Annotated in this window: 210 protein-coding genes, 5 tRNA genes and 1 riboswitch (2 of these 216 running past the window's edge); of the genes, 133 read left to right on the forward strand and 82 right to left on the reverse strand. The window is 66.9% G+C overall.

Annotation, left to right across the window (positions count from 1 at the left end; genetic code table 11):
- The 25 genes from dinB to nrdR all read left to right on the forward strand — a co-directional run.
- Window positions 1-1,089: the 3' portion of a DNA polymerase IV gene (gene dinB, locus ABD088_RS11630; protein ID WP_343902096.1), read on the forward strand. Its footprint begins 111 nt before the window's first position; only the last 1,089 of its 1,200 coding nucleotides appear in the window; its start codon lies beyond the left edge, outside the window; the stop codon is at window positions 1,087-1,089.
- 171 nt (window positions 1,090-1,260) lie between these two features.
- Window positions 1,261-1,626, forward strand: a complete 366-nt coding sequence (locus ABD088_RS11635) for a DUF3040 domain-containing protein (protein ID WP_343902097.1) — start codon at window positions 1,261-1,263, stop codon at window positions 1,624-1,626.
- A gap of 500 nt (window positions 1,627-2,126) precedes the next feature.
- A complete protein-coding gene (gene mraZ / locus ABD088_RS11640; RefSeq protein ID WP_343902098.1) occupies window positions 2,127-2,558 on the forward strand; it encodes a division/cell wall cluster transcriptional repressor MraZ in 432 nt (143 codons plus the stop codon).
- Window positions 2,559-2,727: 169 nt separating this feature from the next.
- A complete protein-coding gene (gene rsmH / locus ABD088_RS11645; RefSeq protein ID WP_343902099.1) occupies window positions 2,728-3,720 on the forward strand; it encodes a 16S rRNA (cytosine(1402)-N(4))-methyltransferase RsmH in 993 nt (330 codons plus the stop codon).
- A gap of 2 nt (window positions 3,721-3,722) precedes the next feature.
- A complete protein-coding gene (gene ftsL, locus ABD088_RS11650) occupies window positions 3,723-4,403 on the forward strand; it encodes a cell division protein FtsL (protein WP_343902100.1) in 681 nt (226 codons plus the stop codon).
- A gap of 147 nt (window positions 4,404-4,550) precedes the next feature.
- Window positions 4,551-6,299, forward strand: a complete 1,749-nt coding sequence (locus tag ABD088_RS11655) for a peptidoglycan D,D-transpeptidase FtsI family protein (RefSeq protein ID WP_343902101.1) — start codon at window positions 4,551-4,553, stop codon at window positions 6,297-6,299.
- Window positions 6,293-7,945, forward strand: a complete 1,653-nt coding sequence (locus ABD088_RS11660; protein ID WP_372710521.1) for a UDP-N-acetylmuramoyl-L-alanyl-D-glutamate--2,6-diaminopimelate ligase — start codon at window positions 6,293-6,295, stop codon at window positions 7,943-7,945. Before ABD088_RS11655 ends, ABD088_RS11660 begins: the two co-directional genes overlap by 7 nt.
- A 12-nt stretch (window positions 7,946-7,957) precedes the next feature.
- Window positions 7,958-9,442: a UDP-N-acetylmuramoyl-tripeptide--D-alanyl-D-alanine ligase gene (locus ABD088_RS11665; protein WP_343902103.1), complete on the forward strand. Its 1,485-nt coding sequence runs from the start codon at window positions 7,958-7,960 to the stop codon at window positions 9,440-9,442.
- Window positions 9,439-10,545, forward strand: coding sequence for a phospho-N-acetylmuramoyl-pentapeptide-transferase (mraY, locus tag ABD088_RS11670; RefSeq protein WP_343902104.1), 1,107 nt, complete (start codon window positions 9,439-9,441; stop codon window positions 10,543-10,545). The genes ABD088_RS11665 and mraY overlap by 4 nt, the downstream gene beginning before the upstream one ends.
- Window positions 10,527-12,059, forward strand: coding sequence for a UDP-N-acetylmuramoyl-L-alanine--D-glutamate ligase (gene murD / locus ABD088_RS11675; protein WP_343902105.1), 1,533 nt, complete (start codon window positions 10,527-10,529; stop codon window positions 12,057-12,059). The genes mraY and murD overlap by 19 nt, the downstream gene beginning before the upstream one ends.
- 9 nt (window positions 12,060-12,068) lie before the next feature.
- Window positions 12,069-13,496, forward strand: a complete 1,428-nt coding sequence (ftsW, locus tag ABD088_RS11680) for a putative lipid II flippase FtsW (protein WP_343902106.1) — start codon at window positions 12,069-12,071, stop codon at window positions 13,494-13,496.
- A complete protein-coding gene (gene murG / locus ABD088_RS11685; protein WP_343902107.1) occupies window positions 13,493-14,635 on the forward strand; it encodes an undecaprenyldiphospho-muramoylpentapeptide beta-N-acetylglucosaminyltransferase in 1,143 nt (380 codons plus the stop codon). Before ftsW ends, murG begins: the two co-directional genes overlap by 4 nt.
- 5 nt (window positions 14,636-14,640) lie before the next feature.
- A complete protein-coding gene (murC, locus tag ABD088_RS11690) occupies window positions 14,641-16,038 on the forward strand; it encodes a UDP-N-acetylmuramate--L-alanine ligase (RefSeq protein ID WP_343902108.1) in 1,398 nt (465 codons plus the stop codon).
- A complete protein-coding gene (locus ABD088_RS11695; protein ID WP_343902109.1) occupies window positions 16,035-16,778 on the forward strand; it encodes a cell division protein FtsQ/DivIB in 744 nt (247 codons plus the stop codon). The genes murC and ABD088_RS11695 overlap by 4 nt, the downstream gene beginning before the upstream one ends.
- Before the next feature lie 197 nt (window positions 16,779-16,975).
- Window positions 16,976-18,208, forward strand: a complete 1,233-nt coding sequence (ftsZ, locus tag ABD088_RS11700; RefSeq protein WP_343902110.1) for a cell division protein FtsZ — start codon at window positions 16,976-16,978, stop codon at window positions 18,206-18,208.
- Window positions 18,209-18,293: 85 nt separating this feature from the next.
- Entirely contained in the window at window positions 18,294-19,046 is a 753-nt protein-coding gene (locus ABD088_RS11705; protein WP_343902111.1) for a purine nucleoside phosphorylase YfiH/LACC1 family protein, read from the forward strand.
- A 9-nt stretch (window positions 19,047-19,055) separates the two neighbouring features.
- Window positions 19,056-19,829 carry a YggS family pyridoxal phosphate enzyme gene (locus tag ABD088_RS11710; RefSeq protein WP_343902112.1) on the forward strand — a complete coding sequence of 258 codons (774 nt, stop codon included), beginning with the start codon at window positions 19,056-19,058 and terminating at the stop codon, window positions 19,827-19,829.
- A gap of 67 nt (window positions 19,830-19,896) precedes the next feature.
- Window positions 19,897-20,403: a cell division protein SepF gene (locus ABD088_RS11715; protein WP_343902113.1), complete on the forward strand. Its 507-nt coding sequence runs from the start codon at window positions 19,897-19,899 to the stop codon at window positions 20,401-20,403.
- A gap of 13 nt (window positions 20,404-20,416) precedes the next feature.
- Complete coding sequence (locus ABD088_RS11720; protein ID WP_343902114.1) at window positions 20,417-20,707, forward strand: YggT family protein; 291 nt, start codon at window positions 20,417-20,419, stop codon at window positions 20,705-20,707.
- A 172-nt stretch (window positions 20,708-20,879) separates the two neighbouring features.
- The gene (locus tag ABD088_RS11725) at window positions 20,880-21,653 is read left to right on the forward strand and encodes a DivIVA domain-containing protein (protein ID WP_343902115.1); all 774 of its coding nucleotides are present in this window, start codon (window positions 20,880-20,882) and stop codon (window positions 21,651-21,653) included.
- 96 nt (window positions 21,654-21,749) lie between these two features.
- Entirely contained in the window at window positions 21,750-22,337 is a 588-nt protein-coding gene (lspA, locus tag ABD088_RS11730) for a signal peptidase II (RefSeq protein ID WP_343902116.1), read from the forward strand.
- Window positions 22,334-23,269 (forward strand): RluA family pseudouridine synthase, encoded by a 936-nt coding sequence (locus ABD088_RS11735; RefSeq protein ID WP_343902117.1) that lies wholly within the window; start codon window positions 22,334-22,336, stop codon window positions 23,267-23,269. Before lspA ends, ABD088_RS11735 begins: the two co-directional genes overlap by 4 nt.
- A gap of 112 nt (window positions 23,270-23,381) precedes the next feature.
- Entirely contained in the window at window positions 23,382-26,945 is a 3,564-nt protein-coding gene (gene dnaE / locus ABD088_RS11740) for a DNA polymerase III subunit alpha (RefSeq protein WP_343902118.1), read from the forward strand.
- A gap of 58 nt (window positions 26,946-27,003) precedes the next feature.
- On the forward strand, window positions 27,004-28,368 hold the full coding sequence (gene hisD / locus ABD088_RS11745) for a histidinol dehydrogenase (protein WP_343902119.1): 1,365 nt from the start codon (window positions 27,004-27,006) through the stop codon (window positions 28,366-28,368).
- A gap of 120 nt (window positions 28,369-28,488) precedes the next feature.
- Window positions 28,489-28,980, forward strand: a complete 492-nt coding sequence (gene nrdR, locus ABD088_RS11750; RefSeq protein WP_343902120.1) for a transcriptional regulator NrdR — start codon at window positions 28,489-28,491, stop codon at window positions 28,978-28,980.
- Between the two features lie 39 nt (window positions 28,981-29,019).
- On the opposite strand, the gene ppgK is transcribed toward nrdR, so the two are convergent.
- Both ppgK and map read right to left on the reverse strand, forming a co-directional pair.
- Window positions 29,020-29,826 (reverse strand): polyphosphate--glucose phosphotransferase, encoded by an 807-nt coding sequence (gene ppgK, locus ABD088_RS11755; protein ID WP_343902121.1) that lies wholly within the window; start codon window positions 29,824-29,826, stop codon window positions 29,020-29,022.
- A 41-nt stretch (window positions 29,827-29,867) separates the two neighbouring features.
- Window positions 29,868-30,743, reverse strand: coding sequence for a type I methionyl aminopeptidase (gene map / locus ABD088_RS11760; RefSeq protein ID WP_343902122.1), 876 nt, complete (start codon window positions 30,741-30,743; stop codon window positions 29,868-29,870).
- Between the two features lie 98 nt (window positions 30,744-30,841).
- Here map and ABD088_RS11765 point away from each other — a divergent pair, with 98 nt between their 5' ends.
- A complete protein-coding gene (locus ABD088_RS11765) occupies window positions 30,842-31,030 on the forward strand; it encodes an SPOR domain-containing protein (protein ID WP_343902123.1) in 189 nt (62 codons plus the stop codon).
- A gap of 24 nt (window positions 31,031-31,054) precedes the next feature.
- On the opposite strand, the gene panB is transcribed toward ABD088_RS11765, so the two are convergent.
- Window positions 31,055-31,909, reverse strand: a complete 855-nt coding sequence (gene panB / locus ABD088_RS11770) for a 3-methyl-2-oxobutanoate hydroxymethyltransferase (protein ID WP_343902124.1) — start codon at window positions 31,907-31,909, stop codon at window positions 31,055-31,057.
- 127 nt (window positions 31,910-32,036) lie between these two features.
- On the opposite strand from panB, the gene glnA (ABD088_RS11775) reads away from it, so the two are divergent.
- The 4 genes from glnA (ABD088_RS11775) to ABD088_RS11790 all read left to right on the forward strand — a co-directional run bounded on the left by glnA (ABD088_RS11775) (window position 32,037) and on the right by ABD088_RS11790 (window position 39,160).
- The gene (gene glnA, locus ABD088_RS11775; protein ID WP_343902125.1) at window positions 32,037-33,377 is read left to right on the forward strand and encodes a type I glutamate--ammonia ligase; all 1,341 of its coding nucleotides are present in this window, start codon (window positions 32,037-32,039) and stop codon (window positions 33,375-33,377) included.
- Between the two features lie 10 nt (window positions 33,378-33,387).
- A complete protein-coding gene (locus tag ABD088_RS11780; protein ID WP_343902126.1) occupies window positions 33,388-36,498 on the forward strand; it encodes a bifunctional [glutamine synthetase] adenylyltransferase/[glutamine synthetase]-adenylyl-L-tyrosine phosphorylase in 3,111 nt (1,036 codons plus the stop codon).
- Between the two features lie 63 nt (window positions 36,499-36,561).
- Window positions 36,562-36,885, forward strand: a complete 324-nt coding sequence (locus ABD088_RS11785; RefSeq protein WP_343902127.1) for a cupin domain-containing protein — start codon at window positions 36,562-36,564, stop codon at window positions 36,883-36,885.
- Between the two features lie 220 nt (window positions 36,886-37,105).
- Window positions 37,106-39,160 carry an HNH endonuclease signature motif containing protein gene (locus ABD088_RS11790; RefSeq protein ID WP_343902128.1) on the forward strand — a complete coding sequence of 685 codons (2,055 nt, stop codon included), beginning with the start codon at window positions 37,106-37,108 and terminating at the stop codon, window positions 39,158-39,160.
- Between the two features lie 327 nt (window positions 39,161-39,487).
- Here ABD088_RS11790 and ABD088_RS11795 read toward each other — a convergent pair whose 3' ends face one another.
- On the reverse strand, window positions 39,488-40,105 hold the full coding sequence (locus ABD088_RS11795; RefSeq protein WP_343902129.1) for a hypothetical protein: 618 nt from the start codon (window positions 40,103-40,105) through the stop codon (window positions 39,488-39,490).
- Between the two features lie 84 nt (window positions 40,106-40,189).
- Here ABD088_RS11795 and ABD088_RS11800 point away from each other — a divergent pair, with 84 nt between their 5' ends.
- Window positions 40,190-40,795: a hypothetical protein gene (locus tag ABD088_RS11800; protein WP_343902130.1), complete on the forward strand. Its 606-nt coding sequence runs from the start codon at window positions 40,190-40,192 to the stop codon at window positions 40,793-40,795.
- 1,055 nt (window positions 40,796-41,850) lie between these two features.
- Here ABD088_RS11800 and ABD088_RS11805 read toward each other — a convergent pair.
- The 11 genes from ABD088_RS11805 to ABD088_RS11855 all read right to left on the reverse strand — a co-directional run bounded on the left by ABD088_RS11805 (window position 41,851) and on the right by ABD088_RS11855 (window position 46,860).
- Window positions 41,851-42,741 carry a hypothetical protein gene (locus ABD088_RS11805; protein WP_343902131.1) on the reverse strand — a complete coding sequence of 297 codons (891 nt, stop codon included), beginning with the start codon at window positions 42,739-42,741 and terminating at the stop codon, window positions 41,851-41,853.
- A gap of 14 nt (window positions 42,742-42,755) precedes the next feature.
- Window positions 42,756-43,025: a hypothetical protein gene (locus tag ABD088_RS11810; protein ID WP_343902132.1), complete on the reverse strand. Its 270-nt coding sequence runs from the start codon at window positions 43,023-43,025 to the stop codon at window positions 42,756-42,758.
- Window positions 43,026-43,028: 3 nt separating this feature from the next.
- Complete coding sequence (locus ABD088_RS11815) at window positions 43,029-43,247, reverse strand: hypothetical protein (RefSeq protein WP_343902133.1); 219 nt, start codon at window positions 43,245-43,247, stop codon at window positions 43,029-43,031.
- Window positions 43,244-43,420 (reverse strand): hypothetical protein, encoded by a 177-nt coding sequence (locus ABD088_RS11820; protein WP_343902134.1) that lies wholly within the window; start codon window positions 43,418-43,420, stop codon window positions 43,244-43,246. The genes ABD088_RS11815 and ABD088_RS11820 overlap by 4 nt, the downstream gene beginning before the upstream one ends.
- On the reverse strand, window positions 43,417-43,635 hold the full coding sequence (locus tag ABD088_RS11825; RefSeq protein ID WP_343902135.1) for a hypothetical protein: 219 nt from the start codon (window positions 43,633-43,635) through the stop codon (window positions 43,417-43,419). The genes ABD088_RS11820 and ABD088_RS11825 overlap by 4 nt, the downstream gene beginning before the upstream one ends.
- Window positions 43,632-43,886, reverse strand: coding sequence for a hypothetical protein (locus ABD088_RS11830; protein ID WP_343902136.1), 255 nt, complete (start codon window positions 43,884-43,886; stop codon window positions 43,632-43,634). The genes ABD088_RS11825 and ABD088_RS11830 overlap by 4 nt, the downstream gene beginning before the upstream one ends.
- Window positions 43,883-44,026 (reverse strand): hypothetical protein, encoded by a 144-nt coding sequence (locus ABD088_RS11835; protein WP_343902137.1) that lies wholly within the window; start codon window positions 44,024-44,026, stop codon window positions 43,883-43,885. The genes ABD088_RS11830 and ABD088_RS11835 overlap by 4 nt, the downstream gene beginning before the upstream one ends.
- The gene (locus tag ABD088_RS11840; RefSeq protein WP_343902138.1) at window positions 44,023-45,618 is read right to left on the reverse strand and encodes a YfjI family protein; all 1,596 of its coding nucleotides are present in this window, start codon (window positions 45,616-45,618) and stop codon (window positions 44,023-44,025) included. Before ABD088_RS11840 ends, ABD088_RS11835 begins: the two co-directional genes overlap by 4 nt.
- A 365-nt stretch (window positions 45,619-45,983) precedes the next feature.
- A complete protein-coding gene (locus tag ABD088_RS11845) occupies window positions 45,984-46,280 on the reverse strand; it encodes a hypothetical protein (protein ID WP_343902139.1) in 297 nt (98 codons plus the stop codon).
- A 13-nt stretch (window positions 46,281-46,293) separates the two neighbouring features.
- Complete coding sequence (locus ABD088_RS11850) at window positions 46,294-46,587, reverse strand: hypothetical protein (protein ID WP_343902140.1); 294 nt, start codon at window positions 46,585-46,587, stop codon at window positions 46,294-46,296.
- A gap of 60 nt (window positions 46,588-46,647) precedes the next feature.
- The gene (locus ABD088_RS11855) at window positions 46,648-46,860 is read right to left on the reverse strand and encodes a helix-turn-helix transcriptional regulator (protein WP_343902141.1); all 213 of its coding nucleotides are present in this window, start codon (window positions 46,858-46,860) and stop codon (window positions 46,648-46,650) included.
- A gap of 91 nt (window positions 46,861-46,951) precedes the next feature.
- Between ABD088_RS11855 and ABD088_RS11860 the strand changes: the two genes are divergently transcribed.
- Both ABD088_RS11860 and ABD088_RS11865 read left to right on the forward strand, forming a co-directional pair.
- Window positions 46,952-47,551, forward strand: a complete 600-nt coding sequence (locus tag ABD088_RS11860; protein ID WP_343902142.1) for a helix-turn-helix domain-containing protein — start codon at window positions 46,952-46,954, stop codon at window positions 47,549-47,551.
- Complete coding sequence (locus tag ABD088_RS11865; RefSeq protein WP_343902143.1) at window positions 47,526-48,614, forward strand: tyrosine-type recombinase/integrase; 1,089 nt, start codon at window positions 47,526-47,528, stop codon at window positions 48,612-48,614. The genes ABD088_RS11860 and ABD088_RS11865 overlap by 26 nt, the downstream gene beginning before the upstream one ends.
- Here ABD088_RS11865 and glnA (ABD088_RS11870) read toward each other — a convergent pair.
- The gene (gene glnA, locus ABD088_RS11870; protein WP_343902144.1) at window positions 48,611-50,035 is read right to left on the reverse strand and encodes a type I glutamate--ammonia ligase; all 1,425 of its coding nucleotides are present in this window, start codon (window positions 50,033-50,035) and stop codon (window positions 48,611-48,613) included. The genes ABD088_RS11865 and glnA (ABD088_RS11870) overlap by 4 nt on opposite strands.
- Window positions 50,036-50,308: 273 nt before the next feature.
- Here glnA (ABD088_RS11870) and ABD088_RS11875 point away from each other — a divergent pair, with 273 nt between their 5' ends.
- Window positions 50,309-50,743: an RDD family protein gene (locus tag ABD088_RS11875; protein WP_343902145.1), complete on the forward strand. Its 435-nt coding sequence runs from the start codon at window positions 50,309-50,311 to the stop codon at window positions 50,741-50,743.
- A gap of 75 nt (window positions 50,744-50,818) precedes the next feature.
- Here the strand turns inward: ABD088_RS11875 and ABD088_RS11880 are convergent, their stop codons facing one another.
- From ABD088_RS11880 to lipB, 3 genes are read right to left on the reverse strand one after another with little or no spacing between them, the layout of a single operon-like run.
- Window positions 50,819-51,580: a DUF4191 domain-containing protein gene (locus ABD088_RS11880; protein WP_343902146.1), complete on the reverse strand. Its 762-nt coding sequence runs from the start codon at window positions 51,578-51,580 to the stop codon at window positions 50,819-50,821.
- A gap of 31 nt (window positions 51,581-51,611) precedes the next feature.
- Complete coding sequence (lipA, locus tag ABD088_RS11885; RefSeq protein ID WP_343902147.1) at window positions 51,612-52,616, reverse strand: lipoyl synthase; 1,005 nt, start codon at window positions 52,614-52,616, stop codon at window positions 51,612-51,614.
- A complete protein-coding gene (lipB, locus tag ABD088_RS11890) occupies window positions 52,613-53,326 on the reverse strand; it encodes a lipoyl(octanoyl) transferase LipB (RefSeq protein ID WP_343902372.1) in 714 nt (237 codons plus the stop codon). Before lipB ends, lipA begins: the two co-directional genes overlap by 4 nt.
- Before the next feature lie 75 nt (window positions 53,327-53,401).
- On the opposite strand from lipB, the gene ABD088_RS11895 reads away from it, so the two are divergent.
- Complete coding sequence (locus tag ABD088_RS11895; protein ID WP_343902148.1) at window positions 53,402-55,030, forward strand: serine/threonine-protein kinase; 1,629 nt, start codon at window positions 53,402-53,404, stop codon at window positions 55,028-55,030.
- Window positions 55,031-55,075: 45 nt separating this feature from the next.
- On the forward strand, window positions 55,076-58,588 hold the full coding sequence (locus ABD088_RS11900) for a S41 family peptidase (RefSeq protein ID WP_343902149.1): 3,513 nt from the start codon (window positions 55,076-55,078) through the stop codon (window positions 58,586-58,588).
- 100 nt (window positions 58,589-58,688) lie between these two features.
- Here the strand turns inward: ABD088_RS11900 and ABD088_RS11905 are convergent, their stop codons facing one another.
- The 5 genes from ABD088_RS11905 to ABD088_RS11925 all read right to left on the reverse strand — a co-directional run bounded on the left by ABD088_RS11905 (window position 58,689) and on the right by ABD088_RS11925 (window position 64,740).
- On the reverse strand, window positions 58,689-59,126 hold the full coding sequence (locus ABD088_RS11905) for an OsmC family protein (protein WP_343902150.1): 438 nt from the start codon (window positions 59,124-59,126) through the stop codon (window positions 58,689-58,691).
- Between the two features lie 156 nt (window positions 59,127-59,282).
- Window positions 59,283-59,633, reverse strand: coding sequence for a hypothetical protein (locus tag ABD088_RS11910; protein WP_343902151.1), 351 nt, complete (start codon window positions 59,631-59,633; stop codon window positions 59,283-59,285).
- A gap of 138 nt (window positions 59,634-59,771) precedes the next feature.
- Window positions 59,772-61,499: a 2-oxoglutarate dehydrogenase, E2 component, dihydrolipoamide succinyltransferase gene (sucB, locus tag ABD088_RS11915; RefSeq protein WP_343902152.1), complete on the reverse strand. Its 1,728-nt coding sequence runs from the start codon at window positions 61,497-61,499 to the stop codon at window positions 59,772-59,774.
- Between the two features lie 143 nt (window positions 61,500-61,642).
- Window positions 61,643-63,022 carry a dihydrolipoyl dehydrogenase gene (gene lpdA / locus ABD088_RS11920; protein WP_343902153.1) on the reverse strand — a complete coding sequence of 460 codons (1,380 nt, stop codon included), beginning with the start codon at window positions 63,020-63,022 and terminating at the stop codon, window positions 61,643-61,645.
- 206 nt (window positions 63,023-63,228) lie between these two features.
- The gene (locus ABD088_RS11925) at window positions 63,229-64,740 is read right to left on the reverse strand and encodes a leucyl aminopeptidase (protein ID WP_343902154.1); all 1,512 of its coding nucleotides are present in this window, start codon (window positions 64,738-64,740) and stop codon (window positions 63,229-63,231) included.
- Between the two features lie 226 nt (window positions 64,741-64,966).
- Here ABD088_RS11925 and ABD088_RS11930 point away from each other — a divergent pair, with 226 nt between their 5' ends.
- From ABD088_RS11930 to ABD088_RS11945, 4 genes are all read left to right on the forward strand, one after another.
- Window positions 64,967-65,902, forward strand: a complete 936-nt coding sequence (locus ABD088_RS11930) for a proteasome assembly chaperone family protein (protein ID WP_343902155.1) — start codon at window positions 64,967-64,969, stop codon at window positions 65,900-65,902.
- On the forward strand, window positions 65,899-67,242 hold the full coding sequence (locus ABD088_RS11935; RefSeq protein ID WP_343902156.1) for an MFS transporter: 1,344 nt from the start codon (window positions 65,899-65,901) through the stop codon (window positions 67,240-67,242). Before ABD088_RS11930 ends, ABD088_RS11935 begins: the two co-directional genes overlap by 4 nt.
- A gap of 127 nt (window positions 67,243-67,369) precedes the next feature.
- A complete protein-coding gene (locus ABD088_RS11940; protein WP_343902157.1) occupies window positions 67,370-68,503 on the forward strand; it encodes a DUF4192 domain-containing protein in 1,134 nt (377 codons plus the stop codon).
- Window positions 68,504-68,756: 253 nt separating this feature from the next.
- Window positions 68,757-70,019, forward strand: coding sequence for an RNA polymerase sigma factor (locus ABD088_RS11945; protein WP_343902158.1), 1,263 nt, complete (start codon window positions 68,757-68,759; stop codon window positions 70,017-70,019).
- Window positions 70,020-70,222: 203 nt separating this feature from the next.
- Here ABD088_RS11945 and ABD088_RS11950 read toward each other — a convergent pair whose 3' ends face one another.
- On the reverse strand, window positions 70,223-70,450 hold the full coding sequence (locus ABD088_RS11950) for a DUF7455 domain-containing protein (protein WP_343902159.1): 228 nt from the start codon (window positions 70,448-70,450) through the stop codon (window positions 70,223-70,225).
- Window positions 70,451-70,701: 251 nt separating this feature from the next.
- Here ABD088_RS11950 and ABD088_RS11955 point away from each other — a divergent pair, with 251 nt between their 5' ends.
- A complete protein-coding gene (locus ABD088_RS11955) occupies window positions 70,702-72,807 on the forward strand; it encodes a DNA gyrase/topoisomerase IV subunit B (RefSeq protein WP_343902160.1) in 2,106 nt (701 codons plus the stop codon).
- Window positions 72,808-72,819: 12 nt separating this feature from the next.
- On the opposite strand, the gene ABD088_RS11960 is transcribed toward ABD088_RS11955, so the two are convergent.
- Window positions 72,820-73,839, reverse strand: coding sequence for a M56 family metallopeptidase (locus ABD088_RS11960; protein WP_343902161.1), 1,020 nt, complete (start codon window positions 73,837-73,839; stop codon window positions 72,820-72,822).
- A gap of 29 nt (window positions 73,840-73,868) precedes the next feature.
- Window positions 73,869-74,243: a BlaI/MecI/CopY family transcriptional regulator gene (locus ABD088_RS11965; protein ID WP_343902162.1), complete on the reverse strand. Its 375-nt coding sequence runs from the start codon at window positions 74,241-74,243 to the stop codon at window positions 73,869-73,871.
- Between the two features lie 202 nt (window positions 74,244-74,445).
- Here ABD088_RS11965 and ABD088_RS11970 point away from each other — a divergent pair, with 202 nt between their 5' ends.
- Genes ABD088_RS11970 through cydC form a run of 3 tightly spaced genes read left to right on the forward strand, consistent with a single transcriptional unit; the run spans window position 74,446 to window position 80,647 of the window.
- Entirely contained in the window at window positions 74,446-76,047 is a 1,602-nt protein-coding gene (locus ABD088_RS11970) for a cytochrome ubiquinol oxidase subunit I (RefSeq protein WP_343902163.1), read from the forward strand.
- Window positions 76,048-76,077: 30 nt separating this feature from the next.
- Window positions 76,078-77,100, forward strand: coding sequence for a cytochrome d ubiquinol oxidase subunit II (gene cydB / locus ABD088_RS11975; protein ID WP_343902164.1), 1,023 nt, complete (start codon window positions 76,078-76,080; stop codon window positions 77,098-77,100).
- A 7-nt stretch (window positions 77,101-77,107) separates the two neighbouring features.
- Complete coding sequence (gene cydC, locus ABD088_RS11980) at window positions 77,108-80,647, forward strand: thiol reductant ABC exporter subunit CydC (protein WP_343902165.1); 3,540 nt, start codon at window positions 77,108-77,110, stop codon at window positions 80,645-80,647.
- Here the strand turns inward: cydC and ABD088_RS11985 are convergent.
- A complete protein-coding gene (locus ABD088_RS11985) occupies window positions 80,644-83,412 on the reverse strand; it encodes a DNA gyrase/topoisomerase IV subunit A (RefSeq protein WP_343902166.1) in 2,769 nt (922 codons plus the stop codon). The genes cydC and ABD088_RS11985 overlap by 4 nt on opposite strands.
- A 125-nt stretch (window positions 83,413-83,537) precedes the next feature.
- Between ABD088_RS11985 and ABD088_RS11990 the strand changes: the two genes are divergently transcribed.
- Genes ABD088_RS11990 through ABD088_RS12000 form a run of 3 tightly spaced genes read left to right on the forward strand, consistent with a single transcriptional unit; the run spans window position 83,538 to window position 88,224 of the window.
- Entirely contained in the window at window positions 83,538-86,321 is a 2,784-nt protein-coding gene (locus ABD088_RS11990; RefSeq protein ID WP_343902167.1) for a bifunctional acetate--CoA ligase family protein/GNAT family N-acetyltransferase, read from the forward strand.
- Window positions 86,322-86,377: 56 nt separating this feature from the next.
- Window positions 86,378-87,043 carry a DUF5998 family protein gene (locus tag ABD088_RS11995; protein WP_343902168.1) on the forward strand — a complete coding sequence of 222 codons (666 nt, stop codon included), beginning with the start codon at window positions 86,378-86,380 and terminating at the stop codon, window positions 87,041-87,043.
- A 5-nt stretch (window positions 87,044-87,048) separates the two neighbouring features.
- The gene (locus tag ABD088_RS12000; RefSeq protein WP_343902169.1) at window positions 87,049-88,224 is read left to right on the forward strand and encodes an alkaline phosphatase family protein; all 1,176 of its coding nucleotides are present in this window, start codon (window positions 87,049-87,051) and stop codon (window positions 88,222-88,224) included.
- Window positions 88,225-88,245: 21 nt separating this feature from the next.
- Here the strand turns inward: ABD088_RS12000 and sepH are convergent, their stop codons facing one another.
- Window positions 88,246-89,409: a septation protein SepH gene (sepH, locus tag ABD088_RS12005; protein WP_343902170.1), complete on the reverse strand. Its 1,164-nt coding sequence runs from the start codon at window positions 89,407-89,409 to the stop codon at window positions 88,246-88,248.
- Window positions 89,410-89,784: 375 nt separating this feature from the next.
- Between sepH and ABD088_RS12010 the strand changes: the two genes are divergently transcribed.
- On the forward strand, window positions 89,785-90,084 hold the full coding sequence (locus ABD088_RS12010) for a DUF4193 domain-containing protein (protein ID WP_343902373.1): 300 nt from the start codon (window positions 89,785-89,787) through the stop codon (window positions 90,082-90,084).
- A 63-nt stretch (window positions 90,085-90,147) separates the two neighbouring features.
- Here ABD088_RS12010 and ABD088_RS12015 read toward each other — a convergent pair whose 3' ends face one another.
- Complete coding sequence (locus tag ABD088_RS12015; RefSeq protein WP_343902171.1) at window positions 90,148-90,621, reverse strand: DUF3093 domain-containing protein; 474 nt, start codon at window positions 90,619-90,621, stop codon at window positions 90,148-90,150.
- 76 nt (window positions 90,622-90,697) lie between these two features.
- Here ABD088_RS12015 and dut point away from each other — a divergent pair, with 76 nt between their 5' ends.
- Genes dut through ABD088_RS12035 form a run of 4 tightly spaced genes read left to right on the forward strand, consistent with a single transcriptional unit; the run spans window position 90,698 to window position 93,137 of the window.
- Window positions 90,698-91,207, forward strand: a complete 510-nt coding sequence (dut, locus tag ABD088_RS12020) for a dUTP diphosphatase (protein ID WP_343902172.1) — start codon at window positions 90,698-90,700, stop codon at window positions 91,205-91,207.
- A gap of 55 nt (window positions 91,208-91,262) precedes the next feature.
- Window positions 91,263-92,024 (forward strand): DUF3710 domain-containing protein, encoded by a 762-nt coding sequence (locus ABD088_RS12025; protein ID WP_343902173.1) that lies wholly within the window; start codon window positions 91,263-91,265, stop codon window positions 92,022-92,024.
- Window positions 92,017-92,418, forward strand: a complete 402-nt coding sequence (locus tag ABD088_RS12030) for a single stranded DNA-binding domain-containing protein (protein WP_343902174.1) — start codon at window positions 92,017-92,019, stop codon at window positions 92,416-92,418. Before ABD088_RS12025 ends, ABD088_RS12030 begins: the two co-directional genes overlap by 8 nt.
- The gene (locus ABD088_RS12035) at window positions 92,415-93,137 is read left to right on the forward strand and encodes a DUF3159 domain-containing protein (protein WP_343902175.1); all 723 of its coding nucleotides are present in this window, start codon (window positions 92,415-92,417) and stop codon (window positions 93,135-93,137) included. Before ABD088_RS12030 ends, ABD088_RS12035 begins: the two co-directional genes overlap by 4 nt.
- A gap of 35 nt (window positions 93,138-93,172) precedes the next feature.
- Here ABD088_RS12035 and ABD088_RS12040 read toward each other — a convergent pair whose 3' ends face one another.
- Together ABD088_RS12040 and ABD088_RS12045 are read right to left on the reverse strand one after the other, a co-directional pair.
- Entirely contained in the window at window positions 93,173-93,886 is a 714-nt protein-coding gene (locus tag ABD088_RS12040; protein ID WP_343902176.1) for a potassium channel family protein, read from the reverse strand.
- A complete protein-coding gene (locus ABD088_RS12045) occupies window positions 93,883-94,575 on the reverse strand; it encodes a potassium channel family protein (protein WP_343902177.1) in 693 nt (230 codons plus the stop codon). The genes ABD088_RS12040 and ABD088_RS12045 overlap by 4 nt, the downstream gene beginning before the upstream one ends.
- 143 nt (window positions 94,576-94,718) lie before the next feature.
- On the opposite strand from ABD088_RS12045, the gene ABD088_RS12050 reads away from it, so the two are divergent.
- The 3 genes from ABD088_RS12050 to acnA all read left to right on the forward strand — a co-directional run bounded on the left by ABD088_RS12050 (window position 94,719) and on the right by acnA (window position 100,945).
- On the forward strand, window positions 94,719-96,752 hold the full coding sequence (locus tag ABD088_RS12050) for an APC family permease (RefSeq protein WP_343902178.1): 2,034 nt from the start codon (window positions 94,719-94,721) through the stop codon (window positions 96,750-96,752).
- 2 nt (window positions 96,753-96,754) lie between these two features.
- Complete coding sequence (locus tag ABD088_RS12055; protein ID WP_343902374.1) at window positions 96,755-98,125, forward strand: class I SAM-dependent RNA methyltransferase; 1,371 nt, start codon at window positions 96,755-96,757, stop codon at window positions 98,123-98,125.
- Window positions 98,126-98,239: 114 nt separating this feature from the next.
- Window positions 98,240-100,945 (forward strand): aconitate hydratase AcnA, encoded by a 2,706-nt coding sequence (acnA, locus tag ABD088_RS12060; RefSeq protein WP_343902179.1) that lies wholly within the window; start codon window positions 98,240-98,242, stop codon window positions 100,943-100,945.
- A 125-nt stretch (window positions 100,946-101,070) separates the two neighbouring features.
- On the opposite strand, the gene ABD088_RS12065 is transcribed toward acnA, so the two are convergent.
- A complete protein-coding gene (locus tag ABD088_RS12065) occupies window positions 101,071-102,870 on the reverse strand; it encodes a molybdopterin-dependent oxidoreductase (RefSeq protein WP_343902180.1) in 1,800 nt (599 codons plus the stop codon).
- Window positions 102,871-103,062: 192 nt separating this feature from the next.
- Between ABD088_RS12065 and ABD088_RS12070 the strand changes: the two genes are divergently transcribed.
- The 6 genes from ABD088_RS12070 to ABD088_RS12095 all read left to right on the forward strand — a co-directional run bounded on the left by ABD088_RS12070 (window position 103,063) and on the right by ABD088_RS12095 (window position 108,826).
- Window positions 103,063-103,731 carry a GNAT family N-acetyltransferase gene (locus tag ABD088_RS12070; RefSeq protein ID WP_343902181.1) on the forward strand — a complete coding sequence of 223 codons (669 nt, stop codon included), beginning with the start codon at window positions 103,063-103,065 and terminating at the stop codon, window positions 103,729-103,731.
- 60 nt (window positions 103,732-103,791) lie between these two features.
- On the forward strand, window positions 103,792-105,759 hold the full coding sequence (gene dxs, locus ABD088_RS12075) for a 1-deoxy-D-xylulose-5-phosphate synthase (protein WP_343902182.1): 1,968 nt from the start codon (window positions 103,792-103,794) through the stop codon (window positions 105,757-105,759).
- Window positions 105,756-106,343, forward strand: coding sequence for a DUF402 domain-containing protein (locus ABD088_RS12080; RefSeq protein WP_343902183.1), 588 nt, complete (start codon window positions 105,756-105,758; stop codon window positions 106,341-106,343). Before dxs ends, ABD088_RS12080 begins: the two co-directional genes overlap by 4 nt.
- A gap of 76 nt (window positions 106,344-106,419) precedes the next feature.
- Complete coding sequence (locus ABD088_RS12085; RefSeq protein ID WP_343902184.1) at window positions 106,420-106,992, forward strand: hypothetical protein; 573 nt, start codon at window positions 106,420-106,422, stop codon at window positions 106,990-106,992.
- Between the two features lie 109 nt (window positions 106,993-107,101).
- Window positions 107,102-108,076, forward strand: coding sequence for an aldo/keto reductase (locus tag ABD088_RS12090; protein ID WP_343902375.1), 975 nt, complete (start codon window positions 107,102-107,104; stop codon window positions 108,074-108,076).
- A gap of 12 nt (window positions 108,077-108,088) precedes the next feature.
- Window positions 108,089-108,826 (forward strand): hypothetical protein, encoded by a 738-nt coding sequence (locus tag ABD088_RS12095; protein ID WP_343902185.1) that lies wholly within the window; start codon window positions 108,089-108,091, stop codon window positions 108,824-108,826.
- Window positions 108,827-108,834: 8 nt separating this feature from the next.
- On the opposite strand, the gene ABD088_RS12100 is transcribed toward ABD088_RS12095, so the two are convergent.
- The 6 genes from ABD088_RS12100 to ABD088_RS12125 all read right to left on the reverse strand — a co-directional run bounded on the left by ABD088_RS12100 (window position 108,835) and on the right by ABD088_RS12125 (window position 115,316).
- Window positions 108,835-109,263, reverse strand: a complete 429-nt coding sequence (locus tag ABD088_RS12100; RefSeq protein ID WP_343902186.1) for a Rieske (2Fe-2S) protein — start codon at window positions 109,261-109,263, stop codon at window positions 108,835-108,837.
- 51 nt (window positions 109,264-109,314) lie between these two features.
- Window positions 109,315-109,761, reverse strand: a complete 447-nt coding sequence (locus tag ABD088_RS12105) for a QcrA and Rieske domain-containing protein (protein WP_343902187.1) — start codon at window positions 109,759-109,761, stop codon at window positions 109,315-109,317.
- A gap of 122 nt (window positions 109,762-109,883) precedes the next feature.
- Window positions 109,884-112,013, reverse strand: a complete 2,130-nt coding sequence (locus tag ABD088_RS12110; RefSeq protein WP_343902188.1) for a 3-hydroxyacyl-CoA dehydrogenase NAD-binding domain-containing protein — start codon at window positions 112,011-112,013, stop codon at window positions 109,884-109,886.
- Between the two features lie 2 nt (window positions 112,014-112,015).
- Complete coding sequence (locus tag ABD088_RS12115) at window positions 112,016-113,257, reverse strand: thiolase family protein (RefSeq protein WP_343902189.1); 1,242 nt, start codon at window positions 113,255-113,257, stop codon at window positions 112,016-112,018.
- 135 nt (window positions 113,258-113,392) lie between these two features.
- Window positions 113,393-114,685, reverse strand: coding sequence for an HRDC domain-containing protein (locus ABD088_RS12120; protein ID WP_343902190.1), 1,293 nt, complete (start codon window positions 114,683-114,685; stop codon window positions 113,393-113,395).
- Between the two features lie 22 nt (window positions 114,686-114,707).
- Window positions 114,708-115,316 (reverse strand): DUF3000 domain-containing protein, encoded by a 609-nt coding sequence (locus ABD088_RS12125; protein ID WP_343902376.1) that lies wholly within the window; start codon window positions 115,314-115,316, stop codon window positions 114,708-114,710.
- A 233-nt stretch (window positions 115,317-115,549) separates the two neighbouring features.
- On the opposite strand from ABD088_RS12125, the gene ABD088_RS12130 reads away from it, so the two are divergent.
- Window positions 115,550-117,025 carry an L-lactate permease gene (locus ABD088_RS12130; RefSeq protein ID WP_343902191.1) on the forward strand — a complete coding sequence of 492 codons (1,476 nt, stop codon included), beginning with the start codon at window positions 115,550-115,552 and terminating at the stop codon, window positions 117,023-117,025.
- Here the strand turns inward: ABD088_RS12130 and ABD088_RS12135 are convergent.
- The 6 genes from ABD088_RS12135 to ABD088_RS12160 all read right to left on the reverse strand — a co-directional run bounded on the left by ABD088_RS12135 (window position 117,022) and on the right by ABD088_RS12160 (window position 122,121).
- Window positions 117,022-117,915 carry a DUF817 domain-containing protein gene (locus ABD088_RS12135; RefSeq protein ID WP_343902192.1) on the reverse strand — a complete coding sequence of 298 codons (894 nt, stop codon included), beginning with the start codon at window positions 117,913-117,915 and terminating at the stop codon, window positions 117,022-117,024. The genes ABD088_RS12130 and ABD088_RS12135 overlap by 4 nt on opposite strands.
- Before the next feature lie 75 nt (window positions 117,916-117,990).
- Window positions 117,991-119,022, reverse strand: coding sequence for a threonine aldolase family protein (locus ABD088_RS12140; protein ID WP_343902377.1), 1,032 nt, complete (start codon window positions 119,020-119,022; stop codon window positions 117,991-117,993).
- A 63-nt stretch (window positions 119,023-119,085) separates the two neighbouring features.
- Window positions 119,086-119,817, reverse strand: coding sequence for an SDR family oxidoreductase (locus tag ABD088_RS12145; RefSeq protein WP_343902193.1), 732 nt, complete (start codon window positions 119,815-119,817; stop codon window positions 119,086-119,088).
- A 9-nt stretch (window positions 119,818-119,826) separates the two neighbouring features.
- A complete protein-coding gene (locus ABD088_RS12150) occupies window positions 119,827-121,218 on the reverse strand; it encodes a DUF6421 family protein (RefSeq protein ID WP_343902194.1) in 1,392 nt (463 codons plus the stop codon).
- A 177-nt stretch (window positions 121,219-121,395) separates the two neighbouring features.
- A complete protein-coding gene (msrB, locus tag ABD088_RS12155; RefSeq protein ID WP_343902195.1) occupies window positions 121,396-121,830 on the reverse strand; it encodes a peptide-methionine (R)-S-oxide reductase MsrB in 435 nt (144 codons plus the stop codon).
- Window positions 121,831-121,896: 66 nt separating this feature from the next.
- Entirely contained in the window at window positions 121,897-122,121 is a 225-nt protein-coding gene (locus ABD088_RS12160) for a hypothetical protein (RefSeq protein WP_343902196.1), read from the reverse strand.
- Between the two features lie 77 nt (window positions 122,122-122,198).
- Here ABD088_RS12160 and ABD088_RS12165 point away from each other — a divergent pair, with 77 nt between their 5' ends.
- The gene (locus ABD088_RS12165) at window positions 122,199-123,449 is read left to right on the forward strand and encodes an alpha/beta hydrolase family protein (RefSeq protein WP_343902197.1); all 1,251 of its coding nucleotides are present in this window, start codon (window positions 122,199-122,201) and stop codon (window positions 123,447-123,449) included.
- Here ABD088_RS12165 and ybaK read toward each other — a convergent pair.
- The 3 genes from ybaK to ABD088_RS12180 are packed head-to-tail and all read right to left on the reverse strand — an operon-like array spanning window position 123,446 to window position 125,360.
- Window positions 123,446-123,961 carry a Cys-tRNA(Pro) deacylase gene (ybaK, locus tag ABD088_RS12170; protein ID WP_343902198.1) on the reverse strand — a complete coding sequence of 172 codons (516 nt, stop codon included), beginning with the start codon at window positions 123,959-123,961 and terminating at the stop codon, window positions 123,446-123,448. The genes ABD088_RS12165 and ybaK overlap by 4 nt on opposite strands.
- A gap of 13 nt (window positions 123,962-123,974) precedes the next feature.
- On the reverse strand, window positions 123,975-124,421 hold the full coding sequence (locus ABD088_RS12175) for a SufE family protein (protein WP_343902199.1): 447 nt from the start codon (window positions 124,419-124,421) through the stop codon (window positions 123,975-123,977).
- A 30-nt stretch (window positions 124,422-124,451) separates the two neighbouring features.
- Window positions 124,452-125,360, reverse strand: a complete 909-nt coding sequence (locus ABD088_RS12180) for a sulfurtransferase (RefSeq protein ID WP_343902200.1) — start codon at window positions 125,358-125,360, stop codon at window positions 124,452-124,454.
- 175 nt (window positions 125,361-125,535) lie between these two features.
- Between ABD088_RS12180 and zapE the strand changes: the two genes are divergently transcribed.
- Complete coding sequence (gene zapE / locus ABD088_RS12185) at window positions 125,536-126,579, forward strand: cell division protein ZapE (protein WP_343902201.1); 1,044 nt, start codon at window positions 125,536-125,538, stop codon at window positions 126,577-126,579.
- 148 nt (window positions 126,580-126,727) lie between these two features.
- On the opposite strand, the gene ABD088_RS12190 is transcribed toward zapE, so the two are convergent.
- The 5 genes from ABD088_RS12190 to ABD088_RS12210 form a co-directional block, all read right to left on the reverse strand.
- Window positions 126,728-126,955: an antitoxin gene (locus ABD088_RS12190; protein WP_343902202.1), complete on the reverse strand. Its 228-nt coding sequence runs from the start codon at window positions 126,953-126,955 to the stop codon at window positions 126,728-126,730.
- Between the two features lie 207 nt (window positions 126,956-127,162).
- Window positions 127,163-127,236: transfer RNA gene (locus ABD088_RS12195), tRNA-Gly, on the reverse strand.
- Window positions 127,237-127,270: 34 nt separating this feature from the next.
- Window positions 127,271-127,342: transfer RNA gene (locus tag ABD088_RS12200), tRNA-Val, on the reverse strand.
- A gap of 28 nt (window positions 127,343-127,370) precedes the next feature.
- A tRNA-Cys gene (locus tag ABD088_RS12205) sits at window positions 127,371-127,441 on the reverse strand.
- A 63-nt stretch (window positions 127,442-127,504) separates the two neighbouring features.
- A tRNA-Gly gene (locus tag ABD088_RS12210) sits at window positions 127,505-127,578 on the reverse strand.
- A 206-nt stretch (window positions 127,579-127,784) separates the two neighbouring features.
- Between ABD088_RS12210 and ABD088_RS12215 the strand changes: the two genes are divergently transcribed.
- From ABD088_RS12215 to ABD088_RS12280, 14 genes are all read left to right on the forward strand, one after another.
- Window positions 127,785-128,630, forward strand: coding sequence for a cytochrome (locus tag ABD088_RS12215; RefSeq protein WP_343902203.1), 846 nt, complete (start codon window positions 127,785-127,787; stop codon window positions 128,628-128,630).
- Between the two features lie 93 nt (window positions 128,631-128,723).
- Complete coding sequence (def, locus tag ABD088_RS12220; protein ID WP_343902204.1) at window positions 128,724-129,293, forward strand: peptide deformylase; 570 nt, start codon at window positions 128,724-128,726, stop codon at window positions 129,291-129,293.
- The gene (locus tag ABD088_RS12225; RefSeq protein ID WP_343902205.1) at window positions 129,290-130,234 is read left to right on the forward strand and encodes a methionyl-tRNA formyltransferase; all 945 of its coding nucleotides are present in this window, start codon (window positions 129,290-129,292) and stop codon (window positions 130,232-130,234) included. Before def ends, ABD088_RS12225 begins: the two co-directional genes overlap by 4 nt.
- Window positions 130,231-131,760, forward strand: coding sequence for an RsmB/NOP family class I SAM-dependent RNA methyltransferase (locus ABD088_RS12230; protein WP_343902206.1), 1,530 nt, complete (start codon window positions 130,231-130,233; stop codon window positions 131,758-131,760). The genes ABD088_RS12225 and ABD088_RS12230 overlap by 4 nt, the downstream gene beginning before the upstream one ends.
- A 3-nt stretch (window positions 131,761-131,763) precedes the next feature.
- On the forward strand, window positions 131,764-132,435 hold the full coding sequence (gene rpe, locus ABD088_RS12235; protein ID WP_343902207.1) for a ribulose-phosphate 3-epimerase: 672 nt from the start codon (window positions 131,764-131,766) through the stop codon (window positions 132,433-132,435).
- A gap of 19 nt (window positions 132,436-132,454) precedes the next feature.
- A riboswitch (FMN riboswitch) is annotated at window positions 132,455-132,587 on the forward strand.
- Window positions 132,588-132,682: 95 nt separating this feature from the next.
- On the forward strand, window positions 132,683-133,387 hold the full coding sequence (gene pnuC / locus ABD088_RS12240) for a nicotinamide riboside transporter PnuC (RefSeq protein ID WP_343902208.1): 705 nt from the start codon (window positions 132,683-132,685) through the stop codon (window positions 133,385-133,387).
- Window positions 133,384-134,487 carry a bifunctional diaminohydroxyphosphoribosylaminopyrimidine deaminase/5-amino-6-(5-phosphoribosylamino)uracil reductase RibD gene (ribD, locus tag ABD088_RS12245; RefSeq protein ID WP_343902209.1) on the forward strand — a complete coding sequence of 368 codons (1,104 nt, stop codon included), beginning with the start codon at window positions 133,384-133,386 and terminating at the stop codon, window positions 134,485-134,487. The genes pnuC and ribD overlap by 4 nt, the downstream gene beginning before the upstream one ends.
- A complete protein-coding gene (locus ABD088_RS12250; protein WP_343902210.1) occupies window positions 134,487-135,113 on the forward strand; it encodes a riboflavin synthase in 627 nt (208 codons plus the stop codon). Before ribD ends, ABD088_RS12250 begins: the two co-directional genes overlap by 1 nt.
- A complete protein-coding gene (gene ribB, locus ABD088_RS12255; protein WP_343902211.1) occupies window positions 135,110-136,450 on the forward strand; it encodes a 3,4-dihydroxy-2-butanone-4-phosphate synthase in 1,341 nt (446 codons plus the stop codon). Before ABD088_RS12250 ends, ribB begins: the two co-directional genes overlap by 4 nt.
- Window positions 136,450-136,932, forward strand: a complete 483-nt coding sequence (ribH, locus tag ABD088_RS12260) for a 6,7-dimethyl-8-ribityllumazine synthase (protein WP_343902212.1) — start codon at window positions 136,450-136,452, stop codon at window positions 136,930-136,932. The genes ribB and ribH overlap by 1 nt, the downstream gene beginning before the upstream one ends.
- 90 nt (window positions 136,933-137,022) lie before the next feature.
- Complete coding sequence (locus ABD088_RS12265) at window positions 137,023-137,286, forward strand: phosphoribosyl-ATP diphosphatase (RefSeq protein ID WP_343902213.1); 264 nt, start codon at window positions 137,023-137,025, stop codon at window positions 137,284-137,286.
- 87 nt (window positions 137,287-137,373) lie between these two features.
- Window positions 137,374-138,222, forward strand: coding sequence for an ATP phosphoribosyltransferase (gene hisG / locus ABD088_RS12270; protein ID WP_343902214.1), 849 nt, complete (start codon window positions 137,374-137,376; stop codon window positions 138,220-138,222).
- 13 nt (window positions 138,223-138,235) lie between these two features.
- Window positions 138,236-139,006 carry an imidazole glycerol phosphate synthase subunit HisF gene (gene hisF, locus ABD088_RS12275; protein ID WP_343902215.1) on the forward strand — a complete coding sequence of 257 codons (771 nt, stop codon included), beginning with the start codon at window positions 138,236-138,238 and terminating at the stop codon, window positions 139,004-139,006.
- 22 nt (window positions 139,007-139,028) lie between these two features.
- Window positions 139,029-139,748: a GNAT family N-acetyltransferase gene (locus ABD088_RS12280; protein ID WP_343902216.1), complete on the forward strand. Its 720-nt coding sequence runs from the start codon at window positions 139,029-139,031 to the stop codon at window positions 139,746-139,748.
- 30 nt (window positions 139,749-139,778) lie between these two features.
- On the opposite strand, the gene ABD088_RS12285 is transcribed toward ABD088_RS12280, so the two are convergent.
- Window positions 139,779-140,414, reverse strand: a complete 636-nt coding sequence (locus tag ABD088_RS12285) for a TIGR03085 family metal-binding protein (protein ID WP_343902217.1) — start codon at window positions 140,412-140,414, stop codon at window positions 139,779-139,781.
- A gap of 93 nt (window positions 140,415-140,507) precedes the next feature.
- Here ABD088_RS12285 and hisI point away from each other — a divergent pair, with 93 nt between their 5' ends.
- The 10 genes from hisI (at window position 140,508) to pyk (ending at window position 154,647) form a co-directional block, all read left to right on the forward strand.
- Entirely contained in the window at window positions 140,508-140,906 is a 399-nt protein-coding gene (gene hisI, locus ABD088_RS12290) for a phosphoribosyl-AMP cyclohydrolase (RefSeq protein WP_343902218.1), read from the forward strand.
- Window positions 140,907-140,938: 32 nt separating this feature from the next.
- The gene (locus tag ABD088_RS12295) at window positions 140,939-142,495 is read left to right on the forward strand and encodes an anthranilate synthase component I (protein ID WP_343902219.1); all 1,557 of its coding nucleotides are present in this window, start codon (window positions 140,939-140,941) and stop codon (window positions 142,493-142,495) included.
- Window positions 142,492-143,181, forward strand: a complete 690-nt coding sequence (locus ABD088_RS12300; protein WP_343902220.1) for a Trp biosynthesis-associated membrane protein — start codon at window positions 142,492-142,494, stop codon at window positions 143,179-143,181. Before ABD088_RS12295 ends, ABD088_RS12300 begins: the two co-directional genes overlap by 4 nt.
- A gap of 121 nt (window positions 143,182-143,302) precedes the next feature.
- A complete protein-coding gene (locus ABD088_RS12305; protein ID WP_343902221.1) occupies window positions 143,303-143,572 on the forward strand; it encodes an HGxxPAAW family protein in 270 nt (89 codons plus the stop codon).
- A 2-nt stretch (window positions 143,573-143,574) separates the two neighbouring features.
- Window positions 143,575-144,405, forward strand: a complete 831-nt coding sequence (gene trpC / locus ABD088_RS12310; RefSeq protein ID WP_343902222.1) for an indole-3-glycerol phosphate synthase TrpC — start codon at window positions 143,575-143,577, stop codon at window positions 144,403-144,405.
- A gap of 51 nt (window positions 144,406-144,456) precedes the next feature.
- Complete coding sequence (gene trpB / locus ABD088_RS12315; protein WP_343902223.1) at window positions 144,457-145,758, forward strand: tryptophan synthase subunit beta; 1,302 nt, start codon at window positions 144,457-144,459, stop codon at window positions 145,756-145,758.
- 5 nt (window positions 145,759-145,763) lie between these two features.
- On the forward strand, window positions 145,764-146,540 hold the full coding sequence (gene trpA, locus ABD088_RS12320; RefSeq protein WP_343902378.1) for a tryptophan synthase subunit alpha: 777 nt from the start codon (window positions 145,764-145,766) through the stop codon (window positions 146,538-146,540).
- Between the two features lie 450 nt (window positions 146,541-146,990).
- Window positions 146,991-151,595 carry a glutamate synthase large subunit gene (gltB, locus tag ABD088_RS12325; protein WP_343902224.1) on the forward strand — a complete coding sequence of 1,535 codons (4,605 nt, stop codon included), beginning with the start codon at window positions 146,991-146,993 and terminating at the stop codon, window positions 151,593-151,595.
- Entirely contained in the window at window positions 151,588-153,045 is a 1,458-nt protein-coding gene (locus tag ABD088_RS12330; RefSeq protein ID WP_343902225.1) for a glutamate synthase subunit beta, read from the forward strand. Before gltB ends, ABD088_RS12330 begins: the two co-directional genes overlap by 8 nt.
- A gap of 60 nt (window positions 153,046-153,105) precedes the next feature.
- Window positions 153,106-154,647 carry a pyruvate kinase gene (pyk, locus tag ABD088_RS12335; RefSeq protein WP_343902226.1) on the forward strand — a complete coding sequence of 514 codons (1,542 nt, stop codon included), beginning with the start codon at window positions 153,106-153,108 and terminating at the stop codon, window positions 154,645-154,647.
- 101 nt (window positions 154,648-154,748) lie between these two features.
- On the opposite strand, the gene ABD088_RS12340 is transcribed toward pyk, so the two are convergent.
- A complete protein-coding gene (locus ABD088_RS12340) occupies window positions 154,749-155,351 on the reverse strand; it encodes an ANTAR domain-containing response regulator (RefSeq protein ID WP_343902227.1) in 603 nt (200 codons plus the stop codon).
- Between the two features lie 150 nt (window positions 155,352-155,501).
- Here ABD088_RS12340 and ABD088_RS12345 point away from each other — a divergent pair.
- From ABD088_RS12345 to ABD088_RS12355, 3 genes are all read left to right on the forward strand, one after another.
- A tRNA-Leu gene (locus ABD088_RS12345) sits at window positions 155,502-155,585 on the forward strand.
- Between the two features lie 713 nt (window positions 155,586-156,298).
- Window positions 156,299-156,967, forward strand: coding sequence for a GntR family transcriptional regulator (locus tag ABD088_RS12350; protein ID WP_343902228.1), 669 nt, complete (start codon window positions 156,299-156,301; stop codon window positions 156,965-156,967).
- A 94-nt stretch (window positions 156,968-157,061) separates the two neighbouring features.
- Complete coding sequence (locus tag ABD088_RS12355) at window positions 157,062-158,261, forward strand: MFS transporter (RefSeq protein ID WP_343902229.1); 1,200 nt, start codon at window positions 157,062-157,064, stop codon at window positions 158,259-158,261.
- A 3-nt stretch (window positions 158,262-158,264) separates the two neighbouring features.
- Here the strand turns inward: ABD088_RS12355 and ABD088_RS12360 are convergent, their stop codons facing one another.
- The gene (locus ABD088_RS12360; RefSeq protein WP_343902230.1) at window positions 158,265-158,885 is read right to left on the reverse strand and encodes an L-threonylcarbamoyladenylate synthase; all 621 of its coding nucleotides are present in this window, start codon (window positions 158,883-158,885) and stop codon (window positions 158,265-158,267) included.
- A gap of 192 nt (window positions 158,886-159,077) precedes the next feature.
- On the opposite strand from ABD088_RS12360, the gene ABD088_RS12365 reads away from it, so the two are divergent.
- From ABD088_RS12365 to ABD088_RS12380, 4 genes are all read left to right on the forward strand, one after another.
- Entirely contained in the window at window positions 159,078-160,385 is a 1,308-nt protein-coding gene (locus tag ABD088_RS12365; protein ID WP_343902231.1) for an inorganic phosphate transporter, read from the forward strand.
- A complete protein-coding gene (locus ABD088_RS12370; RefSeq protein WP_343902232.1) occupies window positions 160,382-160,618 on the forward strand; it encodes a hypothetical protein in 237 nt (78 codons plus the stop codon). The genes ABD088_RS12365 and ABD088_RS12370 overlap by 4 nt, the downstream gene beginning before the upstream one ends.
- Window positions 160,619-160,661: 43 nt before the next feature.
- Entirely contained in the window at window positions 160,662-161,240 is a 579-nt protein-coding gene (locus ABD088_RS12375) for a dihydrofolate reductase family protein (RefSeq protein ID WP_343902233.1), read from the forward strand.
- 90 nt (window positions 161,241-161,330) lie between these two features.
- Window positions 161,331-161,750 (forward strand): hypothetical protein, encoded by a 420-nt coding sequence (locus ABD088_RS12380; protein ID WP_343902234.1) that lies wholly within the window; start codon window positions 161,331-161,333, stop codon window positions 161,748-161,750.
- Window positions 161,751-161,823: 73 nt separating this feature from the next.
- On the opposite strand, the gene ABD088_RS12385 is transcribed toward ABD088_RS12380, so the two are convergent.
- Window positions 161,824-162,324, reverse strand: a complete 501-nt coding sequence (locus ABD088_RS12385) for a hotdog fold thioesterase (protein ID WP_343902235.1) — start codon at window positions 162,322-162,324, stop codon at window positions 161,824-161,826.
- An 85-nt stretch (window positions 162,325-162,409) separates the two neighbouring features.
- Here ABD088_RS12385 and polA point away from each other — a divergent pair, with 85 nt between their 5' ends.
- From polA to ABD088_RS12405, 4 genes are all read left to right on the forward strand, one after another.
- Window positions 162,410-165,043, forward strand: a complete 2,634-nt coding sequence (polA, locus tag ABD088_RS12390; RefSeq protein WP_372710581.1) for a DNA polymerase I — start codon at window positions 162,410-162,412, stop codon at window positions 165,041-165,043.
- A complete protein-coding gene (locus ABD088_RS12395) occupies window positions 165,043-166,380 on the forward strand; it encodes a GNAT family N-acetyltransferase (RefSeq protein ID WP_343902237.1) in 1,338 nt (445 codons plus the stop codon). The genes polA and ABD088_RS12395 overlap by 1 nt, the downstream gene beginning before the upstream one ends.
- Window positions 166,381-166,594: 214 nt before the next feature.
- Window positions 166,595-168,064, forward strand: coding sequence for a 30S ribosomal protein S1 (gene rpsA / locus ABD088_RS12400; RefSeq protein WP_343902238.1), 1,470 nt, complete (start codon window positions 166,595-166,597; stop codon window positions 168,062-168,064).
- A 101-nt stretch (window positions 168,065-168,165) separates the two neighbouring features.
- Window positions 168,166-168,456, forward strand: a complete 291-nt coding sequence (locus ABD088_RS12405) for a hypothetical protein (RefSeq protein WP_343902239.1) — start codon at window positions 168,166-168,168, stop codon at window positions 168,454-168,456.
- A gap of 98 nt (window positions 168,457-168,554) precedes the next feature.
- Here the strand turns inward: ABD088_RS12405 and ABD088_RS12410 are convergent, their stop codons facing one another.
- On the reverse strand, window positions 168,555-169,697 hold the full coding sequence (locus ABD088_RS12410; RefSeq protein ID WP_343902240.1) for a class I SAM-dependent methyltransferase: 1,143 nt from the start codon (window positions 169,695-169,697) through the stop codon (window positions 168,555-168,557).
- A complete protein-coding gene (locus ABD088_RS12415) occupies window positions 169,694-170,386 on the reverse strand; it encodes a YigZ family protein (RefSeq protein ID WP_343902241.1) in 693 nt (230 codons plus the stop codon). The genes ABD088_RS12410 and ABD088_RS12415 overlap by 4 nt, the downstream gene beginning before the upstream one ends.
- Window positions 170,387-170,456: 70 nt before the next feature.
- Here ABD088_RS12415 and coaE point away from each other — a divergent pair, with 70 nt between their 5' ends.
- The 5 genes from coaE (at window position 170,457) to ABD088_RS12440 (ending at window position 176,314) form a co-directional block, all read left to right on the forward strand.
- The gene (coaE, locus tag ABD088_RS12420) at window positions 170,457-171,107 is read left to right on the forward strand and encodes a dephospho-CoA kinase (protein WP_343902242.1); all 651 of its coding nucleotides are present in this window, start codon (window positions 170,457-170,459) and stop codon (window positions 171,105-171,107) included.
- Window positions 171,104-171,436: a hypothetical protein gene (locus ABD088_RS12425; RefSeq protein WP_343902243.1), complete on the forward strand. Its 333-nt coding sequence runs from the start codon at window positions 171,104-171,106 to the stop codon at window positions 171,434-171,436. Before coaE ends, ABD088_RS12425 begins: the two co-directional genes overlap by 4 nt.
- A gap of 71 nt (window positions 171,437-171,507) precedes the next feature.
- Complete coding sequence (gene uvrB / locus ABD088_RS12430) at window positions 171,508-173,610, forward strand: excinuclease ABC subunit UvrB (RefSeq protein ID WP_343902244.1); 2,103 nt, start codon at window positions 171,508-171,510, stop codon at window positions 173,608-173,610.
- A 178-nt stretch (window positions 173,611-173,788) separates the two neighbouring features.
- Complete coding sequence (locus tag ABD088_RS12435) at window positions 173,789-174,832, forward strand: TerC family protein (protein WP_343902245.1); 1,044 nt, start codon at window positions 173,789-173,791, stop codon at window positions 174,830-174,832.
- A 108-nt stretch (window positions 174,833-174,940) separates the two neighbouring features.
- Window positions 174,941-176,314 carry an MFS transporter gene (locus ABD088_RS12440; protein WP_343902246.1) on the forward strand — a complete coding sequence of 458 codons (1,374 nt, stop codon included), beginning with the start codon at window positions 174,941-174,943 and terminating at the stop codon, window positions 176,312-176,314.
- On the opposite strand, the gene ABD088_RS12445 is transcribed toward ABD088_RS12440, so the two are convergent.
- On the reverse strand, window positions 176,311-177,627 hold the full coding sequence (locus ABD088_RS12445; protein WP_343902247.1) for an alpha/beta fold hydrolase: 1,317 nt from the start codon (window positions 177,625-177,627) through the stop codon (window positions 176,311-176,313). The genes ABD088_RS12440 and ABD088_RS12445 overlap by 4 nt on opposite strands.
- Before the next feature lie 145 nt (window positions 177,628-177,772).
- Here ABD088_RS12445 and ABD088_RS12450 point away from each other — a divergent pair, with 145 nt between their 5' ends.
- From ABD088_RS12450 to ABD088_RS12460, 3 genes are all read left to right on the forward strand, one after another.
- Window positions 177,773-178,645: a metal-dependent hydrolase gene (locus ABD088_RS12450; RefSeq protein WP_343902248.1), complete on the forward strand. Its 873-nt coding sequence runs from the start codon at window positions 177,773-177,775 to the stop codon at window positions 178,643-178,645.
- A 126-nt stretch (window positions 178,646-178,771) separates the two neighbouring features.
- Window positions 178,772-179,956, forward strand: coding sequence for an ATP-binding protein (locus ABD088_RS12455; protein ID WP_343902249.1), 1,185 nt, complete (start codon window positions 178,772-178,774; stop codon window positions 179,954-179,956).
- 20 nt (window positions 179,957-179,976) lie between these two features.
- Entirely contained in the window at window positions 179,977-180,165 is a 189-nt protein-coding gene (locus ABD088_RS12460) for a hypothetical protein (RefSeq protein ID WP_343902250.1), read from the forward strand.
- A gap of 22 nt (window positions 180,166-180,187) precedes the next feature.
- Here the strand turns inward: ABD088_RS12460 and ABD088_RS12465 are convergent, their stop codons facing one another.
- Entirely contained in the window at window positions 180,188-182,722 is a 2,535-nt protein-coding gene (locus ABD088_RS12465) for a DEAD/DEAH box helicase (RefSeq protein WP_343902251.1), read from the reverse strand.
- A gap of 253 nt (window positions 182,723-182,975) precedes the next feature.
- Window positions 182,976-183,464, reverse strand: a complete 489-nt coding sequence (locus ABD088_RS12470; protein WP_343902252.1) for a MarR family winged helix-turn-helix transcriptional regulator — start codon at window positions 183,462-183,464, stop codon at window positions 182,976-182,978.
- Between the two features lie 102 nt (window positions 183,465-183,566).
- Between ABD088_RS12470 and ABD088_RS12475 the strand changes: the two genes are divergently transcribed.
- Entirely contained in the window at window positions 183,567-184,469 is a 903-nt protein-coding gene (locus tag ABD088_RS12475) for an NADP-dependent oxidoreductase (RefSeq protein WP_343902253.1), read from the forward strand.
- A gap of 222 nt (window positions 184,470-184,691) precedes the next feature.
- Here the strand turns inward: ABD088_RS12475 and ABD088_RS12480 are convergent, their stop codons facing one another.
- Window positions 184,692-185,300 carry a flavin reductase family protein gene (locus tag ABD088_RS12480; protein ID WP_343902254.1) on the reverse strand — a complete coding sequence of 203 codons (609 nt, stop codon included), beginning with the start codon at window positions 185,298-185,300 and terminating at the stop codon, window positions 184,692-184,694.
- Between the two features lie 274 nt (window positions 185,301-185,574).
- Between ABD088_RS12480 and ABD088_RS12485 the strand changes: the two genes are divergently transcribed.
- Window positions 185,575-186,099: an AAA family ATPase gene (locus tag ABD088_RS12485; RefSeq protein WP_343902255.1), complete on the forward strand. Its 525-nt coding sequence runs from the start codon at window positions 185,575-185,577 to the stop codon at window positions 186,097-186,099.
- Window positions 186,100-186,448: 349 nt separating this feature from the next.
- Here the strand turns inward: ABD088_RS12485 and ABD088_RS12490 are convergent, their stop codons facing one another.
- A complete protein-coding gene (locus tag ABD088_RS12490) occupies window positions 186,449-186,877 on the reverse strand; it encodes a hypothetical protein (RefSeq protein ID WP_343902256.1) in 429 nt (142 codons plus the stop codon).
- Window positions 186,878-187,043: 166 nt separating this feature from the next.
- Between ABD088_RS12490 and ABD088_RS12495 the strand changes: the two genes are divergently transcribed.
- Together ABD088_RS12495 and ABD088_RS12500 are read left to right on the forward strand one after the other, a co-directional pair.
- Window positions 187,044-187,841 (forward strand): trans-aconitate 2-methyltransferase, encoded by a 798-nt coding sequence (locus tag ABD088_RS12495; RefSeq protein ID WP_343902257.1) that lies wholly within the window; start codon window positions 187,044-187,046, stop codon window positions 187,839-187,841.
- A 90-nt stretch (window positions 187,842-187,931) separates the two neighbouring features.
- Entirely contained in the window at window positions 187,932-188,135 is a 204-nt protein-coding gene (locus tag ABD088_RS12500; protein WP_343902258.1) for a hypothetical protein, read from the forward strand.
- Window positions 188,136-188,159: 24 nt separating this feature from the next.
- Here ABD088_RS12500 and ABD088_RS12505 read toward each other — a convergent pair whose 3' ends face one another.
- Complete coding sequence (locus tag ABD088_RS12505; RefSeq protein WP_343902259.1) at window positions 188,160-188,831, reverse strand: MBL fold metallo-hydrolase; 672 nt, start codon at window positions 188,829-188,831, stop codon at window positions 188,160-188,162.
- A 105-nt stretch (window positions 188,832-188,936) separates the two neighbouring features.
- On the opposite strand from ABD088_RS12505, the gene ABD088_RS12510 reads away from it, so the two are divergent.
- The 13 genes from ABD088_RS12510 to secG all read left to right on the forward strand — a co-directional run bounded on the left by ABD088_RS12510 (window position 188,937) and on the right by secG (window position 203,112).
- The gene (locus ABD088_RS12510; protein WP_343902260.1) at window positions 188,937-189,317 is read left to right on the forward strand and encodes a GntR family transcriptional regulator; all 381 of its coding nucleotides are present in this window, start codon (window positions 188,937-188,939) and stop codon (window positions 189,315-189,317) included.
- Between the two features lie 93 nt (window positions 189,318-189,410).
- Window positions 189,411-192,308, forward strand: coding sequence for an excinuclease ABC subunit UvrA (gene uvrA, locus ABD088_RS12515; RefSeq protein WP_343902379.1), 2,898 nt, complete (start codon window positions 189,411-189,413; stop codon window positions 192,306-192,308).
- Window positions 192,309-192,411: 103 nt separating this feature from the next.
- Window positions 192,412-193,119 (forward strand): HAD hydrolase-like protein, encoded by a 708-nt coding sequence (locus tag ABD088_RS12520; protein ID WP_343902380.1) that lies wholly within the window; start codon window positions 192,412-192,414, stop codon window positions 193,117-193,119.
- Complete coding sequence (locus tag ABD088_RS12525; protein WP_343902261.1) at window positions 193,120-193,788, forward strand: lysophospholipid acyltransferase family protein; 669 nt, start codon at window positions 193,120-193,122, stop codon at window positions 193,786-193,788.
- A gap of 9 nt (window positions 193,789-193,797) precedes the next feature.
- Complete coding sequence (gene uvrC, locus ABD088_RS12530) at window positions 193,798-195,786, forward strand: excinuclease ABC subunit UvrC (RefSeq protein WP_343902262.1); 1,989 nt, start codon at window positions 193,798-193,800, stop codon at window positions 195,784-195,786.
- Between the two features lie 37 nt (window positions 195,787-195,823).
- The gene (gene rapZ / locus ABD088_RS12535) at window positions 195,824-196,717 is read left to right on the forward strand and encodes an RNase adapter RapZ (RefSeq protein ID WP_343902263.1); all 894 of its coding nucleotides are present in this window, start codon (window positions 195,824-195,826) and stop codon (window positions 196,715-196,717) included.
- Window positions 196,718-196,722: 5 nt separating this feature from the next.
- Window positions 196,723-197,784 (forward strand): gluconeogenesis factor YvcK family protein, encoded by a 1,062-nt coding sequence (locus tag ABD088_RS12540; RefSeq protein ID WP_372710473.1) that lies wholly within the window; start codon window positions 196,723-196,725, stop codon window positions 197,782-197,784.
- Entirely contained in the window at window positions 197,775-198,755 is a 981-nt protein-coding gene (gene whiA, locus ABD088_RS12545) for a DNA-binding protein WhiA (protein WP_343902264.1), read from the forward strand. The genes ABD088_RS12540 and whiA overlap by 10 nt, the downstream gene beginning before the upstream one ends.
- A gap of 92 nt (window positions 198,756-198,847) precedes the next feature.
- Window positions 198,848-199,477 carry a superoxide dismutase gene (locus tag ABD088_RS12550; protein WP_343902265.1) on the forward strand — a complete coding sequence of 210 codons (630 nt, stop codon included), beginning with the start codon at window positions 198,848-198,850 and terminating at the stop codon, window positions 199,475-199,477.
- Window positions 199,478-199,738: 261 nt separating this feature from the next.
- Window positions 199,739-200,749, forward strand: a complete 1,011-nt coding sequence (gene gap, locus ABD088_RS12555) for a type I glyceraldehyde-3-phosphate dehydrogenase (protein WP_343902266.1) — start codon at window positions 199,739-199,741, stop codon at window positions 200,747-200,749.
- Between the two features lie 26 nt (window positions 200,750-200,775).
- Window positions 200,776-202,005 carry a phosphoglycerate kinase gene (locus tag ABD088_RS12560; RefSeq protein ID WP_343902267.1) on the forward strand — a complete coding sequence of 410 codons (1,230 nt, stop codon included), beginning with the start codon at window positions 200,776-200,778 and terminating at the stop codon, window positions 202,003-202,005.
- Between the two features lie 6 nt (window positions 202,006-202,011).
- Window positions 202,012-202,827 (forward strand): triose-phosphate isomerase, encoded by an 816-nt coding sequence (tpiA, locus tag ABD088_RS12565; RefSeq protein ID WP_343902268.1) that lies wholly within the window; start codon window positions 202,012-202,014, stop codon window positions 202,825-202,827.
- Between the two features lie 33 nt (window positions 202,828-202,860).
- Window positions 202,861-203,112 (forward strand): preprotein translocase subunit SecG, encoded by a 252-nt coding sequence (gene secG, locus ABD088_RS12570; protein ID WP_343902269.1) that lies wholly within the window; start codon window positions 202,861-202,863, stop codon window positions 203,110-203,112.
- Between the two features lie 81 nt (window positions 203,113-203,193).
- Here the strand turns inward: secG and ABD088_RS12575 are convergent, their stop codons facing one another.
- The 5 genes from ABD088_RS12575 to tkt form a co-directional block, all read right to left on the reverse strand.
- Window positions 203,194-204,135, reverse strand: a complete 942-nt coding sequence (locus ABD088_RS12575) for a glucose-6-phosphate dehydrogenase assembly protein OpcA (protein WP_343902270.1) — start codon at window positions 204,133-204,135, stop codon at window positions 203,194-203,196.
- A complete protein-coding gene (zwf, locus tag ABD088_RS12580) occupies window positions 204,132-205,739 on the reverse strand; it encodes a glucose-6-phosphate dehydrogenase (protein ID WP_343902271.1) in 1,608 nt (535 codons plus the stop codon). Before zwf ends, ABD088_RS12575 begins: the two co-directional genes overlap by 4 nt.
- A 74-nt stretch (window positions 205,740-205,813) precedes the next feature.
- Window positions 205,814-207,442: a glucose-6-phosphate isomerase gene (locus ABD088_RS12585; protein ID WP_343902272.1), complete on the reverse strand. Its 1,629-nt coding sequence runs from the start codon at window positions 207,440-207,442 to the stop codon at window positions 205,814-205,816.
- The gene (gene tal / locus ABD088_RS12590; protein ID WP_343902273.1) at window positions 207,439-208,563 is read right to left on the reverse strand and encodes a transaldolase; all 1,125 of its coding nucleotides are present in this window, start codon (window positions 208,561-208,563) and stop codon (window positions 207,439-207,441) included. The genes ABD088_RS12585 and tal overlap by 4 nt, the downstream gene beginning before the upstream one ends.
- 98 nt (window positions 208,564-208,661) lie before the next feature.
- A complete protein-coding gene (gene tkt / locus ABD088_RS12595) occupies window positions 208,662-210,773 on the reverse strand; it encodes a transketolase (RefSeq protein ID WP_343902274.1) in 2,112 nt (703 codons plus the stop codon).
- A 271-nt stretch (window positions 210,774-211,044) separates the two neighbouring features.
- Between tkt and ABD088_RS12600 the strand changes: the two genes are divergently transcribed.
- The gene (locus ABD088_RS12600; RefSeq protein WP_343902275.1) at window positions 211,045-212,028 is read left to right on the forward strand and encodes a heme o synthase; all 984 of its coding nucleotides are present in this window, start codon (window positions 211,045-211,047) and stop codon (window positions 212,026-212,028) included.
- A gap of 287 nt (window positions 212,029-212,315) precedes the next feature.
- Here the strand turns inward: ABD088_RS12600 and ABD088_RS12605 are convergent, their stop codons facing one another.
- Genes ABD088_RS12605 through ABD088_RS12615 form a run of 3 tightly spaced genes read right to left on the reverse strand, consistent with a single transcriptional unit; the run spans window position 212,316 to window position 215,035 of the window.
- Complete coding sequence (locus ABD088_RS12605; protein WP_343902276.1) at window positions 212,316-213,245, reverse strand: COX15/CtaA family protein; 930 nt, start codon at window positions 213,243-213,245, stop codon at window positions 212,316-212,318.
- A 46-nt stretch (window positions 213,246-213,291) separates the two neighbouring features.
- Complete coding sequence (locus ABD088_RS12610; protein WP_372710467.1) at window positions 213,292-214,089, reverse strand: ABC transporter permease; 798 nt, start codon at window positions 214,087-214,089, stop codon at window positions 213,292-213,294.
- The gene (locus ABD088_RS12615; RefSeq protein WP_343902277.1) at window positions 214,082-215,035 is read right to left on the reverse strand and encodes an ABC transporter ATP-binding protein; all 954 of its coding nucleotides are present in this window, start codon (window positions 215,033-215,035) and stop codon (window positions 214,082-214,084) included. The genes ABD088_RS12610 and ABD088_RS12615 overlap by 8 nt, the downstream gene beginning before the upstream one ends.
- A 125-nt stretch (window positions 215,036-215,160) precedes the next feature.
- Here ABD088_RS12615 and ABD088_RS12620 point away from each other — a divergent pair, with 125 nt between their 5' ends.
- The 5 genes from ABD088_RS12620 (at window position 215,161) to ABD088_RS12640 (ending at window position 219,856) form a co-directional block, all read left to right on the forward strand.
- The gene (locus tag ABD088_RS12620) at window positions 215,161-215,952 is read left to right on the forward strand and encodes a helix-turn-helix transcriptional regulator (RefSeq protein ID WP_343902278.1); all 792 of its coding nucleotides are present in this window, start codon (window positions 215,161-215,163) and stop codon (window positions 215,950-215,952) included.
- Window positions 215,949-217,409, forward strand: a complete 1,461-nt coding sequence (gene sufB, locus ABD088_RS12625) for a Fe-S cluster assembly protein SufB (protein WP_343902279.1) — start codon at window positions 215,949-215,951, stop codon at window positions 217,407-217,409. Before ABD088_RS12620 ends, sufB begins: the two co-directional genes overlap by 4 nt.
- A gap of 2 nt (window positions 217,410-217,411) precedes the next feature.
- Window positions 217,412-218,689 (forward strand): Fe-S cluster assembly protein SufD, encoded by a 1,278-nt coding sequence (sufD, locus tag ABD088_RS12630; protein WP_343902280.1) that lies wholly within the window; start codon window positions 217,412-217,414, stop codon window positions 218,687-218,689.
- 64 nt (window positions 218,690-218,753) lie between these two features.
- Entirely contained in the window at window positions 218,754-219,512 is a 759-nt protein-coding gene (gene sufC, locus ABD088_RS12635) for a Fe-S cluster assembly ATPase SufC (protein WP_343902281.1), read from the forward strand.
- Window positions 219,513-219,514: 2 nt separating this feature from the next.
- The gene (locus ABD088_RS12640; RefSeq protein ID WP_343902282.1) at window positions 219,515-219,856 is read left to right on the forward strand and encodes a metal-sulfur cluster assembly factor; all 342 of its coding nucleotides are present in this window, start codon (window positions 219,515-219,517) and stop codon (window positions 219,854-219,856) included.
- A gap of 94 nt (window positions 219,857-219,950) precedes the next feature.
- On the opposite strand, the gene ypfJ is transcribed toward ABD088_RS12640, so the two are convergent.
- From ypfJ to ABD088_RS12660, 4 genes are read right to left on the reverse strand one after another with little or no spacing between them, the layout of a single operon-like run.
- A complete protein-coding gene (ypfJ, locus tag ABD088_RS12645; protein ID WP_343902283.1) occupies window positions 219,951-220,853 on the reverse strand; it encodes a KPN_02809 family neutral zinc metallopeptidase in 903 nt (300 codons plus the stop codon).
- A gap of 26 nt (window positions 220,854-220,879) precedes the next feature.
- Window positions 220,880-221,557 carry a CbiQ family ECF transporter T component gene (locus ABD088_RS12650; RefSeq protein WP_343902284.1) on the reverse strand — a complete coding sequence of 226 codons (678 nt, stop codon included), beginning with the start codon at window positions 221,555-221,557 and terminating at the stop codon, window positions 220,880-220,882.
- Complete coding sequence (locus ABD088_RS12655; RefSeq protein WP_343902285.1) at window positions 221,557-222,273, reverse strand: ATP-binding cassette domain-containing protein; 717 nt, start codon at window positions 222,271-222,273, stop codon at window positions 221,557-221,559. The genes ABD088_RS12650 and ABD088_RS12655 overlap by 1 nt, the downstream gene beginning before the upstream one ends.
- Before the next feature lie 9 nt (window positions 222,274-222,282).
- Entirely contained in the window at window positions 222,283-222,900 is a 618-nt protein-coding gene (locus tag ABD088_RS12660) for a biotin transporter BioY (RefSeq protein WP_343902286.1), read from the reverse strand.
- Between the two features lie 149 nt (window positions 222,901-223,049).
- On the opposite strand from ABD088_RS12660, the gene ABD088_RS12665 reads away from it, so the two are divergent.
- A complete protein-coding gene (locus tag ABD088_RS12665) occupies window positions 223,050-224,651 on the forward strand; it encodes an ABC-F family ATP-binding cassette domain-containing protein (protein ID WP_343902287.1) in 1,602 nt (533 codons plus the stop codon).
- 72 nt (window positions 224,652-224,723) lie between these two features.
- Here the strand turns inward: ABD088_RS12665 and ABD088_RS12670 are convergent, their stop codons facing one another.
- From ABD088_RS12670 to ABD088_RS12680, 3 genes are read right to left on the reverse strand one after another with little or no spacing between them, the layout of a single operon-like run.
- Window positions 224,724-225,617 (reverse strand): SURF1 family cytochrome oxidase biogenesis protein, encoded by an 894-nt coding sequence (locus ABD088_RS12670; RefSeq protein WP_343902288.1) that lies wholly within the window; start codon window positions 225,615-225,617, stop codon window positions 224,724-224,726.
- 4 nt (window positions 225,618-225,621) lie between these two features.
- A complete protein-coding gene (locus ABD088_RS12675) occupies window positions 225,622-225,864 on the reverse strand; it encodes a hypothetical protein (protein WP_343902289.1) in 243 nt (80 codons plus the stop codon).
- A complete protein-coding gene (locus tag ABD088_RS12680) occupies window positions 225,861-226,358 on the reverse strand; it encodes a DUF3099 domain-containing protein (protein ID WP_343902290.1) in 498 nt (165 codons plus the stop codon). The genes ABD088_RS12675 and ABD088_RS12680 overlap by 4 nt, the downstream gene beginning before the upstream one ends.
- A 121-nt stretch (window positions 226,359-226,479) precedes the next feature.
- Between ABD088_RS12680 and fabG the strand changes: the two genes are divergently transcribed.
- Window positions 226,480-227,205: a 3-oxoacyl-ACP reductase FabG gene (gene fabG, locus ABD088_RS12685; protein ID WP_343902291.1), complete on the forward strand. Its 726-nt coding sequence runs from the start codon at window positions 226,480-226,482 to the stop codon at window positions 227,203-227,205.
- 142 nt (window positions 227,206-227,347) lie between these two features.
- A complete protein-coding gene (locus ABD088_RS12690; protein ID WP_343902292.1) occupies window positions 227,348-228,091 on the forward strand; it encodes an SDR family oxidoreductase in 744 nt (247 codons plus the stop codon).
- Between the two features lie 100 nt (window positions 228,092-228,191).
- On the opposite strand, the gene ABD088_RS12695 is transcribed toward ABD088_RS12690, so the two are convergent.
- A complete protein-coding gene (locus tag ABD088_RS12695; RefSeq protein WP_343902293.1) occupies window positions 228,192-229,895 on the reverse strand; it encodes a VanW family protein in 1,704 nt (567 codons plus the stop codon).
- Between the two features lie 132 nt (window positions 229,896-230,027).
- Window positions 230,028-230,686, reverse strand: the 3' portion of a protein-coding gene (gene serB, locus ABD088_RS12700; RefSeq protein WP_343902294.1) for a phosphoserine phosphatase SerB. Its footprint extends 271 nt past the window's final position; only the last 659 of its 930 coding nucleotides appear in the window; its start codon lies off the right edge, out of view; its stop codon occupies window positions 230,028-230,030.

Consider the following 230,686-nt stretch of genomic DNA (forward strand, 5'->3'; position numbering starts at 1 on the left):
GGCCACCCGGGGGCCCGTTCCGTGGTGCTCTCCGCCTCCTACGATTGCCGTAGTCTCGGCGTCAGATCCGCCATGCCGATGAGCGCCGCGATACGGCTTGCGCCATTGGCCACCGTCATCGAACCGAGCATGGGTTCCTACCGAGGGTATTCCGAGCGCATCATGGCGGTATTCCACGAAGTCACACCTCTGGTGGAACAGGTCAGCGTCGACGAGGCCTTCCTTGATGTGACCGGCAGCCTCCGTCGGCTGGGCGGACCGTTGGAGATTGGCCGGATGATCCGGCGGCGAATCCGTGAAGAGCTGGGGTTGCCGGCCAGCGTGGGCATCGCGAGGAACAAATATGTAGCCAAGGTTGCTTCAACACGAGCCAAACCGGATGGACTGCTACGGATTGCGCCCGAAGACACGGTGGCCTACCTGCACACGCTTCCGGTTGGTGCCTTGTGGGGCGTAGGTGCCAAGACGGCCGAGGTGTTGGCCCGCGCAGGGATATCGATGGTCAGTGAGCTCGCCCAGACCCCAGTGGCAACGCTCGAACGGCTTTTGGGTGCGCATGGGCTGCAGTTGTATGAGCTCGCATGGGGAAGGGACAGTCGTCCCGTGGAGCCAGTCAGGGAAGAGAAGAGCATCGGCGCCGAGGAGACCTTTGCGTCTGACGTTGAGGACGACGCCACGCTGCGTCGCGAACTGTTGCGGTTGGCTCACCGTGTCGCGCAAAGATTACGTGAGGCGGGCAAGCGAGGCCATTCAATTGCCCTCAAAGTCAGGTACGAGGATTTCACCACCGTCACACGAAGCCGCCGAATGGTCCAACCGACGAATTCGGCACAAACCCTGGTTGGCGCCGCCGAGGGGCTTCTGACGGGACTCGGCAACCGCCCACAGAAGGTTCGCCTGATCGGAATCCGCGTTGAACAGCTTTCGCATGCCGACGGTGGTTTCCAGATGAGCTTTGAACGCAGCGACGGAAACTGGCGCCAGGCAGAGGAAACCATGGACCTCATCCGCCAGCGATTCCCCACCGGATCGCTGCGGCCAGCGACGCTGATGTCGCCTTCGAACGAGGAGAAGGGTACCGAAGGGTAGTTTGGCTTCCAGAGTCTACGGAAGCGGACTATCCTAGATAAACTACGGTATCGAATATCACGTTGGACATACCCGCAAAAACGGGAACAATGGAGTATCAGGAACCGTTGAAAGACATATAGGGGTTTCCTGCCAGGAAACCAACGAACACCAGGGATTGGGGAAGGGATCATGCCACTTTCCGAACACGAGCAGCACTTGCTCGAGCAGCTGGAGAAGCAACTGCACGAGGACCACAAGTTTGCCTCCTCGATGAAATCCAATGCCTCTCCCGGAGGGTTCTCCACGCGCAACATCGCCATCGGGGCGCTTGGCGCGGTGATCGGAATCGTCGTCCTCCTAGCCGGTGTCTCCAACCAATGGATTCCACTGGGAGTCTTGGGGTTCGCGCTGATGTGCGTTGGCGTGTATGTCGCCTTTTCAAAGAATGCCTTTGGCAACGTCGGCAAAGGACGTAGCAAGAGCGGCCCTCAGAAGAGTTCGTTCATGTCGGATCTCGAGTCGAAATGGGAAGCGCGACACCGCGACGAACATTAACTAACCTGAGCGTCTGATCCATCAGGCGTCACCCCGGGTTGCAGCAATCAGCAGGGCGCAGACCTTAAACCAAGGTCGGCGCCCTTTGTGCTGCCCGATTGCCTCACCGTCACCGTAACGAGCCGGTGGCCAACTGGACTGAGTCCCCTCCACTCCGTCGAGGGGGCCGGTGACTCCTGGTGATTCGAGCGGTGCCTCCACGGTCCACCCTGGCCTCCTCCACTTCGCACCACCACACCTCGGAACATCGCCAAATCCACCCCTTCGGGCCCGCAGGGGTAGAGGAACGTGGGCGATTGGCCGATTTCGCTGCGCTTTTCCCTCCACCGTGCACCACCGGCCTGCATCCCTGTAATGGCGGGAAAAATATTCAGAATTTTGGTGGAAAAACCCTGTTTTGTCATTGACAGTGGGGGCAAGTGGAGTAAAGTGGTGGATTGTAGAGGTGAATGGGGATGGCGGGGTGAACGTGACTCCTTGAAAACGGGAAGGCGGTGCGTATGTTCCTCGGGACGTACACGCCGCGCCTGGACGAAAAGGGGCGCATTATCCTTCCTGCCAAATACCGAGACGAACTGGCGAACGGGCTGGTTCTGACCCGGGGGCAGGAACGCTGCATTTACGTCTTCAGTCAGCGGGAGTTCGAGAACGTCCACGAACAAATGCGTCAGGCGCCGTTGGCATCTAGGCAGGCTCGGGATTACATCCGCGTCTTCCTGTCCGGAGCATCAGATGAGATGCCGGACAAGCAGGGCAGGGTCACCATTCCGGGGGCACTGCGCAGTTACGCCGGACTGGACCGTGAGGTCACCGTCATTGGCGCGGGGTCGCGAGCCGAGATCTGGGATACCCAGGCTTGGAATGCGTACCTCGAGGAGCAGGAGAACACGTTCTCCGAGACCGACGAAGAAGTACTACCGGGCATCTTCTAGCAACCGCTGGAAAGCACGGTGGGGTTGGACCAGATCTCCAGCCGTCCGAAAAGCACCATCCTGGCTTCACTTCCCCGGAGCCAGGCGGGAGTAGTTCGGGTCGGAGGGGGATCTGGCCTAATCCCGACACGACGATCGCAAGCTGTGACACGCTGAAAGGGGACAGGGCATGACAGACGACAACACGCCCCGTCTCACCTCCGAGCGGCACATACCAGTGCTGCTCGAACGTTGTGTGGGGTTGTTGGCGCCGTCGATCCAGGCAGGGATCGACCAGCGCGAACGGGCCGTCGTCGTGGACTGCACCCTGGGCATGGGTGGCCACTCCGAGGCGCTGTTGAACCGATTCGACCGATTGCACTTGATCGGCCTGGACCGCGATGAACAGGCATTGGCACTTGCCGGCGAACGACTGGCACCATTCGCGGACCGGACCGATCTGGTACATGCCGTTTACGACGAAATCGATGACGTCGTCGCCGACCTCGGATTCGAAGGTATCGACGGCGTTCTCTTCGACCTGGGCGTTTCGTCGCTCCAGTTGGACGAACGTGAGCGGGGCTTCGCCTACTCCTTCGACGCGCCCCTCGATATGCGGATGGACACCTCGACGGGACCGACAGCTGCTGACGTGGTCAATGACTACGACGAGGCAGATCTGGTCCGAATCATTCGGAGCTGGGGCGAGGAGAAATTTGCAGGACGCATTGCCTCGGCGATTGTTCGTGACCGCGCCAAGCATCGCTTCTCAACCACGGGAGCACTGGTGGAGAGCATCCGCAGCGTCGTTCCGGCAGCGGCGGCACGCACTGGCGGACATCCTGCAAAGCGCACCTTCCAGGCGTTGCGCATCGAAGTGAATGAGGAGCTCGATGTCCTCGACCGCGCCCTCCCTGCCGCCATGGATGTCCTGCACGTAGGTGGACGAGTCGTGGTCATGAGCTACCACTCGCTCGAGGACAAGCTGGCCAAGAAGCACTTCTCCACCGCTTCGAAGTCCTCGGCACCCGTCGGGTTCCCGGTGGAACTAGAGGAACACAAGGCACGTTTCCGGAACCTGACCAAGGGCACGGAAAAGCCGACCGATCTTGAAATTGACGAAAATCCCCGCGCGGCCTCGGCAAAACTGCGAGCCGTTGGGCGAATCATGAAGAGGAGCTGAACATGAGCACCGCAACCCAAACGCGTGCAGTTCACGCCGGCCACCGCACCGCCGACATGACCGATGGCGCAAACGCCCGCGCGTGGGCGCCTTCGCCGCTCCGGCATGCTGGATCAAAACAGCGGACCCCGCTCTCCTTGGTTCCCTCATCGAAACGGAGCCGGCGCGCCGGATTCGCCGCCTTTTGCTTCGCATTGCTTCTCGCGGCTCTGGTTGGGGTACTCGTCATCAACGTCAATGTTGCCAACTCCCAGTACGACATCGTGGGCCTGAACGCGGATGAACAAACACTCAGCCAGCAGAACGAAGCGTTGACACAGGAACTCCAAAATCTCCAGGCTCCCCAGAATGTGGCCGCCAAGGCTGCAGAATTGGGTATGGTCACGCCAGGAACGGTGGCCTCCATCAATCTGGATAGCCAAAAAATCACTGGAGTGTCCACTCCCGCGGAGAAGGGCCAGAAGCCCACCACGCTCGTGGCCACCCCGGAGGTTCCCGGCGACCAGGTCGAGGGCAAGAAATCCGACGCACAGGGAGCGGCGGACGAGGCGTCCAAGGGCAACGCAGTTGCCGGAGGGACGTCAACGGAGCAGAACAAAACCGAAACCCCCAAGGAAGCATCGGCACAGGAACTGAACGGCGGAACCATCCCGGCTCCGGCGCAGCAGAACGCCGGACAGTAGGGCTGCCAGCCTGTTCGGTCCGGAAGCCGGGGGAGAACCGATCAGCAAAGCAAGGAATGAACTATGGCCAGGCCGCCCGCCCGGAACAGCAAAAACAAGACGCCGCGCATGGAGCCGCGCCGGCTGCGAACTGGTTTGGCGATTGCCATGGTTCTCCTTGTCCTGCTGGGCGGACGGCTCTTCCTCGTGCAGGGGCTGGACCCCGCCGCCGAGGCAAATGACGCAATCAAACAGCGGACCCGTACGGTCGACGTCCAGCCTGTTCGGGGAAGCATCCTGGACTCTTCCGGCAAAATTCTTGCAGCCAGCTTCGAACGGTATGACCTGGTCGTGGACCAGCGGCAGGTGAAGACGGAGTTCAAGCGTCGGAACGACCAGGGCGGCCGCGATATCGTCCAGACCCAGGTCGCGATCAAGGAACTTGCGCCCATCCTGGGCATCGACGAGAAGGAACTGACGGCTTCCATCGTCGGCACCGAAGGGGCCCAGAAGAAGGGCTACTCGGTCGTGGCGAAGGGGATCACCCCGGAGACCCGCAACAAGGTGACCGACATCGGCTTGCCATGGATCACCAGCCAGAACCGCTTCGAACGCGAATACCCCAACGGCACGATCGCCGGTTCTGTGCTGGGCTTCTTGCGTTCCAGCGAGGACGGAACTTCGCAGACCGGTGCAGAAGGTCTGGAGTTGAGCCAGGACCGTGCTTTGTCCGGAACACCCGGAAAGAAGACGTACGAAATCGGCGCCGATGGTATTCGGATACCCATGGCCACCCAGAAGGAACACCCCGCTGTCGATGGCCAAGACGTCAAGCTGACCATTAACAGCGACATCCAATGGGCTGCCCAGGAAGCCGTGATGGCCAAGCAGAAGCAGTTCAACGCCGAATGGGTGAATGCGGTCGTCGTGGAGGTCAAAACGGGCAAGATCCGTGCCCTGGCTGACTCCACCACCGTCGATCCCAACGATCCCGGTGCCACGGATGCCAAATACCGTCGCTCCACCACGGTGTCCCAGGCGTTCGAGCCGGGTTCGACGGGCAAGGCCGCGACGTTCTCGGCAGCACTTGAGGAAGGGGTCGTGAAGCCTACGGACCACTTCAAGGTCGGTCATACGTACAAGATCGGCGGCGAGGAGATCCACGACTCCCTCAAGCACCAGACCTTCAATATGACTGCGGCCGGCATCTTTGCGCGCTCATACAACACCGGTACGACGATGATCGGCAGCAAGCTCAGCAACGAGCAGCGCTACGAGTGGATGAAGAAATTCGGCATCGGCCAGGGCATCGATATCGGCCTCCCCGTGAACAAGGGCATTTTCGTTCCACCAGAGCGCTGGGACCGCCGCCAGCAGTACACGACGATGTTCGGTCAGGGCTATAGCCAGACGGCACTGCATACCGCCAAGATCTTCCAGACCATCGGCAATAACGGCGTCCAGATCGAGCCGTCGTTGATCGAGTCCTACACCGATGCCGATGGCACCGAGCACGAGCGCAAGGAAGTGGCCAAGACCCGTGTCATCTCCGACAAGACCTCCCAGGAGATGCGGCGGATGATGGAAACCGTCGTCACCGACGGCACCGGCTACGCCATGGGCATCGACGGCTACCGCATTGGCGGCAAGTCGGGCACGGGTCAGGCCGCTGGCCCGACCGGGAAACTCGATGGCTACACCAGCTCCTTCGCGGGTATGGCTCCGATCGATGACCCCCAGTACCTGGTCGTCGTGACCATGCAGCGTCCGACGGGTAACTGGCGCAGCTTCAGCGTGGCCGATACCTTCAAGTCGATCATGTCCCAGACCCTGAACAGCTACAACGTCCCGCCGACGACCGATAAGCCCAACCCCTACAAGGTCTTCGTCGGAAAGCGACAGAAATACGGATGGTAAGCATCGTGCAGCCCACACCCCAGGACGCCGAGCGTGCGTTCCGCCCCGAGACAGCGCCCCACGTCACCTTGCGGGAGTTGGCCGACCGTCTCGGGAAATCCGGCATCGCGGCCCGGGTCGAAGGCAACGGCGATGTCGTCGTCTCCGGCGTATGCCTCGATTCCCGCGCTGTCCTGCCCGGGGACATCTACGCTGCCGTGCCCGGTGCACGCAACCACGGAGCGGACTTCGCGACGGCAGCAGCGGCTGCCGGCGCAAGTGCTGTCCTGGCCGATCAGGATGGTGCACGCCGTTCCGGCGGGGCAGACCTGCCCGTCCTCGTCGTTGATTCCGTGCGTGCGGCCGTGGGGCCGTTGGCTGCGAGCTTGTATGACACCGCCGACAGTGCACCTGCGTTGCTGGGGGTGACCGGGACCAATGGCAAAACCACCACGACCTACTTCATCACGTCGCTGCTCAGAGCCCTGGGCCAGCGTACGGGGCTGATCGGTACGATCGAGATCCTCGCCGATGGCACGCGCATCCCCAGTGTCCTGACCACTCCGGAGGCGCCGCAACTGCACGCGCTGCTCGGGCGCATGCGCGGGGCTGGGGTGGATACCGTCGCCATGGAGGTGTCCTCGCACTCCATCGACTACGAGCGGGTCGGGGGGATGCGCTTCGACGTTGCTGGTTTCACCAACCTCACCCAGGACCACCTCGACCTGCACGGCAGCATGGACGCCTACTTCTCCACCAAGGCGCGGCTGTTCGACGCAGGACGCAGCACGCGTGCAGTCATCACCATCGACGACGAGTGGGGCCAGCGGATGGCCCATACCTCGGACGCCGACGTGCTGACGCTACGCACCCAGCCAGGGGATGACGCCGTTTCCGACCTGCCAGGTGAGGCATGGCAGGTGGCCTCGCTGGTCCAACGCGGGCTCGGGCACGACTTCGAACTCCGGGGGCTCGGAGGCGCCGTACTGCGGGCGCACACCGGGTTGCCCGGACTCTTCAACGTCTCCAACGCGGCCTTGGCGGTGCTCATGGTGCACGCCTCAGGGGTGCCACTCGAATCCCTGCAGCGCGTTCTGGACGAATTCGACCCCCTGACCGTGGCCGTGCCCGGTCGGATGCAGGTGATCTGCGAGGAGCCCGCAGGCATCGTGGACTTCGCACACAATTCCGATGCCCTGGAGCGGGCCATCGGTGCGGTGCGCGGTGATCGCCCCGGCGCGCGGGTCATCGTCGTCTTCGGCGCCACGGGGGACCGGGACGCCACCAAACGCTCCACGATGGGTGCCATTGCCGCGCGACACGCCGATGTTGTCATCGTCACCGATGATGATCCCCACACTGAGGATCCGGCGGGAATCCGCCGGCAGGTCCTGGATGGCGCCTTGCGCGCCATCGACGAGGAGGGGCTCTCCAGCAGCGCCAGCGAGGTCTTTCCCCGCGCCGATGCCATTGCTGCTGCCGTGGCGATGGCCCGGGCGGAGGACACCATCCTGGTGGCCGGCCGGGGCCACGAGGTCTGGCAGGAGGTCAACGGGGTGAATGTCGCGCTCGATGACCGGGTCGAGCTGCGCCGCGCCCTCGAGGCGGCAGGATTCACCCCCCGCCCTGCCGGGACGGATGCCGCCGACCCCGCGGGCAACGGGTAAAGTCGGAGTGCCATGATTGAACTGACTACAGCCGACATTGCGTCCATCACCGGTGGGCGCGTCACGGCCACCGCCGACCCCGGGGCTTCCGTCGCCGGCGTCGCCACCGATTCCCGGGAATGCGCTGACGGCTGGCTCTTCGTCGCCAAACCCGGCGAATTCTCCGATGGGCACCACTTCATCGACCGCGCTTTCGCCGCCGGAGCCGTGCTGGCCCTGGCCGAACGCGAAACCCTGGACCCCCACGGGCACGTGCATCCGGCAGTGGTCGTCGACGACGCGGTGATCGCCATGGGCGCACTGGCCGCACACATCGTTGACCTGCTGCGCAGCGGGGGCACCGAGGTCGTGGGCATCACCGGCTCGGCCGGCAAGACCACCACCAAGGACCTGCTCTCCGCGATCCTGCAGACCGCAGGTCCCACGGTCGCGCCGATCGGCTCCTACAACGGCGAGGTCGGCGTCCCGTTGACCGTGTTCGGCGCCACCGCCGAGACCCGTTACCTCGTCATCGAGATGGGGGCCACCGGCATCGGGCACATCACCTACCTGACGGACATGGTCAAGCCGGGCACCGGCGTCGTGCTCTGTGTGGGCACCGCCCACGCCGGGGAGTTCGGCGGCGTGGAGAACATCGCCCGCGCCAAGGGCGAACTCGTCGAGGCCCTGCCCGTCCACGGCACGGCCATCCTGAACCTGGATGACCCCCGGGTGGCAGCGATGGCATCGCGCACCCAGGCCACCGTCCTGGGATTCACCATGGACGACGGCGGCACGGAGGCTGCCGTGTCCGCCTCGGACATCGTGGTTGGCCCCGACGGATGCCCGGAATTCACCCTCACCTTGCCCGGCGGCGGTTCCCACCGGATCCGCAGCGGGCTCATCGGGCGCCACCATGTGGCGAACATGCTCGGTGCCGCGGCCGCAGCGCACGCGTTGGGCATCGACGGCGAAACCATTGCCGCGACCCTGCAGGGCCGCGGCCCCGCCAGCCGCTGGCGCATGGAGCGCACCGAGCGGGCCGACGGCGTGAGCATCATCAACGACGCCTACAACGCCAACCCCGAATCCATGCGGGCGGCGCTGCGGACCCTGGCCGAATTGGGCCTGGCCAACGAGCAGGGCACGGCCCGGCGCACCTGGGCGGTCATCGGCGAAATGCTGGAACTCGGCGCCGATTCGATCCACGAACATGACCTCGTCGGCCGCCTGGCGGTACGACTCAACATCAAGAAGCTGGTGGTGGTCGGCCGAGGGGCGAAGGCCGCCCACAACTCGGCGGTCCTCGAAGGCAGCTGGGGGGATGAGGCGTACTACGTCGACACCCCCGACGAGGCCGAGCAGTTGCTACGTGACCAGCTGGAACCCGGAGACATCGTCTTGTTCAAGTCCTCCAACTCATCGGGGCTGCGCCACCTGGGCGACCGGGTGGCCGCCCACAACGCCCCCGGCACGTCGGCCACGACGACGGCAGCCGGATCGGAGGACGCCCGGTGATTTCCCTGCTCGTAGGCGCCACGATCGCCCTGGTCATCACCTTTGTGGGGACTCCCGCCTTCATCAAGCTGCTGACCCGCAGGAGCTACGGCCAGTTCGTCCGCGACGACGGCCCCACCTCCCACCACACCAAGCGCGGTACCCCGACCATGGGTGGCGCACTGATCGTGCTTGCGGTCCTGGTCGCCTATTTCGGCACGCACGGCATCCTGATGCTGACCGCCGATCACTCGCCCGGCCCCACGGCCAGCGGCATGATCCTGCTGTTCCTCATGACCGGCATGGGCTTCGTGGGGTTCCTCGACGACTACATCAAGATCTCCAAGCAGCGCAGCCTCGGCCTGCGTGCCTGGCAGAAACTGACGCTGCAGGCCGCGGTGGGCATCATCTTCGCCATCCTGGCCCTGCAGTTCCCGAACGACAAGGGACTGTCACCGGCATCCACCCACATCTCCATCACGCGGGACACCGCCATGGACCTCGCCTTCTTCGGCCCCGTGGTCGGTGCGATCCTCTTCGTCATCTGGTCCAACGTCATCGTGACCGCGGCCACCAACGGCGTGAACCTGACCGATGGGCTGGATGGGCTCGCCACCGGCGCCTCGATCATGGTCTTCGGTGCCTACACGCTGATCGGAATCTGGCAATTCAACCAGGCCTGCGGTTCCTCCCGCTCGATCGGCGCGGTCTGCTACGAGGTCCGTGACCCGATGGACCTGGCGTTGCTCGGGGCGATCCTCAGCGGTGCGTTGGTGGGCTTCCTCTGGTGGAACACCTCGCCGGCGCAGATCTTCATGGGCGACACCGGCTCACTGGCCATCGGCGGTGCCGTGGCGGCGTTCGCCATCCTCTCGCGCACCGAGATCCTCCTCGTCGTGCTCGCTGGCCTGTTCGTGATCATCTCCCTCTCGGTCATCATCCAGGTCGGATACTTCAAGCTCTCCGGCGGCAAACGCGTCTTCCTCATGGCCCCGCTCCAACACCATTTCGAGCTCAAGGGTTGGGCCGAGGTCACCATCGTCGTCCGCTTCTGGATCCTGTGCGGCCTGCTGGTGGCTGGCGCCGCGGGTATCTTCTACGGCGAATGGGTGCTCGGACTGTGAGCGCCCCGTTGGATGACCTGACCTCATGGGACGCCGACTGGAAGGGCCTGCGCGTCGTCGTTGCCGGGCTGGGCCTGTCGGGGTTCTCGGCTGCCGACACGCTGGCAGAGCTCGGGGCCACCGTCGTCGTGGTCGATTCAGGGACCGGCGGGGAGAACCCCGCGCGCGCCGAGACGCTGAAGATCGTCGGGGTCCACGACGTCCTGCTCGGAGCCGAACACGCCCAGGCGCTGCCCACCGTCGATGGCCAGGCCGCCGAACTGGTCGTGGCCTCCCCGGGATGGCCACCCCATCACCCGATGCTGCGCGCCGCGGCCGACGCCGGCATCCCCATCTGGGGAGACGTGGAACTCGCCTGGCGCGTCAACCACCGCGAGGGCCGCAAGACCGCCGAATGGCTGGTCATCACCGGCACCAACGGCAAGACCACGACCGTGGGCATGACCGAGGCCATGCTGCGCGCCGGCGGGCTGCGCGCCATCGCGGCCGGCAATGTCGGCACCCCCATCCTCGACGCGGTCCGGGACCCCGAGGGCTTCGACGTGATCGCCGTGGAACTCTCCAGCTTCCAGCTGCACTACACGCACACGATGTCCCCGCTGGCCTCGGTCGTGCTGAACATCGCCCAGGACCACGTCGACTGGCACGGCTCCTTCGAGCAGTACCAGGCGGACAAGGCCAGGATCTACGAACGCACCCGGGTGGCCGCCGTCTACAACGTCGATGCACCGATCACCGAGACCATGGTGGAGAATGCCGACGTCGTCGAGGGCTGCCGGGCCATCGGCTTCACCACCGGCGTCCCGGCCCGCAGCATGCTCGGTGTCGTGGACGACCTGCTGGTGGATCGCGCCTACATCGACGACCGCCACGACTCCGCCGCCGAACTGGCGTCGCTTGAGGACTTCGGGGGAGTGGCCCCCCGGCACATGGTGGCCAATGCCCTGGCAGCTGCAGCACTGGTGCGCGCCTATGGTGTCGGGCCGGAGGCCGTCCGTGAAGGGCTGCGCGGTTTCGACCGCGGCGAGCACCGGATCCAGGCCGTCGCGCGCCGGGACGACATCCTGTGGGTCAATGACTCCAAGGCCACGAACCCCCACGCAGCAGCGGCTTCCCTGTCGGCCTTCACCTCGGTCGTCTGGATCGCCGGGGGGCTCTCCAAGGGCGTCGACTACTCCGATCTGGTGGCGAAGTACGCGGGGAGCCTGCGCGCCGTCGTCCTCATCGGAACCGACACCGGGGCCCTGCGTGAGGCATTGCGGCGACACGCGCCGACGGTGCAGGTGATCGAGGCCCCGGTGCGCGAAACTGGTACACAGACAGCGGACGCGGGGGACCGGGGAACGAAGGTGATGACCGCGGCAGTCCAGGCGGCCGCCGACATCGCCCAACCCGGCGACACGGTGCTCATGGCACCCGCGGCCGCGTCGATGGACCAATTCACCTCCTACGCCCACCGTGGCACCGCATTCATCGAAGCCGTCGCCCGGCTCATGGAGGACGAAGAGAACTAAGGAGAACGCGTGGCACCCCCCACAACACGCCCACCCGGAGGATCGGGACGCAAGCCCCGAATCCGCAGGACGGGCAGCAGCGGGGGAACCAGCCGGCCCACCGGCCAGGTGGCTTCCACCACGCGCCACCAGCCATCGCCACCCCGGACGGAACGCACCGCCGTCGTGTCCCGGATTCCGGGCGGGAAGGCTGCCGAGACCCGCCAGGCCAAACGCAGCGCCGACGGCGAACGACCCATCACCAGGTTCTGGCGTTGGATCGAAGGGGACCCGTCCAAGGACGGGCGCACCGGCTACTACCTGATCCTGGGCAGCACGCTGGCCCTGACGGTGATCGGGCTGATGATGGTCCTCTCGTCCTCGTCGGTGGAGGCCATCAGCAAGAACCCCAATGCCTCCTCGTACGACCAGGTCATCAAACAAGGCATCTGGGCCCTCATCGGGATCGTGCTGATGCTGGTCATCTCCCGGTTCTCGCTGCCCACGTTCAAGAAGCTGGCCTGGCCTGCGTTCTTCATCGGCGCGTTCCTGCTGCTGCTGGTGCTGACCCCGCTGGGCCTCACGGTCTACGGCAACCGCAACTGGATCCAGTTGGGCCCCTTCACCGCCCAGCCGTCCGAAGCCGCCAAGCTGGCCCTGGCTGTGTGGTCCGCCTCGGTATTGAGCAAGAAGGCCAAGCTCATCGACCAGACCGGCCACGCGCTCATTCCGGTGCTCTTCCCCGGAGGGCTGCTCCTGATCGGTCTCGTCATGCTCGGTCGCGACCTCGGTACGGCGATCGTCATCGGCCTGGTCCTGGTGGCCACGCTCTTCCTCGGCGGCGTCCGGCTCAAGCTGTTCGCCGTGGCCGGCATCGCCGGAGCGGTCGCCGCGATCCTCATGGTCCTGGTCTCCGGCAACCGCATGACCCGCATCTACGCCTGGTTGGGACTGAACTGCGACACCGACCCGGCGGCTTGCTACCAGTCGACCCAGGGGCTCTACGCCCTGGCCTCCGGAGGCTGGTGGGGCGTGGGACTGGGCCAATCGCGGCAGAAGTGGAACTACATCCCCGAGGCCTCGAACGACTTCATCTTCACCATCCTCGGCGAGGAACTCGGACTGCTGGGCACCATCGTGGTGCTGCTGCTCTTCGCGATCCTGGCCGTGGCCATGTACCGGGTGGCGGCGCGCCACCAGGACAACTTCGTGCGCATCGCCACCGGCGGCATCATGGCCTGGCTGATCGGCCAGGCATTCCTGAACATCGGCATGGTGACCGGGCTGCTGCCCGTCATCGGCGTCCCGCTGCCGTTCATCTCCTCCGGCGGTTCGGCCCTGATGCTCGCGTTGATGGGGGTCGGCGTCGTGCTCTGTTTTGCCAGGCACCGACCTGACGCCAGCTCCGAACCCAGCAAGTCCCCCGCTACCCGTACCCCCAGGAAGGGGACCCGATGACCTCCACCGTCTCCGTGGTGATGGCCGGCGGTGGCACCGCCGGCCACGTATCGCCCCTGCTGGCCATGGCCGATGCGCTCCGCGCCGCCCAGCCCGGCATCGCCCTGCGCCTCGTCGGCACCCCCACGGGGATGGAGGCCCGGCTGGTCCCCGCAGCGGGATACGAACTGGAGACGATCGCCCGCGTCCCGTTCCCACGCCGGCCCTCGCTGGACCTGCTCAAACTGCCCTTCCGCTTTGCCGCGGCCGTGCGCGGGGCGAAGGACATCCTGCGCCGGGCCGAGGCCGACGTGGTGGTCGGGGTCGGCGGGTACGTCTGCACCCCCGTCTACCTGGCGGCCCGCAGCCTGAAGATCCCCGTCGTCGTGCACGAGGCCAACGCCAAGGCAGGACTGGCCAACAAGGTCGGCGCCCGCTTCGCCGCCCAGGTCGGCACCGCCTTCGAGGGCACCGGCCTGCCCGGCGCCGAGCTGGTCGGGATGCCCATGCGTGCCGGAATCGCCGGACTCGACCGGGAGGCCGCACGCGCCGCGGCCCGCAGCGCCCTGGGCCTGGACCCGCAGACGCCCACCCTGGTGGTCACCGGCGGATCCTCCGGAGCCCAATCGGTCAACCGTGCACTCATCGGCGGGCTGCGCCGGCTCGCCGCCGCAGCAGGGGAGCAGGGCCCGGGGTTCCAGGTCCTGCACGTCACCGGGCGGGGCAAGGCCATGGAGAACGACGACGGGACTGCCCTGGAGTTGCCCGGCTACCACCAGGTCGAGTACATCGACGGGATGGAACAGGCCTACGCCGCCGCGGATCTGATCATCGCCCGGGCGGGCGCCGGGACCGTGTGCGAAATCGCCGCCGTCGGGCTGCCGTCGCTGCTGGTGCCGCTGCCGATCGGCAACGGCGAGCAGGCGCTGAACGCCCGTGGCCTGCGGGCATCCGGTGCCGCGATCGTGGTGGACGACGACCAGTTCACCGCCGAGTACTTCGCCTCCACCCTGCCCGGCCTCCTCGCGGACCCCGCTGGGCTGCAGGCCATGGCCGATGCCGCCCGTGGACAGGGACGCTCGGACGCCGCCGAGCGGATGGCGGCCATCGTGCTCCGCGCCGCCGGCACCACAGCAGCCGCGCCGAAGATGGGAAACTAGAAGACATGCAACAGCTTCACACGGTCGCCGAACTGGGTCGCGTCCACCTCATGGGCATCGGCGGGGTCGGCGTCTCCGCGGTGGCCCGGCTCATGCTCGCCCAGGGAGTCGCCGTCACCGGCAGCGACGCCAAGGACCTGCCCGTGCTCGATGAACTGCGCGCGCTCGGGGCCGACATCCATGTGGGTTACTCCGCCGAGGCCCTGCCCGCGGCGGACACCGTGGTGGTCTCCTCGGTCATCAAGGACGGCAACCCCGAATACGATGCGGCCCGCGAACGCGGCCTGCGGATCCTGCACCGCTCCGAGGGCCTGGCCGCGACCATGGACGGGCACCACGTGGTGGCCGTCTGCGGCACCCACGGCAAGACCACGACGACGTCGCTCATCGCCGTGATGCTGCGCGAGGCCGGCCTGTCGCCGTCGTTCGCCATCGGCGCCAACGTCGCCGGGCTCGGTGTCAATGCCGAACACGGGTCCGGGAGGATCTTCGTCGCAGAAGCCGACGAATCGGATGCCTCCTTCCTGAACTACCGCCCCGACACGATCGTGGTGACCAATATCGAGGCCGACCACCTGGACCACTACGGCACCGAGGCCGCAGTGCATGAGAGCTTCCACCGGTTCGCCTCGTTGCTGCCCGATGGCGGCCTGCTGGTGGCCTGCGCCGATGACCCCGGGGCGTTGGCCCTGGCCCAGCGAATCCGCAGCGAACGTCCCCTGGTCCGGGTGCAGACCTACGGGTTCACCGAGGGCGCGGACCGCCGCCTGAGCGGTTCGGCCCCCGAGGGAGCACGTTTCGCCTGCGGGCTTCAGTGGGGCCATGGGGAATCGCAGCGGCTGTCCTTGTCGGTACCCGGGGACCACAACCTGCTCAATGCGGCGGCGGCCTTCGCGATCGGACTGGATTGCGGGCTGACCCCGGCGGCGGCGGCCGCCGGATTGGCGGCCTTCACCGGAGCCGCCCGCCGCTTCGACTTCCGTGGCGAGGCCGACGGCATCCGGGTCTACGACGATTACGCCCACCACCCCACCGAGGTCCTGGCGGCACTGCGTGCCGGCCGTGCCGTGGCGGGCGATGCAGGCCGTGTCCACGTCGTCTTCCAGCCCCACCTGTTCACTCGGACCCGTGAATTCTGGGCGGAATTCGCCCGGGCACTCTCGTTGGCCGACACGGCGCTGGTGCTGGATATCTATCCGGCCAGGGAACAGCCGCTGCCCGGCATCACCGCCGAACTGGTCGCCGACGCGCTGGAGACCTCCGGGGGGCTCGTGGCCCGCGGGGACGTCACCGAGCGGATCGCCGAGGTGGCCCGCAGCGGGGACATCGTCATGACCATCGGCGCCGGGGACGTGACCGAGCTCGGGGCCGACATCGTCGCCACGCTGGGTGCCCGCGCATGAGGCAGGACCCCCGCGGTGGCCCCAATGTCGTCACCCTGCCCGAGACCCCGGGGCGGCGGTTGCGCCGCCGGGTGCTGTGGATCGGCGGATCGGTCGTCGCCGTGATCGTGGCGCTGATGCTGGTCCTGCTGTTCTCACCGCTGCTCGCCGTGCAGACGATCACCGTCGAAGGCAACAAGCTGGTGCCCACGAAGACCATCAACGCCGCCCTGGCCCCGCTGAAGGGGGTCCCGCTGCCGCGGATCGGCCCGGCCCAGGTCAAGGACCTGCTGGCGGACCAGACGCCGATCCAGGACGTGGTCGTCCAGGCGCATGCACCGGGAACCCTGGAAGTGCAGATCGTCGAATACGCGCCCGTCGCCGTCGTGAAGAACGGCTCGAATTCCTACGACCTGGTCGACGGTGAGGGCAGGACGCTCTCCACGGTGAAGAAACGCGAGAGCGTGAAGCTGCCGCTGATCGACGCCAAGAAGTCCAAGCAGGATCCCCGGGTCTTCGCCTCGCTGACGCACGTGTTGTCCGCCCTGCCCGCATCGGCGCTCAAACAGCTCGACCACGCCAGCGCACAGACGGTCGACTCGGTCGAACTGAGCCTGTCCAACGGGCAGAAGGTCCTCTGGGGCAGCGATGAACGCAGCGGTGACAAGGCCAGGGTGTTGACCGCGTTCCTGAAGGACAAGAAACAGCAGGGCGTCGGCACCTTCGACGTCAGCACCCCTGACCATCCGGTCACCCGATAGTCCCGGCGGGCTCCGCCGGCAAAACAGATCACGGTAATGGGGCGACACGCTGCGGCGGTCGTTGCATGCCGGGGACGCAAAACATAGCGTCTTAGTAGCAGGTACTTGACATAACTATAACCCTCAACTTGAGGGTTAACGTTGGTCCGGTTGAAGCTTCCTAGACTCAGCAGCACATCGAACAAGGGAAACAGGACGTGGCAGCTCCACAGAACTACCTCGCCGTCATCAAGGTCGTCGGTATCGGCGGTGGTGGCGTCAACGCCGTCAACCGCATGATCGAGGTCGGCCTTCGCGGCGTCGAATTCATTGCGATCAACACCGACGCGCAGGCGCTCCTCATGAGTGACGCCGACGTGAAGCTCGACGTGGGGCGCGAACTGACCCGTGGCCTCGGCGCGGGCGCCAACCCGGAGGTCGGCCGCCAGGCGGCGGAAGACCATGCCGAGGAAATCGAAGAGGTCATGCGCGGCGCCGACATGGTCTTCGTGACCGCAGGCGAAGGCGGCGGCACCGGTACCGGTGGCGCGCCCGTCGTGGCCCGTATCGCCCGCTCGTTGGGCGCGCTGACCATCGGCGTGGTCACCCGTCCGTTCACGTTCGAGGGCCGCCGCCGTGCGACCTCGGCCGAGTCCGGCATCGACGCCCTGCGCGACGAGGTCGACACGCTGATCGTCATCCCCAACGACCGACTGCTGTCCATCAGCGACCGCAACGTCTCGGTCCTGGATGCCTTCCGGTCCGCCGACCAGGTGCTGCTGTCCGGCGTCCAGGGCATCACCGACCTGATCACCACCCCGGGCCTGATCAACCTGGACTTCGCCGACGTGAAGTCCGTGATGCAGGGTGCCGGCTCGGCGCTCATGGGCATCGGCTCGGCACGGGGCGATGACCGCGCCGTGAAGGCGGCGGAACTGGCCATTGCCTCCCCGCTGCTCGAGGCCTCCATCGATGGCGCCCATGGCGTGTTGCTCTCGATCCAGGGCGGATCCGATCTCGGCCTGTTCGAGATCAACGAGGCCGCGCGGCTGGTCCAGGAAGTGGCCCACCCGGAGGCGAACATCATCTTCGGCGCCGTCATCGACGATGCCCTCGGCGACGAGGCACGCGTGACGGTCATTGCCGCAGGCTTCGACCAGGTCGACGTTACCAGCGCCCCCGCACAGCCGCGCCAGGTGCCGCAGCAGAACACGCAGCAGCAGGCTCCCCAGCAGGCCATCCCCACGACCGTGCCGGGAACCATCCCGCTGGCTCCCGCCCAGGGCGCCGCGTCGGCACAGTCCTACCAGGGTGCGGGCCGGTCCGCGGCTTCCGCCCCGGAGGCCGCCCCGGCAGCCAACGCCGGTTACGAGGAGCTGCCCAACGTCGTCGAACAGGATCTCACCGCGTCGTCCCACGACGACCTGGACGTCCCCGACTTCCTGAAGTAGCACCCCGGGCCCTCCGAGGCCCCGACGGCGCGCTTCCCGGTCAGCCCGGGTGGCGCGCCGTCTCCCTATCCCCGAGGTGGTTGAAATGCTCCGCTATGAATTCCCCGGCCGGACCCCGGCACAGGTGGCCTTCACCTCGGTGGCCGAGGGAAACCTGGCACTGCATGTCGGCGACGTCCCCGAGGACGTCCTGCGGCGACGTCGCACGCTCGAGTCGGGACTTGGTCTGGATCCCGGTGCCGTGCAATTCATGAACCAGACACACTCGGTGCGGATTCATGCTGTCGATCCTTCCGGACCCGGCTCCACCCGGACCAGCACACCCGATGCGGTGGCCTGGGGGCCGGATGCCGACGCGATGATCTGTGCGGACGGTTCGACCCCGCTGGCCGTGATGGTCGCCGATTGCCTCCCCGTGGTCTTTGCCGCGCAAGGGCCCGACGGCTCTGTGGTCACCGCGGTGGCCCACGCCGGCCGCAAGGGACTGCTCGGGGGCATCCTGCAGGGCACCGTGGACGGGATCCGCTCCGTGGGCGGCCACGAGATCCATGCCTGGATCGGCCCCGCCGTCTGCGGCGCCTGCTATGAGGTGCCGGCCGACATGGCCGCAGAAGCCGATGGGGTACTGCCCGGCATTGCAGCCACCAGCCGGTGGGGCACCGCGTCCCTTGACCTTCCCGGGACCGCGACCCGCCTGCTCGTCGATCAGGGGGTCGAGGTCACCGCCTCGGCGCCCTGCACGCTGGAGGACCCCGAATATTTCTCATACCGCAGCGACCCGCAGACCGGACGACTGGCCGGCATCGTGTGGCTGGCCCCCGCCGGAACCACAGCCTAGGAGGACCCCTTGCCCACCGATCCCGCAGCCACCTCGGAACGCCGCGCCGACCTCGAACGACGCCTGGGCGCCGTGCGGGCCAGGATTACGGCTGCCAGCCGGGAGGCCGGCCGCGACCGTGTCCCCGAGTTGATCGTCGTGACCAAGTTCTTTCCCGACGCTGACGTGCGCCTGCTGCAGGAACTCGGCGTCCGGGACGTGGGGGAGAACCGCGACCAGGAGGCAGCGTCCAAGGCCACCGAACTGGCAGACCTGGACCTCGCATGGCATTTCATCGGCCAGCTGCAGGGGAACAAGGCCAAATCGGTGGTGCGCTACGCCACGGCATTGCATTCGCTGGACCGTTCCTCGCTGGTGACGGCATTGGGCAAGGCCACGACCCGGGAAAACCAGGGCCGTGAGGACGCCGGCTTACCGCGGCGCGCGGCCTTGACCACGCTGGTACAGGTCGACCTGCGCGATGACGCGCAACGGGAGGCGGCGGATCCGGGGGTCGGCCGGGGCGGCGCGTTGCCGGCGGACGTGCTCCAACTAGCCGACCTCGTGGCGGAAACGGAGGGGCTGGAGCTGGGCGGCGTCATGGCTGTTGCGCCTTTGGGAGCCCCGCCGGCGTCGGCCTTCGAACGACTTGCCTCGATCGCCGCAGACGTCCGGGAAGCACATCCGGGCGCGAACTGGATCTCGGCGGGGATGAGCCACGACCTGGAACAGGCCATTGCCGCGGGCGCGACACACCTGCGGGTGGGCTCCGATGTCCTCGGTCCGCGCCCACCGGTGCTGTAGCGTCGTTTGCAGCGGAGACTCAAGCGGGAGAAGACCCCTCGCCGCGCACGATCATAAGGAGAAGACCATGGCTGGCGCCCTGCGCAAGACGATGATCTACCTGGGACTCGCCGACGGTGACGAGCACTACGAGGACGAGAACTACGAAGTCGCGGAGCAACAGCGGCCCGAACCTGCTCGTGCGGAGCGCGAAAGGGCCCCCATGGCCGTCGCCGCCGAGCCGGAGACGGAATACCGTGCACCGGTCACCCCCATCAAGCGCGCGCCTTCTTCCAGGGATGAGGATTCTTCATTGCGGCAAATCACGACGGTTCACCCCCGTTCCTACAACGACGCCAAGATCATCGGGGAGAGCTTCCGTGAAGGAATCCCCGTCATCATGAACGTCACCGACATGGGTGAAGGCGACGCCAAGCGACTGGTGGACTTCTCCGCCGGCCTGGTGTTCGGGCTGCACGGCAGCATCGAGCGGGTCACCAACAAGGTGTTCCTTCTCTCGCCGGCAACTGTCGAGGTCCTGGGTGAGGACAAGAAGTCCTCCGAGGACACGGCGACCTTCTTCAACCAGAGCTAGCCCGCCTGGCCCCGTGGATATTCTCCTTGGACTCGTCTATGCGGTCCTGACGGTTGTCCAGGTCCTGCTCATGCTCAGGATCGTGTACGACATCGTGCAGATGTTCGCCCGTTCGTGGCGGCCCCGCGGGATGGCGCTGATTCTGGCGAGTTTCGTCTACCGGATCACTGATCCGCCGATGCGCTGGTTGCGTTCCCGGATCAAGCCGCTCGACCTGGGCGGCATGCGTCTGGACCTGGCGTTCCTGATCCTGTACTTCGCGGTCATCATCGCCAAGGTGATCGTCCTGCAGGTCGGCGCCTAGCCGACCGGAGCGCGGATTGCACCGGGGTTAGTTATCGGTACGGGAAACGTTATAGTCTTGAAATAGAAAGCGCGACCGGTCCTCGGGCCGGCCGCGCTCACACAAACCGGTGTAATCGCCCTCGGGTCGCAATCAGGCGGCCGGGGAGAGAACTAAGTATCGAGGTGACCAGATGGCGCTCACGCCTGAAGATGTAGTCAACAAACGCTTCCAGCCGACCAAATTCCGGGAAGGCTACGACCAGGACGAAGTTGACGACTTCCTGGACGAAATCGTCGTCGAACTCCGTCGCCTGACCCAGGAGAACGAGGAACTGCGCCAGCGCGTCAGCGGCCTCGGCAACTCCGAGAACTCCGACGTCGAAACCGGCAGTGTCCCGGCACCCGTCGCCGCTGCTCCGGCCACCGAAGCCGCGCCAGCCAAGTCCGCCGACCAGAAGCCCGTCGTGGCCTCCGTCGACGAGCAGGACGAAGCTGCTGCTGACCAGGAAGCCGTAGCCGACGAGACCCCGGTCGCCGCCGAGCCCGAGACTGCCCAGGCCCCCGCCGCAGCAGCCGCCCCGGCCGCATCCGCAGCACCCGTTGCCGAGAGCGCAGCACCGTCGGCAGCTCCCACTGGAGCCTCCGCTGAATCCGCAGCCGGCGTCCTCGCCATGGCCCAGCGCCTGCACGACGAATATGTCGGCGCCGGTGTCGAGCAGCGCGACAAGATCATCGCCGAAGCCCAGCTGCAGGCCACCAAGCTGGTCACCGACGCCGAGGACAAGAGCACCAAGACGCTCAACTCCCTGGAAGAGCAGAAGTCGGTTCTGGAGCGCAAGCTGGACCAGCTGCGCGGCTTCGAGCGCGACTACCGGGCCCGCCTGAAGTCCTACATCGAGGGCCAGCTCCACGACCTCGAGTCCCAGGGCCCCATCGCCTCGCCGGACGCGAAGGACAAAGCCTAGCCAACCGTTGCCGACGGACCACCCCGGTGGCCCGTTGACACCATCGCCTGTCGGCGGCCGGGACTCCCGGCCGCCGACAGCATGTTAAGGACCACCATGGACCAGGACCCCGCTGAACGACCCGATGCCGCCGACGCCGATGCGCCGACACCGGGCCGTGCCCGACCCGCGCTGATCGCCGTTTCCCTGGCGATCGCCGTGCTCGGCGTGGGGCTGGACCAGACCACCAAGGCCATCGTGCAGTCCACGATGGAGCTCGGGGAAAAGATCGAGGTGGTCGGCTCGATCCTGAGTTGGCACTACATCCTGAACCCCGGGGCCGCGTTCTCCATGGGCACCTCCGTGACCTGGATCTTCACCCTCGTGATGGCCGGCGTCGTCATCTACGTGCTCACCTTGCTCCGCAAGGTGCGTTCCCGACTCTGGGCCGTCGCCCTGGGCGGACTGCTGGCCGGGGCAACCGGAAACCTCATCGACCGGCTCTTCCGCGAACCCTCCTTCGGGATGGGACACGTCGTGGACTTCATCGGGGTCCGGAACTTCGCCATCTTCAACGTGGCCGACTCCTTTGTGGTCTGCTCGATGATCGGCATCTGCCTGTTGCTCTTCCGTGGCATCGGCGTCGACGGCCGCCCGATGGACGACAAGAAGCCACGCCAGGGCAAGGAAGCCGGAACCTCGTGAGTGCCAGTACCTTCACGGTCGGCGCCGAGGAGGCCGGACGCCGCATCGATGCGGTGCTTGCCTCTGTGCTGGGTGCCACGCGTAGTGCGGCAGCCGCCTGGTGTGCCGGCGGACATGTGCTGCTCAACGGCGCTCCGGTCGCGAAATCCCGCAAGGTCGTGGCCGGGGACACGGTGAGCGTCGATCCCCCCGAGGAAAACGACCCGCTGGAAGTGAGGGCAGAATACGTGGAAGCCATGGGCATCCTGGCCGAGGACGATGACTACGTGGTCATCGACAAACCCGTGGGTGTCGCCGCGCACCCCTCGCCGGGCTGGGTCGGCCCCACGGTCGTCGGGGCCCTGATGGCCGCCGGCTACCAGATCTCCACCTCCGGTGCCCCGGAACGGCAGGGCATCGTCCATCGTCTCGACGTGGGGACGTCCGGCGCCATGGTCGTCGCGAAGACGGAACGGGCCTACACCGCACTCAAGCGCGCCTTCAAGGAACGCACACCGGCGAAGACCTACCACGCCCTGGTCCAGGGGCTGCCAGACCCGCTGCGCGGCACGATCGACGCGCCGATCGGACGGCACCCCGGACATGACTGGAAGTTCGCCGTGCTGGAAGACGGCAGGGATTCGGTGACCCATTACCAGGTGCTGGAGGCGTTTGGCCGGGCCACCCTGGTGGAAGTCCAGCTGGAGACCGGGCGGACCCATCAGATCCGCGTCCACTTCTCGGCCTTGCGGCATCCCTGTGCCGGCGACCAGACCTACGGGGCCGACCCCAAGCTGGCCGCGGCCCTGGGACTGACCCGGCAGTGGCTGCACGCCCACCGGCTGGGCTTTCCCCATCCGGTCACCGGGGAGTGGGTGCAGGTCGAAAGCGCCTACCCACAGGATCTGGAACACGCCCTGGAGATCATGCGCGACGGGGACCTGCGCTACTAGGAGGTGGCCGCCGTCGTGCATCAGCAGGGGTCGGGCCGTCCTGCGCGTGGGGATCATCACCTGCTCCGCGCGGGGGCGCCGGCGATGGCCGCAACAGGCCTAGACTGGATCGGTGGCCAGCTCAAAACGTGACGGATTCGTCCACCTCCATACGCACACCGAATACTCCATGCTCGACGGCGCGGCGCGCCTGACGGACCTCTTCGAGGAGACCGAACGCCTGGGCATGCCGGCCCTGGCGACAACCGACCATGGGTACCTCTTCGGGGCCTTTGACTTCTGGAGCAAGGCCACCAACGCGGGGATCAAGCCGATCATCGGCGTCGAAGCCTATGTCACCCCCGGGACGGCGCGCACCGACAAGACCCGCGTGCGCTGGGGAGAGCAGCACCAGAAACGCGACGACATCTCCGGCGGCGGCGCCTACACGCACATGACGCTGCTCAGCCGCAACAACGAGGGGATGCGCAACCTCTTCCGGGCCTCCTCAATCGGTTCGCTGGACTCGGTGTTCGGCAAATGGCCGCGGCTGGACCGTGAACTGCTCGAGGAATACAGCGGTGGGCTCATCGCCACCACCGGTTGCCCCTCCGGGGAGATCCAGACCCGGCTGCGGCTGGGCCAGTATGAGGAGGCCAAGCAGGCCGCCAGCGAATACCGGGACATCTTCGGTGCGGAAAACTACTACTGCGAGCTGATGGACCACGGGCTGGAGATCGAGCGCCGGGCCACGAAGGACCTGCTGCGCCTGTCCAAGGAACTGAACATCCCGCTGGTGGCCACCAACGACCTGCACTACACGCACGAGCACGATGCCAAGGCCCACGAGGCCCTGTTGGCCATCCAGTCCGGCTCCACCCTGCTGGAGCCCAGCTACGACCAGGGCGGTTCGCGCTTCGCCTTCTCCGGGACCGGGTTCTACCTGAAGTCCCCGCAGGAGATGCGCACCCTCTTCGCGGAGTTCCCCGAGGCGTGCGACAACACCCTGGACATCGCCGAGCGGTGCGAGGTCTCCTTCAACACCGACGCGAACTACATGCCGAAGTTCCCGTGCCCGCCAGGGGAGGACGAGACCAGCTGGCTGGTCAAGGAGGTCGACGCCGGACTGAAGTACCGCTACCCGAACGGCGTGCCGGACGCCTCCCGGAAGCAGGCGGACTATGAGCTGGGGATCATCACCAAGATGGGCTTCCCCGGCTACTTCCTGGTGGTGGCCGACTTCATCAACTGGTCCAAGGACAACGGCATCCGCGTCGGACCCGGCCGTGGCTCCGGCGCCGGTTCCATGGTGGCCTATGCCATGCGCATCACCGACCTTGACCCGCTCCAGCACGGGCTGATCTTCGAGCGGTTCCTGAACCCGGAACGCGTCTCCATGCCCGACTTCGACGTCGACTTCGATGATCGGCGCCGCTCGGAGGTCATCAAGTACGTGACCGAGAAGTACGGCGACGAACGCGTCTCCATGATCGTCACCTACGGTTCGATCAAGACGAAGCAGGCGCTGAAGGATTCCGCCCGCGTGATGGGCCACCCCTTCAGCATGGGCGAGACGCTGACCAAGGCGCTTCCGCCGGCCGTCATGGCCAAGGACATCCCGTTGGCCGACATCGAGGACACCAAGGCCAAGCGCTACGCCGAGGCCGCCGATTTCCGCCAGCTGATCTCCAACGACCCCGAGGCAGCCAAGGTCTTCGAGACCGCCAAGGGCATCGAGGGCCTCAAGCGCCAGTGGGGCGTCCACGCGGCCGGGGTGATCATGTCCTCGGACCCGATCATCGACGTCGTGCCGATCATGCGCCGTTTCCAGGATGGACAGGTCATCACCCAGTTCGACTACCCGACCTGTGAGGGCCTGGGGCTGATCAAGATGGACTTCCTGGGGCTGCGTAACCTGACGATCATTTCCGACGCCATCGAGAACATCAAGATCAACCGGGGCGAGGAGCTGGACCTGGAGCATCTGGCCGTCGATGACCGGGACTCCTACGATCTGCTGGCCCGGGGCGACACCCTCGGCGTGTTCCAGCTCGACGGCGGACCCATGCGTTCGCTGCTGCGTCTGATGCGCCCCGACAACTTCGAGGACATCTCGGCAGTCATCGCCCTGTACCGTCCGGGGCCCATGGGCGCGAATTCACACAACAACTATGCGCTGCGCAAGAACGGGCTGCAGGACATCACCCCGATCCACCCGCAGCTGGAGGAACCGCTCGCGGAGATCCTGAACACCACCTATGGGCTGATCGTGTACCAGGAGCAGGTCATGGCCATCGCGCAGAAGGTCGCCGGCTACTCGCTGGGCCAGGCCGACATCCTGCGCCGCGCGATGGGCAAGAAGAAGAAGGCCGAGCTAGACAAGCAGTACGCCGGCTTCCACCAGGGCATGCTGGACAACGGGTTCTCCGAGGCGGCGGTGAAATCCCTGTGGGACATCCTCCTGCCCTTCTCCGACTACGCCTTCAACAAGGCGCACTCCGCTGCCTACGGACTCGTCTCCTACTGGACGGCCTACCTCAAGGCCCACTACCCGGCCGAATACATGGCAGCACTGCTCACCAGCGTCGGCGATGACAAGGACAAATCCGCGCTCTACCTCAATGAATGCCGGCACATGGGCATCACCGTGCTGCCACCTGACGTCAACTCGTCCCAGCTGAACTTCACCCCGGTGGGCGATGACATCCGCTTCGGCATGGGTGCCATCCGCAACGTCGGCGCCAACGTGGTCAACGCGATGGTCGAGGCCCGGAACGAAAAGGGGAACTTCGAGTCCTTCAGCGACTACCTGCAGAAGGTCCCCGCGGTTGTCTGCAACAAGCGCACCATCGAATCGCTGGTCAAGGCCGGCGCCTTCGACGAGATGGGGCACCCGCGCCGGGCGTTGGCCATGATCCACGAGGAGGCAGTCGACTCGGTCATCGTGCTCAAGCGCAACGAGGCGGCCAACCAGTTCGACCTCTTCAGCGCCATGGACGACCCGACAGCCGGTGCCGGGCTGGCCATTGAGGTGCCGGACCTGCCCGAGTGGGAGAAGAAGGACAAGCTCTCCTTCGAACGCGACATGCTGGGCCTCTATGTCTCGGACCACCCGCTGAAGGGGTTGGGCAGCCTGCTGGAACAGCATGCCGACCTCTCCATCACCCAGGTCCTTTCCGAGGACGGACCGCGCGACGGGCAGATCGTCACGATCTCGGGGATGATCACCTCCCTGCAGCGCCGCATCGCCAAGAACAGCGGGAACCCGTACGCCCGCTGCGAGGTCGAGGACCTGGGCGGCTCGATGGAGGTCATGTTCTTCGGCCAGGCCTACGGCCCCATCGCCAGCGTGCTGGCCGAGGACCTGATCGTCGTGGTCAAGGGGCGGCTCCAGCGCCGCGACGACGGCGCGGTTTCGCTCAACGCCCAGGAACTGACCATCCCGGAAATCAGCGAGGACGGCCTCGCCGGCCCGGTGGTCATCTCCATGCCGGCCCACAAGGCCACCGAAGCGGTGGTCTCCCAATTGGGCGAGGTCCTGCAAACCCACTCGGGCAACACCGAGGTGCGGGTCAAGCTCTCCGGAACGCGGAGCGTCGAGCTGATGCGCCTGGGCATTGAATTCCGGGTCAACCCGAACCCGGCACTGTTCGGGGACCTCAAGGTGCTCCTCGGGCCGGCCTGCCTGGACATCTGAGCGGCCCGGGCCGTCGCAACAGTCTGCGGTCCGGGCGGCCGCGTCGTAAACTTGGACGGTGACGAATCCAGCCAACGCCCCGGAATCCTTCAGCGCCCTGCGCACCATCGACTTGCGCGGAACCGCCCTGGGCCATGCCGCCCTGAAGGCCGCGCTGCCACGGCCCGAGAACGACAGCGCGTCGGCCGCCGAAACGGTCCAGCAGATCATCGGCGACGTGCGCACCCGCGGATTTCCGGCCTTGGCCGAATTGGCGCACCGCTTCGACGGCGTGGAACAGAGCACCACACGGGTGCCCGCCGAGTCGATGCGCCGGGCACTGGAGAACCTTGACCCCACCGTGCGCCGGGCGTTGGAGGAATCGATCCGCCGGGCCACCCGCTTCGCCGCAGCGCAGGTCCCGGCGCCGGCGTCGGTGGACTTCGGCGACGGTGCGACGGTGACCCAACGATGGGAGCCGGTCCGCCGGGTGGGCCTCTACGTCCCGGGCGGTTTGGCCGTCTATCCGAGCTCGGTCATCATGAACGTCGTGCCTGCCCTGGCAGCCGGGGTGGGATCCATCGCCCTGGCTTCGCCGCCGCAGCGTGAATTCGGCGGGCTGCCCCACCCCACGATCCTCGCCGCCGCTGAGCTGCTGGGCATCACCGAGGTCCACGCCATGGGCGGAGCCCAGGCGATCGCCGCCTTCGCCTATGGGATCGAGGCGCCTGCTGCCCCAGGTCCTGCCGGGATCGAGCCCGTGGACGTCATCACCGGACCCGGCAATGTCTTCGTGGCCACCGCCAAGCGGCTGGTCAAGGGGGCCGTGGGAATCGACGCGGAAGCGGGACCCACGGAGATCGCGATCCTGGCCGACGCCGACGCCACTGCGCGTTACGTGGCGGCAGACATGATCAGCCAGGCCGAACACGACCCCAACGCGGCGGCGGTCCTGGTCACCGATTCCGTCGATCTGGCGGACGCCGTCCGTGGTGAACTGGAACTCCAAACCCGGACGACCAAGCACGCGGACCGCGTCATGGCCGCCCTATCGGGCCGCCAGTCGGCGGTCATCCTGGTTGACGACCTCGAGGCCGGACTACGGGTCTGCAACGCGTACGCCGCGGAACATCTGGAGATCCTGACCGCCGAACCGGCCGCCGTGGCCGCCCGGGTCACCGCCGCCGGAGCGGTCTTCGTCGGCGAGCACAGTCCCGTGTCCCTCGGCGACTACAGCGCCGGTTCCAACCACGTGCTGCCCACCAGCGGAACTGCGGCTTTCGCCTCGGGCCTGAACGTGCTGACTTTCCTGAAGGCCATCCAGGTCATCGAATATCCCGCGGCAGCCCTGCGCGAGGTCGGCAGCCACGTCATCGCCTTGGCCGATGCCGAGGACCTGCCGGCGCACGGCGACGCGGTCAAGCAGCGACTCGAACGCGGTTAGGCCGGGGGAGCGGCGGGGGACCGACGTGTCGAACATGACATGATGGTTCAGCCGATACGGCATATTTGACGGCGGTGCGGGCCTCGGCCCGCCCCACGACCACGGAAAGGGATGGAGCCCATGCGTTGTCCATTTTGCAGGAACTCCGACTCCCGGGTCGTCGACAGCCGCCTGACGGAGGATGGCTCGTCCATTCGCCGGCGCCGGCTCTGCAGCTCCTGCGAACGCCGCTTCACCACGTTGGAGACCACGAGCCTGAACGTCGTCAAGCGCTCGGGCGTCGCCGAGCCCTTTAACCGGGCGAAGGTCATTTCCGGTGTGGGCAAGGCCTGCCAGGGCCGACCCGTCACCGATGACGACCTGGCGTTGCTCGCCCAGGAGGTCGAGGAAACCGTCCGGGCATCGGGCGCCGCGGAGATCAACGCGAATGATGTCGGCCTGGCCATCCTGCGCCCCCTGCAGAACCTGGACCAGGTCGCCTACCTGCGCTTCGCCAGCGTCTACCAGGGGTTCGACTCGTTGGAGGATTTCGAGACGGCCATCGACAAGCTGCGCAACGAGGGCAAGGGTGCCCCGGATGCCAGCCACCAGCGGCCGTTGACCGCCGGCTAGGGCTGCCCCGGCCGCCTGCCCCGCCGGCGGCCGCGCTCATTACTTGCGCAGGCCGAAGTGGATGGCCGCCTGCAAGGCGCCGCCGACGATCCCCGCATTGTTCTTCAACGCCGCCGGTTTGATCGGCGTGCGCAGGTCCAGCTGGGGCAGGAAGTCCTCGGAGCGCTTGGAGATCCCGCCGCCGACCACGAACAGCCGCGGGGAGAAGAGGAACTCGACGTGGGAGAAATAGCGTTGCAGGCGCACCGCGTAGTCATCCCACGCCAGGTCCTCGCGTTCCCGCGCCGAGGCAGAGGCCCGGGATTCGGCGTCGTGCCCATCGATCTCCAAATGGCCCAACTCCAGGTTCGGGACCAGGATGCCGTCGTGGATCAGCGCCGAGCCGATGCCGGTGCCCAGGGTGATGACCAGTACCGTCCCCTCGACTCCTTCGCCGGCGCCGTAGCGCACCTCCGCGAGGCCGGCGGCATCGGCGTCGTTCATCACCTGGACGGGGCGGTGCAGCGCGTCGGTGAAGAGCGTATCCACGTCGGTATCGATCCATGACTTGTCGACGTTGGCCGCCGAGAGGGCAATGCCCTCGTGGATGATCGCCGGGAAGGTGATGCCCACCGGGGCGTCGGCGTCCGGGGCGCCGTCCCGCGCACCGAGCTCGGCGACGATCTGTGCGACGACCTCGGCCACGGCCTGCGGGGTGGAGGGCTTCGGCGTGTCGATCCGGTACCGGTCGCCGATCAGCTTGCCCTTCTTCAGGTCGACGATGCCGCCCTTGATGCCGGTGCCGCCGATGTCCAGGCCGATGGCGGTGGAGATCTTGTTCTTCTTGCTCTTCTCGTCCTTCGACATGGGGGCTCCTCAGCGGATGGGTGGGTCGGTAGGGGCGGCCGTCAGGCCAGGGTCAGGATCTCGGCGCCGGAATCGGTCACCAGCAGGGTGTGCTCGAACTGGGCGGTGCGGCTGCGGTCGCGGGTCACTGCGGTCCAGCCGTCGTCCCACATGTCCCAGTCGATGCCGCCGAGGGTGAGCATCGGCTCGATGGTGAAGACCATCCCGGGTTCGATGACGCGCGAGTACGCCGGTGCCGCATCGTAGTGCGGGATGATCAGCCCGGTGTGGAAGGCCTCGCCGACGCCGTGGCCGGTGAAGTCCCGGACCACCCCGTACCCGAAGCGTTTGGCGTAGGCGGAGATGGTGCGTCCGATGACGTTGATCTCCCGCCCCGGCATGACCGCCTTGATGGCCCGGCGCAGGGACTCCTGGGTGCGTTCGACCAGCAGGCGGGAATCCTCGTCGACGTCCCCGGCCAGGAACGTTGCGTTCGTGTCGCCGTGGACCTGCCCGATGTAGGCGGTGATGTCGATGTTCACGATGTCCCCGTCCTGCACCACCGTGGTGTCGGGGATGCCGTGGCAGATGACCTCGTTGATCGAGGTGCACAACGACTTGGTGAAGCCGCGGTAGCCCAAGGTTGAGGGGTAGGCGCCGTGGGCGATGAGGTAATCGTGCCCGATGCGGTCCAGCTCGTCGGTGGTCACTCCCGGCACCACCGCCTCGCCCACCAGGGCCAACGCCTCGGCGGCGATCTTGGAGGCATGGCGGATGCGTTCAAGCGTCTCGGGGGACTTCACTTCCGAGCCCTCGAACTTCGCGGGGGCCGGCTTGCCCACGTATTCGGGGCGTTCGATCGAGGCGGGGACCCGGCGCATCGGCGTGGGGGTTCCGGGGACAAGGTTTCCCAGGGGGGCTGTTGACGTGCGTGGCATGTCATCGATCCTATCGCCATCCGAATGCGCCGGAGTATGGTGGGCTGGCAGCGACACGCCCCGCGATCCCCGCGGGCCTGCACACCCGAAGGAGCACGATGAGCGACGGCAGCGAAACCACCGGCGGCGATTTCTGGTTCAACGTCAACACGAAGCAGGTCGAATCCGGCCCCCAGTCGGACTGGTCGCAGCTGCTGGGCCCCTACAACACGCGTGAGGAAGCCCAGGGCGCGCTGGCCCAGGTGGAGCGCAACAACGAGTCCTGGGAGGACGACGACGGCGCCTGAGCCGGTGCCCGGGGCACCTGCTGGCTAGAACCCGTGTTCGTCGGCGGGGAACGTGCCCTCCACGACGTCGCGGTGGTACTCCGCCGCGGCCTGGCCCATGACCTGACGCAGGTCGGCATATTTCTTCACAAAACGCGGCAGCTTGCCCGGGTTCAGGCCCATCATGTCCTGCCACACCAGCACCTGCCCGGTGGTGGCCGCACCGGCCCCGATGCCGATGGTGGGCACGGTCAGGGCGGCCTCCACCGCGGCCGCGACATCGGCCGGCACCATTTCCAGCAGCACGCAGAACGCGCCTGCTGCCTCCAGGGCCAGCGCATCCTCGACGAGCCGCGCCGCGGCATCCCCACGGCCCTGCACCTTGTAGCCGCCGAGGGCGTGTTCGGCCTGCGGGGTGAACCCGATGTGTGCCATGACCGGGATGCCGGCGTCCACCACGGCGCGGACGTGGTCGGCACGGCGTGCGGTGCCCTCCATCTTCACTGCGTGGATGCCCGTGTGCTTCATCAACCACACCGACGATTCCACGGCCAGCTGCGGCGAGGCCTCGAAACTTCCGAACGGCAGATCGCAGACCACCAGGCTGCGCTTGGCCCCGGCGGTGACGGATCGGGCGAAGACGCCCATCTCCTCGAGCGTGATCGGCAGCGTCGTGGCGTGGCCCATCACGTTGTTGGCCGCGGAGTCGCCCACCAGCAGGACCTCGATGCCCGCCTCCTCGAAAATGGAGGCAGCGTACTGGTCATAGGCGGTCAGCATCGCGAACCGCCGGCCCTCGGCTTTCGCCTGGGCCAGGTGGCCGATGCGGATCCGCCCGGCAGGACGTGGCGCCGACGTGGGCTGGCCGGAGGCATAGGGGGCAGGCTGTTCGTGCGACATGTCCCTCAGGATACGGCACCGGTTGGACCCGGACACCCGGTTGACTACGGTTTCCGAGTAGAGTTGGCGACGGTGGGACGGCCCGCAACCACCGCAGCAATCGCCGGATCAGACGAGGAGCCAGCCCATGGACCGCCAGCAGGAATTCGTGCTCAGGACCATCGAGGAACGTGACGTGCGTTTCGTGCGCATGTGGTTCACCGATGTCGTCGGATCGCTGAAGTCCGTCGCCCTGGCCCCGGCCGAGGTCGAGGGGGCGTTCGAGGAGGGACTGGGCTTCGACGGCTCCTCCATCGAGGGCCTCTCGCGGATCTACGAATCCGACATGCTGGCCCAGCCGGACCCCTCCACCTTCCAGATCCTGCCGTGGCGCGGGGAGATCGAACCCACGTCGCGGATGTTCTGCGACATCCTCACCCCGGACGGGGAGCCCTCGCCGGCGGATCCGCGGCATGTGCTCAAACGCCAGCTCGCCGCCGCCGCCGACATGGGCTTCACCTGCTACACCCACCCCGAGGTCGAGTTCTACCTGCTGAAGTCCGATGACCTGGACGCCAACGGCGAGCCGAGCCCGGTGGACCATGGCGGCTACTTCGACCACGTGACCGGCGGCGTGGGCCAGGATTTCCGCCGTCGTGCAGTGACCATGCTCGAGGCGGTGGGGATCTCGGTGGAATTCAGCCACCACGAGACAGGACCCGGCCAGAACGAGATCGACCTGCGCTACGCCGACGCCCTGCAGACGGCCGACAACATCATGACGTTCCGAACCGTGGTCAAGGAGGTCGCGCTGCAGCAGGGCATCTACGCGACGTTCATGCCCAAGCCGTTCTCCAGCCACCCCGGCTCCGGGATGCACACCCACTTCTCGCTCTTCGAGGGCGACACCAACGCGTTCTTCGAGGCCGGGCAGGAGTACCAGCTCTCGCAGACCGCCCGGCAGTTCATCGCCGGGGTCCTGCACCACGCCCCCGAATTCACCGCCGTGACGAACCAGTTCGTGAACTCCTACAAGCGGCTCTGGGGCGGGGGAGAGGCGCCCAGCCACCTCTCCTGGGGCCACAACAACCGTTCGGCACTGGTCCGCGTGCCGCTGTACAAGCCGAACAAGGGCCAGTCGGCGCGGGTGGAGTACCGTGGCATCGACTCGGCGGCCAACCCCTACCTGGCCTACGCCGTGATCCTGGGCGCCGGGCTGAAGGGCATCCAGGAGGGCTACGAGCTGCCGCCGGCCACCGACGACGACGTCTGGGGCCTCAGCGCCGCCGAACGCCGCGCCATGGGCCACGCCCCGCTGCCCGGTTCGCTGCATGACGCGATCCGCTCCATGGAGGACTCGGAACTGGTGGCCGACATCCTCGGCGAACAGGTCTTCGATTCGTTCCTGCGCAACAAGCAGGACGAATGGAACGAATACCGCCAATACGTCAGCCCCTTCGAGACCTCCCGCTACCTCGGCATCCTCTAGGGGGCACGCCGTGAGCCTGACCCGACAGCTGATCTCCGCGGGGTTCGACGACGTCGAGCGGGCCAAGCGGTTCCTGGCCGACGACGTGCTGGCCGACGCCGACGAGGCGGCACTGCTCGCCGGACTGCGCGCCGCTGCCGACCCGGACCAGGCACTGTTGCTGCTGCTGCGCCTGGCCGAACAGGATCCGGCGCTCCTCGAACGCGTGCACGACGCCGGGGCAGCAGTTCCGGTGATGCGTTTCCTGGGTGCCTCCCAGGCCCTCGGCGACTTCCTGGTGCGCCACCCCGAACACCTGGACATCTTCGCGATGGACCCGGCAGGGCCCGCGCCAGAACCAGAGCCGGAACCCGCGGCGCAGGATGACGAACCCGCCGTCGTGCCCGGAACCGGCCTGGCGGTTCCCCCTGGGTGGACGGCGGTGCCCCCCGCGGTGCTGCGCGCCCACCTGCTGACTGCGGTCGGCGCCGATCCCGCTGCTGCAGCGCCGGTGGCCGCACACACCGGCAAGGACGGGTACTCCCGGTTGCGGGTGGCGTATCGGGCCGGCCTGGCCTGGCTGGCCCTGCGCGATGTCGAAGCCGACGACCCCTCGCTGGTGCTGCCGGTGGTCGCCGCCGAATTGGCCGACCTGGCCGGTGCCGCCGTCGACGCCGCGCTGGCCATCGCCCGGGCGGAAGCGGCGGAGCGCTTCGACGCGGACGACGTCGCCGCCGTCCGCCTCGCCGTCATCGGCATGGGCAAATGCGGAGCCCGGGAACTGAACTACATTTCCGACGTCGACGTGATCTACGTGCACGCCGCCGAGGGGCTGGACGACGACCGGGCCGCCGAGATCGCCGCAACCCTGGCCGTGGGCATCGGGCGGGCCATCAACAGCCCCGGCCCCGAGCCGGCGCTGTGGGAGGTGGACGCGAACCTGCGGCCCGAGGGCAAGGACGGCGCCCTGTCCCGCACGCTGTCCTCCCATGTGGCCTACTACGACCGGTGGGCCCAGAGCTGGGAGTTCCAGGCGCTGCTGAAGGCGCGCTGCATCGCCGGCGACGCGGAGTTGGGGGTGGCCTACGAAGCTGCGGTCGCCCCGCTGATCTGGAACTCCTCCGAACGCGACGGATTCGTGGAGTCGGTCCAGGGGATGCGCAAGCGGGTGCTGGCGAACATCTCCTCCGACGAGCTGGCCCGGCAGATCAAGCTGGGCCCGGGCGGGCTGCGCGATGTCGAGTTCACCGTCCAGCTGCTGCAACTGGTGCATGGGCGCATCGACGAGACGTTGCGGGTGCGCGATACGACCTCGGCCATCGCCGCGCTGAGCGCGGGGGGCTACATCGGCCGCGGCGACGCCGCCGACTTCGATGCCGCGTACCGCTACCTGCGGGTGTTGGAGCACCGGATCCAGTTGGTGAACCTGCGCCGGACCCACCTGATGCCGGTCAAGGAGGAGGCCCTGCGGGTGTTGTTCCGGGCCTCGCGCGGGCAGGCGGTCAGCGGGCGCAAACCGGCAGAGGAACTCACCCGCCAATGGCAGAACACCAAGCGGTCGGTCCGCCGGCTCCACGAGGCGATCTTCTACCGGCCGCTGCTCGCCTCGGCCTCGAACCTGTCCACCGACGAGGTGCGGCTCTCCCCGGCGGCGGCACAGGCACGCCTGGCGGCACTGGGGTACCTGGACCCGCAGGGGGCCATGCGCCACATCGAGGCCCTGACGTCGGGGGTGCGCCGCCGCGCCTCGCTGCAGCGCCAGCTGCTGCCCGTGTTGCTGGAATGGCTGGCCGACGGAGTGGACCCCGACGCCGGGCTGCTCGGTTTCCGCCGGTTGAGCGAGGCCCTGGGGGAGTCCCACTGGTATCTGGGCATGCTGCGCGACTCCAGCGCCGCCGCCGAACGGTTGTGCCATGTGCTCTCCGGCTCGCGGTTCATCACCGACCTGTTGGAGGTCTCCCCGGAGTCGGCGGCCTGGCTGGGCGATGACCGCGAACTGCGCCCGATGCCCTTCGAGCAGCTGTGGCAGGAGAATGCGGCGAAGCTCAAGCGGCACAAGAACCCCGAATCCGCGATGCGGCTGGTGCGGCTGAACCGCCGGCGGGAGATGCTGCGCGTTGCCCTGGCGGATTCGGCGAAGCTGATGGACCTCGACCAGATCGGCTTGGCCCTCTCGGACATCGACCGGGCGGCGGTCCTCGCCGCCTTGCGGGTGGCTGAGGACCACGAATTCGCCTCCACCGAACGCCTCACCGATCTGCTGGTGGTCGCAATGGGTCGCCAGGGCGGCCGCGAGATCGGCTACGGCTCCGACGCGGACGTGCTGTATGTCCACCGGCCGCGGGACGGCGCGGATGGCCAGGCGGCGCAGCAGCAGGCATTGCGGATCTTCGCCCATGTCGGCAAGCTGCTGACCCAGCCGTTGAAGCCGGCGGTCCTCGCCGAACCCAAGCTCGTGGTGGATGCTGCACTGCGCCCGGAGGGCAAGAACGGGCCGCTGGCCCGGTCGTTGGACTCGTACCGCGAGTACTACGACCGCTGGGCGCTGGTCTGGGAACGCCAGGCACTGCTGCGCGCCCGCCCGATGGCCGGCGACGATGACCTGGCCGCCGAATTCATGACGCTGGTCGACGGGATCCGGTACGGGCGCGGCATCACCGCCGACGAAGTCCGGGAGGTCCGCAGGATCAAGGCCCGGGTGGAAGCCGAGCGGTTGCCGCGCGGCGCGGATTCCACCCGCCACGTCAAGCTCGGCCGCGGCGGACTCAGCGATGTCGAATGGCTGGTCCAGCTGCTGCAGCTCGAACACGCCCAGGAGCATCCCGCATTGCGGACCACCTCCACCCGGGAGGCCCTGGCGGCGCTGGCGCAGCTGGAGATCCTTCCGGCGGGAGACGTGGAGCTGCTGGACCGAGCCTGGTCGCTGGCCACCCGGATCCGCAGCGCCTCGGTGGCCTGCACCGGACGCGCCTCCGACGTGCTGCCACGGTCCTGGCGCGACATGGAAGCCGTCGCACGCTGGTGCGGTTACCCGGCCGGCGGGGCCTCCGAGCTCGACAACGACTACCGCCGCGTCACGCGGAGGGCACGCAGCGTCTTCGAACGGCATTTCTACGGGTTCGAGGAAACCAGCCAGCATTGAGTACGACGGCGGGGCCCCGCCTGGGGCCGGTCGTCACCGACGAGGAGAGTGGGAACCATGCATGTGAGCAAGGCTGAACTGGACGAATTGGTGGCCGAACACCTGGAACGGGCCAAATCGTCACCGCATCGGCGCAGCGCCACCGCTGTCCTGAAGGATGGCCGTTTGCGCCAGACGTTGATGGCCCTGGACGCCGGGTCCGAGCTCGCCGACCACTCCAAACCCGAGGCGGCCACGCTGCTGGTGTTGCACTGCTCCGTGACGGTCCGCTGGGCAGACGGTGAGCAGGAGGTGGGGCACGGCGGCCTGTTCGTCATCCCCGACGTCCTACACAACGTCGTGGCCGCCGAACCGGCTGCCTTCCTGCTGACCACCATCGCCGGCTGACCGGGCCACCCATCTCCATTCCCCCTGCCACCCACCAGCTCACCAGGTACGACGACGATCCTGGCTGGGTGGATGTCCCTGCGGTGGAAGTCTCTGTAGTTGATGTCCCTCTAGTTGATTTCCCTCTAGGTGATGTCCCGGTAGTGGGCCATTCCGGGAGTAGGCCATCCCGGGTGGGGCACGGTTCCAAACTGTCGGTGGCGGCTGGCAGGGTGGAGTCATGGAACAGGTTGCGGACCAGATCGAGGTCACCGGGTGGGGCATGACCCGGCTGGCCGGGTCGTCCGTGACCGGATCTGCGCGGCTGAAGGCCGCCGAGGCCTTGGCCCGGTTCGCCGAGGCCGAGAAGTTCCGGGCCGCAGCCATGCTGCATGACGAGGCCCAGCGTGCGGTCGAACCACGTCTGGAGGCGTTGGAGGGCCGTTCGGGGATGCAGATTTCCCTGCGCACGGGCCGGACGGTCCTCTTTGCTGCCACCGATAGTGCCGCCATGGAGATCGCCCTGGTGGCCGGACTGTCCCAGGGCCAGGCCCACCGCGTCCTGGACCAGGCGGAAACGCTGGTCATGGATACCCCCGAGGTCCTGGAGTCGCTGGCCCTGGGGCGCATCGGGGCCAGCCACGTGCAGCGCATCCTCGAGCACACCCGGCAGCTGGTGCCCGAACCCCTGCCCCTGCCGCCGGCGACGGCGGATGAGGCGACAAAGCAGGAATGGGAACGGGAGATGGCCCGGAGGGCAGCGAAAGCCCGGGCGGACCGCCGGGATTTCGGCGCGGACATGTTGGCGGCCGCCCCCGGCAAATCTCCGGCACAGCTGCGTGCCAGGGGTCGCCAGCTGCTGGAAAAGTACTACGGCGTCTCCTACACCCAGCGGTCCCGCACCGAGCTGCGGGACCGTCGGATCACCCTCGAGGAGGCCAACCACGGCATGACGTGGTTCTCGGGCTATCTCCCGACGGCCAGCTGCCAGGCCATCTTCTCCAAAATCGACAGCATGGCGCGCCTGCTCACGGCAGACCCCGACTCCGCAGCAGCGGTGGTCCAGGCGGCAGCCGCGGCAGGAAACGGCGAAACCGACCTTCAGGCCATGGCTGACCCCGCCGAAGTCCGGACCCTGGACCAGCTGCGGGCCGACGTCTTCACCGACATGATGCTCAACGGTCCACGGGGCCAGGGACTGGAGACGGTCAACGCAGAGGTCTTCGTCGCCATCCCCTCCACCATGCTCCCGGGAACCCCCGGCGGACCGCTCGGTGGCGAGGAGACGGGCATTGACGGCCCGCCGCCTGCGCGTGGAACCGTCGGCGAGGACCTGCGGGGCGTTGGAGGCCTGGCCACCGCACAGCTGGCGCCGGGAGCGCCCGTACCCACCCTGCTCGGAGCCGGTCCCATCGACCAGGGCTCGGCGGCCCAGCTGATGACCGCCGCGAAGACCTGGTGGCGGTTGATCACCGACCCGATCACCGGAGCCATCCTGGAATTCGGCCAGGACCGGTACCGGCCCACGCCTGCCCAACGCGCCGCACTGCGGTTCCGGGATGGTGGATGCGCCACGCCCGGTTGCACCGGCCCGGCCCGGAACTGCGAGGTCGACCACACCAGGGAATGGCAGGACGGCGGCGGAACTGACATCGCCAACACCCAGCTCAGGTGCAAACGCTGCCACCGGCTGAAGTCCCTGGGGCTGATCGAGGTGGAGCAGTGTGCCGGCGGAACGGTACTCGTCACGTCCCTGTTCGGCACCCAGCGTGTCGGGTACCCGGCCGCGCCTTGGGCCGTCGGCGGCGGGCAACAGTCGCTGGCACCTCCAGACCCTGCGGGCCTTCCGTCCCCGCCGATGGATCCGGATGCGGTCATTCCCAGCGCCTCCGCTCCGCAGCCCGGGGGACCCGCCGACCCCGGGGTGGTGACGTTGACGCGGACAAGGTTCCTGACCACCCTCCAGTGGGAGCGTTGGCTCTGGAAGGACCTGGAGCCGAACGAACCCCGGGATCTGTATGGCACGGAGTCACGAAGGATCGAGTCGGACCGGTACCAGTCCCTGCAGATCAGCGAGTGGGGGCGCGTCCACGACGTACCGGACAGCTCGTGTGCGGACCCCGAACACGGCCGCTATGCGCGCAGCCGGTGGGGCAAGGCCACCCGGAAACGGCGCCTGAAACGCCTGGCCGGAGGATACGGCCCGCCGGTCATCCAGCGGCCCGATGACCGGGACAATCCCTGGGGCGGTGAACGGCCGCCGCTCCCGCCGACCCCGGATGAGCCTCCCTTTTAGCAAGCGCCGGCGGCCGGTGGGGAGGGGGACACGGGCCGCACAGCACGGAAGCCAGACACCGGCGGACCGGTGTCTGGCTTCGCGTCGTCGGTGCTAGGTCCTAGCAGCCGTAGTAGAGCTCGAAGTCTTTCGCTGTTATTGGGGGAGGTTGGATCATGCTGTTTCCCGCATGATTCCGGGGATATCAGTGTTGTCCGTCGATGACTCAAACAGTGCCTTTGTGGACCTGCTGCGGACTTTTTGCGGACTGACACTGTCGGAACGCTGGCGGTGGTGGCGGGTGTTTTCGGTGTCGGGGACTAGCAAGGCCAGCCCTTTAGGTCCGATTCATTGTTCCTCATCTGGCCTCGCGACTAGCGCCTCGCGGATGCCACTAACAGACGTTTTCAATTCAAGAATGGACTTGCGAATGAGAGCCAGGCTGCCCTCTCCCTCAGACGTGGATCCACGCCAGTCATTCATGTCTACCGAATACGATAATTCCGGAATGGGCCCGAACGGTCCATCAGCGTTGATGGTGAATGTGAACCTGAGATCCTCATTCTTATCCCCCAGTAGTGCACCGCCGAAGCCTAACGACCAGCTCCATTCGCGGCCGGGAGCTATCGAGGCATGGCCCTCTTGGAAGCGCCTAAGCGCATCCTCAAGCAGGTCTGCGGCCTTGGACGTCTGAGTCGGAAGTTGTTTATCGACAGTGAGACGTACATTCCGTGCAAGAGTGCGCCCACTATTTCCTACTAATAGCCTGAGGTTCGATCCGTGAATCTTACTTGGCCGAACGTCTGCCCACACGTATGGTTGCGCAGCTTCCTTTGCCAACTGCTCCTGAAGCTCCACCTGGTCTGCTGCAGATCGCGCCGCCTTGCTCGCAAACCGAGTCGCTATGCAGGCGACAGCCAACGATAGAAAGGCAATGGCGAACATTCCCCAGTCCGTAAAAGTCATGACTATATCTATACATGACCGTCCCAAGCTTGGTTTGAACTCGCTTGTGGTCCCCTCAAGAGAACGACCGGGGAGTCTGAGGCTGTGGCGCTCGACCAGGATTCCAATTCATGCGGTAGCGGATTAGGCTCCGTGATGGGGGGCGGCACGCGCCATCTCCGAAAACTACAGAACGGGGGGCTAACCATGCCATCAAGCGAAGAGATGCGAACTCTAGGCTCTAAAATCTCGCAACTGATCCAGACAGACTCACCAGGGATGTCAACGCTACACACGGACGTGGACGACCATGCGTTCCGCGGACTCGTCAACATGATTGCGTTCGCGCTGAACGGACTTGAACCGGAGTACTTCAGTTCGTGCGTGTCTTATGCAGCAGACGGCGTGACAGCTCATATCGAGTTCGCAGTATTCACGGAACGTCATGTCATCTACTACAGTGGGCCAATCTCGAAGACCGGTCCAGAGGTTCGGGTGCTGCCGAGAGCCGGTCTAACAGCGTTGACCATTCTCAACGCGCCGGAAATGGTCCCAAACAACAGTTGGAACAACTATGACGGCAACGCTTCATACTCATTGACCTATGGGGACCACGCAAAGTTCCCTGTGCCTCTCCGGGAGGAAGGACACTCTGATGACGTATTCGCCAACAGCCTCCTGCCTCGCCTAATGGAGGATTTGGCTTCTTAAATGAGAATGCCCCCAGCAGCCTTTTTGAACTGCTGGGGGCATCCCCCGTGCGGCCAGAAGGCACAAGGGATTGAAGGGGGTATCTCCTAAACAAGTAGAGCCCAGCCCATTTACTCCGACCGCAGGCGCTGGCGGATCCTCGCATGGTCAGTCATCACGCTCCCCGCCATCACTCGGCACTTACCGTGTTGCAGCCCGCCGCGGTGTTCACGCCAAAAACAGTTCGCCTAGAAGTTCGGGGTGCCATCCGGGCCATACGGTGACCATGGCTGATCCGGGATCCAACCCATGTACAACGGAAGGCCCGGTCCACCCTCAGCCACGCTCTTCGCAGCCCACGCCTTACGTGCAGCCGCCCACGCCTCGTACCGTTCAAAGTCGGTTTCACCCGGCCATTGGTCAGGGATGAAGTCCAAGACCTCAGCTTCCCCGACCACCCTTTCCCGCTGACGCCGCCTAACCACGCCGACCTCCCCCAGGATGAACGCCGCGAACACCACGGGCCGGCGGCAACGAGTCCTCCTCCAACCCAGGGATCCGCAAAGTAGCCAGGATCCGGGCCAACGCAAGACGCTGCTGCCTGCCCTCCGCAACGGCCGGATGCAACCGCGACCCCTGGGACGAGCTGATCATCAGCCCGTCATCCTTCACCGCCTTATCCAACTCCCGGATCCGGTCGCGTGTCCGGCACGCCTCCTCGAGTTGCGCCAACTCATGGTCCATCAACTCAAACTCGCTGGTCGTAGCCTCCCATAGGGCTTTGCCCGCTGAGCCCAATCCTCTCGGCATCATCATTTCGTCTCCAATCCTGCCCTCCAATGGGCCTGTAAACGGCCCAAAAGAGCCGATATGAACGCGGCCCGGCCAACGGGTTTACGCGTGTTCTAGCGGTATCCAGTGCCCTCCCATGACCCCGCAAGGGCCCGTTGTTCTGGCAGGCCATGAGTGAAAACGGCACTATGCAGAGGGAGTGCCCAGGGGGGGGTGGGGAGGGGATCCCCGCCCCGGGTGTGGTGCGCCCGCGTGGTTGTCACGGGCGCACCTTGTGGTGTGGGTTAGCGGACGGTGACGGCGCTGTTGGTGTCGTCGTAGTCGATGGCTGTGATGCCTGCTTCTGCTGCGGTGTTGCGGAGTTGGTTGCGGTCGCCTGCGTGGTTGTCGTCTTCGGGGTCGTGGGCGTACTGCCTGATGCCGGTTCCGGTGTGTTCGGCGCGGGTTTCCATTGGTGCTGGTTCGCGGTAGGGCTTGGCGTCGTCTAGTGCTGGGGCTTCGATGGTTGCTCCGAGGTTCCAGAGTTCGCGCCAGCGTCCGCCGCGGCTGGTGTTGTTGTTCCAGGCTTCCCAGACGCGTCGGCGGTGTAGGCCGCTTGCGTTGATGCTGAGCCCGATGAGCGTGCTGTCGAGGCGGCTGGCGTGTGGGCTGTAGCCGGTAAGGGTTGCGGCTGTGTGGAGGGTGGCGAGGAGGGTGGTGAGTTCCACGGCGAGGGCGGGGCCGTCTGACCATGCCCCCCGTTCCTTGGCGTTGGCCTTCACGATTTGTTCGGCTGATGTTTCTGAGTCGGTGGTTTCGAGGGCTTTGACGAGTTCCCCGGCTTTGGTGTTGAACCGTTCGCGGATGGTGTTGTAGTTCGCTGCGGCGAGGCTGCGGTATTCGACGTGGAGTGCGGCGAGGACGTGGGCGCTGGCTTCGTTGCGGACGGTTGCTTGGGTGACGGGGTTTCCTGCGGCTTCGGCTTCGGCGAGGATCCGTAGGTGGTGGAGGTGTTCGGGTGTGGAGTCGGGGTCGAGGATGGCGGTGTTGAGTTCGTGTTGCATGGTGTGGTTGTTGTTGGTGTAGTTTTCCCACCGGTTGATGGTGTTTCGGAAGCTTTCGGTGATGGTGCCGCCTGCGTCGATGATGGTCTGTACTTCGGCGGCGTAGGTGGTGGGGCTGGTGATGTCTCGCATGGTGTGTCCTGCTTTCAGTTGTTTTGGTTGAGGCGGTTGATGCCGGCTTGGATTGCGGCTGCCTGGGTTTTGAAGTCGTCGAACGGGGTTGTTTGTTCGGGGGTGGTTTTGCCTTCGATGGCGTCGATGATTTGGGCTTTGAGTGCCCGGTTGTCGTTGAGGGCGGGGGGTTGCCATTCGGGTTGGTCGTCGGGGTTGAGGCTGGCTGGTTTGGGTTGGTTCATGGTTTCGCCGGGGGTGAGGTGTGCGGAGAGTTGTGCTCGCATTTCGTTTGCGTCACTCATTGGTTATTCCTGTTCTGCCGTGGTGGCGGGTAGTGGGTGCTCCGGTTCGCCGTTGGCGTCGCAGAGGTCGTGGAGCTGGTCGGCGAGTGTCCGGGCTTCGGGGTAGGTCAGGTGGGAGACAAGGCCTTTGGCGCGGTTGGTGAGCGCGATTCCGGGTGTTTCGTTGCGCTGCTCGTCTCTCCATGTCCAGGGTTTGGGCTTCACTCCGGGGCGACGGGTCATCGGCCGTTCTCCTGGCAGTCGTGGGCTTGTAGATAGGCCTGTAGGCGTTCGGCGCGGTGCTTCCAGTAGTTGGCTTGCTGCTCCAGCCATGTGGACCGCTCGTAAAGGGCTGCGGCTTGTGCGGGTTCCCGCCATCCGAGCAACTGCCTGTCCGTGTACCTGTATCCGCTCATTTGCGGGCCTCCTGCGTGGTGGTGTGGGCTTCGAGTACGGCGAGGCGGGCTATTGCCGCGGTGGCCTCTGTGCGGGCCTTGTGCTGGCGGTCCTGTAGTTGGACGGCGAGCCATTGAAGCTGGCGCTTGTTGAACTGGGCTACCCATCGTGGCGGTGTCCAGTCGGCCGGCGGCGTTGATTCCGTGGATTGCGTGGATTCTGTGGCGGGGGTCATCGGTTGGCCTGCTCTGCTTGCCACAGCGTCTCCTGGTTGTCTTCGGGCTGCGTGGGCTCTCCGGCTTCGACGGGGCGTAGCTGGCAGAGGATGATGTGGGCGTCTTTCCCGGCCATGTGGGCGCGGTCTACGGCTCGTTGGGCCGCCGGGAGGTTCCAGTAGACGGTGCGCCGGTATCGGGGCTCTTGGGAGTCGCTGCGGACTTGTGCCAGGACGACATGCACGCCGTCGATCAGGACTGTCGGGTTCATGCGGGGTTCTCCTGATTCGGGTTGCGAAGGTCTTCGAGCTCGTTCTCTAGCCGCCGGATCTTTCGCTCCAATTTGGCGATGATGCCCTGGCGTAGGGCGGCGAGTCGTTGCCAGTCCTTGAGGGCCAACTGGTCGGTCATGCTGACTCCTGGATTCGGTTCGCGGGGGCTCCCACGTAATCCACGTAATCCACGGAATGGGATTCTGTGTATTCCGTGGATTCTGTGGCGTGGTTCGGATCGATGAATATGCTTGGGTGCGCCACGAATCGAGGTGATGGCTTCCGCCCTGCTCCCTCCCGACTCTCAGGCTGGATAGGCAGTACCCATTCGTGTTCTGCCAGCAAGTTCAATTCCTGCTGAATGGTTTCCACGTCGGGGAACACACTTCGACTGGCACGCATCATGAGTTCCCGCACGGTGAAGGTGTCCACGCCACCCTTCCGAATGAGTTTCAGGAGGGTCTGCGCCTTGGCGTGGGGGTTCGTGAAACTCATCATGTAGAAGGCTGCGATGGCATGTTCGATGAAGTACTCGGCCATGGTCGCCGCACAATCCACAGAATCCGCAGAAATGGGCTCCGAAGCTGGCCGGCCGGATGCCAGGTGGTGGATTCCCGCGAACCGTGCCGTGGTTCCTGCCAGCTTGGATCCCCAGCCGATGAGGCGAGGGCTCCCCAGTTGCCCATCGGGCCGCAGATCGGTTTCTACGGCCTCCTGCCAGATGTTGAATCGGTAGGCAGCCTCCGGGCCGAAGGTGAGCACGTCGGGTTCCTGGTTGTCGTACAGCCTGCCGACGAGTTCCTGCACTCGTTCGTAGTAGGCGGCTGCTACCTCGGTTGGCACGGCAGCCGGGTTGACCTTCCGGTATCCCACGAATGAACCGGGGATGGAGTACAGGAAGCGTTCGAGCTCGCCGCGGGATTTCTCGACTGGTTGCCGCCCGATTTCCCGGAGGACCGATGGCTGCACGGTGAGGATGAAGCCCAGCGTCACCGACGGCAAGGTTTCGGATTCCCGGCCTTTGCGGTCTACCCGCATTTCGTCCCCGGCGTGGCCCTTCAGCAGGATCTCCATGTTCGGCGCGCCGCTGTACCGGCCGGCGAAGATGTCGAAGATCCCCCCCTCTGCCGAGGCAACGACGATCTTGCCGCCGTTGTCCGCAGCCAAAGACGTCAGTGCTTCGGGTGTTGCATCGTCGGCCAGGATCCGGGGCAAGGGTGGAACGACGATTTCGTCCGCCTCCCGGCTGGCCTGAAGGTACGCCTCTTCGGTTGCCTTGCCGCCGATGACTTGTTTGCGCACCGTTTCGGCCCTGTCCTCGCGGAGCTTCTTTCGCGCTGCCTGCTCGCTGATGTAGGGCCGGGCCTCGCTGATCTTCAAATCCTCGAAGTCGCGGAGTGGTTTGGTGCAACTGGCGAAGACACTGGATTTACGGTTGCCCGGTTCCATGGCCGCGACCGTGTATAGGTTCAGTGGTTCTATCCAGCCGGGGGTGGGTTCGATGACGGCTTTGCCTCCGACGCACGCGGCCATGATTCCGAGCGTGACGGTAGCGACCATGTCCACCGGAGTCTGCGTTGCCTCGGCAGTCGCCAGGACATAGTCCTTCCACCACTTGGGCAGGTCATTTGCCGGGAACGATGGAGGGCGGGGCGCGGATTGCAACGGAGCTGGCGTAATGCTCTCGGCTGCTACGCGTGCTTCGAGGACGTTGTCGTACTGGTAATCCACTTAGGATGCCTTTCTACAGGGTGGGTCCGCGAGTCCGTAGCGGGCTCGGTGCCGCGCTACGTCGATGAACTCGCGAGTTCCCTTGACAGAGGTTTGGATTTCCTTTTGCTGGAGTTCCTGTGCGCGGATGATGCGTGCCAGTCGCTCGTGGTCTATGGACTTGGCTAAGCCCGTTTGATACCCCCATAGGAAGAGCTCCCATGCATCCGGGTGGGTGCGTAGGAGCTCTTCGAGTCGTTCGTAGTGGGGGTCTGGGCCTGCGTGCGGGGGCAGCGGGTCCATGGTGGGTTACTCCGGGTCGGCCTCGAAGATGAGACGCCATGCCCAGATGCCGGCGACGACCGTGAGGGCCACGTGGAGGGCGATCACTTTGATCCCTGCATTTCGTAGATGGCACGGATGACGCCGCCGGCCTCCACATCGCGGTCCTCGGCCCACTGGGCGACCTGTGTGATGGTCATGTCCATGAAAGCCGCAGCAGTAACTCCCGAAGCCTGGATGGCTGCGGCAGCCGAGCCATCCTCCAAGGTCCGGGCGCGGGCGATAAGTTCATCCGCTTCCTGCCGGAGGGAGAAGGCGCGGTATCGGGCGGTGCCGAGCTCTCCCGTGCCCTTGTGGGTCACGCGTGTACCTGCGGCGAGGTTGTTGGTAGGCTGTTGCATGATGATCTGCCTTTCAAAGGGCGGGTTGGACGGTCTCGGAAAACTGTTTGGCGACGGTTCCGGGGCCGTTTTTCTTGTTTGAGTGGCGAAGGGAAGTTCTTCCAGCGTCCACATTTGTTGCTACCGACTCTCCGACTGGATCGGAGTAGGTGATGTAGCGGGTCAGATCCTCATCCAGCATCCGGGCCTGTCGCTTGTGCAGCTTCAGGGCGAGTCGCTGGGTCTTGGACCTGCTCATCGGGATCTGTCGTTCGGCTGTGAATTCAGTGATGCGGCGCTCGTAGCCGGTGAGGGTGATTGTGGGCATCACAAACTTTCTTGGTGTCATCGTCCGTGGCGTACCTCGGAGCGGTTGGGGCGAGCGGTTCTAGCTGGCCTGGCCGGCTTCGAACGCCTGGTTGATCCACTTGTCCAGGTCCTCGCGGCGGTACATGACCTTGCCGCCGATCTTGGCCGACTTCGGGCCGGTGCCCTTGTGCCGGTAGAACCGGAGCGTGTTCACCGGGATACGGGTTTCCTCGGAAACCTCGTCCATCGTCATCAGGCGGTGCATGGCGACTTGCATTCTGTCCTCCATCATTTTTGTGGGTTTAGTCCACTTTTTTGGTGATGCTTCGAGATTACCACATTGGTGATGGATCGCAACTCTTTTTTGTGGAAGAATGCTGAGTATGGCCGATAAGAGCGAACCTAGTATTGAATCCCGTGTAATTGAGAGCGTTATCGCCCTGCGTGAAGAGCGGGGCTGGACTCAGTCCGAACTTGCTCGCCGTATGGCCGAGTTTGGCTGGCCAAAGTACACGCAGATGACGGTTTCTAGGACAGAGAAGGGGGAGCGTCCGGTCAGGCTGAATGAAGCCGAGGCGCTAGCAGAGGTTTTCGGCGTGGAAATGTACGCGCTATGGCTTCCCAGATCCGTGCGGGAGTATGAAGTAGCTTCCAAGCGGGCGGAGTCCCTGTCCGAAGAGTTGAACTCGCTTATCGGCAAGTATCTGGCGGCCCAGGAAGAGCTGGCCTATCGAGCGGACCACGCCGAACTGGCCGAAGATGAGATTTCCTATGTGGCAGCACAGCTTGTCCTAACGCCCGAGAGGTTGGTGGAACAGGTGAAACTGGAGCGTAAGCAAAACAAGGAAGCCGTCGTTGCCCGAATTGGGCGACCGCTTGCTGAACGCGAGGTGGCGGCCGAAGATGCATTCTGGTCCTCGCCGGATCGGAAGCTGCATGATTTGTTTGAGGCGCTAAATGGCATCGATCCAGAAGCGTCCTGACGGGGCGTGGCGCGCCCGCTACCGCGACGCGGCTGGCAAGGAGCACTCCCGGCACTTCGCCCGGAAGATCGACGCCCAAAAGTGGCTGGATGAGGTTATTGCATCCGTAGTCCGGGGCGACTACCTGGACCCGCGGAATGCGAAGACGACGATAGGGGAGTGGGCTGACTCCTGGCTCAAGGGATATGAGCAGAACAGGACATCGACGGTACGCCAAGCTCGGTCGCATCTGAAGCACATCCGGGAGGCGTTCGGCGGCCGACCCTTGGCGTCTGTACGCCCGTCTGAGGTCAAGGCTTGGACTGTGCGGCTCAAGGAGTCGGGACTAGCTGATTCCACGGTTTATGCGCTTCACAGCCGCCTGGGCCAGCTCTACGCCGACGCAGTCCACGATGGGCTTGTGGCCCGCTCCCCGGTCAGCCGGAAGACCTCGCCAAAGGGCGGCAAGCAACGGCCATACGTCGCCACCACGGCTCAGGTCTGGGCGCTTCACGATGCGATGCCGGAAGGTTTGCGTCCGGCTATCCTGCTGGCGGCGTTCGCCGGGCTACGAGTTGCCGAAGCCGTCGCGCTGCGGGTAGAGGACGTGGACTTCATGCGCGGCGTCATATCGCCCGTCTTCCAGTACCCGGCTGACCCCTTGAAGACGGAAGCCTCCAGGACACCGATCCCCATATCCACGGATCTCGCGGTGGAGTTGAACAGAATGCCGGCAAAGTTCGACAGTGACACCATAGTCACCACCGAGTGGGGCCGGGCCATAGCTCCGTACACATTGGAGACGCGTTTTCGGGAAGTGCGGGCAACTGTCGAAGGCCTGCCGGAAGGGTTCAGGTATCACGACCTCCGGCACTATTACGCCTCGCTCCTCATAGCATCGGGGCTGGACGTGAAAGTCGTGCAACGCTGCCTCCGGCACTCGTCAGCGAAGACGACCCTGGACACTTACGGGCATATGTTCCCGGATAAAGAAGAATCCGCACGCGCCGCCGTCACCGAAGTGTTGGCAGCCCGTGCGGACTCTGTGCGGACTAAACCGGATTCAGCCGCGGGATCTGGCTAGCAACCGTAGTAGAGCTCGAACTCGTACGGGTTCGGGCGCAGCGAGAGCGGCTTGATCTCGTTCTCACGCTTGAAGTCGACCCAGGTGCGGATCAGGTCCTCGGTGAAGACGTCGCCGGCAAGGAGGAACTCGTAGTCCTCTTCCAGGGCGACCAGGGCTTCCTCCAGGGACCCCGGGGCCACCTGGATGTCCTTGGCCTCTTCGGCCGGGAGCTCGTAGAGGTCCTTGTCGATCGGGTCCGCCGGCTCGATGCGGTTGCGGATGCCATCCAGGCCGGCCATCAGCTGTGCGGCGAAGGCCAGGTACGGGTTGCCGGAGGCATCCGGGGCGCGGAACTCGATGCGCTTGGCCTTCGGGTTCGAACCGGTGATCGGGATGCGGATGCCGGCCGAGCGGTTGCCCTGCGAGTACACCATGTTGACCGGGGCCTCAAAGCCCTTGACCAGGCGCTTGTAGGAGTTCACGGTCGGGTTGGTGAACGCGAGGACTGCCGATGCGTGCTTGAGCAGCCCGCCGATGTACCAGCGTGCGACGTCGGACAGTCCGGCGTAGCCCTTCTCGTCGTAGAACAACGGCACGCCGTCGGTCCACAGCGACTGGTGGCAGTGCATGCCCGAACCGTTGTCACCGAAAATGGGCTTCGGCATGAAGGTAGCCGACTTGCCCCAGGCATCGGCCAGGTTCTTGACGATGTACTTGAACTTCAGGATGTCATCGGCCGAGTGGGTCAACGTGTTGAACTTGTAGTTGATCTCCGCCTGGCCCGCCGCACCCACTTCGTGGTGCGAGCGCTCGACCTCGAGGCCAGCGGCCTCGAGTTCCAGGCAGATCGCGTCACGTAGGTCGGCCTGCTTGTCGGTCGGCGCGACCGGGAAGTAACCACCCTTGTACGGGGTCTTGTAGGCCTGGTTGCCACCCTCTTCCTTCTTGCCGGTGTTCCACGGCGCCTCGACGGAATCGATCTTGTAGAAGGAGCCCTGGGGCTTCGACTCCCACTGCATGTTGTCGAAGATGAAGAATTCGGCCTCGGGGGCGAAGAAGGCGGTGTCGGCGATGCCGGTCGACGCCAGGTACGCCTCGGCCCGTTCGGCCACGCCTCGCGGATCGCGGTGGTACGGCTCGCCCGTGCGCGGGTTCACGATCGAGAAGTTGAAGGCCAGCGTCTTTTCAACGCGGAAGGGATCGAGGAAACCGGAGGTGACGTCCGGGATCAACTGCATGTCTGAATCGGCAATGCCCTGGAAGCCCTTGATCGAGGACGCGTCGAACAGCTGCCCGTTGACGAAGAAGTCGGCGTCGACCGTCTTCGCGGGGACGTTGAAGTGCTGCTGCACCCCCGGAAGGTCCGTGAATCGGATATCGACGAATTTCACGTCTTCGTCGGCAATGTACTGGAGGACTTCGTCCGGGTTCTTGAACATCTGCTACTGCTCCTAAGAGATCTGCTCAGGCCAGGGAAGCACGCGGCTTTTGCACGTGTCGGCCCCTCGCTGTTACCTCTACCCTAGCGAATTCTGGTTTCTCGACAGTGACGCATGTGTTTCGGTGACGTTACACGGCGCCCCCGAGGGTGACGATCAGCAGGGCACGGATCCGGGTTTCCGATGCTGGCGTTTCCCCGGGTGGAGCTTGTCGGAGCGTGTTCCCGGGCACGACGCCGGTGCACCGCCACCGCGCCACGGTAGGCTGGAGGGGTGGAAAGAAAAGACGTCAGTTCGTGGCTCGAAGGCCCGCCGCAGCTCAATCCCGAGGCCTGGCCAGGCCAGCGGCTCGGTCGGCCGGAGTCCGGTCCCGGCTCGGTGGCCCGCATCGGACGACGCGTCGGCGCCTTGTGCATCGATTGGGCCTTGGCCATGATCCCGTCCTTCATCTTCTTCAATGGCAGTTCCCTGGCGAACCTGACGTTCTTCGCGGCCATGCAGATCCTCTTCGTCGGCGTGACCGGCCACTCCATCGGCCATCGCATCCTGGGGATGCAGGTCCAGGGGATGGACGGTTCCGCCATCCGACCGCTGCAGGGCCTGATCCGCGGAATCCTTGTCTGCCTGGTCATTCCGCCCCTGGTGACCGATCCGGATCAGCGCGGACTGCATGACCGGGCGATCAAGGCGATCCTCGTGCGTATTTGAGCCCGGGCCCCTGTCTCTGCAACAAAAAAGTGCCGGTTCCCCCGCGGGGGAACCGGCACTTTTCGTGGATACCGTTTAGCGGCCGCGCATGGACCGGCGGTCCGGACGGGCCTTGTTCGGGTCGATGCCCTTGGGGATCGGCAGCTTGGCGCTTCCCAACGTCGACAGGCGCATGTCCACGGCGTGGACCTCCTGCTTGTTCAGCGTCTTGGGGAACTTCTTCATCTTCTTGGCCACATCACCGAGCGGCGTCTGGCCCTCGCCCGAGCCGGCGTTGATGACGTGGATCGGGACGTTCGGCAGCACGCGGCTCATGCGACGGCGCTCGGAGTCCACGAGGGGGCGGACACGGTTCGTCGGGCCCTCGGTGACCAGCACGACGCCGGGACGACCGATGCCGCGGAAGACCAGGTCCTGGGTGCGCGGGCTGATGGCCACTGGCTGCTCCGTCAGGACCCAACCGCGGCGCAGGACGGACATGGAGGCGCCGGCGGCACCGGCCTTGCCCTCCAGCTGCTTGAACGCAGCCCGTTCGGCGCGCCGGGAGAGGATGAGCAAGGCGGCCAGCAGGCCCAGGGGGATGGACACCAGAAGCGTGGTGATCCAGTTGTTGATCAGCAGGCCAACGACCAGGCCGATGGCAACGATGCCGACGAAGGCCAAGACCATCCACCACACGGCGTTCGGGTCGTTGCGCCGGGTCATCTGGAAGACCTGGCCGAGCTGCTTCAGCCGGCCTGGTTCCTTGGCGGCCTTTTCTGCTTTGGGCTTGCGGGAGAACAAGGAGCGCTTGGGCTTCGCATCATCATTTGCGGGTGAGTTAAGGGTCTTGGCCATAGTGGTTCGATTCTACGCGATCGGCGAGGTGCTAGCGGGCGGCGAGCAGCGTTGCTGCCTCTTGCTTGGTCGTGCCTGAACTTTCGATGTGTGCCAGCTCCTCGGGGATCGGCAGGCCCTTCTTGCGCATCGCACCCGCCCACAGGCGGCCCGCCCGATAGGACGAACGCACCAACGGCCCCGACATCACGCCCAGGAAGCCGATCTCCTCGGCGGCCTTCTGCAGGTCAACGAACTCCTGGGGCTTGACCCAACGCACCACCGGGTGGTGGCGTTCGGTGGGGCGCAGGTACTGCGTGATCGTCAACAGGTCGCAGCCGGCTTCGCGCAAGTCGCGCATGGCGTCAACGACTTCCTCGAGGGTTTCGCCCATGCCGAGGATGAAGTTGGACTTGGTGATCATGTTGTTGTCGCGCCCCTGCGAGATGACATCCAGGGATCGGTCGTAGCGGAAGGCGGGCCGGATCGACTTGAACAGGCGCGGCACCGTTTCGACATTGTGGGCGTAGACCTCGGGAGCCGAAGCGCAGATCTCGTCCAGGAATTCCTTCTTGCCGGAGAAATCCGGAATCAACAGCTCGACGCCGGTGCCCGGGTTGAACTGGTGGATCCTGCGGACCGTCTCGGCGTAGAGCCAGGTGCCTTCGTCCTCGAGGTCGTCGCGGGCCACGCCCGTCACGGTCGCGTAGCGCAGGCCCATCTGCTTGACGGACTGGGCCACCTTGAAGGGTTCGGCGCGGTCGATGGCCTGCGGCTTGCCGGTGTCGATCTGGCAGAAGTCGCACCGTCGGGTACATTCGGAGCCGCCGATGAGGAACGTGGCCTCGCGGTCCTCCCAGCACTCGAAGATGTTGGGGCAGCCGGCTTCCTCGCAGACCGTATTCAGGCCCTTGTCCTTGACGAGCTTCTTGAGTTCGACGTACTCCGGCCCGATTTCGACCTTCGCCTTGATCCACTCGGGCTTTCGTTCCACGGGGGTGGCCGAGTTGCGCTGTTCGATGCGCAACATGCGGCGGCCTTCGGGGGCGAGGCTCACAGTAGGGCTCCTTCATCGGCGTTTGATGGGTTGTTCTTGATGGCAGGTTCGAGAAGCCGGGTCAGCTCCTCCTGCACGCGGTCGAGGACATCGACGGGGCGAACGGGCCGCCCGCTCTCCTCGGTGATGCTGGTCGTGGACGCGTCGGCGATACCGCAGGGGATGATGCGAGAGAAAGCCGCGTCATCATTATCGCAGTTCAGGGCGAAACCATGCATCGTCACCCCGTGGTCAACGCGGATGCCAATGGCGGCGATCTTCCGGTCCTGGCCGCCGTCGGTGCCCAGGACCCACACCCCGGCCCGGCCGTCCACGCGCTGGGCGTCGATGCCGAAGCCGGCGACGACGTTGATCAGCATCTCCTCGAGACGATGCACGTAATCGCGGATGCCGGCGTGGTTGGCCAACTCCACGATCGGGTAACCCACCAGCTGGCCCGGTCCATGCCAGGTGATCTTGCCGCCCCGGTCCACGTCGACGACGGGGGTCCCATCGATGGGAAGGTCCTGCGGTTCGGTGCGTTTGCCGGCCGTATAGACGGCCGCATGTTCAAGAAGCAGGACTTCGGGGCCCCGTGCGCCGGCAGCCACGTCGTCGTGGATGCTGCGCTGCAAGTCCCAGGCTTCCTGGTAGTCAACGTAGTCCGGGGCAAAGCCCAGCCGCTGGAAGGAAATGGTCATGGGATCCACGCTACTCGTCGACGTGCACAGGTTCGAATTGCATGAAGCCCCGACGGCCTGTGGATAACTTCTGCGCGGTCTGGGCAAAGCCGGTAAAAAGAGAAGATGGAAGCACCGACCCCGAGGACAGGACGCCCCGAACTGGAGGATTGGTCCGTCGAATCCGAGATCGGCAGCGGCGGCTGCGGAACCGTCTATGTGGTCCGGAACCGGCACACCGGGGATCGAGCCGCACTCAAGGTCCCCACGTCATGGAACGACGACGGCGGTATTGCGGCGGAGATCGCCGCGTTGGCTTCCGTGAAACACCAGCACATCGTCGATTTGGTGGGGACCCTTCGAACGGACCAGGGGGACGCCATCCTGATGGAATACCTGCCGGGTGGTTCCGTGGCCGACCTCATCGCGGCCCGGGGCCCGTTGAGCCTGGGGGAGGCCGTCACCGTCATGGCGCCGATCGCCGGCGCCTTGGCCTATCTCCATGACCAGGGCGGCGTCCATGGTGATGTCTCACCGGGGAACGTGCTCTTCACCGCGGCCGGAATGCCCAAGCTGGCGGACCTCGGGTTGACCGTGTTGGTCGGTGGCCGGCAGTCGGCGTCCGGAACGCCGGGGTTCCATGCACCGGTATCGGAAGGAGCAGATGCCGGTGGCAAGCGGCTGCGGCCATCCCGCGACGTCTTTTCGCTCGCGGCGCTGACCTGGTACATGGTCACGGGCCGCGTCGCCGGGCCCACCCGGCAGAGGCCGCCCTTGTCGAGTTTGTTGGGCAGCGTGCCCAGCGAACTCGTGGAGCTCCTCGAGGACGGCCTGTCCGAAGACGAGGAGCGTCGGCCGAGTGCCGCCGAGTTCAGCCGACGGATTTTCGAGGTGGCCAAACCGCAGCCTGTCAGTCTGCGGGATGTGGTCCGCCCGGAGGCCCTGCCCCACATGGTGACGCGCGTGGTCAGGAACCAGCAGCCCGCGCCGGGACGAAACCCCTGGGCCCGGTTGCGTGCGTGGGCTGGAGGGCGCCGGCCCGACAAACGGTCGCGCCAGGGGCGGCCGCGGGACACGACGACGCATCGGTGGGGGAGCGCCCGGATCTGGCTGGCGGCACTCTCGGTCGCTCTGCTCGCCGGGCTCGTGGCCCTCGGGATCGGTGTGCTGGACCGCTTGCAGGCTCCAGACCCGGTGACGTCAGCGGGCAACACGCAGCGGGAGGAGCGGCCGACAGCGCCACCTGCCGACGGGCCCCGCCGAGCGGAAAAGAGTGCGGCCGCGAGTGCCAACGCCACGCATGCCCCCCGTCCCGTCCTGGAGAACAAGGCGTTTCGCGAGGCGGTACCGAAGGACCCGGTCCAGGCCGCCAAGGTCCTCACGGCACGACGGGACCTGGCTCTTGCGGCAGCCGACGCGGCGGCCCTGCGCCGGGTCCATGCGCGCCGGGGTTCCTCCTTGGGGCCCGACTTGGCCAAAGCCAGCCAACTGCGCTCACAGGGCCTGCGCTATGAGGGGCTGCGAACCAGGCTCTCCGATGCAGCGGTCAGCACAGGAACCGTCGGGGACACAGTCGACGTCGTCGTGACCAGTACGCTGGGCGCCTACCAGGTGGTGGGGGCCGACGGGGCAGTCGTGGCATCCATCGACGACCAGGAAAACCAACGAGTGACGTTGCGGTTGGCGCGCAGCAACAGCAGTTGGTTGATCGCCGCGGTCCTCGACGCATCGGAAACAGTGAAGAAGAAGTCCTGATGTTTCGTCGGTGACGCGGCCCCTTCCTGTCGATAGGATCGGACGATGAGTCCCAGTAGCTATCTTCGATTCCCGCATGTCTTCGACCAGTTGGTCACCTTCGTTGCCGAAGATGACGTGTGGTTGGCCCCGCTGGCCGGAGGGCGTGCCTGGCGTCTTTCAGCGCAAGGACTTCCCGCCCGCAATCCCCGGTTCACCCCCGATGGCCAGACCGTCGTGTGGACGATCCTCGCCGGTGGCTCGCAGGAAATCGTTGCCGCATCGGTTGATGGCGGCAACTACCGTCAACTGACCCACTGGGGCCACCCGTCCACCAGAAACCGGGGATTCACCCCCTCGGGGGAAATCCTGGCGATCACCTCCCAGGGACAGGGTGATTCCCGGCTGACCTGGGCGCGGGCAGTCCCGTTGGATGGCTCGCCAGAAAGAGCGCTGAAGTACGGGCCCGTTGATTCCCTGGCCTGGGGGCCTTCCCTCGGGGACGAGCGCCCGCTGGTCATCGGCAGCGCGTTGAGCAGGGAACCCGCGTGGTGGAAACGCTATCGGGGCGGAACGGCCGGGAAACTGTGGATCGATCGCGAAGGCGGAGAAACCTTCGAACGCTTCCTTCCGGAGATTGACGGCAACCTCTGCGACCCACACTGGATCGGGCAGCGCATATCCTTCCTGTCCGATCATGAAGGGTACGGAAACGTGTACTCAGTGGACACTTCCGGTGGCGACCTGAGACGCCACACCGACCATGACCGTTACTACGTCCGCCACCTGTCCGCTGATGGCAGCCGCCTGGTGTACGAATCCGCCGGCGACCTGTGGATCCTGGACCAGCTGCAGGCTGAACCCCGCAGAATCCAGATCTCCTTGGGGTCTGCAGGCCACGCTCGGCAGCCGAAGCCGTTGGACGTGGCATCCCATCTGGTGCGTGCCACGCCGGACCACGCAGGAAACGCGAGCATCATTGAAAGCCACGGAATGCTCCACCTGCTCATGCACCGACGTGGCCCTGCCCGTGCCATCGCAGCCACCCCGGGCGTTCGAGCCCGGCATGGACACTTCCTGGGCTCGGAGCATGTGGTCTACGTCAGCGACGAGGACGGAATGGAGGCCCTCCGCGTCCGACCGTTGGACGCCCCGGGGGCGGGACAGGAATTGCTGCCCGGACCGGGCGCCACCGACGTCACCGCAGCAGCTCCCAAGGAACCAGACGACGTGGCCGTCGAGTTGCCCCAGCCAGTCAGTGCTGCCGGGCTCGCGGGACCGACGGGCCAGCAGGGCCGCGCCGGTGCGGCGGCCCCCGGCTCACCTGACAGCGACGAGGACCGAACGAGCGAGCCGACCCAGGACGGGTCCACGGCGTCTGCGCAGGAGGGGAGCGGTACCCCGGACGAACAATCCTTCGAGCTTCCCGCGGGCCACCGAGTGCGTTCCCTCACCCCCAGCGCCGACGGCCGGTGGGTCGCCGTCGCCACGGAGACCGGCCATGTCTTCCTGCTCGACCCCCGGGCCGAAACGTGGCACGAGCTCAGCCAGGGTGGACACGGAGGCGTCGACCGGCTGGCCTTCTCGCCGGATGGCCGTTGGCTGGCTTTCGCCGATCCGGTGACGGAGTTCGGCACCCGCAGCCGGATCCTCCTGGTCTCCACCGAGTCTCCGGAGGATGCGCCGATTGAGGCGACGGACGGCCGCTTCCGGGACCACTCCCCGTCATTTACCCCTGACGGGAAGTACCTGGCCCTCTTGTCGGATCGAAGTTTCGACCCGCTTTACGACACCCACACGTTTGACCTGGCCTTCCCGGCCTCCACCAAACCCTTCCTGATCGCCCTGGATGACAGGACCCCCTCGCTGTACGGTCCATGCGTCTACGGTGCCGAACCGCACACGTCAGGGCAGAAGGCGAAGCCGGGCCCCGCCAGCGAGGACACCGATACGGTGCCCCGGACCCAGGTCGTGGTCGAGGGGCTGCCGTCGCGCCTCTTCGCGGTCCCCGTGCCGCAGGGACGCTACGAGTCCCTGGAGGCCGTCGACGGTGGCTTGGTGTGGCTGACCGACCTTTCAACGGGCGTGACCGGAGACGGGCGGGCCCCTGACGCACCCGTGGAGGCCAAGCACCTGGATCGTTTCGACCACGAAACCCAGCAGACGACGACCCTGGTGGACGCCGCCGAGGCATTCCTGCTCAGTGGCGACCGGAAACGGGTCGTGGTCATCCATGACGGTACGGTTCGGGCGGTGCCTTCGAACCGGGCGGCGGAGAAGGACTCGCCCGATGCCCGGGAGATCGACCTCGGCCGGATTCGGGTCCGTCTGGATCCGCCAGTGGTCTGGGCGCAGGCCTTCGAGGAGGCCTGGCGCCTGCAACGCGACTTCTATTGGGTGCAGGACATGGCGGGACAGGATTGGCAGGCAGTGGCCGAGGCCTACCGGCCGCTCGTGCAGCGGCTTGGATGCCACGACGACCTGGTCGACCTGCTGTGGGAGCTACACGGTGAACTGGGCACGTCCCACGCCTACGTGACACCTGCCGCTGCCACCGGCGGCGAGCGGCAAGGCCTGCTGGGTGCCGACCTGGAATACGTCGGCGGCCAGTGGCGCATCACCGACGTCCTGGCCGGGGAGTCCTCGGATCCACAGGCATACTCACCACTGGCTGCACCCGGCGTGGGAGTGCGTTCCGGTGACACGCTGGTGGCCGTTGACGGGGTGGGAATCCCGGCCAGCGGACCTGCGGAACTGCTCCAAGGCGCCGGCGGGAAAACCGTGGAACTGACAGTGCGTGGCGGTGGGCAGTCAACTGACCCCGGGAACCTCCGGCGAGTCGGTGTGGTCCCGGTCCGTGATGAGCAGCGGCTGCGCTACCACCAATGGGTCGAGCGCAACCGCAGGGAAGTCCGGGAGGCCTCCGGCGGGCTGTTCGGATACCTGCACATCCCCGACATGATGCCGCTGGGATGGGCGCAGCTCTTCCGGGACCTGGACCAGGAGGCGTCTCGCGATGCCCTGCTCATCGATGTCCGCCGCAACCGTGGCGGACACACCTCGCAGCTGGTCGCCGACGTCATCTCCCGCAAGGTCACAGCCTGGTCCGTGGGACGGGACATGGAACCGTGGACGTACCCGGCCAGCGCGCCCCGGGGGCCAGTGGTCATCCTCACCGATGAATGGGCCGGTTCGGACGGTGACATCATCACCCAAGTGGGCAAGCTGCGCGGAATCGGTCCGGTGGTGGGCATGAGGACCTGGGGAGGGGTGATCGGCATCGACGGGCTGTTCGATCTGGTCGATGGCACCCGGGTCACCCAGCCGCGCTACGCGACCTGGTTCACCGGGGGAGTGGCTTGGGGCGTGGAGAACCGGGGAGTGGATCCGGACATCGAGGTCCCCTTCCCCCCGCATGCCTATCTGGCTGGCCTGGATCCGCAACTGGAACAGGGGATCACCGTGCTCAAGGAGATGCTCCGGGAGATTCCGACGCAGGCGCCGCCTGAGAGGACCGGCTACCCGAGCCGCAAGCCGGGCCCGCTGCCGGCTCGACCGCAGCCGGTGCCGGGGGACTGACCCGGGCCCGCACCACGCGGGTCATCTTTCCCAGTAGTTAAACTGCAGCAGGGCGCCGGACCCCGTGGGGGTTCCGGCGCCCTGCTGCTGGTGAGGACTGCTAGGAGACGAGGGTGGCCTCGAGCGTGATGCTCGGAACCGAAGCCAGCGCCTTGGATACCGGGCAACCTTCCTTGGCGCCCTGAGCGGCCTCCTGGAACGCTGCTTCGTCAATGCCCGGCACGGTGGCCTTGAGCACCAGGCGGATCTCGGAGATGAGCGGACCGTTGGTGGTGTCGAAATCGACCTCGGCGGTCGTCTCGAGGGACTCCGGGGCGAAGCCGGCTTCCTTCAGCACGTTGCTCAGCGCCATCGAGTAGCAGGAGGCGTGGGCCGCGGCAATGAGTTCCTCGGGGCTGGTCTTGCCTTCTGACTGCTCGGCGCGGGCCTTCCACGTGATGTCATACGTGCCGATGCCCGAGGTTTCGAAGGTGGTCTGGCCGCTGCCGGAGAAAAGGTCGCCATTCCATACGGTGCGAGCTGAACGGGTTGTAGCCATTGGGGGACTCCTCCACATCTGGGTGGGCGACCGGTTCCGGGCGCCACTTACCATCCTATGGCTCCGCGTGCCGGAGGCAAGTGGGAGTCCCCGGACGTCAAACGGCCCCCGGTGATCCACGAGGGATCGTCCAGGGGCCGGCGGCGGAGGTGGGGATCAGACCCAGAGGACGGCGATGGCGATGTTGACCAATGCCAGGCCACCGACGGCGTGGGCGATGCCGGTGGGAACCTCTTCATTGGCCTTGACCTTCTTGCGGCCGAGCCAGGCAGCCACGAGGATGCCCAGCGCGATGACCAGCTTGATGCCAAGCTTGATCCGGTTGGGTTCGCCGTCGCCCATTTCCAGCAGGCCGAACATCAGGATGCCGGTCACCACCTGGGTGATGGAACCGATCCACTGCCAGAGGCCCACGGTGGGCTTCTTGAAGGAGGCGAGCCAGCCGCCGAAGATCGCGGCTGCACCGAGGATGTGCAGGAAGATGAGCAAGGTGAAGAGGATGTCCATGAGTCCAGTTTAGGGGCGAATTCGACAGCCTGTCGAAATGGCGGCATGTCCCGGCACACGACGACGGCTGGTGATTTCCCGGGGGGAGTCACCAGCCGTCGTCGTTTGCCTCAAGCCGCCGAGGCGGTCAGCGCGGTGTTACAGGCCGAGGTCGGCCTCGAAGGCGCCCTCTTCCAGACGTGCGCGCAGCGTCTGCAGGAAGCGTCCTGCGTCGGCACCGTCGACCAGGCGGTGGTCGTAGGTCAGCGACAGGTACATCATGTGCCGGATCGCGATGGTGTCATCGCCGTCCGGGCCCGTGACGACCATGGGACGCTTGACGATCGCCCCGGTGCCCAGGATGGCCACCTGCGGCTGGTTGATGATCGGGGTGTCGAACAGGGCGCCGACGGAGCCGATGTTCGTGATCGAGAACGTGCCGCCGGACAGCTCGTCCGGGCCAATCTTGTTGTCACGCGTCCGCTTGGCGACATCGGCGATCTTGCCCGCCACTCCGGCGAGGTTGAGGTCACCGGCGTTGGAGATGACCGGAACCAGCAGGCCCTTGTCGGTATCCACCGCAATCGCCAAGTGCTCGGCGTTGTGGTAGGTGATCTCCTGCTTGTCCTCGTCGTACTCGGCGTTCAGCTTCGGGTGCTGCTTCAGCGCTTCGGCGACGGCCTTGGCGATGAACGGCAGGAACGTCAGCTTGGTTCCGTTGACGGCCTGGAACTGGTCCTTGGCCGCGGTGCGCAGCTTGGCGACGCGGGTCATGTCGACCTCGTGCACCTGGGTCAGCTGCGTGGAGACGTCCAGGGACTCACGCATGCGCCGGGCGATGACCTGGCGGATCCGCGGGGCCTTCTCGGTCTTGCCACGCAAGGAGGAGGGCACGACGGCGGCAGGTGACTTGGGCGCCGATCCCTGAGGTGCAGCGGGAGCGGCTGCCGGGGCAGCCGCCTTCTTCGCCTCGACGGCATCCAGGACATCCTGCTTGCGGATGCGGCCGCCGACGCCAGTGCCCGAGACCGACGCGAGATCGATGTCGTTCTGGGACGCCAGACGACGGACCAGCGGAGTCACGTAGCCGTCGTTGCTGCCAGCAGATGCCGGCGCGGCGGGGGCAGCGGTCTGCTGCTGGGGTGCTTCCTGCTTCGGAGCTTCCTGCTGGGGAGCCTCGGCCTTCGGGGCTTCCTGCTTGGGCGCTTCCTGCTTCGGAGCAGCCTCCTGCTGGGGGGCTTCTTCCTTGGGTGCTTCCTGGGCGGGCGCGGAACCCGAGCCGACAACGGCCAAGACGGCACCGACCTCGGCGGTCTCATCCTCGTTGACCTTGATTTCCAGCAGCGTTCCGGCGACGGGCGACGGGATCTCGGTATCGACCTTGTCGGTCGAGACCTCCAACAGGGGCTCGTCGACCTCGACGCTGTCGCCAACCTGCTTCAGCCAGCGGGTCACGGTACCTTCGGTGACGCTCTCGCCCAAGGCGGGAAGCGTGACATCGGCACGATCTCCGGAGTCAGCCGAATCCTCGGACGGGGCAGCGGACTCCTGCTGCGCGGGCTCTTCGGCAGGGGCTTCTTCGGACTTCTCGGGTGCTTCCTCAGCGGCCGGCTCTTCTGCCGGCTCTTCGCTGGAGGACCCCGAACCGGAGCCATCACCAATACGGACCAGCGGAGCGCCAACATCGGCGGTCTCGTCCTCGGGGACGAGGATCTCTTCGATGACGCCGGCGACGGGCGAGGGGATCTCCGTGTCGACCTTGTCGGTGGAAACTTCCAGCAGCGGTTCGTCGACTTCGACGCTGTCGCCAACCTGCTTGAGCCAGCGCGTCACGGTGCCTTCGGTGACGCTTTCACCGAGTGCGGGCAAGTTCACGGTTTCAGACATGGTGTCCCCGTTCTCCTAAAGCTATATTTCTTGACTTGGACGGCCGGCAACGAGGGCGGAGCGGCCGGTGTTCGGCTTGGTTCGAGCTTAGTCCACGGTGGCCCGGCTCCGAAAAGCCGGGCCACCGTGGGCGCCCGAAGGGACTAGCCGTGAAGCGGTTTGCCGGCGAGGGACAATGCGGTCTCGCCCAAGGCTTCGTTCTGGGTCGGGTGCGCGTGGATCAACTGCGCGACATCCTCCGGGTAGGCCTCCCAGTTGACGATCAGCTGGGCTTCACCAATCTGCTCACCAATGCGGCCGCCGATGCCGTGGACGCCGACGATGGGCCCGTTCTTCACCCGGACCATCTTGATGATGCCGGTCGTGCCCAGGATGGAGGACTTGCCGTTTCCTGCGAGGTTGTACTCGGCGACCTCGATCTGGTCCTCGCCGAACTTCTCCTTCGCCTTGGGCTCGGTGTAGCCGACGGAGGCGATCTCCGGTTCGCAGAACGTGACCTTGGGAATGTTGATGTCTTCGACGATGACCGGGTTCTGGCCGGCGATTTCCTCGGCGACGAAGATTCCGTGCTGGAATCCGCGGTGGGCCAACTGCACACCCGGGACGATGTCACCGATGGCGTAGATGTTTCCGACACCGGTGTGCTGGCGTTCGTTGGTGATGACGAAGCCGCGATCCATGGTGATGCCCTGGTCCTCGAAACCGAGGCCCTCGGTCACGGGCCCACGGCCCACGGCGACGAGCACGATATCGGCTTCCAGGACCTTGCCGTCGGCGAGGGATACCTTGGCGGAATTCTCGTCCTGTTCGACCTTTTCGAAGAAGACGCCCGTGTTGAACTTGATGCCGCGCTTCTTGAAGGAGCGCTCCAAGTTCTTGATGATCGACGGATCCTCGTTGGGAACCAGCGAGGGAAGGCCCTCAACGATGGTGACGTCCACACCGAACGACTTCCACACGGAAGCGAATTCGACGCCGATGACGCCGCCGCCGAGCACGATGGCGCTCTTCGGAATGGTGTCCATGTTCAGGGCCTCGGTGCTGGTCATCACACGTCCGCCGATTTCCAGGCCCATGGTCTTGGAGGTGGAACCGGTGGCCAAGATGATGTTCTTGCCCTTGTAGGCGACACCGTCAACATCGATCGTGTCCTGCGAGACGAGGCGGCCATTGCCTTCGATGACATTGACCTTCTTCATCTTCAGCAGGCCCGAGAGTCCCTTGAACTTCCCGGCAACGATGCCGTCCTTGTATTTGCGCACACCCTCCATGTCGATGGAGTCCAACGTGGTGTTGATGCCGTACTTGGCGCCTTCGCGTGCGTTTTCTGCCAGTTCGGCAGAGTGCAGGTACGCCTTGGTGGGGATGCAGCCGGTGTGCAGGCAAGTGCCGCCGACCTTTGCCTTCTCCACCAGCCCGACGGTGAAACCCAGCTGTACGGCCCGCAGCGCGGCCGAATAGCCGGCGCTGCCGCCACCGAGGATGAGTACATCGAATTCTTGCGTTGTTGCCGATTCGGCCACGTTAACGCTCCCTCGCGAGTGAGATCGGGCCCCCAGGGGGTGGGGGCTCATTCCTTGTGCATGGCCTGGTCGACGGGTCGGTCGGGCAGGCACTGCCTACTATTGTTTCAGGCTTTACCTTAGCGTGGTCGCCGACTCTTCATCCACATGTCGTGACGGGGGGATCGGGTGTTGGTGACCAGCTTCACGGAAGGAAGCCGTGGGGGCTACTGCGCCGCCAGCTGTTCGGCGTAGGCAAGCAGCGTCCGCAGCCCGGCGCCGGTACCGTTCTTCGGAACGTAGCCGTAGGGCGCGACGTCGTTGAATGCCGGGCCCGCAATGTCGATATGTGCCCACGGGATCTTCTTGCCATCGACTTCGCCCACGAATTCCTCCAGGAAAACGGCAGCGGTCATCATTCCGCCATTGCGGTCACCGGCATTGGCCAGGTCGGCTACCGTCGAATCCAAGGATGACCTGAGTTCCTCGGGCAGTGGCATGCCCCAGACACTCTCACCCGTCGCTTCCGCGGCGCTGACCAGTGCATCCCGGATCCCGTTGTCTCCCATGACGCCACTCGTCCGGCGTCCCAAGGCGACCATTTGCGCACCTGTCAAGGTGGCAATGTCGATGACAACGTCTGGCTTTTCCGCGCTGGCAGCGACCAGACCATCCGCCATGACCAGGCGCCCCTCGGCATCTGTGTTCAGGATCTCCACCGTCTTTCCGCCGAACATGGTGAAAACGTCGCCCGGCCGGGCAGCATTTCCCCCGGGCATGTTTTCCGCCAGACACAACCAAGCTGTGGTGCGGACGGGCAGCCCCAGTTCAGCGATGGCCGAGATCGTTCCCAGGACAGTGGCCGCACCGGCCATGTCGGACTTCATGTGGTGCATGTTTGCCGGTGGCTTCAACGAGATGCCACCGGTATCGAAGGTGATGCCCTTGCCGACGAGCGCCAGATGCTTTCCGGCCTTGGCCGGGGTGTACTCGATCTTGACCAGCCGTGGAGGACGGGCCGAGCCCTTGCCCACGCCCATGATGCCGCCATAGCCGTCCTTTTCCAGCCGCTTCTCATCGAACACCGTGACCTTAAGCGGGAGCGATTTGGTGACCGTCCGGGTTTCGGAGGCAAAGGATTCGGGGTAGAGATCGTTGGGTGCGGTGTTGACGAGGTCCCGAATGCTGCGTACAGCCCGGCCAATCACTGCCGCCCGGCGCAGGGCGGCAGGCAAAGACTTGTGGGCCGACGCTCCCGTGGCGATGACCCCTTCCGTCAAAGGGAACTTTTCCGGTGCCTTGGAACGGTGGTTGGGAAATGAGTAGGCCCCGAGCGCGACGCCCTCGGCCACCGCTGCGGCCAACTCCACGGTGGGTGTCGGGAAGGCGAAGACGACCTTGGACAGACCAGCCAGCTGTCGGGCTGCCGACCCAGCTGCGCGGCGGAGGCATTCGGGGTCAGGGGTGTCGCCCTCTACCCGCCCGATTCCGGACAAGACCAGGACGCCGGCCTTGAGCGAGTCGGTGGCGGGAAGTCGGACCACTTCATCAGGCGCGCCGGAGATCCCGAGCGACACGAGGGACTCCTGCAGGGCGGCCGCCTCCGCCTTGGGCAGCGGTGAGCCAAGCAGGCGTGGTCCATCCGTGCTTTGGGCGACGGCGACGACGACGGCTTGGGCGGCGACCCGGCGTACGTCGGGGGAGACAGCGGTCAGCTTCAGTTCGCTGGCGTTGATCACGTGGCGAATTCCTTAATGCGGCCAGGGCCGCGGTTGGCGAATCAGCAGGCATATTGCGTCTGTCTTCGATCGTAGCGCTGTGGGACCCGGTCCCGCGTCCTTTGTGGATGCTGTGAGGGGGCAGGACGGCCAACCGATAGAATGAAGGCCGTGTTCGGGAAGCATTCCAGCCGCGTGTGTGTTGAACCGTGAGAGTGCATGTCTTGAGTCCCTGGAAGGAGACACCATGCTTGATCCCCTGTCCCTCGTCAGGCTCAACGAAGCGGTCATTGACGATCCCCGCCTGCAGGGCTTGGGAATGGTGGTCTCGTTGGCGGGCCATGCGGATGCAGGCCACGTCAGCCAGCAAGTTCGCCGTGAACTACTCGGCGGGCTTGAATCGGAACTGGTCGCCTCCTTCGACGCCGATCAACTCGTCAACTACCGGGAACGGCGTCCCCATGTCTCCTTGGCTGCCGACCACTTCACTGAATATGTGGCACCAGCCATCGAGCTGTACCGTCTCACGGACGGCTTGGGCACCGACTTCCTGTTCCTCACCGGTTCGGAACCTGACCTGCAGTGGGAACGATTCGCCGCTGCAGTCGTACTGTTGGCTCGCGGCCTGAACATCCGGTTGACGGCAGGCATCGGTGCGGCGCCGCTTCCGGTGCCACACACGCGCCGAATCGGCGTGACCGTCCACGGAAACCGGCAGGACCTCCGAGACGGCATCTCCACCTGGAACCCCTCAGCGGAGATCCCCGCGGCGGCGGCCTACTTGTTGGAAATGCGCCTCGACGAGGATGGGCGCGACGTCGTCGGCTACGACTTGCATATACCGCATTACCTGGCTGACTCGGAATATCCGCAAGCCGCCGTTGCTGCCCTTGAATTCCTGGGTGCCGCGCTCAGCCTCGGCCTGCCCACCGACCAACTCCGCGAGGCGGCCCGGAAGGTCGAGGGACAGATCGCCCAACAAGTCGCAGAAACCCCGGAGATCCAACGCATGGTCTCCTCCTTTGAACAGCGCTTCGACGCCCATGTTCCGGATTCGGAGATGCGCTCATTGTTGCTCCCGCCGGACGAGGACATCCCCGATGGAGACGACCTCGCCTCTGCCGCAGAGGCGTTTCTATCGTCCCAAGCGGCCAGGGGATCATCCGATGAAGGCGGTCAATGAGCAACAAGACCCGGCTCGGGTCAGGTCAAGCTTGGTGGGTATGGGGCGTTGGTGTCTTCGCATATCTGGTCGCCGTCACCCAGCGAACGAGTTTTGGGGTCGCCGGGCTGGATGCGACTGCACGCTTTGACGCCAGTGCCTCGATTCTGGCTACTTTCAGTGTCGTCCAGCTTGTGGTGTACGCGGCATTGCAGATCCCCGTTGGTTTGTTAATCGATAAGTTCGGTTCGCGACGGTTGATCATCTTTGGCGCGGTGCTGATGGCCATCGGGCAAGTGTTGTTGGCACTGGCGACTTCGGTCCCTGCAGGATTGGTCGGCCGCTTCTTTGTGGGCGCGGGTGATGCCATGACGTTCGTATCGGTCATTCGGCTCATCTCCGCTTGGTTTCCTGGTTATCGTGTGCCGATGCTCACGCAATTCACCGGCATGGTGGGACAGCTCGGCCAGCTGCTGAGCCTGGTGCCATTCGTGGCATTGCTGCACTGGGCGGGCTGGACTTCGTCCTTCCTGTCTTTGGCCGCGCTGTGCGTATTGGCCTTTGTCCTGTCCCTGGTGGCGGTACGCGATCAACCGCCCGGGTCTGCGCCACTGCCCTCGGGCCCCCAAGCCAAGTCACTGGCGGTGCTGCGCAGCGCCTGGCGTGAACCGGGCACACGGCTGGGTTTCTGGACCCACTTCGCATTGCAGTTCACGTCCAACGTCTTCCTGCTTGCATGGGGGTATCCCTTCCTGGTCTCCGGACAAGGACTGGATCCCACCTTTGCGTCGGGCTTGATGACGATCTTCGTGCTCGTGGCATTGGTTTTCGGGCCGCTATTTGGTGCCGTCGTCTCCAGGCACCCATTGCGTCGATCGACGCTGGCGTTGGTCATCATCCTTCTGATCTCGCTGTCGTGGGCGGCGGTCTTGCTGTGGCCGGGAACGGCACCCGTGCCACTACTCGTGGTGATGATGGTGCTGGTGGCAGTCGGCGGGCCGGGGTCGATGATCGGCTTTGATTTCGCCAGGACCTTCAACGCGCCCCGGATCACCGGGACGGCCACCGGGATCGTTAATGTCGGTGGTTTCACGGCGGCTCTGGTCAGCGTCTATTTCATCGGGCTCATTCTTGACGTCCAGTTCGCGTTGTCTGGGGGAACCGGGGATCTGTACAACCTCAATGCCTTCCGATGGGCGCTTGCCTTCCAGTTCATCCCGTTGGCCCTCGGCGCGCTCGGGATCATCGTGACCCGTCGCAAGGCCAGGGCTCACCTCGCCGAATCAGGGGTGGTCGTGGTCCCGCTGTTGCAGGCCATCTCCGAAGGTCGCTGGCGTCGGGATGGACGCCGAGGGGCCTGACGGAACGTCTCGTACGGCCCTTTGACTCTCCCCTCACGGAATGCGCGTCCGTCGCGTGGGATGCAGGCTGTCCACATCCGAGTGCCAACTGGCGGATCAAGACGGCGCGGTGGCCCAGCGTGGTTGCATGAACAGCCCACAGGGACAGTTGTCCGTAACCGACGCCGAAGGGGTCCTTTCGCTGGTACCCCACATGCTGGGATTCCACCCGAGGGAGAGCCTGGTCGTCTTGATCACTCAAGGGAACGCCCTTGAAGCGACGCTGCGCATTGACCTTCCCGCAGAGGGAATCGGCCTGACAGCCACCCGCCGGCTGGCACGCCAACTGGTCGACTACATGCGGGCCGCGCCCGACGCAGACGGCGCCTGTCTGGTCATCTACACGGGGCAGCAACGGAAAGCAGATGGGTTGCCGCGCCAGGAATTCATCGATGTAGTCGCCACGCAGCTCCAACGTTGCGGGTACCGAATCGCCGATGCATGGCTGGTCGGGCGCGGAAGCTGGTGGTCCTATTTGTGTAGTGATCCCGCCTGCTGTCCCGCGAGTGGTCGACCTCTGGAGGAGGTGCAGCTCTCCGATGCCAACCTGCGCATGGTCGTCGAGGGCAGTAGCCCGGTGGCCGAGCTCTGGGATGGGTCGTCCGCTGGATCCTGGCCGACGGTAGAGGCCGTACGTGAGGTGGTGCAAGCCCAACGCGAGGCCGGCGACGGGTGGAAGGGGATTATCCGGGGGCTCGAACGCTGGTGCGCTGCGCTAGATCAGGAGCCGGAGGAGCTCTTGAACCGGCTTCGGTCCAACCCCACGGATACGGGCGTCCTGTTGGCGTCGCTGGGGGAACACCTGGTCAGGGACGCGCTGCCGTTCGCCGCTGGAGCCTCAAGCTCTGCAGCCAGACAAGCCCTGGTGGGGCAACTACGTGAGGCAGGTACCAGCGTTCAGCTACGTGACCTCGGCGAGTTCATGTTGGGGCATTCGTCGCGGGCACCTCGTTGGACGTCTCTCGAACGACTATGGGATCTCGGCAGGGGACTCCTCCCTGCTGCCCAAGGAGAGGACCGATGCGCACTCCTATGTATCCTCGCGTGGATCGAGTGGTCCAAGGGGCATAGCAGCGGGGCGCACGCCCTCATCACCACCTGCCGGGCGGAGGAACCGAAATACCGCCTGGCATTGCTCTTGGATGCTTTTTTGGCCCGGGGAATGCTTCCCCGTTGGGCTACGAACCGGGAGACCGCGTGGAGCGGTGGCATCAACGCCTGACAAATGCCGGGGATCGAGGCGAAACGTGAGAGACTTGTACCCGCAGACCCGGTTGGGTCCGTGTCCTTTGAGGGGCTTTCGCCGCTCGCCTGTCATTCCGATTGCGGAACCGGGAACAAAAGGTCGAATGAAGGCGTTGCAACCACTGGACCCTTCATTCTGATCCGCCGTGTGGCGGAACCCGGACTTGACAGGGTCATAGTGGTGTTACCCGTCAGGTGGCACCGCGGTCGATCCGTGAGAAAGGTTATTCGTGCCAGCTTCCAAATCAAGCTCCAAGGCCACCACCAGCCGGGGCAAGAAGCCCGTTTCCGCGGCGGGTTCAGTGGACACAGCCGATGAGACGGACGAGTTGACGCCGCAGCAAAAGGCAGCCAAGACGCGGGCCGATAACAAGGCCAAGAAAGCCGCAGCCTCCGAGGGTGCCGCGAACGACGTCGTTCCGTCGGCCGACGCGGAATCCGACGAGGAAGGCGCAGCTGCAAAGCCCGACGCCGAGAAGTCCGGCGCACCTGCCGATCCGGCCGCGCGCGAAGACGAAGCTCGCGGATTTATCATCACCTCCGATGACGACGATGCACCACAGCAGCAGGTCCTCGTTGCCGGCGCGACTGCCGACCCTGTCAAGGACTACCTCAAGCAAATCGGCAAGGTTGCGCTCCTGAACGCGGAGCAGGAAGTCGACTTGGCCTTGCGTATTGAAGCTGGCCTCTACGCGACCGAGAAGCTCAAGGCCGGTGACGATCTGCCCAAGCGCTTGCGTTGGGACCTGGAACAGGTCGTCCACGACGGCAAGATCGCGAAGAACCACCTGCTTGAGGCCAACTTGCGCCTCGTCGTCTCGTTGGCCAAGCGCTACACCGGCCGCGGAATGCTGTTCCTGGACTTGATCCAGGAAGGAAACCTGGGCCTCATCCGTGCCGTCGAGAAGTTTGACTACACCAAGGGGTTCAAGTTCTCCACGTACGCCACGTGGTGGATCCGCCAGGCCATCACCCGTGCCATGGCCGACCAGGCCCGCACGATCCGTATCCCGGTCCACATGGTCGAGGTCATCAACAAGCTCGCCCGCGTGCAGCGCCAGATGCTTCAGGACCTCGGACGTGAACCCACCCCGGATGAGCTGGCCAAGGAACTCGACATGACCCCCGAAAAGGTCGTTGAGGTGCAGAAGTACGGCCGCGAGCCGATTTCGCTGCATACTCCCTTGGGTGAAGATGGCGACTCCGAATTTGGCGATCTCATCGAGGACTCGGAAGCAGTGGTCCCCGCTGACGCCGTCAGCTTCACGCTGTTGCAGGAACAGCTTCACTCGGTACTCGATACCTTGTCCGAACGTGAGGCAGGCGTCGTTGCCATGCGCTTCGGCCTCACCGACGGCCAGCCGAAGACCTTAGACGAAATCGGCAAGGTCTATGGCGTGACGCGTGAGCGAATTCGGCAGATCGAATCCAAGACGATGTCCAAACTGCGCCACCCCTCGCGGTCGCAGGTATTGCGCGACTACCTGGACTAGAAACATCCAGCAGGTGCCGCGTGCACCTGCTGGATGTCAGGCCGGCTCCCTTCGGAGCCGGCCTTTTCCATGGGGCATTTCCACTGAGCGTTCCTTCCAGCGGAAGGAGCCGGTGGGCCAACGCAAAAAAATGCGGGAACCGTGAGGACACGGTTCCCGCATTTTGGCCTGGACGTCCGGGGAGGAACGATCCCGAGGGGGATCTAGTCCTCGTCGGAGTAGACCGGCTTTTCATGAAGCTTGTCGGTTTCGTCCTGCCACTCGGCACTCATGGGACGGAGCTTTGCTTCGACATCGCGTGCGTGGTGGCCGCAGAAAAGCAGCTCCCCGCCAGAGGTCTCAAGTACCGCTCGCACATATGCCTGTGCCCCGCAGCGGTCGCAGCGGTCGAGCGCAGTCAGTCCGCGTGTTGCCACTGATGTTGCCGTCATGGTGACCTCCTTAGATCTCGTGTACTCCATACAACCAGTTAAAGGGCGGGAATCATCTCGCCATACCTCGACTTTCGCTCACCGCGTACTGATCCGGCCGCATTCGCCCGTTGGCGTGTCGTATGCCACGGCAGGGGCGACGTGCAGGTGGTTGGTGCAAGGGTCAACGGCGCGGGAGACGAAAAATCCCTTTGCCGCGGACTACCGTGGAGAAGGTCCGAATTCCGCCGTCGACAAGGAGCATGTCCACCGTGGCACCGAGTTCTGAGTACAACGCACGTCACCTGTCCGTGCTTGAAGGACTGGAAGCCGTGCGGAAACGCCCCGGCATGTACATCGGTTCCACCGATTCCCGGGGACTCATGCATTGTCTCTGGGAGATCATCGACAACTCTGTTGACGAGGCCCTGGGCGGATTCGGGCAGTCAATCACCGTCATTCTGCATCCGGATGGTTCAGTTGAAATCCACGACGACGGCCGTGGCATTCCTGTCGACGTCGAACCCAAAACAGGGCTCACCGGCGTTGAGGTGGTTTTCACCAAACTCCACGCCGGCGGCAAGTTCGGCGGCGGGTCCTACACTGCGTCGGGTGGCCTCCATGGCGTGGGCGCCAGCGTGGTCAACGCTCTCTCGGGACGCCTGGACGTGCAGGTCGACCGAGGTGGGAAGACCTACCAAATGCAATTCCGCCGCGGCGAGCCGGGGCGGTTCAAGGACACGGGCAAGCCCAAGCCGGATGCCCCGTTCGTGGCGTTCGTGGAGAATTCCGAACTCGACATCGTTGGCAAGGCCAAGCGTGGAGTCACGGGAACGCGGATCCGATACTGGGCTGATCGCCAGATCTTCACTGCCGACGCAAAGTTTTCCTATGAAGAGCTCGAAGCCAGGGCGCGACAGACCGCATTCCTGGTTCCCGGACTGCGCCTCACCCTGCGCGATGAACGCAAGCTGGCAGGAACGGCCAGTGAAAATGGGGCCATCGAGGAAGTGTTCCACCACGACGGTGGAATTTCGGAGTTTGTCGATTACCTGGCCAACGACCCGGCAGTGACCGACATCTGGCGTATCCAGGGGACGGGGACGTTCAAGGAGTCCGTCCCCGTCTTGGACGACACCGGACACAGCCGGGTGATGGAAGTCGACCGCACTTGCGAGGTCGACGTCGCTCTGCGCTGGGGCGTCGGGTACGACACCACGGTGCGCAGTTTCGTGAACATCATTGCGACCCCCAAGGGCGGTACCCACCAGACGGGGTTCGAACAGGCCCTGCTGAAGACCTTCCGCAAGGTCATTGAAGCCAATGCCCGCAAGCTCAAAGCAGGCAATGACAAGATCGAGAGGGACGACGTCACCGCTGGGATGACGGCGGTGCTGACGGTTCGTTTGGCGGAGCCCCAATTCGAGGGCCAAACCAAGGAAATCCTGGGGACCTCGGCGGTGCGGCAGATCGTCTCACGGGTGGTCGAAAAGCAGCTGGGAGCCCGGCTGACCTCCACTGCCAGAGCAGATAAGCAACAGTCCACTTCCCTGCTGGAAAAAGTCGTCAACGAGATGAAATCACGCATCTCGGCGCGCGTGCACAAGGAGACCCAGCGACGCAAGAGCGCGTTGGAAACATCCTCGCTGCCGACGAAGCTCGCGGACTGCCGCAGCGACGATGTCGCGCGTTCCGAACTCTTCATCGTGGAGGGCGATTCGGCCCTCGGCACCGCGAAACTGGCCCGTTCGTCGGACTTCCAGGCCCTGTTGCCGATCCGCGGAAAGATCCTCAACGTCCAAAAGGCGTCCGTTGGTGACATGCTCTCGAACGCCGAGTGCGCCGCACTGATCCAGGTGGTGGGAGCGGGGTCAGGTCGAAGCTTCGATATTTCCGCTGCCCGCTACGGCAAGGTCGTGTTGATGACGGACGCGGATGTCGATGGCGCGCATATCCGGACCCTGCTGCTGACCTTGTTCTTCCGTTACATGCGACCCATGGTCGAGCAAGGACGGGTTTATGCCGCCGTTCCACCGCTGCACCGGGTCGAGGTCATCCATTCCGGTTCGAAGGCCAACGAGATGGTCTACACCTACTCGGAAAACGAGCTGCATGCCGTATTGAAGGACCTTGAATCGCAGGGGAAGAAGTACAAGGAACCCATCCAGCGATACAAGGGTCTGGGTGAGATGGATGCCGAGCAACTGTCGGAGACCACCATGGATCCGCGTCACCGCACCTTGCGGCGCGTGAACATTTCCGACGCCGAGCGCGCCGAGCAGGTCTTCGACTTGCTGATGGGCAGCGATGTTGCCCCGCGCAAGGAGTTCATCATTGCCGGAGCCGAGCGCCTGGATATGGAACAGATCGACGTCTGAGGCCCGCGGGTCTCAGACGAGCAGTCCCGGTGCGACCAGTGCCAATGTGGGGACGACCATCAGGAGCACCGAGGTTCCCATGACCGTGGCCCGCGCCGCGAAGGGGAGCTCCGGTGCGGGGCTGAGCAGACGACGCAAGCGCAGCGAGGACAACTCGCCGCCAGGCACCGCCGCAGCATGCCCGGACCCGGACACCGGCGTCAGAGGGGAAGCTTCACCTGGCCCCCGCGATGGGGTTCTGCCGGCCGTCGGCGACGTGTCACCCGTACCGTCGGACACGCCCAATCCAGCGGAGACCGCAATCAGCGAACGCAACAGGTCTTCACGGGACACCTGGTTCAGCGCTGCGTCGTCGGCCAGCATTTCGATGAGCTCCTGGACTGCCAGCCGCGCCAGCCGCGATGTCGGAAGCCAGGGAAGTGCCTGGTGCCAGGATTCGAAAGCCAACACCAGCAGATCGTGACGCTGGTCGAGGTGGGCGTGCTCGTGCGCGATCACTCCGCGCAGCCCCTCCGCGTCAAGTGAGTCAAGAAGTCCGCGCGAGAGGACTGTGAGTGAGCCGCTGAATCCCGGCAGGCAATATGCAACCGGCGCTTGGTGCTCGACGACGACCGCGCCCGGGATGGAGGGCGACGGGCCACTCAGCAGGGTCAGCAGACGGCGATGCCGGGCACGCTGGCGATTGACCTTGTAAGCGGTGAGCAGCAGCGTGAAGACCAGATGGCCGCCGATCAGCAATGCGGTACTGAGGGCAAAAACGTGGATGACGGTCAACGAGTCAGCGCCTGGTTGACCAGCGAGGACCGCCCAGAATCCCCGGAGGGCGGACAACAGGTCGTCGCCCAGGGGCTCCAGACCCCACACGAGGAATGCGCCGATCATTGACAGGCCACCGGCTAATGCGATCGCCTGCCATAACAACAAGGCAGTGAACGGGGAGCGGGCGGTCCAGCGGACACGCGAGAGCACGACCGGGGCTGGCCACGCCAGGATGATGGCGAGGCCGAGGAGGAGGTAGGAGGCGGTCAGCATGGGACTGGCTGGCGGCTACCGGGCCGCAGCTAAGCGGAAGCCCCGTCGCCAAGGATCCGTCGCAAGGAGGCCAGCTCCTCCGGGGAGATCCCGCCGATGAAACGAGCGAGCACCGCTTCGCGGTCCATGACATTGCCCATGGCTTCGTTCATCAGCTCCACGGTATGTTCCTCGCGGCTTGTCACCGCCCGGTAGCGATGTGGCCGCGTGTCCCTTTCGCGGGTGACGAGCTGCTTCTTCTCCAGCCGGGCCAGCACGGTCAGCACTGTGGTGACGGCCAGTTCCTTACCTTCACTGCCAGCGTCCTGCGCCAGTTTGTCGCGGAGGTCGTTGGCGGTCTGTGCGTCGGCGCTGTCCCACAACAAGTCCATCACCGAGCGTTCGAGGTCGCCGAGAGTTGCCACTGATATTCCTTAGCTAGCCAACGAGAACATGCGCAGAACCGAAGCAGCGAAAGGCCGCCGGCGTTCGGAACGCTGCGCTGATACCAATCTACCCTGAATTTACGAAAGGTTCTACATCGCGTAGAAATGAAGTATTCTACGTTATGTAGAAGTCGGGTTGAGAGATCGACCCGTCGCGTCCTCAGCGTCTGGAAGGTTGCCCATGGACCCCCTCGAAATTGCGCGGTGGCAATTCGGTATCACCACTGTGTACCACTTCCTCATGGTGCCTCTCACCATTGGCCTGGGCATTCTGGTCGCCACCCTGCAAACCATATGGGTACGCACGGGGCGCGAGGAGTACCTGCGGATGACAAAGTTCTGGGGCAAGCTGTTCCTGATCAACTTCATCATGGGCGTGGCGACCGGACTGGTGCAGGAGTTCCAGTTCGGCATGGCCTGGAGCGAGTATTCACGTTTCGTGGGTGATGTGTTCGGTGCCCCGCTGGCGATGGAATCGCTGTTGGCCTTCTTCGTGGAATCCACGTTCCTGGGACTGTGGATCTTTGGCTGGCAGCGACTGCCGCGGCTGGTGCACCTGGCTTGCATCTGGGCCGCGACCCTGGCCTCGGTGTTCTCCGCTTACTTCATCCTGGTGGCGAATTCCTGGATGCAGCACCCTGTCGGCGTCGAGATGATCGACGGGCGGGCGGTCATGACCGATGCCTGGGCCGTTTTCACCAACAACACTGCACTGGTCACCTTCCCCCACACCATCTTCGGGGCCTTTGCCGTTGCCGGCGGGTTCTTGATCGGGATCTCGTGGTTCCATCTGTACCGACGTCGGGCCGCAGGCATCGACACCGTGGATGCCACCGGACACGTCGTCGTCGGGGAAGACACCAGCCGTGGTGCCGGGCGGGACAAGACCGACCATGTGGTGTGGCTGAAGTCGCTGCGCATCGGTGCCGTGGTTGCCATGGTGGCCTTCGCCGGCGTGGCCCTCTCAGGACACGCCCAGGCCCAACTGATGTTCAAGCAGCAGCCCATGAAGATGGCCGCCGCCGAGGCAGCCTGCCATGACGGTACCGGCTTCTCCGTGCTGACCATTGGAAACCTCAAGGGCAACGGTGCCACCACCTGTGATGATGTCGTCGCCGTCTTCGAGCTGCCCGGTCTGCTGTCCTTCCTGGCCAACGATAACTTCACCACCGAGATCCCCGGGGTGAACACGCTGCTGCCGCAGTACCAGGAAAAGTACGGCACCCACCTGCCCGACGACCCGATGTACGGAGACCGCGCCGGCCAGGAGATCAACTACCTGCCCCTGATGGAAGTCACCTACTGGGGTTTCCGGCTGATGATCACCTTCGGCGGGCTGGCGGCCTTTGCCGCGCTGGTGGCCCTCTGGATGGTGCGCAAGGGCACGGTCCCGGAGAGCAAGTGGATCTCACGCCTGGCGGTCTTCGGCATCCTTGCACCGTTCGGGGCGAACTCCGCGGGCTGGATCTTCACCGAGATGGGCCGGCAGCCCTTCGTCGTCGCGCCGAATCCCACGATGGACGGCTCCGTCGACCAGGTATTCATGTACACCGCGGCTGCCGTCTCGCCCGGGGTCTCGGCAGGCGAGATGCTGTTCTCGTTGATCGCACTGACCGCCGTTTACGGGGCTCTGGCAGTCATCGAAGTCAAGATGCTGGTCCGATACATCCGCGGCGGCGTCCCCTCGGCCATGCCCGAACTGGCGGCAGCACCGCCGGGCGACTCAGGTCCGGATGACGACACCCCGAAGGGCGACGGCGATGTGCTCGCCTTCGCCTACTAGCCCGGTCACGACAACGAGAAAGGAACACTGATGGATTTCCTCCCCACCCTGTGGTTCGTGATCATCGCCTTCTTCTGGGCCGGGTACCTCTTCCTCGAGGGATTCGACCTCGGGGTGGGCATGCTGATGAAGCTGCTCGCCCGCAATGAACGCCAACGCCGCGTGTTGCTGAACACTGTCGGACCCGTCTGGGATGGCAACGAGGTCTGGCTGATCACCGCCGGTGCCGCCACCTTTGCGGCATTCCCCCTGTGGTACGCCTCGCTGTTTTCCGCGCTCTACATCCCCCTGGTCCTGGTACTGGTCGCCTTGATCTTCCGGGCCGTCTCCTTCGAGTACCGGGGCAAGGCCCACCGCCAATCCAGCCGCAATGCCTGGGACTGGGCGATCTGCCTGGGCTCGTTCACCGCGGCCTTCGGCGTGGGGGCGATGCTTGGCCTGACCACCACCGGTCTTCCACTGGACGCCAATGGCGACCGGGTCGGAGGTGCCTTCGCGTGGCTCAATGGCTACGCGGTCCTGGGCGGACTCGCGGTGGTGGCGTTCTCCCTCGTCCACGCATTGGCCTTCGTGGGCCTGAAAACCGACGGTGAATTGCGCGAACGGGCCCGGCGGCTCATCGGGCGCTGGATGCCGTTGGCGTTGCTGCCGATGGCCGCGTGGGCCATTCTGGTCGTGGTGCCTGCCGCCCAGCCGATCCCGGTGGTCCTGCTCGTCGTGGCGGTCCTCGGGGCGGTGGCCGGCTGGTTGGCCAACCGGCGGGGTGCCGAAGGCTGGTCATTTGCCGCATCGGGGCTCTTCCTCGTCGCCGGGGTGGCCTCCATCTTCGTGGCGGTGTTCCCGGTGGTCCTGCCGTCGACGCTCGATCCGGCGTTCAGCCTGACCGTCGCGAACGCCTCTTCGAGCCCGTACACGCTGGGGCTCATGAGCGTCATTGGTGCCTTCGGCATCCCGCTCGTCCTGCTCTATCAGGGCTGGACCTACTGGGTGTTCCGCCGTCGCGTCTCCGAGGCACACATCCCCGCAGCCCACGCAGTGACCCCGGTGGTGTAACCAGACCATGACGCCGACGACGCCCCCCGCACCATCCACTGCGGGCCGCCTTGCGGACCGCCCGGCAGCAGGCCGCGGTCCCCACCGTGCCTTGCGCGAGGTCCCGCGCCGGCAATTGGTGCTGCTCTCCGGTCTGTCGGCGCTCAAGGCCGTCGGCCTGATCCTGGTGGGGCAGGCACTGGCCTCCGGGATTACCGGCGTGGCAGCTGCGGGCGCCGTGCCGGCCGGAAACGTGCTGGCGCCGGCGCTCTGGGCCGGTTGCCTGGGGGTCCTGCTGCGTGCCGTCGCCACGTGGGCGTTGGCGTATGCGTCCCAACGGGTGGTGCTCGGTGCCAAGGAGCGCCTCCGCGGCCGCCTGGTCACCTCGGTCCTGACGGGACGGAACCGGGATTCCGCCGCCGAGGCACCCCGTGGACAGGGAGCGGTCGCCGCGCTGGCTTCGCGCGGGTTGGATGGGCTGGATGAGTACTACACCACGTTCCTGCCCGCCTTGGTGGGCGCCGCCGTCGTGCCCGTGTTCATCGGCGCGCGCATCCTCGCCGCCGATTGGGTCAGCGCCGTCATCCTGGTGCTCACCGTGCCCCTGGTGCCGCTGTTCATGGCGCTGATCGGCCTGCACACCCGGGACCGCATCGACGCTGCGGCGGCCGGACTCGATGCGCTGTCCAACCAGCTCGCCGAGCTCGCGCAGGGCCTGCCGGCACTGATCGGACTGCGCCGGGCCGGAGAGCGCCGCCGGGGTCTGGCCGCGGTCTCGACACGGTACCGGGAGACCACCATGGGCACGCTGCGGACCGCGTTCCTTTCCGGGTTCGCGTTGGAGTTGATTGCCACGATCTCGGTGGCGGTGGTGGCCGTCTTCGTCGGTGTGCGGCTGGTGTACGGGAGCCTGGGGCTGGAGGTCGGACTGCTGGCCCTCATCCTGGCCCCCGAGGTGTTCCTGCCGGTGCGTGCCGTCGGTGCCGCGTTCCACGCCTCCGAGGACGGGGTGGAGGCACTGCGCCGTGCCGAGGCGGTCATCGGTGACGGCGATGCAGCGGACGCCGGGGACCCGGAAGGCCCGGCCGTCGGGAGCCGGCGGGATGCCGCGCCGGCCGGGTGCGCGCCGGCCATCAGGGTCCGGGGACTGCGGATCCGCTATGCCGGTGCGGACCAGGATGTTCTCGCCGGAGAGGATTTCACCCTGCCCGCCGGGGGAGTGGCGGTCCTGGACGGCGTATCCGGCAGCGGCAAGAGCACCTGGTTGCACGCCCTGGCCGGCGTGCTGCCCCGCGATACCGAGGCGGAGGGCGTCATCGACGTGCCCGGAGCCGCGGCGACCGCCTGGATCGGCCAGCACCCGCGGTTCACCGAACCCACGGCAGTCCAGGAGCTGGCCTTCCACGCCCCGGAGGCCTCCCGGGCGGCGATCGATGACGTGCTGGGCGACGTCAAGGCACGGCACCTGGCCGAGCGACCGCTCGAGGACCTGAGCCCCGGTGAACTGCGCCGGGTCGCTGTGGCGCGGGCCCTGCTGCGGGTGCGCCACGCAGGGGTGCGCCTGCTGCTGGCCGACGAACCCACGGCCCACCTGGATGGTGCCAGTGCCGCTGCCGTGCGTTCTCAGCTCACCGCGCTCCGCGGCCAGGTGACCCTGGTGGTCGCCACCCACGACCGGGTGCTGGCCGGGCTGCTCCGCCACGGCCCCGAAGCAGCGGTTTCCGTTGACTCCTCGCCCGCTGGTTCCCCGACCGGTGCAGTGGAGCCCGACGATGGCAGCACCGCTGACCTGGCCGGTGAGCCGGGGGTGGTGTCCGGTGCCGGCGCTTCCACCGCCCGGATGCCCGGCGGCCGGCCGGGGTGGCGGGGGCGACGGCGCGTGCTCTCGTCGCTGCGCTGGTGGCGTTCGGGGATGGGAGGGGGAGTCCTGTTGGCTGCTGCGGCAGTGCTGTCCGGGGCCGCGCTGACCGCCGTGTCGGGCTGGTTGATCGTCAACGCCAGCACGCGGCCGCCGATGATGGTCTTGATGGTGGCCATCGTCGGGGTCAGGTTCTTCGGCCTGGGCCGCGCCGCGCTGCGGTACGTGCAGCAACTTGCCGTCCACCGGGCCGTCCTCGACTGGGCCACCGTCCTGCGTTCGGAGCTGTGGGAGGCGCTGTCCACCCGTCCGGCGGGCTGGGGGAAACTCACCCGCTCGGGCGGCGCACTAACCCACCTGGTGGCCGACGTCGACGAATTGCGCGACGCGGCCCCCCGGGTGCTGGTGCCATTGCCGGCGGCGGTCCTGGCGTGGATGGGATCGATCCTCACCGCGGCCCTGCTGGTGCCGGGAACCATCTGGGTCTTCTGCCTTGCGGGGATTCTGGGTTTCCTCGGGGGGCCCTGGCTGGCCCTCACCGTCGAGCGGGGGGCCGCGGCGCAGGCGGCCCGGCATCGCAGCTGGATCGCCGGACGGATATCGGCACTGCTGCGGGCCACCCGGGACCTGCGCGCCAACGGCCGTGCCGGGAGCGCCGTCGCAGATTTCACCCGCCGCGACCAGGCAGCGTCCTCGGCGTTGGTCCGTGCCGCCGCCGGAACCGGTCTCGGCGAGGCAGTTGCCGTGCTCTCCTCGGGGCTGGCGGCGATCGCCTGCATCGCCGTCGTCGCCGCCCACACGGCGGGTGCCGATGCCGCAGCGCTGCTGGCGGTGGTTTCGCTGCTCGCCCTGAGCCTGCACGAACCCTTCGCCAACGCCACCGAGGCAGCTGCCAGGGTCCCGTTGTTCGGTGACCGGCTCGACGCCGTGGCCACCGTCCTGGACCCGGCCGATGACGCGCCGGCCCCGCTGCCTGCCGATCCCGGCAGCTTCCGTCGGCTGGACGGGCTGGAACTGGACGGGGTGGCCGTGGCGTGGTCCGGGAACGCACCGGTTGTCGAAGACGTCAGTGGCCGCGTCCGCCGGGGTGGGTGGCTGGCCGTCACCGGACCCTCGGGCTCCGGGAAGTCCAGCCTGCTGGCCGTGTTGCTGGGCCTGGTCCGGCCCGCGGCCGGGACGCTGCAACTGCTCGATGCCTCCGGCGGGCTCATCGATCCGTGGGACGATCCTGCAGCCGGCGCCCCGCTGCTGGGGCGGATCAGCTGGTGCCCGCAGGAGGCCCACCTCTTCGATGCGTCGGTCAGGAACAACCTGTGCCTGGGCCGCGGCGTCGCGGATCCGGTGGATGACGCCGAGCTGCGGGACGCCCTGGTTTCCGTGGGGCTCGGCCCCTGGTTCGCTGCCCAACCCGCGGGGTTCGAGACCCGCATCGGCAGCGGCGGGCACCGCCTGTCGGGGGGACAACGGCAGCGTCTGGCTGTCGCCCGGTCGCTGGTGGCTGGCGCCGACGTCGTCCTGCTGGATGAGCCGACCGCCCACCTGGGCAGCGACGAGGCGGCCGAACTCCTGCAGGACCTGCGCGGTGCCCTGGCCGGGGTGGCCGTCGTGATGGTCACCCACGATGCGGCCCTGGCCACGACGGCGGACGCCGTGCTGAACCTCGGCGCCGCTGCCGGACGCGCGCCGGTTCCGGCGGGCCGGGGCAGCTAGGGCTGCACCGGCGTCGTGCCCCGTCCTTCGACTTCCACGACGGCGGAGTCGGCGAAGGGGACGCTGTCCTCCTCCGGGGCCGCCAACGGTGCCCTGCGCGTCGTCTCCGGTTCGAACCCGGGCAGGAAGTCCCCTGCGGGTGCCGCGGGAGCCGCGGGCCGGCCCGCCGGTTTGGCCTCAGTGGGGGAGCGGCGCGCACGGGCCGGAGCGGTTGCCGGTTCGGCAGCCCCCGGTTCACCGTTGGCGGACCTGTCGATCGGCGGTGCAGGCTCCCCAATGGCCTCCGGGGCCACCGGGATGCCGCCCAGGACGTCGACCTTGCTGGACAGCGGCACACCCGAGCCATCCCGTCGACCATGTTCGATGGGCAGGGCCCGCGAGATCCCTGCGGCGGACGCGGCCCGGGCGGGACCATGCCCGGCCCAGGCCAGCGTCAGCACGTCTTCGCCCTTGAGGAAGCGGTGCGCCCGCACGCCGCCGGTTGCCCGGCCCTTGGACGGGTATTCGTACAGTGGGGTGACCTTCACGGTGCCCGCTCCGGTGCCGGGCAGCGTGGCGCCGCCGCCGGCGATGGTCACAACCACCGCCTGGTCGTCGTCGGGGTGGGCTGCGCCGAAGAAGATGGCCTCGTCGTCGGTGGCGAGCTTGATGCCCGTCATGCCTGAGGCGGTCCGGCCCTGGGGCCGGACACCCGACGCGGCATAGCGCAGCAGCCGGGCCTGGGCGGAGATGAAGACCAGATCGTCATTCTCTCCCGGCACGCAGACGCCGATGACCCGGTCACCGGGCTTGAGCGTGATCGCCTCGAACTCGTCGCGGTTCAGCGGGTAGTCGGGGGTGACGCGCTTGACGATGCCACGGGCGGTGCCCAGGGCCAGGACCGTGTTCAGCGGCACCAACCCCACGACGGCCTCGCCCTTGGACAGCGAGATGAACTCGGCGACGGGGACGCCGTCGGCCAGATGCGGGAAGGACGTGGTGGCCGGCAGCACGGGGAGGTCCAGCACCTGCAGCCGCAACATGCGTCCGGTGGAGGTGATCGCACCGATCTCCCCGCGCGCCGTCGCCGGCAGCAGGGACGTGAGCACATCGTGCTTGACCCGCGGGCCATCGGTTGCCAACGGATCGCGGGTGGCGGTGCGGGCCAGCCGCCCGGAGGTGGAGAGCACCGCCCAGCAGGGGTCGTCCGCGATTTCCAACGTCAGCGGGGCCTTGGCGCTGGCGCCGACCGGTGCGGGCATGGTGGTGCCCTTCAAGGCGGTGGCGGTCTCCGACTTCAACAACACCGTGCGCCGCGGGGTGGCATACCGTTCGCCGACGTCGGCCAGTTCGCTGGAGACCAGCCCGCGCAGCAGCTCGTCGGAGGCCAGGATGGCGCTGAGGCGTTCGATCTCGCGCTGGAGCTCGTCGCGTTCCTTCTCGAGTTCGATCTGCGAGTACTTGGTCAGCTGGCGCAGGCGCAGCTCGAGGATGTGGTTCGCCTGGATCTCCGAGAGGTCATACACGGCCATCAGGCGTTCACGGGCAATGGCCGTCTCGTCCGAGGTGCGGATGATCTGGATGACCTCGTCGATGTCGACGATGGCGATGAGCAGGCCCTCCACCAGATGCAGGCGGTCCTTCTTCTTGCCCAGCCGGAACGCCGTCCGGCGGGTGACCACCGAGAGGCGGTGGGCGACGTAGACCTCGAGCAGCTCGCGCAGCCCCAGCGTGCGCGGCTGCCCGTCGACGAGGGCCACGTTGTTGATCCCGAAGGAATCCTCCATGGGCGTGTACTTGTAGAGCTGCTGCAGCACCGCGTTGGGATTGAACCCGTTCTTGAGCTCGATGACCAGGCGCATGCCGTTTTTGCGGTCGGTCAGGTCGATGACATCCGCGACGCCGGAGAGCTTCTTGGCGGTGACGGCGTCCTTGATCTTCTGGATGACCTTTTCCGGGCCGACCATGTAGGGGAGCTCGGTGACGACGAGTCCACTGCGGCGGGCACTGATCTGCTCCAGCTCGACCTTGGCGCGGGTCTTGAACGAACCGCGGCCGGTGGTGTACGCATCCTTGATGCCGTCCAGACCGATGACCAGGCCGCCACTGGGCAGGTCGGGGCCGGGAACGAACTTCATCAAGTCCGACAGCGGGGCATCGGGGTTCTCCACCAGGTGCCGGGCTGCTGCGACGACCTCGCCGAGGTTGTGCGGGGCCATGTTGGTGGCCATGCCCACCGCGATGCCCGTGGTGCCATTGACCAGCAGGTTCGGGAAGGCAGCCGGCAGGACCTCCGGCTGGACGAGCTGGTTGTCGTAGTTCGGGACGAAGTCCACGACGTCCTCGTCGAGGTGGTCGGTCATCGCCACCGCCGGGAAATCCAGCCGTGCCTCGGTATACCGGGGGGCGGCTGGACCGTCGTCGAGTGAACCGAAGTTGCCGTGCCCGTCGATCAGCGGCAGGCGCAGGGCGAAGCCCTGGGCCATGCGGACCATGGCGTCGTAGATGGCCGTATCGCCGTGCGGGTGCAGCTTGCCCATGACCTCGCCGACCACGCGGGCGCTCTTGACGTGCCCCTTCTCGGGCCGCAGGCCCATCTGGGTCATCATGTACAGGATGCGGCGCTGGACCGGCTTCAGTCCGTCGCGGGCATCGGGCAGGGCGCGGGAGTAGATCACCGAATACGCGTACTCCAGGAACGACCCCTCCATTTCGGAGGTCACGTCGATATCGACGATGTTCTCGACGAAGTCCTGCGGTGGTTCCGGTGTCTGCCTGCGGGCCATGATGTGTGATTCCTCGAATCGGTGCTGGTGCTTGCCGACCTGGGCCGGACGGCGCCGTAGCGGGCGCAGCGTCCCGGCATGCCGGATCGCAGCGGATCCGCGCGGGGAGGCCGTAGGCTAAGCCTATGGTGAACGAGGTGGAAAACGCTGAATATCCGGCCCATTGGGAAGCCGATGTCGTCCTGCGCGACGGGACGACCGCCCACCTGCGGCCCATCGGACCCTCCGACGCCGAGGAACTGCAGCGCTTCCATACCGGGCAATCCGAGACCTCCATCTACCTGAGGTTCTTCACCTTCAAGTCCAAGCTCACCGCCCGCGAGCTCGCCCGCTTCACCCAGGTCGATCATGTCAACCGGGTGGCGATGATCGTGCTGCGCGGCCAGCAGATCATCGGCATCGGCAGGTACGACCGGCTCGATGATCCCCTCGAAGCGGAAGTCGCGTTCAACATCGCCGACAACACGCAGGGCAAGGGCGCCGGGTCGATCCTGCTCGAGCATCTCGCGGCGGCGGCCCGCGAGAACGGCATCGAGCGCTTCAGCGCCGAGGTCCTGCCGGAGAACCGCAAGATGCTCACCGTCTTCGCCGAGGCCGGCTATGAGGTCAAACGCAAATTCGACGACGGGGTCGTCATGCTCGAATTCCCGATCGACCCCACCGACAAGTCGCGGGCCGTCATGGAATCGCGGGAACACCGCGCCGAGGCACAATCCCTCGCCGGCCTGTTGGCGCCCCGGTCGGTGGCCGTCATCGGGGCCAGCCGACAGTGGGGATCGGTCGGATACACGCTGTTGCAGAACATCATCGAGGGGGGATTCACCGGCTCCGTGTACGCGGTGAACCCCGACGCCCTGGAACTGGCCGGCATGATCTCCTACGGATCCCTGGCGGAGATCCCCGAAACGGTCGACCTCGCGGTCATCGCGGTGCCGGAATCCGAACTCGAGGCCGTCGTCGCGGACTGCGGAACCCACGGGGTGCGCGGCCTGCTGGTGGTCACCGGGACCTTCCGATCGGACCAGGCCGAGACATTGCGCCGGCAACGCGAACTGGTCAGGATGGCCCGCAGCAACGGCATGCGCCTGATCGGCCCCGCCTCGCTGGGGCTGGTGAACACCGCGCCCGAGGTCAGCTTCAACGCCTCGATGGCCCCGGGGATGCCCCGACGCGGCGGGCTGGGCCTGTTCAGCCAGTCGGCAGCCATCGGCGTCCTGCTCTACTCCGCAGCGAGTCGGCGGGGGATCGGGGTCTCCAGCATCGTCTCGGCCGGCAACCGGGCCGATGTCTCCGGAAATGACGCCATGCAGTTCTGGGAGGACGATCCCGCCACCAGCGTCGTGGCCTTGTTCCTCGAGAGTTTCGGCAACCCGCGCAAGTTCTCGCGCATTGCCCGCCGGCTGGCCCGGAGCAAACCGGTGTTGTTGGCCAAATCCGACGTGATGGGACTGCGGTTGCCCCCGGGACACGCGGTGCGCACCACCCAGGCACCCCTCGGGGCCGTCGACGCCATGCTCCGCCAATCCGGGGTCATCCGCGTCTCGTCCAACGAACTGCTGATGGACGTCGCCCAGCTCTTTGCCACCCAGCCGCTGCCCCACGGCAAGGGGCTCGCCGTCGTCGCCAACTCGCCGGCCCTGGCCCGGGTGGTCGAGGACAACGCGGAACAGCACGAGTTGTCAGTGGTGCGCAGGGAACGTGAAATCGTCCTCGACGACGGAGCCTCGCGCGCCCTGCCCCGGCTGCGCAGGACGCTGCAGGGTCTGCTGGCCCTCCCCGAGGTCGAATGCCTGGTCCTGGCCGTGCTGCCGGCGCCGGGCATCACGCACCGGGAACTGGCGGAAATCCTGTACGACGCCGGCCGGGAGGCAGGCAAGACCGTGCTGGCTTCGTTCACCGGGATCATGGATCCGTCGGAACCGGCGGTCGGGCTCCTGCAGATGAGGCAACCTTCCGGGCCGGCTGTCCAGCCGGTGGCCCCGGAGCCAGGCCCCACGGCGCCACCCGAAGACGCCGCAGCCGCGGAGGTCCGGGACGCGGCGCCGCTCCAACTGGCTGTCCCGACGTATGTCTCTCCCGGTGCAGCGATCGAGGCCCTGGCCGAAATGGTCCAGTATGTTGCCTGGCGTGATCGGGACTTCGGCCACTACGTCGAGTCGCCCGGCATCGACCGGGATCGCGCCGATGAGGTCCTGGCACGTCACATGCAGCAGGTCACCGGGACCGACCTGTTGCCCCTTTCACCCGACGCCGCCGCCGAACTGCTGGGCTGCTACGGCATCGGTGTCCTGGAGTCCGTGCCGTTCGCCAACGAGGACGAGGCCGTCCGGGCCGCGGACCGCATCGGCTGGCCGGTCGCACTGAAGGCACGTGACCAGTACCTGCGGCACCGGCTGGATCTGGGCGGTGTCCGCCTGAACATCACCGACGAGGAATCCCTGCGCTCGAACATCCGCCACATGCAGCAGATGCTGCGGCACTTTGGCGCCGATGACCTGGAAGTGCAGACCATGGCCGCCTCGGGTCAGGGATGTGTGGTCCGCGCCCTCGAAGACCCGCTCCTCGGACCCTTGGTCTCCTTTGGCCTGGCGGGGGATGCGGTGAATCTGCTCGATGATTGGGCGCATGCGATCCCTCCCCTGACCTCGACGGACCTCTCCGACTTCGTGCGCAGCCCGCGGGCCTCCCAACGCCTGTTCGGCTACCAGGGGTTCCCCGCGGTCGACGTCCCGGGCCTGGAGGACTTCCTGAACCGGGTGGCCACCCTGAAGGACGACCATCCGGAAGTGGCCCTGATGGAGTTCAACCCGGTCCTGGTCTCGACCGGGACGGTGACCGTCCTGTCGGCAGATATCCGGATCGGGAACCCGGCCCAGCGCACCGACAGCGCCCGTCGCGCGATGCGCTGACCCGGGGGCGCGTCCCGGATCGGCCCCTCGCCGTCAGCGCCGCTAGACTGGAGGACATGTTCTCCCGTACCTCGGCCGCCGGCCGCGACCTGCACAGTGCACTGGAACGGGCCGGGTTCTACCCGCGCCTGGTGGCCGACGTCGTCGAAGACGCCCTGGACGGGATGGAGCCGCTGGCGCATCTGGTCCAGCTGGAGACCCATATCGAACACACCGAGGTCCACCGGCACGTCACCGTCCTGGTGCTGACGGCCGACGTGATGGTGATCGTCCATGTGGACGACCAGCAGATGGACGAGATCGGTGATCAGGTCATGGCGCAGGTCTCCACCGAAACCGTGCCGATCGGCCGGATCGGCTCCGTGGTGCTCAGCTTCGTCTACCACCAGCCGCAGGACTACCGTCCCAGTGACAAGAGCCGCGAACTGACCCTGGCGATCTCGTGGTCGGGCGGCCAACGCGTCGACCTGGCTCCCGCCGGCTGCGCAGACCCACAATGCGACGCCGACCACGGTTACACCGGCACCCTGCAGAAGGAAGACGTGGTCATGCGCGTCAGCGCCGAAGCCGATGGGCTCCAGGCCGTCGACGAGGCCCGGGCCTTTGCCCGCGCACTCCGCAAGGCAACGACCTCCACCGCGTTGGAACCCAGCCAGGTGACCACCGATCCGCGGACGCCACGGGCCCCGGGCCGTTTCGTGCGCGGCCACCACCAGGGCTGAACCGGGTGGGAACCGCCACCGGCCCGCGACTGGAACCAGCCGAACCACTACCCGCTGCGCCGCGGTACGGCACGGCCGACCTGTCGGCGTTGATGCCCAGTGCTGCAGCCGCCCTCGGGGCCCCCGGCTACACCAACGTGCTGGGGCTGCCCAAGGCCCGTCGGGTATGTGTCGTGATGGCAGACGGCCTCGGCAAGTCACTGCTCAAGGCACGCTCGGGGCATGCTCCGTTCCTGCGGTCGGCCATGGCGAATTCGAGGACCCTGGACGCCGCCTTCCCCACGACGACTGCGGCCTCGTTGTCCAGTCTGGGAACCGGGATGGTGCCGGGGCGCCACGGTATCGTCGGATACGACGTCGTGGACCCCGCGGTCCCGCGCGTGGTGAACATGCTGGGGGCCTGGCCGGAGGATCTTGACCCCGCGGAATGGCAGCCCTACCCCACGGTCCTCGCGGACGTCGCCGAGCACCTGTACGTCGCGACCGCCAGCCTGCCGCGGTTCAAGGACTCGGCACTGACACGCGCCTCGCTCAGCGGTGGTGAGTTCCTGCCCGCCGGTACCCCCCAGGCCAGGGTCCGCGCCGCAGTGGAGGCGCTGGAAGCCCACGATCGGGCACTGGTGTACTGCTACTGGAATGAACTCGACAAGGCCGGGCACCGTTTCGGCAGCGATTCGACCCAGTGGGTCAGTGAGCTCGAGGAACTGGACGCGAACATGCGCACGCTGGCCCGGCGCGTCCCGTCCGGGACCTTGGTGCTTCTGGTGGCCGACCACGGGATGGTCGACGTGCGGCGCGAGGCACGCATCGACTACTCGCAGTACCCGGAGCTGCTCGAGGGGATCGCGTTGACGGCAGGGGAGCCCCGGGCCGTCCAGCTGCACTTCGAACCGGACGCCACGGAGGAGACCCGGGCGGCGGTGATCCTGCGGTGGAAAGAGGCCTTCGGCGCCAAGGCATGGGTCATCACCCGGGACGAGGCAATCGACCGGGGATACTTCGGTGCCGTCGACGAGCGGGTCAGGGCACGTATCGGGGACGTGCTGGTGCTGGCCAGCGGTGAACTCGCACTCTACGACGGGCGCAGGTCATCCGCGCAGGCGATGGAGATGGTGGGACAGCATGGTTCGATGACGCGTGCCGAACGCGAAGTCCCCCTGTTGGTGCTGGCGGCCCCCTGACACGGGCCGGCCAGCGGCAGGTCAGTCGCGCTTCTTGCCGAAGACGATTTCGTCCCAGCTGGGGACGGAGGAACGCTTGGCCTTCTTACGTGAAGCACCACCGTCGTCGTCGGTGTCCTCGTGACGCGTCACCGAGTCGTCGGCGTGGCGGAAGTCCGAAGCACTGAGGCCGGGGATCACCGTGTATTCGCTGGTGTGCGTGCTGACGCCGTCGTGCAGGTGCGGAAGGTCCTCGTCGTCGGCCTCGTCATGGGCCGGGGCGAATCCCAGTCGGCGGGCTTCCCCTTCGTCGACGAATTCCTCGTCGCGGGGGTGGGCTGCAGGGATCGACCCCTGGGACAGCAGCAGCGCCAACGCGTCGTCGCCGTCCTCGTCGACACCCAGACGCTGTCCGCGCCGTGCCCTCAGGACATCGAGGAGTTCCTCGGAGTCGTTGCCGGGGGCAGCGGGGGATCCGGTGCCCTTCGCGGCGCCCTGCACCTCGTGGCTGGGCTCGGATTCGAAATCGAAGGGACGGTCGGCCACCGCCGTCAGCCGGCGGTTGGTGAACGCGTTTTCCGCGGGCTCCATCTCACTGAGGACCTGGGCCCACCGGTTGGCGTTCTGCAGGGATTTCCGTGCCGGGTGGAAGACCCAGAGTGCCGGGGGCTCCTCGCCGATGCTGGCATCGGTATTCGAGCCGCTCACGTCAAAGGTTGCCGAAATATCCCAGGAGCCATCGCTGCGGCGCCAGGCGTCCCACTCCAGTGACGCGGCGCTGACGCCCAGCGTGCTCAGGCGGACGCCGACCATTTCGCCCAGTGAGGCCGGCTCGTCGCCGAAGGCCGAACGGTAGGTGTCATGCCCCTGCGGGGTGGAAACCTCGATGCCGCGGGCCAGCTGGGCGATGTAGTCGCGTTCCGCGCGCACCGGACCCTCATAGCGCAGCACATGGTCCAAGGGCAGGCCCGATTCCTCGGCCACCTGCTCAGCGGTGGACCCGGTGCGGATCCGGGCCTGGATCTCGCGGGGGGACAGCGCGGTGGGCGCATGTTCCGCAGTGGACGCGGCGGGGCGTCCAATGGGCCGGGCGGTGGCAGCCCGGAGCGCCTCGTCGATGCGCAGCACAAAGCTGGACCCATCGTCACTGCCCAACAGCAGGTGCTCGCCATCCTCTTGGACACCTACGAGCCGAAGTTGCTGCATACTTTCCCTCCACGGATGCCTACGTACGGGTAAGACTCTGCCACTGGACCCCGTGATAATCCGTCATTTGCCGTGGTGTGGCGCGGTTTGTTTGGGCCCCGGGGACCCGGCGGGGACGGCCGCTGGGCCTGGCTCCCGGGCTGTTCCGCACCGGGATTTGGAATTCTCCGGCCGATGGTGAACAATCTGTCCGTCACGGGCACAAAATGCCCGGTCGGGGCGTTGTGCTTCACGGGACGGAAACACTGGATCGACCCCTGGGGGCGGTCTCCGATTCCCAGGATCAATTCCCCGTCCAGACACCGATCCGGGAGTGCGGGCACCCGCCCGCGCGGACCGATGACCAGCGAAGAACCGGAGCGTGACCGAGAGAATATGGCGACCGACTACGATGCGCCGCGCAAGAACGACGACGATACCAAGGAAGACTCCCTCGAGGAGCTCAAGGGCCGTCGCACCGACAAGCAGTCGGCGGTGGTTGACGAAGACGAAGCGGAGGTAGCCGACTCCTACGAGCTGCCCGGCGCCGACCTCTCTGGTGAAGAACTGCTGGTCCGTGTGCTTCCGGCGCAGTCAGATGAGTTCACCTGTGCTTCGTGTTTCCTGGTGCGCCACCGCTCCCAGGTGGCGAAGGAGAAGAACGGGCTCTTCTACTGCAAGGACTGTGAGGGCTAGCCAGCTCACGGCGGCGGTCCCCGACGATACGCCAGGGCCCGCCCATGACCTGCGGGGAGGGACTTACGCCCGGGCGCTTTCCTGCAGGGCGCGCTGCAGTTCCTCCGGGCGGCGCGTTGACGCGAGCCAGTAGGGGGTGGCGTCATTCGGGTCGATGATCTCGAGCTTGGCCACCGGGTCGACCCAGCCGCGCAGGCACAGGAATGCGGTGCCGTTGAGTCGGCGTCCACGCTCCAGGGTGGCTTCCTCGCCGCGGTAGACCGAGACCTCACCGATGAAGCGTCGTTCAATGCTGGCGCGACCGACCTTCAACCAGTCGGCGGTCAGACTGATGGTGGGGGTGGACGAGAGCATGATGATCCCGACCGCGATGAAGACGATGATGCCCACGACAATGGAGAGCTCCAGGTTGACCGGCAGGAACATGGCCATTCCGGCGAACCCGGTCCCCACGACCAGGATCCACAGCCACCAGGCGGGCCAGAGCTTTTCGCGGTAGATCTCGGGGGACGATGTGGAGGCAGTCTGATCAGGCATGACACCAGCTTATTCTGCCGGGGCGTCCTGCCGTGCATTGGGGCTGCGGGGCAATCGGGCTAGAGTGAACTCGTTCATGAACCGCAACGCCCTGGAGATCCCGGCCACGATGCCCGACCAGCCCACCACCACCCTTGACGTCCAGCTGAAGATGCTCGATTCCGGCTTGGAACCGCCGTCGTATGCCCACCCGGGTGATGCGGGCGCGGACCTGCGGGCGCGCGAAGACGTCACCCTGGAACCGGGGGAGCGGAAGCTCGTTCCCACCGGGGTTGCCCTGGCCCTGCCCGACGGATTCGTCGGCTTGGTCCATCCACGCTCGGGTCTGGCCACCAAACACGGCCTGACCGTGGTCAACGCACCGGGAACCGTCGATGCCGGTTACCGTGGCGAGATTTCGGTGACCCTGCTCAATACCGATGCCCGGACCCCGATCGTGCTGCACCGCGGTGACCGCATCGCGCAACTGGTCATCCAGCGCGTCGAGCATGCCGCCTTCATCCCCGTTGAGGACCTGCCCGATTCCGTGCGCGGCGCCGGGGGCTTCGGGTCCACCGGCGGCTTCACCCCGTCGCCATCGCGTTGAGCACCGTCATCCCCTTGTCACCAGCTGCGGCCCCGAGGGGCCGGGAGGAGCACCCATGATCTTCAAGCGCAAGACCACCAAGACCACCGACGACGCAGTGTCCGAGGCCCGGACCGGGCAGGACGCTGCGGATTCGGAGACCGCCTCGGGCGCCGGAACCGATGACGGCCTCGAGCCACTGGCCCCGGGAAATGAACAGGGGCCGTTCGATATCGACGATGCCCCCGATCACGAGCACTACATCGACCTCGGTGCGCTGAAGGTCGAGCCCGTCGAGGGCATGCAGCTGCGCCTGGAGGTCGAGGAGGGCAGCCAGCGCGTGATCGCCGCGGCTCTGGAACTCGACGGGTCCCGGCTGCAGCTCCAGGTTTTCGCCGCACCGAAGTCCTCGGGCCTGTGGGACGGCATTGCCGCGCAGATCGAGCAGAGCATCGGCGAACAGGACGGCAAGATCGACCGGGTGGAGGGCCGCTTCGGCACCGAACTCATCGCCCGGGTTCCCGCCGAAGGTCCGGACGGCACCCAGGGATACATGGTCGCGCGGTTCCTCGGCGTCGATGGCGGACGCTGGTTCCTCCGTGGCGTCATCGGTGGCCCGGCCACCCTGGATCGCGCCCAGGCCGAGCGCCTCGAAGACCGGTTCGCACGGGTGGTTGTCGACCGCGGTGACCAGCCCATGCCGCCGACGGAGCTCATCCCGCTGACCATGCCCGCCGGCGCCGTCGCCCGTGAGGAACCCGCCGACGGCACCGACGACGGCGACTCGGGTCTGGATGGGCGGCCCGAACGCGGGCCGGAGATCACCCAGATTGGCTGAACGCTCCCACCCGACCCGGCGCCGGGGCTCCGACCTGGGCCCCGGGCGCCCGGTGGCAGCCGACGCCGAGCAATGCTCTGCGCTGAGCCAGCTGCCCGTCCGCGGACGGATCCAGGCCCGCGGCTTCGTTGAGCACATCAGGATCCTTCCGGGCGGGCAGGCCCCGGTTTTCACCGCAGGCGTCGTGGACACCCCGGCTCCCCCCGGAGGACGCCGCACCCCGGTGAGCCGGATCCGTCTGGTCTGGACGGGTCAACGTCGCGTCCCGGGCATCGAAGCCGGCACCCGGCTGCGCTTCGAGGGCATGATCGCCCCGGTCGACGGACTCCCCACCATCTACAACCCCCGGTACGAGATCCTGCCGGAACGCGAACATCCCCTGGAGGACACATGAGCCACGGCCCGGAGAACGGCCAGCCCCCGGAACCGGAGATGAACCCGGCCGATGACCTGGGCCGCCGCCTGGCCGAGGGATCGGGAATCCACCGGACCGCCAGCGGACAGGTCGACGTGCTCAAGACGGTCGGCGGTGTCCGCGGCCTCGTGGAAGCCCTGCTGCCGGGCATCGTGTTCCTGGGCGTTTTCATGGCGACCCAGGAGTTGAACCCCGCACTCATCTCCTCGCTGGCCATCGCCGCCGTGTTCACGGTGGTCCGTTTGGTCCGCAAGTCAGGACTCAGCCAGGCACTGGCCGGGCTCTTCGGCGTCGTGATCTGTGCCCTGGTGGCGCGCACCACGGGCAATGCCCGCGACTTCTACGTCCCCGGTTTCATCCTGAACGGCGCCTACCTCCTCGGCCTGGCGCTCTCCGTGTTCGTGCGTTGGCCGCTGATGGGACTGGTGTTCGGTTTCATCCGGGGCGAGAACACCCAGTGGCGCCAGGAGCCGCGGCGGAGGACCGCCTACAACGTGGCGACCTGGGTGATCGTTGGAGTATTTGCTGCCCGGTTGGCCGTGCAGCTGCCGTTGTACGCGGCGAACAACGTCGAGGCGCTGGGGGCGGCCCGCATCGTCATGGGCATCCCGCTGTACGCCATGGGACTGTGGTTGTCCTGGATGATTTCCCGCCCCGCATCCACGCCCGGGACCGGGGACGCCGCAGAGCGCCCCTGACCCCGGCTGACGCCCACGCGCCTATCTCATATCGGCTAGGCGCGGAAGGCGTCGGCGGCGTCGTCCTCGATGCCGTCGGAACGGGTGCGGGTCTGCGAGCGCAGGACCGTGCGCAAATCGTCCTCGGCGGCAATGGCGGTGATGAAGAACAGCTCGTCGCCACCCTCGATCACGTCATCGGGGCTGGGGGTGATGGCCAGGTCATCGCGCAGGATCGCCACCACCGCGGTGTCCTGCGGCCACGGGACCTCACCGAGCGTGCTGCCAATCAGGGCTGCATCGGCCGGGACGGTGAATTCGACCATGGAAGTGACACCGGTCTGCAGGGTCAGCAGCCGCACCACGTCGCCGACCTCGACGGCCTCCTCGACCAGCGCGGTCATCATGCGCGGGGTACTCACCGCCACGTCGACACCCCAGGCGTCGTCGAACATCCAGTCGTTCTTCGGGTTGTTGACCCGCCCCACCGTCCGGCCGACGCCGAACTCGCTCTTGGCCAGCAGCGAGACGACCAGGTTCACCTTGTCGTCGCCGGTGGCGGACACCACGACGTCGACCTCGCCGAGCTGGGCTTCCTTGAGCGTGGTGAGCTCGCAGGCGTCGCCGAAGAGCCAGGTGGCCCCCTGGACGCCGCTGCGCCCGACTACCTCGGGCTTCTCGTCGATCAGCAGGACCTGGTGGCCGTGCGAAATCAGTTCCTTGGCGATGGAGGAGCCGACGCTGCCGGCCCCCGCGATGACGATCTTCACTGCTGCTCCTCATCGTCGTCCGGTGTGGCCGCCGGTGGCTTGGACAGGATCCTGTCGATGTCGCCCATGGTCCGCACGGCCATCATGGCGTGCAGGATGTCGCCCTGCTGCAGGCGGTCATCCGAGCGCGGGATCATCCCCTCGCCGAAACGGGTGAGGTAGGCGACCCGGATGCCCGAGACCTCCTCGATGTCGGCCAGGCTGTGCCCGTACCATGCGTCGTTGACGGACACCTCCCCGAGGATCAGGCGGCCGGAGGCCTCGCGGAAGTCACCGTTGATGCCCTGCTCGGGAAGGATCCGACGCAGTACCTGGTCGGCGCTCCAGCGCACTGCAGCCACGGTGGGGATCCCCAGCCGCTGGTAGATCTCCGCCCGGCCCGGGTCGTAGATCCGGGCCACGACGTGGGGCACATGGTAGTTCTCGCGGGCTACGCGGGTGGCCAGGATGTTGGAGTTGTCCCCGCTGGAGACGGCGGCGAAGGCGTAGGCGTTGGCGATATCTGCCCGTTCCAGGGTCTCGCGGTCGAACCCGACACCGCTGACCTTCTGGCCGGCGAACCCCCGGCGCAACCGCCGGAACGCCCGCTCGTCCTGGTCGATGATCGCCACGGTATGTCCGGCGTCGTCCAAGGTGTGGGCCAGCGTGACGCCGACGCGTCCGCACCCCATGATGACGAAGTGGGCCATGCATTGCTCCCCGGGTCGTGGTCGTGGCGGTGGCGCCGTCGGCGTCCCGCAAGTGGTTCCCAGTCTCCCACGCCGGGCACCCGGCGGGCGCTGGAGGCGCGGCGTGTATGACAGATAGACCATGCACGGGCTAACTTTGACTGGTGCTGACGTTCCTCGACGCGCTGAAGCGGATCCTGGTTGGCAGGCCATTCCGCACCGAACGGCTGAAGCAGGCGCCGCTGCGCCGCCGGCTCGCGCTTCCACTGCTTTCCTCCAACGCGCTCTCCTCGGTGGCCTACGCCCCCGACGAGGTGCTGATGACGTTGGCCATTGCCGGGTTGTCGGCCATCTATTTCTCGCCGGTGGTGGGCATCGCCATCATGGCCGTCATGCTGGTGATCATCGCGTCCTACCGGCAGTCGGTGAAGGCCTACCCGTCGGGCCGCGGCGACTACGAGATCGCCAGCGTCAACCTGGGACCACGCGCCGGCACCACCGTCGCGGCGGCGCTGCTGGTCGACTTCGTGCTCACCGTGGCCGTGTCGATGTCCTCCGCTGCCCACTACGTCGTTGCGGCCTTCCCCGCGCTCAACGGCCACCAGACGCAGCTGGCCAGTGCCGGCGTCGTGCTCTTGGCCCTGCTGAACCTGCGCGGGCTGGGCCGCTCCCGCCTGGGCAAGGCGCTGCCGACCTACCTGTTCATCGGCACCATGCTGGTGATGATCGTGACCGGGGCGATCGGCGCGGCCCGGGGCAGCCTCGGGGCGGCCCCCAGCGCCGGGTTCGAGATCCTGCCGCAGGCCGGCTACGACTCCTCGCTCACCGGCCTGCTCGGCGTGGTGCTGGTGCTGCGCGCCTTCTCCACCGGCTCCGCCGCGCTGACCGGCATCGAGGCCCCGATCTCCAACGTGCAGAACCTGGCCCGCCCCCGCGCCCGCAATGCAGCATCGATCCTGCTGATGCTCGGCGTCATCGCCACCGTGTTGACCCTGGGCACCATGTTCCTGGCCCGCGCCACCCGGGTGCACATGGTGGAGAACCCGCAGGCCAACCTGCTCGCCAACGGGGGGCCGGTGCCCGGGGACTACATCCAGAACCCCGTCCTGGGACAGCTCGCCCAGGCGGTGTTCGGCGCCGGCAGCTTCGGCTTCTTCGTGATCCTCGCCGCCACCGTCGCCGTGCTGTGGATGGCAGGACACACGGCGTTCACCTCGTTCCCGAACCTGGCCTCGCATCTGGCCACCGACGGCTACCTGCCCCGCCAGCTGCGCAAACGCGGGGACCGGTTGGGCTTCAGCAACGGCATCATCGCCCTGGGCGTCGGCGCGCTGGCCCTGGTGCTGGTCTTCAACGCACATGTCGCCACGCTCATCCAGCTCTACGTCGTCGGGGTCTTCGTGTCCTTCACGCTCAGCCAGCTGGGCATGGTCAGGCACTGGAGCCGGCAGCTGGCCAGCACCGCCAAGGCCCGGGTGAGGCACCGGATCATGCGCTCGCGGTTGCTGAACCTGGTCGGGTTCGTGCTCACCGCCGCCGTGCTGGTGATCGTGCTGGTCACCAAGTTCATCTTCGGTGCCTGGCTGGCGGTGCTGGCCATCGTGGTGCTCTACCTGGTGATGTATTCGATCCATGCCCACTACGCCGCGGTGGACCGTGAACTGTCGATCGACACGGCCGGCACCGCCAAGGCGCTGCCGGCGCGGGTCCACGCGCTGATCCTGGTCTCGACGCTGCGCAAGCCGGTGCTCCGGGCCGTCGCCTTCGCCCGCGCCGGCCGTCCGTCCAAGCTCGATGCGATCATCGTGGACATCGACCAGGAGGCCACCGCCCGGACCGTCGCCGAATGGGACCGGCTGCAGATCCCGGTGCCGATCACCGTCCTGGCCTCGCCCTACCGGGAGACCGCGGCACCGATCATCGACTACATCAAGGGCATCAAATCCGATTCCCCCCGCGACCTGATCGTGGTCTACATCCCCGAATACGTCGTGGGACGCTGGTGGGAGCAGCTGGTCCACAACCAGACGGCCCTGCGGATCAAGACGCGGCTGCACTTCGAACCAGGGGTCGTGGTCGCCAGCGTCCCCTGGCAGCTGTCGGAGGAAACCCACGGACGGGCCCTTTTCGAGAACGAACGCGGCGATCCATCCGCCGAGGACAACACACCACAGCACGACGGCGGGAGCATCAAGTGAGCATGCAGGCAGAGGCGATCACGGGGGAGACGATCGAGGTCGAGATCGGGGCGCCGGCCCACGGAGGGCACTTCGTGGCCCGCCACGAGGGCCGGGTGGTCTTCGTGCGGCACGCGCTGCCCGGGGAGCGCGTCAGGGCGCGACTGACCGACGCCGGGGAAGGCGCCAGGTTCTGGCGGGCCGACACAATCGAGGTCCTGGACGCCTCGGAGCACCGGGTGCCGCACTTCTGGGACGCAGCCGACTCGCTGGCCCGCCACGCCGCCGGGGAACTGCCCGTGGGTGGCGCCGAGTTCGGCCATGCCGAACTGGGCTACCAGCGCGAGTTGAAGTCCGCCGTCGTCCGCGAGCAGCTGGAACGCCTCGCGGGACTGCAGGCAGCAGACGTGGGGTTCACCGGTGTGGAGGCGGCGCCGGGGGAGCGTGCCGACGGACTGGGCTGGCGGACGCGGACGGCCTTCAGCGTCGACGCCTCCGGACGGCTGGCCATGAACGCCTACCATTCCGAGCGGTTGGTGCCGATCACGCAGATGCCGTTGGCCGTGGCAGCGATCAACGACCTGGGCCTGGCCGATCTGCCCCTGCACGGCCTGGCCCGGATCGAAGTGGCAGCCCCCTCCGCCGGTGGGGCTCCGCTGGTGCTGTTGGTCGAGGATCCGGCCGCACGGCCAGGAGCCGCCGGACGCCTGGCCAAGGCGCTGCCCGAGGGCAGCAATGTGGCAGTGATCACCCAGCAGGGTGGTTCCGCGGCGGACGGCGCCGGGACGCTGCGCCGGCTGCGCGGCAGGACCTGGGTGGCCGAACGGGCCGCCGGCAACGACTACCGGGTCACCGGTGAGGGGTTCTGGCAGATCCACCGCAGCGCCCCCGACGCGCTGCAGGACGCGGTGCAGCAGATCCTGGCTCCGGAGCCAGGCCAGTCCTTCGCCGATCTCTACGCTGGGGCCGGCCTGTTCACCGTTCCGTTGGCCCGTGCCGTGGGGCCCGAGGGCGCCGTCGTCTCGATCGAAGGAGCCCCGGGGACCAGCAAGGACGCCCGCCGCAATGTCCACGGGCTGGACCAGGCCATCATCCGGCAGGGACGCGTGGAGAAGGTGCTGCGCCAGGAAATCGACAAGTTGCCGGGAGCCGTGGACGGGATCGTGCTGGACCCTCCGCGTACCGGTGTGGGACGGGCCGGTGTTGCCGCGGTGGCCGCCGCCCGGCCCGCCCGCATCGCCTACGTATCCTGCGATCCGGCATCGTTCGCCCGGGACATCCGGGACTTTGCGCTGAAAGGTTACGCGCTCGAATCCCTGCGGGCCCTCGACCTCTACCCGCACACCCACCATGTGGAGTGCGTCGGGGCGCTGGTTCCGGCGCCGAAAGGATAGACTGGCCGCGAGCTCTGCCGCCATCCCATCGTGCAGCGAAGCCGGTTAGGTTCGCCTTACTGGCGGCGTGCACGGGCGTGCAACAAAGATGAAAGTCTGGCGAGAGGAGTCCCAGTGAGTAATGTGGACAGCTTTGGTGCCAAAGGCGTATTGGACGTCAATGGCAACGAGTATGAAATTTTCCGGCTGAACGCGGTCGAGGGCAGCGACAGCCTTCCGTACAGCCTCAAGATCCTTCTGGAGAACCTGCTTCGGACCGAGGACGGCGCCAACATCACGGCCGACCACGTCCGGGCATTGGCCCAGTGGGATGAGAATGCCCAACCAAGCACCGAAATCCAGTTCACGCCGGCGCGCGTGCTGATGCAGGACTTCACCGGCGTGCCGTGTGTGGTCGACCTCGCCACGATGCGCGAGGCCATCAAGGAACTCGGCGGCGACGCGACCCGCGTGAACCCGTTGGCACCTGCCGAAATGGTCATCGACCACTCGGTCCAGATCGACGTCTTCGGCAACAAGGACGCTGTCGAGCGCAACATGGACATCGAGTACCAGCGCAATGGCGAGCGGTACCAGTTCCTGCGCTGGGGCCAGACGGCGTTCGACGACTTCAAGGTCGTCCCCCCGGGAACGGGCATCGTCCACCAGGTCAACATCGAGTACCTGGCCCGCACCGTGATGACCCGCGAGATCGACGGCAAGCTGCGCGCCTACCCCGACTCCTGCGTGGGCACCGACTCGCACACCACCATGGTCAACGGCCTGGGTGTGCTGGGTTGGGGCGTTGGCGGCATCGAAGCCGAGGCAGCGATGCTCGGCCAGCCCGTCTCCATGCTCATCCCGCGCGTGGTGGGCTTCAAGCTCTCCGGTTCCATCCCCGCCGGCGCCACCGCGACCGACGTGGTGCTGACCATCACCGAGATGCTGCGCAAGCACGGTGTGGTTGGCAAGTTCGTGGAGTTCTACGGCGAGGGCGTCGCCCAGGTGCCGCTGGCCAACCGCGCCACCATTGGCAACATGAGCCCGGAGTTCGGCTCCACGGCCGCCATGTTCCCGATCGACGACGTCACCCTGGACTACCTGCGCCTGACCGGCCGGTCCGAGGAGAACGTTGCACTGGTCGAGACCTACACCAAGGAACAGGGCCTGTGGCACGATCCCAGCCGCGAGATCCGCTTCTCCGAGCGTCTCGAACTGGACCTGTCCACCGTGGTCCCCTCCATCGCCGGCCCGAAGCGTCCCCAGGACCGCATCGAGCTGACCAGCGCCAAGGAGCAGTTCCGCAAGGACATCCACAACTACGCCGACGGTGACGCGGACAGCCTGAACATCGGCCGTCCCTCCAAGTCGGTCGACGTGAAGATGGCCGATGGTCGCGAGTTCACCGTGGATCACGGCATGGTCTCCATCGCCTCGATCACCTCGTGCACCAACACGTCCAACCCCTCGGTGATGCTGGCGGCCGCGCTGCTGGCCCGCAACGCCGTGGACAAGGGCCTGGCGTCCAAGCCGTGGGTCAAGACCTCCGTCGCCCCCGGCTCGAAGGTCGTCACGGACTACTACGAGAAGTCCGGCCTGACCCCGTACCTGGAGAAGCTCGGCTTCTACATCGTCGGCTACGGCTGCACCACTTGCATCGGCAACTCGGGCCCGCTGGAGCCGGAGATCTCCGAGGCCATCCAGACCAACGACCTCTCCGCCACCTCGGTGCTCTCGGGCAACCGCAACTTCGAGGGCCGGATCAACCCGGACGTGAAGATGAACTACCTGGCCTCCCCGCCACTGGTCATCGCCTACGCCCTGGCCGGAACCATGGACTTCGACTTCGAGGTCGACGCCCTGGGCACGGACGATGCCGGCAACGAGGTCTTCCTCAAGGACATCTGGCCGAACCCGGTCGAGGTCCAGAAGGTCATGGATGCCTCCATCGACAAGCAAATGTTCGCCAAGGGCTACGAGGGCGTCTTCGACGGCGACGACCGCTGGAAGGCACTTGACACCCCGGCCGGCGACACCTTCGAGTGGGCCGAGGATTCCACCTACGTCCGCAAGCCCCCGTACTTCGAGGGCATGAAGGCGCAGCCGGAGCCGGTCTCCGACATCGAGGGAGCCCGCGTGCTGCTGAAGCTGGGCGATTCGGTCACCACCGACCACATCTCCCCGGCCGGCTCGTTCAAGTCCGATTCCCCGGCCGGCCAGTACCTGCTGGCCAACGGTGTGGACCGCAAGGACTTCAACTCCTACGGCTCCCGTCGTGGCAACCACGAGGTGATGATCCGCGGCACGTTCGCGAACATCCGCATCCGCAACCAGCTCCTGGACAACGTCGAGGGTGGCTACACCCGTGACTTCTCCCAGGCCGGTGCACCGCAGGCCTTCGTGTACGACGCAGCCGTGAACTACGAGGCAGCCGGCACCCCGCTGGTCGTCATCGCCGGCAAGGAATACGGTTCGGGCTCCTCGCGTGACTGGGCCGCCAAGGGCACCGCACTGCTGGGCGTGAAGGCCGTCATGGCCGAGAGCTACGAGCGCATCCACCGCTCCAACCTCATCGGCATGGGCGTGCTGCCACTGCAGTTCCCCGAGGGCGAGTCCGCGGCCACCCTGGGCCTTGAGGGGACCGAGTCCTTCTCCATCTCCGGCGTGACCGAGCTGAACAACGGGACCACCCCGTCGACGCTGAAGGTCACCGCGACCGCAGAAGACGGCTCCACCAAGTCCTTCGATGCGGTACTGCGCATCGATACCCCCGGTGAAGCCGACTACTACCGCAACGGCGGCATCCTGCAGTACGTGCTGCGGCAGATCTCCGCCAAGTAGGCAGAGCACACCGCACCACGAGGGCGGGCCATCCGGGACACCGGGTGGCCCGCCCTGCGGCATTTAACCCGGGCGGGACGCGGCGCCGGGCCTTGAGCGGTTTCATTTTCCTGGATCCAGCGCGCCTAGATGGATTGCCGGTAGCCGAAGAACTCGTGGTCGTTGTTGTAGCCGCCTTCCCCGCCGCCGAAGTCCTTGAAGTCCTCGACGAATTCGATGCCCTTGATCCACTTGACGAGTTTGAAGCCGAGCTGGACTTCGTTGCGTAGCCGCAGCGGCGCTCCGTGGCCGTAGGACAGGGCTTCGTTGTTCATGTCGTAGGCGAGCATGGTCAGGTGGTACCCCATCTGCTCGATGGGTTGGGCATCGTAGTAGATGCCGCCGTCGGGTCCTTCGGCAAAGGAGTAGAAGATGACCCACTTGGCCTCGGGCTTTGGCTTCACCAGATCGACGATGGTCTGCAGGGATACGCCGCCCCACTTGGCGATGCCGGACCAGCCCTGAATGCAGAAGTGCTGGGTGATCTGCTCGTGGTAGGGCAGATCCCGCAGCTGCTTCAGGTCCAGCTCCGCGGGGTTCTCGACCAGACCGGAGATCTGCAGGCGGTAGCCGGCGAAGTTGTTCTCGTGGAGCTCCTGGTATTCCGGCGTCTCGGGGTACTTGCCGTTATGCCACATGTAGGGCGAAATGTCCTTTTCGGTGTACTGGCCTGGCCTGGAATCCAGATGCTCGAACAACCGCTGCACGGGGCCGATGAGGGCGTAGCCGATGCGCTGGACGGCGCGCGGATGGCGGTAGGTGAAGGGCGTGACGGCAACCCAGAGGACGATCATCACGACCAGCGACGCGGCGAAGACCCCCAACCCGATCCAGCTCTCGGCGTCGTTGCTGCTCGTGTACATCATGTTGAAGTTGTGCAGGGCATCGGTGGCCACGACCAGGGTGACATGCATCACGATGAACAGCAGGAACCAGACCAGAACCAGGAAGTGCAGTGAACGTGCGAATTGGATGCTGAAGATCCTGCTGATCCACCTGAACTTCGTCGACAGGGCCGGTGACATGCCCAGCCCCGTGATGAAGGCCAGCGGGGCCGCCACGAAGACGGTGATGAAGTAGGCGACGAGCTGGAGGCTGTTGTAGGCGACCCAGGCGTCGTCAGTGGGCCAGTCGAGGGAAAGGTACTGGATCATCACCGAGAAGGCGTTGGGGAAGACTTCCCAGCCGGTGGGGACCAGCCGCAACCAATGGCCGGTGGCAAACACCAGGATGTAGAAGATGATCCCATTGAGCAGCCACAGGGTGTTGATGCCCAGATGCCACCACCGGGCGAGGCCGATGGAGTGACGTCGTCCCGGCAAGCCGATGCCGTCGGGCAGCGTGATGGAATCCTGCTTGGCGGTCCAGAGGGGATCTGCTGGCACCGGTTTCTGCACCCGGAACCAGTCCTTGCCCGGAGTCGAGTGCCGGGTCCAGTAGAAGCGGGGGTGGTCCGCGATGATCGTCAACCCGGAGCGGATGATGGGAATCATCAACAACATGTTGAAGAAGTGCTGCCACCCCAGCCATGCCGGGAACCCGGTGCCCGCTTCCGGACCGCTGGGGACAACTGTGCCGGGGTACTGGTCGATGAACCCGGCGACTGCGGGCATCTCGCGCACCCCCTTGGCCACGGCAATGCCGATGATCAGCAGCACGAAGCCCAGGGGGACCAGCCACAAGAGGTTGAACCACCTGCTGCGTCCGATGCGTATCCGCGGTGCCACCCCGTACTGTGCCGGTACGGATCCCGCCCACGAACTGTCCACGGCGTCGTATTTCCGCTGATCCAGCTCACGCCGGAATCCGGCCAACGCCCGGGGGGTGATGTTGGAGGCGGCCGGTGCGGGCAGATCATCGGGAGTAGGTCCGGCTTGGGGTGTCATGAGGGCGCTCCTTCGCGCCGGCTTCGCTTCCGGCGGGTTCTCGTCAGATCAGAGGTGAGTCGGCGGATTGACCTGAATATCAGTCGCCGCAGAACCGAGGAGCTGCGTCAGTACTCCTTGCTGTCTACCACGGTGGCGGACTCGCTGGCTATGTCTTGTCCAGCCGTCGGGAACGGCCCCTAGACTCAACCCATGGAGAACCCGACGATCCCCTGGCCGCTCTTCGCCCTGCGCCTGGCCACACCCCGCCTGGTGTTGCGCCTGGTCACCGACGATGACCTTCCGGCGTTCATCGCCGCCGCCGAGTCCGGGATCCACGACCCGGCACACAGTCCCTTCTCCTTCCCCTGGACCGATGTCCCGCCCGAGGAGCTGCCGGCCAACATGGCGCGCCACGTCTGGCGCACCCGGGCCCAGACCGAAGCCGCGGCGTGGACGCTGCCCTTCGGCGTCTGGCACGAGGGGGAGCTGGTGGGCATGCAGGACCTGGTGGCCACCGACTTCGCCACCCTGCGCACTGTCTCCACCGGATCCTGGCTCCGCCAATCGGCCCAGGGCCGGGGCCTCGGCACCGAGATGCGCACCGCCGTCGTGCTCTATGCCTTCGACCACCTTGGCGCGGAAGCAGCCGAGACGGAGGCCGCGAGCTGGAACGAGGCGTCGTTGGGCGTCTCGCGCGCCGTGGGCTATGCGCCGAACGGGACCACCCGGAAGTCCTGGGGTGGAAACGCGCAGGACGTGCAGCACCTCCGGCTGGAACCGCAGGGACTGAACCGTCCCGACTGGACGCTGCGTGTGCAAGGGCACGACGCCGTCGCCTCCTTCCTGGGGCTGCGCGCGGATGCGCACGCCGACTCGTGAACGGGGCAGCGGCGGCAGTACGATGGAATGATCTTCCCGGCAGCGAAAGGACGACCCCGCATGGGACTGCTTGAGAGCATCCACGAGCCACGCGACCTGCGTGGCCTGAGCCTGCCGCAGCTACAGGACCTCGCGGAGGAGATCCGCGCCTTCCTGGTCGCCAACGTCTCCCAGACCGGCGGGCACCTGGGACCCAACCTGGGGGTCGTCGAATTGACGTTGGGCATCCACCGCGTCTTCGATTCCCCGCGCGATTCGGTGGTCTTCGACACCGGCCACCAGTCCTACGTGCACAAGCTCGTCACCGGGCGCCAGGACTTCTCCACGCTGCGCCAACAGGGCGGCCTGGCCGGCTATCCGGACCGCGCGGAGTCGGAGCACGACATCGTCGAGTCCTCCCACGCCTCGTCCTCGCTGTCCTGGGCCGAGGGCATCTCCCGGGCCCGGAAACTGGCGGGGGAGGGGGACCGCTACGTGGTCGCCGTCGTCGGCGACGGCGCCCTGACCGGCGGCATGGCCTGGGAGGCAGTGAACAACATTGCCGCCGACCCGGACCGGCGCGTGGTGATCGTCGTCAACGACAACGGCCGCTCCTACGCCCCGACCATCGGCGGGCTGGCCGAACAGCTGGCCGGGCTGCGCCAACGCACGCTGGACAAGGTCCGCACCCACCCGGTCTACGAGGACACGCTGTCCTGGTGGAAGGACCGCCTGCAACAGGGCGGGGCCGTCAGCCGTTTCACCTACAAGTCGCTGCACGCCACCAAGAAGGGCATCAAGGACTGGTGGGCACCCCAGGGGCTCTTCGAGGACCTGGGCATGAAGTACATCGGCCCGATCGACGGCCACAACCTCGCCGCCGTGGAGGAGGCGTTGCAGCAGGCCCGCAACTACGAGGGCCCGGTCATCGTGCACACGCTCACCGAGAAGGGCAGGGGCTACCCGCCGGCCCTGGCCGACATGGCCGACCAGATGCATTCGGTGGGCGTCATCGACCCCGAGACCGGTGAACCCGTCGAGCGGCCCGGCGCCCAATCCTGGACGTCGGTCTTCGGCGAGGAGATCGCCGACATCGCCGACGAACGCAAGGACATCGTCGCCGTCACCGGTGCCATGCTCATCCCCGTGGGCCTCTCCGCCATGGCAGCACGCCACCCCGAGCGGGTCATCGACGTCGGCATTGCCGAACAGCACGCGCTGACCAGCGCCGCCGGCATGGCGTTCGGGGGACTGCACCCGGTGGTCGCGCTCTACGCCACTTTCCTGAACCGTGCCTACGACCAGCTGCTCATGGACGTGGCCCTGCACCGCGCCGGCGTCACCATCGTGCTGGACCGGGCCGGGGTCACCGGACCCGACGGGCCCAGCCACCACGGCATGTGGGACATGGCCCTGCTGCAGTCGGTCCCCGGGCTGGCGCTGGCCGCCCCGCGCGATGCCACCCGGCTGCGCGAGGAACTGCGCGAGGCAGTCGCCATCAACGACGCGCCCACCGTGCTGCGCTATTCCAAGGGCAGCGTCGGGGCCGAACTCGAGGCCATCGAGCGCCTGCACGACGGCGTCGACGTCCTGGACCGCCGCGGTGACGGGGAGAAGGACGTGCTGATCGTCGCCGTCGGGTCCATGGCCACCCTGGGGCTGGACGTCGCCGGCCGGCTCGAGGCCCAGGGCGTCACCTCCACCGTCGTGGACCCGCGCTGGGTGCTGCCGGTGGCCCGCTCCATCATCGGCCTGGCCGCCCGCCACCGCATCGTGGTGTGCATCGAGGACGGCGTGAAGGCCGGGGGAGTCGGCTCGCGGATCCGCCAGGAAATGCGTGCCGCGGGCGTGGACACCGCCCTGAACGAGGTGGGCCTGCCCTCCGAGTTCCTCCAGCACGGCTCGCGCAACCAGGTCCTGGAGCGCGTCGGGTTGACCGCCAACCAGATCACGCAGGACACCCTGGCGCAGGTGCTGGGAACCAAGGTCCCCTTCGCCCGCCCGCTGCCGGGCCAGGAGCTGCCCACCGGCCAGATCCCGCGGCTGTGAGCCTGCCGCAGGGCCTGGCGGCCGCCCCGGACGGCATCGCCGTGGGGGATTTCGTGATCGCCCGGGCCTGGAAGTACGACGGCGGCGCCCACTGGGTGGTTCCCGGCAGGTACCTGGGTGCCGATCACCACGGGCACTGGGTCATCCAGCCGCAGGGTTCGCTGGTATCGCGTCCCGGTGCAGGCTTCGCTGCGGAATCGGACGCCGTCTGCCTCTTCCCCCACCAAGGCGACTGGGTGGCGACCTGCTACGACGAGACGCATCCGGGGGATCTGCGGGTGTACATCGACGTCTCCTGCACCCTCGGCTGGCGGCCGTTGAAACCGCAGGGCTGGGAGTTCAACTCCATCGACATGGACCTGGACGTCGTCCGCTCCACCACCCGGGGCGTCTACCTGGACGACGAGGACGAATTCGCCGACCACGCCCGCTTGCTGGGCTACCCGGATGAACTGGTCCAGCGGCTGCAGTGCGCAGCCGATGACCTGTTGACCCGGGTCCGCGCCGGAGATGAACCGTTCGGCACCACCGCCGACGCCTGGTTCGTGCGCGGACGCCGCCTGATCTCGCAGGCAGTAGGCTAGATGCTGCACCGCGCCGCCCCGGAAACCGAGGCAGCGCGGACCGCGAGGACACCGACGCCAGAACCCAGGAGAATCCATGCCCATCCAGCGCACCTACCGCCGTGACGACGACGGGATCCTGCAGTTCCGCGAGGCCTGGTTCGAACAGGCCGACGGCGAGGCCACCGGCCAGTTCGTGGTCAACCACGGGACCGTGGGCCACCAGTCGACCACCCAGGAAGCGGTGGACGTCGACGCCGCCAAGGGCGCAGCCCTCATGGAGGCCTTCGGCCAGCAGTGCACCGAGGACGGCTACGCCGAACTCACCGACGCCGAACAGTCCTGGGTCATCGCCCAGTACGCGCTCAAGTCCACCGAAGGCACCTCACGCGACGAATACCTGCGCGACAAGGCCCTCGAGGCGCTGCGCGGGCATCTGGCCTGGCGCGGCCTCGGGACGGTGGAGTCCAGCGACTTCGCCCCCCGCAAGCTCAACATCCGCATCCTCTCCCCGGAACCAGCCAAGGCAGTCACCGCCATCACCGTCTGCATCCGCCAGGCGAAGCTCGACTTCACGAAGCTCTCCGTCGGCGTCGCCCCCTTCGAGGATCCGGAGTCCGCGAAGCAGAAGTACCCGATGCCGCCGAAGGGCAAGTTCTCGCTCTCCTGAGCGCCCCAGAGACGACAGCAGGCCCAGCCGACCACCCCCGAAAGGACCCACCGACGTGAGCAACGCCAGCAACTCGACCCGCAACACCACCGAGCCAGCGCATCCCGAGATGGAATACCGCCGACTGGGCCGCTCGGGTCTCACGGTGTCGGTGGTCGGCCTGGGCTGCAACAACCTCGGCCGCAGCGGAACCGCCACCGAATCACAGCAGGGCAGTGACGCCGTCGTGCATGCGGCCTTGGACGCCGGGATCACGTTCTTCGACACTGCCGACACCTATGGCCGCGAGCCAGGACTCTCCGAGACCCGGCTCGGCAAGTCCCTGGGTGGGCACCGCGACGACGTCATCGTCGCCACCAAGTTCGGCATGGACACCTCCGGCGCCAACGGCCGTGATTTCGGTGCCCGGGGCTCGCGCCGCTACATCATGCGAGCCGTGGAGGCCTCGCTGGGCCGGCTGGGTACCGACTACATCGACCTGTACCAGTTCCACACCCCAGACCCGCTGACCCCGATCGACGAAACGCTCGCCGCCCTGGATGACCTGGTCGCCTCCGGGAAGGTGCGCTACGTCGGGCACTCCAACCGGGCCGGCTGGCAGATCGCCGAGGCAGAATTCACCGCCCGCTCGGGCGGGTACACGCGCTTTGTCTCCAGCCAGAACCACTACAACCTGCTGGACCGGCGCGCGGAGCTTGAGGTCCTGCCGGCGTCCGCTGCCTACGGTTTGGGCGTGCTGCCCTACTTCCCGCTGGCCAACGGTCTGCTGACCGGCAAGTACTCCTCCGGGCAGGCGCCCGAAGGCAGCCGGCTGACCCACTCGCGCCAGAACCTGCTCGAGAAGGCCGACTTCGGCCAGCTGGCGGAGCTGGGCGACTTCGCCGCGGCCCGCGACCTCACCTCCGTCCAGGTGGCGTTCTCCTGGCTGGCCGCGCAGACCCCGGTGTCCAGCGTCATCGCCGGGGCGACCCGGGTCGAACAGGTCAGGCAGAACGCGGTGGCCGCGTCCTGGAAGCCCACCGCCGAGGACCTGGCCGAGCTGGACCGGATCTTCCCGCGCGAACCGAAGGTTGCCCTCTTCTAAGGGGGACACACCATGTCCACGCCGCGCGAGCTCCTCGACGCGCCGCCGGAGTTCGAACGCTGGGAGGTGTTCCGGGACGGCGGCCAACGGGTCGGTGCGATGCGTCGCGTCTGGAAGTATTCGGTGCTGTTGACCCGTGTCGCGATCGAAGGCGACGACGGGGCCTACCTGGCCGAATCGCGGATCCGCTTCATTCCGGGCATCGACTGGGACCTGAGCTGGTTCCACGCCACGGGGATGGCCGAGCCCGTGCTGCTGCACAATCCCGCCAGCTGGACCCACACCGGGAGCCTGCCCGTCATTGGCACGACCCTGCGCACCCGTGACGAACGTGAACTGCCGCCGGGACTGACGCGGCACGTACCCGCCGGCACGCTGCCGGGCTACGGCGAATACCTGGTGTTGAAGCGGCTCCTGTCCACCGGCGGGCTCCACGCAGCGTGGACCTCCGTCGACGACGAGACCGGAACCCCGCAGGAGACCCGGTTGGTGGCCGTGGAGGAGCAGGAACCACCGGCGGCGATCCGGGCGGCCGTCACGGAGCCCGGGACCTTGCTGCGCTACGACCGGGAGGTCGACGGCGTGAGGCAGGCCAGCCACTGGGCGGTGGAGCAGCGGGTGGTGGCCAGCGAATGGAACGGGCTCCGTTCCCTCGCGATACCCGATCAGGCGGGCTCGGCGGGCTGGGAGGCCATCTCCGGGTTGGAACGCGACAACGCCGACTTCCTGCTTCACGGCGTCCGGCGCTGAGCGCTTCCCTAGAGGTAGATCATCACGTCCTGGCCCTCGATGGCGGCTGCGTAGCGGGTCAACGGCTTCTTCGCCGGACCGGCCACCCGGGACCCGTCCTCATGGGAGAACTCCGATCCATGGCAGGGGCATTTGAAGTCCGTCTTGCCCAGGCCGACGGTGCAGCCCTGGTGGGTGCAGACCGCAGTGTAGGCGTAAACGGTGTTCTCGTCCTTGCGCCAGAGCAGGTAGTTGTTCCCCTGCACCGCCACCGATGCGCTCGCCCCGGGCTTCAGCTCGGTGGTGGTCGTGGCCTTGGTGGGCGTCCCACTGGGTTCCGGGACCGGTTGGGTCTTGTTCGACCCGCCGCACGCCGTCAGCGCAGCTCCCGTCCCCAGCACCAGCGATCCTCCCAGGACTGCCCGGCGTCCTGTCATATGGGCTGTGAACTGTTCCATGGGCCCATTGTGGCACCGTGGGCGCCCGTACGGCGAGAGCCGGCGCCGGACCTACGGGTAGAGCAGGATCTTGCCGTCGGAAATCTCCGCTGCATACCGGGTCAGGGCGCCCCGGGCCGGTCCGGCGGTGGCCGTTCCGTCCTCGGCGCTGAAGTGCGAATCATGGCAGGGGCAGTGGAAGTCGCCCTCGCCGGGCCCCACCCGGCACCCGGCGTGCGTGCAGACCGAGGTGTAGGCCAGTACGGTCTTCTCGTCCTTGCGGTAGATCAGGTAGGCGTCCTTGGACCCCTCACGGGCCACGTTGACTGAGGTGCCCACGGGCAGATCCACCGCCTCGGCGACGGTCACCGGGTCGCCGGAGGGCGCGGGGACTGCCTGGGCGTTGTTGTTCGGGGCGGCCGATGACCCGTCTCCACAAGCGGTGAGCGTGGCGGCTGCGCCGACGGCGAGCGTTGATCCGAGGACAAGGCGGCGACAGGGGTGCACGGTGGTACTCATGCCACGATTATTTCATGTCGGGGGCGCCGGTTCGGCCCGGCGGATGCGTGGTGCCGGGCACCATGACCAGAGCGGGGCACCGGTATCGGTGCCCCGCCGTCGTCATGTCCTGGCCGCAGGGATCAGGCAGTGTGGAACGTCGCCCCACGTACCCGCTCCGACGCTCCGACCCGATCCAGGTACGGGGTGATCCCGCCCAGGTGCATGGGCCAGCCCGCACCGAGGATCATGCACAGGTCGATGTCCTCGGGGCCTGCCACGACGCCCTCGTCGAGCATCATCCCGATCTCCTGGGCCAGGGCATCCTGGGTCCGCACCAGCAACTCCTCGGAGGTGCTGGGGGAGTCCCCGAAGTCCAGCAACGCCAGGGTGGACTCCGGGATGGACTGGGTGCCGTCGTCGTTCTTGACCCAGAGAGACTTCAGCCCGTTGTCGATCAACGCCTGCTGGTTGGCCGACACACGGAAACGGTCACCGAACGCTTCATGCAAGGACTCCATGACGTGCTGGGCCACGGGGATGCCGACCATGGCCAGCAGCGTGAACGGGCTCATGGGCAGGCCCATGGGCCGCAGCGCGTTGTCCGCGACCTCGGCTTCGGTGCCGTCGTCGAAGGCGTTGGAGACCTCGCCCATCAGGCGCAGCAGCACCCGGTTGACCACGAAGGCCGCGGAGTCCTTGACCAGGACCGCCGTCTTGCGCAGCTGTTTGGCCACGGCAAACGCCGTCGCCAACACGACGTCGTCCGTCTTGGGGGCACGCACGATCTCGATCAGCGGCATCACGGCCACCGGGTTGAAGAAGTGGAACCCCACGACGCGCTCGGGATGCTTCAGATCGGCGGCCATCTCCGTCACCGACAGCGATGAGGTGTTGGTGGCCAGGATGCACTCGGGGGAGACCACTGCCTCCACTTCGGCGAAGACCTGCTTCTTGACCTGCAGCTCCTCGAAGACCGCCTCGATGACCAGATCGGCATCGGCGAACGCATCCTTGGTGACGGATCCGGTGACGAGGCCCTTGGTCCGGTTGGCGGCATCGGGTGAGATGCGCTTCTTGGCCAGCTGCTTGTCGATCTCGCCGTGGATGTAGGCCAGGCCCTTGTCCACGCGCGCCTGGTCGATGTCGGTGATGATGACCGGGACCTTCAGCGCCTTGGCGAAGAGCAGTGCGAACTGTCCGGCCATCAGGCCGGCGCCGACGACACCGATCTTGGTGACCGGTCGGGCCAGCTTCTGGTCGGGTGCCCCGGCGGGACGCTTGGCGCGCTTCTGCACCAGGTCCAGGAAGGCGTAGACCGTGTCCTGGAACTGCGGGGTTTGCATTAGTTCGGTCAGGGCGGCGCACTCGAGTTCCGCGGATTCGGCCTGGCTGATGGTCTTGCCTGCCTCGAAGACGTCCAGGACCTTGCCCGGTGCCGGGGCGGCATTCGCCGTCTTGGCTTCCACGAAGGCCCGCGCCTTGGCTGCCGCAGCGTCCCAGCGCTCGGCGGCCGCGGCATCGGTGGCGGGATCGACGGCGTTCGGGCGTTCGACGGAGGCACCGGAGAGCACAGAATCTGCCCAGGCCAGTGACTGCTCGACGAAGTCTGCCGGCTCGAAGATGGCGTCGGCGATACCCAGCTGGTGGGCAGCAACACCGTTGAGCGAGCGGTTGTTGTTCAACGGGTTCTCGATCATGACGGTCATCGCGGCCTCGGGGCCGATCAGGCGCGGCAGTCGGTAGACGCCGCCCCAACCGGGGACCAGGCCGATGAAGGCCTCCGGCAAACCGATGCCGTTGGCTCCGGTGGAGACCGTGCGGTAGGTCGAGGCGAGGGCGATTTCCAGTCCGCCACCGAGGGCTACCCCGTTGATGAAGGCAAAGGTCGGGACCCCGAGGTCGGCCAGCAGGTCGTAGGCTGCATGACCCAGTTCGGCCATGAGCGTGCCGCTGTCGGAGTTCTTCAGGGTCTTCACGGTGGTCAGGTCGGCCCCGGCCACCAGGAAGTGCGGCTTGCCGGTGACGGCCAGCGCGGCGATCTCCCCGGACGCGGCGCGCTCCTGTTGGCGGGAGAGCTCCCGTCCCAGCTCGATGAGCGTTGCCGGGCCCAGGGTCGTGGGCTTGGAGTGGTCCAGCCCGTTGTCCAGGGTCAGCAGCGCCAGCGTCTTGCCGGAGGGCAGCTGGACGTCGGAGACCAGGGTGTGGGTGACGACCTCGTCCGGGACCTGATCGGCGAGTACCCCGAAGCGGTCAAAATCCTGTGTAGCCATTTTCAGGCGTCCTTCCCATAGTCGGCGTGGTGGGGGTTTTCCCAGATGACGGTGCCGCCCATGCCGAGCCCGACACACATGGTGGTCAGCCCATAGCGGACCGAGGGGTCGGCCTCGAATTGGTGGGCCAGCTGGTTCATCAGGCGGACGCCCGAGGAGGCCAGCGGATGCCCGACGGCGATGGCCCCACCATAGCGGTTCACGCGGGGGTCGTCGTCGGCGATGCCGTAGTGGTCCAAGAAGGAGAGCACCTGTACGGCGAAGGCCTCGTTGATCTCGAACAGCCCGATGTCCTCGATGGTCAGGCCGGCCTGGGCCAGCGCCTTCTCCGTTGCCGGTACCGGGCCGATGCCCATGACCTGGGGTTCGACGCCGGCGAAGGCGTAGCCCACCAGGCGCATCTTCGCGCTCAAACCGAGTTCCTCGGCGGTCTCGGCGGAGGTCAACAGGGCTGCGGTGGCCCCGTCGTTGAGTCCTGCGGCGTTGCCCGCGGTGACGTGTCCATGCGCGCGGAACGGCGTGCGGAGTGAATCCAGGTCTTCCATGGTGGTGCCGGGACGGGGTGGCTCGTCGACGGAGTTCAGCGCCCAGCCCTGGCCGGGACGTCGCGTGGCGACGGGCACCAGGTCGGGCTGGATGTTCCCGGCCTCGTAGGCGGCCGCAAGTTTGGTCTGGCTGGCGACGGCATAGCGGTCGGCACGTTCCTTGGTGATGGCCGGGAACCGGTCATGCAGGTTCTCCGCGGTGTTTCCCATGTTCAGCGCGGCCGGATCGACCAGGCGTTCGGAAATGAAGCGGGGGTTCGGATCGGCTCCGGCTCCCATGGGGTGGTTGCCCATATGTTCGACGCCGCCGGCGATGACGACGTCGTAGGCGCCGAAGGCGATCGATCCGGCACTGGTGGTCACGGCGGTCATCGCGCCGGCGCACATCCTGTCGATGGCATACCCGGGGACCGACTGGGGCAGCCCTGCCAGCAGGGCAGCAGTTCGGCCGATCGTCAGGCCCTGGTCGCCGGTCTGGGTCGTTGCTGCAATGGCCACCTCGTCGATGCGTTCGGAGGGCAGTTCGGGGTTGCGGCGCATCAGGTCGCGGATGCACTTCACCACGAGGTCGTCGGCACGTGTGCCGTGGTAGATGCCCTTGTCACCGGCTTTGCCGAAGGGGGTGCGGACACCGTCGACGAAGACGACGTCGCGAACTTGCCGGTGGCGCGGTAGTGCGCGCGGGGTGGTGGGGCTCACTGGAGTGACTCCTTGCGTGGAATGAATGTGATCCACTCCATATGTTACCGGCGAGTAACCAGTGGTGCAAGGAGACGGGCGCGTGCCAGTTGACGAATCCAGCGCGGTCCAGTGGGGTCAGCGGCCCCGCGGCATTCAGCCCTTCGCCGCTGCACCCTTCTTCGGCAGCGGTTCGGGGTCCAGAAACGCCACGGTGATGATGGGCGCTGTCTGTTCCACCTGCCACGGGCGGGCCCCCAGGTCCTCGAGGGCGGCGGTGATCGTCTCGGGATCGATGCGAGCCGGCGGCCGCCACGCGATGCGGCGCAGCGTATCCGGCGTCAGCAGATTCTCGATCGGCAGATCCAGTTCCTCGGCCCGCCGGGCGATGCGCGGCTTGGCAGTGTTCAGCCGGCGTGCTGCGGCCTCGTCCTTGTCCGGCCAGGTCCGGGCCGGCGGGGGAGCCGATGACGGGATATGCATGGGCGGCAGATCCTCCGTGGTGCGGGCCTGCTGGAGGCACCGCAACCAACGAGGTCCTTCCTTGCTGGCCGCACGCCCGTGGAACCCGGGGGTCTTCAACAGCTGGGGCACTGTCGAGGGCATGGCCTTGGCGGCAGCAATGAGGGCCGCGTCGGGGATCAGCCGGCCCGGTGCCACGTCCCGGTTCTCCGCCAGGGATTCGCGTTCGGACCACAGGGCGCGCACTGCAGCCAGTTGGCGGCGGTCGCGGAGTTGGTGCAGGCCTGAGGTCCGCCGCCAGGGATCGACCCGTGATGCAGGTGCCGGAGCGGTGCGGATGGCTTCGAACTCCTGGAGGGCAAAGTCCAGCTTGCCGGCGTCCCGGAGCAGTTCCATCAGCGCCAGGCGCAATTCGTCGAGCACCTCGACGTCCAGCGCCGCATACCGCAGCCACGGCTCGGGAAGCGGCCGCGTGGACCAGTCGGCGGCGGAGTGCTCCTTGGCCAACTTCAGGCCCAACAAGGATTCCACGATGGGCCCCAGCCCGACGCGGGGCAGGCCTGCGAGCCGTCCGGCCAGCTCGGTGTCGAACAGGGCATCGGGGCGCATCCCCAACTCGCCGAGGCACGGCAGATCCTGGGTGGCCGCGTGAAGGATCCATTCGGCTCCGGACAACGCCTCGTTGACCACCAACAGGTCCTCAAACGGAACGGGATCGATCAGCCATGTGCCGGAACCCTCTCGACGCAGCTGGACGAGGAAGGCCCGCTGGCCATAACGGAAGCCAGACGCCCGTTCGGCGTCTACGGAGACCGGCCCCGTACCGGCGGCCAGGGCACGTGCCGCGCGCCGGAGGCCAGCGTCGGTGTTGACGACCGGGGGGACGCCATCGCGCGGTTCGGTCAGAGGTGTGGGCTCGGGCTCCGGTGGGGCCAGATCCCCGGCGTCAGGGGTTGCAGGGGGGCTGTCGGTGCGCGAATCGGTCATGGTGGAACCAATTCTAGTTGATTTAGTTCCTGCGCCGCAGGGGAAGCGCCGTCACGCCCTCCGGAAGGGGCGGCAATCCGGCGAACGTGCAGACCATGTCATTCCATGCCTCCAGATGGGCACGGACATCCGAGCTGTCGGGCGTCCAGGAGGCCCTGAGCTCGATGTCGATGGTTTCCGGGCGTTCCTGGAGGCTTCCGAAGCTCTGCGATAACATCCGCGTGGCGGTTCCGCCGGCCTGGGAATACCGGGCATCGTTCTCGTGGAGTGCATCCAGCAGCCACGTCCACGCCACCGACCCGAGCATCTGGTCATTGCCCATGGCGGCATCGAGCTGTGCGCGGATGTAGGTGACGATGCGGAAGGTCCCGTTCCACAAATCCGACCCCGCGGGATCATGAAGCAGGATGAAGCGTCCGGTGGCGAGTTCGTCATCCTGGTTGAGCGTGCGTGCCTCGGCCAGGGCAGCCGCGGCCGGACCGTGCAGCGATCCGTGGCCGGCGGCGGGTGGTTCGAACACCTCGGCCGAGAGGGCCACCGCGAAGGGGGCCAGCCGGGCTGGAGCCGGGATTTCGGCCAGGCGCATTTCGGGGCGGCAATCCGCCTGACGAAGCGCCGATAGCGCTGTCATGAAGTCTGGGGGAACCTGTGCCAGGTTGCCAAGGGCGCTCACCTTCCCGAGTCTAGGGCCGGTCATGGCGGGCGGCCGGAAGGCACGCCGCTGCACGGAAGCCTCACAGAAAGACGTTCCTTTCCCCTTGGTTCGCGCCGTGTGGGAAGGGGAGCCCCGTGTACTACGGTCTGTGGAGGAGCCTGGCGCCCCCGGCATTGCCGGGCCATGGAGGGAACCGAGGGAGGTGGGCCGTGCCTGCGGTCGCAGCAGCGATACCGATCGTCTTGGCGGTCGTCCTGTTCTTCCGGGGTGTCCGGGCCACGCGTATCGCCGTCTGGTCGTTGGGTGTTGGCATCGTCGTTGCCGTGGTGTTCTTCCCGACAGCACCGTCGGTGGTCCTGGGGTCTCTGGCCCGGTTCTCCCCGACGATCATCGAGATCATGCTGATCCTCTACGCCGGGGTCCTGCTGAGCCGGATCTTGTCCAGCACAGGTGCCATGGCAGCTATCTCCGGCTGGTTGCAGACCAGTGCCCCGTCGCGACGGGCCGGAACCGTGCTGGTGGTCTTCGGCTTGGTCCCCTTCGCCGAATCGGTCACGGGTTTTGGCATCGGCGTGACGGTTGGCGCGCCGATCTTGAGGATGCTGGGGCATTCGGTTCCCCGGACCACGTTGTTCTCGTTGTTGGGTCTCCTCGCCGTGCCCTGGGGCGCCCTGGGGCCGGGAACGTTGTTGGCCTCGGAACTCTCGGGGACCTCGCTGACCGAGGTCGGCGTACGATCCGCCCTGTTGTCCCTGCCGGCCATGCTCGGGGCCGCGGTGCTGCTCACGTTCCTGCTACGCCACGACGGGGGAGCGGGACGCCTGTTCGTTGGTGCGGCCGGCAGCGCGGTGCTCCTCTGGCTCGGGATCCTGGGAGCGAACCTCGTCGTGGGGACCCCCTTGGCGGGAGTCCTGGGATCTCTGGTGCCGATCGCCGTGCACCTGCTCGTGTACCGCTGGCGGGGCAGCCTCGTACCTGCCGGTGAGGTCGTGGTCCGGGCCGCGGTACCCTATGCCGTCATGGCCGGCGGCCTGCTGGCCGCCCGGGGCCTCACAGCGCAGCTGGAGCCGAACCTGTTCATGCGCGCTGCCAGCAGCCCCGCCATCTGGCTCGTCGTGGCGTGCCTGGCGGCCCACTTTGGCCCCGGACAGCGCGAGGGGTCCGCCGGCCGAGTCGAGGCACGACTGGGCCACCGCGCTGCGGCGGCCTACCGCAGCTGGAGGCCCGTGGGCATCGTGACCTTGTGCTTCACAGTGCTTGGATCGCTGCTGGCGGCGACTGGCATGGGTGCTGCGTTGGGTGCTGCCCTGGCCAGGATGGGTGGCAGCTACCTGATCCTCGCGCCGGCGGTGAACGCACTGGCGGGATTCATTACCGGGTCGAACACCGCGGCCAACGCCATGTTGACGGTCACCCAGGCGCAGGTCGCGACCGATCTGGGTAGTTCGGTCCTCCAAATTGTTGCGGTCACCAATGTGGCTGCGTCCCTGGCCACCATGGCAGCGCCATCGCGGATCCTGCTCGCCTACGAGCTGGCTCAGGCGACGCCGGCCCCGGTGGGGACGGCTGCCCTGGGCGCCGCGGAATCCGAATCACTGGTGAACCGGTGGGTTCTTCCGCGGGTCTTCGTCCTCGTGGCGGCCGTGTCGCTGCTGCTGGGGCTCCTCACGTGGTGGCTCGATTAATGCGCTTGCCGGTGGAGGCCCTCCGGCGCGAGTTCGGGTTCCGGTTCCTCGGGCGGGTAGACCCAGGTCACCAGGACCACTGAAATGATCATCAGGAGCAGCCAGGAACCCAATTTCGCCACGGAGACCAGCTGCCAGCCCTCCAGCTGGTCGGGGTAGGCCCACGCGTTGGACCAGGTGGCGATGTTCTCGGCGAGCCAGATGAACACGGCCACCAAGAGGAACGCCAGGACCAATGGCATGCGCAGGCGCACCCGGAAGATCCTGAAGTGCATCCAACAACGGCCGAACACCAGAACAACGGCGGCGAGCAGGAACCAGCGAAGGTCCCAGATGTAGTGATGGGTGAAGAAGTTCAGGTAGATCGCCCCCGCCAGGACCGCGGTGATCCAGCGTCGTGGATATCGCTGGAACCGGAGGTCGAAGAGGCGGAACACCCGGACCATGTAGGAACCGACGGCCGCATACATGAAGCCGCTGTACAACGGGACGTTGCCCAGATGGAGGAACCCCTCACCCTGGTAGATCCAGGAACCGACACTCGTCTTGAACAGTTCCATGCCGGTCCCCACGATGTGGAACAAGATGATGACCCGCAACTCGCGCAGCGTCTCCAACCGGAAGGCGACCATCAGGATCTGGATGGCAATCGCCGCCAGCGTGACGGCGTCGTTGCGGGCCAGCGCGATGCCCTCGGGATACCACAAACGGGTGGCGAAGAGCACGGCGAGCATCGCCGCGCCGAAAATGCAGGCCCACGCCTGTTTCAGCGTGAAGACGGCAAACTCGACGAGGAGCTTGGCCCCCTTGCTCCGGGGGAACCTGTCAAGGACCCGATGGGCAGCGGCATCGATCCGCTGCTCGAGTGGCGTGGTGGTGCGCCCGTTCACCCGGGTCTCCTTCGCTGGACTGATCGGGGAAACCCCGTGGCGGGGGCGAGGGCACCGGAAGAGTGACCCGGCACCCTAGCCGGCGGCGACTTCGGCGCGGATGGCCGCCGCGAAGCGGTCCACGTCCTCCTCGGTGGTGTCGAATCCACACATCCAGCGCACCTCTCCGGTGGCCTCATCCCAGTCGTAGAACCGGAAGTCCTGGCGCACGCGGTCAGCCGCGGCGGAGGGAAGCTTCGCGAACACGGCGTTGGACTCGGTGGGCTGGGTCAGCTCCAGGCCCTCGATTTCCTGGACCGCAGCACGCAGCCGCTGGGCCATGGCGTTCGCGTGGGAGGCCGAACGCAGCCAGAGGTCGCCCTCGTAGAGCGCGATGAGCTGTGCGGAGATGAAGCGCATCTTCGAACCCAGCTGCATGTTCATCTTGCGCAGGTACTTCAGCCCGGTGGCGGCCTCCGGGTCCAGGACGACGATCGCCTCGCCGTACATCAGGCCGTTCTTCGTACCGCCCATGCTCAGGATGTCGATGCCGGCGTCGCGGGTGAAGGCACGGAGGGGGACCCCCAGGGCGGCCGCGGCGTTGGAGAGACGGGCCCCGTCCATGTGGACCTTCATGCCGCGTTCGTGGGCGTGGGCCGTGATGGCCTTGAGTTCCTGGACCGTGTAGAGGGTGCCGAGCTCGGTGGACTGGGTCAGCGACACGGCCAGCGGCTGGGCTCGGTGCTCGTCGCCCCAGCCCCAGGCCTGGCGGTCGATCAGTTCAGGGGTCAGCTTTCCATCGGGTGTCGGGACGGTGAGCAGCTTCATGCCCCCAACGCGTTCGGGGGCGCCGTTCTCGTCGACGTTGATGTGCGCCGTCTCGGCGCAGACGACTGCACCCCACCGGGGCAGCAGCGATTGCAGGGAGGTCACATTGGCTCCGGTGCCGTTGAAGACCGGGAAGGCCTCGGCGGCGGGACCGAAGTGGGAGAGGATCACGTGGCCGAGGCGTTCGGTGTATTCGTCCTCGCCATAGGCGATCTGGTGTCCTCCATTGGCGGCGTTGATGGCCTCCAGGACTTCCGCGTGGACGCCGGAGTAGTTGTCCGATGCGAAGCCGCGGACCATGGTGTCATGCAGGGAAGTGCTCACGTTTATCCTCAGGAGTTGCTGGTGGGAAGTGTGTTCAGTCTATGCCCGGGGCACCAGTGAGAGCCGGGTGCCGTTCAAGGAGGCGGCGTCGGCGTCGAACAGCCCGGCCACCGCCGTTCCGAAGTCGGACACGTCGGTGAATCCCGTGAAGTCCCTTGCGGGTTCCCGGCTGCGGGCTGCGGCGTCGACGAAGGCCTTGATGACCAGCACGGTGGCTGCCGAATGCTGGGCGACGGGTGAGTGCTTGTTGCCGGACTGGGCCGCCCGCAGCCCGGCGGCTGCTGCCATGGTCCAGGCCTCGGCTGCCGCCTTGGCCGCCACATAGTTCGCGCCCGACCCGGTGGGGTGCTGGACGGCGGTCGAGGAGACCACCGCCAGACGCCCCACCGGGGAGCCGGAGAGGTCGGCGAAGAAGGCCCGTGACGTGTTGCGCAGGGTCAGGACCACATGGCGGTGCAGGAAGTCGTAGTCCTCATCCGACTGGCCGGCCAGCCCCTTGCCGCCGCGCCACCCACCGACCAGGTGGATGAGACCGTCGAGGGGTCCAAAGTCGGTGTGGATCTGCTCGGCCAACGCGTTCGTCGCCGCGGCGTCCGAGAGGTCAGCGACGTACCGCCCGGCAGCGAACGGCAGGCGTTCGGCGAGCCGCTCGGCACTGGTGCCGGCGACGAGCACCCGGGCACCGGCGTCGTGCAGGGCCTGTGCAGCGGCGACGCCGGAGGAGGAGGTGGCACCGGCGATGAGGACGGTGGGGGATTGGGCTGCGCTCATGGGTGCAGTCTAGGCCGCGGCCGGCTCATCGGCTGCGGTGATGCCCACGGTGGATTCGATGACCGGCTTCATCTTCTTGTCCAACGCCTCGTAGAACATCGAGAGCGGGAACTCGTCATCCAGGACCTGGTTGGTCATCTCCTTCAGCGGTTCGGTCAGCGGCAGCGCTCCCTTGCCCTGCGCCCAGACGGAGGCCGGATTCGGGGTGACGGTTGCGGAGACCAGTTCGTAGGCGGCCAGCCAGTGGGCCAGCTTGGGGCGGTCGATCGAGCGCCAGTAGAGGTCATCGATGGCATCACCCAGGGCGCTGACCACCTCGGGGACGGCCTCCCAGTCGATGGTGAGCTTCGTATCCGTCCAGTGCAGGACGTGGTGCTGGTGCATCCAGGCGAAGAGCAGCTGTCCGCCGAGGCCGTCGTAGTTGCGGACCCGGTTGCCGGTGATGGCGAAGCGGAAGATCCGATCGAAGATGACCGCGTACTGGACCAGGCGGGCATGGCGGGCCGCCTCGGGTGCGGAGTCCGGGCTGGCGGCGATCTTGACGCATTCGCGGAAGGCAGTCAGGTCGCAGCGCAGCTCCTCGAGCGAGTACAGGAAGAAGGGCATGCGCTGCTTGATCATGAACGGGTCGAAGGGCAGGTCCCCGCGCATGTGGGTGCGGTCGTGGATCATGTCCCACATCAGGAACGTCTCCTCGGCCAGTCGCTGGTCGGCGACCAGTTCGGCGGCTTCGGCGGGCAGTTCGAGGTTGGTGATCTCGGCGGCGGCCGCCACGACGCGGCGGTAGCGGGCTGCCTCGCGGTCCTGGAAGATGGCTCCCCAGGTGAACGCCGGGGTCTGGCGCATGGCCACGGATTCGGGGAAGAGTACCGCCGAGTTGGTGTTGTAGCCGGGGGTGAAGTCCAGGAAGCGCAGCGGGACGAAGAGCGCGTTCGAATAGGCCCCGGCCTCGAGCTCCGCGATGAAGTCGGGCCAGATGACCTCGACCAGGATGGCCTCGACGAGGCGGTTGGTCGAGCCGTTCTGGGTGTACATCGGGAAGACCACGAGGTGGCGCAGCCCGTCGACGCGGTCCAGTTGCGGTTGGAACGCCTGCAGCGAGTCCAGGAAGTCGGGGACGCCGAATCCTCCGTCGGCCCAGGTGCCGAAGTCCTCGACCAGGCGGTCCAGATAGGCGCCGTCCTGCTCGAAGTGGTGGCGCAGGTCGGTGACAGCCGTGGTGATCGTGGCGGTCAGTTCGGCGGCGCGGGCGTGGTCGGCCGGTTCGGGGACCGACCCGTCCTTGACCTGCAGCTGCTGCAGCGCGGTGGCCGCTGCCTTCAGCTCCAGCCATGCCGGTTCGCGGGCGATGTCGCCGGCGGCTTTGTGGTGGGTCTCGTGCGTGATGGTTGCCTGGGACATCGTCCTGCACCTCGAATCGTTTCCGGGGCCGCGCCGGGTGCGGCGGCCTGCTGCCGTGATGGTGCTAACAGCCTAGAAAAGATCAAGCAGTACTGGTGTCGAGATGGGCCGAGAATAAGAAACCGTCAGGCTCGGGGGCTCGAGCCGCCCCCGCAGGCCCAGCGGTGGTCGCGCTCCCTACGCGTCGGCGGGGCGCAGGCTCAGCGACACCGAGTTGATGCAGAAGCGCTGGTCCGTCGGGGTGTCATACCCCTCGCCCTCGAAGAGGTGTCCCAAGTGCGAATCGCAGGAGGCACAGCGGACCTCGACGCGCTCCATGCCCATCGTCGAATCGTGCAGGTAGCGCACGGTGCCGTCGGCCAACGGGGCGTAGAAGGACGGCCATCCGCAGTGCGAGCCGAACTTCTCCTTGCTGGTGAACAGCTCGGCACCGCAGGCGCGGCAGGCGTAGACGCCCTCGGTCGTGGAGTCCCAGTATTCGCCGGTGAACGGCCTCTCGGTTCCGGACTGGCGGAGGACCTGGTACTCCTCGGGCGTCAACTCTTGCTTCCACTCCTCGTCGGTCTTGACCACGGGAAGGGACGGGGCGTTCGAATCAGGAAATGTACTCACGCCTACTCCAACGTCGCGGACCGCCGGGTCATTCCCAAAGCGAGCCGCCAGGTTGCCGGGGTTGCCTCACCGACGACGGTTGCGCGGGTGCTCCCGGGCGGTGCGTTCATTGCCGCGTTTGTAGTTGCCCGTCAGCCGGGCCATGAGCTCCTGCGGATCCTCGTTCTGGACGTCCGCCAGGAACCGGGCGGCGACACCGCCCCGGAGGGTTGCCGCGCGCCGCCCGTGGTGCTCGATCACGACCTCGTCCCCTGTCTGCCTGAAATCGAATCCCTGCGGTGGTTGCGTCATGGCCGCCAGCCTGCCACAAAGGTGCTTCCGCCCGCGGGAACTTGGCGGTGAACCGATGACTTGCAATGATGGGGGACATGCGCGAGTACACGTCGACCGCCACCCCCGCCGAGTCCACGGCCCCCATGATGCGGTGGGCCGCACTGGGCGCCATCGTCGGCGTCGGTGCCGGCTCCCTGCTGGCCGGCAGTGCCTCGGCACTGGCCGGATACTTTGCCCGGCAGGTCGTGACCCCGGTCCGCAGGACCGAGGACCTGGCGATCCTCGCCGTCGTGCACGGGAACGAGGGGCTCGAGGTGATCCTGCCGGCCACCCAGGACACCACCGCGCCGGGCACCTATTCGCTCTACTTCCTCGGCGGTCGCGGCCATGCCCGGATCGGTGAGGTCCTGTCCTTCAGCCCCGCCGAGGGCACCGTCGCCCGTCGGGTCGAGCACGTCTATTCCGGCGACCTGTCCGTCGCGGTCCGCGGCTGGTGGTCCGGGGTGGTCTACGAGACCCCCGAGGACGCCGGCGTCACCGCCGAACGCGTCGGGATCCCCACCCCGGTCGGCGAGGCGCCCGCCTGGCTGGTGGAGGGTACCGACCGCCACCAGACGTGGGCCATCCTGGTGCACGGACGCGGTGCCTCGCGCACCGAGGGGCTGCGCGCGCTCTCGACCACCGGGAGGCTCGGCGTCACCTCCTTGCTGGTTTCCTACAGGAATGACGGTGTGGCCCCCTTCGCCGCGGATCAACGCTACGGGCTGGGCACCACTGAATGGGAGGACGTCGAAGCGGCCATCGAGTTCGCGTTGGCCCGAGGCGCCCGCGACATCATCCTCATGGGTTGGTCCATGGGCGGGGCGATCTGCCTGCAGGTGGCGGACCGCTCGCGGCATAAGCGCCATATCCAGGCGCTGGTGCTCGATGGTCCGGTGGTGAACTGGATCGACGTGCTCCTGCACCAGGCGAAGCTGCACCGCATTCCCGAGGCCGTCGGCAGGATGGGCCAGTGGCTGCTCTCCAACCGGGCCGGCCGGGCCATCACCGGGCTGGCCACCCCGTTGGACCTCAAGGCGTTGAACTGGATCGACAAGGCCGACCAGCTGCGGGTCCCGACGCTGATCCTGCACAGCGAGGACGACGGGTTCGTTCCCGTCGGGCCCTCCGCCCAACTCGCGGAGCTCAATCCCGACATGGTCACGTTCGAACGCTTCACCGTGGCGGATCACACCCGGGAATGGAACGTCGACCCGCAGCGCTGGGAGCAGGTCGTCACCGCCTGGCTCGGCCGGATGATGCAGGCCCCGCGCCCCGGCGGGCCCTCAGGCCCCCCGGTCCTCTAGGGGCCGGCCAGCGGCGCAGGCACTGCAGCGGTGAGCCGGGACAGGTCTGCCGGGTCCACTTCGATTTCCAGACCACGGCGTCCTCCGGAAACCAACACCGTCTCCCACTGGGTGGCGGAATCATCGAGCAGGGTGGGGGAGCGGTGGCGTTGCCCCAGCGGCGAGATGCCGCCGAGGACGTAGCCGGTGCGGCGCTGCGCATCAGCGGCGTCGGCCATCTTCACCTTCTTGACGCCCAGTGCGGCCGCCGCGGCCTTCAGGTCCAGTGAACCGGTCACCGGAACGATGGCGACTGCCAGGGCGTCGGCACCGCCACGGCCGGTGTCCACCAGCAGGGTCTTGAACACCCGGGCGGGGTCGACCCCCAACGCGGTGGCGGCCTCCAAGCCGAAGGAGGCCACCGAGGGATCGTGCTCATAGGCATGGGTGGCGTAGACCGCGCCGTCGGCATCCAGGACCAGCGTGGCCGGTGTGCCGGAGACCTCGTGGTGTCGGTGGTGTGCCTTGGTCATGCGTTCGCGCCCGTCAGGCGGAGAGTGCCGCGTTGACCTGGCGCTTGATCCGCCCCAGCATCGAGGTCATGCCCCGCATGCGCAGCGGGGTGATGGCGCGGGTCAGGCCCAACCGGTCGGGCATGTCGTCGGGGACGGCCAGGATCTCGGCGGCCGGGAGCCCATCGAGGCCTTCCTTCAATACCCCAGCGAAACCGCGGGAGGTCGGGGCCTCCGGCGGCGCGGAGAAGAACAGGCTGACCTCATGGGCCTCAGTGGCCGCGATCTCCACTGTCAGGAACAGCGGCGACTGGCATTCCACCACCTGCTCGAGCAGTTCCGGGTGTTCGGAGAACCGCTCGGGTAGTGCTGGCAATTCGTCGGAGAACTCCAGCAGCAGTTCCAGGCGTTCACGCTCGGTGACCGCGTTGAATTCCTCGATGATCTCCGCCAGGGCGGCGGGGACTGCGGTTTCGCTCATGGTCGGATGCTCCTTCGGTGGCAGGGGTGCTCAGTTGCGGGCGGAGGCGGGCACATCTCCGCGCTCGGTGCCCACGGTGATGGGTGCGCGGACAGCGTTGCCCCATTCGGTCCAGGAACCGTCGTAGTTGCGGACGGTCTCGAAGCCGAGCAGGTGCTTGAGGACAAACCAGGTGTGGCTGGAACGCTCGCCGATCCGGCAGTAGGCGATGACGTCGTCCCCCGGGGCCAGTCCGGCCTCGTCCAGGTACAGGGCTTCCAGCTCGGCACGGTCGCGGAAGGTGCCGTCCTCGTTGGCCGCCTTGGCCCAGGGGACCGACGCCGCGGTGGGGATGTGGCCGCCGCGCAGCGTGCCCTCCTGCGGGTAGGCCGGCATGTGGGTGCGTTCCCCGGTGTACTCCTCGGGGGAGCGCACATCGATCAGCGGCTTGCCGAAGTGCTCCGTGACGTCTTCGCGGAAGGCCCGGATGGCGTCGTCGTTGCGCGGCACCACCGGGTAGTCGGTCGATGCCGGCGTCGGCAACTCACGGGTGGTCTCGCGTTCCTCGGCCAGCCACTTGTCCCGGCCGCCGTCCAGCAGGCGGACGTCCTCGTGGCCGAACAGGGTGAACACCCACAGGGCGTAGGCGGCCCACCAGTTGCTCTTGTCGCCATAGACCACGATCGTGGTGTCGCGGGAGATGCCCTTGGCCGACATCAGCCGGGCGAAGGCCTCCCCGTCGATGTAGTCGCGGGTGACCTCGTCGTTCAGGTCCGTGTGCCAGTCGATGTTCACGGCCCCGGGAATGTGTCCGGTGGAGTAGAGCAGGATGTCCTCGTTCGACTCCACGACAACGATCCCCTCGTCGCCCAGATGCGCGGCCAGCCAGTCGGTGGACACCAGGCGCTCGGGGTGGGCGTAGGCGGCGAACTTCGCTGCGGTATCAGGGGCAATGCTCATGGGTTTTCCTCACTTCACATGACGGTACGGATCTGCCATCCAGCCTAGTCCTCCACCCCGGTGGTCCGGGTCCTGCGGGTCATCTGCGGCAGTGTATTGCGCGCGGGGCGTAAACTTGGCAGTGGTGCGCCCCGCGCGCCGGCCCGTCCCCGCACCTAAGGAACCGACCCCGCCCGTGGCACACATTGAACACCTGACCGAACGCACACCACAGGTCTCCCCGGATGAGCTCCTGGCCGGGTTCCACCCGTCCTACCGGTTCGGGGTGGTGTCCTTCGACACCTACCGTCCGGATCCTGCGCAGCCGACACAGACCGAAGCGGTCGAGGCGCTGAAGGCGTTCGCCGCAGGCATCGGGACAGGGAAGAAATCGCTCATGGGCCGGCTCTTCGGCGGCAAGACGCCGCAGACCAAGGCGGGGATCTACCTGGATGGCGGATTCGGCGTCGGCAAGACCCACCTGTTGGCCTCGCTGTGGCATGCTGCCCCCGGCCCCAAGGCCTTCGGCACGTTCGTGGAGTACACGAACCTCGTCGGGGCCCTGTCCTTCCGCAAGACCGTCGAGGTCCTCAGTGGCTACCAGCTGGTGTGCATCGACGAATTCGAACTCGATGATCCCGGCGACACCGTGCTGATGTCACGGCTCATGCGTGAATTGTCCGACGCCGGCGTGAAGCTGGCCGCAACCTCCAACACCCTGCCGGGTTCCCTGGGCGAGGGCCGCTTCGCGGCAGTGGACTTCCAGCGGGAGATCCAGGTGCTCGCCGACCAGTTCGACGTCCTGCGCATCGACGGCGAGGACTTCCGCCACCGCGGCCTGGCGGAGGCGCCCGTGCCCGAGGACGACGCCGTCCTGGAGGCCACCGCCACCGGGCGCTACCCGGACAAGGTGTTGGCCGTCGACGATTTCGCTGAACTGGTCAACCACCTGTCCTCGGTGCACCCGAGCCGGTACCGCCAGCTCGTCGACGATATCGACGTGCTGGTGCTGCACAATGTGCACACCATCACCGAACAGGCACTGTCGCTGCGCTTCGTGGTCCTCGCAGACCGGCTGTATGACAAGGACGTGCCGATCGTCGCCAGCGGCAAGCCCTTCAGCAACCTCTTCACCGAGGAGATGATGGCTGGTGGCTACCAGAAGAAGTACTTCCGTGCCGTTTCCCGCCTCACCGCCCTGGCCCGCGAAGGACAGCAGGTCGAGGAAGCCGCCCTGTAGGGGTGCGCTCAAGCTGCGCCCGGGCCCAGATGCCGGCCGCGGCATCCATTCATTAACAGCATGGTGCCGGTCCCGTCTCTCGACGGTACCGGCACCATGTTTGCCGTGCTCGTGGGCAGGGCGGGCGCCTCGAAGGCGCAGGGAAATCCTAGGCGGGCGGGGCGGTGTCGTTGCCGCTGGCCTTGTCGAGCAGGCCGTTGGCTGAATCCTGCAGGTGGTTCACCTGGCTGGAATACTTGCCATCGGTCTTTTCGTCGACGAAATTGCCAACGCCATCCACGGCACCGCGGAGCTTTTCGGCTCCACCCTCGGCCATGTCAGCGGCCTTGTCCTTGAATTCCCCGACCTTGCCCTTGAGCTCGTCAAAAAGAGCCAAGTGACACCTCCTTTCGTCCGGGAGGCCAAAGGCGCCTCCATCTGATGTCCATCCTAGGGACGGGGGACCCGAAAATTCGAGGGGTGGACGGGAAAATCTTCTGCGCCATCGGCGAAACCAGGCCGGGCGCCCCGCCGCGTCGCCGCCTTCATGGTGTCGGCGGCATGCAAAAACCGCCGGGGCCCAGGGGGCCTCCGGCGGTCGCGGAGCGGACAACGAGATTCGAACTCGCGACCTCCACCTTGGCAAGGTGGCGCTCTAGCCAGCTGAGCTATGTCCGCATAAAAAAACTCCGCCGTGGCGGAGCCTTTTCAGTGGGCGATACTGGGTTCGAACCAGTGACCTCTTCCGTGTCAGGGAAGCGCGCTACCGCTGCGCCAATCGCCCTCTTCAGGGTGCAACATTACCGTATGCGAGGTGGGGACGGGATTCGAACCCGCGTATACGGCTTTGCAGGCCGCTGCCTAGCCACTCGGCCACCCCACCGTGACCCGAACTGGTTTCCCACTTCCGGCTTGGACGACGAATCGACCATTACAGTGACTTGCGAGCGGACAACGAGATTCGAACTCGCGACCTCCACCTTGGCAAGGTGGCGCTCTAGCCAGCTGAGCTATGTCCGCATGTTGATTTGCTGCACCGTTCCGGCCCTTTTGAAGCTGCCGTTCCGCTGCGTTCCAACGAGTAAAAACTCTATACGACGTTTCCCCGAAGTTCCAAATCGGCGTCTGTCGCGCAGCGTGTCCCGCGTGTTTTCGGGGAAACCGCGGCCCCACAGGGAACGACGGCGGGGCGCAACCCGTCGGGACGGCATGCCAGAATCGAGGTCATGACTTCACCAGCCCTGGCCCACCAGACGTCGTATGGCCGCATGTACTCCCGCAAGATCGATGGATTGCCCGAGGTCCCCTCGATCACCACCGTGATCGGCCAGGCCTCCATGTCCCTGGACGGGTGGATCGGCCACATGGCGGCCACCGCCGTCACCCAGGACGATCGCCTGCCCGCCGCGGTCGGGAATGCCGCCAAGCTGCGCACCGTGGCCCGCGATGCCTCCAACGCCGCCGAGGTGTACCGCAACGCCGCAGCCGAACGCGGGGACCGCGTCCACACCTACTGCGAACAGGTGGCCCTCAGGGCGCTGGGCCGGCCGCATACGGCAGCCGAGGCACGCGAGGCACTGCTGGAGAAGGACGAGGGCGGCTTCGCCTCGCGCTTCGATGACTGGTGGGACGAGTACCGGGTCGAGCCCATCGCCGCGGAGGTCACCGTCTGGAACCATACGGTGGGCTACGCCGGGACGCTTGACCTGGTGGCCCGCATTGGCGGGCGGTTGTGCCTCATCGACTACAAGACCAAGGGCACCGACCGTGACGGCCGCGTCAAGGCCCTGGACCCGAAGGTCGTCATGCAACTGGCCGCCGGGTACAAGGCCGAGGAGGTCGTGGTCGACGCCGCAGCCGGGACCTGGGAGCCCTGGCCGCATGGCGAGGACCCCATGCTGCTCGGCGTCGCCGTGGGGGAGACCGAGGTGCGCACGCTCATGGCGGCCCCCGAGGTCCTGCCGGCGTACTGGAGCAGGTTCTTCGCCCTGCGGCGCGTCTGGGAATCGGGCATGAAGGTCGCCGAGGCCGGGACGCCCCTGCGTCCCGTGGGCCCCCCTCCGGCCCCGTAGACTGGTGGGGCGCACCGGACAGGCCCCTCCCCGGGGATCCGTGCGACTTTCCACAGCACATTGCCGGGCACTCGGCGTCAGGAGCATGAAGTCATGACGATTCTGGAAATCCGCATCGTGGGCGACCCCGTGTTGCGCACCCCCGCCGCAGAGGTGACGGCCTTCGGGCCTGAACTGGCCCGGCTCGTTGCGGACATGACCGAGACGATGGACGCCGTTGACGGCGCAGGATTGGCAGCACCCCAGGTCGGCGTCGGCCTGCGCGTTTTCACGTACCGCGTCGATGGACACGACGGTCACGTGGTGAACCCCGTGCTGGAAGTCGGCGGAACGCAGGAGCAAGGGGCCTCCGAGGGGTGCCTCTCGGTCCCCGGACTGGGCTACCGCCTCCCGCGCGGCAGCTGGTCCCGGGTCACCGGCTTCGATGCCTCCGGCGAACCCGTGGTCGTGGAGGGCGAGGGCATGCTCGCGCGCTGCCTGCAACATGAAACCGACCATCTGGGCGGGCGCCTCTACATCGACCGGCTTCGCGGGGCGGACAAGAAGGACGCGTGGGGAAAGATCCGCACCGCCCGCTACAACGACGTTGCCGAGCGGATCAGGAGCGACCGGGCTCCGGCCGTCGGATCGAGCTACGGTGGCACGTTCGGGGCCGGCCGATGAGGGTCCTGTTCGCCGGCACCCCCAGCGTGGCAGTGCCCTCCCTCGACCGCCTCGTGGCCGATGGCCTGGACGTCGTGGCCGTGCTGACCCGTGAGGATGCGCCCCAGGGCCGCAAGCGCGTCCTGACCCCGTCGCCGGTGGCCGCCCGTGCCGGAGAACTCGGCCTGCCGGTCATCAAGGCCAACACGATCGATGCCGCGGCCATCGCGGAGATCACCGCGGCGGACGCAGACGTCGCCGCCATCGTCGCCTACGGGGGACTGGTCCCCGCCCCGGCACTGGATATTCCCCGCCATGGCTGGGTCAACCTGCATTTCTCGTTGCTGCCGGCCTGGCGCGGCGCCGCCCCGGTCCAACACGCGATCATCCACGGCGACGACGTCACCGGGGCGGTGACCTTCCGGCTCGAAAAGGGCCTGGACACCGGCCCCGTGTACGGCACGCTGACGGAGGACATCGGCCCGGACGACACGGCCGGCGTCCTGCTGGAGCGGCTCGCCGACAGCGGCTCGGTCCTGCTGTCCCAGACCCTGCACGGGATCGACGCCGGTGCCCTGGTCCCGGTGCCCCAGTCCGGCGAGGTGAGTCTGGCCCCCAAATTGCTGCTGGAGGATGGCCACATCGCCTGGGACCAACCCGCACTGGCGATCCGCCGGCGCATCAACGGCACCACACCCGAACCGGGACCCTGGACGGAACTGGACGGGCAACGATTCAAACTCGGCCCCGTCGCCCTCTGCCCCGAGGTGACCGACCTGGCCCCCGGCGTCGTGCAGGTCCTGCCCGGCCGGAGACCGCAGGTCCTGGTGGGCACCGGATCCCACGCCGTGCAACTGATCACGGTCCAGCCACCGGGCAAGAAGATGATGCCAGCCGCCGACTGGGCCCGCGGGCTGGGCGCCGGAACCACCGATACCGGGAAGCAGGTTTCCTTCGCATGAGCAACGGACCACAGCACGAACGCCGCAACGACTCCGGCCGCCAGCGCAACCGCGGAGGCAGCGGAAGCCGCCACTTCAGCACCGCAGCGCCCTCACAGCGCCGCCGCATCGCCGACCCGGCACGGCTGGCCGCCTACGAGGTGCTGCGTGCCGTCGTCGACCAGGACGCCTACGCCAACCTGGTGCTTCCCGGACGGCTCCGCGAGCACGGATTGAGCGGCCGCGACGCCGGCTTCGCCACGGAGCTGGCCTACGGGGCGCTGCGCGGGAGGGGACTCTATGACGCCATCCTCGCCCGCTGCGTCGACCGCCCGCTGGACAAGCTCGACCCCGCGATCCTGGACGCACTGCGCCTGGGCGCCCACCAGCTGCTGGCGATGCGCGTTCCCCACCATGCGGCCCTGGACGAGACCGTCGGCCTTGCCCGGGCGGTCATCGGGGCAGGACCCTCGGGGCTCGTGAACGCCGTCCTGCGCAAGGTCACCCGCCAGGACGCCGCGGCGTGGATCGCCGAACTGCTCGTGGACATCGATGACCCGGTGGCCCGCCTCGCGCTGGAACACAGCCACCCGGAATGGGTGGTCCGTGCCATGCGGCAGTCCCTGGTCGCCCACGGACGCACCGCAGAGGACATCACCGCGCTGCTGGAGGCTGACAACCTGGCCCCCGTGGTCAACCTGGTCGCCCTGCCCGGGATCGGCTCGCTCGACGAGGCACTGGAACACGGGGCCACCCCCGGCTCCCTGGCGCCCGACTCGGCCTACTACGCCGGCGGCGACCTGTCCCGGATGTCATCCATCCACCGCGGCACGACCCGCGTCCAGGACGCCGGCTCCCAGTTGCTGGCCCGGGCCCTGGCCGCAGCCACGATCGAGGGACGGGACACCGACTGGCTGGATCTGTGCGCCGGCCCCGGGGGCAAGGCGGCGCTGCTGGCCGCCCTCGCCGCCGAGCGAGGAGCCGAGGTCACCGCCAACGAACCGGCCGAGCACCGCGCCGAACTGGTGCGCAAGGCGCTGCGGCCCGTGGACCACGACGCCTGGAACGTCGTGGTCGGCGACGGGCGCCGCTACGTGGACATCCCCGCCGACCAGCGCTTCGACCGCATCATCGTGGACGCCCCGTGCAGCGGACTCGGCGCGCTCCGGCGCCGCCCCGAATCCCGCTGGCGCAAGAGCCCCACCGACATTGCCGGGCTCACCACGTTGCAGGGGGAACTGCTCGATGCTGCCCTGAAGGCGTTGCGCCCCGGCGGCGTGCTGGCCTACGCGACCTGCTCGCCCCACCCCGCCGAGACGCTGGCCGTGCTGGACGACGCCCTGCGGCGCACGCCCCGGGCCCGACTGCTCGATACCGCGGCGACGGTCAACACCGTGGCCCTGGACGGGGGGATCGAGGGGACCGCCCACGCCTCCGGCGGCACCACGGTCCAGCTCTGGCCCCATGTGCACTCCACCGATGCCATGTTCCTGGCACTCATCACGCTCGACGACGACGACGAAATCCCCGCGCCAACGAAAGGCTGACCCATGTCCGGTTGCCGGATCCACCCCAGCATCCTCTCCGCTGACTTCGCCAACCTCGAGGCGGAACTGCACCGCATCGAGACGGCCGACGCCGTCCACGTCGACGTCATGGACAACCACTTCGTCCCGAACCTGACGTTGGGTCTTCCCGTCGTGGAACGGATCGGACAGGTCAGCGCGCTGCCGTTGGACGTGCACCTGATGATCGACGACGTCGACCGGTGGGCCCCCGGCTACGCCGACCTGGGCGTCCAGTCCGTCACCTTCCATGCCGAGGCAGCCGCGGCACCGGTCCGGCTGGCCAGGGAACTACGCTCCCGCGGCACCCGGGCGGCCATGGCCCTGCGCCCGGCCACCGCCGTCGAACCGTATCTCGACATGCTGCCGGAGCTGGACATGCTCCTGCTCATGACGGTGGAGCCGGGATTCGGCGGGCAATCGTTCCTGGACATCATCCTGCCCAAGATTCGCAGGGCCCGCGCGGCGATCGACGGTGCCGGGCTTCCCGTGGCGCTGCAGGTTGACGGCGGCATCACCCGCGAGACGATCCTGCGCGCGGCCGAGGCGGGAGCCGATGTGTTCGTGGCCGGATCCAGTGTCTACGGCACCGAGGACCCGGCAGCGGCGATCGACGCACTGCGACATGTAGTGGCCCCGGGCGGATCGGGACTATAGTTTAGGTCCATAAGTAAACACACGTGCTCCGGGGTCGGTGTAAGTCCGAACCGGCGGTTATAGTCCGCGACCCGAGGTGCCTCACGGCGCCGAGGTTGAACTGGTGGAATTCCGGTACCGACAGTTAAAGTCTGGATGGGAGAAGCACGTACAGGGCTGGTCCGTTGACCGGTGCGTCGGTGACGTACCGCCAACGATTCCCTCGCTGTCGTACCCCCGGAGCCGCCGCGGCTCACGAGGAGGAACGATGGAATCCCTGCGGTGGCTCATTGATTTGTTCAATGCCAACATCCCGGTCGGCAACAGCTCGCTGCTGGTGCGCGAGGTCGTCGGGAACATCTTCGGCCTGGCCAGCGCCGTGGGCGGCATGCGCCGCAAGGTCTGGGCCTGGCCCGTCGGCATCATCGGCAACCTGCTGTTGCTGACCGTCTTCCTCGGCAGCATCTTCGACACCGGGCATGCGGCGAACCTGTTGGGGCAGGCCGGACGCCAGATCATGTTCATCGCCGTCTCCTTCTACGGCTACCACCGGTGGAAGCAGGCCCGGGGCAGCGGCTCCGGGACCGCCATCTCGCCGCGCTGGGCCACACCCCGCGAACGCTGGACGCTGCTGGTCATCCTGGTGGTCGGGACCATCGCGCTGACCCCGCTGTTCAGGATCCTGGGCTCCTATGAACCCGTCTGGGCCGACGCCTGGACCTTCGTCGGTTCGCTGCTGGCCACCTGGGGGATGGCCAAGGGGTGGGTGGAATTCTGGCTGCTGTGGGTGGCCGTCGACATCGTCGGCGTCCCGCTGCTCTTCAGCGCCCAGTATTACGCCAGCGCCTTCATGTACCTGTTCTACGGATGCTTCACGCTGGCCGGGTTCTTCGTCTGGTGGCGGGTCAGGAACCGTGAACAAGCCATCGTGCAGACCGCCATGCCCGACCCGATCACCCGGAGCGCCCCATGAGCGGGCTGTCCGCGGCCGCCGGCGATTTCAGCGCCGCCGAACGCGCCGGCATGGACCACGCCCTGCGGCTCGCCGGAGACGGGGTGCGCGGTGCCAATCCGCTGGTGGGCACGGTCATCCTCGACGAGGACGGGACCGTGCTGGCCAGCGGGGCGCACCACGGCGCGGGCACACCCCACGCCGAGGCGGCAGCCCTGGCAGCACTCGGGCACCTGCCCGCCGATCGCGCGCGCCGGCTGACCTTGCTGGCCACCCTCGAACCCTGCAGCCACACCGGGCGGACCGGACCCTGCGCGGAGGCCATCATCCGTTCCGGCATCGGCCGCGTGGTCTACGCCAGTGCCGATGGCACCGAACGGGCCGGAGGCGGTGCCGAGATGATGCAACGGGCTGGCATCGATGTGGTGAGCGGACTGTGTGGCGACACGGCCCGCGAGCTGAACCACCGCTGGTTCGCTGCCCGGACCGCCGATCGCCCCTTCACCACGCTGCACCTGGCCCAGAGCCTGGACGGGCGGATCGCCGCAGCGGACGGCACCAGCCAGTGGATCACCGGCGACGGGGCCCGCGGGCATTCCCACGCGGTCCGCGCCCGGGCCGAGGCGATCATCGCCGGCACCGGCACCATCCTCGCCGACAACCCGCGCCTCACCGCCCGGACCCCCGACGGATCGCCCGCCGCGCGGCAACCGCTGCGCGTGGTGATGGGACACCGCGACGTGCCCGCCGGAGCCGCCATCGCCGACGGGCCCGACTACCTGCAGCTGCGCGAACACGACCCGGCGGCCGTGCTGGCCGACCTCGCCGGCCGGGGCATCGACCACGCCATGATCGAGGGCGGGGCCTCCATCGCCACGGCGTTCCTGTCCGCCGACCTCGTCGACGAGATCTGGCTCTACCAGGCACCCCTGTTCCTGGGCAGCGGACGCCACGCCGTCGGGGACCTGGGCGTCACCACGCTCGCAGACGCCGCCCGCTTCCGCTACGACGACCGCGGCGGCCCCGCCCACCAGCTGCTGGGTGCGGACGCCGTCCTGCACCTCGAACCCACACCGACCTCGGGACCCGCACAGGTCACCGACCACGAAAGGACCCGCTAATGTTCACGGGCATCATCACCGGACAGGGCCGCGTCGAAAACGTCGCCGACGTCCCCGGGCAGGACGCCGCCGTGCTGCGCATCAGCGCCCCCGGCCACGCAACCGACCTCGGGATCGGCGGATCCATCGCCGTCAACGGCGTCTGCCTGACCGCCACCGCCATCGACGGGGACCTCGTCGACCTGGACGTGATGGGGGAGTCGCTGCGCCTGACCACCACCGGGGCACTGCGCCCCGGCGACCCGGTCAACCTCGAACGCTGCGTGGTCGCCGGCGGGCGGCTGGACGGCCACGTGGTGCAGGGCCACGTGGACGGAACGGGCACCGTGCTCGAACGCGCCGACGAAGGCAACTGGGTGCGCCTGCGCTTCGGGCTGCCCCGCGAGCTGGCCCGCTACGTCGCCCGCAAGGGTTCCATCGCCGTGGACGGCGTCTCCCTGACGGTGACCGCCGTCTCGGGCGCCGGGGAGGCGGAGCAGTACTTCGAGGTCGGCGTCATCCCGACCACCCTGCGTGAAACCGTCCTGAGGGCCCGCACACCGGGGGCCGCCGTGAACCTGGAGGTCGACGTCATGGCCAAATATGCCGAACGGCTGGCGGCCTTCGCCGACGGGGTGGCACGATGAGCGCCCCGCAGCCAGGCGGCACCGCCGCCGCAGATCGTGAGGGCAACCTGCTGGATCCGGTCGACGCGGCCATCGCCGCGATGGCCGCCGGGCGCCCCGTCGTCGTCGTCGATGACGAGGACCGGGAGAACGAGGGCGACATCATCTTCGCCGCCGAATTCGCCACCCCCGAACTGATGGGCTGGACCATCCGGCACTCCTCGGGCGTGCTGTGCGTCCCGATGCCGGGCGAACGGGCCGACCGGCTCGGCCTGCCACCCATGGTGGAGCACAACCAGGACGCCAAGGGCACCGCCTACACGGTCTCCTGCGACGCTGCGGCCGGGGTCACCACCGGCATCAGCGGCGCCGACCGCGCTCTGACGGCACGCATCCTCGCCGATCCGGGCAGCGACCAGGGCTCCATCAACCGGCCCGGCCACATGTTCCCGCTGCGCGCCGTCGACGGCGGCGTCCTGCAACGCCGGGGCCACACCGAAGCCAGCGTGGACTTGTGCCGGCTGGCCGGGGTGCAGCCGGTCGGGGTGATCGCCGAACTCGTGCACGACGACGGCACCATGATGCGGGTGCCCGCGCTGCGGGCCTTCGCCGACGAGTTCTCCATCCCGTTGATCAGCATCGAGGACCTGGCAGCCCACCTGGAGGATCACGGGGCCACGGCACCGGAACCGGCCAGCTCCTCCGCGGTGCTCGGCGGACCCGTGGTGGCGGTACCCACCGCCCACGGGACGTTTGCCGTGCAGGCCTGGACCGAACGCGACAGCGGCCAGGAACACCTGGTGCTCACCGCCCCGACCCCCCAGCATGCAGGAGGCGAGGCCCCGCTGGTGCGCCTGCACTCCGAGTGCCTCACCGGGGACGTCTTCGGTTCGTACCGCTGCGATTGCGGTGAACAGCTCGACGCCGCGTTGGCCGCCATCGCCGCATCCGGGGGGACCGTCGTCTACCTGCGCGGACACGAGGGCCGTGGCATCGGCTTGGCCAACAAGATCCGCGCGTACTCGCTGCAGGACGGCGGGGCGGACACGGTCCAGGCCAACGAACAACTCGGCCTGCCCGTGGACGCCCGGCGCTACGACGCGGCGGCGGCCATCCTCCACGGCCTGGGGCTGGAGCGGATCCGGCTGATCACCAACAACCCGCTGAAGGCCAGCTGGTTGCGCGCGGCGGGCATCGACGTCGCCTCCCTGGTCCCCAGTACGATTGCGGCCCGACCGGAAAACACCAGGTACCTGCAGACCAAACGCGAACGCATGTCCCACCAGATCCTGGCCGAGGCGTTCACCGCGGCCACCCCCGATACCCCCGAAACATCCACCACGAAGGAGAACCACTGATGAGCGGACACGGAGCACCCACCACCGGAACGGAGCAGCTGGCGGCCGCCGGACGGGCCGGACTGAGCGCCGTCATCGTCGCGGCCAGCTGGCACCAGGAGGTCATGGACGGACTCGTCGACGGGGCCTTGCGGGCGGCAGCCGACGCGGGCATCTCGGCACCGGAGGTTATCCGCGTTCCGGGGACCTTCGAGCTCCCCGTCGCCGCGGCACGCTTCGCCCACAACTTCGACGCCGTCGTGGCCCTGGGCGTGGTCATCCGCGGGGGCACCCCGCATTTCGATTTCGTCTGCCAGGGCGCGACGGCGGGGCTCACCGATGTCTCGGTGCGCACCGGCACCCCGGTCGGCTTCGGGGTCCTCACCTGCGACACCGAGCAGCAGGCCCTGGACCGTGCCGGCCTCCCCGGATCGGTGGAGGACAAGGGACACGAGGCCATGTCCGCGGCACTGCTGACCGCCCTGGTGCTCTCGGGCAAGTAGCAGGCCCCCGGCCGCCATCCCGCTCGTCGCTTTCGTCACATTGAAAGAGGCGAGTCGGGACGGCGGCCCCCCAACGGCTACCCTTGAGGGGTGAAAACCTTTGACACCCTCTTTGCCGAATTGGCCGACAAGGCACGGGAACGCCCCACGGGCTCCCGCACCATTGCGGAGCTGGATTCGGGTGTCCATGGCATCGGCAAGAAGATCGTGGAGGAAGCGGCCGAAGTCTGGATGGCCGCCGAATACGAGACCGATGCAGAAGCCGCGGAGGAGATCTCCCAGTTGCTCTACCACCTGCAGGTGATGATGCTGGCCAAGGGCCTGTCGCTCGAGGACGTCTACAAGCATCTCTAGCCGCCACACCCGCCACCGGCGGGACGGGCGGCACGTGATGCCACAGTACCGATGACCAGCACAGCCAGCACAGAAAAGAGCACCTGAATGTTGCGAGTAGCCGTACCGAACAAGGGCGCCCTCTCCGAGGCAGCCACCGCCATGCTCAACGAATCCGGATACCGCCAGCGCCGCGACAACCGCGAACTGGTCATGGTCGACCCGGACAACGACGTCGAATTCTTCTACCTTCGCCCCCGCGACATCGCCGTCTACGTGGGACGCGGCATCCTCGATGTCGGCATCACCGGACGCGATCTCTTCCTGGACGCCGGGGTCAATGGCGACGCCGAGGAACTGTTGCCCCTGGGCCTGGGCGCCTCGACGTTCCGCTTTGCCGGACCCGTCGGCGACTTCTCCTCGGTCGGCCAGCTCAACGGCAAGCGCATCGCCACCAGCTACGACGGCCTGCTGCGTGACTTCCTGGACCGCGAGGGCATCGACGCTTCCGTCGTCCGCCTCGACGGCGCCGTGGAGTCCTCGGTCCGGCTCGGCGTGGCCGACGCCATCGCCGACGTCGTGGAGACCGGCAGCACCCTGCGTGCCGCCGGCATGGAGACCTTCGGGGACCCCATCCTCGAGTCCGAGGCCGTACTGATCGGGCGCACGGGGGAGAACCCCCACGGCCTGGAGATCCTCACCCGGCGCCTCCAGGGCGTGCTGGTGGCCCGCCGCTACGCCATGCTGGACTACGACATCCGCAAGGACCTGGTCGAACGGGCGTGCGCCCTGACCCCGGGCCTGGAATCCCCGACCGTCTCCCCGCTGCAGGACGGCGATTGGGTGGCCGTGCGCTCCATGGTCAAGCAGGCCCAGGCCAACAACATCATGGACGAGCTCTACGAGCTGGGCGCCCGCGCCATCCTGGTGACCAACATCCACGCCATCCGCATCTAAAGAGGACCACCCCGTGAGCGTAGCCATCCGTGTCATCCCCTGTCTCGACGTCGATGCAGGGCGCGTCGTGAAGGGTGTGAACTTCGAGGGCCTGCGCGATGCGGGGGACCCGGTCGAGTTGGCCAAACGCTACAACGCAGCCGGCGCCGACGAGCTGACCTTCCTGGACGTGACCGCCAGCTCGGGCAACCGCGAGACCACCTTCGACGTCGTGCGCACCACCGCCGAAGAGGTCTTCATCCCGCTCACCGTCGGCGGCGGGGTCCGCTCCGCTGACGACGTCGACCGGCTGCTCCGGGCCGGCGCCGACAAGGCTTCGATCAACACGGCAGCCGTGGAGCGGCCCGAGGTCATCCGCGAGATCACCCACCGCTTCGGATCCCAGGTCCTGGTCCTGTCCCTGGACGCCCGCCGCAGCAACGACCCCTCATTGCCGTCCGGTTTCGAGGTCACCACCCATGGGGGACGCACCGGGTCGGGCAGGGACGCCATCGAGTGGGCGCGCGAGGCCGCCGAGAGCGGCGTCGGCGAGATCCTGCTGAATTCGATCGACGCAGACGGCACCAAGGAGGGCTTCGACGTCGAGATGATCGCCGCCGTCAGGGCCGCGGTCCACGTGCCGATCATCGCCTCCGGCGGTGCCGGTGACCCCTCGCATTTTCCCGCGGCCATTGCCGCCGGGGCCGACGCGGTCCTCGCCGCGTCGATCTTCCATTTCGGCCCGGTCGACATGATCGCGCGGGTCAAACAGGCCATCAAGGAGGCAGGCCATCCTGTTCGCTGAACCAGAAGAGCTTGACCGGCTGATGGATGCCGCCTGGCCGGCCCTGGAGAAAAGTGCCCTCGGCGGGTGGACCTTGAGGTTCTCCGCCGGCATCACCCAACGGGCCAATTCCGTCCTGCCGATCGCCATGCCCAACGACCTCGAGGCGGCCGTCGCCGAGGTCGAGACGCGCAGCGCCGCACGGTGGCTGAACTCCATATTCCAGATCAGCCCGGCAGCCCAACCCGCCGACCTGGACGACTACCTGGCCGCCCGCGGCTACACGGTGGGCACCCCCACCCTGGTGCAGGTAATGGATTCCACCGAGCTCGGACGGTTCGCGGACATCGAACCGGATCCGCGCATCGAGTTCTCCGACGAGCCCTCGCAGGAGTGGCTCGAGGTGTTCTGGTACCAGGATGGGCCGGCGGCACCGGATGACCGTGAGGTCTCCCGCCGGATCCTCAAGGGATCACCTGCCGTCTACGTCGGGATCCGGGTGGACGGGCGCATCGAGTCGATCGCCCGCATGGCCGTGGTGGGGGAGTACGCCGGCATCTACTGCGTGACCACCCGTCCCGAGGCCCGTCGCCGGGGCTACTCCCGGATGATCATGGAGGCCGTCCTGCACGAGGCGTACCGTCGGGTCCTCGGTGGGGTCTGGCTGCAGGTCCGCGAATCCAACGTGGGCGCGATCGTCCTCTACAACTCCCTGGGTTTCAGTACCGCGTCGAGCTACCACTACCGCACCCGCAGCCTGTAGGGGCCGGGCCGTGTGCCCACGCGGTTGACCTCAGGGCAGGGTGCTGGAGAACAGGGCCAATGCGTCCTCGGACCCCTCGAAGGTGACGAGCGCGTGGTTCCGCCGACCGTTGGCGTGCATCATCAACTCGCCGGGGACCCCGGTGATCGCCACCGACGTCGCCGCCTTGCGGACCACATGACGCTGCCCATCGGGACGACGCAGGATGACCCCCACGTCGACTCCGCGGTAATAAAGGGCCGCCCTGCGGATCAGCGCCTCCCACAACACTTCCGAGTATTCGTCGTCGAGCACGCGCGGGGCCCACCGGTCCACGCCGCGCCTGACATCCTCCGTGTGCACGAAGTACTCGATGAGGTTGGCTGCATGCTCCACCGCGGGGAGCCCCAGGGGCGACCAGGGTGCGGGGCCGCGGCGGAAGCGGTCAACGAGTTCGGCGTAGTGCCCCGGATCCTCGGCGCGTCGTGCCAGCCGGTCCAAGCGCCGTTCCATGGGCGCCTGCAGCGGACTGATGGCCAGGCCTGCAGCCCAGGGGCTGTGCTCGCGGAGCACCAGATGCGCGGCCAGGTGCCGGGTCTTCCAACCAGCGCACAGCGTCTCCTCGTCGGGCCCAGCAGCCTGCAGGACTTCGGCGAGGACTTCACGTGACGGGGGTACGTATCGCATTACCTTGAAACTAGCACGATCCCGGGCCCATGGAAGGGTTTGCCGGTGTCGCGGACTGCGTGGCGCGGGGCCCGGGCCACTAGACTGGACACGATGCCGCAGAACCCAGACCCCCAGCCCACGGAACCTGCCCTCGACCCGGGGATCGCCGCCGGACTCAAACGCGACGCCGACGGCCTCGTGGCGGCCATCATCCAACAGCACGACACCTCCGAGGTGCTCATGCTCGGATGGATGGACGACGAGGCATTGCGCCGCACCCTCACCTCGGGACGGGTCACCTTCTGGTCCAGGTCCCGGCAGGAATACTGGCGCAAGGGCGACACCTCAGGCCACCAGCAACTCGTCCGATCGGTCGCCCGCGACTGCGACGGCGACGCCCTGCTGATCCAGGTCCACCAGATCGGGGCCGCGTGCCACACGGGAACCCGCACCTGCTTCGAGGGCCGCGACATCCCGGCGGTCCAGGGCCCGGACCCGGACCACGCCTAGACCCGCCGACCACGCAAGGAAACCAGTACAGCATGCAAGAATTCGGTGTCATTTCCCCCACGCTCGAGCAGTTCAGGGAGCTCGCGCGGAACCGCAGCGTCATCCCCGTGAACCTGCGCGTGCTGGCCGACACGCTGACGCCCATCGCCGTCTACGAACGCCTCGCCGGTGGCCGCGCCGGCACCTTCCTCATGGAGAGCGCGGCCGCCGGCGGGGTCTGGAGCCGGTTTTCGTTCATCGGATGTGACTCCCGGGCCACCCTGACCACCCGTGACGGGCGGGCGCATTGGCTGGGTTCGCCACCGGCCGGCGTGCCCACCGAGGGCAGCCCGGTGGAGGTCCTGCGCGACACGATCGCGATGCTGCGCACCGAACCGCTGGACGGCCTGCCGCCCTTCACCTCGGGCATGGTCGGTTTCGTCGGCTGGGAAAGCGTCAGGCACTGGGAACGGCTTCCCGACCCGCCGCCGGATGACCTGGGGCTGCCCGAACTGGCCATGAACCTGGTCAGCGACATGGCCGTGGTGGACAACCGCGACTCAACGGTCACGCTGATCGCCAACGCCATCAACCAGGATGGTGCCGACACCGGCGTCGACGCGGCCTATCACGACGCCGTCGGGCGCCTGCGCTCCATGCTTGACGGGCTCACCGTTCCGGCCCCCGGCTCGGCGTCCGTCTTCTCCGGAACCCAGGTCCCCTCGGCGGAACTCATGGAAGCGGTGACCCACAGCTGGGACGAGGACGGTTACCGGCAGGCGATCCTGCGCGGCAAGGAGGCCATCGTCGACGGCGAGGTCTTCCAGGTGGTGGTCTCGCGGCGCTTCGAGCTCGAATGCACTGCCGACCCGCTGGACGTCTACCGGATCCTGCGCACGACCAACCCCAGCCCCTACATGTACCTGTACAACCTCCAGGATTCCGACGGCGGTGCCTACGCCATCGTCGGATCCTCGCCGGAGGCGCTGGTCACCGTGAACGACCGGGACGTCGTGACCCATCCGATTGCCGGTTCCAGGCCGCGTGGGGTGACCTACGAAGAGGACCACCTGCACGAAAAGGACCTGCTCTCCGACGAGAAGGAACGTGCCGAGCACCTCATGCTCGTGGACCTGAGCCGCAACGACCTGTCCAAGGTCTGCGAACCGGGCACGGTGGAAGTCACCCAGTTCATGGAGGTCGAGCGCTTCAGCCACATCATGCATCTCGTCTCCAACGTGGTGGGGCGGCTCGACGCCGCGTCGACGGCCTACGACGTCCTGGCGGCGACCTTCCCCGCGGGAACGCTGTCCGGGGCCCCGAAGCCACGCGCCCTGCGCCTGCTGGACGAGTTCGAGCCCCACCGACGTGGCGTCTACGGCGGTGTCGTGGGCTACCTGGATTTCGCCGGCGACATGGACATGGCCATTGCCATCAGGTCGGCACTGCTCAAGGACGGGCGTGCCTACATCCAAGCCGGGGGAGGGATCGTCGCCGACTCGGAGGTCGACGCGGAAGCCCAGGAAAGCATCAACAAGGCAGCAGCACCGATGCGTGCCGTCTGGGCGGCGCGCACGCTGCGTCCGGCCGTCGCCGAGGAGGAAGCATGAGCACCATCCACACCCCCACCGAACCGCAACGCAGCACCGGGAGCCGGTGGATGTCCAAGCGCTTCGTCGTGTTCGCCGGGGTCATCGGGGGCATCGCCGGGCTGGCCATGAGCACGCGGACGTGGATCCACGTCGTGCCGGCCCAGGGCGCCATCAACGTCCAGGAATTCGACGTCTCCGGCAAGGACGCGGCCACCGCCGTTGCCGCGTTGGCAGTGGTCGCCCTGGCGGGTTCCGTCGCAGCAGCCATCGCCGGTCGACTGGCGCGCTGGATCATCGCCGTCCTGGTCCTGCTCTCCGGGCTGGGCATCACCGCTTCCGCGCTGTCCGCGTTGTCGAACCCCATTGCAGCTTCCGTGTCGAAGGTCGGTGACGCGGCGGGAACCATGCGGATCCAGGGCGACTACCAGGTGACCTTCTGGCCCTGGCTGACCGTCATCATCGGCGTCTGGATCATGGCTTCGGCCATCTGGCTCGCCGTGGCCGGCCGGCGGTGGAAGACCAGCCGCAAATACACTCCGGCAGCGGCAGCGACCGGCGAAAGCACCGAAGCAGCCCGGGCGACGGCGCCAACGACCTCCGGCCAGGAGGGCGACGCCCCGGGGGAGCAGCCCGACGATTCGGGTTCCCTGGACGAAATCGACGGCTGGGACAGCCTCTCGCGGGGCGAAGACCCCACCCGGTGACGCGGGGCGGCCGTGCCCGTCGCAACATGGCGGCATCACGCCGAAAAGAGTGGCAGAATAGTAACCAGTTTGGCCCGGCACGACACCGGGATACCTGAGGCACCGAGGAGTAGATCAAAACATGGCAAGCAACGTGACCGCCCGGAACGCAGAGGGTCTTGACCCGGTTCTCACCGAACCTGTCGGCCACGGCAACAGCATTGCCGCCTGGACGGCAGTCGGCGTCATGCTCATCGGAACGCTCGTTGGGTGCATTGCCTTCGCCCTGCACGCCGCACTGGGCGTCTACATCGGCATTGCCATCATCGTCATCGGCCTGATCGCCGGCGGCGTCATGCGCCAGATCGGCTTCGGCGTCGGTGGCCACCGTTCGAACGGAAACGGCCACTAGGAGTGACCGTTCTCGAGGACATCATCACCGGAGTTCGCGAGGATCTGCACGAACGCCGACTCCAGATCGGCGACGCGGCCATCCGCGCCCGCGCCCAGGCGGCGCCCCCGGCGCGTGACGCCTACGCCGCTCTCGGCGGCCACCATGACCAGAGCCAACGGGACCAGACGCTGCGCGTGATCTCCGAGGTCAAGCGCCGCAGCCCCTCCAAGGGTGCGTTGGCGGACATTCCGGAACCCGCGGAACTGGCCCGGCAATACCGGGACGGCGGCGCCTCGGCGATCTCCGTGCTCACCGAACAGCGCCGCTTCGGCGGCTCGCTGGCCGACTTCGACGCCGTACGCGCCGCGGTGGACACCCCGCTGCTGCGCAAGGACTTCACCGTGGATGCCTACCAGATCCATGAAGCCCGCGCCCACGGGGCCGATCTGGTCCTGCTCATCGTCGCAGCATTGGACGACCACGACCTGGCGGCGTTCCTGGACCTGACCCACGACCTGGGCATGAACGCGTTGGTGGAAACCCACACCCCCGCGGAAATCGAACGCGCCATCCGGGTCGGAGCCCGCATCATCGGCGTGAACGTCCGCAACCTCAAGACGCTGGACGTCGACCGCGACAACTTCGCCCGTCTGGTCGGGGACATCCCGGACAACGTCGTCATCGTTGCCGAATCCGGCATCCGCTCCAGCGACGACGTGGCCTTGTACGGATCCCACGGCGCCGATGCGGTCCTCGTGGGCGAAGCCCTGGTCAAGGACCACGACCCCGTCACCGCCTTGCGGTCGTTCATTGCTGCCGGCAGCGCCGCCAAGCCAGCGCGAGGGCACTGAACGAAACCACCGACCTGCCATCCATCCCGCCAGCCCTAAGGACGGCCACGCATGAGCCAGACCCCAGAAGAACCCGCAGCAACGACCGGGGAACCGGCAGATGCCTTCCTGGCCGGACAGCACAGCCTGCGCCACGCGCCGGGACCATACTTTGGTGACTTCGGCGGCCGCTGGATGCCCGAATCCCTCATTGCGGCACTGGACGAACTCAACGACACGTTCGAGAAGGCCAAGGCCGATCCGGAGTTCATCGACGAGGTCAACGAGCTGAACCGCAACTACTCGGGCCGGCCATCCCTGCTGACCGAGGCCAAGCGCTTCTCCGAGCACGCCGGCGGTGTGCGGGTCTTCCTCAAACGGGAGGACCTCAACCACACCGGCAGCCACAAGATCAACAACGTGCTCGGCCAGGCGCTGCTGGCCAAGCGCATGGGCAAGACCCGCATCATCGCCGAAACCGGTGCCGGACAGCACGGCGTCGCCAGTGCGACGGCGGCCGCCCTCATGGGGCTGGAATGCGTTGTCTACATGGGGGCCGAGGACACCCGCCGCCAGGCGCTGAACGTGGCGCGGATGCGCCTGCTCGGAGCCGAGGTCGTTCCCGTGACCGTCGGTTCCCAGACGCTCAAGGACGCCATCAACGAGGCACTGCGCGACTGGGTGGCCAACGTGGACAACACCCACTACCTGCTCGGCACCGCTGCTGGGGCCCATCCGTTCCCGGCCATGGTCAGGTACTTCCACGAGGTCATCGGCGAGGAGGCCCGGGAGCAGATCCTGGCCCAGACCGGTCGGCTGCCCGACGCGGTGTGCGCCTGCATCGGCGGCGGCTCCAACGCCATCGGCATCTTCCATGGTTTCCTCGATGACCCCTCCGTGGCCATCTACGGCTTCGAGGCCGGCGGCGACGGCGTGGACACGGACCGCCACGCCGCAACCATCACGCTCGGCCGCCCCGGTGTCCTCCACGGGGCGCGCAGCTACCTGATGCAAGATGAAGACGGCCAGACGATCGAATCGCACTCCATTTCCGCCGGCCTGGACTACCCGGGCGTTGGCCCGGAGCATTCCTACCTGCACGACATCGGCCGGGTCACCTACGAACCGGTCACCGATACCGAGGCGATGGAGGCCTTCAGCCTGCTCTGCCGCACCGAGGGCATCATCCCGGCCATCGAATCCGCGCACGCCCTGGCCGGCGCCCTGCGCGTGGGCCTGACGCTCGCCAAGGCCGGAGGCGACCCGCAGGAGAAGATCCTCATCGTGAACCTTTCGGGCCGCGGCGACAAGGACGTGGCCACCGCAGCCGAATGGTTCGACCTCATCGATACCGAAACAGGTGAAGCCAAGTGATCCGCATGACCTCCGAGGCAGCCATCGAGCGTGCCCGCAGCCAGGGCCGCCCGGCACTCATCGCCTATCTGCCGGCCGGCTTCCCCGATGTGCAGACCACCATCGACGCCGCCGTGGCAGTTGCCGAAAACGGTGCCGACGTCATCGAGATCGGCATCCCCTACTCGGACCCGGTGATGGACGGTGCCGTCATCCAGGCGGCCACCGTGCAGTCCCTGGCCCAGGGCTTCCGTGTGGCGCAGATCTTCGACATCGTCCGGGCCATCACCGAACGCTGCGACGCGGCCGTCCTGGTGATGACGTACTGGAATCCCGTCATGCGCATGGGCGTCGACGAGTTCTCCCGCCGCCTGGCGGAGGCAGGGGGCGCCGGGCTGATCACCCCCGACCTGGTCCCCGACGAGGCAGCCGAATGGTTCACCGCCTCCGAGAAGCACGGTCTCGAACGCATCTTCCTGGTCGCCCCGAGCTCCACCCCCGAGCGCATGGACACCACGGTCAAGGCCAGCAGCGGCTTCGTCTACTGCGTCTCCATCATGGGCGTCACCGGCGCCCGCACGTCGGTGTCCTCCGCGGCCCGTGCCGTGGTCGACGCGGCCCACCACGCCGGCGCCCCGCGTGCCTGCGTGGGCCTCGGGGTCTCGAAGGCCGAACATGTCCGCGAGATCGGCGCCTACGCCGACGGCGTCATCGTGGGCACCGCACTGGTCGCAGCACTGCGTGATGGCGGCGTCGAGGCGGTCGGCGAACTGGCCGCCGAGCTCAGCGGCCGCAGCGCCTGACCTTCCCCTGTCCCAGCACAGCTGACGACGGCGGTGGACACCGCCGTCGTCAGCTGTTTCCGGCCTTCCGTGCGGCACCCGGTCCAGCCCGAGGCCCGGGTGCGGGGCCACGACACAATTGCCGCCCCAATGTAAACGTTATGTTTCCGGCGGGGGATGCGGGCCCCTGAGGTGCTAATCTCCTTTTACGTTTCCCGTGAGGTTGGCATCACACCTGCCCGCGGTTAACAGCGGATGCAGCCCCACCGGCCACCACCCATGGACGCGGCTGCCTTTCACGACGACGTGGACCCGCCGACACGGTCCCTGTGCGCCCTTCCCCCGGCGTGGACCCTGCCGGCCGAAGGCCACGATGCTCCCCACCCCGGTTCACCGTCCTTCGGGACCCCTGCCCCCGTCCGTACCCCGTCCTGCCCGACGGAGCGCGGACTTTCCGATTGAGAGGAACCCATGAACCTGACTGGAGACCAGCAGAATGCCTCGCGAGTTCCAGGCGAGGTTGTGACCTCGCCCTTCACCCGCTTTGCAGCACTACCCGAGGCCCAGGGCCTCTACCATCCCGACCAGGAAAAGGACGCCTGCGGGCTGGCCATGGTCGCCACCCTGCACGGCAAGCCCACGCACCAGATCGTGGACAACGCCCTGCGCGCGCTGCGCAACCTCGAACACCGCGGTGCAGTGGGCGCCGACGAGGGATCCGGCGACGGCGCCGGGATCCTGACGCAGATGCCCGACGAATTCTTCCGGGCGGTCGTCGACTTCGACCTTCCAGCCCCCGGCCGCTATGCCGCAGGAACCGCCTTCCTGCCCGATGACCCGGCCGCCGAGGCCACCACCCGCTCCGGGCTCGAGGAACTGGCAGCCCAGCAGGACCTGCACGTCCTGGGCTGGCGCGAGGTCCCCATCGACGGGAACCTGATCGGTGCCATGGCCCGCTCCTGCATGCCGCGCCTGGTCCAGTTCTTCGTCGGCCTTCACGCTGCCGACGACACCGCCGAGCTCGACTCCCGCGCCTTCAGGTTGCGCAAGCGCGCCCAGAACAAGTTGGGGGTCTACTTCCCCTCCTTCTCATCCCAGACCATCGTCTACAAGGGCATGCTCACCACCGCCCAGCTCGAACCGTTCTATCCTGACCTCTCCGATCCGCGGTTCACCAGCGCACTGGCCATCGTCCATTCGCGTTTCTCCACCAACACGTTCCCCTCCTGGCCCCTGGCCCAGCCGTTCCGCACCATCGCCCACAACGGCGAGATCAACACCGTGCGCGGGAACCGCAACTGGATGCGCGCCCGGCAGTCCCAACTGGCCGCGCCGCTGCTGGGGGAGGACCCCGAGGAACTGTTCCCGATCTGCACCCCGGGGGCCTCGGATTCGGCGTCGTTCGACGAGGTCGCCGAGCTGCTCATGCTCTCCGGGCGTCCCATCACCCAGGCCATCATGATGATGATCCCCGAGGCGTGGGAAAACCACACCACCATGGACGAGGACCGCCGCGCGTTCTACCGCTACCACTCCATGCTCATGGAGCCGTGGGACGGCCCAGCGGCCGTCTCCTTCACCGACGGCCGGGTCGCCGGTGCGGTACTGGACCGCAACGGCCTGCGCCCGGCCCGCTACTGGGTGACCGACGAGGGCCTGGTGGTCCTCGCCTCCGAGGTCGGCGTCCTGGACATCCCCGAGGAACGCATCGTGCGCAAGGGCCGGGTGTCCCCGGGCAAGATGTTCCTCATCGACACCGATGCCGGACGCATCGTGGAGGACGAGGAGATCAAGGCAGAGGTCGCCGCCGCCAACCCGTGGCGCGAATGGGTCCAGGAAAACCTCATCTCCCTGGCCGAGCTGCCCGAACGCGAGCACGTCTCGCACAACCCGGCTTCCGTGCAGCTACGCCAACGCACCTTCGGCTACACGGAGGAGGAGAAGCGCATCCTGCTGGCCCCCATGGCCCGCACCGGAGCCGAACCCCTCGGCGCCATGGGAACCGACACCCCCATCGCGGTGTTGTCCCAACGCCCGCGCCTGCTCTTCGACTACTTCGTGCAGTCCTTCGCCCAGGTCACCAACCCGCCGCTGGACTCCATCCGCGAGGAACTGGTCACCAGCATGTCCACCTCGATCGGGCCCGACGGCAACCTGCTGGACCTCACCCAGGTCGGCACCCGGCACGTCTCGCTGGACTTCCCGGTCATCACCAACGACGAACTGGCGAAGATCGCCAACATCCGCGGCGCCGACGGCTCCAAGGCCTCGTTGAAGGTCAGGGGACTCTACCGTCCCGAGGGCGGGGCGACGGAGCTGAAGAACCGGCTCCAGGAGATCTGCGAGCAGGTCTCCGCCGCCATCAACCGCGGGGTGAAGTTCATCGTCCTGTCCGACCGCGACTCCAACGCCCAGTGGGCGCCGATCCCTTCGCTGCTGCTGACCTCCGCGGTCCACCACCACCTGCTGCGCAGCGCCAACCGCACCAAGACCTCGCTGGTCATCGAGACCGGCGACGTCCGCGAGGTCCACCATGTGGCAGTGCTCATCGGCTACGGTGCCTCGGCCATCAACCCGTACCTGGCCCTGGAAACCGTCGAGGAGATGGCCGACGCCGGAATCCTCGAGGGCGTCGGGGTCCAGACGGCCCACCGGAACCTGATCAAGGCGCTGGGCAAGGGCGTGCTGAAGATCATGTCCAAGATGGGCATCTCCACGGTGGCCTCCTACTGCGGCGCCCAGACCTTCGACGCGCTCGGCTTGTCGGCACCGGTCATCGACCAGTACTTCACCGGAACGCACTCCCCGCTGGGAGGAGTCGGCTTGGACGTCATTGCCGCCGAGGCAGCCGCCCGGCATCGTTTCGCCTACCCCGCCGACGGGGTGGAGGAACCGCATAAGCGCCTCGAGACCGGTGGCGAATACCAATGGCGCCGGGACGGGCCATCGCACCTGTTCAACCCGGAAACGGTGTTCCGCCTCCAGCACGCCACCCGGGAGCGGCGCTACGACATCTTCCAGGCCTATACCCGCGGCATCGACGACCAGTCGCGGGAACTGATGACCCTGCGCGGGCTGCTGCGCTTCAAGACCGGGGTCCGCGAACCGGTCCCGATCGAGGAGGTCGAGCCGGTCGCCGAGATCGTCAAGCGGTTCGCCACCGGGGCGATGAGCTACGGCTCCATCTCGCAGGAGGCCCATGAGACGCTGGCGATCGCCATGAACCGGCTGGGCGGCAAGTCCAACACCGGTGAAGGCGGCGAGGACGTCGAACGGCTGATGGATCCGGAGCGCCGCTCGGCGGTCAAGCAGATCGCCTCCGGCCGCTTCGGGGTCACCAGCCTCTACCTGACCCAGGCCGAGGACATCCAGATCAAGATGGCCCAGGGCGCCAAACCCGGTGAGGGCGGCCAGCTGATGAGCCAGAAGGTCTACCCGTGGGTGGCCCGGACCCGGCATTCGACCCCCGGCGTGGGCCTGATCTCCCCGCCCCCGCACCACGACATCTACTCGATCGAGGACCTCGCCCAGCTGATCTACGATGCCAAGCGTGCCAACCCGCGCGCCCGCATCCACGTCAAACTGGTTTCCGGGATCGGCATCGGCACGGTGGCCGCCGGCGTGACCAAGGCGCGTGCCGACGTCGTGCTCATTTCCGGGCACGACGGCGGCACCGGAGCCTCGCCGTTGAACTCGCTCAAGCACGCAGGGGCTCCCTGGGAGCTCGGGCTCGCCGAGGCGCAGCAGACCCTGCGCCTGAACGGGCTGCGCGACCGCGTGGTCGTCCAGGTCGACGGGCAGCTCAAGACCGGGCGCGACGTCGTCATCGCCGCCCTGCTGGGCGCCGAGGAATTCGGGTTCGCCACCGCACCGCTGGTGGTCTCGGGCTGCGTCATGATGCGCGTCTGCCACCTGGACACCTGTCCGGTGGGTGTGGCCACGCAGAACCCGCTGCTGCGTTCGCGCTTCACCGGCAAACCCGAGTTCGTGGTCAACTTCTTCGAGTTCCTGGCCCAGGAGGTCCGCGAGCTGCTGGCGTCGCTGGGACTGCGCAGCATCGAGGAGGCCATCGGCCAGGCACACCTGCTGGATAGCACCGAGGCCGTCCGGCATTGGAAGACCGAGGGGCTGGACCTCTCACCGGTCCTGGATGAATCGGTGGGCGGTGACGCCCCGGTGCGGAACCTGGTCCCGCAGGACCACCAGCTGGACCAGCACTTCGACAACCGGCTGATCGAGCTCTCCTCCGACGCCTTCGACACGCGCCAACCGGTACGCATCTCACTGGATGTGGTGAACACCGACCGCTCGGTGGGAACCATGCTGGGCCACGAGGTCACCCGCCACTTCGGCATCGAGGAGCTGGCGACGGACACCATCGACGTGACCCTGACCGGCAATGCCGGCCAATCGCTCGGCGCCTTCCTCCCGGCGGGCATCACCCTGCGGTTGCACGGCGACGCGAACGACTACGTCGGCAAGGGGCTTTCCGGCGGACGCATCATCGTGCGACCGGGCCGCGGGGGCCGGCTGGTGGCCGAGAAGAACGTCATCGCCGGCAACGTGGTGGGCTACGGTGCCACCAGCGGCGAGATGTTCCTGCGCGGGCTGGTCGGCGAACGCTTCCTGGTCCGCAACTCCGGGGCCACCGCCGTCGCCGAGGGCATCGGCGACCACGGCTGCGAATACATGACCGGCGGCACGGCATTGATCCTGGGGCCGACCGGCCGCAACTTCGGTGCCGGCATGTCAGGGGGCACCGCCTACCTGCTGGACGCCGACCGGGGTGCCTTCAACCGGCAGGCCGTTCAGGCCGGCGAGCTGGAGCTGCGGGCCCTCGACGCGGCGGACCGGGACCTGGTCAAGACGTTGTTGACCCGCCATGCGGAAGAGACCGGATCGACGCTGGCGGCGTCGCTGCTGATCGACTTCCCCGACACGGCGGCCCGCATGACTGCCGTGGTTCCCGTCCACTACGCAGCGGTGATGGCCACCCTGCAGGACGCGGAACGCGAAGGACTCGACCCGGACGGCGAGACCGTCTGGACCCGTATTTTGGAGGCACACCATGGCTGATCCCCGCGGATTCCTGACCGTCACCGATCGCGTCACGCAGCCGCGTCGCCCGGTGCCGGTGCGCATCATGGACTACCAGGAGGTCTACGAGCGCCAGCAGGACGGCGTGCTGAAGGAACAGGCCTCACGCTGCATGGACTGCGGCATCCCGTTCTGCCATCAGGGCTGCCCGTTGGGCAACCTCATCCCGGAATGGAACGACCTGACCTGGCAGGGACGGCGCTCCGAGGCCAGCGACCGGCTCCACGAGACCAACAACTTCCCGGAATTCACCGGGCGGCTCTGCCCGGCCCCGTGTGAGAGCTCGTGCGTGCTGGGCATCAACCAGCCGGCCGTGACCATCAAGCAGGTGGAGGTCTCCATCGCCGAACAGGCGTTCGAGGACGGGTCGGTCATCCCGGTTCCCGCGGAGCGGCACACCGACCAGACGGTCGCCATCGTCGGTTCCGGACCTGCGGGCCTCGCCGCGGCCCAGCAGCTGACCCGTGCCGGGCACACTGTGGCGGTCTACGAGCGTGACGACGCCATTGGCGGGTTGCTGCGCTACGGCATTCCCGACTTCAAGATGGAAAAGAACGTGCTGGAACGCCGGCTGGACCAGATGCGTGCCGAGGGCACCCGCTTCCGCACCAACGTGGAGCTCGGGCGTGACATCTCCTGGGACCAGTTGCGCCGCCGGTATGACGCCGTCGTGGTGGCCACCGGTTCCACGGTTCCGCGCGACCTGCCGATCCCCGGCCGGGAGCTGGACGGCGTGGAGTTCGCGATGGACTACCTGGTTCCCTCCAACCGTGCGGTGGCCGGGCAGGCCGACCCGGGGCTGATCGATGCGGCGGGCAAGCATGTGGTCATCCTGGGCGGCGGCGACACCGGTGCCGACTGCATCGGCACTGCCCACCGGCAGCAGGCGGCGTCGGTCACCACGTTGGCGATCGGCAAGCAGCCGCCGGGGGAGCGGCCGGGCCACCAGCCGTGGCCGATGTTCCCGACCTTGTTCGAAGTGGCGTCGGCCCATGAGGAGGGTGGGGAACGCACCTACCTCGCATCTACGGTAGAGTTCGTGGGAGAGGACGGTCGTGTGACCGGCGTCATGGTTGCGGAAACGGAATTCATTGACGGTGCCCGTCGGCCGAAGGCCGGGACGGAGCGCGTGATTCCCGCCGACCTCGTACTTCTGGCCCTGGGCTTCACCGGGCCGGAACCGGCTGGCCTGGATGAACAGGCCGGAATCGATTTTGATGACCGGGGCAACGTCGCCCGTGACGGTTACTACATGACCAACACGCCCGGCGTGTTTGCTGCCGGTGATGCCGGCCGCGGACAGTCGCTGATCGTGTGGGCCATCGCGGAAGGGCGCTCCTGTGCCGCCGCGGTGGACAAGTACCTGATGGGCGAAACCCGGCTGCCCGCCCCCGTGGCGCCAACCGACCAGCCCATCGGCATGATCTGACGGGGTGTGGATCCGTTCGCACCCCTCTTCGGGACGAGTAAAGGCGGATAGGCTTTCGGTATGAGACGCGCAAAGATTGTGGCCACCTTCGGGCCAGCCATTGGGACGTTGGAAAAGACGCTGCAGGCGATCCAGGCTGGTGTGGACGTGGCCCGGCTGAACATGAGCCATGGCGAGTATTCGACCCACGCCGAGAACCTGGCGAACGTCCGGCAGGCCTCGGAAAAGCTGGGCCGCCCGGTCGGGGTCTTCGCCGACCTGCAGGGACCCAAGATCCGGCTCGGTCGATTCTCCAACGGCCCACACCTGCTGGCCGCAGGTGACCGGTTCACCATCACCATCGACGACGTCGAGGGCACTAAGGACATCTGCTCGACCACGTTCAAGGGGTTGCCCCAGGACGTCGCCGTGGGTGACCGGCTGCTCGTTAACGACGGCCGCGTTGCCTTGCGCGCCGTGGAGGTCGACGATCGCCAGGTCGTCACCGAGGTCGTCACCGGCGGAGAAGTGTCCAACAACAAGGGCATCAACCTCCCCGGGGTGGCCGTGAACGTCCCCGCCTTGAGCGAAAAGGACGAAGACGACTTGCGGTGGGCCCTGCGCGCCGGAGTCGACATGATTGCCCTGTCCTTCGTGCGTAACGCCTCGGACATCCAGCGCGTGCACGAGATCATGGACGAGGAAGGCCGCCGGCTGCCCGTCATCGCCAAGATCGAGAAGCCGCAGGCCGTCGACAATCTCGAGGAGATCATCGACGCCTTCGATTCCATCATGGTCGCCCGTGGCGACCTCGGCGTCGAACTGCCGCTCGAGCAGGTCCCGCTGGTGCAGAAGCGCGCCGTCGAGTTGGCCCGTCGGTGGGCCAAGCCCGTCATCGTGGCCACGCAGGTCCTGGAATCGATGATCGAGTCCCCGACGCCGACCCGCGCTGAGGCGTCCGACTGCGCCAACGCCGTTCTCGACGGTGCCGACGCGGTCATGCTCTCCGGGGAGACCTCGGTGGGTGCCTACCCGATCGAGACGATCGAAACGATGGCCCGCATCATCACGGCGACCGAGGACCATGGGCTGGAGCGGATCCCACCGCTGGGCACGCGGCCGCGGACGCGCGGTGGCGCCATCACGCGTGCCGCCGTCGAAATCGCGGATCAGCTCGACGCGAAGTTCATCGTCGCCTTCACCCAATCCGGCGATTCGGCCCGCAGGCTCTCGCGCTTGCGCCCGTCGAAGCCGGTGCTCGGGTTCACCCCGTTGAAGCAGACGTACAACACCCTGACGTTGGTGTGGGGAGTCCAGCCCCGGCTGGTCGCGTTTGCGGACCATACGGACAAGATGACCGCCCAGGTCGACGAGTCCTTGCAGAACGAGGGGCTGGCGGAGGTCAACGACCTGGTGGTCATCGCAGCCGGTTCCCCTCCAGGACAAGCGGGTTCGACCAACTCGCTGCGGATCCACCGCGTGGGCGACATCGCCGATTCCGGACAACTGCTGGACGGTAGCCGGAACCAAGTGCCGGCCAAGGAGAAGGTCGGCCCCTGGCGCACCCAGGAGCAGGCAGACGAGGACCGCGCCGCCAGCCGCCGTGAGGCGAAGGGCGACTAGCGGCAGCAGCACGAGCAGAAAAAGTCCGACGGCGGTCGGCCCACCGTGGTGGGCCGACCGCCGTCGGACTTCTCGTGGTGTGGGGCTGGGTCGGTCTGGCCCTACTTCACCTGGGCGATGATCGTTTCGGCGACCTCGCGCATGCTCAGGCGGCGATCCATCGACGTCTTCTGGATCCAGCGGAAGGCCTCGGGCTCGGTCAGGCCCATCTTGGTGGTCAGGACCGACTTGGCGCGTTCCACCAGCTTGCGCGTGGCAAACTGCTCCTGGAGATCCCCGACCTCCTTCTCGAGGGCGATGATCTCCTCATGGCGGGACATGGCGATCTCGATGGCGGGGATGAGGTCGTTCGGGCTGAACGGCTTGACCACGTAGGCCATGGCACCGGCCTCGCGGGCGCGTTCGACCAGTTCCTTCTGGCTGAAGGCCGTCAACAGCACGACCGGGGCGATGCGTTCCTTCACGATGGTCTCGGCAGCCGAAATACCGTCCATGACGGGCATCTTCACGTCCATGAGCACCAGATCGGGGCGGTGTTCGCGCACCAGTTCCACGGCCTTCTCGCCGTTGTCGGCTTCGGCAACGACCTCGAATCCCTCTCCGGTGAGGATCTCGACGATGTCCAGCCGGATGAGGGTTTCATCCTCTGCGACAACGACCCGGCGGGCGGGCGTCGAGGTGGCCTCGGGGGTGGCTTCTGTCATGGCGTTACTCCTGGCTGCCCGGGGGAACGGGGCGATGGGTTCTCGGATTCCTCATCAAGCCTATCGGCATGTAGAGTTGTTTAGCGCAACGCATCCCTGTGATGTTTTCCCGGTCCTCGTGACTGGTTGGAACCCGGGGGAGTGGAGCAGGCCCGAGTGGCGGAATGGCAGACGCGTTGCACTCAAAATGCAATATCGAGAGGTGTGTGGGTTCGAGTCCCACCTCGGGCACCAACGGCCCCGATCCCTGAATATCCAGGGGTCGGGGCCTTTTTCATGCAGGGCGGTCCGCCCGGGCGCCCTCCCGCTGTTTCCGTGTAATGGCACATTCGACGTCCCCGTGTTCGACTCCGGGAATGGCCACCGGCCCGTCGGCGACGACGTGGCGGACCAGCCTCATCGTGCCGTCCCCATGTCCCGCCATGAGGCGACGCTGACGTCCATCGTGCTGGCGGTGGCTCGTCCGGCACCGAGCGTTGTCATGTCCCGGTCGATCGGGGCCGCCGCGCCCTCCCTTCCCCGGCCGTGTCCCCAGGCGGAACGCTGCGGCCGGTCTCCGAATCCAGGTTGGCCAGGAAGCGCATTCGGCGCCGGACGGAGGAGGATCCACCCGAGGGACTCGCCGGTCTCCAACTATTCGGCCGGCCAGGACCCGTAGCCACCTGGCCTGCTGTAGGAGGCGGGAAAAGCCGGCAGGATCCCCGTGTCCACATCCGGCCGCGGTGTTCCGTGACCGCCGGTGAGGACGTGCATGGCTGCAGGTCCGGCGTCGAGCCCACCGGGCCCACCTGTCTCGCGGGGGTGAAACAGCGCAGGCGAAGATGCCGGCACGCAAGCTGCGTGCCCAAGGGGCCAGTGGGACACCGACGCGCGGGAGTGGACCGTGGGGCAAGGAGCTCATGGACGCCGTTGTATTTATCGTTGCATTTATCAGTTATGATGGAAGCATGGCAACGAATCAACAGGTCAGTCGTTTCTGGTCATGGCGCCCCGACGCGTCCCCGGCGAAGACCGCCGTCGAGCGTGTCTACGTCGGCGTCAGTGCCGATATTGTCGGAGGCTCCCTGACCGGGGGAACGTTGATCACTGAAGGGGAGATGGCCGAGCGGTTCGCCGTCAGCCGGACCCCGGTCCGGGAAGCCTTCCTGGTGCTTGAAGCCCAGGGCCTGCTGGTGCTCTTCCCCAAGAAGGGTGCCATCGTCACCACCCCGGATGCTGCCGAGAACCAGCAACTGCGACAGGTGCGCATCATGCTCGAATCACGGGCCGTGGAATTGCAGAACGGTTTGTCGGCAAGCGATTCCCCCCTATCGGCACAACTGACGGATTTGATCGAGACCCAGCGGCGGGCTGCGTCCACGGGCGACGCGCTGGCGTTCGCCCGCGCGGACCACCGGTTCCACGCGTGTGTCGTCGCAGCCTCGGGAAACCCCATCATCGATGACTTCTATGCGCAGCTGGGCCCACGTTTGGCGCGGTTGACGTGCCTGACCGTCCAGAATGCCGGTGAACTCCAGCGGTTCGTGAACGAACATACCCGGTTGGCCGAGCTGTTCCGCGTTGCGGACCACCACGGCTATGAGGAACTCCTCCAATCCCACGTGTCCGGGGCCTAGAACCTCCCATCTTGCGGCTGGCTGCCGTCCGGCCAGCCTGAACTACCCGCCGCCCGCGCCGCTGCGCGCCGGCACCTGAGGAAAGTGATCCCCCATGCGTGCGTTCCCCGCCGCTCCCTGGCTCCGTGTTGCCCCTGCCGTGCTGGTCATGGCGTGGGGAGGCAACCACTTCACGCCGCTGCTGGGCCTCTACCGCGACATCGGCCCCTACTCGGTGCTGAGCGTTGATCTGTTCCTGGGCACGTACGTCCTGGGTCTGGTCCCCGGACTGCTCATCGGCGGCCCGCTCTCGGATCGCCACGGCCGCAAGCCGGTGGCGGTGGCCGGCGTCCTGCTGGGGATCCTGGCCAGCGTCGTGTTGGCGCTGTTCTTCCACCAGGAAGTGCTGATGTGCGCCGGGCGCCTGCTGGCCGGGCTCGGTGTCGGAATCGGCATGGCCGTGGGCACCAGCTGGATCAAGGAATTATCGAGTGCGCCCTATGACGCGGCAGCCGATGCCACCGCCGGGGCCCGCCGGCCCTCGCTGGCGCTGACCCTCGGCTTCGGGCTCGGGGCAGGGGCCTCGGGTTCGCTCGCGCAGTGGGGCCCCGCCCCGGCGCTCACCCCATACCTGGTGCACATCGTGTTGAGCCTGGTCGCGCTCACCGCACTGGTGAAGGCCCCGGAGACCGTGGAGCGTGGACGCCAGACGACCACGCTGCGGCAGGACCTCAGGGTCCCGCTGGCTGGCCACCGGCGTTTTCGCCGGGTCGTGGTACCCGCCGCCCCATGGGTCTTCGCGACAGCGGGAGTGGCCTATGCGGTCATCCCCATGTTGGAGAGCGGGAAGCTCGGGGACCTGCAGCTGGGCTACGCCACGCTGCTGACCGTACTCACCCTCGGAGCTGGGGCGCTTGTCCAGCCATTCGTGGCGCGCATTGACCGGGTCACCGGTGGGCGGGCGCTGCTCGTGGGCATGGGGGCCATGCTGATCGGCCTGGGCATTGCCGCGGCCAACGCCCACTACCTCTCGTTGGTCGCGGGTGCGGCCGCGGCCGTGATGCTCGGTGTCGCCTACGGCATCGCCCTGGTGTCCGGGCTGGTGGAGATCCAGCGCATCGCCACAGGCCGCGACCTGGCCGGGCTCACCGGCGTCTACTACAGCCTCAGCTACAGCGGATTCCTGTTGCCCGTGCTGCTCGCTGGCCTGGCCAGCGTGGCGTCCTACACGATATTGCTCGGCGGGGTGCTCCTGGTGTGCCTGGCCTGCCTGGTGCTCGTGGCCGGGGGATTGCGGCGCACCGCGCTGCCCTGAGCCCTATTCGAAGGGGGTGGGGTCGCCCATGCCGACGCGCAGGATTTCCGGGACCCCACTGGAGAAATCGACCACCGTGGTGGGTTCGGTGCCGCATTCCCCGGAGTCGACCACCGCGTCGACCTGGTGGTCCAGCCGTTCCTTGATCTCCCACCCCTGCGTCAGCGGTTCCTCCTCGTCCGGCAGCAGCAGCGTCGTGGACAACAGTGGCTCACCCAGGGCGGAGAGCAGGGATTGCACGACGGCGTTGTCCGGAATGCGCACCCCCACGGTCTTCTTCTTCGGGTGCAGCAAGCGCCGGGGGACCTCCGGGGTGGCCTTGAGGATGAAGGTGTAGCTGCCCGGAGTGGCTGCCTTCAGGCTGCGGAAGACGGCGTTGCCCATCTCCACGAACTGGCCCAGCTGGGCGAAGCTGCTGCACATCAAGGTGAAGTGGTGCTTGTCGTTGAGGTGCCGGATGGTCCTGATCCGGTCCAGCGCGTCCCGGTTGCCCAGCTGGGCGCCGAGCGCATAACAGGAATCGGTGGGGTAGGCGATGAGCGCCCCCTGCTGCAGCAGGTCGACGATCTGGCCCACGGCACGCGGCTGCGGGTCCTGCGGGTGGACATCGAAGAATCTGGCCATGACAGGAGACTACGACCCGGAGGCCGAACATGCACGCATCCGCCCCTACCGTGGCGTCCGCCACAGCAGAGGCGGCGTGTCCGGGGCAAATGGCGCAGCCAGCGAAATGTGTGTGACCATAGAGTGAATTCTGGGTCGGACCCGTTCCCCCGTTCGGCCGTGCACCTTAGCCATCCCCAGATTGGTTCCTAGATGGAAATCTCCCTCATCGTTGTCCTGGTCATCGCACTGGCACTGTTCTTCGATTTCACGAACGGCTTCCACGACACCGCCAACGCCATGGCCACCCCGATCGCCACCGGTGCCATCAAGCCGAAGACGGCGGTCACCCTGGCAGCGATCCTCAACCTGATCGGAGCGTTCCTCTCCACCGAGGTGGCGACCACGATCTCCGGGGGACTGATCAACGAGGGGGACAACGGCTTCTCGATCGGACCGGAGATCATCTTCGCCGGTCTGATGGGGGCGGTGGTCTGGAACATGCTCACCTGGCTGCTCGGCCTGCCCTCCAGCTCCTCCCACGCCCTGTTCGGCGGGCTCATCGGTGCAGCCATCGCCGGCGCCGGCTTCGGCGTGGTCAACTACGGCACCGTGGTCTCCAAGGTCCTGCTGCCCGCCCTGGTGGCCCCGGTCATCGCCGGCCTCGCGGCGTACCTGTGCACCAAGCTGGCGTACTGGATCACCAAACGGCCCTCCGGGGTCTCCTCGCCCAAGCGCGGCGGGTTCCGCGTGGGCCAGATCTTCTCCTCCTCGCTGGTGGCCCTGGCGCACGGCACCAACGACGCGCAGAAGACCATGGGTGTGATCACGCTGGCACTGGTCGCCTCCAACCTGCAGGAATCCGGCAGTCATGTGCACATCTGGGTCATCACCGCCTGTGCCCTGGCCATCGCCCTGGGAACCTACGTGGGCGGTTGGCGCATCATCGCGACGATGGGCACCGGCCTCACCGAGGTCAAGCCCGCCCAGGGCTTCTCCGCCGAGTCCTCCACCGCGGCGGCCATCCTGGCCTCCTCGCACCTCGGTTTCGCCCTGTCGACCACGCAGGTGGCCTCCGGCTCCGTCATCGGTTCGGGCCTCGGCCGCAAGGGAGCCACCGTCCAGTGGCGGACCGCGGGCAAGATCGCCACCGGCTGGCTGTTCACGCTGCCCTGCGCGGCGGTCGTCGGCGCACTCGCTGCCGCCCTGACGTACCTGGGCACCATCGGGCTGGTCCTGGTGGCCGTCATCGGCTTCGGCGTCGTGCTGCTGATCTGGTGGCTCTCCCGCAAGAATGTCATTGGCCCGAACCACGCTGTCTCCGATGTCGACGAGGCCGGGGGTGCCGTGAGCATCCCGACCAAGAAGCAACGCCGGAAGATGCGCAAGGCCCAGCGCCGCGCCGAACGCGCGGAAACCGAACGCATGGCCCATGAGGCCCAGAAGAAAGCGGATCGCCGGGAGGCTGCCGCCACCACCACGGCGGATCGTCCGTCCACCGGTCCGGAGGAGACCCGATGAACATTGAATGGCTCTCGTTTCTGACCGTCGCGGTCGTCACCCTGATCTCCGCGCTGGCGCTGGTGACGCTCTACTCCTCGGCGGTGCGCCTGAAGGCGATCGCCGAGGACGGCGGCCGGGGCGCCACCCTGGCCAAGAGCGGGGCCGTGGCCTGCTTCGTGCTCTGCGGCTGCCTGGTCCTGCTGGGCATCTACCTGATCGTCCCGCAGCTCGGCGGCGGCGGAGGCCACTGATCCGACCCGTGGCCCGCATGGCCCGATGTGGCAGCATGGGGTCATGACACGCTTCCGGTACCTTGTGGCCTCCAGTGCCGACGGCTACATCGCCGACGAGCACGACTCGCTGGAATGGCTGTTCGCGTTCAACGACTACCACGTGGGTTTCGGCGACCCCGTGGAGGCCTTCATGACCGAGATCGGCTCCCTGGTGATGGGCGCCGACACCTACCGCTGGTTGACGGCGCACATGCGCTCGACCGGCGAACCCTGGCCCTACCCCGACCTCCCGTGCTGGGTCTTCACCCATCGTGAACTGGCCGCCGAACCCGGTGCCGACCTGAGCTTCATCCGCGGTGACGTCGATGAATGGGTCGGCGACATCGAAGCCGACGCCGGCGCGAAGGACGTCTGGGTCCTCGGCGGCGGGGGGCTGGCCGGCCAACTGGCCGAGGCGGGGCATCTGGACGAGCTGATCCTGTACACCATGCCCGTGCTGCTGGGCGGAGGCCGGCCCCTGGCCAGCCTGCGGGCGCCCCTGCTGCTGACCCCCACCTCGAGCCGCGAATTCGGCCTGGGCGTGAGGGAAACACGGTACGACGTCGGAAAACCTCCTGCCGTGAACCGCACCGAGTACTGACGGCACCGGCCGGGACGCCCGACTGGCGTCAGGCCGTTGGCCGCTCTAGGCTCGGACACGACCTCTGTACGCATCGAAAGGACATGTCCCATGAAACTCAGCCACCTGCCATTGCGCCTGACGACCGGTGCCTTCATCCTCAATTCCGGAGTGGGCAAGCTCCAGCTCGACGGTGAATCGGCCGCCGGCCTGCAGCAGATGGGTGCCTCTGCCTTCCCGCAGCTGGCGGATCTGGATCCCGAGCAGTTCGGCAAGGTCCTCAGCGCCGCGGAGATCGCCTTGGGTGCTGCCCTGCTGCTGCCCTTCGTCCCGAGCAAGCTGGCCGGCCTGGGCCTGACCGCCTTCTCCGCGTCGATGGTCACCATGTACCTGAAGACGCCGGGACTCACCCGCGAAGACGGCATCCGCCCGACCCAGAACGGCACCGCCGTGGCGAAGGACTTCTGGATGCTGGGCATCGGCCTGGCCCTGATCCTCGATTCCGCGAAGAAGAAGCGCAAGGTCAAGTAGCACCTGTCGCCGTCGCCGGCCGTATTCCCCTCCGTCTAGGGCTGGGGGATGCGGCCTGTCGCGTTAATGCCGGTCAGGACGGGTCCAGCAGCATGTTCGTGATCCGGGCCGTGCATACGCGCCGTCCGGCCTCATCGGACACGACGATCTCGTGGCTGGTGGTGCTCCGGCCCAGGTGCAGTGGCGTGCAGACACCGGTGACCAGTCCGGACGTCCCCGCCCGGTGGTGCGTGACGTTGAGGTCCAGGCCCACCGGGCGCCCACCGGGGCCTGCATGCAACGCCGCAGCGAAGGAACCCAGGGTCTCGGCCAAGGCTGCACTGGCCCCGCCGTGCAGGATGCCGGCCACCTGCTGGTTGCCCTCCACGGGCATGGTCGCCTCGACCCGCTCCACCGACATCGAGGTGAAGACGATCCCCAGCTTCTCCACCAGGGTTCCGACGCCGTGGGCCGCGAGCATCGGCCACATCACCGCGGGTACCCCGTGCCGGGTGAGCTGCTCCCGGAAGGGGTTCACCCCGTCGTCGTGTCCGGTGCCCGGAGCCACGGGGCCCAGCGTGTATTTGTCTGTCATGGCAACTAGGCTGGCACCTGTGAGTCCAGCAACCAAAACCGACGCCCCCGACACCCCGCGCCTGCTCGTCCTCGACGGGCATTCCATGGCCTTCCGCGCCTTCTATGCGCTGCCGGCGGAGAACTTCGCCACCGACACCGGACAGCACACCAATGCCGTCTATGGTTTCGTCTCGATGCTCATCAAGATGATCGAACAGCGCAAGCCGACCCACGTCGCCGTCGCCTTCGACCTGGACACCCCCACCTTCCGCTCCCAGGAGTATGCCGAGTACAAGGGGGGCCGCAACAAGACACCCGAGGAGTTCTACGGGCAGATCGACCTCATCCAAAAGGTCATGGAGGCCATGAACATCCCCTCCATCACCATGGAAGGTTTCGAAGCCGATGACATCATCGCCACCCTGGCCCACGTCGGCGAGGGTGCCGGCTGGGACGTCCTGGTGGTTTCGGGCGACCGCGATGCCTTCCAGCTGATCACCGAGAAGACCACGGTGCTCTACCCGAAAAAGGGCATCTCCGACATCCCCCCGATGGACATCGCAGCGGTCGAGGAGAAGTACTTCGTGCGCCCGGAACGCTACCCCGACCTGGCGGCACTGGTGGGGGAGACCGCCGACAACCTTCCCGGCGTCCCCGGGGTGGGACCCAAGACCGCGGCGAAATGGATCAACCTCTACGGCGGGCTCGAGGGCGTGCTGGAGAACATGGAGTCGATCAAGGGCAAGGTCGGCGAATCGCTGCGCGAGCACGTCGATGCCGTCCGCCGCAACCGGCACCTGAACCACCTGCTCACCGATCTGGACCTGCCCGTCGGCCTCGAGGCCCTGGAACTGGAGAACCCCAACCACGACGCCATCGAGGAATTGTTCGACGCGCTGCAGTTCAACACCCTGCGCAAGCGCCTGTTCGACCTCTTTGGCGAGGACGAGAGCGAGCCGGAACCCGAGCTGGAGGTCCCGGAACCGTCACTGCTCGATTCCGCCGCTGCGCTGGAGGCCTGGTTCCACGACCACGGCGCCCACAACATCGGTGTGCACCTGGAAACCGTCGGCTCCGCCGGGGGCGGCGATGACGCGGTGGGCATCGGCCTGGCCGCCGAATCGGCGACGGCGTACGTGGACCTCGAGGGCCTGGATCCCGAGGCGGAGGCGGCGCTGGCGCGGTTGTTGGGATCGTCCGACTACAAGCTGGCCATCCACGACTACAAGGCGGGCTACAAGCTGTTGGCCGCCCGCGGCATCGAGCTGGGACCGGTCGTCGACGACACGATGATCTCCGCCTACCTGATCCAGCCGGACCGCCGCAGCCATGAGCTGGCCGACATCGCCCAGCACCACCTGCGGATCCCCTTGGCCGCGGACGCCCCGGCGGAGTCCGGGCAGCTGGCGCTGGACCTGGGGGAGTCACGGTCCGCCGCACCGGTGGTCCGTGCCGCCTACGTGGTCCGCGAACTGAGCATCTACCTCACCGGGCAGGTCCTCGAACGTGGAGCCAGCACCCTGCTGGCCGACATGGAGTTGCCGCTGTCAGTGGTGCTCGCACGGATGGAACGCGTGGGCATTGCCGTGGACGCCGGCCGCCTCGCGGACCTGATGTCCGACTTCGGCACCACCATCGAGACCGCCACCGCCGAGGCCTTTGCCGCCATCGGCCACGAGGTGAACCTCGGATCCCCGAAGCAGCTGCAGGTCGTGCTCTTCGAGGAACTGGAGCTGCCCCGGACCAAGAAGATCAAGACCGGTTTCACCACCGACGCCGACTCGCTGGCCGATCTGCTGGCCAAGACCCAGCACCCGTTCCTGGCGTCCCTGATGGCCCACCGAGACGCGTCCAAGCTGCGCCAGACCGTCGAGGGGCTCCAGAAGGCCATCGCCGACGATGGACGGATCCACACCACCTACGCCCAGACGATCGCCGCCACCGGACGGCTTTCCTCGCTGAACCCGAACCTGCAGAACATCCCGGTCCGCAGCGAGGCCGGCCGGCGGATCCGCGAGGTATTCGTCGTCGGGGAGGGCTACGAGACCCTGCTGACCGCCGACTACTCGCAGATCGAAATGCGCATCATGGCCCATCTTTCCGGCGATGAGGCACTGATCCAGGCGTTCAAGGACGGGGAGGACCTCCACCGTTTCGTCGGTTCCCACGTCTTCGGCGTCGACCCCGCTGATGTCACGGCCGAGATGCGCTCGAAGGTCAAGGCCATGTCCTACGGCCTGGCCTACGGTCTGAGCTCCTTTGGCCTCTCCAAGCAGCTGGGCGTCCCCGTCGACGAGGCCCGGGGGCTCATGAAGGACTACTTCTCCCGGTTCGGAGCGGTCCGCGACTACCTGCGCTCCGTCGTGGACCAGGCGCGCAAGGACGGCTACACCTCCACCATCGAGGGGCGCCGCCGCTACCTTCCCGACCTGGCCAGCGACAACCGCCAATTACGTGACATGGCCGAACGCGCCGCCTTGAACGCCCCCATCCAGGGTTCCGCCGCTGACATCATCAAACGCGCCATGCTCGGCGTCGATGCGGGTCTGCGGGAACAGGAACTGAGCTCGCGCATGATGCTGCAGGTCCACGACGAACTCGTCCTGGAGGTGGCACCCGGAGAGTCGGAAGCCGTCACCGCGCTCGTGCGCGAACACATGGGATCCGCAGCGGATCTCACAGTCCCACTTGATGTCCAGGTCGGTACCGGCCACAGCTGGCAGGAGGCCGCACACTGATGACCACCACGAACACGACACCCACCACCGATGCCACCGGGCTGCGTCACGAGATCTTCTCTGCAGGATTCCTCCCGTCAGCCCCCGACGCCGAACCGCAGGTGGACCAGCGCACCGCCGACTGGTTCCGTGCCGTCCGCACCGGATTCCACGAACAGCCCTACACCGCACCCGAAGTCGCCCGCCTCGCGGGGACCTACCAGGTGGATGGCCGTGTGCTCGTCGGAGTGTACGACGACGAGGCCCCGGCGCCGTCGTTGGACGCCGGGATCCCGGTCGCTACCTTTGCCGAGTTCCGCAAGACCCTGAACACCGGAGGCGGGAACCTGGTCGAGAGCCACCTCATCACGGTCGTCACCGTCCGTCCGAGCCACCGGCGCCGGGGCATCCTGCGCCGGATGATGACCGACTCGCTGGATCGTGCCCGGGCCGCCGGCCTCCCGATCGCCGCGCTGACGGCCTCCGAGGCCACGATCTACGGCCGGTTCGGTTTCGGGCCGGCCACGTCGTTGGCCTCGGTCCACGTCGACGTCAAGGGGGGATTGCCCATCGTGGCGCCCGCCGAGGGACAGGTTGTCGCCGTCGATCCCGCATCCCTGCAGGACCTCGCCCCGGAATTGTTCGAACGCTTCCATGCCGGACACCGTGGGTCCATTGGCCGCCAGGAGGCCTACACGCTGCGGGCGACCGGCCGGCTGGCACCCGACGCCGCGAAGGACGATCCGACGCTGCGCGCTGCGGTCCACCTCGACGCCCACGGCGAACCGCAGGGGTTCCTGACGTATTCCTTCGCCGGGTGGGACACCTCCCCGGTCACCATGAAGATCCGTGACCTGGTGGCCGCCACCGGCGCCGCGCGCCGCGAGCTGTGGCGTTACCTGGGCGCCCACGACCTCGTCGAGCGCGTCGAATACGGTGCTGCCGCACCCGACGATTCGCTGCCCTGGATGATCAACGACCCGCGCCGGGTCACCGTCACCGAGACCGAGGACCTGCTGTGGCTGCGCATCCTCGACGTACCCGCTGCCCTGCGTGCCCGGGAGTACGCGGGCGATGGGTCCCTGCGGATCCGGGTCACCGATGCCCTTGGCTATGCCGCGGGGACCTGGGATCTGGGCGTCAACGGGGACACCGTCAGCGTGGACACCGTCGAGGACGGTTCCGCCGCGGATCTCGAACTCGACGTCGCCGTGCTCGGCTCACTTTACCTGGGTGGGGCCAGCGTGCGCGTTGTGGCCGAGGCCGGCAGGGTGAAGGTTTCCTCGGATGAGGCGTTGGGCCGGGCGTCGGCACTGTTCGACCTCCCGGTGGCCCCCTACGCCATCAACGGTTTCTAGGGGAAACGGGAGAGCCGGGATCCTCGCGCGGGTCCGCTGACGGGCGACGCGCCCGGCGTTTTGACCGGCCGCCAATCGGGGGACTAAACTCAAGTGGTGACTGCTGGGGTGTTCCATGCCCTCCGTCGCAACAATTTCAGTTCCATCTTCGGAGCATGCCGGGACTTCCGGCCCTTCGACTGACGCAATCTATCCACATCGGAGCCCCTACTACATGACCATCACCTCCAACGAGAAGACCGGTACCCCGCAGGTCGCCATCAACGACATCGGGACCGCTGAAGACTTCCTCGCAGCCGTCGACGCCACCATCAAGTACTTCAACGATGGCGACCTCGTCGAAGGCACCGTCGTCAAGGTCGACCGCGACGAAGTCCTGCTCGACATCGGTTACAAGACCGAGGGTGTCATTCCTTCCCGCGAGCTTTCCATCAAGCACGACGTTGACCCCGGTGACGTCGTCGCCGTCGGCGACAACGTCGAAGCCCTCGTCCTCACCAAGGAGGACAAGGAAGGCCGCTTGATCCTGTCCAAGAAGCGCGCTCAGTACGAGCGTGCCTGGGGCGACATCGAAAAGATCAAGGAAGAAGACGGAGTCGTCACCGGCACCGTCATCGAGGTGGTCAAGGGTGGCCTCATCCTCGACATCGGCCTGCGCGGCTTCCTGCCGGCATCGCTGGTCGAAATGCGCCGCGTGCGCGATCTGGCCCCGTACATCGGCCAGGAGATCGAAGCCAAGATCATCGAGCTGGACAAGAACCGCAACAACGTGGTCCTGTCCCGCCGTGCCTGGCTCGAGCAGACCCAGTCCGAGGTCCGCTCCACGTTCCTCAACAAGCTGGAAAAGGGCCAGGTTCGTCCCGGCGTCGTTTCCTCCATCGTCAACTTCGGTGCCTTCGTGGACCTGGGTGGCGTGGACGGCCTCGTGCACGTCTCCGAGCTGTCCTGGAAGCACATCGACCACCCGAACGAGGTTGTCGAGGTTGGCCAGGAAGTCACCGTCGAGGTCCTCGAGGTCGATCTGGATCGCGAGCGCGTCTCCCTGTCGCTGAAGGCGACCCAGGAAGATCCGTGGCAGACCTTCGCCCGCACCCACGCCCTGGGCCAGGTTGTGCCGGGTAAGGTCACCAAGCTGGTTCCGTTCGGTGCGTTCGTTCGCGTCGAAGACGGCATCGAAGGCCTCGTGCACATCTCGGAGCTGGCCGTGCGCCACGTCGAGCTGGCCGAGCAGGTCGTCTCCGTCGGAGACGAGCTCTTCGTCAAGGTCATCGACATCGACCTGGAACGCCGCCGCATCAGCCTGTCGCTGAAGCAGGCCAACGAGGGCGTCGATCCCGAGGGCTCCGAATTCGATCCGGCTCTGTACGGCATGGCCGCAGAGTACGACGAAGAGGGCAACTACAAGTACCCGGAGGGCTTCGACCCGGAGACCAACGAGTGGCTCGAAGGCTTCGACACCCAGCGCACCGCCTGGGAGCAGCAGTACGCCGATGCCCAGGCCCGCTGGGAGTCGCACAAGAAGCAGGTTGCCGAGCACCTGGCTCAGGACACGGCCGTCGCCGAAGGCGTCACCTCCGAGTCCGCGTCGACCAGCTACTCCTCCGAGGCTCCGGCCCCCGAGGCCGGCACGCTGGCTTCCGACGAGGCCCTCGCCGCACTGCGCGAGAAGCTCACGGGCGCCTAAGCCTGTAGCACCCGCAGAGAGGCTTGCCTCGCCGGGGCCCACGTACCTTCGGGTACGTGGGCCCCGGCCTTTTAACCACCCACCGGCAGAAGGACGACATCATGGATACCTCGGGCTGGCTGGTCACGCGACGTGACGACGGGGAAACCGTCGGATACCTCGAACCGCTGGCTGACGACTATTCACTCGTCCAGGCGCGGAGCCTCCTCGGCCACACCGTTGGTGGGCCTTCCGGGCTCCTGGAAGCAGAAGAGCTGCTCGTGGAACGGGGTATTTCCGAGCTGGCCGAGCGGTGGATGCTCCGTGACGCCCCCGAGGAGCTGGGCGACGGCGTCGTCATCCTCGAGACCTCGACGGACGGCATCGTCGTCGCCCATGCCGATCTGGCGTAGGCGGGGGTCTACGGTCGTCGGGTCCAGGTGGCGTGGCCCGATGTCCCCGGTTTCCTGCAGCGTCCCGACGAAGCGGCTCCTGGGGGTTCGGCGGCCGGTTAGCGCTTGGTTGAGACCGTCACGGTGAACTTGGGGTTCCTCGCCACCTGGCGGGTGGGTCCCACCAGTCGCGCCAGATGGCTGCGATACGCAAGATGCGAGTTCCACACGCACCAGAGTTCCCCGCCGGGGGCCAGCACGCGGCCGGCATCGGCCATGAGCTTCAGGGCGATGCCCGCGTGGACCGCGTTGCCCACGTGGAAGGGCGGGTTCAGCACGATGAAGTGGCGTGAGGAGTCGGGCAGGGCGTGGAGGGCGTCGTCGCGGACACACTGCAACCGCTCCTGTACGCCGTTGGCGAGGCCAGTGGCCCGGGTCGAGGCAACGGCCGACGCCGATTGGTCGCAGGCTTCCACCTGCAGCGCGGGCCGCATGAGCGCCAGATAGGTGGCGATCGTGCCATTTCCACACCCCAGGTCGACGGCGGTCTCAGATGAGCGGGCACCTTCAAGGTGGGGGAGCAGGAACCTGGTCCCGGGATCGAGCTTGGCACCGCCAAAGGTGGAGGCAAAGGCGCGCAATTGGAGGGGGCGGGCCAGGCCGACGTCGTGTTGGGAAGCCAGCGGAAAGCGGGGCGCCGGAAGGATCTCCAGTGCCCTGGGGCCGGTGGCGGTGAGCACCCGCGATTTATGCCCTGCCCGGCTGGCCGTGACGCTGCCGAAGTAGCGTTCCAGCACGGAATTCATGGCCAGGGTCATGTGCTTGACCCGGCCCCCTGCCAGGACGACGACGTCGGGATGTGCATGGCGGGCTACCAGATCCGCGATCTCCTCCAAGGCGTCGAGCGAGCGGGGCAACTGGAGCAGGACGAGACCCGCACCGGTGAAGAGTTCGGGTGTCAGGGTGACGTGCACGTATTGGCCCGCTGTGCCGTCGCGGCGGGCAGCGTTGGCGTCCACGGCTCGTTCTCCGGACAGGGCGTCCTGGTGGACGCGGAGTCCCGAGGCGCCGTGGGCGATCGCCCCCAGGGTGAGGGCGCCGTAATGGTCGTTGACGACGACCACCGAATTCCGGCTGCCCGGGATCAGCCCGCGGTCCGCGGCGGTCTCGAGCAACAGCAGGTCTGCGCCGTCGTAGGCCTTCAGCTCGGGGGACTCCACGTCCGGCCAGCGGCGTAGTGCCGAGGCATCAAATCCACTCATGGGGCCTTCCCGGGTTCCAGATCGACCCATTCGCTGCCGGTATGTACTGCTGTGGCACGTCCCGCGGTCAAGGTGGCCAGGCGGCCGGCAAAGGCCGCGGCGGCGTCGGGGCCATCGGGCAGGGCGATGCGCAGGGTGGCCAGCTTCGGCCCGTAATCGGTGCCCAGGACAGTGGTCCCCGCGGCGCGCAGTTCGTTTTCGAGGCGCCCGGCGCCGGCGTGGTCCGCATCGATGCCGAAGAGTGCCATGCGCTGCCGCACGATCAACGGGGCGCCGTCGAGGGCCGTGGAGACTGCTTCGGAATAGGCACGCACCAGTCCGCCGGCACCGAGCAGGATGCCGCCGAAGTACCTCACGACCACCGCGGTGATGTCCGATAGGTCGGTGCCCCCGTGGGGTGCCTGGCGCTTGGAGATCGCCTCGAGCATGGGGGCACCGGCAGTCCCGGAGGGTTCGCCGTCGTCATTGCTGCGCTGGATCCCACGGTCGGGACCGATCACGAAGGCAGAACAGTGGTGCCGTGCATCGTGGTGCCGTTTGCGCAGGCCCGCGAGCGCGGAGCGGGCCTCCTCTTCAGTTTCAGTGCGGAAGAGGTACGCGATGAACCGGGAACGCTTGATCTCCAGTTCGTGGCTGGTCGCCGAGGCCAGGGTCGTGTAGGCGACTGGTGTCGTGGCGGTCCCGGGCATCCCTCCAGTCTAGACGCGCGCGGTCCCTCCCGTGGCCCGACGAGGCGGGGCTTCCCACTAGACTGGGGGAATGCTTGATGTGGGACTGACCGGAGGAATCGCCGCCGGCAAATCTGCCGTTGCGGCCCGGCTCGTGGAGCTCGGTGCCGTGCTCATTGACGCCGACGCCATCGCCCGCCAGGTCGTCGAGCCCGGGACTCCCGGCTTGATGCGGATCGTGGAGGCGTTCGGGACAGACGTCCTCGACGACGCGGGCCGGCTGGACCGACCCCGGCTGGGCCAGGTCGTCTTTGCGGACGCGCAGGCCCGCGAGCGGCTCAACGGCATCGTCCACCCGCTGGTCCGGGCCGAGGCTGCCCGGATCCGCGACAATGCGACAGTGGGCGAGGCTCCGGGCCACCCGGTCATCGTGGTCCAGGACATCCCGCTGCTGGTCGAGACCGGACAGGCAGGCTCCTTCGACTTCGTGGTCACGGTCCAGTCTCCGCGCGAGGAACGGATCCGCCGCATGGTGGCAGACCGGGGCATGACCGCCGAGGACGCGGCAGCGCGGATGGCTGCGCAGGCCACCGATGCCGAGCGTGCAGCAGTCAGCGACGTCGTCCTCGAGAACTCGGGGACGACTGCCCAGCTGCGGTCCGCTGTCGACGAACTCTGGACCAACCGGCTGCTTCCGGCCGCCGCTCTCGCAGTGGCCGGCACCACGGGGGAGGACGCATGAGCGCGTCCAAGCCGATCGGATACAGCTTTGGTGACGGCATGAAGTGGGTGACCTGGCTGTTCATCGCCACCGGCCTGCTCTGGGTCCTGGCCATTGTGCTGTGGCTCGCCGTCGGCGGCCGCAACGAATTCACCACCGGCCAGTCGCCGTGGACGTGGCACGTCCTCGTTCCTGCGTGGATGACCCTGGCCGGCATCGTGAGTGCCTTGGCCGGGTGCGTCGTCTTCGCCCAGCAGATGTTCGTGGCCATCCTGGGCCGCTTCGAGAACAACGGTTTCCTGGATGGCACCTCCCGCCGCCCCCGTGCACCGCGGGGCCCTCGCCCCTGATTCCAGCGCCCGGGGTTAAGCCGTCGGCAGGAACAGTGCATCGTGTCGGAGCCGGGGCGTAGCCTTGATCCATGAGTCTTGCCCAGGAAATCAACCGTGTCGTCGCCCCGTTCGAGGTCATCAGCGACTACGAACCGGCAGGCGACCAGCCCCAGGCGATCAAGGAACTAGCCGAGCGCGTCAACGGCGGGGAGAAGGACGTGGTCTTGCTCGGTGCCACCGGTACCGGCAAGAGCGCGACGACAGCGTGGTTGATCGAAAAAATCCAGCGGCCCACGCTCGTCCTGGTGCAGAACAAGACGTTGGCCGCCCAGTTGGCCAACGAGTTCCGTGAACTGCTGCCGAACAACGCCGTCGAATACTTCGTCTCGTACTACGACTACTACCAGCCTGAGGCCTACGTCCCGCAGACCGATACGTTCATCGAAAAGGACTCATCGGTCAACGAGGAGGTCGAACGCCTGCGGCATTCGGCCACCAACACGCTGCTCACCCGACGCGACGTCATCGTGGTCGCCACCGTCTCCTGCATCTATGGTCTGGGTACCCCCGAGGAATACGTTGCCGGGATGGTGACCCTGCGCAAGGGGATGGAGATGAACCGCGATGACCTGCTGCGCAAGTTCGTCTCGATGCAGTACGCACGCAACGACATGGACTTCCACCGCGGAACGTTCCGCGTGCGCGGGGACACCGTGGAGATCATCCCCATGTACGAGGAACAGGCACTGCGGATCGAGTTCTTCGGCGACGAGATCGAACAGATCCACACACTGCACCCCCTCACCGGGGACGTGATCCGCGAAGAGGAAGAAATGTATGTCTTCCCCGCCAGCCACTACGTGGCTGGCCCCGAACGCATGAACCGGGCCATCACCGACATCGAGGACGAGCTGCGCGTGCGGTTGAACGAACTCGAGGGGCAGAACAAGCTGGTCGAGGCCCAACGGCTCCGCATGCGCACTACCTACGACCTGGAAATGATGCAGCAGATGGGGTTCTGCAACGGCATCGAGAACTACTCACGGCATATCGACGGCCGCGGACCGGGAACCGCCCCGCACTGCCTGCTCGATTACTTCCCGGACGACTTCATGCTGGTGGTCGATGAGTCCCACGTGACCATCCCGCAGATCGGTGCCATGTACGAGGGGGACATGTCGCGTAAGCGGACCCTGGTCGAGCACGGCTTCCGTCTGCCCTCGGCCATGGACAACCGACCCCTGAAATGGGACGAGTTCCTCGACCGCATCGGCCAGACGGTCTACCTCTCGGCCACCCCGGGCAAATACGAGTTGGGCAAGGCCGACGGTGTCGTCCAGCAGATCATCCGCCCGACCGGACTGCTGGACCCGGAGATCGTGGTCAAGCCGACCAAGGGACAGATCGACGACCTGCTGGAGGAGATCCGCACCAGGACCGGCAAGAATGAACGGATCCTGGTCACCACCTTGACCAAGCGCATGGCCGAGGACCTCACTGGATACCTCACCGAACACGGGGTCAAGGTCGAGTATCTACACTCCGACGTCGACACCTTGCGCCGCGTGGAACTGCTCCGGGAACTGCGCATGGGCGTTTTCGACGTGCTGGTGGGCATCAACCTGCTCCGCGAGGGCCTGGACCTGCCGGAGGTCTCCCTGGTGGCCATCCTCGATGCCGACAAGGAAGGTTTCCTGCGTTCGGGAACTTCGTTGATCCAGACCATCGGCCGTGCTGCCCGAAATGTGTCGGGCCAGGTGCACATGTATGCCGATCGGATCACTGATTCGATGGCGCATGCCATCTCCGAGACGAACCGCCGTCGCGAGATCCAAGAGGCCTACAACAAGGAGCGCGGCGTGGATCCCGTGCCGTTGCGCAAGAAGATTGCCGACATCACCGATCAGCTGGCCCGCGAGGACGCCGACACCCAGGAACTGCTGAACAACCAGCGGCTCGCCAAGGGCAACCGCAAGTCCACCGCAAAGACCCACCAAGCCGAAGCCTCAGTGCGCCGAGACGGTTTGGCGGCCGTACCGGCGGAGGACCTGGTGGACCTGATCACCCAGTTGACCGATCAGATGCACGGTGCAGCAGCCGAACTGCAGTTCGAGTTGGCTGCACGGCTGCGCGACGAGGTCGGGGACTTGAAGAAGGAGCTGCGCCAGATGCAGCAGGCGGGCCACGCCTGAGCAAATGCTGTAGGATTTCGGGAGCGTAGGGGAGTATCCCAAACACTGTGGACGTCAACACGTGGGGCATCGTTGCCCCGCCGGGCACAGCGGCCGCCCCGGGGACCGGGCCGGCGGAGAGACTTGCGGCCATGCCCCATATCCCCAGCCGGCGCCTAGCGCGCCCGGAAAGGTTACCGTGTCGGAACACCTGACAACCCAATTCGAAGTGATCTCGTTCGTGGTCCTCGGACTGATCCTGCTCTTCGACCTCTTGTACGTGGTCAAGCGACCCCACGAACCCTCCATGAAGGAAGCCGGACTCTGGGTCGGCTTCTACGTGGCGCTGGCCATTGTCTTCGCTGGAGTCCTGTGGTGGCAGGCCGGACCCGACTACGGTCAGGAATTTGTGGCCGGCTGGGTCACCGAATACAGCCTGAGCGTGGACAACCTGTTCGTGTTCATCATCATCATGGCCAGGTTCTCGGTACCACGGAAGTACCAGCAGGAAGTGCTGATGTTCGGCATCATCATCGCGCTCATCCTGCGCGGGATCTTCATCCTGCTGGGCGCAGCGCTCATCGAAAACCTCACGTGGATCTTCTACATCTTCGGCATCTTCCTGCTGTGGACCGCCTGGAAGCAAGCCACCGGCAGCGATGACGATGAAGATGAAGGCGAAAGCGGTCTGGTCTCGAAGCTGACCGCCAAGCTGCCGGTCAGCAAGAACTTCGACGGCAACAACCTGCGCACCACCATCGACGGCAAGCGCATGTTCACGCCGATGGTCCTGGTCTTCATCACCATCGGCATGACCGACCTGCTGTTCGCCGTGGACTCGATCCCCGCCATCTTCGGCCTCACCCAAAGCGCGTTCATTGTCTTCACTGCGAACATCTTCGCCTTGATGGGGCTGCGCCAGCTGTACTTCCTGCTGGGTGGCCTGATGGAACGGCTGATCTTCCTCAAGCATGCACTGTCGATCATCCTGGCATTCATCGGCATCAAGCTGATCTTCCATGCCATGCACGAGAACGAACTGCCCTTCATCAACGGTGGCGAAGGCATCCACTGGGTACCGGACATCAGCACCGGCTTCTCGCTGATCGTGATCGTCGGGACACTGATCATCGCCACAGTGGCCAGCCTGATGAGCCCGGCCGGCAAGCGTGCTGCCGCCGAGGCCAAGGCGCAGTCTGCTGCGGAGCAGGGCACCACCGAGGATCCGGAAATCAACTACTAGCATCCCCGCCACGAAGGCCCGGAGAACCGTCTGAACAACGATTCTCCGGGCCTTCGTTCGTCCGTGCACCGCCTCCAGGCCGGAAACGCTGCTTGGTACGCTGCTGGGGTGACCGAGCTCCCCGCAGCAGAAGATCCGACGCCCGGCGTCCATCGGCGTCAGCAGCGCCGGGTCGTCACCACCCTTTCCGTGGCCCAACTGCTCAGCGGCATCGGCAACGGCTCCGGGCTGGCCCTGGGCTCGCTGATGGCCGTGGAATTGACGGACAGCAACGCCTTTGCCGGTGCCCCCACCATGGCGATCTCCGTTGCCGGCGCGCTTACCGCACTGCCCCTGGCCGGTATGGCTATCCGTCGGGGACGCCGTATTGCGCTCTCCACCGGCTTGATGATTGCCGCCCTGGGCGCGGTGGGCATGGCCCTGACGCCCGTGGTGGGTAGTCTCGGTTTGCTCCTGGTCTCTGCTGCTCTGCTGGGCGTGGGGAACGCTGCCAACCTACAGGCCCGCTTCGCCGCGACCGATCTGGCCGCCCCCGCAAGCCGCGCGCGCGATCTGGGCCTGGTGGTCTGGGCCATCACCATCGGAGCGGTGGCCGGCCCCAACCTGATCGGACCCGGCGCCGCCTTGGGGGCGCGCTTGGGTCTGCCCGAGATGAGTGGACCGTTCCTGTTCTCGCTGACGGGCATGCTGCTCTCCGTCGTCGTGCTCACTATCGGGTTGCGTCCCGACCCGTTGTCGCTGGTCCGGACGGAACCGACTGCCGACAGGACGGAGGCAGCCGCTCCATCGGCCATCCGCGGCGGGATGGCGATCCTGCGCGCCAACCCGGCAGCCCGGCTGGGCGTGCTGACCATTACCGGATCGCATCTGGTCATGGTGGCCGTCATGTCCATGACCCCCGTGCACCTGAAGGACCTGGATGCCCTGGCCTCCGGCGGTGCGGGGGCGCAGATGGCCGGACACCATCCCAGCCTGGACGTGTTGGTGCTGATTGGCTTCACGATCTCGCTGCATATCGCCGGCATGTATGCGCTCTCGCCGCTGGTGGGCCTGCTGGCCGACCGGCGCGGACGGATCACCACCATGCTCATCGGTGACGCCGTTCTGGTCGCTGCCCTGCTGACCGCCGGGCTGGGGGCCTCCCACACGCTGGCGGTCACCACGGGGCTCGTGCTGCTGGGGATCGGCTGGTCGTTGGCGACGATCTCGGGGTCGGCCTTCGTCGCCGAGTCCGTGGCGGCGGGCCACCGGGTCCCCATCCAGGGGCTCTCCGATGCGCTGATGGGAGTGGCCGGTGCGGTCGGGGCCGCCGGCTCCGGGGTGGTGCTGGCCCTCATCGGATTCCGCGGTCTGGGCCTGGCGTGTTTGGTGGTGGTGGTGCTCGTCGCCGTCGCGGCGGTGCGGCAGGCCCGCAGAACGGCGACGAGTACGCACGAGGCCACCACCGGTGTCCCCGTGCGCGGTGCCGACGTTCCGGACTAGGCGTTGCCTTCGTCGGTGGGTGTGGTCATGCCCAGCAGCCGGGCGAAGATGGCTGCACCGTCGTCGGCGATTCCGTCATGGTGGAAGTCAGCGGTTTCCCAGACCTGCAGGCCCCTGACCTTGTCGGCGGTGGCCCGGCTGATGTCCCGGTCCACGTAGACGTCGTCGGTGTACACGGCGGCGGCCACTGGCACCGCGTTGGAGGCGAGCTGTTCGACGTCGTACAGTGTTGGCCATTTCTCATGCTCGGCCAGGACACGGGCGACGTCCTCCAGCGGCCGCAGCGCGGGGTCTTCGCGGAAGTACCAGCTGTAGACCATTTCGCCGGTGAGCAGCGGCTCGACTGAGCCGGGGTCGAAGGCCGGGAACTCGACGGCGATGCGTTCGGCGGCCCAGTTGGTTGCCTCGCCCTGGGCGTAGATGGATTCGTGCATGAGCGCGTAGAGCGGGTTCGAGGCCCGGCTCGCCTGGTGGAAGAGGACCTCGGCGAAGGCGTCGGAGAGCCGTGGGCCCGCAGGAGTGGGGATGAAGGCGCCCTCGAGGACGAAGTGCAGCTGGTCCATACGGGTGTTGCCGCCCAGGAACTGGCCGAGCATCTGGACCAGGCCCCCGGTGATCCGGCGGCCGTCGGGAAGGTGCTCGTGTTCCTGTTCGACGTGGCGCATGATCCGGTTCAGCACGATCCGGTCCTCCGGGTAGCGCGCAAAGTACTCGGCGTTGCGCGCGGCCATGCGTGCGTAGGTGGCACGGTAGACGTCTTCCGGTCGCCCCTGCAGGGGGCCGAGTCCTCCGGTGACCAGGCAGCGGTCCAGCGCCGCCGGGGCCAGGGACAGGTAGGTGAGCGTGCAGAATCCACCGTAGCTTTGGCCGTAGGTGCTCCAGGAGGTGATACCCAGTTCGGTGCGGATGGCTTCGGCGTCGGCCACGATCGAGTCGGCCCGGAAGTGGGTGAGGTAGGAAGCCTGGGCCGCTGCGTCGCCACGCAACGGCAGGGACTGCCGGTTGGCCGGGGTGCTCAGGCCGGTGCCGCGCTGGTCCAGCAGCAGGATGCGGAACGTCTTGGCCGCTTCGGCCATCCACCCGGTCAGGCTGGATACGCGGGGGCCCTGTCCACCGGGACCGCCCTGCAGATAGAGCAGCCACGGCAGTGCGTCGGGAGCCTCGTGCTCGAGCGAGCTGATCTCCCGGGCGAAGATGGTGATGGATTCCCCGCCCGGCCGGCCATGGTCCAAGGGGACGGTGAAGTAGTGTTCGGTGGCTCGCAGGCCGCGGAATTCGTGGGTAGCTGCCACGCGGTGCATCAGGGCGGTCATGTGATCAACACTACCGGGCACGACGGCGCGCGGCGGCTCCCAGGTGTCGGTGGCGATGCCTAGGGTGGTTACGCGCGTTGGCCCGGGGGAGTCGGTCGACACTGCAGCCCCAGACACACCTTCCAGTGAAAGCGAGCCACCGCCCATGATGGGAGGACACCATGCAGCCAGCGGCGCAGCCGTCTGGATTGCCGCCACCACGCAGCCGGTGATCGCGTTGGGGCCGGTGGCGGAGCGCCTGACGTTCCTGCCCGCCGAGGTTCCCTTGGGTTTTGGCCTGCTCGATATCACCCCGGCGGGTGTCCTCGCCGGAGCGATGGCCTGTGCGGGAGCCGCCTTGCTGCCCGACGCCGATCACCGGCACGCGACGATTGCCCAGTCACTGCCCCCGGTTTCCAACGTGGTGTGCGCCGGGATCGGCGAGGTCGCCGGCGGGCACCGCAACGGGACCCATTCGCTGTTCGGCATCGCCGTTTTCACCCTGGCCGCCTACCTGTTGGGGTTGTGGCAGGTCGAGCTTCCGCGCTACGGCACGGTCTTCCCCGGGGCCGGCCTGTCAGCTGTCCTGCTCATCGCCTTTGCGCTGAAGGCCCTGAAGTTCATTCCCGACTCGATGCGGCGCCTGCCGTGGCTGGTGTCGATCCCGGCCGGTGCCTTTGTGGCGCTCTTCGCGCCCGAGCAGCAGTACTGGTTCGTGCTGGCCATGCTGCTGGGCACGGCGACACATATCGTCGGGGACCTGCTCACCGTCGGCGGCTGCAACCTGATCTGGCCGCTGAAGATCCGGGCACCCCGGATCGTGCGGCGGCTCCCCGTCCTGAAACACGTCTGGCGCAGGAGCGGCCGGCTGGCCGTCCCCGTGTTGGGCAAAGCCGGATCATGGCGTGAATGGCTGCTGTGCGTGCCGGTCTCCGTCTACGCCTTCCTGGGGATCACGGTCCCGGCCATAGAGATCGCCAGGACCCGGGCGCAGCCGCTGCTGGCACTGCTGCCCTGGCTCCTTCCGACGTCGGCGTAGCCGCTGTTAGGATCCACAAGCATGGACGATGAACTCAAGCGGTTCCTGAGGAATTTCAACACGCTGGCTGACACGGCAGCGTCGTTGCAGATCGGCGCTCACCAGGGCGAATAGGTGTGGGACGCCGTGGAAGCGCATTTCGGATGCGGCTCCGCAGGAATTCCCGCGGTCACCGAGGAGTTCGGTGGGCATCGGCTGGCCGACGCCTCCATCCTGCTCTCCGGCATGGACGGAATCGAGCGGTTGGTGGGTGTCGGATCTGAGGAACGACACCACATGTCCTTGGGTGACCTTCTGCAAAACCGGCGTCACCACAGGGCACCGATCGCCGAGCCGGACTACCGAACCGTCGACGTCGGACCCGATCAGAATCACCGTATTGTCGACTACGGACTGTTCCTGGTGGACGGATCCCACGGGCGCTTGGCAGTGCTGCTGCGAGGCCCCAATCCCCAATTTGGCAGAGCCGCGGCCAACCTGGAGATCCTGGGTGAGCATGCAGAGCAGGTTGACGCTTTCACCGCCTGGTTCCGTGGGGAAATGCGGGCCCAAAGCATCTACCGCGGACACGTCGTTTCCTTCTCCGCCAACGAGTTCGAGCCCACAACTGGCGGCGTGACGTTTCATCGGCGGCCGCAGATGACGGCCGGAGACATCATCCTTGCGCCCGGAGTGCTGTCTTCGGTGGAACGCCAGGTGATCGAGCTCGGCCGGCAGAGGGCAGCGTTGCTGCGGGCCGGACAGCACCTGAAGCGCGGGGTGCTGCTGTACGGGCCACCAGGGACTGGCAAGACCCACATGGTGCGGTACCTGCTCTCGCGTTCGGAGGGGACCACGGCGATCCTGCTGTCTGCCGGGTCGCTCTCCCTGGTTGCCGAGGCCGCGCGGATGGCCAGGGCACTGCAGCCGGCCATCGTCGTCCTGGAGGACTGCGATCTGGTGGCGGAAGATCGGGGCTTTGGCATGGGTTCCCAGCCACTCTTGTTCGAGTTGCTGGAAGCCATGGATGGACTCGACGCCGATGCTGACGTTGCCTTCGTGCTCACCACCAATCGGGTGGAGACCTTGGAACGCGCCCTGGCTCAAAGACCGGGGCGCGTCGACCTGGCCGTCGAAATCCCGAAGCCCGGTGAAGCCGAGCGCCGGGCCTTGCTCGGGCTCTACGCGGGCCCCTCGGGTTCTCAGAGGATTGCGTCAATCGGGCGGCCGAACAGACCGATGGGACCACTGCTTCGTTCGCCAAGGAACTCGTCAGGCGCTCCGTTTTGCGAGCGGCACTCCAGGACCGAGACGCCAGCGACGATGACCTGACGGCCTCCGTGGAGGAACTGATGGCTGCCGAATCCGCACTCACGCGGAGCCTGCTGGGCGCCGGTAGCGTACCGAACTCGGAGGACGACGGGGTCCACGATTTCGGCGGTACCGGAGAGGCGCTGACCTACGGATCGTCCTTCGGCTGGGCACCGTCACCCGGAGCGGAATCACGGATCGCCGGGTTCACCGACGATACCGAAAGCTAGCGCGGGGACTCCGGCAGACGGCCTAGCCCAGCCGGCCCACACCCGTCACGGTGACCACTGCCGAGCCGGCCTCGTCCGAGTCCGCCAGGTTGACGACCGCGTCGATGCCCCAGTCGTTGTTCCCGGCGGGGTCCTTGAAGATCTGCCGGACCTTCCACTCGGTCCGCGTCGGGGTGATGATCAGCAGCTGGGGGCCGCGCGCCGCGGGGCCGTCGTCGATGTCGTCGTGCTCGTCGAAGTAGGCGTCCATGGCATCGGCCCAGGTATCGGCGTTGAACCCGTTGTGCCCATCGAGGTCCCCGAGCGTCCCGTCCTGCTCATCGGCGAAGAGCTGGACACGGCGGAACATCTCGTTGCGGACCATCACCCGGAAGGCCCGTTCATTGGAGGTCAACCGCTCCGGGGCCGGCGGGGTGATCTCGGCAGCCAGGTCCCCGGGCGCCTCGCCCTGGGAGAGTTTCTCCCACTCGTCGAGCAGCGAGGAGTCCGTCTGGCGGACGAGTTCGCCGAGCCATTCGATGAGGTCCTCCAGGTCCTCGCGCAACGCATCGCGGGGGACCGTCTGGCGCAGGGCCTTGAACGCGTCCGTGAGGTAGCGCAGCAGGATGCCCTCGGAGCGTGCCAGCGAGTAGAACTGGATGTACTCACCGAAGGACATGGCCCGCTCATACATGTCGCGCACCACCGATTTGGGGGAGAGCTCGAAGTCGCCCAGCCACGGGGCACCCTGGCGGTACGTCTCGAACGCCTGTCCCAGCAACTCGGCCAGCGGCTGGGCGTAGGTGACCTCATCCAGCGCGTTCATCCGCGCCTCGTATTCCATGCCCTCGGCCTTCATCGCCGCGACTGCCTCGCCGCGGGCCTTCTTCTCCTGGGCGTTGAGCACCTGGCGGGGCTTTTCCAAGGTGGCCTCGATGATGGAGACCACGTCCAGGGCGTAGGTGGGGGACTCGCGGTCCAGGAGTTCCAGGCTGGCCATGGCGAAGGGGGAGAGTGGCTGGTTCAGGGCGAAGTTCTGCTGCAGGTCCACGGTCAGGCGCAGTAGGTTGCCGTGCTCGTCGGGTTCGGACAGGCGCTCCACGACGCCGGTGGCCAGCAGTTCGCGCAGGATGCCCAGTGCCCGGCGGAGCAGGATGCGCTGCCGTGCCGGCGGCTCGTGGTTTTCCGTGAGCAGGCGTCGGGCGGCGGCGAAGGAGTTGCCGGGCCGCTCCAGGAGGTTGAGCAGCATGGAGTGGGTGACGGTGAACGACGACGTCAAGGGCTCGGGGATGGAGGCGACCATCTTGTCGAAGGTCTTCTCCGACCAGGAGACGAAGCCCTGCGGTGGTTTCTTCTTCACGACCTGGCGCAGCTTTTTCTGGTCGTCACCGAACTTGGCGACTGCCTTGGTCATCGCCTTCTTGTTCTCGATCGCGAACTCCGGGGCCTGGACCACCACGGTTCCCGCGGTGTCGTAGCCGGCGCGTCCGGCCCGGCCGGCGATCTGGTGGAATTCGCGGGCGTTTAGCGGGCGGGTGCGGATGCCGTCGTACTTGGACAGGGCGGTGAGCATGACCGTGCGGATCGGGACGTTGATGCCCACGCCCAGGGTGTCGGTCCCGCAGATGACCTTGAGCAACCCGGCCTGGGCCAGCTGCTCCACCAGGCGGCGGTATTTGGGCAGCATGCCGGCATGGTGGACGCCGATCCCGTGGCGGACCAGGCGGTTCAGTGTCTTGCCGAAGCCGGTGGCGAAGCGGAATCCGGCAATGAGCTCGGAGATCCGGTCCTTCTCCTCGCGGGTGCAGACGTTGATGCTCATCAGGGACTGGGCGCGGTCGATGGCCTCGAGCTGGCTGAAGTGCACCACGTACACGGGCGACTGGTGGGTGGCCAGCAGCTCCTCCATCGCCTCCTGGACCGGCTCTTCCGAATAGTAGTTGTGCAGCGGGATCGGGCGCTCGGCATTGGCCACCGTGGTGGTTTGCCGGCCGGTGCGCAGGGTGAGCTCGTCCTCGAAGCGGGTGACGTCACCCAGGGTGGCCGACATCAGCAGGAACTGGGCCTGCGGCAGTTCCAACAGGGGCACCTGCCAGGCCCATCCGCGCTGCGGGTCGGAGTAGAAGTGGAACTCGTCCATGACGACGGGGCCCAGGTCGGCTTCCTTGCCCTCACGCAGGGCGACGTTGGCCAGGATCTCAGCCGTGCAGCAGATGATCGGGGCGTCCTGGTTCACGGACGAGTCACCCGTGACCATGCCGACGTTCTCCGCGCCGAAGATATCGCACAGGGCGAAGAACTTCTCGGAAACCAACGCCTTGATCGGTGCCGTGTAGTAGCTGCGTTCGCCACGGGCCAGCGCATGGAAATGTGCGGCAACAGCCACCAGGGACTTGCCCGAACCCGTCGGGGTGGCCAGGATGACGTTGTTCCCCTCGACGATCTCCATCACCGCCTCGTCCTGCGCCGGATACAGCGAGATCCCGCGGTCCTCGGTCCAGGTCAGGAAGGAGGCGTAGGTGGATTCGGCGGTCGCCCCGCGTGGTGGCGCATCGGGCAGGAGCTCAGTCAGTTTCATGATGCAACCAGCCTATCTCCCACAAGGCACGACGGCGGTGCCGGGCCAGGTGCGGTGCTGGCGGTACCAGCAGGGCAGTGGTGCCGGTTGTGGTTGTCCCGTTTGGCCGAACCTTCACCGGGCATTACATGCGGGACTCATCGGAACTGGTGGCTCGCCATGACGTCGTCATGAATGTCTAGTCCTAATGATGTCCTGCCGGTCCCGGTGGACGACCGTTTACCGGGCGCCATTTCGCTGTGCTCCGAACGGCTTAGCGAGCTCGAGGTGGCAAGAGACCTATGCACTCACTTCGAAGCGGTGTGAGGATGGCCTCCGTGAGGTCCTCCAGCTGGTTCAGTTGCTGATGGTCGAGAAGCTCGAACACTCGGGCACGGACTTCCGCGACGTAACCAGGCTCAACTTGGTCCAGAAGGCTCGCCCCCTCCGGCGTCAGCCTCGCGAGAGTTTTGCGCGCATCTGCTGGGTCCGCGCTTCGCGCGAGAAGATTTCGCTTCTCCAGCCGCCCGACAATCCGTGACAGGTGCGATGGCGTCACACTGGCAGTGGCAGCCAGGCGGCTCATGTGAATTTCGCGGTCCTCGCTCAGCGACAGACAACGCAGTACCCCGTACTCGGCGTGGCTGAGATCGGCGGATCCTGCCAGGTAGGTATCCAACTCCGCGGGAAGCCACATCATGACGCCCACCAGCAAGGACCACGTCCGGTCCTGTTGCGGCGAAAGGCGATCTGAAACTGGCATGGTCACATCATAACGTTACTTGCTGCGGAAAGGAATTCGGAGTAGCGTCATTTTCCGCAGCAAGCATTTGCTGCATGTTCCTCACCAGAAAGCAGAAATGACATGCGCGCTGCCCGCTTCCACGCATACGGCCCTCCCGACGTTCTCGTCATTGAGGACGCGCCGGAACCACATGCCAGTGAAGGTTCGATTCGGATCAAGGTGCACGCCACGAGCGTGAATCCCATCGATGTCATCGTGCGCGCCGGTCATCTGGACCAGTTCCTGCCGCTGACCCTGCCCGCCATCCCGGGTCGGGACGCTGTCGGTGTCGTCGACGAGCTCGGCCCGGGTGTGACAGATACCCAGGTGGGCGACGTCGTGTTCGGACTGGGCGGGGTCAGTGACACTACTGCCGAGTTTGCGATCCTGACTGCATGGAGCCCAGTCCCCGAGGGATGGTCGACTGCGCAGGCTGCCGCGGCGGGGCTCGCGTCCGTCACCGCCGCAGGTGTTATTGAAGCGTTGGGTGACCTGAGCGGCAGGACATTCCTCATCGAGGGTGCTTCCGGTGCCGTAGGCAGTGCAGCCGCAGCGTTCGCCCTCGCGGCCGGTGCCACCGTCATCGGCACAGGGCGCGAGAGCAACCATCCGTACCTGGAGTCGCTCGGTATTCTCCCAACAACATACGGTCCGGGGCTGGCCGAGCGTGTGGCTGTCCTCGCGCCCGGCGGGGTGGACGCCGCCCTGCATGCGGCCCCGTCCGACTCGTTACCTGACCTGTTGAGCATCGTGGGGGACACCTCCCGGGTAGTCACCGTCATAGACGACCAGGGCGCTGCGCAACTCGGCATCAGAAAGGTCGACGCCCGCAACGACTCGGCCCTCCTGCGGTATGCCGCTGCGCTCGGACGGGAAGGGCTCTACACGCCCCGCGTCAACCATGAGCTCTCTCTGCGGGACATCATCGAAGCCCACAGCCTGGCCGAAAACGGCGTGGGCAAGGTCGTCATCATGCAGCCCTGACCGCCGCGTCATGCTCGTTTCGCGGGACTGGGCCAACAGCGTTGAAGGATGCGCGCCGGGCGCGCGATGACGTCAAACACCATTCACACGAAGCCACGTCGCGACAAGTGGGCCCGTAGACTGTTCCGCTTGCGGAGACGGCACCTGCCCTTGAGTGACGGGGGCCTTGCCGCCCCACGAGTGCCACAGTAGGGGCCCGGGACGGTCGACGGTCCTGAAGTACTAGCTAGGCCGCACCAGATCGAAGCGGCCCTCGGCAAGGACCTCGAAGTAGGCACTTGGTCCGCCTGCGCGCAGAACCGGCTGGGCGAAGGCCGTCTGGTATATGCCGTTGGGAATCAGGGATTCATCGATGTGCACCGCGATGACTTCCCCGATCGTGAGTACGCCGGTAGACGTTTGCCCGTCTGACCCGCGCAAGGGAATGACGTCACTGACCCGGCATTCGAAGCTCACGGGCGAGGCTGCGACCCGCGGGGCACTGATATCTACGGAATCGGCGGCTTCCAAACCGGATGCGACGAATTCATCTACTTCGGACGTCGTCGATGTTGCGTTCATCTGTTCTGCCAGGGCGCGCGTGACAAGGTTCCAGGTGAATTCTCCCGTCAGCTCGGCATTGCGCGCGGTGTGCTTGCTCTCGGTACTTGAGAAGCCGATGAGCGGCGGCGTGTAGGAGAACGCATTGAAGAAGCTGTATGGCGCGAGGTTGCGAACTCCAGCCGGGGAAAGCGTGCCGATCCAGCCTATGGGACGCGGCCCGACAATGGCGTTGAACGGATCGTGCGGAAGCCGGTGGCCTTCTGCTGGGCGGTAGAAGTGCGAAGTCATGTGCTTAGTCAATCATCCATCGGACAGGACCGACTCGTTCTCTCCAGGCAGGCAATATCCCCCGGGTCCCACGGAAAATACCTGCGACCCCACGCTCGTCCTGGGGGTGATGAAAAGGCTGGTCCGTGCTGCCCGGTTCGATGCCAGTGCAGCGCCGCTTGAACATGGATATATGACGATGGACGAGTTGGCTGGTGTCCCGTATGCCGTTCCCCTTACGGGCACGCTTCTGGGCTTAGCAACGAGGACACTTTGCCACACTAGAGTTCGGTCCATGATCGTTTGGCTCAACGGCACCCACGGATCGGGAAAGACAACAACGAGTGCGCTCGTTCAGCGAATGCTGCCTGACTCTCGCATTCTCGACGCTGAAAAGGTCGGCGAGGTGCTCATGGACGTTAGGCCCGGGCTACCTGAAACGGGCAACTTCCAACACTGGGAGCCATGGCGGCCGCTCGTTGTCGAAACCGCGCGGCGCGTGCTTGAGTTCACCGGAGGCACCCTCGTGATGCCGATGACTGTCCTGGTCGAGCCTTATTGGCGAGAGATCAGCGACGGTCTGACCGGGCACGGCATTCCGATCCGGCATTTCGTGCTTCATGCCGACCAAGCGACGCTGCGCGATCGAATACAGAATGATCAAGATATGGGCCCCTCAGCGTTCCGCTTCGCATATCTGGAGCCATACGCTGAGGCCGCCCGTACCTGGCTCCACAACGACGCCGAAGTCATCGACACCACAGACATCACACCGCACCAAGCTGCCCGGCACATCGCGGACTCGGTGCTTGGCCGCTGAAGGTGCTGGCTTCCGGCATGCCAGTTTTCCTCTCTGCGTCTCGAGCGGAAGACTAGCGTGAAGTAGTTATTGGCTTCCGCATCCCACGATGGCTCAGCTGTTGCCGCAGTTGGCCGAGCTCGGCCTCCGGGACAGGCGAACCGGCAAAATTGGGTTCTTGACCCTCCGTGGGGGGCGTCGATGGCCAATTGCCTGGCCACTGGGTATCGACGAGCCACTTGTCGAACCATCACATCTGGTGAATCCACATAGGTGGATGCCACCGTACCGGGGAGGCGAACACGGCAAGTGTTCCGTGGGGAATCGGTGCAGAGCGGTTGCCCTGCACGGGCCGGCTTGTGAGCTTCAGTTACGGCGCTTGACGAAGCGGCCTGGTTCGCTGCTTCCAGAGCCCGTCCCAATGCTTCGGGTATTCAAAGGGCTGAACAATTACTTGCACGTCGTCGTCGTGCCTGATGACTCCAGGACGATTCGAGCGAAGCTCGACCCAAGGAATCTTGTAGTTGTCCAGCAGGGCCAGATACTCCCGGCACATGTCCAGTAGATGTGTGGCCGACGATTTGAACCAAGCGGAGGCGTCGCCGACGGCGTAGCAATCGGGAGACTTGATCGTGGGGTCCGGATAGAGGGCATTCGCCGTGCGGTTGGCTTCTCGGTGCCACGCCAAGTCGGCGTCGGAGAGCATCCCCTTGGCTGCCAGCCCATTCGCCAGGGCAAATACTCCAGGGAATGTTCCGCGGCGGTTGGGAACAGCACTCTGAAAACGAACGTAATCCATGAACCGAATCCTATTCAGCTTCGGGGCGGGTGACGTGCTTGCGACACCGGCGGCATGGCGGTGTCCGCATGGAGCCACCCCCGAGTTTCAGCCGGGTCGACGGCCGAAACGGGGAGATATTCAAGCGGCGCGAACGCGGACCGCCCGGACTGGATAGTCTGTCCCCATGAAATGGAACCCCGCCAAATACGTGCAGTTCGCCTCCCACCGTGACCGGCCCTTCTTCGAACTGACGCAGCGGATCAACGCGGATGCTCCACGGAAGGTGGTCGACCTGGGCTGCGGACCGGGCCCACTGACCGCCGCGCTCGCCGACCGCTGGCCTGATGCACACGTCTCGGGGCTCGACGCCTCGGCCGAGATGATCGGGAAGGCCGCCACCGACCACCAGCGCCCGAATCTGGCCTTTGCCGAATCCGACGCGACGACGTGGACGCCCGAGCCGGGAACCGATGTGCTGGTCAGCAATGCGATGTTGCAGTGGATCCCCGGACACCGGGAGCTGATGGCCGGGTGGCTCGACGAACTGGAACCTGGAGCTTGGTTCGCGGCCCAGGTGCCCGGTAACTTCGGGGCCCCCTCACATGCGCTCATGCGGGACCTTGCGGCTCGCCCGCACTGGGAATCCCGCCTCAAGGGACTGACCCTGCGCAAGGACGCCACCGCCGAACCGGAGACGTACCTTCGACTGCTGCTGGACTACGGGTTCGAAGCCGACGTGTGGGAGACGACGTACTCCCAGATCCTGCGCGGTGAGGACCCGGTGTTGGAGTGGGTGCGTGGCACCGCCCTGCGCCCGATCCTGTCGGTGTTGGGGGAGCAGGATGCGCAGGAGTTCGAGGCCGAGTACGCCGACCTCGTCCGGGAGGCCTACCCGCCGTTCACCGGGCCCGAGGGGGACCAGCTGACGGTCTTCCCGTTCCGGCGGATCTTCATGGTCGGGCAGAAGACCGCCGCCCGCTGACCCCGCAGGGTGGCCTGCTGCTCTTCTCTTCGCCCGGGGTCGGTGGTAAAGCGGGAGATAGGGACCGACCAGGAGCACCAGGAGCACGCCGTGGAACACATCCTTCCCGCCACCTACCAGAAGTATCTCGACGCCGCACCGGAGCGGCAGATCGGCACGTTGCGACCTGTCCTGCTCGAATCCGCTGCCGAGGGGGATACCGGGGTGGTGGTGCGCTTCATGGGGACCGAGGTCCAGGCCATGACCTCCGAGAAGGTGCCCTTCGGCGAAATACGCGAAGAACACATGGAGTAGGCGGGGCTCCGGCGACCGCCGGGGTCACCAGCCGCGCTCCCGCCATTCCGCCAGGTGCGGGCGCTCGGCGCCCAGGGTGGTGCCGTCCCCATGGCCGGGGTGGACCAGCGTGTCATCCGGGTAGGGCTCGAAGAGCCGGTTCACGACGTCGTCGTACAGGGAAGTGAAGCGTTCCGGGTCCTTCTCCGTGTTGCCGACGCCCCCGGGGAAGAGGCTGTCACCACTGAAGATGTGGGTGGGGCCCGCCGGGTCCCGGTAGACGTAGGCGATCGAACCCGGGGTATGACCGCGCAGGTGGACTGCGGTGAGGTCGAATCCCTCGAAGTTCCCGACGTCTCCGTGGTCCAGCGTCACGTCGATCTCGACGGCCACCTGATCGCGGATCCCTGCGGCGTCGGCAGTGCCGGCCGCAGTGCGCACCCCGGTCTCCTCGGCAAGTTCCCTCAGCGCCCGGATGTGGTCCCAGTGCTGGTGGGTGGTGGCGATCAACGCCAGCTTCGGCTTGACGGGGGCATCGTCCGCAGCCTCGGCGAGCAGGCGGCGCAACGCCGGGGCGTCATCTGCCGCGTCGATGAGGACCTGCGCCCCGGTCTGCTTGTGGGTGATCAGATACGCGTTGTTGGCCATGGTCGACACCGAGACGCTGCGGATCGTGACATCGGCGAGGTCGTGCAGCAAGGAATCCTGTGTATTCATGTGCATAGCCTAGACGCGCCCCTCGGACGCCGGCAGGCGTGGCCCGGGTACCGTGAAGTCACCACACCCGCGACCGCACCGGCCCGATCACTTCCAGGAGCTCCCGTGAACGATGACGACGTATTGTCCTTTGTCTCCATTCGTCAGGACACCGCGGCCCACCCGTACGAGCAGATCCGCCAGCAGGTCCTTGATGCGATCGCCGCGGGGCGTCTGGTCCCCGGAGCCCGGCTGACCTCCGTCCGGGCGCTCGCCGGACGGCTCGGCGTGGCAGTGAACACGGTGGCGAGGTCCTACCGCGAACTGGAACAGGCGGGGGCCGTCGAGACGCGGGGTCGCCATGGGACGGTGGTGTTGGCCACCGGCTCCGAGGCGGACAGGAGGCTGGCCGCCGCTGCGAACGACCTGGTGCAGCAGGCGGTCCAATGGGGTGTTGACGAGGGACGGACCCTGGAATTCGTCAGGGCAGCCTTCCGCGGGCAGTGAACACCGGGTAGCCACGGGCCCGGAACGACGGGCCGCGACACGTCGTTAGAACGTGTGTTCGAATGGGATTTCGACTACCATCAACACGTGGCTATTACCCCCAGCGCTCCAGAAGCAGATACCGACCCGTCGGCCGTGCGCGCCCACGACCAGTCCCGCCTTGTGGTGAAGGGGGCCCGCGAGCACAACCTGCGCAACGTGGACCTCGACCTGCCCCGCGATGCGATGATCGTCTTCACCGGCCTGTCCGGGTCGGGGAAGTCCTCGTTGGCGTTCGACACCATCTTCGCCGAGGGCCAGCGCCGGTACGTCGAATCGCTCTCCGCCTATGCCCGGCAGTTCCTGGGCCAGGTCGACAAGCCGGATGTCGATTTCATCGAGGGCCTCTCGCCAGCGGTGTCGATCGACCAGAAGTCGACGTCGAAGAACCCGCGCTCCACTGTCGGTACGATCACCGAGATCTACGACTACATGCGTTTGCTGTGGGCCCGCGTCGGCCGCCCCTATTGCCCGGTCTGCGGCGAGGCAGTGACCCGCCAGACGCCCCAGGCGATTGTCGACCAGCTGCTGGAGCTCGAGGACGGCACCCGCTTCCAGGTCCTCGCCCCGGTCGTCCGCGGACGTAAGGGCGAATTCGTCGACCTGTTCAAGGAACTGGCCGTCAAGGGCTACGCCCGTGCCCGGGTCGATGGGGAAACCATCCAGCTCAGCGATCCGCCCAAGCTCGGCAAGCAGTACAAGCACACCATCGAGGTCGTCATCGACCGCCTGGTCGCCAAGGACGGCATCCGCCAACGCCTCACGGACTCCATCGAAACCGCCCTCGGGCTGGCCGACGGCCGCGTGCTGGCCGACTTCGTGGATTTGCCGGCGGATGACGAGGCGCGGGTCCGTGCCTTCTCCGAGCACCTGGCCTGCCCGAATGAGCATCCGTTGGCCATCGACGAGATCGAACCACGCTCGTTCTCGTTCAACAACCCGTTCGGCGCCTGCCCCGCCTGCACCGGCATCGGCACGCGGCTCGAGGTCGACGAGGAACTCGTCGTCCCGGACCCCTCCAAGTCGCTGTCCGAAGGGGCCATCGCCCCCTGGTCCTTGGGCACCGCCACCACCGAGTACTGGAACCGGCTGCTGGCCGGGCTCGCCAAGGACCTGAAGTTCGATCTCGAGACCCCGTGGCGCAAGCTCACGGACAAGCAGCGCGAGGCGATCCTCAACGGCAAGGACCACAAGGTCGTCGTCCAATACCGCAACCGCTTCGGCCGTGAACGCAAGTACAGCACCGGCTTCGAAGGCGTCATCCAGTACATCCACCGCAAGCACGAGGAGACCGAGTCCGACCACGCGCGCGACCGGTACGAAGAGTACATGCGGCAGATCCCGTGCCCCGAGTGCAACGGTGCCCGTTTGAACCCCGCATCGCTGTCCGTGCTCATCAACGGCAAGTCCATTGCCGAGGTATCTGCCCTGCCCATGCGGGACTGCTCCGAGTTCCTCAACGGACTGGTCCTGACGGGCCGTGAGAAGCAGATCGCCCACCAGGTCCTCATCGAGATCCAGGCGCGACTTCGCTTCCTGCTCGACGTCGGCCTCGAGTACCTGAACCTGGAGCGCGCCGCGGGAACCCTGTCCGGCGGGGAGGCCCAGCGGATCCGCCTGGCGACCCAGATCGGTTCCGGACTCGTCGGAGTCCTGTACGTTCTGGACGAACCCTCCATCGGGCTGCACCAACGCGACAACCGGCGGCTCATCGAGACCCTCAACCGGTTGCGCGACCTGGGCAACACCCTGATCGTCGTCGAGCACGATGAGGACACCATCCACCAGGCAGACTGGATCGTGGACATCGGCCCCGGCGCCGGCGAGCACGGCGGTTCCGTGGTGCACTCCGGTTCCCTGGAGGGGCTGCTGGCCAACACCGAATCGCTGACCGGCGACTACCTCTCGGGCCGGAAGAAGATCGAACTGCCCGCCAAGCGGCGCAAGGTGGACCGCAAGCGCCAGGTCACCGTGGTCGGCGCCCGCGAGAACAACCTGGAGGACCTGACGGTGAAGTTCCCGTTGGGCGTCTTCACCGCGGTCACCGGTGTCAGCGGCTCGGGCAAATCCACCCTGGTCAACGACATCCTCTACAAGGTGATGGCCAACAAGCTCAACGGAGCCAAGCAGGTGGCGGGACGCCACACCCGGGTCGAGGGCCTGGACCAGCTCGACAAGGTGGTCCATGTGGACCAGAGCCCGATTGGACGCACCCCGCGCTCGAACCCGGCCACCTACACCGGCGTCTTCGACCATGTGCGCAAGCTCTTTGCCGAAACAAATGAGGCCAAGGTCCGCGGCTACCTGCAGGGCAGGTTCTCCTTCAACGTCAAGGGCGGCCGGTGCGAAGCCTGCTCCGGCGACGGCACGCTGAAGATCGAGATGAACTTCCTGCCGGACGTCTACGTGCCCTGCGAGGTCTGCCACGGCGCGCGGTACAACCGCGAAACCCTCGAGGTCCACTACAAGGGCAAGAGCATCTCCGACGTGCTGAACATGCCGATCGAGGAGGCCGCCGAGTTCTTCGCCGCGTTCACCCCGATCGCCCGGCACCTGAACACGCTGGTCGACGTCGGCCTGGGCTACGTCCGGCTCGGACAACCGGCCACGACGCTCTCCGGTGGCGAGGCGCAGCGCGTGAAGTTGGCCTCCGAGCTGCAAAAGCGCTCCAACGGGCGCAGCATCTACGTGCTCGACGAGCCCACCACGGGCCTGCACTTCGAGGACATCCGCAAGCTGTTGCTGGTCCTGCAGGGACTGGTGGACAAGGGCAACACGGTCATCACCATCGAACACAACCTCGATGTCATCAAGAGCGCCGACTGGCTGATCGACCTGGGCCCCGAGGGCGGCTCCGGCGGCGGACAGGTCATCGCCTCCGGAACCCCGGAGCAGGTCGCCAAGATCGAAGCCAGCCACACCGGCGGCTTCCTCGCCGAGGTGCTGGACTGACCATGTCGCGCTGATCGGGACGGCGGTCGTGACGCCACGGAGTATTCCGTGGCGGGCATGGCTGCCGTCCCGGCCCGGTGGTTCGTGCAACAATATTGCGGTGATGATTCCTGCCCGCGCCGTACTCCTGGACCTCGATGGCACCCTGGTCGACCCGGCAGGCGGCATCACCGGAGGCATCCTGCACGCCCTGCTGGCCAACGGCATTGCCCATCCCGGCGAGGAGCACCTGGCCTCGCTCGTGGGACCCCCACTGGCCAGCGGCCTGATGACCATTCCCGGCATGACCGAGGCACTGCTGCCGCAGGTCATCGCCGACTACCGCGAACAGTATGCCGCCCATGGCATGGCCGCCAGCCGCGTCTACCCGGGCATCGAGGACCTCCTCGCCACCCTGCGTGCCGACGGACGCATCCTGGCCGTCGCCACCTCCAAACCCGAGCCGTTGGCACGTCAGCTGCTGGCAGCCAAGGGACTCGACGGATACTTCGACACCATCCACGGTTCGGCACCCGACGAGGTCTCGGCACCCACTCGGACCAGCGGCAAACCACACATCGTCGCCGCCGCGCTGGAAGCCACCGGACAGGGCCCGGAAGCGACCATCATGGTGGGGGACCGGCTCCACGACATCGAGGGAGCGCGCGCCAACGGTCTGGCCGCCGTCGGCGTCTCCTGGGGCTTCGCCGCCGCCGGTGAGCTGGAAGCGGCAGGGGCTGTCGCCGTCGTGCACTCCGCGGACGAACTGGGCCGGCTGCTCGGTGCCGGCGAGACGGCAACCAACGAATCCCCGCGGGCTGGAACCGCATAGATGGGCCTGTTCGAAGGGGTCCGCGCCGGTTTCCGCGGAACGATCCACACGCTGTGCCGTCCCACCATCACCGGGTTGGAGAACGTCCCAACCGACGGGCCGTTCATCATTGCCTCGAACCACCTCTCGTTCCTGGACAGCATCATCATCCAGGCCATCTGCCCGCGCCCCGTCGCGTTCTTCGCGAAGGCCGAATACTTCACCACCCCCGGCCTCAAGGGCCGCGCGATGAAGGCCTTCTTCGAATCGGTCGGTTCCATCCCCGTCGAGCGCGGGGAGCAGGCCGCCAGCGTGGCCGCCCTCGACGCACTGGTCGACCTGCTGGAGGACGGCCAGGGGGTCGGGATCTACCCGGAGGGCACCCGGTCCCGCGATGGGCGGCTGTACCGTGGCCGGACCGGCGTGGGCTGGCTGGCGCTGTCCACCGGTGCGCCCGTGGTTCCGGTGGGGCTGGTCGGCACGGAGAAGCTGCAGCCGGCCGGCAGCAACCGGATCACCCCGCGCAAATTCACGCTCACCGTGGGGGAGCCGCTGCAGTTCGACCACGTCGGGCGCAAGCACCCGTTGCCGCAGCGCCGCCAGGCCACCGACGCCATCGTGGACGCCATCGCGGAGATCACCGGGCAGGAACGGTCCGGCAACTACAACCAGTCGCCGTCCGCGGAGTAGCGTTGGGGCATGGCCGATCCCACCACCTATCGCCCGCGGACCGGTGAAATACCCACCAGTCCCGGCGTCTACCGTTTCCGCGACCCACAGGCCCGCGTCATCTATGTCGGCAAGGCCAAGAACCTCCGCTCGCGGCTGAACTCCTACTTCGCCAACCCGGCCACGCTGGCCGCCAAGACCCACACGATGGTGCATACCGCAGCCAGCGTCGAATGGACCGTCGTCGGCAGCGAACTCGAGGCCCTGCAGCTCGAGTACACGTGGATCAAGGAATACGCCCCGCGGTTCAACATCATGTTCCGCGACGACAAGTCCTACCCCTACCTGGCGGTCACGCTGGGTGAGAAGTACCCCCGGGCCCAGGTCATGCGGGGGGACCGCCGCAAGGACGTGAAGTACTTCGGGCCGTTCTACCCGGCCAAGGCGATCCGCGAAACCCTGGACACGCTGCTGCGCGTCTTCCCCGTGCGGACGTGCAGCTCCGGGATCTTCCGCCGCGCCCAGCAGTCCGGACGCCCCTGCCTGCTCGGCTATATCGACAAGTGCTCCGCCCCGTGCGTGGGACGCATCACTCCCGAGGACCACCGCAAGCTCGCCGACGAACTCTGCCAGTTCATGGGAGGCGAGGGAACCCGGTTCATCCGCGACCTCGAGGGCCAGATGAAGGCCGCCGTCGCCGAACTCGACTACGAGCAGGCCGCCCGGCTGCGCGACGACATCGCCGCCCTGCGTCGCGTCTTCGAACGCAACGCCGTGGTGCTCTCGGAGGACACCGAAGCGGACATCTTCGCCGTCGCCGAGGACGACCTCGAGGCAGCGGTCCAGGTCTTCCACGTGCGCAACGGACGCATCCGCGGCCAACGCGGCTGGGTCGTGGAAAAAGTCGAGGAAACCAGCGGTCCGGAATTCATCGAGCACCTGCTGCAGCAGGTCTACGGGGAGAACTCCGGCGGAGACCGGATCCCGCGCGAGGTCCTGGTCCCCGTGGAGCCCGAAAACCCGGAGGAGCTGGGCATCTGGCTGCGCGGGTTGCGTGGGGCAGCGGTGAACCTGCGCGTGCCCCAACGCGGCGAAAAAGCCGCCCTCATGGGCACCGTGAAAGACAACGCCGAACAGTCGCTGCGCCTGCACAAGTCACGCCGTGCCGCCGACATCACCACGCGTAGCGCCGCCCTGCAGGAGCTGCAGGAGGCCCTGGGCCTGCCGGTGCCGCTGATGCGCATCGAGTGCTACGACATCTCCCACGTGCAGGGCACCAACGTGGTCGCCTCCATGGTGGTCGTCGAGGACGGGCTGCCCAAGAAGTCCGACTACCGCAAGTTCTCCATCACCGGTGAGGCAGCCCGGGATGACACGGCCTCGATGTATGACGTGATCACCCGCCGTTTCCGCCACTACCTCGACGACCAGGCGGCCATGGCCCCGGTCATCAGCGGCGAGATCAGCATCGATGAGACCGGGGAAAAGGCCCCGCCGCGCAAGTTCGCCTATCCGCCCTCGCTCGTCGTCGTCGACGGCGGGCCACCCCAGGTCGCCGCCGCCGTGCAGGCGCTGACCGACCTGGGCATCGACGATGTCTATGTCGCCGGGCTGGCCAAGCGGCTCGAGGAACTCTGGCTGCCCGAGGACCCGTTCCCGGTCGTGCTGCCGCGTGCCTCCCACGGGCTGTACCTGCTCCAGCGCATCCGCGACGAGGCCCACCGCTTTGCCATCACCTTCCATCGGCAGAAGCGCAGCGCCGCCATGACCACCTCGTTGCTGGATGATGTTCCCGGGCTCGGTCCGGCCAAGCGCCAGGCCGTCGTGAAGCATTTCGGATCGCTCAAGCGCATGCGGGCCGCCGGCATCGAGGACTTCCAGGAAGTCGCCGGAGTGGGCCCGCGGCTGGCCGCCCACCTGGTCGAGGCCCTCGCGGCCCCTGCCACCGCGGGTGGGGAGGGGAACGACGACGGGGCGGAACCTGCGGTGAACACCGCCACCGGCGAGCTGCTGGACTGAGGAGCGCCCCGGTCCCGATCCCGACTAGACTGAAATCATGAGTATCGAGCTGAGCACCGTCAAGCCCGAAGAGTCAGAAATGCTGGTCGTCACCGGCATGTCAGGAGCCGGTAGGACCACCGCCGCCCACGCCCTGGAGGACCAGGGCTGGTACGTCGTGGAGAACCTCCCGCCACAGCTGTTGGGCACCCTGACCGATCTGGTCGCCCGCAATCCCGGCTCGATTCCCAAGCTGGCCGTCGTGATGGACGTGCGCAGCCGGCAGCTGTTCGCCGAGTTGCAGGCCAACCTCGGCCAACTGCGGGCCGCGGGGATCAAGTACCGGGTGCTGTTCCTTGACGCCAGCGACGACCTGCTCATCCGGCGCTTCGAACAGGGCCGGCGACCGCACCCGTTGCAGGGTGACGGACGGATCTCCGACGGCATCGCCGCCGAACGCGAGGTCTTGCGCGATCTCAAGGAGAACGCCGAGATCGTCATCGACACCACCCCGTTGAACGTCCACGCCCTAGGCCGGTCGATCATCGAGCTCTTCTCCGATTCAGGCCCGGTGGTCCTGCGGCTGAACGTCATGAGTTTCGGCTTCAAATACGGTCTGCCCACCGACGCCAATTTCCTGGCCGACGTCCGCTTCATCCCCAATCCGCACTGGGTGCCGGCGTTGCGCCCGCACACCGGCAAGGAGGCGGTCGTCAGCGACTACGTGATGGAGGCGGAGGGGACCGTCGAATTCATCACCCACTACCTCGCGGCACTGGAGCCCGTCCTGGAGGGCTACCGCCGGGAGAACAAGCACTACGCCACCATTGCGATCGGCTGCACCGGCGGCAAGCACCGCTCGGTGGCGGTCGCCGAGGAGATGGCCCGCCGCCTGCGCCAGATCCCCAGCGTGACGGTCATGGTCAACCACCGCGATCTGGGTCGGGAGTAGCGCGCGTGACCTTCCTGACGGGCCAGATGCCCATGCTTCCCCCGCGACCCCAGGGGGACACGGCAACGACCACACGGGTCGCCGCACTCGGCGGCGGGCACGGGCTGTCCGCGTCCCTGTCGGCGCTGCGCCGGCTGACCAACGACATCACCGCCATCGTGACCGTCGCCGACGACGGCGGCTCCTCCGGGCAACTTCGGCGTGAGCTCGGCGTCCTGCCGCCGGGCGACTTGCGCATGGCCCTGGCCGCCCTCTGTGACGAATCCGATTGGGGGCGCACCTGGCGCGACGTCATGCAGCACCGCTTCAAGGCGGCCCCCGGCGTCGAGAGTTCGCTGGACAACCATGCGCTGGGCAACCTGCTCATCGTGACCCTCTGGGAACTGCTCGGGGATCCTGTTGCGGGGTTGCGCTGGGCCGGGGCCCTGTTGGGGGCCCGGGGATCCGTCCTGCCGATGAGCGCCGTCCCGCTGAACATCTCCGGCGAAGTGCTCACCACCTCCGAGAATGGCAACCTGGTCCGGCGCCGGATCGAGGGCCAAGCCGCGCTGGCGGCCGCCGGCCACGACACACTGGTCAACAATGTGACGCTCACCCCAGGCGATGCCTCCGCCTGCCCCGAGGCGCTCGACGCCATCGAACTGGCGGACTGGATCATCCTCGGCCCGGGCTCCTGGTACACCTCGGTGCTGCCGCATCTGCTGCTCCCCGAGGTGCGCGAGGCACTGCAGAACACCCCGGCACGCCGGTTGCTGACCATGAACCTGGCCATGGATACCGGGGAGACCGCTGGGCTGACCGCTGCGGGCCATCTGGACGTGATCGCCCGCTATGCCCCGGACCTGCGCATTGACGCGGTTCTGGCCGACCCCTCGTCGATCGATGACCGGGAAGCGTTCGTCGCGGCGGCCCGACGGCTGGGTGCCGAATGCTTTTTCGGTAAGGTGGCTAGTGGGCATGACCGCGCCGTCCACGAGCCCTTGCGGCTGGCGGCCGAGTATCAGGACGTCTTCGAGGCGTTCGCCCGTGATCCAATGCGAAGTGAGGAAGAGAAGCCATGGCACTGACAGCCTCGGTCAAGGACGAGCTGTCCCGGCTTGACGTCAAGAAGTCCTCTGTCCGCAAAGCCGAAGTGTCGGCGACCCTGCGCTTTGCCGGGGGTCTGCACATCATCTCGGGACGCATCGTCATCGAAGCGGAAGTCGATCTGGCTGCGACGGCGCGTCGGTTGCGCCAGGCCATCGCCGAGGTCTACGGCCACTCCGCCGAGATCATCGTTGTCTCCGGTGGGGGATTGCGCCGCGGCAGCCGCTACGTCGTCAGGGTGGTCCGTGAGGGCGAGTCGCTGGCCCGCCAAACCGGTCTGCTCGACGGCCGCGGGCGTCCCGTGCGCGGATTGCCCTCGGTGATCGTCAACGGCTCAGCCGGTGACGCGGAAGCCGTCTGGAGGGGCGCCTTCCTGGCCCACGGATCGCTGACAGAACCGGGCCGTTCCTCGGCCCTGGAGGTCACCTGCCCGGGTCCCGAGGCCGCCCTGGCACTGGTGGGCGCCGCACGTCGGCTGGACATCGTGGCCAAGGCCCGCGAAGTGCGCGGGGTGGACCGCGTCGTCATCCGCGACGGGGACTCCATCGCGGCCCTGCTGACCCGCATGGGCGCCCACGACACGCTGCTGGTCTGGGAAGAACGCCGGATGCGCAAGGAGGTCAGGGCCACGGCGAACCGCTTGGCGAACTTCGACGACGCCAACCTGCGCCGTTCCGCGCAGGCAGCCGTCGCGGCCGGCGCCCGGGTCGAGCGGGCCCTGGAGATCCTGGGCGACGATGTCCCGGACCACCTGCAGTACGCCGGACAGCTGCGGGTCGCCCACAAGCAGGCCAGCCTGGACGAACTGGGCCACCTCGCCGATCCGCCGATGACCAAGGACGCCATCGCCGGACGCATCCGCCGCCTGCTGGCCATGGCCGATCGACGGGCCATCGAGTTGGGAATACCCGGCACCGAGGCCAGCGTTACAGCAGATATGCTCGACGGCTGATTCAGCCGCTGGATTTCCGCGCCTTCGGGCCGGAATGCATTACCCACCAGCACGTCCGGACCCACGGAGGTGCATGACGAATGGAGGAGAACATGGTCAAGTACGAACTTCCCGAACTGCAGTATGACTACGCCGCACTGGAGCCGCACATTTCCGCGCGCATCATGGAGCTGCACCACAGCAAGCACCACAATGCCTACGTGACCGGCGCCAACACCGCGCTGGAAAAGATGGCTGAGGCACGCGACAAGGGCGATGCCGCCGGCGCCGCCAAGCTGTCCAAGGACCTGCAGTTCAACCTGGGTGGCCACGTCAACCACTCCATTTTCTGGAACAACCTCTCACCGGAGGGTGGCGACAAGCCCGAGGGCGAGCTGGCCGCTGCCATCGACGACGCCTTCGGCTCGTTCGATGCGTTCCGCGACCACTTCACCGCGGCCGCCACCACCATCCAGGGTTCGGGCTGGGCCATCCTGGCCTACGAGCCCATCGGTGGGAACATCGTCATCGAGCAGATGTACGACCAGCAGAATGGTGCCCCCGTGGCAACCACCCCGCTGCTCATGCTGGACATGTGGGAGCACGCCTTCTACCTGGACTACCAGAACGTGAAGGCCGACTACGTCAAGGCCTTCTGGAACATCGTGAACTGGGCCGACGTTTCGGCTCGTTTCACCGCGGCACGTTCCGGGGCCAAGGCCCTGATCGTTCCCGGCAAGTAGCAGCAACGGCCCGGGTCCGAGTGACCCGGGCCCTGGGCAAGTAATATTGCTCACACATCCGGCGCCGAGTGGCGTAGGATGTGGACAACGGTTCCCGCAGGCCCCGCATCCGGTTTTCCCCGGATCGGGAGCCCGCGGGACCGGCCGGCCCACCGGCCATCGACACAACGGGGTGTCTCATCACCAGCAATGCCACCCCGCGTCATCAACTCCTTATCCGGAGCACGGTGGTGGCTACCACCCGGCAAGGAGAATATTCACGTGACTACCCGTGTTGGCATCAATGGTTTCGGGCGCATCGGCCGCAACTACCTGCGCGCCGCGCTCATGAACCAGGCAGACCTCGAGATCGTCGCCATCAACGATCTGGCAGACATCGAGAGCCTGGCCATGCTGCTGAAGTATGACTCAGTCCTCGGCCGTCTGGCCGAAGACGTCTCCGTCGACGGGGACTCCCTCGTGGTCGGCGGACGCAAGATCCGCGTCCTCTCCGAAAAGGATCCCGCCCAACTGGGTTGGGGCGAGCTCGGCGTCGACGTGGCCATCGAATCCACCGGCATCTTCACGAAGGCCGAGGGCGCCAAGAAGCACCTCGAAGCCGGCGCCAAGAAGGTCATCATCTCGGCCCCCGCCAAGGGCGAGGACATCACCATCGTCATGGGTGTCAACGACGGCCAGTACGATCCGGAGAACCACCACATCATCTCCAACGCCTCGTGCACCACCAACTGCCTCGGCCCCGTGGCCAAGGTACTCAACGACCAGTTCGGCATCGTCGACGGCCTGATGACCACCATCCACGCCTACACCGCCGACCAGAACCTGCAGGATGGCCCGCACCGCGACCCCCGTCGTGCCCGTGCAGCCGCCCTGAACATGGTTCCCACGTCCACTGGCGCTGCAGCAGCCATCGGATCGGTGCTCCCCGAACTCAAGGGCAAGCTCGACGGCTACGCCATGCGCGTCCCGGTCCCGACCGGCTCCGCGACGGACCTCACCGTCACCCTGGCTCGCGAGGCGTCCGTTGACGAGGTCAACGAGGCCTTCCGCAAGGCCTCGGAGGAGGGCCCGCTGGCTCCCTACCTGAGCTACAACGAGGATCCGATCGTCTCCAGCGACATCGTCACGGACCCGCACTCGGCGATCTTCGACGCTCCAATGACCAAGGTCATCGGCAGCACCGTGAAGGTCGTTGCCTGGTACGACAACGAATACGGCTACTCCAGCCGGCTGGTCGACCTGACGGAATACGTCGGCTCGAAGCTGGCGTAGCGGCAGCGATCCGATAGCCTGAAGCCATGACTTCCCACACTCTCGACGATCTGCTCGCCGATGGTGTCCGCGGGCGGCACGTTCTGGTCCGAAGCGACCTGAACGTGCCGCTCGACGGTTCCACCGTCACCGACGATGGGCGCGTCCGCGCGTCCCTTCCCGTTTTGTCCAAATTGTCCGACGCCGGTGCCCGGGTCATCGTGATGGCCCACCTGGGTCGCCCGAAGGGCGCCCCGGAACCGAAGTACTCCATCCGGCCGGCAGCCGACCGACTCTCCGAGCTGGCCGACTTCGATGTCACGGTCGCGGAGGACGTGGTGGGCGAGAGTGCCAGGAAGCTGGCTTCGGACCTGTCCGATGGCCAGGTCCTCATCCTGGAAAACGTGCGTTTCGACGCTCGTGAAACCAGCAAGGACGACGCCGAGCGCGCAGCATTTGCCGCCGAGCTCGCTGCCCTGACCGGGGACAACGGAGCCTACGTCGATGATGCCTTCGGCGCGGTGCATCGCAAGCATGCCTCCGTGGTCGACATTGCCCACGTGCTGCCCGCCTACCAGGGCGACCTGGTCCGCACCGAGGTCGAGGTGCTCCACCAGCTCACCGAGGCACCCAAGCGGCCCTACGTGGTCGTCCTCGGAGGCTCCAAGGTCTCCGACAAGCTGGCGGTCATCGACAACCTGCTCGGTCGCGCCGACCACCTGCTCATCGGCGGCGGCATGGCCTTCACCTTCCTCAAGGCCATGGGCCATGAGGTGGGCAAGTCGTTGCTCGAGGCCGACCAGCTCGACACAGTGCGCGGCTACCTGCAGCGGGCCAAGGAAGTCGGCTGTGACATCATCGTCCCCACCGACGTCGTGGTTGCCTCGAAGTTTGGGGAGGATGCAGAGTACGAGGTCCTCCCGGCCGACGGGATCGAGTCCGGGCGCTTCGGCGATACCGGTCTCGGCCTGGACATCGGACCCGCCTCCGGCGAAGCCTTCGCCAGCTACATCCGCTCGGCCAACACGGTCTTCTGGAACGGCCCCATGGGCGTCTTCGAGATCGAGGCCTTCGCCGGCGGAACCCGCGCCGTGGCCCAGGCCCTCGCGGACTCGGAGGCCTTCAGCGTCGTGGGCGGTGGCGACTCCGCCGCCGCCGTGCGCACGCTCGGCTTCGACGAGGACGACTTCGGACACATCTCCACCGGAGGCGGAGCCAGCCTCGAATACCTGGAGGGCAAGGAATTGCCCGGCCTCACAGCGCTCGAAGGGAAGTAGCCCCAGATGACCACCTCCACGAACGGGCAATTTGTCCGCAAGCCGATCATCGCCGGCAACTGGAAGATGAACATGGACCACGTCCAGGGCATCACGCTGCTGCAGAAGCTGGCGTGGACGCTCGAGGATGCCAAGCACGATTTCGACCGGGTCGAGGTGGCAGTGTTCCCGCCCTTCACCGACCTGCGCGGTGTCCAGACGCTGGTCGCCGGCGATGACCTGCCCGTGGTGTACGGCGGACAGGACCTCTCACCCGCGGACTCCGGAGCCTACACCGGCGATATCTCCGGCGCGTTCCTGGCCAAGCTGGGCGCCCGTTATGCCCTGGTCGGCCACAGCGAACGCCGCAGCATCCACGCCGAATCCGATGAGCTGCTCTCCCGCAAGGTTGCTGCAGCCTACCGCCACGGCCTGGTGCCGGTGCTCTGCGTCGGGGAGGGTCTGGAGGTCCGCCAGGCGGGCCAGCATGTCGAGCACACGCTCGAGCAGTTGCGCGGATCCCTGGCGGGGCTGGGAAGCGAACAGGCTGCCAGCCTGGTCGTTGCCTACGAACCCGTCTGGGCCATCGGCACCGGTGAAGTCGCCGGTCCGCAGGACGCCCAGGAGATGGCGGCAGCACTGCGTGCCGAACTGGAAAAGCTGTATGACGCCGAGACCGCTGCCGGGATCCGGCTGCTTTATGGCGGCTCGGTGAAGGCCGCCAATGCGGCGTCGATCCTGCGCGGATCCGACGTCGATGGCCTTCTCGTCGGGGGTGCAAGCCTGGACGCCGCGGAATTTGCTAACATTGTCAGGTTCGAGCATCATCTGGTGACGGACTAACCGGCCCCGGCCGTAGTCGACCGAAAGGTAGTAGTGGAAGCACTCAAGATTGTCCTGCAGGTGCTGTTGGGACTTGTCAGCCTCCTGCTGACCCTGCTCATCCTGCTGCACAAGGGACGCGGCGGCGGCATGTCCGACATGTTCGGCGGTGGCATGACCACCAGCCTGGGATCCTCCGGCGTCGCGGAACGCAACCTCAACCGCATCACGATCGTCCTGGGTCTGACTTGGGGCGCTGTCATCGTGGCCCTGGGCGTCATCATGCGATTCAGCGCCGAGTCCTAGGACCTCCAGCACCACCTGCCACACCGATGGAAAAGCGAGGCGGCCCCCTGCGGGGGCCGCCTCGCTTCGTCGTGCGCGGGATCAGCGTTCGCTGGCGGTGACGCTGCGCAGATTCGTCTGGGCGAGCCCTTCGCGCAGGACCTCACCGAGGACCTCATCCGGATCCAACCGGCGCAGCTCCTCCGCCAGGCACGAGGACGTGTTGCGGCGGGGGAGGGAAACCCGCTGCACGGGTTGGCCCGGCTGATAGAGCTCGGCAACGTCATCGTGGGGACGGGTCAACACCACGTCGCCGTCGGCCCGGGAGAACCGCACGCTGCGTACACCCGTTCCGCGCACCGAAGCCGCGATGGTCACCGGGATGTCCAGCCGCAGGGTCAGCCAGGCGGCGAGCAGGACGACACTGGGATTGGACGCCGCACCCTTGACGGTGGCTGCCGTCAAACGACCGGGGTCGAGCTGGTCCAACACCGCTGCGAGTTGCGCCCGCCAGAGCGTCAACCGCGTCCACGCCAGATCGGTGTCCCCTGCGGCATAGCTCCGGGCCAACGCGAACAGTGCCTTTTGTGGTTCGTCGGCGGTGCTGCTGTCGGTGATGCGCCGATGCGCAATCCTCCCGATGGCCGTTTCCGACGCGCTGCGGGGCATCCCATGGGGCCACCAGGCAACGATCGGTGCATCGGGCAGCAACAGGGCGTTGACCAGCGATTCATTGGCCGTGGCCAGTTCACCGGAGGCATGCAGCACGATGACCTCGGAGGCACCGGCGTCGCCCCCGACACGGATCTGGGCGTCGAGCCCGGTCGGGGAGGAGGGGTTTCCCTCGACCACGACGACAATGCGGCAGGGGTGCTCCCGGCTGGCAAGGTTCGCCGCGGCGATGGCCTCCTCCTCGAACCCGGACTGGGTGACCACCACCAGGGTCAGGACCCGGCTGAGCGCCACCACCCCTCCGGTCTCGCGCAGGTTCATGACCTTCTTCGCCACCTTGGAGGTGGTTGTATTCGGCAGGTCGACGATCATGGCCGACGCCACGTCCTTCCGTCTCGGGCCAGGAGCTCGTCGGCCGAGGCCGGCCCCCAGCTTCCGGGTGCATAGGGTTCTGGCTGCTCATCCAGGCTGGCCCAGTACTCCTCGAACGGGTCGAGGATCTGCCAGGACAGCTCCACCTCCTGGTGGCGGGGGAACAGTGGAGGCTCGCCCAACAGGACATCGAGGATCAGCCGCTCGTAGGCTTCCGGGCTCGACTCAGTGAAGGAGTGCCCGTAGCCGAAGTCCATCGTGACGTCGCGGACCTCCATCTGTGTGCCCGGGACCTTGGAACCAAAGCGGATGGTCGCTCCTTCGTCCGGCTGCACGCGGATGACCACGGCGTTCTGGCCGAACTCCTCGGAGGAATTGTCGCGGAAGAGCAGGTTGGGTGCCCGCTTGAACACCACGGCGATCTCCGTGACCCGTCGCCCCAGGCGTTTGCCGGCACGCAGGTAGAACGGCACGCCCGACCAGCGCCGGGTGTTGATGTCGACCCGGATGGCCGCAAAGGTCTCGGTGCGCGAGGCGGGGTTGAACCCTTCCTCGTCGAGGAACCCGGTGACCTCCTCGCCGCCCTGCCATCCTCCGGTGTACTGGCCGCGGGCCGAATGCCGGGACAGGTCCTCGGGCAGCTTGACAGCTGCGAGCACCTTTTCCTTCTCCGCCCGCAGGTGGTCGGCGTTGAAGGAGATGGGCTCCTCCATGGCCGTCAGCGCGAGCAGCTGGAGCAGATGGTTCTGGATCACGTCGCGTGCGGCACCGACACCGTCGTAGTAGCCGGCCCGGCCGCCAATGCCGATGTCCTCGGCCATGGTGATCTGGACGTGGTCCACGTAGTTGGCGTTCCACAGTGGTTCGAAGAGCTGGTTGGCAAAGCGCAGCGCCAACAGGTTCTGGACCGTCTCCTTGCCGAGGTAGTGGTCGATCCTGAAGACGGCGTCGGGGGGGAACACCGATTCGACGATGGCGTTCAGTTCCCGGGCGGAGGTCAGATCGTGGCCGAAGGGCTTCTCGATGACCACCCGGCGCCAAGGCAGGGAGTCCGGGGTGTCGCCGTCGTGCACCGGTGTGGACCCTGGCTGGGCGCCGGCGTCCTCGTGGGTGCGGATCTGCTCCGGCTGGGCCAGGCCATGGCGGGAGAGCTGCTCACAGACCTGCTCGAAGGAATTCGGGGGGATCGAGAGGTAGAAGACATGGTTTCCGCGGGTGCCCCGGGAGCCCTCGAGCTCCTCGAGGGTTTTGCCGAGTCGCTCGTAGGCATCCTCGTCGGAGAACCCGCCGGTGACGAACCGGAATCCGGTGGACAGCTGGGCCCAGACGGTTTCGTTGAACGGTGTGCGGGCGTTGGCCTGCACCCACTCGCGGGCCTGGGCGACGAACTCGTCGGCCGACCACTCGCGACGGCCGAAGCCGACCACGGCAAAGCTTGGCGGCAGCAGGCCTCGGTTGGCGAGGTCGTAGACGGCGGGGATGAGCTTCTTGCGGGCCAGGTCGCCGGTCACGCCGAAGAACACCAGGGCCGATGGCCCGGCGATACGGTTCAGGCGGCGGTCCCTGCGGTCGCGCAGGGGATTGTGCGCGGCGGTGTCTGCCATGGGGTACTTTCTCGATCGAAGCAGGTGGGGGAGGGACGGCGGGCGGCCCGGTGAGGCCGCCCGCCGTCTTGTTGTCAGCGGTGGAGTCCGGGCAACGCGCCGATCGCGGCACGCAGCTGGCGGATGCCCTCATCACGGGAGGTGAGGTGCAGGCGCAGGACGGGCCGGCCCAGATCCGCGAGGACCTGGGCGTCGCCGGTGGCCTGGGCGGAGATCAGCTCACCGAACGTGAACGGCCGCTCGGGGATCGAGATGTCGGTGTCCGAGTCCGCAGTGATCTGCAGGTAGACGCCGATGCGCGGACCGCCCTTGTGGAACTGCCCGGTGGAGTGCAGGAACCGCGGACCCCAGCCGAACGTCGTGGGGCGGTCCGAGGCGACGGCGAGGTCATCGCGCAGTGTGGCGAGCTCGGCGTGCCCGATCCGGTCCAGGTAGGCCTGGACGCTGACATATCCGTCGGCCGGGAGGGCGCCGAGCAGGTTGGCCACGGCGTCGGTGACGCCGGAGGCACCTTCCAGCAGGCCCTCGGTGGCGCGCAGCTCGATGTCCCCGTCCACCAGTTGGGCCGCCTCCGGCTCCGGGGTGGCGTCCAGCAGGCCGCGGGCGGCGATCTTGGCCGCCTCGACATCGGGCTGGTCGAACGGGTTGATCCCCAGCAGCTTGCCCGCCACGACCGTCGCATATTCCCACCACAGCAGCTGGCTGCCCAGTGAGCCCGAGACGTAGACGTGGTGTCCGGTGGTGGCGATGACCGGGTCCTCCTCGTCGGATACCAGGTGGACCAGCAGGACGTCGTCCGCCTGGTCCACGGTCTCCTCCGCGCCGGGCTCCACGACCACCGGCAGCAAGCCGGTACCGTGCTTTCCCGTGGATTCGGCGATGAGCTGTTCGGCCCAGTCGGCGAAGCCGACGATCCCGGATCCCTCGTCGACGAAGACGATCTTGTTGCGCAGCGGGGTGGTGCCGCCGAGGACAGCACCCAGGGCGAGGGCGAGGTTGTCCTCGTCGTCGTCGGAGAGGAACTCAGCGGCTTCCTCGGCGTCGTCGAGCAGCGCGGCGATATCGACGCCAGCCAGCCCGGAGGGGACCAAGCCGAACGCCGTGAGCGCCGAGTAGCGGCCGCCGACGTTGGGGTCGGCGTTGAAGACCGCACGGTACCCGGCCTTGCGCGAGGCCTCGTCCATCGGCGACCCGGGATCGGTGACGACGACGATGCGGCTGGCAGCATCAATCCCGGCGTCCTCGAACGCCTGGGAGAAGACACGGCGCTGGGAATCCGTCTCGACCGTCGACCCCGACTTCGAGGACACGACCAGGACCGTCGTGGCGAGGCGATCGGTCAGGGCGTTGCCGACCATTTCGGGATCGGTGCTGTCCAGGACGACGAGCTCGACGTCGGAGGTGGCGGTGATGACCTCCGGGGCCAAGGACGACCCGCCCATCCCGGCCAGGACGATGCGGTCGATGCCCTCGGCACGCAGTTCATCCCGCAACTCCAGGATCGACGGGACCAGGGGGCGCGACGTTTCGGCCAGGTCGACCCAGCCGAGGCGCTTCGCGGCCTCCGACTCGGAGTCCGGGCCCCAGAGGGTGGCGTCCTTGGCTGCTATGCGCGATGCCGTGTGGTCGGCGACAAGTCCGGGGACGTGGGCCGTGATGGCGTCACGGGCGGCGCCGGTGGCCGTGAACCCCAGGGCGCTCACGCCGAGGCCTTTCCTGCGGACTCGAGGGCGCCGCGCACGTCCACGAGCAGTTCCTTCCAGGCGGTGTCGAACTTGTCGACGCCTTCGGTCTCCAGCAGGGCCACGACGTCGTTGTAGTCGATGCCCTGGGCGGCCAGGTCGTCGAGCACCTGGTTCGCCTCGTCATAGGTTCCGGTGACGGTGTCGCCGGTGACCTCCGCGTGGTCGGCCGTGGCGTCCAACGTCTTTTCCGGCATGGTGTTGACCACCTGCGGGGCGACCAGGCCGGTGACGTAGAGGGTGTCCGGCAGGTTCGGGTCCTTCACGCCCGTGGAAGCCCACAGCGGACGCTGGGGACGGGCGCCGGCTGCGGCGAGGACGCTCCAGCGCTCGGAGGAGAAGTCCTCCTCGAAGACCTGGTACGCCAGGCGGGCGTTGGCCAGGCCGGCCTTGCCCTTCAGCGCGGTGGCTTCGGGGGTGCCCAGGGCATCCAGGCGCTTGTCGATTTCGGTGTCGACGCGGGAGACGAAGAACGACGCGACGGAGTGGAGCTTCGCCAGATCGTGGCCGTTTTCCTTGGCCTGTTCCAGTCCCGTCATGAATGCATTGATGACGGCTCGGTAGCGTTCCAGGGAGAAGATCAGCGTGACGTTGACGCTGATGCCCTCGGCCAGGGTGGCGGTGATGGCCTCCAGCCCCTCGACGGTGGCCGGGATCTTGATGAGTACGTTGTCGCGGTCGACCTTGGCGAAGAGCTTCTTGGCTTCGGCGACGGTGGCTTCGGCGTCGTGGGCGAGCCGGGGGTCGACCTCAATGGAGACGCGGCCGTCGATGCCGTTGCTGGCGGTGGCCACGGGGGCGAACAGGTCGCAGGCGGTGGTGACGTCCTGGGTGGTGATCTGGAAGACCGCCTCCTCGACGTCGGCACCGGCTGCCGCGAGTTCGGCGACCTGCTCTGCATAGTCGGCGTCGCCCTTGGACAGCGCTGCAGCGAAGATGGACGGGTTCGTGGTCACACCGACCACGTTGCGGCCGCCAATGAGGTCCTTCAGCGAGCCCGAGGTCAACCGCGAGCGGGAGAGGTCGTCAAGCCAGATGGAGACTCCTGCGTCGGAGAGGGCCTGGGTGTTGGGATTGCTCATGGGATGGATCCTTCCGGAGGTGGGATGAGGTGTGTGCCGTTCCCGGCGAGGCCATGGAACGGGGCCGGCCAGCCCGATGTGGGCTGGCCGGCGGTTGGCTATTTGGTGGCGGCGATGGAGTCGCGGGCCGCCTGGGCGACGGCCTCGGCGGTGATGCCGAACTCGGCGTACAGGCGCTGGTAGTCGGCGGAGGCACCGAAGTGGTCCAGCGACACGATCCTGCCGCGGTCACCCACGAGCTCACGCCAGCCCAAGGCCACGCCGGCCTCGACGCTGACGCGTGCCGTGACTGCCGCAGGAAGCACGGACTCGCGGTAGGCCTGGTCCTGGCGGTTGAACCACTCGAGGGAGGGCACGGAGACCACCCGGGCTGCGATGCCTTCGGCGGCCAGTGCCTCGCGGGCGTCCACGGCGAGCTGGACCTCGGAACCGGTGCCCAGCAGCACGACGTCCGGAGCCACGACCTGTCCGTCGCGCATGGCGTCGACCAGCACGTATCCGCCCCGGGCGACGCCGGAGGCTGCACCGAAGCCGGGCTGGGTGCGGTCGTACACCGGAAGGTTCTGGCGCGAAAGCACCAGGCCTGCCGGGTTGGACGTGTTCTCCAGGATGGTCTTCCAGGCCCAGGCCACCTCATTGGCGTCCGCGGGGCGGACGACGTCGAGGTTCGGGATGGCGCGCAACGAGGCGAGCTGTTCCACGGGCTGGTGGGTCGGCCCGTCTTCGCCGAGACCGATCGAGTCGTGCGTCCACACGTAGATGGACGGCACGCCCATCAGTGCGGAGAGGCGGATGGCCGGGCGCTGGTAGTCCGAGAAGATCAGGAACGTGCCCGAGTACGGGCGCGTCGGCGAAGCCAAGGCGATGCCGTTGACGATCGAGGCGGCTGCGTGCTCACGGATGCCGAAGTGGAGGACGCGTCCAAACGGGTTGCCCTTCCAGGAATTCGTCTGCTTCGTGGCGGGGATGAACGACGGTGCGCCTTCGATCGTGGTGTTGTTCGATCCGGCCAGGTCGGCAGAACCGCCCCACAGCTCGGGGAGCACCTCGGCGATGGCGTTGATGACCTTCCCGGAGGCGGCCCGCGTGGCGAGGTCCTTGCCGGCCTCGAACTCGGGAAGCTTCGAGTCCCAGCCCTCGGGGAGCTTGCCGTCGGTCAGCCGCTGGAGGAGGGCTGCGTTGTCCGGGTTGGCGGTCTTCCAGGCGTCGAAGCCCTGCTGCCATTCCTGGTGGAGGGCAGCGCCGCGGTCGGCGACCTCGCGGACGTGGGCCAGTACCTCGTCGTCGATGGCGAAGTGGGCCTGCGGGTCGAAGCCGAGTTCCTTCTTCAGGGCCTCGAGCTCGTCGGTGCCCAGCTTGGAACCGTGGATGCCTCCGGTGTTCTTCTTCGTCGGCGACGGCCAGCCGATGATGGTGCGCAGGGAAATGATCGAGGGTCGGCTGGTCTCCGCCTTGGCCTCGTTGATGGCCGCGTGGAGGGCCTGGACGTCCTCGACGTATTCCCCGGTACGGGTCCAGTCCACCCGCTGGGTGTGCCAGCCGTAGGCCGCATACCGGCCCAGGACATCTTCGGTGAAGGCCACGTCGGTGTCGTCTTCGATGGAGATGTGGTTCTCGTCGTAGATCACGACCAGGTTGCCCAGTTCCTGGTGTCCGGCCAGCGATGAAGCCTCGGAGGTCACGCCCTCCTGCAGGTCGCCGTCGGAAGCGATCACGAAAACGGAGTGGTCGAAGGGGCTGGTGCCCGGGGCGGCATCCGGATCCAGCATGCCGCGCATGCGGCGCTCGGCGTAGGCGAAGCCGACTGCCGATGCAAGACCCTGGCCCAGGGGGCCGGTGGTGATCTCCACGCCGTCCGTGTGGCCGACCTCCGGGTGTCCCGGGGTCAGCGAGCCCCAGGTGCGCAGCGACTCGATGTCCTTCATTTCCAGGCCGTAACCGGAGAAGAAGAGCTGCAGGTAGAGGGTCAGCGAGGTGTGGCCGGGGGAGAGGACGAAGCGATCGCGTCCGATCCACTGGGGATCACTGGGATCGTGGCGCAGGTGCTGCTGGAACAGCAGGTAGGCGGCCGGGGCCAGGCTCATGGCCGTCCCCGGGTGGCCGCTGCCTACCTTTTCCACCGCGTCGGCAGCAAGGACACGGACGGTGTCCACCGCCTTCTGGTCCAATTCCGTCCACGACAATTCCCGAACATCTGACTGTGGCGCCACGTGGCGGCCCCTCTCTCTGGTCCTGCTTGGCGGTCGGTGCCGGACGAGTGAAGGCGATGGAAGCGCAGATGCTGCACGCCCATGTATGAATACTGAGCTTCAGCGCTCCGGCACATCAGCTTCAACCATAACGCTTTGGGGGTAGTGGGGGCCCGTTTGGTCGGATAATTTCGGGTTCGTTCGCGCAGGGGGGAACCGGAGCCGATTTCTACACCTTGTAAAAGGGTATGATGGGGGTTGTCTGTGTATACCCCGCGAAGAACTGAGTGGCATGTCTGTGAAGACCGTATCGACCGACGCCGAGCTCGCAGCTCGTGCGTCACGTCAATCCGACGAAAGCCTGGGCGGCTTTGTCGGCCGCAAGGCCAGGGCCTATGTAGCCCTGACCAAGCCGCGCGTCATCGAACTGCTGCTGGTCACCACGCTGCCGACCATGATCTTCGCCCAGCGCGGCTTCCCCGACCTGCTCACCATCCTGGCGACGTTGGTCGGCGGTGCGTTCGCCGCCGGTAGCGCCGGGGCATTCAACTGCTATTTTGACCGCGACATGGACAAGCTCATGCATCGCACCTCGAAGCGGCCGCTGGTCACCGGCGAGGTCACCCCGCGTGAGGCCTTTGTCTTCTCGTGGCTGCTGGGGATCGCGTCGATCGCGATCCTGTGGGCCGGTACCAACCTGTTCACCGCTGCCCTGGGCCTCGTGGCGATCCTGCTCTACGTGGTCTTCTACACGCTGATCCTCAAGCGCCGCACCTCCCAGAACATCGTCTGGGGAGGCATTGCGGGATGCATGCCAGTGCTCATTGGCTGGGCAGCCGTCACCGGAACGCTCGCCTGGCCGGCCATCATCTTGTTCCTCATCATCTTCCTGTGGACCCCACCCCACTACTGGCCGTTGTCCATGAAGTACGCGGACGACTACAACAACGCCCATGTCCCCATGCTCGGCGCAATCGCCGGAGCGCGCACTGTCTCCGTGCAGGTGGTGCTCTACGCGTGGGCCACCGTGGTGTGCTCACTGCTGCTGGTCCCGATGGGCAACGCGGGGATCGTGTACACCGTTCTGGCAGCCGTGTCCGGCGGATGGTTCGTCTTCGAATCACATGTCCTGTATCGCGAGGCCCAGCGTGAGCACCTTCCGCAGGACATGAACCGCAAGGCGATGAAGGTCTTCCACATCTCCATCACCTACCTGACCATCGTGTTCGTGGCCCTGGCCATCGATCCCTTCGTCGGCCAACCGCTCTTCGGCTGACCCCCACACCTCCGGAAGGGGCCCGGCATCCGCAGCAGCGGAGGCCGGGCCTCTTTTTGTTGCCTGCTGTTGACCGCCATCTGCAACGCCCGGGACTTCCCCTGCCGCAGCGGTTTGGAGCACAGGCGAGGCTGCGGGAGGCGGCGGCGTGGGGGATGGAACGCCCACCCCACCAGGTCGGGCCGGCGGAGTGATACAGCTGGGAAGACATCTGGCCCCGTCCCCGCCGCGGAGAGGGCGGGGGACAGGGCCAGTGGATCCGGGTTCGTGCCCGGGGAGCGGGCCGGCTACAGCGGGACGACGCCCGTGGAACGGTCCCACACGTTCGTTGCGGCTGCCGTCAGCAGGGCGGTGCCGACCATGTGCAGCATGACCACGCCGATGGGCAGGCCCAGGAAGAACTGGGTGTATCCGATGGCCCCCTGCAGCAGGACGACCACCACGAGCATGATGTAGCCGCGTTTCAGCCGTGCCGACGCGCGGGTGCGGAACACCAGATACAGGCCCAACAAGCTGGCGATGACCAGCAGGTAGACCGGGACGACGTGGATCCGGGTGACCAGGTACAGGTTGAAATCATGGCGCGGCGACGACGGGTCTCCGGCATGGGGGCCGGACCCGGTAACCACGGTGCCCAGCACCAGGGCCAACGCCGAGGTGATGGCAACGGTCCACCCCAGGCTGCGCAGGGTGCCGGTCAGCGGTCCGGCGGCGACCAGTTCCTCGCCCCGCGACTCGCGCCCGGTGCGGTTGACCAGCAGGGTCGCCGCGGCCACCAGCGCGATGGAGGCCAGGAAGTGCAGGCTGACCACCCACGGGTTCAGATCTGTCAGGACCGTGATGCCCCCGATGACCGCCTGGATGGGGATGAAGCACAGCAGGGAGATGGACAGCCAGAAAATCGTGCGGTGGGTCTTGCGGATCCGCCAGACGGCGATGATCATGGCCAGGGCGATCGCTGCCAGGACAAACGTCAGCAGCCGGTTCCCGAACTCGATCAGGCCGTGGACCCCCATTTCAGGGGTCGGGGTCATCGTGCCCGGCATGCAGTTGGGCCACTGGGAACATCCCAGCCCCGATGCGGTGAGACGAACTGCCCCGCCGGAAACGATCAGGGCCGCCTGGGCGATCAGGGAGGCGATCGCCAGGCGGTGGATCCCGGATCCGATGGACAGGGGGAGCCGGTCATACCAGCGCGTGGCAACGGGCGTTGTCATGATGTCATTCTCCATTCGGAACACGGTGCGGTCGTCTGAGCGCGCGTCAGTTCCACTTAAACCAACGGGTGGCGGCCAAGCCGGCGGCGATCGTCCAGGCCAGCAGGATCAAGCAGGCGCCAAGGTTCATTGTCCCACCGATGAGGCCATCGCGGAGGGCGTCGCCGAGAGCCGAGGAAGGCAGCACGGCGACGATGTCGGACAGCATTCCCGGCAGTCGGCTGCCGGGAATGAGGATCCCCCCGCCGGCTGCCAACAGGATCCAGGCAAGGTTGGTGATGGCCAGGGTGGCCTCGGGCCGGACCGTACCGGCAATCAGCAAGCCCAACGAAGTGAAGGCCGCGGCGCCGAGAACCAAGAGGACGACGGCGATGGGCAGGCCTGCGAGCTCCGGTCGCCAGCCCAGGAACAGGGCGGTTCCGCCGACGAGCACGATCTGGATGACGAGGACGGCGAGCACGGCCAGCGCCTTGCCGAAGATCAGGCCCGCCCGCCCCAACGGCGTGGTCGCCAGGAAGCGCAAGACACCGTACCGGCGGTCGAACCCGGTGGAGATGCCCTGGCCGGTGAAGGCTGTCGACATGACGCATAGCGCCAGCACGCCGGGGGTCGCCGCGTCGATGCGATGGGTGGCAACCCCCTCGAGGATGTCGGTGAAGGTCAGGCCGAACAGCGCCAACAGGGGAAGGACCACCGCCAGCACCAACTGCTCGCCGTTCCCGAGCATGGCAGCCGTTTCGTAGCGTCCATGTCGCAGGATCCGGCTGGCCAACGGCGCAGCATTGCTTCCGGGATCGGGGGCCGGGGAAGCAGCGGTCAGGTCGTGGGTGCGCGGCTCAACCACGGGTGCCTCCTTCGGCAATGTCCAGGAAGACGTCTTCGAGGTTCTTCGGTTCCATGCTGATCGACGTGGGCAGGATGCCCCGCGAAGCCCACCACCCCGTGATCTCGGCCAGCGCCGCAGGCGATCGGATCCCTTCGACCCGGTATTGGCCGGCGGACTCCTCGACCAGTGAACCGGCGTCGTGCAGTTCGGGGGTGGGAAGTCCGGGGGCTGCGGTGAAGAACAAGGTGCGGCTATCCGTGGCCGTCGTGGCTTCGGCCGTCAATTCCGCGACGGTCCCCTGGGCCACGTTGCGGCCGTTGTCGATGATGTAGACGTAGTCGGAGAGGCGCTGGGCGTCCTCCATCAGGTGCGTCGTGAGCACGATGCAGAGCCCGCGTTCGCGCAGCTCGGCAATCAGGTCGAAAACCGTTTGCCGGGACTGCGGGTCCAAACCGGCACTGGGTTCGTCGAGGAAGACCACTTCGGGGTTGCCCACCAGCGCAGCAGCCAGGCCCACCCGTTGGCGCTGGCCGCCGGAGAGGCGTCGAATGGTGGTGTGGGCGAAGGTGTCGATCCCCAGCCGCCGGGCCAAGGCGTCGACATCGACGGGGCGGGCGTACATGCCCGCGACGTGGCGGAGCAACGCCAGCGGCTTCACCGACGGGGGGAGGCCGCCGTCCTGGAGCATGACCCCCACGCGGGACCGCAGTGCGCTTCCGCCGGTGAGTGGATCCTGGCCGAGAAGGCGGACGGTGCCGCCGTCGGGTTTGAGCAAGCCCTGGGCGCAGCCGAGGGTGGTCGATTTGCCGGCGCCGTTGGAACCGAGCAGCGTGGTCACGGATCCGGCGTGGGCCGTCAGTGAGATACCGTTGAGAACGCGGACCATGCGCCCGTCCAATGCAGCGACGGGGCCGAAGTCCTTGCGCAGCGAGTCGACGACAAGTCGTGGTTCTGTTGTTGGCACGCAAGCATTCTACGTCATGTAGAGAATGCGGGCGGCCCACCCGGCTGCCCCGGCAAGATTGCGCCGCAAGGGAACTAAGCCACCCCTTACTGGCGGTGCCCATCACATTAGGTCATGATTGTGTTGTGTATTCATCGTCTTTGATTCCTGCCGACGCGGTCGCTCAGCCGACCGTGCGCCGGGCGGTGCCCGAGACCGAGGAACGCACGCGGGACCGTGTCTTGGAGGCTGTCCTCCATCAGGGGCCCGTCAGTGCCGCGGAACTCGGTGAGGATCTCGGATTCACGCCGGCCGCAGTGCGTCGCCACCTCGACGCCTTGAGCCGCGATGGCCTCGTTGAGGTCAAGCTCGTGGCCAACCAGCCAGCCGGCGCCGGACGCCCCGCACGGCGTTACGTCCTGAGCCACCGCGGGCAGACCAAGCTCGGCAACGACTACCTGGACATCGCCACCTCGGCGTTGGCCGATCTCGCGGCAACGGCCGGTGACGAAGCCGTGCAGGCCTTTGCCGCCCGGCGGTTCGAGAAGATGGAACGCCGGTACCGGCCGGTCGTCGAAGCCGCGGGAGACGCACTCGCGGACCGTGCGGAGGCCCTCTCCCAGGCGCTCAGCGGTGACGGGTTCGTCGGTTCGACGCGCAACGTGGGCTTCAACCAGCCGGCGGCGACGATGCAAAGCATGCAGTTGTGCCAGGGGCACTGCCCGATCCAGGATCTGGCCCGGGAATTCCCGGTGTTTTGCGATGAAGAAACCAAAGTCTTTGCCCGCCTGCTGGGGGTCGATGTCCGTCGACTCTCGACCCTGGCGTCCGGCGGGCATGTTTGTACGACCCATATACCCATGGGTCGTAACCAGACTCCTCAGCACGCTGAGAAGAGAACACGAGTCAAGCTGACAAAGCAGGAAAGGCCGCGATGACGGATCAGATGGCACAGGAGACCGCCGACCCCGGTGTGATCTCCGAGATTCTGGAAAAGAATCCGGAGCTCCAGGGGATCGGCAACTACGAATACGGCTGGTCGGATAAGAACGACGCCGGCGCGAACGCGCGCCGTGGCCTCAACGAGGATGTCGTTCGCGACATCTCGGGGAAGAAGAGCGAGCCCCAGTGGATGCTCGACCTGCGGTTGAAGGGACTGAAGTACTTCGACCGCAAGCCGATGCCGACCTGGGGTGCAGACCTCTCGGGCATCGACTTCGACAACATCAAGTACTTTGTCCGCTCCACCGAGAAGCAGGCCACGTCCTGGGAGGATCTCCCGGAGGACATCCGGAACACGTACGACAAGCTGGGCATCCCCGAGGCCGAGAAGCAGCGCCTTGTTTCGGGTGTCGCGGCTCAGTACGAGTCCGAGGTCGTCTACCACCAGCTCCGCGAGGACCTGGAGAAGCAGGGCGTCATCTTCCTGGACACCGATACCGGGTTGAAGGAACACGAGGACGTCTTCAAGGAGTACTTCGGCTCAGTCATCCCTGTCGGTGATAACAAGTTCGGCTCGTTGAACACTGCCGTCTGGTCCGGAGGGTCGTTCGTCTACGTCCCCAAGGGCGTCCACGTCGATATCCCGCTGCAGGCGTACTTCCGCATCAACACGGAAAACATGGGCCAGTTCGAGCGCACGCTGATCATCGCCGACGAGGACTCCTACGTCCACTACATCGAGGGTTGCACCGCCCCGATCTACCAGTCGGACTCGCTGCACTCGGCAGTCGTGGAGATCATCGTGAAGAAGGGCGCCCGCGTCCGCTACACGACCATCCAGAACTGGTCGAACAACGTGTACAACCTGGTCACCAAGCGCGCCATCTGCGAAGAGGGCGCGACCATGGAATGGGTTGATGGCAACATCGGCTCCAAGGTCACCATGAAGTACCCGGCTGTCTACCTCACCGGCGAGTATGCCAAGGGCGAGACGCTTTCCATCGCCTTTGCCGGCGAAGGCCAGCACCAGGACACGGGGTCGAAGATGGTGCACATCGCGCCGAACACCTCGTCGTCCATCGTCGCGAAGTCGGTGGCCCGCAACGGTGGCCGTTCGGCCTACCGCGGCCTGGTCCAGGTCCGCGAAGGCGCCAAGGGCTCACGCAACTCCGTGGTCTGCGACGCATTGCTCGTGGACCAGATCTCGCGCTCGGACACCTACCCGTACATCGACGTCCGCGAGGACGACGTGACCATGGGCCACGAGGCCACCGTGTCGCGGGTCTCCGAAGAGCAGCTGTTCTACCTCATGTCCCGCGGCTTGGCCGAGGACGAGGCCATGGCCATGATCGTGCGCGGCTTCATCGAGCCGATCGCCCGTGAGCTGCCGATGGAATACGCGCTCGAACTGAACCGCCTCATTGAACTGCAGATGGAAGGATCCGTCGGTTAATCATGACTGATACCGCAACAGCATTCTCCGGAGAAAAGGCGCGCATCGGCGCGCCCGCCATCGCCGGCTTTACCGAAGAGGGCGAAAACCTCTCCCCGCTCAATGAGGACAGCTCACCGCTGGGTGGCGACGCCAGCCAGGCCCACAGCCACGGCGCGGGTGCCGGTGTGCCCGACTCCTCGCGAGCCGGCCGCCTCACCAGCTACCAGCTGGAGGACTTCAAGGCCCTGACCGGCCGTGAAGAGGACTGGCGCTTCACCCCGCTGAAGCGCCTGGGTGGCTTGCACAAGAACGCACCCACCGGAACTGCGCCGACCGTGACCAGCGATGTCAGCGATGGGGCCACCGTGGAGACCGTCGGCATGGACGACGCCCGCGTCGGCTCAGCCGGCATCCCCGAGGACCGGGTGGCCGCCAACGGTTGGAATGCCGCCAAGGAAGCCACGGTGCTGACACTCGGCGCCAACGCCGAAGACGTCAAGGCCACGCTCACCCTGACCGGAACCGGTCTGGAAGCTGCCGCCCAGCACGTGGTCATCGTGGCCGAGCCCAACTCCCGCGGACTCGTTGTCGTCGACCACGTCGGCAGCGCCGTCGTGGCGGAAAACATCGAGATCGACGTGCAGGAAGGCGCCGAACTCACGGTCGTCAGCGTCCAGGCTTGGGAAGATGATTCCATCCACGCCAGTTCGCAGCAGGCCAAGGTTGCCAAGGATGCGCAGTTCAAGCACATCGTGGTCACCTTTGGTGGCGATCTGGTTCGCCTGACGCCGTCGGCACGGTTTGCCGGCCCGGGCGGCAAGGCCGAGATGTTCGGCCTGTACTTTGCCGATGCCGGCCAGCACCTGGAGCACCGTCTGTTCGTGGACCACGCCCAGCCGCGCTGCACCTCCAACGTGCTCTACAAGGGCGCGCTGCAGGGCAAGGATGCCCACACCGTGTGGGTCGGCGACGTGCTGATCCGCAAGGAGGCAGAAGGAACGGACTCCTACGAGGCCAACCGCAACCTGGTTCTCACCGATGGCGCACGCGCCGACTCGGTTCCGAACCTGGAAATCGAAACAGGCCTCATCGAAGGTGCCGGCCACGCCAGCACCACCGGCCGTTTCGACGACGCACACCTCTTCTACCTCATGTCACGTGGCATCGACGAGAAGACGGCCCGCCGTCTGGTGGTGCGCGGCTTCCTCAACGAGATCATCCAGAAGATCGGCGTCGAGGAGTTGCAGACCCGGCTGAACGAGACCGTCGAAGCCGAACTCGCGGCCACCGAAAACTAGGCCCCCGGCCACCCCACCCAGTGAACCTCGCCGGTCCGTCCGGCACGTCAGAGAACGGACACCAATGTCTACCCTGGAAATCAAGGACCTGCACGTCTCCATCGACACGGAGCAAGGCAGCAAGGAAATCCTCAAGGGCGTCACCCTCACCATCAACACCGGTGAAACCCACGCCATCATGGGCCCCAACGGTTCCGGCAAGTCGACTCTTGCCTCCACCATTGCCGGCCACCCCCGCTACAACGTCACTTCCGGCTCGATCACCCTCGACGGTGACGACGTGCTGGCCATGAGCGTCGATGCCCGTGCACGGGCCGGCCTCTTCCTGGCCATGCAGTACCCGGTCGAGGTCCCCGGAGTGACCATGACCAACTTCCTGCGTACGGCGAAGACCGCCATCGACGGGGAGGCGCCGAGCCTGCGCCACTGGACGAAGGACGTCAAGTCGGCCATGGCCGAACTGAAGATCGACGCCGACTTCGCCGGCCGCAACGTCAACGAGGGCTTCTCGGGCGGCGAGAAGAAGCGGGTGGAGATCCTCCAGCTCGAGCTCTTCAAGCCCAAGTTCGCCGTCCTCGACGAGACCGACTCCGGTCTTGACGTGGACGCCCTGAAGGTGGTCTCCGAAGGTGTGAACCGCGCCGCCGAAGGCCACGAAATGGGCACGCTGCTCATCACCCACTACACGCGGATCCTGCGCTACATCAAGCCGGACTTCGTGCACGTGTTCGTCGATGGCCGCATCGCCGAGCAGGGTGGACCTGACCTTGCCGATCGCCTCGAGGAAGAGGGCTACGACCGCTTCCTCGCCGTCGGAGCCTGATCATGAGTGCCACCGAAGCAGCAGCGGGCTCGGGACTGACCCCGCTCGAAGACGTCGAGGAAGCCCTCAAGGACGTGATCGATCCCGAACTCGGGGTCAACATCGTGGACCTGGGACTTCTGTACGGATTGAAATACGCCGACGACGGCGTGCTGCTCATCGACATGACGCTGACCACTGCAGCATGCCCGCTCACCGACATCCTCGAGGAGCAGGTAGCTGGCGCGATGGACAGTGTCGTCGATGACCACCGTCTGAACTGGGTCTGGATGCCGCCATGGGGTCCGGAGCGGATCACCGACGACGGACGCGATCAGATGCGGGCCCTCGGCTTCAACATCTAGCATCCAACCGATGGTTCCCGGGCCGCCCCGCCGGTTCGCGAACCCGGCCAATGGTGACGCACCTTCCACGCGAAGGGGCGTCACCATTGGTGTTTCAGGACGACGGGTGATCGAGGTCCTTGGCCTCCAGCGTGTTGCACCGGTTGATGTCACCGGAGGAATAGCCGGACATGAACCATGCCTGGCGCTGCTTGCTGGATCCGTGGGTCCATCCCTCCGGGCTGACCCGACCGCTGGAAGCCTTCTGGATACGGTCATCACCGACCGCTGAAGCGGCGGACAACGCGGAGCGCAAGTCCTGCTGGGTCAGCGGTTCCAGGAGCGGCTGCCCCGAGGCATCCTGGGTCTGCGTCGCGTGGGAGGCCCACAGCCCCGCGAAGCAGTCGGCTTGCAATTCGACACGGACGGACCCCGAGGTGGGACCGGTGCCGCCCTTCTGCGAGGCACTCAGGGTCCCTATCGCGTTCTGGACGTGGTGGCCGTACTCGTGGGCCACCACATATTCCTCGGCCAGCGGACCGCCGTCGGAACCATAGGTGTCTCGCAGCTCCGAGAAGAACCCGGTGTCGAAATAGGCCACCTGATCCGAGGGGCAATAGAAGGGACCCACCGCCGTCGTCGCATTTCCGCACCCCGTGGAGACCGATGAGGAGAAGATCTCGACGCCCGGGTTCTCCAGCTGCACGCCACGGTCTCCGAGATAGGGCACCCAGAAGGCGTCCAATGACTGGGCCGTGGCCGCGATGCGGCAACTGGCGTCCCGGTTGGCGTCCTTTCCGGTGGTGCATTGCGATACCCCCTGGGAGGTTTCACCGTCCTGGGTTTGCCCGGTGTCCCCGGCCAGACCCAGGTCTTCGAGCATTTGCGGGTTGATACCCAATAATGCGGCGACCACGAGGACCAGGAGTCCTCCACCGCCGATGGCCACTTTGCCGCCCCGGCCCCGGGACGTCCTGACCCGGGATGAATCGATTTTCGCATCGTCATTGAAGCTCATGGCAAGAGAATACAACGGCCGATGGGCTAGCCCCCGCGGAGTCCGTTGCTGCCTGCGCCGGTGTCGCGCGAGTCGTCGGCGGGCTGGTGGTCCAGGATGCCGCGTGCCGCCAGTGCGTCTCCGGTCTGGTGCGCGAACGCGACAGCGGAGACGACCACCGGGCCGGCCAACGCCAGGGGGTTGCGGGCCAATCCCCGCGCCCTGGCTGCATCGGTGACGTCGGCGATGCACCCCAGCATGGCGGGAATGCTCCGTAGCATCAGGCCGATGGCCAGGGCCACCACATCGGGGTTCAGGCCCAACACCCGCAGGGGTGAACAGGCCCACGCCAGTCCCTCGACGATCACGGATTGCTCCGTGGTCAACAACAGCAGCCGGGCCAACTGGAGGGCGGCGACCATGCCGCCGACAACCACGAACGCCGTCAGGGGGCCATTCATCCACCATTGATAGGCGCCCAACAAGGCCAGGATCCACCAGAGCAGGCGCAGCGGGGCGGGCCAGGCCCCCAGCACCCTGGTTCCCGCCGTCGCGTACAGCATTGCTCCCACTACCAGCAGGACCGCGACCGTGAGCGGGGTGCGCCAGAGGACCAGTGCTGCGCCGCACCCGACGAGCACGAGGTATTTCAGCCAGAGGGGAGCGCGGTGGATGGGGGAGCGTCCGGGGATCCGCAGGCCCAGGAGCAGCGCATGACCGCGCATCAGCGTCGCCCTCGTCCGGGATCCAGTGCCAGATGGCGGTAGTGGTCAACTGCCTGCCGCGGATCCCCGTCGTGGACGATGCGACCGGCGTCGATGACGAGTGCGCGGTCGGCCCGGGCAGCGAAGTCGAGGTCGTGGGTGGCGTACACGACCTGCTGCTCGAGCCCGAAGAGGGTGTCCTGGAGCATGACGTTGTTGCGCAGATCCAGCAGGGTGGTGGGTTCATCGGCGACGACGATGCCCTGACCGGTGGCGAGGACGCTGGTCAGGGCCACGAGTTGGCGTTCCCCTCCCGACAGGTCGTGGACGCTGCGTTCGGCCAGGTGGAGCAGCCCCATGGCCTCCAGGCGGCCCAAGGCGGCGTCCCGCCGTCGTGCCTTGTCCTTGATCGTGGCCTTCAACGAGAGTTCCACGTCCTCGCGGACCAGGGGCATCACGAGCTGCGCCAGCGGGTCGCTGAACAGGAACCCGACGCGGCGGCGCACCGCAGCGCCGTTGCGCACGGTGTCCTGGCCATCGACGGCGACGTGCCCGGTGGTGGGCCTGGCCAGTCCGTTGATGAGTCGCAGGAAGGTCGACTTGCCCGAACCGTTGGCCCCGATGACCGCGATGCGCGGTTCGACGAGTTCGGCCGTCGCCGGTTCCAGGAGGACGACGTCCGGCCCATCACCCGACGGATCGGGAACGCTGGCGCCGGCTGCGTGGAAACTGATCACCCGAAGAGCCTAGGCAGTGAATTCGCGGCGCGCCAAGCGGGGGAACGCCTTGAAGACCGTGGCGGCGACCAGTGCGGCCACGAGGTTCTTCACCAGGTCCCCGGGCCAGTAGGCCAGATCGACCAGCGCCGCCTGGCCGAGCGGAAGATGACCATTGATGCTCATGCCCAGGATGCCCAACGGGTGGGTGGCGAGGATGGACCCCGCCATGGCCGCGGCGAACAACCACAGCACCCGGGCCCGCCGCGTCCGCCGCAGGATGACGGTGGCCAGGGCGCCGGCAATGAGTGCGGCCAGGGGGAAGGCCAGCAGGTAGCCGGCGGTGGGCCCGGCCAGGACCCCGAGCCCACCGCTGAAGCGGGCGAAGATGGGGACGCCGGCCAGGCCGACGACCACGTACAGGAGGACGCTCACCGTGCCGCGCAGGGAGCCCAGGCACAGTGCAACCAGCGATACCGCCAGCGTCTGAAGGGTGATGGGCACGCCCAGGGGGCCGACGGGAATGGCGGGAACCAGGGTCAGGGCGGCCAACAGCGCGGCGAAGACGGACACCAAGCCGAGGTCGCGGGCACCCCAAGCCGTGTGGTGTGGCGGTCGCCGGGAGGTCTCGAGTGAGTGATGCGTCATGGAAACCATGATACTTGATCAGTGTTCAAGGCGTGTTTGCGCGCCATGATGCCGATGTGGGGGTCGTCACCCTGCGCAGGTCTGCTTCCGCACGCGTACACTGGAAAGGTTGCGTGTGAGCGCATCGCATTCCATTTGAGAGGTTTCTTGTGATTTCCGTAGCCGACCTGGAGCTCCGTGCCGGTGCTCGACTCCTGATGGAGGGTGTCTCCTTCCGCATCGACCAGGGGGACAAGATCGGCTTGGTCGGGCGTAATGGCGCCGGCAAGACGACCATGACCCGCGTACTCGCCGGGGAGTCCGAGCCGACCGGCGGGACGGTGATCCGCAACGGATCCATCGGTTACCTGCCGCAGGATCCGCGCACACCCAACATGGAACAGCTGGCCCGCGACCGCATCCTTTCGGCCCGTGGCCTCGACGAGATCGTCACGAAGCTCAAGAAGTGCCAGGACGAGATGGGCAGTGAAGACGAGGCCATCCGGACGAAGGCGATGAACCGCTACGACCGGTTGGACGCCGAATTCATGTCGCGTGGCGGGTATGCGGCCGAAGCCGAAGCGGCAGCCATCTGCAACAACCTGGCCCTGCCCGAACGCCTGCTGGACCAGAGCCTGGACACGCTCTCGGGCGGCCAGCGCCGCCGTGTCGAGCTCGCCCGGATCCTCTACGCGGATGCCGAGACCCTGCTGCTCGATGAGCCGACCAACCACCTCGATGCCGATTCCATTGCCTGGCTGCGTGAGTTCCTGAAGAACCACCAGGGCGGGCTCATGGTGATCTCGCACGACACCGGCCTCTTGGAGGCGACGGTGAACAAGGTCATCCACCTGGACGCCAACCGGGCCACCATGGACCTCTACAACCTGGGGTGGAAGCGTTACCTCGAACAGCGCGAGACCGACGAGCGGTCCCGCAAGCGCGAGCGTGCCAACACCGAGAAGAAGGCCACCACGCTGCTGGCCCAGGCCAACAAGATGAAGGCCAGGGCCTCCGGCGCCTCCGCTGCGCAGAGCATGCTCAAGCGCGTGGACCGGCTCATGGGCGGCCTGGAGGACGTGCGCGTGCAGGACCGCGTGGCGGCACTGCGCTTCCCGGATCCGGCGCCGTGTGGCAAGACGCCCATGATGGCCAAGAACCTCAGCAAGTCCTACGGGTCCCTGGAGATCTTCATGGACGTGGACCTGGCGATTGACCGCGGCTCCAAGGTGGTCATCCTGGGCCTGAACGGCGCGGGCAAGACCACGCTCCTGAAGATGCTGGCCGGTGCCGCGGAACCGGACACCGGCGAGATCATCCCCGGGCATGGGCTGAAGATCGGCTACTACGCCCAGGAGCACGACACGCTCGACACCGAACGCAGCGTCCTGGAGAACATGCGGTCCGCGGCACCCGATAGCCTCGGCGATGCCGAGGTCCGGGGCATCCTGGGTTCGTTCATGTTCAGCGGCGACGACGTGAACAAGCCGGCAGGGGTCCTCTCCGGCGGCGAGAAGACCCGTCTGGCGCTGGCCACGATCGTGGCGTCCAGCGCCAACGTGCTGCTGCTCGATGAGCCGACGAACAACCTGGACCCCGCCAGCCGCGCGGAGATCCTGAACGCGCTGAGCAACTACCCCGGCGCCGTTGTCATGGTCAGCCACGATGAGGGTGCTGTCGCGGCCCTGAACCCCGAGCGGGTGGTCCTGTTGCCCGACGGCGACGAGGACCTGTGGAATGACAGCTACCTTGACCTGGTCACGTTGGCCTAGTTTCCTGCGGTTTCGCACAGCGGGCTCCCGGCATTGCCGGGAGCCCGCTGTGCGTGGTGAACCTTGGCGTTCCTAGCGGCGGGACTGGTCCTCGAACCTGTCCAGGTAGGCGTCTTCGAGTTCCTCGTCCGTCGGGGCGTCACCGCGCCGGCGCGTGGGCCGCTGCCGCGGGGCCCGGTAGGCGGAATGGATGACTTCCACGCCGGCCGCCTTGGCCTCGGCGGCTTCCTGGGCGTCCTCGCGGTTGATGCGCGCCTGTTGGCGCGCCGCGTAGCCCAGCCCCACGAAGGACAGGACGCCGAAGGCGAACCACTGCAACGAGTAGGACATGTGGTTGCCGGTATCCACGGACGGACGTTCCAGCGCAGTCGGCATGGTGGCCACGGACGGCTGCTCGGAGGCGAGGACGCCATAGGCGCCGGGGGCGACGGGGTAGCCGAGCATGTCCGCGACCCGGGGGAGCTCCACCGAGGCAATCTGCCCCGCGGGGGCGGACCGCGATACCGCGGGCTCGCCGACCTTCAGCCGGGCGGTGACCTGCACCGTTCCCTCCGGGGGAGCGGGGACGTCATCCGGGCGGCCTGCCGAATCATCGCCGATGGGGAGCCATCCGCGGTCGATCATCACCACGGTGCCCTCCTCGGTGCGGAACGGCACCAGCACCTCGTAGCCGGGGGCACCGTTATCCGGTCGGTTGCGCACGATCAGGGTGTCCTGGGCGAGATAGGTACCCGTCATCTTCACGGGAGTCCAGGCCTTCTCCTCTGGGAGCGACTGGAAGTAGGGGCGCGCCTGGGTGAAGGACAGGGGCGTGGCGTCATAGTTGGCCTCGACCCGTGAATTGTCGGCCTGTGCCTCGGCGAGCCGGTTCATCTGCCACCGGCCCAGTCCCACACAGGCGGCCGCGAAGATGCAGACCAGCAGCAGCCAGCCGAGCCAGCGCGTGCTGGCCAGGAATCGGTACACGGGGTCAGCCCTCCTGGGCGTCGTCGGACAGGGGGAGCGCTTCCTTGAACAGGCCGCGCTCACTCAGATAGGTCGTCAACCAGTCGCGATGCCCCTCGCAGGCCAGCCAGGTCTTCCGCCGCTCCGGGGTATGGATCCGGGGGTTGTTCCAGAGCAGCCGCCAGGCAGCCGGCTCGCGGCACGCCTTGCGGGAGCAGGTCGGGATGGCCGGGCCCTCGACGCCTGACAGCTGGTCGAAAATGCTCATCCGCGGTGGTGTTCCCGTCCGCGGTGGGCCCCGGGGGCATCGCCGGGCGCGGGCTCCTCGGGGGTGTACCACTCGCCGGGCAGCACCTCGGATTCGGGCTCCGCCTGGGCTGGGGTGGCCTCCGGGCGCCCGGGCTCCTGGCCGGCGGGGGCTTCCTGGCCGGCGGCGCCCGGCGCGGGGCCACTGGTCAGCGCGGAGGGGGGCTCGGCGTCGTAGTAGTTGCCGGCGCTGCGCTTGTCCAGATTGGTTCCACTGGCGTTGGCGAGGATCACGGCAAAGTACGGCAGGACGACGGCCAGCACGAGCATGACGACCTGTATCCAGCCGTGCACGAAGAAGGCCGCGATGAAACAGGCCAGGCGCACTGACATCGAGACGGTGTACTTGATGGTGCGGGAGCGCATGTCGGCAGAGCGTGACTCATCGGCATCGGTGATCCGTTGCGGATGGCCCGCGGTGGGCTGCGCGTGGGGGTGCTGGGGATTCTGGCTCATGATTCTTCCGTCGGCTGCCCCTCCATTGTCTCACCACCGCCTCGATCCGCCGAACCCACGCGCGGATCGGCCCGTGGATAGACTGGTGCCCAGAACATCGACCATCCGACGTGGAGGACCCATGACCGAAAACGCCCAGCACACCGCCCGCAGCGTCCTGATCACCGGCGGCAACCGGGGGATCGGCCTGGCCATCGCCCGGGCCTTCGAGGCCAACGGCGACCAGGTGGCCATCACCTACCGCAGCGGGGAGGTCCCCGCAGGCCTGCTGGGCGTCCAAGCGGACGTGACGGATACCGCATCGATCGATGCCGCGTTCGCCACGGTGGAAGCCGAACACGGCCCCGTCGAGGTGCTCGTCGCCAACGCCGGGATGACCCGCGACATGCTGTTGCTGCGCATGAACGAGGACGACTTCTCCTCGGTGCTGGATACCAACCTCACCGGCGCCTTCCGTGTGATCAAACGCGCCTCCAAGGGCATGATCCGGGCCCGCAAGGGCCGCATCGTGCTGATCTCCTCGGTGGTGGGCCTGTTGGGCTCTGCCGGCCAGGTCAACTACGCGGCCTCCAAGGCCGGTCTGGTGGGCATGGCCCGCTCGATCACCCGGGAACTGGGATCGCGGGGGATCACTGCCAACGTCGTCGCACCGGGATTCGTGAACACCGATATGACGGCGGAACTGCCGGAGGCCACCCAGAAGGAATACCTCGCGAGCATCCCGGCGGCACGCTTTGCGGAGTCCGACGAGGTGGCCGGAGTGGTGCGCTGGCTGGCCAGCGACGAGGCAGCCTACATTTCCGGCGCGGTCATCCCGGTCGACGGCGGATTGGGCATGGGCCACTAGGTCCTGGCCGCACGAAATTTGTGGCTTCCCTACAACTGCACGACGCCGGCCCGGCTGGCAAGATGGAGGGGAGCGCCCGCGCTGCGGGCACCTTTTTGCAGCATTCCCACAACTCCGGGGCTGACCCGGACTAGGAGCATTCATGACCGATCTCTCCGGCAAGACAGCCATCGTCACCGGTTCCTCGCGCGGCATCGGCGCCGAGGTGGCCAAGAACCTTGCGGCCGAGGGGGCGGCAGTCGTCGTCAACTACCGGCAGAAGGCACCGCGGGCCAACAAGATCGTTTCCGGCATCACCGAGGCCGGTGGCCGGGCCGTCGCCGTCGGTGCCGACCTGACCTCGGACGAGGGCGCGCAGGCGTTGGTCGACGCCGCGCTCGAGAACTTCGGTTCGCTGGACATCCTGGTGCTCAACGCCTCCGGCGGCATGGAAGCGGACCTGGGTGAGGACTACGCGTTGCGGCTGAACCGTGATGCGCAGGTCAACATGCTGCGCACCGCCGCCGCTGCCATGCCCGAGGGATCCCGGGTGGTGTTCGTGACCAGCCACCAGGCGCACTTCATCGATAAGACGGCCACGCTGGACGCCTACGAGCCGGTGGCACGGTCCAAGCGCGCCGGAGAGCTGGCGTTGCGGGAGGAGATCCCGGCACTGGACGCCAAGGGCATCTCGCTCGTCGTCATCTCCGGGGACATGATCGAGGGGACCGTCACCGCCACGTTGCTGGATCGCGCCCAGCCCGGCGCCATCGAGGAACGCCGCAAGGCGGCCGGCAAGCTGCTGACCGTGGCGGAGTTCGGGGTCCAGGTGGCTGCCATGGCCACCGCCGAGGTGCCGACCGGGCACACCGAATACGCCGGCGGTGCGGGACACTTCCTGGACTAGGTTCCGCGCCCCGTTCCCCGACGAAAAGAGGCGTTCCCGCCGGCAACCTCCTGCCGGCGGGAACGCCTCTTTTCGTGGGCTCCGGGGGGACCGGGGGCGGTTACTTCTTGTTCGGGTCCTTGCCGCAGACGATCTTGTTCCACGGCTGATAGGTCCAGTGCAGGCTGTCGTGCAGCGTTTCGGAGCCGGAGGTGCGGGTGCGCTTCACGTCCACGGTGAAGCCCTTCTGGCCACCGGATTCGGGCACGCACTTCTTGGCGTCATTGTAACGCGTCGTGGGATTCGTCTGGTTGTAGTGATCCGACGTCGTGGAGGTCACCGTGTACTTCTTGGTGCCCCAGAGCCGGGTGTGGACGCGGTCGCTGGAGACCCACGCCTGGATCATGACCGCGTGGCCGGTGTTGTTCTTCCAGGCCATGTCGATCTGCCCTTCCCAGAGCGTGGATTCACGCCCGGCAGGATAGCGGTCGAACCAGCGGCTGTGCGGACGGTGCGCGATGTTGTCCATGCCGCCGAGCCAGCCGACGTTGAACAGCTGGGTGGAGATCTGCGAGAGACCGCCGCCGACTGCGGTGCTCGAGAACCCGTCCTCGACCACACCCGACTCGAAGTAGCCGTTGGCCACCGTGATCGGCGCCAGCGCCTTGGTCAGCGAGAAGGTCTCGCCGGGCATGACGATCAGGCCGTTGAGTTTGGCCGATCCCGCCCGCAGGTTCTTGGTGCGGACCGAGTCGTACGTGGGGTAGGGGCTGGAGAACTCGACGATCTCCTCCTTCACGCCCAGGGCCTTGGCCTTCTTCGTCGTCAATTCGGGCTCGGTGACCTTCAGGTCGATGGTGGCGGTGCGGTCCTTCGTGGTCGCCGCGGCCAGGACCTTGTCGGAGAGTTTCGCCGTGTCGACGCCGTGGCCCTCGACGGCCGGCACGATGCTCGGCTTGCCGCCGCTCAGGACGATCTGGGCGTCCTTGGCGGTGGAGGCCATCTTCGGGTTGGCCTGCAGCAGCTGCTGCTCCAGCTTCTTGTTGTCCAGCTTCAGGGTCACCGCCCCGTCGGCCACCGTGAACCCGGCGGCCTGCGCCAGCGTTTGCGGTGACAGCTGGGCCTTGAGCTTGCCGGCAACGACGGTGACGTCACCGTCCACCAGGGGTTTGGCCTGCTCGTCGCGGGCCTTTTCGAAGGCGGCCGCCGGGGTCTTCGGTTCCACCGCGGTGGTCTCCACCTCGATCGGCTCGGTGGCACCAAACCACGCGCCCTTGATGCTGCTGGCGGTTGCGTCGACGTCGATGCCCTGCCCGGTGGTCGGGGCGGTGTAGTCGACTGCTGCGTCCTTGAACGCGATCTTGCCTTCGCTGGCCTTCGCCTCCAGCTTCGGCCGCAGGGCCTCGACGGCGCTCTGGAGCTGGTCCTGGTTGTCGGTGAGGACGGGCTCGATGGATTCCCCGCCCGTGACCCGGTGCCACAGCACCACGGGATTGAGCGTGTAGCCGGTCTGCCCGGCCAGGGTCGCATCGACGTCGACACCGAATCCTGCCTGTGCGGGAACCAGCTCGGCCTTCTTCTTTCCGGCGGCGACCGTGATCGGTTGGCTGGCCAGCGGGTCGAGCTGGTCATGGAGGCGGGCCGCGGCCTGCGAGGCGTCCAGGCCGCCGATCTTCACGCCGTGCACGCTGGCGTCCTGGGGGATCTGGTCCCCGACCAGGGCTGCGCCACCGGCATATGCTCCGGCCAGGACGACGACGGCGCCTCCTCCGATCAGCCAGCCCTTGAGCTTCCTGCCGCTGCGTTGCTTGTCCTGCGTTTTCACCCGCACCTGCTCCATGTCCGTGTCAATGGTGGCGCGTCACACCGCGCACACCTGTTGCATCCTAGCGCCGTGGGCTGGGGTCATCCTGAAGATCTCGGCAGCGTTTCCGAGGTAGTTATGCAATCGTCATGATCAAACACCCGCGAGGTGGCGCACGATGTCCAGACGCGGCACGTCGATCGCCGCGTCGGCTGCGGCACGCAACGCCGGTTTCGCCCGGTAGGCAATACCCAGCCCGGCGGCCCGGACCATCAACAGGTCATTGGCCCCGTCTCCGGCGGCGATCGTGTGCTCCAGCGGGATGCCCGCGTCGGCAGCCCAGCGGCGCAGGCAGGCCTCCTTGGTGGCGGCGTCGACCACGTCCCCGGTCACGGTCCCGGTGAGCAGGCCGTCGGCGGAGGAGAGGTCGTTGGCCACGGCGAAATCCAGGCCGAGCTCCTCCGCCAACGGGGTGAGGATCTGGATGAATCCTCCGGAGACCACACCCACCAGGTGCCCGGCCGCATGGAAGGCCTCCACCAGTTCGCGGGCGCCCTCCGAGAGCACGACGGCGGCACGCACCTCATCGATGACCCCGGCATCCAGCCCGGCCAGGGTGGCCACCCGGGCGTGCAAGCTGCCGGCGAAGTCCAGTTCGCCCCGCATGGCCGCTTCGGTGACCGCCGCGACCTCGGCCTCGCGGCCGGCATGGGCTGCCAGGAGCTCGATGACCTCCTGTTGGATGAGCGTGGAATCGACGTCCATGACCAGCAGCTTGCGCGGGGCCTCGATGAGCGTTGCGGCCACGAGTG

Origin of the sequence: Arthrobacter rhombi (assembly GCF_039526245.1) — a bacterium.
GTDB classification, from domain to species: Bacteria; Actinomycetota; Actinomycetes; order Actinomycetales; family Micrococcaceae; genus Arthrobacter_H; species Arthrobacter_H rhombi.

Bases quoted from the DNA above. Each gene is read 5' to 3' on its own strand.
- ABD088_RS12480 (WP_343902254.1), bottom strand. From the start codon at position 185,300: ATGACTTCGCACTTCTACCGCCCAGCAGAAGGCCACCGGCTTCCGCAC.
- ppgK (WP_343902121.1), bottom strand. From the start codon at position 29,826: ATGTCGAAGGACGAGAAGAGCAAGAAGAACAAGATCTCCACCGCCATC.
- ABD088_RS11940 (WP_343902157.1), top strand. From the start codon at position 67,370: ATGAACAGCCCACAGGGACAGTTGTCCGTAACCGACGCCGAAGGGGTC.
- panB (WP_343902124.1), bottom strand. From the start codon at position 31,909: ATGTCGCACGAACAGCCTGCCCCCTATGCCTCCGGCCAGCCCACGTCG.
- ABD088_RS12330 (WP_343902225.1), top strand. From the start codon at position 151,588: ATGGCTGATCCCCGCGGATTCCTGACCGTCACCGATCGCGTCACGCAG.
- ABD088_RS12010 (WP_343902373.1), top strand. From the start codon at position 89,785: ATGGCGACCGACTACGATGCGCCGCGCAAGAACGACGACGATACCAAG.
- ABD088_RS12225 (WP_343902205.1), top strand. From the start codon at position 129,290: ATGAGGGTCCTGTTCGCCGGCACCCCCAGCGTGGCAGTGCCCTCCCTC.
- ABD088_RS11865 (WP_343902143.1), top strand. From the start codon at position 47,526: ATGGCATCGATCCAGAAGCGTCCTGACGGGGCGTGGCGCGCCCGCTAC.
- ABD088_RS12180 (WP_343902200.1), bottom strand. From the start codon at position 125,360: ATGAGCATTGCCCCTGATACCGCAGCGAAGTTCGCCGCCTACGCCCAC.
- ABD088_RS12230 (WP_343902206.1), top strand. From the start codon at position 130,231: ATGAGCAACGGACCACAGCACGAACGCCGCAACGACTCCGGCCGCCAG.
- murD (WP_343902105.1), top strand. From the start codon at position 10,527: ATGGGTGCTCGGACTGTGAGCGCCCCGTTGGATGACCTGACCTCATGG.
- ABD088_RS12550 (WP_343902265.1), top strand. From the start codon at position 198,848: ATGGTCAAGTACGAACTTCCCGAACTGCAGTATGACTACGCCGCACTG.
- rpe (WP_343902207.1), top strand. From the start codon at position 131,764: ATGTCCGGTTGCCGGATCCACCCCAGCATCCTCTCCGCTGACTTCGCC.
- def (WP_343902204.1), top strand. From the start codon at position 128,724: ATGACGATTCTGGAAATCCGCATCGTGGGCGACCCCGTGTTGCGCACC.
- ABD088_RS11880 (WP_343902146.1), bottom strand. From the start codon at position 51,580: ATGGCCAAGACCCTTAACTCACCCGCAAATGATGATGCGAAGCCCAAG.
- ABD088_RS11765 (WP_343902123.1), top strand. From the start codon at position 30,842: ATGAGCGACGGCAGCGAAACCACCGGCGGCGATTTCTGGTTCAACGTC.
- ABD088_RS12690 (WP_343902292.1), top strand. From the start codon at position 227,348: ATGACCGATCTCTCCGGCAAGACAGCCATCGTCACCGGTTCCTCGCGC.
- ABD088_RS12425 (WP_343902243.1), top strand. From the start codon at position 171,104: ATGAGCGCGTCCAAGCCGATCGGATACAGCTTTGGTGACGGCATGAAG.
- ABD088_RS12175 (WP_343902199.1), bottom strand. From the start codon at position 124,421: ATGAGCGAAACCGCAGTCCCCGCCGCCCTGGCGGAGATCATCGAGGAA.
- ABD088_RS12575 (WP_343902270.1), bottom strand. From the start codon at position 204,135: ATGATCGTCGACCTGCCGAATACAACCACCTCCAAGGTGGCGAAGAAG.
- ABD088_RS12360 (WP_343902230.1), bottom strand. From the start codon at position 158,885: ATGGCCAGATTCTTCGATGTCCACCCGCAGGACCCGCAGCCGCGTGCC.
- ABD088_RS12070 (WP_343902181.1), top strand. From the start codon at position 103,063: ATGGAGAACCCGACGATCCCCTGGCCGCTCTTCGCCCTGCGCCTGGCC.
- ABD088_RS12015 (WP_343902171.1), bottom strand. From the start codon at position 90,621: ATGCCTGATCAGACTGCCTCCACATCGTCCCCCGAGATCTACCGCGAA.
- ABD088_RS11665 (WP_343902103.1), top strand. From the start codon at position 7,958: ATGATTGAACTGACTACAGCCGACATTGCGTCCATCACCGGTGGGCGC.
- whiA (WP_343902264.1), top strand. From the start codon at position 197,775: ATGGCACTGACAGCCTCGGTCAAGGACGAGCTGTCCCGGCTTGACGTC.
- ABD088_RS11935 (WP_343902156.1), top strand. From the start codon at position 65,899: ATGAGCAACAAGACCCGGCTCGGGTCAGGTCAAGCTTGGTGGGTATGG.
- polA (WP_372710581.1), top strand. From the start codon at position 162,410: ATGGCCTTCCGCGCCTTCTATGCGCTGCCGGCGGAGAACTTCGCCACC.
- ABD088_RS12600 (WP_343902275.1), top strand. From the start codon at position 211,045: ATGTCTGTGAAGACCGTATCGACCGACGCCGAGCTCGCAGCTCGTGCG.
- ABD088_RS12675 (WP_343902289.1), bottom strand. From the start codon at position 225,864: ATGAGCATTTTCGACCAGCTGTCAGGCGTCGAGGGCCCGGCCATCCCG.
- ABD088_RS12660 (WP_343902286.1), bottom strand. From the start codon at position 222,900: ATGACGCATCACTCACTCGAGACCTCCCGGCGACCGCCACACCACACG.
- map (WP_343902122.1), bottom strand. From the start codon at position 30,743: ATGCCACGCACGTCAACAGCCCCCCTGGGAAACCTTGTCCCCGGAACC.
- ABD088_RS11960 (WP_343902161.1), bottom strand. From the start codon at position 73,839: ATGCTGACCGCCTCCTACCTCCTCCTCGGCCTCGCCATCATCCTGGCG.
- ABD088_RS11635 (WP_343902097.1), top strand. From the start codon at position 1,261: ATGCCACTTTCCGAACACGAGCAGCACTTGCTCGAGCAGCTGGAGAAG.
- trpA (WP_343902378.1), top strand. From the start codon at position 145,764: ATGACCTCCGAGGCAGCCATCGAGCGTGCCCGCAGCCAGGGCCGCCCG.
- ABD088_RS12090 (WP_343902375.1), top strand. From the start codon at position 107,102: ATGGAATACCGCCGACTGGGCCGCTCGGGTCTCACGGTGTCGGTGGTC.
- sufB (WP_343902279.1), top strand. From the start codon at position 215,949: ATGACGGATCAGATGGCACAGGAGACCGCCGACCCCGGTGTGATCTCC.
- ABD088_RS12340 (WP_343902227.1), bottom strand. From the start codon at position 155,351: ATGACAGAAGCCACCCCCGAGGCCACCTCGACGCCCGCCCGCCGGGTC.
- ABD088_RS11850 (WP_343902140.1), bottom strand. From the start codon at position 46,587: ATGCCCACAATCACCCTCACCGGCTACGAGCGCCGCATCACTGAATTC.
- dut (WP_343902172.1), top strand. From the start codon at position 90,698: ATGAACCGCAACGCCCTGGAGATCCCGGCCACGATGCCCGACCAGCCC.
- ABD088_RS12525 (WP_343902261.1), top strand. From the start codon at position 193,120: ATGGGCCTGTTCGAAGGGGTCCGCGCCGGTTTCCGCGGAACGATCCAC.
- hisI (WP_343902218.1), top strand. From the start codon at position 140,508: ATGCCGCAGAACCCAGACCCCCAGCCCACGGAACCTGCCCTCGACCCG.
- ABD088_RS11810 (WP_343902132.1), bottom strand. From the start codon at position 43,025: ATGAGTGACGCAAACGAAATGCGAGCACAACTCTCCGCACACCTCACC.
- ABD088_RS11815 (WP_343902133.1), bottom strand. From the start codon at position 43,247: ATGACCCGTCGCCCCGGAGTGAAGCCCAAACCCTGGACATGGAGAGAC.
- ABD088_RS11805 (WP_343902131.1), bottom strand. From the start codon at position 42,741: ATGCGAGACATCACCAGCCCCACCACCTACGCCGCCGAAGTACAGACC.
- ABD088_RS12375 (WP_343902233.1), top strand. From the start codon at position 160,662: ATGACACGCTTCCGGTACCTTGTGGCCTCCAGTGCCGACGGCTACATC.
- ABD088_RS12640 (WP_343902282.1), top strand. From the start codon at position 219,515: ATGAGTGCCACCGAAGCAGCAGCGGGCTCGGGACTGACCCCGCTCGAA.
- ABD088_RS11910 (WP_343902151.1), bottom strand. From the start codon at position 59,633: ATGGACATCCTCTTCACCTTGCTCATCTTCCTGCACATCCTCGGTGCA.
- ypfJ (WP_343902283.1), bottom strand. From the start codon at position 220,853: ATGAGCTTCAATGACGATGCGAAAATCGATTCATCCCGGGTCAGGACG.
- ABD088_RS12380 (WP_343902234.1), top strand. From the start codon at position 161,331: ATGAAACTCAGCCACCTGCCATTGCGCCTGACGACCGGTGCCTTCATC.
- ABD088_RS12145 (WP_343902193.1), bottom strand. From the start codon at position 119,817: ATGAGCGCAGCCCAATCCCCCACCGTCCTCATCGCCGGTGCCACCTCC.
- pyk (WP_343902226.1), top strand. From the start codon at position 153,106: ATGAGACGCGCAAAGATTGTGGCCACCTTCGGGCCAGCCATTGGGACG.
- ABD088_RS12095 (WP_343902185.1), top strand. From the start codon at position 108,089: ATGTCCACGCCGCGCGAGCTCCTCGACGCGCCGCCGGAGTTCGAACGC.
- ABD088_RS11930 (WP_343902155.1), top strand. From the start codon at position 64,967: ATGCTTGATCCCCTGTCCCTCGTCAGGCTCAACGAAGCGGTCATTGAC.
- ABD088_RS11895 (WP_343902148.1), top strand. From the start codon at position 53,402: ATGGAAGCACCGACCCCGAGGACAGGACGCCCCGAACTGGAGGATTGG.
- ABD088_RS12110 (WP_343902188.1), bottom strand. From the start codon at position 112,013: ATGGCTACACAGGATTTTGACCGCTTCGGGGTACTCGCCGATCAGGTC.
- ABD088_RS12165 (WP_343902197.1), top strand. From the start codon at position 122,199: ATGCGCGAGTACACGTCGACCGCCACCCCCGCCGAGTCCACGGCCCCC.
- ABD088_RS12490 (WP_343902256.1), bottom strand. From the start codon at position 186,877: ATGGATTACGTTCGTTTTCAGAGTGCTGTTCCCAACCGCCGCGGAACA.
- ABD088_RS11990 (WP_343902167.1), top strand. From the start codon at position 83,538: ATGGTGAACGAGGTGGAAAACGCTGAATATCCGGCCCATTGGGAAGCC.
- ABD088_RS12105 (WP_343902187.1), bottom strand. From the start codon at position 109,761: ATGAGTACCACCGTGCACCCCTGTCGCCGCCTTGTCCTCGGATCAACG.
- murC (WP_343902108.1), top strand. From the start codon at position 14,641: ATGCAACAGCTTCACACGGTCGCCGAACTGGGTCGCGTCCACCTCATG.
- ABD088_RS12285 (WP_343902217.1), bottom strand. From the start codon at position 140,414: ATGCGATACGTACCCCCGTCACGTGAAGTCCTCGCCGAAGTCCTGCAG.
- ribD (WP_343902209.1), top strand. From the start codon at position 133,384: ATGAGCGGGCTGTCCGCGGCCGCCGGCGATTTCAGCGCCGCCGAACGC.
- sucB (WP_343902152.1), bottom strand. From the start codon at position 61,499: ATGTCTGAAACCGTGAACTTGCCCGCACTCGGTGAAAGCGTCACCGAA.
- ABD088_RS12055 (WP_343902374.1), top strand. From the start codon at position 96,755: ATGCAGGCAGAGGCGATCACGGGGGAGACGATCGAGGTCGAGATCGGG.
- pnuC (WP_343902208.1), top strand. From the start codon at position 132,683: ATGGAATCCCTGCGGTGGCTCATTGATTTGTTCAATGCCAACATCCCG.
- ABD088_RS12065 (WP_343902180.1), bottom strand. From the start codon at position 102,870: ATGACACCCCAAGCCGGACCTACTCCCGATGATCTGCCCGCACCGGCC.
- ABD088_RS11725 (WP_343902115.1), top strand. From the start codon at position 20,880: ATGGCGCTCACGCCTGAAGATGTAGTCAACAAACGCTTCCAGCCGACC.
- rpsA (WP_343902238.1), top strand. From the start codon at position 166,595: ATGACCATCACCTCCAACGAGAAGACCGGTACCCCGCAGGTCGCCATC.
- ABD088_RS11715 (WP_343902113.1), top strand. From the start codon at position 19,897: ATGGCTGGCGCCCTGCGCAAGACGATGATCTACCTGGGACTCGCCGAC.
- cydB (WP_343902164.1), top strand. From the start codon at position 76,078: ATGGATTTCCTCCCCACCCTGTGGTTCGTGATCATCGCCTTCTTCTGG.
- ABD088_RS11705 (WP_343902111.1), top strand. From the start codon at position 18,294: ATGCTCCGCTATGAATTCCCCGGCCGGACCCCGGCACAGGTGGCCTTC.
- ABD088_RS12045 (WP_343902177.1), bottom strand. From the start codon at position 94,575: ATGGCCCACTTCGTCATCATGGGGTGCGGACGCGTCGGCGTCACGCTG.
- ABD088_RS12520 (WP_343902380.1), top strand. From the start codon at position 192,412: ATGATTCCTGCCCGCGCCGTACTCCTGGACCTCGATGGCACCCTGGTC.
- ABD088_RS12385 (WP_343902235.1), bottom strand. From the start codon at position 162,324: ATGACAGACAAATACACGCTGGGCCCCGTGGCTCCGGGCACCGGACAC.
- ABD088_RS12085 (WP_343902184.1), top strand. From the start codon at position 106,420: ATGCCCATCCAGCGCACCTACCGCCGTGACGACGACGGGATCCTGCAG.
- rapZ (WP_343902263.1), top strand. From the start codon at position 195,824: ATGAGTATCGAGCTGAGCACCGTCAAGCCCGAAGAGTCAGAAATGCTG.
- ABD088_RS12475 (WP_343902253.1), top strand. From the start codon at position 183,567: ATGCGCGCTGCCCGCTTCCACGCATACGGCCCTCCCGACGTTCTCGTC.
- ABD088_RS12395 (WP_343902237.1), top strand. From the start codon at position 165,043: ATGACCACCACGAACACGACACCCACCACCGATGCCACCGGGCTGCGT.
- ABD088_RS12605 (WP_343902276.1), bottom strand. From the start codon at position 213,245: ATGACAACGCCCGTTGCCACGCGCTGGTATGACCGGCTCCCCCTGTCC.
- ABD088_RS12495 (WP_343902257.1), top strand. From the start codon at position 187,044: ATGAAATGGAACCCCGCCAAATACGTGCAGTTCGCCTCCCACCGTGAC.
- sufD (WP_343902280.1), top strand. From the start codon at position 217,412: ATGACTGATACCGCAACAGCATTCTCCGGAGAAAAGGCGCGCATCGGC.
- dxs (WP_343902182.1), top strand. From the start codon at position 103,792: ATGGGACTGCTTGAGAGCATCCACGAGCCACGCGACCTGCGTGGCCTG.
- ABD088_RS12150 (WP_343902194.1), bottom strand. From the start codon at position 121,218: ATGTCCCAGGCAACCATCACGCACGAGACCCACCACAAAGCCGCCGGC.
- ABD088_RS12100 (WP_343902186.1), bottom strand. From the start codon at position 109,263: ATGGAACAGTTCACAGCCCATATGACAGGACGCCGGGCAGTCCTGGGA.
- ABD088_RS12365 (WP_343902231.1), top strand. From the start codon at position 159,078: ATGGAAATCTCCCTCATCGTTGTCCTGGTCATCGCACTGGCACTGTTC.
- ABD088_RS11900 (WP_343902149.1), top strand. From the start codon at position 55,076: ATGAGTCCCAGTAGCTATCTTCGATTCCCGCATGTCTTCGACCAGTTG.
- ABD088_RS12650 (WP_343902284.1), bottom strand. From the start codon at position 221,557: ATGCGCGGTCATGCGCTGCTCCTGGGCCTGCGGATCCCCGGACGCTCC.
- ABD088_RS12125 (WP_343902376.1), bottom strand. From the start codon at position 115,316: ATGACAGCGCTATCGGCGCTTCGTCAGGCGGATTGCCGCCCCGAAATG.
- ABD088_RS12370 (WP_343902232.1), top strand. From the start codon at position 160,382: ATGAACATTGAATGGCTCTCGTTTCTGACCGTCGCGGTCGTCACCCTG.
- sufC (WP_343902281.1), top strand. From the start codon at position 218,754: ATGTCTACCCTGGAAATCAAGGACCTGCACGTCTCCATCGACACGGAG.
- rsmH (WP_343902099.1), top strand. From the start codon at position 2,728: ATGACAGACGACAACACGCCCCGTCTCACCTCCGAGCGGCACATACCA.
- ABD088_RS12160 (WP_343902196.1), bottom strand. From the start codon at position 122,121: ATGACGCAACCACCGCAGGGATTCGATTTCAGGCAGACAGGGGACGAG.
- ABD088_RS12355 (WP_343902229.1), top strand. From the start codon at position 157,062: ATGCGTGCGTTCCCCGCCGCTCCCTGGCTCCGTGTTGCCCCTGCCGTG.
- ABD088_RS12025 (WP_343902173.1), top strand. From the start codon at position 91,263: ATGATCTTCAAGCGCAAGACCACCAAGACCACCGACGACGCAGTGTCC.
- ABD088_RS11985 (WP_343902166.1), bottom strand. From the start codon at position 83,412: ATGGCCCGCAGGCAGACACCGGAACCACCGCAGGACTTCGTCGAGAAC.
- ABD088_RS12140 (WP_343902377.1), bottom strand. From the start codon at position 119,022: ATGGTCCGCGGCTTCGCATCGGACAACTACTCCGGCGTCCACGCGGAA.
- sepH (WP_343902170.1), bottom strand. From the start codon at position 89,409: ATGCAGCAACTTCGGCTCGTAGGTGTCCAAGAGGATGGCGAGCACCTG.
- coaE (WP_343902242.1), top strand. From the start codon at position 170,457: ATGCTTGATGTGGGACTGACCGGAGGAATCGCCGCCGGCAAATCTGCC.
- ABD088_RS11825 (WP_343902135.1), bottom strand. From the start codon at position 43,635: ATGACCCCCGCCACAGAATCCACGCAATCCACGGAATCAACGCCGCCG.
- ABD088_RS12485 (WP_343902255.1), top strand. From the start codon at position 185,575: ATGATCGTTTGGCTCAACGGCACCCACGGATCGGGAAAGACAACAACG.
- ABD088_RS11905 (WP_343902150.1), bottom strand. From the start codon at position 59,126: ATGGCTACAACCCGTTCAGCTCGCACCGTATGGAATGGCGACCTTTTC.
- ABD088_RS11795 (WP_343902129.1), bottom strand. From the start codon at position 40,105: ATGACTTTTACGGACTGGGGAATGTTCGCCATTGCCTTTCTATCGTTG.
- ABD088_RS11855 (WP_343902141.1), bottom strand. From the start codon at position 46,860: ATGATGGAGGACAGAATGCAAGTCGCCATGCACCGCCTGATGACGATG.
- ftsL (WP_343902100.1), top strand. From the start codon at position 3,723: ATGAGCACCGCAACCCAAACGCGTGCAGTTCACGCCGGCCACCGCACC.
- glnA (WP_343902144.1), bottom strand. From the start codon at position 50,035: ATGTTCAAGAACCCGGACGAAGTCCTCCAGTACATTGCCGACGAAGAC.
- nrdR (WP_343902120.1), top strand. From the start codon at position 28,489: ATGCGTTGTCCATTTTGCAGGAACTCCGACTCCCGGGTCGTCGACAGC.
- ABD088_RS11695 (WP_343902109.1), top strand. From the start codon at position 16,035: ATGAGGCAGGACCCCCGCGGTGGCCCCAATGTCGTCACCCTGCCCGAG.
- ybaK (WP_343902198.1), bottom strand. From the start codon at position 123,961: ATGACCAAGGCACACCACCGACACCACGAGGTCTCCGGCACACCGGCC.
- ABD088_RS12035 (WP_343902175.1), top strand. From the start codon at position 92,415: ATGAGCCACGGCCCGGAGAACGGCCAGCCCCCGGAACCGGAGATGAAC.
- lspA (WP_343902116.1), top strand. From the start codon at position 21,750: ATGGACCAGGACCCCGCTGAACGACCCGATGCCGCCGACGCCGATGCG.
- ABD088_RS12470 (WP_343902252.1), bottom strand. From the start codon at position 183,464: ATGCCAGTTTCAGATCGCCTTTCGCCGCAACAGGACCGGACGTGGTCC.
- ABD088_RS11790 (WP_343902128.1), top strand. From the start codon at position 37,106: ATGGAACAGGTTGCGGACCAGATCGAGGTCACCGGGTGGGGCATGACC.
- ABD088_RS12405 (WP_343902239.1), top strand. From the start codon at position 168,166: ATGGATACCTCGGGCTGGCTGGTCACGCGACGTGACGACGGGGAAACC.
- ribB (WP_343902211.1), top strand. From the start codon at position 135,110: ATGAGCGCCCCGCAGCCAGGCGGCACCGCCGCCGCAGATCGTGAGGGC.
- ABD088_RS12415 (WP_343902241.1), bottom strand. From the start codon at position 170,386: ATGCCCGGGACCGCCACGACACCAGTCGCCTACACGACCCTGGCCTCG.
- ABD088_RS11950 (WP_343902159.1), bottom strand. From the start codon at position 70,450: ATGACGGCAACATCAGTGGCAACACGCGGACTGACTGCGCTCGACCGC.
- mraZ (WP_343902098.1), top strand. From the start codon at position 2,127: ATGTTCCTCGGGACGTACACGCCGCGCCTGGACGAAAAGGGGCGCATT.
- hisG (WP_343902214.1), top strand. From the start codon at position 137,374: ATGTTGCGAGTAGCCGTACCGAACAAGGGCGCCCTCTCCGAGGCAGCC.
- ABD088_RS11970 (WP_343902163.1), top strand. From the start codon at position 74,446: ATGGACCCCCTCGAAATTGCGCGGTGGCAATTCGGTATCACCACTGTG.
- uvrC (WP_343902262.1), top strand. From the start codon at position 193,798: ATGGCCGATCCCACCACCTATCGCCCGCGGACCGGTGAAATACCCACC.
- ABD088_RS11995 (WP_343902168.1), top strand. From the start codon at position 86,378: ATGTTCTCCCGTACCTCGGCCGCCGGCCGCGACCTGCACAGTGCACTG.
- ABD088_RS12350 (WP_343902228.1), top strand. From the start codon at position 156,299: ATGGCAACGAATCAACAGGTCAGTCGTTTCTGGTCATGGCGCCCCGAC.
- uvrB (WP_343902244.1), top strand. From the start codon at position 171,508: ATGAGTCTTGCCCAGGAAATCAACCGTGTCGTCGCCCCGTTCGAGGTC.
- zwf (WP_343902271.1), bottom strand. From the start codon at position 205,739: ATGGCAGACACCGCCGCGCACAATCCCCTGCGCGACCGCAGGGACCGC.
- murG (WP_343902107.1), top strand. From the start codon at position 13,493: ATGACCTCCACCGTCTCCGTGGTGATGGCCGGCGGTGGCACCGCCGGC.
- ribH (WP_343902212.1), top strand. From the start codon at position 136,450: ATGAGCGGACACGGAGCACCCACCACCGGAACGGAGCAGCTGGCGGCC.
- ABD088_RS12410 (WP_343902240.1), bottom strand. From the start codon at position 169,697: ATGAGTGGATTTGATGCCTCGGCACTACGCCGCTGGCCGGACGTGGAG.
- ABD088_RS12300 (WP_343902220.1), top strand. From the start codon at position 142,492: ATGAGCACCATCCACACCCCCACCGAACCGCAACGCAGCACCGGGAGC.
- trpB (WP_343902223.1), top strand. From the start codon at position 144,457: ATGAGCCAGACCCCAGAAGAACCCGCAGCAACGACCGGGGAACCGGCA.
- cydC (WP_343902165.1), top strand. From the start codon at position 77,108: ATGACGCCGACGACGCCCCCCGCACCATCCACTGCGGGCCGCCTTGCG.
- ABD088_RS12295 (WP_343902219.1), top strand. From the start codon at position 140,939: ATGCAAGAATTCGGTGTCATTTCCCCCACGCTCGAGCAGTTCAGGGAG.
- ABD088_RS11845 (WP_343902139.1), bottom strand. From the start codon at position 46,280: ATGCAACAGCCTACCAACAACCTCGCCGCAGGTACACGCGTGACCCAC.
- ABD088_RS11660 (WP_372710521.1), top strand. From the start codon at position 6,293: ATGGTAAGCATCGTGCAGCCCACACCCCAGGACGCCGAGCGTGCGTTC.
- glnA (WP_343902125.1), top strand. From the start codon at position 32,037: ATGGACCGCCAGCAGGAATTCGTGCTCAGGACCATCGAGGAACGTGAC.
- ABD088_RS12505 (WP_343902259.1), bottom strand. From the start codon at position 188,831: ATGAATACACAGGATTCCTTGCTGCACGACCTCGCCGATGTCACGATC.
- fabG (WP_343902291.1), top strand. From the start codon at position 226,480: ATGACCGAAAACGCCCAGCACACCGCCCGCAGCGTCCTGATCACCGGC.
- ABD088_RS11655 (WP_343902101.1), top strand. From the start codon at position 4,551: ATGGTTCTCCTTGTCCTGCTGGGCGGACGGCTCTTCCTCGTGCAGGGG.
- ABD088_RS12120 (WP_343902190.1), bottom strand. From the start codon at position 114,685: ATGACCGATTCGCGCACCGACAGCCCCCCTGCAACCCCTGACGCCGGG.
- ABD088_RS12280 (WP_343902216.1), top strand. From the start codon at position 139,029: ATGGATGCCGCCTGGCCGGCCCTGGAGAAAAGTGCCCTCGGCGGGTGG.
- ABD088_RS12250 (WP_343902210.1), top strand. From the start codon at position 134,487: ATGTTCACGGGCATCATCACCGGACAGGGCCGCGTCGAAAACGTCGCC.
- ABD088_RS12215 (WP_343902203.1), top strand. From the start codon at position 127,785: ATGACTTCACCAGCCCTGGCCCACCAGACGTCGTATGGCCGCATGTAC.
- ABD088_RS11835 (WP_343902137.1), bottom strand. From the start codon at position 44,026: ATGACCGACCAGTTGGCCCTCAAGGACTGGCAACGACTCGCCGCCCTA.
- ABD088_RS12560 (WP_343902267.1), top strand. From the start codon at position 200,776: ATGACTTCCCACACTCTCGACGATCTGCTCGCCGATGGTGTCCGCGGG.
- ABD088_RS12680 (WP_343902290.1), bottom strand. From the start codon at position 226,358: ATGAGCCAGAATCCCCAGCACCCCCACGCGCAGCCCACCGCGGGCCAT.
- ABD088_RS12445 (WP_343902247.1), bottom strand. From the start codon at position 177,627: ATGACCGCCCTGATGCACCGCGTGGCAGCTACCCACGAATTCCGCGGC.
- ABD088_RS12460 (WP_343902250.1), top strand. From the start codon at position 179,977: ATGGCTGCCGAATCCGCACTCACGCGGAGCCTGCTGGGCGCCGGTAGC.
- ABD088_RS12450 (WP_343902248.1), top strand. From the start codon at position 177,773: ATGATGGGAGGACACCATGCAGCCAGCGGCGCAGCCGTCTGGATTGCC.
- ABD088_RS12465 (WP_343902251.1), bottom strand. From the start codon at position 182,722: ATGAAACTGACTGAGCTCCTGCCCGATGCGCCACCACGCGGGGCGACC.
- tal (WP_343902273.1), bottom strand. From the start codon at position 208,563: ATGAGCAATCCCAACACCCAGGCCCTCTCCGACGCAGGAGTCTCCATC.
- ABD088_RS11860 (WP_343902142.1), top strand. From the start codon at position 46,952: ATGGCCGATAAGAGCGAACCTAGTATTGAATCCCGTGTAATTGAGAGC.
- ABD088_RS12305 (WP_343902221.1), top strand. From the start codon at position 143,303: ATGGCAAGCAACGTGACCGCCCGGAACGCAGAGGGTCTTGACCCGGTT.
- ABD088_RS11830 (WP_343902136.1), bottom strand. From the start codon at position 43,886: ATGAACCCGACAGTCCTGATCGACGGCGTGCATGTCGTCCTGGCACAA.
- ABD088_RS11820 (WP_343902134.1), bottom strand. From the start codon at position 43,420: ATGAGCGGATACAGGTACACGGACAGGCAGTTGCTCGGATGGCGGGAA.
- tpiA (WP_343902268.1), top strand. From the start codon at position 202,012: ATGACCACCTCCACGAACGGGCAATTTGTCCGCAAGCCGATCATCGCC.
- gltB (WP_343902224.1), top strand. From the start codon at position 146,991: ATGAACCTGACTGGAGACCAGCAGAATGCCTCGCGAGTTCCAGGCGAG.